Source organism: Rhodococcus sp. SJ-2 (genome assembly GCF_053750035.1).
Genome location: NZ_CM132340.1, coordinates 4,228,607 through 4,459,292 on the forward strand (window position 1 = coordinate 4,228,607; position 230,686 = coordinate 4,459,292).

At 65.3% G+C, this 230,686-nt stretch carries 208 protein-coding genes, 6 tRNA genes and 3 rRNA genes (2 of these 217 cut by a window edge); 133 read left to right on the plus strand and 84 right to left on the minus strand.

Translation table 11 applies throughout. The annotated features are described in order from the left end of the window. The 3 genes in view from atpD to ACSYG9_RS19850 are tightly spaced (at most 51 nt apart) and all read left to right on the plus strand, a layout consistent with a single transcriptional unit that may run on beyond the window. Window positions 1-1,011, plus strand: the 3' portion of a protein-coding gene (atpD, locus tag ACSYG9_RS19840; protein WP_169689880.1) for a F0F1 ATP synthase subunit beta. The gene continues 438 nt to the left of window position 1, outside the view; only the last 1,011 of its 1,449 coding nucleotides appear in the window; its start codon lies beyond the left edge, outside the window; its stop codon occupies window positions 1,009-1,011. 6 nt (window positions 1,012-1,017) lie between these two features. Further along, window positions 1,018-1,383, plus strand: a complete 366-nt coding sequence (locus ACSYG9_RS19845) for a F0F1 ATP synthase subunit epsilon (protein WP_440124125.1) — start codon at window positions 1,018-1,020, stop codon at window positions 1,381-1,383. Between the two features lie 51 nt (window positions 1,384-1,434). Beyond that, window positions 1,435-1,857, plus strand: coding sequence for a DUF2550 domain-containing protein (locus ACSYG9_RS19850; protein ID WP_440124126.1), 423 nt, complete (start codon window positions 1,435-1,437; stop codon window positions 1,855-1,857). Window positions 1,858-1,864: 7 nt separating this feature from the next. Here the strand turns inward: ACSYG9_RS19850 and ACSYG9_RS19855 are convergent, their stop codons facing one another. Continuing rightward, window positions 1,865-2,437, minus strand: coding sequence for a cob(I)yrinic acid a,c-diamide adenosyltransferase (locus tag ACSYG9_RS19855; protein WP_440124127.1), 573 nt, complete (start codon window positions 2,435-2,437; stop codon window positions 1,865-1,867). A 57-nt stretch (window positions 2,438-2,494) separates the two neighbouring features. Between ACSYG9_RS19855 and murA the strand changes: the two genes are divergently transcribed. The 9 genes from murA to ehuA all read left to right on the plus strand — a co-directional run bounded on the left by murA (window position 2,495) and on the right by ehuA (window position 13,358). Then, window positions 2,495-3,757 (plus strand): UDP-N-acetylglucosamine 1-carboxyvinyltransferase, encoded by a 1,263-nt coding sequence (gene murA / locus ACSYG9_RS19860; protein ID WP_440124128.1) that lies wholly within the window; start codon window positions 2,495-2,497, stop codon window positions 3,755-3,757. 102 nt (window positions 3,758-3,859) lie between these two features. After that, window positions 3,860-4,141, plus strand: a complete 282-nt coding sequence (locus ACSYG9_RS19865) for a DUF2268 domain-containing putative Zn-dependent protease (RefSeq protein WP_440124129.1) — start codon at window positions 3,860-3,862, stop codon at window positions 4,139-4,141. Window positions 4,142-4,834: 693 nt separating this feature from the next. Then, window positions 4,835-6,356, plus strand: a 16S ribosomal RNA gene (locus ACSYG9_RS19870). Between the two features lie 304 nt (window positions 6,357-6,660). Further along, window positions 6,661-9,795: ribosomal RNA gene (locus ACSYG9_RS19875) — 23S ribosomal RNA — on the plus strand. Window positions 9,796-9,886: 91 nt separating this feature from the next. Further along, window positions 9,887-10,003 (plus strand): 5S ribosomal RNA (gene rrf, locus ACSYG9_RS19880). The 16S, 23S and 5S rRNA genes sit together here, the layout of an rRNA operon. Window positions 10,004-10,240: 237 nt before the next feature. Further along, window positions 10,241-11,140, plus strand: a complete 900-nt coding sequence (gene ehuB / locus ACSYG9_RS19885; protein WP_440124130.1) for an ectoine/hydroxyectoine ABC transporter substrate-binding protein EhuB — start codon at window positions 10,241-10,243, stop codon at window positions 11,138-11,140. A gap of 16 nt (window positions 11,141-11,156) precedes the next feature. Next, window positions 11,157-11,891, plus strand: a complete 735-nt coding sequence (gene ehuC, locus ACSYG9_RS19890; protein WP_440124131.1) for an ectoine/hydroxyectoine ABC transporter permease subunit EhuC — start codon at window positions 11,157-11,159, stop codon at window positions 11,889-11,891. Further along, window positions 11,888-12,532: an ectoine/hydroxyectoine ABC transporter permease subunit EhuD gene (gene ehuD / locus ACSYG9_RS19895; RefSeq protein WP_440124132.1), complete on the plus strand. Its 645-nt coding sequence runs from the start codon at window positions 11,888-11,890 to the stop codon at window positions 12,530-12,532. Before ehuC ends, ehuD begins: the two co-directional genes overlap by 4 nt. A 61-nt stretch (window positions 12,533-12,593) precedes the next feature. After that, complete coding sequence (ehuA, locus tag ACSYG9_RS19900) at window positions 12,594-13,358, plus strand: ectoine/hydroxyectoine ABC transporter ATP-binding protein EhuA (RefSeq protein WP_440127731.1); 765 nt, start codon at window positions 12,594-12,596, stop codon at window positions 13,356-13,358. Between the two features lie 10 nt (window positions 13,359-13,368). Here ehuA and ACSYG9_RS19905 read toward each other — a convergent pair whose 3' ends face one another. Next, complete coding sequence (locus tag ACSYG9_RS19905; RefSeq protein WP_454839667.1) at window positions 13,369-14,913, minus strand: adenylate/guanylate cyclase domain-containing protein; 1,545 nt, start codon at window positions 14,911-14,913, stop codon at window positions 13,369-13,371. A gap of 43 nt (window positions 14,914-14,956) precedes the next feature. Between ACSYG9_RS19905 and nucS the strand changes: the two genes are divergently transcribed. After that, the gene (nucS, locus tag ACSYG9_RS19910; RefSeq protein ID WP_440124134.1) at window positions 14,957-15,634 is read left to right on the plus strand and encodes an endonuclease NucS; all 678 of its coding nucleotides are present in this window, start codon (window positions 14,957-14,959) and stop codon (window positions 15,632-15,634) included. A 3-nt stretch (window positions 15,635-15,637) separates the two neighbouring features. Beyond that, window positions 15,638-15,973 (plus strand): ATP/GTP-binding protein, encoded by a 336-nt coding sequence (locus tag ACSYG9_RS19915; RefSeq protein WP_454839670.1) that lies wholly within the window; start codon window positions 15,638-15,640, stop codon window positions 15,971-15,973. A gap of 85 nt (window positions 15,974-16,058) precedes the next feature. Here ACSYG9_RS19915 and ACSYG9_RS19920 read toward each other — a convergent pair whose 3' ends face one another. After that, entirely contained in the window at window positions 16,059-17,255 is a 1,197-nt protein-coding gene (locus tag ACSYG9_RS19920) for a hypothetical protein (protein ID WP_454839672.1), read from the minus strand. 79 nt (window positions 17,256-17,334) lie between these two features. Further along, on the minus strand, window positions 17,335-17,820 hold the full coding sequence (gene mce / locus ACSYG9_RS19925; protein WP_454839674.1) for a methylmalonyl-CoA epimerase: 486 nt from the start codon (window positions 17,818-17,820) through the stop codon (window positions 17,335-17,337). Window positions 17,821-17,917: 97 nt separating this feature from the next. Between mce and ACSYG9_RS19930 the strand changes: the two genes are divergently transcribed. The 3 genes from ACSYG9_RS19930 to ACSYG9_RS19940 all read left to right on the plus strand — a co-directional run bounded on the left by ACSYG9_RS19930 (window position 17,918) and on the right by ACSYG9_RS19940 (window position 20,558). Then, window positions 17,918-19,108, plus strand: a complete 1,191-nt coding sequence (locus ACSYG9_RS19930) for an acetyl-CoA C-acetyltransferase (protein ID WP_454839676.1) — start codon at window positions 17,918-17,920, stop codon at window positions 19,106-19,108. A gap of 105 nt (window positions 19,109-19,213) precedes the next feature. Then, window positions 19,214-19,573, plus strand: coding sequence for a DUF3817 domain-containing protein (locus ACSYG9_RS19935; RefSeq protein ID WP_440124139.1), 360 nt, complete (start codon window positions 19,214-19,216; stop codon window positions 19,571-19,573). Between the two features lie 94 nt (window positions 19,574-19,667). Then, entirely contained in the window at window positions 19,668-20,558 is an 891-nt protein-coding gene (locus tag ACSYG9_RS19940; RefSeq protein WP_454843008.1) for a tetratricopeptide repeat protein, read from the plus strand. A gap of 69 nt (window positions 20,559-20,627) precedes the next feature. On the opposite strand, the gene ACSYG9_RS19945 is transcribed toward ACSYG9_RS19940, so the two are convergent. The 3 genes from ACSYG9_RS19945 to ACSYG9_RS19955 form a co-directional block, all read right to left on the minus strand. Further along, window positions 20,628-22,079 carry a metallopeptidase gene (locus tag ACSYG9_RS19945; protein WP_454839678.1) on the minus strand — a complete coding sequence of 484 codons (1,452 nt, stop codon included), beginning with the start codon at window positions 22,077-22,079 and terminating at the stop codon, window positions 20,628-20,630. A 33-nt stretch (window positions 22,080-22,112) separates the two neighbouring features. Beyond that, complete coding sequence (gene glgB, locus ACSYG9_RS19950) at window positions 22,113-24,266, minus strand: 1,4-alpha-glucan branching protein GlgB (RefSeq protein WP_454843009.1); 2,154 nt, start codon at window positions 24,264-24,266, stop codon at window positions 22,113-22,115. A 107-nt stretch (window positions 24,267-24,373) separates the two neighbouring features. Continuing rightward, complete coding sequence (locus ACSYG9_RS19955; protein ID WP_454839680.1) at window positions 24,374-26,392, minus strand: alpha-1,4-glucan--maltose-1-phosphate maltosyltransferase; 2,019 nt, start codon at window positions 26,390-26,392, stop codon at window positions 24,374-24,376. A gap of 229 nt (window positions 26,393-26,621) precedes the next feature. Between ACSYG9_RS19955 and glgP the strand changes: the two genes are divergently transcribed. After that, window positions 26,622-29,198: an alpha-glucan family phosphorylase gene (gene glgP / locus ACSYG9_RS19960; protein WP_440124142.1), complete on the plus strand. Its 2,577-nt coding sequence runs from the start codon at window positions 26,622-26,624 to the stop codon at window positions 29,196-29,198. 51 nt (window positions 29,199-29,249) lie between these two features. Here glgP and ACSYG9_RS19965 read toward each other — a convergent pair whose 3' ends face one another. The 3 genes from ACSYG9_RS19965 to ACSYG9_RS19975 are packed head-to-tail and all read right to left on the minus strand — an operon-like array spanning window position 29,250 to window position 33,227. Next, window positions 29,250-31,283, minus strand: coding sequence for an ATP-dependent DNA helicase (locus ACSYG9_RS19965; protein WP_454839683.1), 2,034 nt, complete (start codon window positions 31,281-31,283; stop codon window positions 29,250-29,252). A 25-nt stretch (window positions 31,284-31,308) separates the two neighbouring features. Then, entirely contained in the window at window positions 31,309-31,884 is a 576-nt protein-coding gene (locus ACSYG9_RS19970; protein ID WP_440124144.1) for a nicotinamidase, read from the minus strand. Between the two features lie 5 nt (window positions 31,885-31,889). Then, window positions 31,890-33,227, minus strand: a complete 1,338-nt coding sequence (locus ACSYG9_RS19975) for a nicotinate phosphoribosyltransferase (protein ID WP_440124145.1) — start codon at window positions 33,225-33,227, stop codon at window positions 31,890-31,892. Between the two features lie 69 nt (window positions 33,228-33,296). On the opposite strand from ACSYG9_RS19975, the gene clpS reads away from it, so the two are divergent. From clpS to rdgB, 7 genes are all read left to right on the plus strand, one after another. Next, the gene (gene clpS / locus ACSYG9_RS19980) at window positions 33,297-33,632 is read left to right on the plus strand and encodes an ATP-dependent Clp protease adapter ClpS (protein WP_169688496.1); all 336 of its coding nucleotides are present in this window, start codon (window positions 33,297-33,299) and stop codon (window positions 33,630-33,632) included. A 26-nt stretch (window positions 33,633-33,658) separates the two neighbouring features. After that, the gene (aosR, locus tag ACSYG9_RS19985) at window positions 33,659-34,237 is read left to right on the plus strand and encodes an oxidative stress transcriptional regulator AosR (RefSeq protein WP_440124146.1); all 579 of its coding nucleotides are present in this window, start codon (window positions 33,659-33,661) and stop codon (window positions 34,235-34,237) included. Then, window positions 34,225-35,313 carry a P1 family peptidase gene (locus ACSYG9_RS19990; RefSeq protein ID WP_440127733.1) on the plus strand — a complete coding sequence of 363 codons (1,089 nt, stop codon included), beginning with the start codon at window positions 34,225-34,227 and terminating at the stop codon, window positions 35,311-35,313. The genes aosR and ACSYG9_RS19990 overlap by 13 nt, the downstream gene beginning before the upstream one ends. A gap of 46 nt (window positions 35,314-35,359) precedes the next feature. Next, the gene (locus ACSYG9_RS19995) at window positions 35,360-35,983 is read left to right on the plus strand and encodes a rhomboid family intramembrane serine protease (RefSeq protein WP_440124147.1); all 624 of its coding nucleotides are present in this window, start codon (window positions 35,360-35,362) and stop codon (window positions 35,981-35,983) included. Window positions 35,984-36,112: 129 nt separating this feature from the next. Next, window positions 36,113-36,874, plus strand: coding sequence for a cyclic nucleotide-degrading phosphodiesterase (locus ACSYG9_RS20000; protein WP_440124148.1), 762 nt, complete (start codon window positions 36,113-36,115; stop codon window positions 36,872-36,874). Window positions 36,875-36,921: 47 nt separating this feature from the next. Next, window positions 36,922-37,710, plus strand: a complete 789-nt coding sequence (gene rph, locus ACSYG9_RS20005) for a ribonuclease PH (protein ID WP_440124149.1) — start codon at window positions 36,922-36,924, stop codon at window positions 37,708-37,710. Window position 37,711: 1 nt separating this feature from the next. Then, window positions 37,712-38,332 carry an RdgB/HAM1 family non-canonical purine NTP pyrophosphatase gene (rdgB, locus tag ACSYG9_RS20010; protein ID WP_454843010.1) on the plus strand — a complete coding sequence of 207 codons (621 nt, stop codon included), beginning with the start codon at window positions 37,712-37,714 and terminating at the stop codon, window positions 38,330-38,332. Between the two features lie 52 nt (window positions 38,333-38,384). Here rdgB and ACSYG9_RS20015 read toward each other — a convergent pair whose 3' ends face one another. Beyond that, a complete protein-coding gene (locus tag ACSYG9_RS20015; protein ID WP_454839687.1) occupies window positions 38,385-38,954 on the minus strand; it encodes a TetR/AcrR family transcriptional regulator in 570 nt (189 codons plus the stop codon). A 116-nt stretch (window positions 38,955-39,070) separates the two neighbouring features. Between ACSYG9_RS20015 and ACSYG9_RS20020 the strand changes: the two genes are divergently transcribed. After that, window positions 39,071-40,312, plus strand: coding sequence for an oxygenase MpaB family protein (locus tag ACSYG9_RS20020; RefSeq protein ID WP_454839689.1), 1,242 nt, complete (start codon window positions 39,071-39,073; stop codon window positions 40,310-40,312). A gap of 51 nt (window positions 40,313-40,363) precedes the next feature. Here the strand turns inward: ACSYG9_RS20020 and ACSYG9_RS20025 are convergent, their stop codons facing one another. Both ACSYG9_RS20025 and ACSYG9_RS20030 read right to left on the minus strand, forming a co-directional pair. After that, window positions 40,364-40,792, minus strand: a complete 429-nt coding sequence (locus ACSYG9_RS20025; RefSeq protein WP_454839691.1) for an ATP-binding protein — start codon at window positions 40,790-40,792, stop codon at window positions 40,364-40,366. Window positions 40,793-40,831: 39 nt separating this feature from the next. Then, complete coding sequence (locus ACSYG9_RS20030) at window positions 40,832-41,215, minus strand: anti-sigma factor antagonist (protein ID WP_440124154.1); 384 nt, start codon at window positions 41,213-41,215, stop codon at window positions 40,832-40,834. A 162-nt stretch (window positions 41,216-41,377) separates the two neighbouring features. Here ACSYG9_RS20030 and ACSYG9_RS20035 point away from each other — a divergent pair, with 162 nt between their 5' ends. From ACSYG9_RS20035 to ACSYG9_RS20045, 3 genes are read left to right on the plus strand one after another with little or no spacing between them, the layout of a single operon-like run. After that, complete coding sequence (locus tag ACSYG9_RS20035) at window positions 41,378-42,580, plus strand: SpoIIE family protein phosphatase (protein ID WP_440124155.1); 1,203 nt, start codon at window positions 41,378-41,380, stop codon at window positions 42,578-42,580. Further along, a complete protein-coding gene (locus tag ACSYG9_RS20040; RefSeq protein WP_454839694.1) occupies window positions 42,577-44,220 on the plus strand; it encodes a sensor histidine kinase in 1,644 nt (547 codons plus the stop codon). The genes ACSYG9_RS20035 and ACSYG9_RS20040 overlap by 4 nt, the downstream gene beginning before the upstream one ends. Beyond that, window positions 44,217-44,657: a response regulator gene (locus ACSYG9_RS20045; protein ID WP_169688508.1), complete on the plus strand. Its 441-nt coding sequence runs from the start codon at window positions 44,217-44,219 to the stop codon at window positions 44,655-44,657. Before ACSYG9_RS20040 ends, ACSYG9_RS20045 begins: the two co-directional genes overlap by 4 nt. A gap of 21 nt (window positions 44,658-44,678) precedes the next feature. Here ACSYG9_RS20045 and ACSYG9_RS20050 read toward each other — a convergent pair whose 3' ends face one another. Continuing rightward, window positions 44,679-45,056: a DUF3817 domain-containing protein gene (locus tag ACSYG9_RS20050; protein WP_169688509.1), complete on the minus strand. Its 378-nt coding sequence runs from the start codon at window positions 45,054-45,056 to the stop codon at window positions 44,679-44,681. Further along, on the minus strand, window positions 45,053-45,460 hold the full coding sequence (locus ACSYG9_RS20055) for a transcriptional regulator (protein WP_454839697.1): 408 nt from the start codon (window positions 45,458-45,460) through the stop codon (window positions 45,053-45,055). Before ACSYG9_RS20055 ends, ACSYG9_RS20050 begins: the two co-directional genes overlap by 4 nt. A gap of 169 nt (window positions 45,461-45,629) precedes the next feature. On the opposite strand from ACSYG9_RS20055, the gene ACSYG9_RS20060 reads away from it, so the two are divergent. Beyond that, window positions 45,630-47,957 carry an arylsulfatase gene (locus ACSYG9_RS20060; protein ID WP_454839699.1) on the plus strand — a complete coding sequence of 776 codons (2,328 nt, stop codon included), beginning with the start codon at window positions 45,630-45,632 and terminating at the stop codon, window positions 47,955-47,957. Here ACSYG9_RS20060 and ACSYG9_RS20065 read toward each other — a convergent pair. Together ACSYG9_RS20065 and ACSYG9_RS20070 are read right to left on the minus strand one after the other, a co-directional pair. Continuing rightward, entirely contained in the window at window positions 47,948-49,300 is a 1,353-nt protein-coding gene (locus tag ACSYG9_RS20065) for a hypothetical protein (RefSeq protein ID WP_454839700.1), read from the minus strand. The genes ACSYG9_RS20060 and ACSYG9_RS20065 overlap by 10 nt on opposite strands. Before the next feature lie 171 nt (window positions 49,301-49,471). After that, window positions 49,472-49,558, minus strand: a tRNA-Leu gene (locus ACSYG9_RS20070). Between the two features lie 926 nt (window positions 49,559-50,484). Between ACSYG9_RS20070 and ACSYG9_RS20075 the strand changes: the two genes are divergently transcribed. Next, window positions 50,485-59,769, plus strand: coding sequence for a fatty acid synthase subunit beta domain-containing protein (locus ACSYG9_RS20075; RefSeq protein WP_454839702.1), 9,285 nt, complete (start codon window positions 50,485-50,487; stop codon window positions 59,767-59,769). Window positions 59,770-59,797: 28 nt separating this feature from the next. Beyond that, entirely contained in the window at window positions 59,798-60,223 is a 426-nt protein-coding gene (gene acpS, locus ACSYG9_RS20080) for a holo-ACP synthase AcpS (RefSeq protein ID WP_454843011.1), read from the plus strand. Between the two features lie 20 nt (window positions 60,224-60,243). On the opposite strand, the gene ACSYG9_RS20085 is transcribed toward acpS, so the two are convergent. The 3 genes from ACSYG9_RS20085 to ACSYG9_RS20095 form a co-directional block, all read right to left on the minus strand. Next, complete coding sequence (locus ACSYG9_RS20085) at window positions 60,244-61,044, minus strand: TetR/AcrR family transcriptional regulator (RefSeq protein ID WP_440124161.1); 801 nt, start codon at window positions 61,042-61,044, stop codon at window positions 60,244-60,246. A 90-nt stretch (window positions 61,045-61,134) separates the two neighbouring features. Next, window positions 61,135-61,923, minus strand: coding sequence for an ABC transporter permease (locus ACSYG9_RS20090; protein WP_440124162.1), 789 nt, complete (start codon window positions 61,921-61,923; stop codon window positions 61,135-61,137). Beyond that, on the minus strand, window positions 61,920-62,867 hold the full coding sequence (locus ACSYG9_RS20095) for an ATP-binding cassette domain-containing protein (RefSeq protein WP_454839704.1): 948 nt from the start codon (window positions 62,865-62,867) through the stop codon (window positions 61,920-61,922). Before ACSYG9_RS20095 ends, ACSYG9_RS20090 begins: the two co-directional genes overlap by 4 nt. A 90-nt stretch (window positions 62,868-62,957) precedes the next feature. On the opposite strand from ACSYG9_RS20095, the gene ACSYG9_RS20100 reads away from it, so the two are divergent. Together ACSYG9_RS20100 and ACSYG9_RS20105 are read left to right on the plus strand one after the other, a co-directional pair. Further along, window positions 62,958-63,713: a TetR/AcrR family transcriptional regulator C-terminal domain-containing protein gene (locus ACSYG9_RS20100; RefSeq protein WP_440124164.1), complete on the plus strand. Its 756-nt coding sequence runs from the start codon at window positions 62,958-62,960 to the stop codon at window positions 63,711-63,713. Further along, complete coding sequence (locus ACSYG9_RS20105; protein WP_454839707.1) at window positions 63,710-65,065, plus strand: M20/M25/M40 family metallo-hydrolase; 1,356 nt, start codon at window positions 63,710-63,712, stop codon at window positions 65,063-65,065. Before ACSYG9_RS20100 ends, ACSYG9_RS20105 begins: the two co-directional genes overlap by 4 nt. Here ACSYG9_RS20105 and bcp read toward each other — a convergent pair whose 3' ends face one another. After that, complete coding sequence (bcp, locus tag ACSYG9_RS20110) at window positions 65,066-65,539, minus strand: thioredoxin-dependent thiol peroxidase (protein ID WP_454839709.1); 474 nt, start codon at window positions 65,537-65,539, stop codon at window positions 65,066-65,068. Window positions 65,540-65,612: 73 nt separating this feature from the next. On the opposite strand from bcp, the gene ACSYG9_RS20115 reads away from it, so the two are divergent. Next, window positions 65,613-65,837 carry a DUF3618 domain-containing protein gene (locus ACSYG9_RS20115; RefSeq protein ID WP_169688522.1) on the plus strand — a complete coding sequence of 75 codons (225 nt, stop codon included), beginning with the start codon at window positions 65,613-65,615 and terminating at the stop codon, window positions 65,835-65,837. A 148-nt stretch (window positions 65,838-65,985) separates the two neighbouring features. Continuing rightward, on the plus strand, window positions 65,986-66,753 hold the full coding sequence (locus ACSYG9_RS20120; RefSeq protein ID WP_454839711.1) for a L,D-transpeptidase: 768 nt from the start codon (window positions 65,986-65,988) through the stop codon (window positions 66,751-66,753). A 63-nt stretch (window positions 66,754-66,816) separates the two neighbouring features. On the opposite strand, the gene ACSYG9_RS20125 is transcribed toward ACSYG9_RS20120, so the two are convergent. Further along, window positions 66,817-66,889, minus strand: a tRNA-Lys gene (locus ACSYG9_RS20125). A gap of 339 nt (window positions 66,890-67,228) precedes the next feature. On the opposite strand from ACSYG9_RS20125, the gene ACSYG9_RS20130 reads away from it, so the two are divergent. Next, window positions 67,229-68,365, plus strand: a complete 1,137-nt coding sequence (locus ACSYG9_RS20130; protein ID WP_440127735.1) for an Ig-like domain-containing protein — start codon at window positions 67,229-67,231, stop codon at window positions 68,363-68,365. 42 nt (window positions 68,366-68,407) lie between these two features. Continuing rightward, window positions 68,408-69,535, plus strand: a complete 1,128-nt coding sequence (locus ACSYG9_RS20135; RefSeq protein WP_440127736.1) for a lipase family protein — start codon at window positions 68,408-68,410, stop codon at window positions 69,533-69,535. Window positions 69,536-69,610: 75 nt separating this feature from the next. On the opposite strand, the gene ACSYG9_RS20140 is transcribed toward ACSYG9_RS20135, so the two are convergent. Beyond that, a tRNA-His gene (locus tag ACSYG9_RS20140) sits at window positions 69,611-69,688 on the minus strand. Between the two features lie 84 nt (window positions 69,689-69,772). Further along, complete coding sequence (gene orn / locus ACSYG9_RS20145; protein ID WP_440124168.1) at window positions 69,773-70,372, minus strand: oligoribonuclease; 600 nt, start codon at window positions 70,370-70,372, stop codon at window positions 69,773-69,775. 86 nt (window positions 70,373-70,458) lie between these two features. Here orn and ACSYG9_RS20150 point away from each other — a divergent pair, with 86 nt between their 5' ends. Then, window positions 70,459-72,027 (plus strand): helicase HerA-like domain-containing protein, encoded by a 1,569-nt coding sequence (locus ACSYG9_RS20150; RefSeq protein ID WP_440124169.1) that lies wholly within the window; start codon window positions 70,459-70,461, stop codon window positions 72,025-72,027. A gap of 3 nt (window positions 72,028-72,030) precedes the next feature. On the opposite strand, the gene ACSYG9_RS20155 is transcribed toward ACSYG9_RS20150, so the two are convergent. From ACSYG9_RS20155 to ACSYG9_RS20190, 8 genes are all read right to left on the minus strand, one after another. Next, window positions 72,031-73,491 (minus strand): flavin-containing monooxygenase, encoded by a 1,461-nt coding sequence (locus tag ACSYG9_RS20155; RefSeq protein WP_454839714.1) that lies wholly within the window; start codon window positions 73,489-73,491, stop codon window positions 72,031-72,033. A 242-nt stretch (window positions 73,492-73,733) separates the two neighbouring features. Continuing rightward, entirely contained in the window at window positions 73,734-74,537 is an 804-nt protein-coding gene (gene cmrA, locus ACSYG9_RS20160; RefSeq protein WP_454839716.1) for a mycolate reductase, read from the minus strand. A gap of 56 nt (window positions 74,538-74,593) precedes the next feature. Further along, the gene (locus ACSYG9_RS20165; RefSeq protein ID WP_440124172.1) at window positions 74,594-75,115 is read right to left on the minus strand and encodes a hypothetical protein; all 522 of its coding nucleotides are present in this window, start codon (window positions 75,113-75,115) and stop codon (window positions 74,594-74,596) included. Between the two features lie 189 nt (window positions 75,116-75,304). Further along, on the minus strand, window positions 75,305-76,567 hold the full coding sequence (locus ACSYG9_RS20170; RefSeq protein WP_440124173.1) for an ABC transporter substrate-binding protein: 1,263 nt from the start codon (window positions 76,565-76,567) through the stop codon (window positions 75,305-75,307). Next, complete coding sequence (locus tag ACSYG9_RS20175; RefSeq protein WP_454839719.1) at window positions 76,564-77,676, minus strand: branched-chain amino acid ABC transporter permease; 1,113 nt, start codon at window positions 77,674-77,676, stop codon at window positions 76,564-76,566. The genes ACSYG9_RS20170 and ACSYG9_RS20175 overlap by 4 nt, the downstream gene beginning before the upstream one ends. 1 nt (window position 77,677) lies before the next feature. Beyond that, the gene (locus ACSYG9_RS20180; protein ID WP_440124175.1) at window positions 77,678-78,556 is read right to left on the minus strand and encodes an ABC transporter permease subunit; all 879 of its coding nucleotides are present in this window, start codon (window positions 78,554-78,556) and stop codon (window positions 77,678-77,680) included. A 9-nt stretch (window positions 78,557-78,565) separates the two neighbouring features. Next, the gene (locus tag ACSYG9_RS20185; RefSeq protein WP_440124176.1) at window positions 78,566-79,285 is read right to left on the minus strand and encodes an ATP-binding cassette domain-containing protein; all 720 of its coding nucleotides are present in this window, start codon (window positions 79,283-79,285) and stop codon (window positions 78,566-78,568) included. Further along, window positions 79,282-80,094 carry an ABC transporter ATP-binding protein gene (locus tag ACSYG9_RS20190; protein WP_454839721.1) on the minus strand — a complete coding sequence of 271 codons (813 nt, stop codon included), beginning with the start codon at window positions 80,092-80,094 and terminating at the stop codon, window positions 79,282-79,284. Before ACSYG9_RS20190 ends, ACSYG9_RS20185 begins: the two co-directional genes overlap by 4 nt. 239 nt (window positions 80,095-80,333) lie before the next feature. Here ACSYG9_RS20190 and ACSYG9_RS20195 point away from each other — a divergent pair, with 239 nt between their 5' ends. Then, complete coding sequence (locus tag ACSYG9_RS20195; protein WP_454839723.1) at window positions 80,334-80,939, plus strand: TetR/AcrR family transcriptional regulator; 606 nt, start codon at window positions 80,334-80,336, stop codon at window positions 80,937-80,939. 17 nt (window positions 80,940-80,956) lie between these two features. On the opposite strand, the gene ACSYG9_RS20200 is transcribed toward ACSYG9_RS20195, so the two are convergent. The 3 genes from ACSYG9_RS20200 to ACSYG9_RS20210 all read right to left on the minus strand — a co-directional run bounded on the left by ACSYG9_RS20200 (window position 80,957) and on the right by ACSYG9_RS20210 (window position 84,013). Continuing rightward, window positions 80,957-81,790: an SDR family oxidoreductase gene (locus tag ACSYG9_RS20200; RefSeq protein WP_454839725.1), complete on the minus strand. Its 834-nt coding sequence runs from the start codon at window positions 81,788-81,790 to the stop codon at window positions 80,957-80,959. Next, entirely contained in the window at window positions 81,787-82,923 is a 1,137-nt protein-coding gene (locus ACSYG9_RS20205; RefSeq protein WP_440124181.1) for a hypothetical protein, read from the minus strand. Before ACSYG9_RS20205 ends, ACSYG9_RS20200 begins: the two co-directional genes overlap by 4 nt. A 67-nt stretch (window positions 82,924-82,990) precedes the next feature. Next, window positions 82,991-84,013, minus strand: a complete 1,023-nt coding sequence (locus ACSYG9_RS20210) for an AraC family transcriptional regulator ligand-binding domain-containing protein (RefSeq protein ID WP_440124182.1) — start codon at window positions 84,011-84,013, stop codon at window positions 82,991-82,993. Between the two features lie 68 nt (window positions 84,014-84,081). On the opposite strand from ACSYG9_RS20210, the gene ACSYG9_RS20215 reads away from it, so the two are divergent. After that, window positions 84,082-85,413, plus strand: a complete 1,332-nt coding sequence (locus ACSYG9_RS20215) for an MFS transporter (protein ID WP_454839728.1) — start codon at window positions 84,082-84,084, stop codon at window positions 85,411-85,413. Here ACSYG9_RS20215 and ACSYG9_RS20220 read toward each other — a convergent pair. The 5 genes from ACSYG9_RS20220 to ACSYG9_RS20240 all read right to left on the minus strand — a co-directional run bounded on the left by ACSYG9_RS20220 (window position 85,399) and on the right by ACSYG9_RS20240 (window position 89,205). Next, a complete protein-coding gene (locus ACSYG9_RS20220; RefSeq protein ID WP_440124184.1) occupies window positions 85,399-86,274 on the minus strand; it encodes a GDSL-type esterase/lipase family protein in 876 nt (291 codons plus the stop codon). The two genes, ACSYG9_RS20215 and ACSYG9_RS20220, sit on opposite strands and share 15 nt — an antisense overlap. A 67-nt stretch (window positions 86,275-86,341) precedes the next feature. Continuing rightward, the gene (locus tag ACSYG9_RS20225) at window positions 86,342-87,163 is read right to left on the minus strand and encodes an acyl-CoA thioesterase domain-containing protein (RefSeq protein ID WP_440124185.1); all 822 of its coding nucleotides are present in this window, start codon (window positions 87,161-87,163) and stop codon (window positions 86,342-86,344) included. A gap of 74 nt (window positions 87,164-87,237) precedes the next feature. Continuing rightward, window positions 87,238-87,678 (minus strand): hypothetical protein, encoded by a 441-nt coding sequence (locus tag ACSYG9_RS20230; protein ID WP_454839731.1) that lies wholly within the window; start codon window positions 87,676-87,678, stop codon window positions 87,238-87,240. Beyond that, window positions 87,675-88,544, minus strand: a complete 870-nt coding sequence (locus tag ACSYG9_RS20235; protein ID WP_440124187.1) for an alpha/beta fold hydrolase — start codon at window positions 88,542-88,544, stop codon at window positions 87,675-87,677. Before ACSYG9_RS20235 ends, ACSYG9_RS20230 begins: the two co-directional genes overlap by 4 nt. A 22-nt stretch (window positions 88,545-88,566) precedes the next feature. After that, window positions 88,567-89,205 carry a TetR family transcriptional regulator gene (locus ACSYG9_RS20240; RefSeq protein ID WP_440124188.1) on the minus strand — a complete coding sequence of 213 codons (639 nt, stop codon included), beginning with the start codon at window positions 89,203-89,205 and terminating at the stop codon, window positions 88,567-88,569. Between the two features lie 167 nt (window positions 89,206-89,372). Here ACSYG9_RS20240 and ACSYG9_RS20245 point away from each other — a divergent pair, with 167 nt between their 5' ends. The 3 genes from ACSYG9_RS20245 (at window position 89,373) to ACSYG9_RS20255 (ending at window position 92,012) form a co-directional block, all read left to right on the plus strand. Continuing rightward, complete coding sequence (locus tag ACSYG9_RS20245) at window positions 89,373-90,479, plus strand: FAD-binding oxidoreductase (protein WP_440124189.1); 1,107 nt, start codon at window positions 89,373-89,375, stop codon at window positions 90,477-90,479. Window positions 90,480-90,540: 61 nt separating this feature from the next. Continuing rightward, window positions 90,541-91,767, plus strand: a complete 1,227-nt coding sequence (locus tag ACSYG9_RS20250; RefSeq protein ID WP_440124190.1) for a fatty acid desaturase — start codon at window positions 90,541-90,543, stop codon at window positions 91,765-91,767. A gap of 11 nt (window positions 91,768-91,778) precedes the next feature. Then, window positions 91,779-92,012, plus strand: coding sequence for a hypothetical protein (locus ACSYG9_RS20255; protein WP_440124191.1), 234 nt, complete (start codon window positions 91,779-91,781; stop codon window positions 92,010-92,012). Between the two features lie 78 nt (window positions 92,013-92,090). Here ACSYG9_RS20255 and gdhA read toward each other — a convergent pair whose 3' ends face one another. The 3 genes from gdhA to ACSYG9_RS20270 form a co-directional block, all read right to left on the minus strand. Then, window positions 92,091-93,434, minus strand: a complete 1,344-nt coding sequence (gene gdhA, locus ACSYG9_RS20260) for an NADP-specific glutamate dehydrogenase (protein WP_440127737.1) — start codon at window positions 93,432-93,434, stop codon at window positions 92,091-92,093. Between the two features lie 330 nt (window positions 93,435-93,764). Next, window positions 93,765-93,838 (minus strand) — tRNA-Arg (locus ACSYG9_RS20265). A 49-nt stretch (window positions 93,839-93,887) separates the two neighbouring features. Continuing rightward, window positions 93,888-94,580, minus strand: a complete 693-nt coding sequence (locus ACSYG9_RS20270; RefSeq protein WP_440124192.1) for a VTT domain-containing protein — start codon at window positions 94,578-94,580, stop codon at window positions 93,888-93,890. Window positions 94,581-94,874: 294 nt separating this feature from the next. Between ACSYG9_RS20270 and ACSYG9_RS20275 the strand changes: the two genes are divergently transcribed. Genes ACSYG9_RS20275 through ACSYG9_RS20300 form a run of 6 tightly spaced genes read left to right on the plus strand, consistent with a single transcriptional unit; the run spans window position 94,875 to window position 101,700 of the window. Further along, complete coding sequence (locus ACSYG9_RS20275) at window positions 94,875-95,765, plus strand: FAD binding domain-containing protein (protein ID WP_440124193.1); 891 nt, start codon at window positions 94,875-94,877, stop codon at window positions 95,763-95,765. Continuing rightward, window positions 95,762-96,262: a 2Fe-2S iron-sulfur cluster-binding protein gene (locus ACSYG9_RS20280; RefSeq protein WP_440124194.1), complete on the plus strand. Its 501-nt coding sequence runs from the start codon at window positions 95,762-95,764 to the stop codon at window positions 96,260-96,262. Before ACSYG9_RS20275 ends, ACSYG9_RS20280 begins: the two co-directional genes overlap by 4 nt. Beyond that, the gene (locus tag ACSYG9_RS20285; RefSeq protein WP_440124195.1) at window positions 96,259-98,655 is read left to right on the plus strand and encodes an aerobic carbon-monoxide dehydrogenase large subunit; all 2,397 of its coding nucleotides are present in this window, start codon (window positions 96,259-96,261) and stop codon (window positions 98,653-98,655) included. Before ACSYG9_RS20280 ends, ACSYG9_RS20285 begins: the two co-directional genes overlap by 4 nt. A 32-nt stretch (window positions 98,656-98,687) precedes the next feature. Beyond that, a complete protein-coding gene (locus tag ACSYG9_RS20290) occupies window positions 98,688-99,569 on the plus strand; it encodes an XdhC family protein (RefSeq protein WP_440124196.1) in 882 nt (293 codons plus the stop codon). Further along, the gene (locus ACSYG9_RS20295; protein ID WP_440124197.1) at window positions 99,566-100,465 is read left to right on the plus strand and encodes an AAA family ATPase; all 900 of its coding nucleotides are present in this window, start codon (window positions 99,566-99,568) and stop codon (window positions 100,463-100,465) included. Before ACSYG9_RS20290 ends, ACSYG9_RS20295 begins: the two co-directional genes overlap by 4 nt. Further along, window positions 100,462-101,700 (plus strand): VWA domain-containing protein, encoded by a 1,239-nt coding sequence (locus ACSYG9_RS20300; RefSeq protein WP_440124198.1) that lies wholly within the window; start codon window positions 100,462-100,464, stop codon window positions 101,698-101,700. Before ACSYG9_RS20295 ends, ACSYG9_RS20300 begins: the two co-directional genes overlap by 4 nt. Before the next feature lie 18 nt (window positions 101,701-101,718). Here ACSYG9_RS20300 and ACSYG9_RS20305 read toward each other — a convergent pair whose 3' ends face one another. Then, the gene (locus ACSYG9_RS20305) at window positions 101,719-102,195 is read right to left on the minus strand and encodes a hypothetical protein (protein ID WP_440124199.1); all 477 of its coding nucleotides are present in this window, start codon (window positions 102,193-102,195) and stop codon (window positions 101,719-101,721) included. A 103-nt stretch (window positions 102,196-102,298) separates the two neighbouring features. Here ACSYG9_RS20305 and ACSYG9_RS20310 point away from each other — a divergent pair, with 103 nt between their 5' ends. Genes ACSYG9_RS20310 through ACSYG9_RS20320 form a run of 3 tightly spaced genes read left to right on the plus strand, consistent with a single transcriptional unit; the run spans window position 102,299 to window position 106,345 of the window. After that, window positions 102,299-103,564 carry a histidine kinase gene (locus tag ACSYG9_RS20310; RefSeq protein WP_440124200.1) on the plus strand — a complete coding sequence of 422 codons (1,266 nt, stop codon included), beginning with the start codon at window positions 102,299-102,301 and terminating at the stop codon, window positions 103,562-103,564. Beyond that, window positions 103,561-104,280, plus strand: coding sequence for a response regulator (locus ACSYG9_RS20315; RefSeq protein WP_440124201.1), 720 nt, complete (start codon window positions 103,561-103,563; stop codon window positions 104,278-104,280). The genes ACSYG9_RS20310 and ACSYG9_RS20315 overlap by 4 nt, the downstream gene beginning before the upstream one ends. A 31-nt stretch (window positions 104,281-104,311) precedes the next feature. After that, entirely contained in the window at window positions 104,312-106,345 is a 2,034-nt protein-coding gene (locus tag ACSYG9_RS20320) for a cytochrome c oxidase assembly protein (protein ID WP_440124202.1), read from the plus strand. Window positions 106,346-106,348: 3 nt separating this feature from the next. Here the strand turns inward: ACSYG9_RS20320 and ACSYG9_RS20325 are convergent, their stop codons facing one another. After that, the gene (locus ACSYG9_RS20325; RefSeq protein WP_440124203.1) at window positions 106,349-107,185 is read right to left on the minus strand and encodes a tryptophan-rich sensory protein; all 837 of its coding nucleotides are present in this window, start codon (window positions 107,183-107,185) and stop codon (window positions 106,349-106,351) included. 162 nt (window positions 107,186-107,347) lie between these two features. Between ACSYG9_RS20325 and ACSYG9_RS20330 the strand changes: the two genes are divergently transcribed. The 6 genes from ACSYG9_RS20330 (at window position 107,348) to ACSYG9_RS20355 (ending at window position 116,718) form a co-directional block, all read left to right on the plus strand. Continuing rightward, window positions 107,348-108,448: a lipase family protein gene (locus ACSYG9_RS20330; protein WP_440127738.1), complete on the plus strand. Its 1,101-nt coding sequence runs from the start codon at window positions 107,348-107,350 to the stop codon at window positions 108,446-108,448. 129 nt (window positions 108,449-108,577) lie between these two features. Further along, the gene (ettA, locus tag ACSYG9_RS20335; protein WP_440124204.1) at window positions 108,578-110,251 is read left to right on the plus strand and encodes an energy-dependent translational throttle protein EttA; all 1,674 of its coding nucleotides are present in this window, start codon (window positions 108,578-108,580) and stop codon (window positions 110,249-110,251) included. Further along, window positions 110,244-110,675 (plus strand): thioesterase family protein, encoded by a 432-nt coding sequence (locus ACSYG9_RS20340; RefSeq protein ID WP_440124205.1) that lies wholly within the window; start codon window positions 110,244-110,246, stop codon window positions 110,673-110,675. The genes ettA and ACSYG9_RS20340 overlap by 8 nt, the downstream gene beginning before the upstream one ends. Window positions 110,676-110,800: 125 nt before the next feature. Then, a complete protein-coding gene (locus tag ACSYG9_RS20345) occupies window positions 110,801-115,591 on the plus strand; it encodes an NAD-glutamate dehydrogenase domain-containing protein (protein ID WP_440124206.1) in 4,791 nt (1,596 codons plus the stop codon). Window positions 115,592-115,595: 4 nt separating this feature from the next. After that, a complete protein-coding gene (locus ACSYG9_RS20350; protein WP_440124207.1) occupies window positions 115,596-116,030 on the plus strand; it encodes a thioesterase family protein in 435 nt (144 codons plus the stop codon). Further along, window positions 116,023-116,718, plus strand: a complete 696-nt coding sequence (locus ACSYG9_RS20355; RefSeq protein ID WP_440124208.1) for a hypothetical protein — start codon at window positions 116,023-116,025, stop codon at window positions 116,716-116,718. The genes ACSYG9_RS20350 and ACSYG9_RS20355 overlap by 8 nt, the downstream gene beginning before the upstream one ends. Before the next feature lie 28 nt (window positions 116,719-116,746). Here the strand turns inward: ACSYG9_RS20355 and ACSYG9_RS20360 are convergent, their stop codons facing one another. Then, window positions 116,747-117,139, minus strand: coding sequence for a globin (locus tag ACSYG9_RS20360; protein WP_440124209.1), 393 nt, complete (start codon window positions 117,137-117,139; stop codon window positions 116,747-116,749). A 189-nt stretch (window positions 117,140-117,328) separates the two neighbouring features. On the opposite strand from ACSYG9_RS20360, the gene ACSYG9_RS20365 reads away from it, so the two are divergent. The 3 genes from ACSYG9_RS20365 (at window position 117,329) to ACSYG9_RS20375 (ending at window position 118,766) form a co-directional block, all read left to right on the plus strand. Continuing rightward, window positions 117,329-117,955 carry an HNH endonuclease gene (locus ACSYG9_RS20365; RefSeq protein WP_440124210.1) on the plus strand — a complete coding sequence of 209 codons (627 nt, stop codon included), beginning with the start codon at window positions 117,329-117,331 and terminating at the stop codon, window positions 117,953-117,955. 87 nt (window positions 117,956-118,042) lie between these two features. Beyond that, the gene (ctaJ, locus tag ACSYG9_RS20370; RefSeq protein ID WP_169688562.1) at window positions 118,043-118,309 is read left to right on the plus strand and encodes an aa3-type cytochrome oxidase subunit CtaJ; all 267 of its coding nucleotides are present in this window, start codon (window positions 118,043-118,045) and stop codon (window positions 118,307-118,309) included. Next, on the plus strand, window positions 118,296-118,766 hold the full coding sequence (locus tag ACSYG9_RS20375) for a DUF5130 family protein (protein WP_454839740.1): 471 nt from the start codon (window positions 118,296-118,298) through the stop codon (window positions 118,764-118,766). The genes ctaJ and ACSYG9_RS20375 overlap by 14 nt, the downstream gene beginning before the upstream one ends. Before the next feature lie 75 nt (window positions 118,767-118,841). On the opposite strand, the gene pepN is transcribed toward ACSYG9_RS20375, so the two are convergent. Both pepN and ACSYG9_RS20385 read right to left on the minus strand, forming a co-directional pair. Continuing rightward, the gene (gene pepN / locus ACSYG9_RS20380; RefSeq protein ID WP_440124212.1) at window positions 118,842-121,424 is read right to left on the minus strand and encodes an aminopeptidase N; all 2,583 of its coding nucleotides are present in this window, start codon (window positions 121,422-121,424) and stop codon (window positions 118,842-118,844) included. 63 nt (window positions 121,425-121,487) lie between these two features. Next, on the minus strand, window positions 121,488-122,729 hold the full coding sequence (locus tag ACSYG9_RS20385; protein WP_440124213.1) for an FAD-dependent oxidoreductase: 1,242 nt from the start codon (window positions 122,727-122,729) through the stop codon (window positions 121,488-121,490). Window positions 122,730-122,908: 179 nt separating this feature from the next. Between ACSYG9_RS20385 and ACSYG9_RS20390 the strand changes: the two genes are divergently transcribed. Further along, on the plus strand, window positions 122,909-123,538 hold the full coding sequence (locus ACSYG9_RS20390; RefSeq protein ID WP_440124214.1) for a mycothiol-dependent nitroreductase Rv2466c family protein: 630 nt from the start codon (window positions 122,909-122,911) through the stop codon (window positions 123,536-123,538). A 75-nt stretch (window positions 123,539-123,613) separates the two neighbouring features. Here ACSYG9_RS20390 and ACSYG9_RS20395 read toward each other — a convergent pair whose 3' ends face one another. Further along, window positions 123,614-124,249: an ABC transporter substrate-binding protein gene (locus tag ACSYG9_RS20395; protein ID WP_440124215.1), complete on the minus strand. Its 636-nt coding sequence runs from the start codon at window positions 124,247-124,249 to the stop codon at window positions 123,614-123,616. Window positions 124,250-124,300: 51 nt separating this feature from the next. On the opposite strand from ACSYG9_RS20395, the gene ACSYG9_RS20400 reads away from it, so the two are divergent. Together ACSYG9_RS20400 and tnpB are read left to right on the plus strand one after the other, a co-directional pair. Beyond that, complete coding sequence (locus ACSYG9_RS20400; protein WP_440124216.1) at window positions 124,301-124,591, plus strand: hypothetical protein; 291 nt, start codon at window positions 124,301-124,303, stop codon at window positions 124,589-124,591. Continuing rightward, window positions 124,591-126,072 (plus strand): IS607 family element RNA-guided endonuclease TnpB, encoded by a 1,482-nt coding sequence (gene tnpB / locus ACSYG9_RS20405; RefSeq protein ID WP_454839743.1) that lies wholly within the window; start codon window positions 124,591-124,593, stop codon window positions 126,070-126,072. The genes ACSYG9_RS20400 and tnpB overlap by 1 nt, the downstream gene beginning before the upstream one ends. Here tnpB and ACSYG9_RS20410 read toward each other — a convergent pair. Next, entirely contained in the window at window positions 126,049-126,468 is a 420-nt protein-coding gene (locus ACSYG9_RS20410) for a hypothetical protein (protein WP_440124218.1), read from the minus strand. The genes tnpB and ACSYG9_RS20410 overlap by 24 nt on opposite strands. A 99-nt stretch (window positions 126,469-126,567) precedes the next feature. Here ACSYG9_RS20410 and ACSYG9_RS20415 point away from each other — a divergent pair, with 99 nt between their 5' ends. Both ACSYG9_RS20415 and ACSYG9_RS20420 read left to right on the plus strand, forming a co-directional pair. Then, window positions 126,568-127,044, plus strand: a complete 477-nt coding sequence (locus tag ACSYG9_RS20415) for a ribose-5-phosphate isomerase (protein WP_440124219.1) — start codon at window positions 126,568-126,570, stop codon at window positions 127,042-127,044. Window positions 127,045-127,047: 3 nt separating this feature from the next. After that, complete coding sequence (locus ACSYG9_RS20420; RefSeq protein ID WP_440124220.1) at window positions 127,048-127,845, plus strand: zinc finger domain-containing protein; 798 nt, start codon at window positions 127,048-127,050, stop codon at window positions 127,843-127,845. Between the two features lie 16 nt (window positions 127,846-127,861). On the opposite strand, the gene ACSYG9_RS20425 is transcribed toward ACSYG9_RS20420, so the two are convergent. From ACSYG9_RS20425 to ACSYG9_RS20435, 3 genes are all read right to left on the minus strand, one after another. Continuing rightward, the gene (locus ACSYG9_RS20425; RefSeq protein ID WP_440124221.1) at window positions 127,862-128,647 is read right to left on the minus strand and encodes a DUF1542 domain-containing protein; all 786 of its coding nucleotides are present in this window, start codon (window positions 128,645-128,647) and stop codon (window positions 127,862-127,864) included. 53 nt (window positions 128,648-128,700) lie between these two features. Further along, complete coding sequence (locus tag ACSYG9_RS20430) at window positions 128,701-129,867, minus strand: WS/DGAT domain-containing protein (RefSeq protein ID WP_454839744.1); 1,167 nt, start codon at window positions 129,865-129,867, stop codon at window positions 128,701-128,703. A gap of 136 nt (window positions 129,868-130,003) precedes the next feature. After that, window positions 130,004-130,077 (minus strand) — tRNA-Gly (locus ACSYG9_RS20435). A 163-nt stretch (window positions 130,078-130,240) separates the two neighbouring features. On the opposite strand from ACSYG9_RS20435, the gene ACSYG9_RS20440 reads away from it, so the two are divergent. The 5 genes from ACSYG9_RS20440 to clpX all read left to right on the plus strand — a co-directional run bounded on the left by ACSYG9_RS20440 (window position 130,241) and on the right by clpX (window position 134,729). Further along, window positions 130,241-130,317 (plus strand) — tRNA-Pro (locus ACSYG9_RS20440). 68 nt (window positions 130,318-130,385) lie between these two features. After that, the gene (tig, locus tag ACSYG9_RS20445) at window positions 130,386-131,774 is read left to right on the plus strand and encodes a trigger factor (RefSeq protein WP_440124223.1); all 1,389 of its coding nucleotides are present in this window, start codon (window positions 130,386-130,388) and stop codon (window positions 131,772-131,774) included. 149 nt (window positions 131,775-131,923) lie between these two features. After that, window positions 131,924-132,511, plus strand: a complete 588-nt coding sequence (locus tag ACSYG9_RS20450; protein WP_241996794.1) for an ATP-dependent Clp protease proteolytic subunit — start codon at window positions 131,924-131,926, stop codon at window positions 132,509-132,511. A 49-nt stretch (window positions 132,512-132,560) separates the two neighbouring features. Next, the gene (locus ACSYG9_RS20455) at window positions 132,561-133,223 is read left to right on the plus strand and encodes an ATP-dependent Clp protease proteolytic subunit (protein WP_054716287.1); all 663 of its coding nucleotides are present in this window, start codon (window positions 132,561-132,563) and stop codon (window positions 133,221-133,223) included. A gap of 228 nt (window positions 133,224-133,451) precedes the next feature. After that, window positions 133,452-134,729 carry an ATP-dependent Clp protease ATP-binding subunit ClpX gene (gene clpX / locus ACSYG9_RS20460; RefSeq protein ID WP_132470664.1) on the plus strand — a complete coding sequence of 426 codons (1,278 nt, stop codon included), beginning with the start codon at window positions 133,452-133,454 and terminating at the stop codon, window positions 134,727-134,729. Between the two features lie 72 nt (window positions 134,730-134,801). On the opposite strand, the gene ACSYG9_RS20465 is transcribed toward clpX, so the two are convergent. The 3 genes from ACSYG9_RS20465 to ACSYG9_RS20475 form a co-directional block, all read right to left on the minus strand. Further along, window positions 134,802-136,271 carry an adenylate/guanylate cyclase domain-containing protein gene (locus ACSYG9_RS20465; RefSeq protein ID WP_440124225.1) on the minus strand — a complete coding sequence of 490 codons (1,470 nt, stop codon included), beginning with the start codon at window positions 136,269-136,271 and terminating at the stop codon, window positions 134,802-134,804. A gap of 121 nt (window positions 136,272-136,392) precedes the next feature. After that, the gene (locus ACSYG9_RS20470) at window positions 136,393-137,136 is read right to left on the minus strand and encodes an SDR family NAD(P)-dependent oxidoreductase (RefSeq protein ID WP_454839747.1); all 744 of its coding nucleotides are present in this window, start codon (window positions 137,134-137,136) and stop codon (window positions 136,393-136,395) included. Between the two features lie 24 nt (window positions 137,137-137,160). Next, the gene (locus ACSYG9_RS20475) at window positions 137,161-138,084 is read right to left on the minus strand and encodes a 3-oxoacyl-ACP reductase (protein WP_454839748.1); all 924 of its coding nucleotides are present in this window, start codon (window positions 138,082-138,084) and stop codon (window positions 137,161-137,163) included. Window positions 138,085-138,310: 226 nt separating this feature from the next. On the opposite strand from ACSYG9_RS20475, the gene ACSYG9_RS20480 reads away from it, so the two are divergent. The 6 genes from ACSYG9_RS20480 to ACSYG9_RS20505 all read left to right on the plus strand — a co-directional run bounded on the left by ACSYG9_RS20480 (window position 138,311) and on the right by ACSYG9_RS20505 (window position 144,801). After that, on the plus strand, window positions 138,311-138,916 hold the full coding sequence (locus ACSYG9_RS20480; RefSeq protein ID WP_440124228.1) for a TetR family transcriptional regulator: 606 nt from the start codon (window positions 138,311-138,313) through the stop codon (window positions 138,914-138,916). A 127-nt stretch (window positions 138,917-139,043) separates the two neighbouring features. Beyond that, the gene (locus ACSYG9_RS20485) at window positions 139,044-140,207 is read left to right on the plus strand and encodes a steroid 3-ketoacyl-CoA thiolase (protein WP_440124229.1); all 1,164 of its coding nucleotides are present in this window, start codon (window positions 139,044-139,046) and stop codon (window positions 140,205-140,207) included. A 37-nt stretch (window positions 140,208-140,244) separates the two neighbouring features. Beyond that, window positions 140,245-142,434, plus strand: coding sequence for an acyl-CoA dehydrogenase family protein (locus ACSYG9_RS20490; RefSeq protein ID WP_440124230.1), 2,190 nt, complete (start codon window positions 140,245-140,247; stop codon window positions 142,432-142,434). Between the two features lie 6 nt (window positions 142,435-142,440). Continuing rightward, window positions 142,441-143,310 carry a MaoC/PaaZ C-terminal domain-containing protein gene (locus ACSYG9_RS20495; RefSeq protein ID WP_440124231.1) on the plus strand — a complete coding sequence of 290 codons (870 nt, stop codon included), beginning with the start codon at window positions 142,441-142,443 and terminating at the stop codon, window positions 143,308-143,310. Then, window positions 143,307-143,963, plus strand: a complete 657-nt coding sequence (locus ACSYG9_RS20500) for a PaaI family thioesterase (protein WP_054717212.1) — start codon at window positions 143,307-143,309, stop codon at window positions 143,961-143,963. Before ACSYG9_RS20495 ends, ACSYG9_RS20500 begins: the two co-directional genes overlap by 4 nt. A 49-nt stretch (window positions 143,964-144,012) precedes the next feature. Then, a complete protein-coding gene (locus ACSYG9_RS20505) occupies window positions 144,013-144,801 on the plus strand; it encodes an SDR family NAD(P)-dependent oxidoreductase (protein WP_454839751.1) in 789 nt (262 codons plus the stop codon). Window positions 144,802-144,837: 36 nt separating this feature from the next. Here ACSYG9_RS20505 and ACSYG9_RS20510 read toward each other — a convergent pair whose 3' ends face one another. Further along, window positions 144,838-145,479, minus strand: a complete 642-nt coding sequence (locus tag ACSYG9_RS20510) for a TetR family transcriptional regulator (RefSeq protein WP_440124232.1) — start codon at window positions 145,477-145,479, stop codon at window positions 144,838-144,840. A gap of 61 nt (window positions 145,480-145,540) precedes the next feature. Here ACSYG9_RS20510 and ACSYG9_RS20515 point away from each other — a divergent pair, with 61 nt between their 5' ends. Next, window positions 145,541-146,725 (plus strand): alpha/beta fold hydrolase, encoded by a 1,185-nt coding sequence (locus ACSYG9_RS20515; protein WP_440124233.1) that lies wholly within the window; start codon window positions 145,541-145,543, stop codon window positions 146,723-146,725. A gap of 16 nt (window positions 146,726-146,741) precedes the next feature. Here ACSYG9_RS20515 and fdhD read toward each other — a convergent pair whose 3' ends face one another. Then, window positions 146,742-147,554: a formate dehydrogenase accessory sulfurtransferase FdhD gene (fdhD, locus tag ACSYG9_RS20520; RefSeq protein ID WP_440124234.1), complete on the minus strand. Its 813-nt coding sequence runs from the start codon at window positions 147,552-147,554 to the stop codon at window positions 146,742-146,744. Further along, entirely contained in the window at window positions 147,554-147,727 is a 174-nt protein-coding gene (locus ACSYG9_RS20525) for a hypothetical protein (RefSeq protein WP_440127830.1), read from the minus strand. The genes fdhD and ACSYG9_RS20525 overlap by 1 nt, the downstream gene beginning before the upstream one ends. A 155-nt stretch (window positions 147,728-147,882) precedes the next feature. Here ACSYG9_RS20525 and ACSYG9_RS20530 point away from each other — a divergent pair, with 155 nt between their 5' ends. Together ACSYG9_RS20530 and ACSYG9_RS20535 are read left to right on the plus strand one after the other, a co-directional pair. Continuing rightward, on the plus strand, window positions 147,883-148,488 hold the full coding sequence (locus tag ACSYG9_RS20530) for a GNAT family N-acetyltransferase (RefSeq protein ID WP_440124235.1): 606 nt from the start codon (window positions 147,883-147,885) through the stop codon (window positions 148,486-148,488). 125 nt (window positions 148,489-148,613) lie between these two features. Further along, on the plus strand, window positions 148,614-149,384 hold the full coding sequence (locus ACSYG9_RS20535; protein ID WP_440124236.1) for a methyltransferase domain-containing protein: 771 nt from the start codon (window positions 148,614-148,616) through the stop codon (window positions 149,382-149,384). A gap of 43 nt (window positions 149,385-149,427) precedes the next feature. Here ACSYG9_RS20535 and ACSYG9_RS20540 read toward each other — a convergent pair whose 3' ends face one another. The 3 genes from ACSYG9_RS20540 to ACSYG9_RS20550 all read right to left on the minus strand — a co-directional run bounded on the left by ACSYG9_RS20540 (window position 149,428) and on the right by ACSYG9_RS20550 (window position 152,153). Then, window positions 149,428-150,423, minus strand: coding sequence for an iron-containing redox enzyme family protein (locus ACSYG9_RS20540; RefSeq protein WP_440124237.1), 996 nt, complete (start codon window positions 150,421-150,423; stop codon window positions 149,428-149,430). A gap of 139 nt (window positions 150,424-150,562) precedes the next feature. Then, the gene (locus ACSYG9_RS20545; protein WP_440124238.1) at window positions 150,563-150,745 is read right to left on the minus strand and encodes a hypothetical protein; all 183 of its coding nucleotides are present in this window, start codon (window positions 150,743-150,745) and stop codon (window positions 150,563-150,565) included. A gap of 28 nt (window positions 150,746-150,773) precedes the next feature. Then, window positions 150,774-152,153: a rhodanese-like domain-containing protein gene (locus ACSYG9_RS20550; RefSeq protein ID WP_440124239.1), complete on the minus strand. Its 1,380-nt coding sequence runs from the start codon at window positions 152,151-152,153 to the stop codon at window positions 150,774-150,776. 124 nt (window positions 152,154-152,277) lie between these two features. Here ACSYG9_RS20550 and ACSYG9_RS20555 point away from each other — a divergent pair, with 124 nt between their 5' ends. From ACSYG9_RS20555 to ACSYG9_RS20570, 4 genes are all read left to right on the plus strand, one after another. Continuing rightward, window positions 152,278-152,877, plus strand: a complete 600-nt coding sequence (locus ACSYG9_RS20555; protein WP_440124240.1) for a rhodanese-like domain-containing protein — start codon at window positions 152,278-152,280, stop codon at window positions 152,875-152,877. A gap of 2 nt (window positions 152,878-152,879) precedes the next feature. Further along, on the plus strand, window positions 152,880-153,758 hold the full coding sequence (locus ACSYG9_RS20560) for a TSUP family transporter (RefSeq protein ID WP_440124241.1): 879 nt from the start codon (window positions 152,880-152,882) through the stop codon (window positions 153,756-153,758). A 64-nt stretch (window positions 153,759-153,822) separates the two neighbouring features. Continuing rightward, window positions 153,823-154,092 carry a metal-sensitive transcriptional regulator gene (locus tag ACSYG9_RS20565; RefSeq protein ID WP_054716523.1) on the plus strand — a complete coding sequence of 90 codons (270 nt, stop codon included), beginning with the start codon at window positions 153,823-153,825 and terminating at the stop codon, window positions 154,090-154,092. Between the two features lie 38 nt (window positions 154,093-154,130). Further along, window positions 154,131-154,541 (plus strand): DUF302 domain-containing protein, encoded by a 411-nt coding sequence (locus ACSYG9_RS20570; RefSeq protein WP_440124242.1) that lies wholly within the window; start codon window positions 154,131-154,133, stop codon window positions 154,539-154,541. Between the two features lie 75 nt (window positions 154,542-154,616). Here ACSYG9_RS20570 and ACSYG9_RS20575 read toward each other — a convergent pair whose 3' ends face one another. The 8 genes from ACSYG9_RS20575 to ACSYG9_RS20610 form a co-directional block, all read right to left on the minus strand. Then, complete coding sequence (locus ACSYG9_RS20575; protein ID WP_454839754.1) at window positions 154,617-155,639, minus strand: hypothetical protein; 1,023 nt, start codon at window positions 155,637-155,639, stop codon at window positions 154,617-154,619. A 75-nt stretch (window positions 155,640-155,714) separates the two neighbouring features. After that, the gene (locus tag ACSYG9_RS20580; RefSeq protein ID WP_440124244.1) at window positions 155,715-155,945 is read right to left on the minus strand and encodes a hypothetical protein; all 231 of its coding nucleotides are present in this window, start codon (window positions 155,943-155,945) and stop codon (window positions 155,715-155,717) included. Window positions 155,946-156,024: 79 nt separating this feature from the next. Further along, complete coding sequence (locus ACSYG9_RS20585) at window positions 156,025-156,984, minus strand: hypothetical protein (protein WP_440124245.1); 960 nt, start codon at window positions 156,982-156,984, stop codon at window positions 156,025-156,027. Beyond that, window positions 156,974-158,071, minus strand: coding sequence for a hypothetical protein (locus tag ACSYG9_RS20590; protein WP_454839755.1), 1,098 nt, complete (start codon window positions 158,069-158,071; stop codon window positions 156,974-156,976). The genes ACSYG9_RS20585 and ACSYG9_RS20590 overlap by 11 nt, the downstream gene beginning before the upstream one ends. Before the next feature lie 4 nt (window positions 158,072-158,075). Continuing rightward, complete coding sequence (locus tag ACSYG9_RS20595) at window positions 158,076-158,366, minus strand: hypothetical protein (protein WP_440124247.1); 291 nt, start codon at window positions 158,364-158,366, stop codon at window positions 158,076-158,078. Next, a complete protein-coding gene (locus tag ACSYG9_RS20600) occupies window positions 158,363-158,683 on the minus strand; it encodes an SAV_915 family protein (RefSeq protein ID WP_440124248.1) in 321 nt (106 codons plus the stop codon). Before ACSYG9_RS20600 ends, ACSYG9_RS20595 begins: the two co-directional genes overlap by 4 nt. 350 nt (window positions 158,684-159,033) lie before the next feature. Beyond that, window positions 159,034-159,825: a bifunctional hydroxymethylpyrimidine kinase/phosphomethylpyrimidine kinase gene (thiD, locus tag ACSYG9_RS20605; protein ID WP_440124249.1), complete on the minus strand. Its 792-nt coding sequence runs from the start codon at window positions 159,823-159,825 to the stop codon at window positions 159,034-159,036. Window positions 159,826-159,950: 125 nt separating this feature from the next. Next, window positions 159,951-160,250: a hypothetical protein gene (locus tag ACSYG9_RS20610; protein ID WP_440124250.1), complete on the minus strand. Its 300-nt coding sequence runs from the start codon at window positions 160,248-160,250 to the stop codon at window positions 159,951-159,953. A gap of 137 nt (window positions 160,251-160,387) precedes the next feature. On the opposite strand from ACSYG9_RS20610, the gene ACSYG9_RS20615 reads away from it, so the two are divergent. The 10 genes from ACSYG9_RS20615 to proB all read left to right on the plus strand — a co-directional run bounded on the left by ACSYG9_RS20615 (window position 160,388) and on the right by proB (window position 174,699). After that, on the plus strand, window positions 160,388-162,379 hold the full coding sequence (locus tag ACSYG9_RS20615) for an alpha/beta fold hydrolase (RefSeq protein WP_454839757.1): 1,992 nt from the start codon (window positions 160,388-160,390) through the stop codon (window positions 162,377-162,379). A gap of 59 nt (window positions 162,380-162,438) precedes the next feature. Then, window positions 162,439-165,108 (plus strand): valine--tRNA ligase, encoded by a 2,670-nt coding sequence (locus ACSYG9_RS20620; protein ID WP_440124252.1) that lies wholly within the window; start codon window positions 162,439-162,441, stop codon window positions 165,106-165,108. Then, a complete protein-coding gene (gene folC / locus ACSYG9_RS20625) occupies window positions 165,105-166,544 on the plus strand; it encodes a bifunctional tetrahydrofolate synthase/dihydrofolate synthase (protein ID WP_440124253.1) in 1,440 nt (479 codons plus the stop codon). The genes ACSYG9_RS20620 and folC overlap by 4 nt, the downstream gene beginning before the upstream one ends. Window positions 166,545-166,669: 125 nt before the next feature. Further along, a complete protein-coding gene (locus ACSYG9_RS20630) occupies window positions 166,670-166,999 on the plus strand; it encodes a DUF4233 domain-containing protein (RefSeq protein ID WP_440127739.1) in 330 nt (109 codons plus the stop codon). 17 nt (window positions 167,000-167,016) lie between these two features. Beyond that, window positions 167,017-167,436 carry a nucleoside-diphosphate kinase gene (ndk, locus tag ACSYG9_RS20635; RefSeq protein WP_378489939.1) on the plus strand — a complete coding sequence of 140 codons (420 nt, stop codon included), beginning with the start codon at window positions 167,017-167,019 and terminating at the stop codon, window positions 167,434-167,436. Between the two features lie 387 nt (window positions 167,437-167,823). Then, window positions 167,824-171,159 carry a translation initiation factor IF-2 N-terminal domain-containing protein gene (locus ACSYG9_RS20640; protein WP_440124254.1) on the plus strand — a complete coding sequence of 1,112 codons (3,336 nt, stop codon included), beginning with the start codon at window positions 167,824-167,826 and terminating at the stop codon, window positions 171,157-171,159. Between the two features lie 224 nt (window positions 171,160-171,383). Continuing rightward, complete coding sequence (gene rplU, locus ACSYG9_RS20645; RefSeq protein ID WP_169688608.1) at window positions 171,384-171,695, plus strand: 50S ribosomal protein L21; 312 nt, start codon at window positions 171,384-171,386, stop codon at window positions 171,693-171,695. 36 nt (window positions 171,696-171,731) lie between these two features. Continuing rightward, complete coding sequence (gene rpmA / locus ACSYG9_RS20650; protein WP_169688609.1) at window positions 171,732-171,995, plus strand: 50S ribosomal protein L27; 264 nt, start codon at window positions 171,732-171,734, stop codon at window positions 171,993-171,995. A 135-nt stretch (window positions 171,996-172,130) separates the two neighbouring features. Beyond that, complete coding sequence (gene obgE, locus ACSYG9_RS20655; RefSeq protein ID WP_440124255.1) at window positions 172,131-173,585, plus strand: GTPase ObgE; 1,455 nt, start codon at window positions 172,131-172,133, stop codon at window positions 173,583-173,585. 13 nt (window positions 173,586-173,598) lie between these two features. Beyond that, window positions 173,599-174,699 carry a glutamate 5-kinase gene (gene proB, locus ACSYG9_RS20660; protein ID WP_440124256.1) on the plus strand — a complete coding sequence of 367 codons (1,101 nt, stop codon included), beginning with the start codon at window positions 173,599-173,601 and terminating at the stop codon, window positions 174,697-174,699. 313 nt (window positions 174,700-175,012) lie between these two features. Here proB and ACSYG9_RS20665 read toward each other — a convergent pair whose 3' ends face one another. Both ACSYG9_RS20665 and ACSYG9_RS20670 read right to left on the minus strand, forming a co-directional pair. After that, window positions 175,013-175,831 carry a Sir2 family NAD-dependent protein deacetylase gene (locus tag ACSYG9_RS20665; RefSeq protein ID WP_454843012.1) on the minus strand — a complete coding sequence of 273 codons (819 nt, stop codon included), beginning with the start codon at window positions 175,829-175,831 and terminating at the stop codon, window positions 175,013-175,015. A 47-nt stretch (window positions 175,832-175,878) separates the two neighbouring features. Further along, the gene (locus ACSYG9_RS20670; protein ID WP_440124257.1) at window positions 175,879-177,417 is read right to left on the minus strand and encodes an ATP-dependent DNA ligase; all 1,539 of its coding nucleotides are present in this window, start codon (window positions 177,415-177,417) and stop codon (window positions 175,879-175,881) included. A gap of 107 nt (window positions 177,418-177,524) precedes the next feature. Between ACSYG9_RS20670 and ligD the strand changes: the two genes are divergently transcribed. Continuing rightward, entirely contained in the window at window positions 177,525-178,490 is a 966-nt protein-coding gene (gene ligD, locus ACSYG9_RS20675) for a non-homologous end-joining DNA ligase (RefSeq protein ID WP_440124258.1), read from the plus strand. Here the strand turns inward: ligD and ACSYG9_RS20680 are convergent. From ACSYG9_RS20680 to ACSYG9_RS20700, 5 genes are all read right to left on the minus strand, one after another. After that, window positions 178,484-179,422, minus strand: a complete 939-nt coding sequence (locus tag ACSYG9_RS20680) for a D-isomer specific 2-hydroxyacid dehydrogenase family protein (RefSeq protein WP_440124259.1) — start codon at window positions 179,420-179,422, stop codon at window positions 178,484-178,486. The two genes, ligD and ACSYG9_RS20680, sit on opposite strands and share 7 nt — an antisense overlap. A gap of 63 nt (window positions 179,423-179,485) precedes the next feature. Next, entirely contained in the window at window positions 179,486-179,887 is a 402-nt protein-coding gene (locus tag ACSYG9_RS20685; RefSeq protein WP_440124260.1) for an ectoine synthase, read from the minus strand. 43 nt (window positions 179,888-179,930) lie between these two features. Beyond that, window positions 179,931-181,214, minus strand: coding sequence for a diaminobutyrate--2-oxoglutarate transaminase (ectB, locus tag ACSYG9_RS20690; RefSeq protein WP_440124261.1), 1,284 nt, complete (start codon window positions 181,212-181,214; stop codon window positions 179,931-179,933). A gap of 66 nt (window positions 181,215-181,280) precedes the next feature. Continuing rightward, window positions 181,281-181,799 (minus strand): diaminobutyrate acetyltransferase, encoded by a 519-nt coding sequence (gene ectA / locus ACSYG9_RS20695; protein WP_330131809.1) that lies wholly within the window; start codon window positions 181,797-181,799, stop codon window positions 181,281-181,283. A gap of 141 nt (window positions 181,800-181,940) precedes the next feature. Further along, entirely contained in the window at window positions 181,941-184,043 is a 2,103-nt protein-coding gene (locus ACSYG9_RS20700) for a RecQ family ATP-dependent DNA helicase (protein ID WP_454839761.1), read from the minus strand. Between the two features lie 146 nt (window positions 184,044-184,189). Between ACSYG9_RS20700 and ACSYG9_RS20705 the strand changes: the two genes are divergently transcribed. Further along, the gene (locus tag ACSYG9_RS20705) at window positions 184,190-185,743 is read left to right on the plus strand and encodes a succinate CoA transferase (protein ID WP_440124263.1); all 1,554 of its coding nucleotides are present in this window, start codon (window positions 184,190-184,192) and stop codon (window positions 185,741-185,743) included. 10 nt (window positions 185,744-185,753) lie between these two features. Here ACSYG9_RS20705 and ACSYG9_RS20710 read toward each other — a convergent pair whose 3' ends face one another. Next, complete coding sequence (locus ACSYG9_RS20710; protein ID WP_454839763.1) at window positions 185,754-186,374, minus strand: DUF3515 domain-containing protein; 621 nt, start codon at window positions 186,372-186,374, stop codon at window positions 185,754-185,756. A 168-nt stretch (window positions 186,375-186,542) separates the two neighbouring features. Between ACSYG9_RS20710 and ACSYG9_RS20715 the strand changes: the two genes are divergently transcribed. The 3 genes from ACSYG9_RS20715 to ACSYG9_RS20725 are packed head-to-tail and all read left to right on the plus strand — an operon-like array spanning window position 186,543 to window position 188,758. Then, window positions 186,543-187,481, plus strand: coding sequence for a thiamine-phosphate kinase (locus ACSYG9_RS20715; protein ID WP_454839764.1), 939 nt, complete (start codon window positions 186,543-186,545; stop codon window positions 187,479-187,481). A gap of 9 nt (window positions 187,482-187,490) precedes the next feature. Continuing rightward, window positions 187,491-188,012, plus strand: a complete 522-nt coding sequence (locus ACSYG9_RS20720) for a gamma carbonic anhydrase family protein (RefSeq protein ID WP_440124265.1) — start codon at window positions 187,491-187,493, stop codon at window positions 188,010-188,012. Window positions 188,013-188,059: 47 nt separating this feature from the next. Beyond that, window positions 188,060-188,758 (plus strand): uracil-DNA glycosylase, encoded by a 699-nt coding sequence (locus ACSYG9_RS20725; protein WP_454839765.1) that lies wholly within the window; start codon window positions 188,060-188,062, stop codon window positions 188,756-188,758. Between the two features lie 36 nt (window positions 188,759-188,794). On the opposite strand, the gene ACSYG9_RS20730 is transcribed toward ACSYG9_RS20725, so the two are convergent. Together ACSYG9_RS20730 and rpmB are read right to left on the minus strand one after the other, a co-directional pair. Then, window positions 188,795-189,595 carry an enoyl-CoA hydratase-related protein gene (locus ACSYG9_RS20730; protein WP_440124267.1) on the minus strand — a complete coding sequence of 267 codons (801 nt, stop codon included), beginning with the start codon at window positions 189,593-189,595 and terminating at the stop codon, window positions 188,795-188,797. A gap of 88 nt (window positions 189,596-189,683) precedes the next feature. Next, window positions 189,684-189,875: a 50S ribosomal protein L28 gene (gene rpmB, locus ACSYG9_RS20735; RefSeq protein WP_054720034.1), complete on the minus strand. Its 192-nt coding sequence runs from the start codon at window positions 189,873-189,875 to the stop codon at window positions 189,684-189,686. 191 nt (window positions 189,876-190,066) lie between these two features. Here rpmB and ACSYG9_RS20740 point away from each other — a divergent pair, with 191 nt between their 5' ends. After that, window positions 190,067-191,737, plus strand: a complete 1,671-nt coding sequence (locus tag ACSYG9_RS20740; RefSeq protein WP_440124268.1) for a DAK2 domain-containing protein — start codon at window positions 190,067-190,069, stop codon at window positions 191,735-191,737. 44 nt (window positions 191,738-191,781) lie between these two features. Next, window positions 191,782-194,088, plus strand: a complete 2,307-nt coding sequence (gene recG, locus ACSYG9_RS20745) for an ATP-dependent DNA helicase RecG (RefSeq protein WP_454839768.1) — start codon at window positions 191,782-191,784, stop codon at window positions 194,086-194,088. Between the two features lie 16 nt (window positions 194,089-194,104). Here recG and ACSYG9_RS20750 read toward each other — a convergent pair whose 3' ends face one another. Then, window positions 194,105-194,656: a dihydrofolate reductase family protein gene (locus ACSYG9_RS20750; protein WP_440124270.1), complete on the minus strand. Its 552-nt coding sequence runs from the start codon at window positions 194,654-194,656 to the stop codon at window positions 194,105-194,107. A gap of 306 nt (window positions 194,657-194,962) precedes the next feature. Between ACSYG9_RS20750 and ACSYG9_RS20755 the strand changes: the two genes are divergently transcribed. From ACSYG9_RS20755 to trmD, 21 genes are all read left to right on the plus strand, one after another. Then, a complete protein-coding gene (locus ACSYG9_RS20755) occupies window positions 194,963-198,364 on the plus strand; it encodes a pyruvate carboxylase (protein WP_440124271.1) in 3,402 nt (1,133 codons plus the stop codon). Next, the gene (rsmD, locus tag ACSYG9_RS20760) at window positions 198,361-198,927 is read left to right on the plus strand and encodes a 16S rRNA (guanine(966)-N(2))-methyltransferase RsmD (RefSeq protein ID WP_440124272.1); all 567 of its coding nucleotides are present in this window, start codon (window positions 198,361-198,363) and stop codon (window positions 198,925-198,927) included. The genes ACSYG9_RS20755 and rsmD overlap by 4 nt, the downstream gene beginning before the upstream one ends. Further along, complete coding sequence (gene coaD / locus ACSYG9_RS20765; protein ID WP_169688633.1) at window positions 198,924-199,415, plus strand: pantetheine-phosphate adenylyltransferase; 492 nt, start codon at window positions 198,924-198,926, stop codon at window positions 199,413-199,415. The genes rsmD and coaD overlap by 4 nt, the downstream gene beginning before the upstream one ends. A gap of 128 nt (window positions 199,416-199,543) precedes the next feature. Next, window positions 199,544-200,302, plus strand: a complete 759-nt coding sequence (locus tag ACSYG9_RS20770; protein WP_440124273.1) for a DivIVA domain-containing protein — start codon at window positions 199,544-199,546, stop codon at window positions 200,300-200,302. A gap of 163 nt (window positions 200,303-200,465) precedes the next feature. Next, window positions 200,466-201,029, plus strand: a complete 564-nt coding sequence (locus ACSYG9_RS20775) for a YceD family protein (protein ID WP_440127742.1) — start codon at window positions 200,466-200,468, stop codon at window positions 201,027-201,029. A 2-nt stretch (window positions 201,030-201,031) separates the two neighbouring features. Next, window positions 201,032-201,214: a 50S ribosomal protein L32 gene (gene rpmF / locus ACSYG9_RS20780; protein ID WP_006551208.1), complete on the plus strand. Its 183-nt coding sequence runs from the start codon at window positions 201,032-201,034 to the stop codon at window positions 201,212-201,214. Window positions 201,215-201,225: 11 nt separating this feature from the next. Continuing rightward, a complete protein-coding gene (gene rnc / locus ACSYG9_RS20785; RefSeq protein ID WP_440124274.1) occupies window positions 201,226-201,990 on the plus strand; it encodes a ribonuclease III in 765 nt (254 codons plus the stop codon). Window positions 201,991-201,997: 7 nt separating this feature from the next. Then, on the plus strand, window positions 201,998-202,882 hold the full coding sequence (gene mutM / locus ACSYG9_RS20790; protein WP_440124275.1) for a bifunctional DNA-formamidopyrimidine glycosylase/DNA-(apurinic or apyrimidinic site) lyase: 885 nt from the start codon (window positions 201,998-202,000) through the stop codon (window positions 202,880-202,882). 48 nt (window positions 202,883-202,930) lie between these two features. Further along, entirely contained in the window at window positions 202,931-203,368 is a 438-nt protein-coding gene (locus ACSYG9_RS20795) for an OsmC family protein (RefSeq protein ID WP_454839771.1), read from the plus strand. Window positions 203,369-203,377: 9 nt separating this feature from the next. Beyond that, on the plus strand, window positions 203,378-203,689 hold the full coding sequence (locus ACSYG9_RS20800) for an acylphosphatase (protein WP_440124277.1): 312 nt from the start codon (window positions 203,378-203,380) through the stop codon (window positions 203,687-203,689). Between the two features lie 22 nt (window positions 203,690-203,711). Further along, a complete protein-coding gene (smc, locus tag ACSYG9_RS20805; protein WP_454839773.1) occupies window positions 203,712-207,338 on the plus strand; it encodes a chromosome segregation protein SMC in 3,627 nt (1,208 codons plus the stop codon). 12 nt (window positions 207,339-207,350) lie between these two features. After that, window positions 207,351-208,922 carry a signal recognition particle-docking protein FtsY gene (ftsY, locus tag ACSYG9_RS20810; protein ID WP_440124279.1) on the plus strand — a complete coding sequence of 524 codons (1,572 nt, stop codon included), beginning with the start codon at window positions 207,351-207,353 and terminating at the stop codon, window positions 208,920-208,922. Window positions 208,923-209,150: 228 nt separating this feature from the next. Beyond that, window positions 209,151-210,458 (plus strand): ammonium transporter, encoded by a 1,308-nt coding sequence (locus ACSYG9_RS20815; protein WP_440124280.1) that lies wholly within the window; start codon window positions 209,151-209,153, stop codon window positions 210,456-210,458. A 124-nt stretch (window positions 210,459-210,582) separates the two neighbouring features. Continuing rightward, window positions 210,583-210,921: a P-II family nitrogen regulator gene (locus ACSYG9_RS20820; RefSeq protein ID WP_054717737.1), complete on the plus strand. Its 339-nt coding sequence runs from the start codon at window positions 210,583-210,585 to the stop codon at window positions 210,919-210,921. Then, window positions 210,911-213,412 (plus strand): [protein-PII] uridylyltransferase, encoded by a 2,502-nt coding sequence (locus ACSYG9_RS20825; RefSeq protein WP_454839774.1) that lies wholly within the window; start codon window positions 210,911-210,913, stop codon window positions 213,410-213,412. The genes ACSYG9_RS20820 and ACSYG9_RS20825 overlap by 11 nt, the downstream gene beginning before the upstream one ends. Window positions 213,413-213,550: 138 nt before the next feature. Continuing rightward, the gene (gene ffh / locus ACSYG9_RS20830; protein WP_440124282.1) at window positions 213,551-215,122 is read left to right on the plus strand and encodes a signal recognition particle protein; all 1,572 of its coding nucleotides are present in this window, start codon (window positions 213,551-213,553) and stop codon (window positions 215,120-215,122) included. A gap of 31 nt (window positions 215,123-215,153) precedes the next feature. Then, complete coding sequence (locus ACSYG9_RS20835; protein ID WP_454839776.1) at window positions 215,154-216,257, plus strand: amidohydrolase family protein; 1,104 nt, start codon at window positions 215,154-215,156, stop codon at window positions 216,255-216,257. A 172-nt stretch (window positions 216,258-216,429) separates the two neighbouring features. Beyond that, complete coding sequence (rpsP, locus tag ACSYG9_RS20840; protein ID WP_440124284.1) at window positions 216,430-216,870, plus strand: 30S ribosomal protein S16; 441 nt, start codon at window positions 216,430-216,432, stop codon at window positions 216,868-216,870. Then, entirely contained in the window at window positions 216,870-217,112 is a 243-nt protein-coding gene (locus tag ACSYG9_RS20845) for an RNA-binding protein (RefSeq protein WP_169688646.1), read from the plus strand. Before rpsP ends, ACSYG9_RS20845 begins: the two co-directional genes overlap by 1 nt. Before the next feature lie 8 nt (window positions 217,113-217,120). Then, window positions 217,121-217,735 carry a ribosome maturation factor RimM gene (gene rimM, locus ACSYG9_RS20850; RefSeq protein WP_454839778.1) on the plus strand — a complete coding sequence of 205 codons (615 nt, stop codon included), beginning with the start codon at window positions 217,121-217,123 and terminating at the stop codon, window positions 217,733-217,735. A gap of 3 nt (window positions 217,736-217,738) precedes the next feature. Next, window positions 217,739-218,443, plus strand: a complete 705-nt coding sequence (gene trmD / locus ACSYG9_RS20855; protein WP_440124286.1) for a tRNA (guanosine(37)-N1)-methyltransferase TrmD — start codon at window positions 217,739-217,741, stop codon at window positions 218,441-218,443. Window positions 218,444-218,449: 6 nt separating this feature from the next. Here trmD and ACSYG9_RS20860 read toward each other — a convergent pair whose 3' ends face one another. Next, window positions 218,450-219,409, minus strand: coding sequence for a serine hydrolase (locus tag ACSYG9_RS20860; RefSeq protein WP_454839779.1), 960 nt, complete (start codon window positions 219,407-219,409; stop codon window positions 218,450-218,452). 125 nt (window positions 219,410-219,534) lie between these two features. Here ACSYG9_RS20860 and ACSYG9_RS20865 point away from each other — a divergent pair, with 125 nt between their 5' ends. The 9 genes from ACSYG9_RS20865 (at window position 219,535) to dprA (ending at window position 228,652) form a co-directional block, all read left to right on the plus strand. Next, complete coding sequence (locus ACSYG9_RS20865) at window positions 219,535-221,910, plus strand: Tex-like N-terminal domain-containing protein (RefSeq protein WP_440124288.1); 2,376 nt, start codon at window positions 219,535-219,537, stop codon at window positions 221,908-221,910. A gap of 121 nt (window positions 221,911-222,031) precedes the next feature. Continuing rightward, complete coding sequence (locus tag ACSYG9_RS20870; protein WP_440124289.1) at window positions 222,032-222,940, plus strand: hypothetical protein; 909 nt, start codon at window positions 222,032-222,034, stop codon at window positions 222,938-222,940. Window positions 222,941-223,023: 83 nt separating this feature from the next. Next, window positions 223,024-223,365, plus strand: coding sequence for a 50S ribosomal protein L19 (gene rplS / locus ACSYG9_RS20875; RefSeq protein WP_054715236.1), 342 nt, complete (start codon window positions 223,024-223,026; stop codon window positions 223,363-223,365). A gap of 291 nt (window positions 223,366-223,656) precedes the next feature. Continuing rightward, complete coding sequence (gene lepB, locus ACSYG9_RS20880) at window positions 223,657-224,397, plus strand: signal peptidase I (RefSeq protein WP_440127743.1); 741 nt, start codon at window positions 223,657-223,659, stop codon at window positions 224,395-224,397. Further along, entirely contained in the window at window positions 224,394-225,092 is a 699-nt protein-coding gene (locus ACSYG9_RS20885) for a ribonuclease HII (protein ID WP_440124290.1), read from the plus strand. Before lepB ends, ACSYG9_RS20885 begins: the two co-directional genes overlap by 4 nt. A gap of 37 nt (window positions 225,093-225,129) precedes the next feature. Beyond that, window positions 225,130-225,444: a DUF2469 domain-containing protein gene (locus ACSYG9_RS20890; RefSeq protein WP_006550963.1), complete on the plus strand. Its 315-nt coding sequence runs from the start codon at window positions 225,130-225,132 to the stop codon at window positions 225,442-225,444. Window positions 225,445-225,615: 171 nt separating this feature from the next. Continuing rightward, entirely contained in the window at window positions 225,616-225,972 is a 357-nt protein-coding gene (locus ACSYG9_RS20895) for a YraN family protein (protein WP_440124291.1), read from the plus strand. After that, entirely contained in the window at window positions 225,972-227,480 is a 1,509-nt protein-coding gene (locus ACSYG9_RS20900) for a YifB family Mg chelatase-like AAA ATPase (RefSeq protein ID WP_440124292.1), read from the plus strand. The genes ACSYG9_RS20895 and ACSYG9_RS20900 overlap by 1 nt, the downstream gene beginning before the upstream one ends. After that, window positions 227,477-228,652 carry a DNA-processing protein DprA gene (gene dprA / locus ACSYG9_RS20905; RefSeq protein WP_454839782.1) on the plus strand — a complete coding sequence of 392 codons (1,176 nt, stop codon included), beginning with the start codon at window positions 227,477-227,479 and terminating at the stop codon, window positions 228,650-228,652. Before ACSYG9_RS20900 ends, dprA begins: the two co-directional genes overlap by 4 nt. Before the next feature lie 45 nt (window positions 228,653-228,697). Here dprA and ACSYG9_RS20910 read toward each other — a convergent pair whose 3' ends face one another. Next, window positions 228,698-228,976 carry a DUF6953 family protein gene (locus tag ACSYG9_RS20910; RefSeq protein ID WP_440124294.1) on the minus strand — a complete coding sequence of 93 codons (279 nt, stop codon included), beginning with the start codon at window positions 228,974-228,976 and terminating at the stop codon, window positions 228,698-228,700. A 96-nt stretch (window positions 228,977-229,072) separates the two neighbouring features. Between ACSYG9_RS20910 and ACSYG9_RS20915 the strand changes: the two genes are divergently transcribed. Then, complete coding sequence (locus ACSYG9_RS20915) at window positions 229,073-229,855, plus strand: siderophore-interacting protein (RefSeq protein ID WP_454839783.1); 783 nt, start codon at window positions 229,073-229,075, stop codon at window positions 229,853-229,855. A gap of 21 nt (window positions 229,856-229,876) precedes the next feature. On the opposite strand, the gene ACSYG9_RS20920 is transcribed toward ACSYG9_RS20915, so the two are convergent. After that, on the minus strand, window positions 229,877-230,686 hold the 3' portion of the coding sequence (locus ACSYG9_RS20920; RefSeq protein WP_454843013.1) for a multidrug effflux MFS transporter. 354 nt of this gene lie beyond the right edge of the window; the window shows 810 of its 1,164 coding nt (coding positions 355-1,164); its start codon lies off the right edge, out of view; the stop codon is at window positions 229,877-229,879.

Consider the following 230,686-nt stretch of genomic DNA (forward strand, 5'->3'; position numbering starts at 1 on the left):
ACCGGTATCAAGGTCATCGACCTGCTCACCCCGTACGTCAAGGGCGGCAAGATCGGTCTGTTCGGTGGTGCCGGTGTCGGCAAGACCGTTCTGATCCAGGAGATGATCACCCGTATCGCGCGTGAGTTCTCCGGCACGTCGGTGTTCGCCGGCGTCGGCGAGCGCACCCGTGAGGGCACCGACCTCCACCTCGAGATGGAAGAGATGGGCGTCCTTCAGGACACGGCCCTTGTCTTCGGCCAGATGGACGAGCCGCCGGGAACGCGTATGCGCGTCGCCCTGTCCGCGCTGACCATGGCGGAGTACTTCCGCGATGTTCAGGGCCAGGACGTCCTGCTGTTCATCGACAACATCTTCCGTTTCACCCAGGCCGGTTCGGAGGTGTCGACCCTTCTCGGTCGTATGCCTTCCGCCGTGGGTTACCAGCCGACGCTGGCTGACGAGATGGGTGAGCTCCAGGAGCGCATCACCTCGACCCGCGGTCGCTCGATCACCTCGCTGCAGGCGATCTACGTCCCCGCCGACGACTACACCGACCCCGCGCCCGCGACCACGTTCGCGCACCTCGATGCGACCACCGAGCTCTCGCGTCCGATTTCGCAGATGGGTATCTACCCCGCTGTGGACCCGCTGACGTCGACCTCGCGAATCCTCGAGCCCGGCATTGTCGGCGCGGATCACTTCCGCGTCGCCAACGAGGTCAAGCGGATCCTGCAGAAGTACAAGGAACTGCAGGACATCATCGCCATCCTCGGTATGGACGAGCTCTCCGAAGAGGACAAGGTCACGGTCAACCGTGCACGTCGTCTTCAGAAGTTCCTCGGCCAGAACTTCATCGTCGCTGAGAAGTTCACCGGCCAGCCGGGCTCCGTCGTGCCGCTGGCCGACACCATCGAGGCGTTCGACCGCGTCTGCAAGGGCGAGTTCGATCACCTGCCCGAGCAGGCGTTCAACAGCTGCGGTGGACTCGACGACGTCGAGGCCGCAGCCAAGAAGATCGCCGGGAAGTAGGCCGCGATGGCTGAAATGACCGTGGACGTCGTCGCTGTCGAGGAGCGCCTGTGGTCCGGGACGGCGACGCTGGTCACCGCTCAGACCACTGAAGGTGAGATCGGCGTGATGGCCGGTCACGAGCCGGTCCTCGGCCAGCTCGTCGAAGGTGGTGTCGTGTCCATCAAGACCGCGGACGGTGAGCGTATCGTCCTCGCGGTGCACGGTGGGTTCCTTTCGGTGACCGCGACGACCGTGACCGTGCTGGCGGAATCCGCAGATCTGGTGGAGACCATCGACGTCGAAGCGGCCAAGGCCGTTCTGGCCGAGAGCCAGGACGACGCCGAGATCGCGGCGGCCAAGGGGCGCCTGCGCGCCGTCGAGCGAGCCTGAGCAAGACATCAAGGAAAGCCGCGACGGAGCCGACGAGCAGTGTCAGTAGGAATGATCGTTCTCATCATCCTGGTGTTGCTGCTCGCGGCTGCCGTCGCGGCTCTTCTTTTTCGCTTCATCAAGTTGCGTCGCGGTGGTACCGCCGCGATTGTGCGTGTCATGCCACGCAGCAATGGTTCCGGTTGGAGGCACGGGATCATCCGCTACGGCGACAACACACTCGTCTTCTACAAGCTTTCGAGCATCAAGCCGGGCCCGGATTCACGAATGAGTCGCCAGGGCATCGATGTGCGGTCCCGTCGTTCTCCTGAGGGGAGCGAATTCGACATCATGACCGACGACATCGTCATTCTCGACATCGTCGACAATGACAGCAATTTCGAGGTGGCACTCGACAGCGGCGCACGTACGGCGTTCCTGTCCTGGCTCGAGTCCAGGCCGGACGAACGTTCGCAGCGCCGCCGCCTCGGGTGAGCCTGACCTAGGCTCCCGCGCCGGGTTTCCAGAGCACGTCACCATCCGGGTTGGTGAGCCGGCTGAGAATGAACAACAGGTCGGACAACCGGTTGAGGTACTTCGCAGGGAGAACACTCGTGGTGTCGGGCGCGGCGTCGACTGCAGCCCATGCTGCTCGTTCCGCGCGGCGTGCCACGGTGCGTGCCGTGTGCAGTAGCGCTGCCGCTGCAGTGCCCCCGGGAAGGATGAACGAATTCAGCGGTTCGAGCTCCTCGTTGAATTCGTCGCACCAGCGTTCGAGCCGGTCGATGTACTCCTGTGTGATCCGCAGCGGCGGATACTTGGGGTTTTCGGCGACCGGAGTGGACAGATCGGCGCCTGCGTCGAACAGATCGTTCTGGATCTGCTGGATTACCGGCACCACACGGTCCGGAACGGACCCGAGTGCGAGCGCTACACCCAAAGCCGCATTCGTCTCATCGCAGTCGGCGTACGCGACCAACCGCGCGTCGTTCTTGGATACTCGGGAGAAGTCGCTGAGGCCCGTAGTTCCGTCGTCGCCGGTGCGGGTATAGATCCTTGTGAGGTGGACAGCCATGGCCGCCACGGTACCGGCTCCGATGCAGTCGCAGAGACCTGGTTACGCTGTGTCGTTGTGAGTGAACGCTTTCTTGTGACCGGCGGTAGCCGGCTGGTCGGTGACGTCCGTGTCGGCGGTGCCAAGAACAGTGTGCTCAAACTGATGGCAGCGGCCCTTCTGGCCGAGGGCACCAGCACGATCACGAATTGCCCTGACATCCTCGACGTCCCCCTGATGGCCGATGTGCTGCGCGGACTCGGCTGCGAGGTGGTGCTCGAGGGCGACGAAGTTCGCATCACGACGCCTGCGCAACCCGAATACCACGCTGACTTCGCTGCGGTTCGGCAGTTCCGCGCATCCGTGTGCGTGCTCGGTCCGTTGGTCGCGCGGTGCAGGCGCGCGGTAGTGGCCCTGCCCGGTGGGGACGCGATCGGCTCCCGTCCTCTCGATATGCACCAGACAGGGCTTCGGCTCCTCGGTGCACAAAGCTCGATCGAGCACGGATGTGTGGTGGCCGAGGCTGAGGATCTGCGTGGCGCTGCGATCCGGTTGGCGTTCCCCTCTGTAGGCGCGACCGAGAACATTCTCATGGCTGCTGTTCTGGCCAAGGGCGAGACCACCATCGACAATGCAGCTCGTGAACCCGAAATTGTGGATTTGTGCACGATGCTGGTCCAGATGGGTGCACGAATCACCGGTGCCGGAAGCACGACGCTTCATATCGTCGGTGTGCCTTCACTTCAGCCCGCAACGCACCGGTGCATCGGAGATCGCATCGTGGCGGCCACATGGGGGATCGCCGCAGTCATGACCCGGGGCGACATGGTCGTCCGCGGAGTGAACCCGAAGCATCTCGCATTGGTCCTCGAGAAGCTTCGGGGGGCAGGCGCGGAGGTGACACCGCACATGGACGGGTTCCACGTGGTCCAGAAGGACCGGCCTCGCGCGGTCAACTTCGCGACGCTGCCGTACCCGGGGTTTCCGACCGACCTTCAGCCGATGGCGATCGGACTGGCCGCCGTCGCCGACGGAACGTCGATGATCACCGAGAACGTCTTCGAGGCGCGCTTCCGATTTGTCGAGGAGATGATCCGCCTCGGTGCAGACGCACGTACCGACGGACACCACGCTGTCGTACGAGGCGTCGAAGAACTGTCGAGCGCTCCCGTGTGGGCATCGGACATCCGTGCCGGAGCGGGACTCGTCCTCGCGGGCTTGTGCGCCGATGGGGTGACCGAGGTTCACGACGTCTATCACATCGATCGCGGATATCCGAGGTTCGTGGAGATCCTGAGCGAGCTCGGAGGAAACATCGAGCGTGTCGGTAGCGAGGACTGACCGCCACGTAGCCCCCTCGATCGGGGAAGCCGTCTGACCTTGCCGTAAGGGCCGACTTCCTCGGTGAAGTGTGGACCCGTATCGAGAAAGCACTCAGGGACGGTGTCGAAGCGCTCGCCGCTGCAGCAAGCGGGGGTCCTGTGGGTCCCCCACATGGTGACCGTCGGCGAACACATGATCGCCGAAGGACTCGCCGAGATCTTTGCGTCGGAGTTGTACGGAAATGCCGGTTACACCCATTTGGTGCACGACGAAACCTGCTCCGCGATCAAACCCACGTCAGCCGAGAGCGCGCGAAGCCTTCGATGCGTCGAACCAGTGGCGACGTGCGAAGTCGGTGGGAGAGCGGCAGGCGAGACCGAACGTTCGGCTGCGATGGTGTGAGGTGTGGCCGGCTTCTGTGAGACAGGCCCGAGCTTCCACCGAGCCTTCGGCTGGTTCGGTCGTGGGTTGAAGTGCGCCACGTCCGTTGAACATCGAAATCCCCTGCGCTATCGGGTCGTTCGTCGCACGTCGGTTTCCTCGCCGGGACCTACCGCAGCGCTGTGCTGCGTGTCACGAATTGCGATCTGCCCGCGTGCGGACCGGTATCGCACGTCTGACCTGGGTGAATACCGGATGAAAACTCCCCTACCAGCGGGTTTGGCAGTCCGTTCACAGTCGCGTAACTTAATCCAGGTCAGAGCGACACGGACACCGACCCGGACCGCAAGGTCAGGGACAACGAGGTTGGACGAAGGCGCCTGAAAGTTTCACCGGCCATCAATCTTCTGGTAAGGTTGGAGGCCGCACCGCTTCCGAAAGTGGTTGTGAGAACGAACAAGTAACCCCCGAGAAAACGGACAACGGTCCGGGATCAAAGGTGTGTGCGTGTTCTTTGAGAACTCAACAGTGTGCCGATGAATGTCAGTGCCAATTATTTTGGTGCGATCACCGATGATGTTCGGTGGTCGAATTTGCTGATCATCACATTCTTCCGTCTGTGGTGGTCAGTGTTTTTGCTAGTTTGAGTTTTTTTGCTAGTGATTTGGCTCGATGTCTTTGACTGATTCGCCTTTCGAGGTGTTTCTAGAGTCTTTAACGGAGAGTTTGATCCTGGCTCAGGACGAACGCTGGCGGCGTGCTTAACACATGCAAGTCGAACGATGAAGCCCAGCTTGCTGGGTGGATTAGTGGCGAACGGGTGAGTAACACGTGGGTGATCTGCCCTGCACTTCGGGATAAGCCTGGGAAACTGGGTCTAATACCGGATATGACCAAAGGCTGCATGGTTTTTGGTGGAAAGTTTTTCGGTGCAGGATGAGCCCGCGGCCTATCAGCTTGTTGGTGGGGTAATGGCCTACCAAGGCGACGACGGGTAGCCGGCCTGAGAGGGCGACCGGCCACACTGGGACTGAGACACGGCCCAGACTCCTACGGGAGGCAGCAGTGGGGAATATTGCACAATGGGCGAAAGCCTGATGCAGCGACGCCGCGTGAGGGATGACGGCCTTCGGGTTGTAAACCTCTTTCACCAGGGACGAAGCGCAAGTGACGGTACCTGGAGAAGAAGCACCGGCCAACTACGTGCCAGCAGCCGCGGTAATACGTAGGGTGCGAGCGTTGTCCGGAATTACTGGGCGTAAAGAGCTCGTAGGCGGTTTGTCGCGTCGTCTGTGAAATCCCGCAGCTCAACTGCGGGCTTGCAGGCGATACGGGCAAACTCGAGTACTGCAGGGGAGACTGGAATTCCTGGTGTAGCGGTGAAATGCGCAGATATCAGGAGGAACACCGGTGGCGAAGGCGGGTCTCTGGGCAGTAACTGACGCTGAGGAGCGAAAGCGTGGGTAGCGAACAGGATTAGATACCCTGGTAGTCCACGCCGTAAACGGTGGGCGCTAGGTGTGGGTTTCCTTCCACGGGATCCGTGCCGTAGCTAACGCATTAAGCGCCCCGCCTGGGGAGTACGGCCGCAAGGCTAAAACTCAAAGGAATTGACGGGGGCCCGCACAAGCGGCGGAGCATGTGGATTAATTCGATGCAACGCGAAGAACCTTACCTGGGTTTGACATGTACCGGACGACTGCAGAGATGTGGTTTCCCTTGTGGTCGGTATACAGGTGGTGCATGGCTGTCGTCAGCTCGTGTCGTGAGATGTTGGGTTAAGTCCCGCAACGAGCGCAACCCTTGTCCTGTGTTGCCAGCACGTAATGGTGGGGACTCGCAGGAGACTGCCGGGGTCAACTCGGAGGAAGGTGGGGACGACGTCAAGTCATCATGCCCCTTATGTCCAGGGCTTCACACATGCTACAATGGTCGGTACAGAGGGCTGCGATACCGTGAGGTGGAGCGAATCCCTTAAAGCCGGTCTCAGTTCGGATCGGGGTCTGCAACTCGACCCCGTGAAGTCGGAGTCGCTAGTAATCGCAGATCAGCAACGCTGCGGTGAATACGTTCCCGGGCCTTGTACACACCGCCCGTCACGTCATGAAAGTCGGTAACACCCGAAGCCGGTGGCCTAACCCCTTGTGGGAGGGAGCCGTCGAAGGTGGGATCGGCGATTGGGACGAAGTCGTAACAAGGTAGCCGTACCGGAAGGTGCGGCTGGATCACCTCCTTTCTAAGGAGCATCTCCTGTCTCGGATCGACACGTTGGTGTCGGGGGAGCAGGCAGAGCCATTACGGATACACATGTTGTCCGGTGGTGCTCATGGGTGGAACGCTGACAAGTACTTCTCATCCGGGTTTGTCCACTGTGGCGAATTCGAGGGGTTATATCGGTGCACTGTTGGGTCCTGAGAGAACACGTTGTTTGTGTTTGATCAGCGACGATGACCTGCGAAAGTTTTCCGCCTTCAGGGTGGGTTCCGGTAGGGGTTGTTGTGTGTTGTTTGAGAACTGCACAGTGGACGCGAGCATCTTTGTTGTAAGTGTTTATGAGCGTACGGTGGATGTCTTGGCACCAGGAGCCGATGAAGGACGTGGGAGGCTGCGATATGCCTCGGGGAGCTGTCAACCGAGCTGTGATCCGAGGATTTCCGAATGGGGAAACCCAGCACGAGTGATGTCGTGTTACCCGCGCCTGAATATATAGGGCGTGTGGAGGGAACGTGGGGAAGTGAAACATCTCAGTACCCACAGGAAGAGAAAACAATATGTGATTCCGTCAGTAGTGGCGAGCGAACGCGGAAGAGGCCAAACCATGGGTGTGTGATACCTGGCAGGGGTTGCACTTGTGGGGTTGTGGGGTTCATTGTGTCGGCGCTGCTGAGTCGGCCAACAGTAAGAAATCATGGTGTTAGTCGAAGTGGTCTGGAACGGCCTGTCGTAGAGGGTGAGAATCCCGTAGACGAAAACGCTGTGACTGTTGATGTGAATACCCAAGTAGCACCGGGCCCGTGAAATCCGGTGTGAATCTGTCGGGACCACCCGATAAGCCTGAATACTCCCTGGTGACCGATAGCGGACTAGTACCGTGAGGGAAAGATGAAAAGTACCCCGGGAGGGGAGTGAAATAGTACCTGAAACCGTGCGCTTACAATCCGTCAGAGCCTGTGCAGTCTTTGGTGGCTGGTGGGTGATGGCGTGCCTTTTGAAGAATGAGCCTGCGAGTTAGTGGCATGTCGCGAGGTTAACCCGTGTGGGGTAGCCGTAGCGAAAGCGAGTCCGAATAGGGCGGTGCAGTGGCATGTTCTAGACCCGAAGCGGAGTGATCTACCCATGGCCAGGGTGAAGCGATGGTAAGACGTCGTGGAGGCCCGAACCCACTTAGGTTGAAAACTGAGGGGATGAGTTGTGGGTAGGGGTGAAAGGCCAATCAAACTCCGTGATAGCTGGTTCTCCCCGAAATGCATTTAGGTGCAGCGTCGCGTGTTTCACTCTGGAGGTAGAGCTACTGGATGGCCGATGGGCCCTACAAGGTTACTGACGTCAGCCAAACTCCGAATGCCAGGGTGTGAGAGCGCGGCAGTGAGACTGCGGGGGATAAGCTTCGTAGTCGAGAGGGAAACAGCCCAGATCGCCGGCTAAGGCCCCTAAGCGTGTACTAAGTGGAAAAGGATGTGGGATCGCTGAGACAACCAGGAGGTTGGCTTAGAAGCAGCCACCCTTGAAAGAGTGCGTAATAGCTCACTGGTCAAGTGGTCCTGCGCCGACAATGTAGCGGGGCTCAAGTACACCGCCGAAGCCGCGGCATTCGCATGACACACGCTTGTTTCTGCGGAAACTTGTGCAGTGGTGTGGATGGGTAGGGGAGCGTCGTGTGGCCGTGGAAGCAGCAGTGTGAACTAGTTGTGGAGGCCATGCGAGTGAGAATGCAGGCATGAGTAGCGAAAGACGAGTGAGAAACTCGTCCGCCGAATGACCAAGGGTTCCTGGGCCAGGTTAATCCGCCCAGGGTGAGTCGGGACCTAAGGCGAGGCCGACAGGCGTAGTCGATGGACAACGGGTTGATATTCCCGTACCCGTGTGAACGCGCCCCTGATGAATCACTGGTACTAACCGTCCTGAAGCAGGTCTGTTCCCTTCGGGGGATGGGTGTGTGGATGCACGGGACCTTCGGTGGTAGTAGTCAAGCGATGGGGTGACGCAGGAAGGTAGCTGGGCCGGCTGGTGGAATAGCCGGTGTAAGCCTGTAGGGCGAGTGGTAGGCAAATCCGCCACTCATGTGCCTGAGAGGTGATGCGTAGCCGTTGTGGTGAATTCAGTGATCCTATGCTGCCGAGAAAAGCCTCTAGCGAGCTTTCACATGGCCCGTACCCCAAACCGACACAGGTGGTCAGGTAGAGAATACTGAGGCGATCGAGATAACTGTGGTTAAGGAACTCGGCAAAATGCCCCCGTAACTTCGGGAGAAGGGGGACCTCGTCTGGTGATCGCCTTTACGGTGTGAGCTGGGTGGGGTCGCAGAGACCAGAGAGAAGCGACTGTTTACTAAAAACACAGGTCCGTGCGAAGTCGTAAGACGATGTATACGGACTGACGCCTGCCCGGTGCTGGAAGGTTAAGAGGACCGGTTAGCTGCCCTTGTGGTGGCGAAGCTGAGAATTTAAGCCCCAGTAAACGGCGGTGGTAACTATAACCATCCTAAGGTAGCGAAATTCCTTGTCGGGTAAGTTCCGACCTGCACGAATGGCGTAACGACTTCTCTGCTGTCTCGACCACAGACTCGGCGAAATTGCATTACGAGTAAAGATGCTCGTTACGCGCGGCAGGACGAAAAGACCCCGGGACCTTCACTATAGCTTGGTATTGGTGTTCGGTTCGGTTTGTGTAGGATAGGTGGGAGACTGTGAAGCGGGCACGCCAGTGTTTGTGGAGTCGTTGTTGAAATACCACTCTGATCGTATTGGATGTCTAACCTCGGGCCCTGATCGGGTTCAGGGACAGTGCCTGGTGGGTAGTTTAACTGGGGCGGTTGCCTCCTAAAATGTAACGGAGGCGCCCAAAGGTTCCCTCAGCCTGGTTGGCAATCAGGTGTTGAGTGTAAGTGCACAAGGGAGCTTGACTGTGAGACTGACAGGTCGAGCAGGGACGAAAGTCGGGACTAGTGATCCGGCACCGGCATGTGGAAGCGGTGTCGCTCAACGGATAAAAGGTACCCCGGGGATAACAGGCTGATCTTCCCCAAGAGTCCATATCGACGGGATGGTTTGGCACCTCGATGTCGGCTCGTCGCATCCTGGGGCTGGAGTAGGTCCCAAGGGTTGGGCTGTTCGCCCATTAAAGCGGCACGCGAGCTGGGTTTAGAACGTCGTGAGACAGTTCGGTCTCTATCCGCCGCGCGCGTAAGAAACTTGAGGAAGGCTGTCCCTAGTACGAGAGGACCGGGACGGACGAACCTCTGGTGTGCCAGTTGTCCCGCCAGGGGCATGGCTGGTTGGCTACGTTCGGAAGGGATAACCGCTGAAAGCATCTAAGCGGGAAGCCTGTTCCAAGATGAGGTTTCTCACCCTTTATTGGGGTAAGGCCCCCGGCAGACCACCGGGTTGATAGGCCGGAACTGGAAGCGCAGTAATGTGTGGAGGTGACTGGTACTAATAGGCCGAGGACTTATCATGAAGGTGTTACGCGTCCACTGTGCGGTGTCTGAGACAGCACATGCTTCGTATCCATTGTGTGGGTGTGGGGTGTTGCAGTGTTTCATAGAGTTACGGTGGTTATAGCGATGGGGAAACGCCCGGTCCCATTCCGAACCCGGAAGCTAAGCCTGTCTGCGCCGATGGTACTGCACTCGTCAGGGTGTGGGAGAGTAGGTCGCCGCCGTGCACCCGTTCCGAAGGGGGACTCACTTTGTGGGTCCCCCTTCGTGTTGTCTGAACAGTTCCGTGTCCCGGTCCGCGCTGCAGCCTCCGCGTAGGTTACGAGATGGTAACAACGCGATTCTGGTTTCCGGTTTGACTCTTTCTGTCGGTAACGTCCGCTGGGCAGATCCGTTGGGTCGTGCTGCAAGGCGGTACGGATCCTCCCGGGTCGTTCCTAGTGACGACGAAAGGGATTGGGACGATGAGTATGCGACTTGGTAGAAACGCGGCCGTGAAGTTCGCCGCTGGTGTTGCCGGACTGGGATTGGTCGGTGCGTCGATTGCCGGCTGTACCAGTACGGACACCGGAAGTACGGAGGGTGGGACGTCCCTCGAGAGCTTGCGAGAGGCCGGAACTGTCACTGTCGGATTCGCCGGCGAGGCCCCGTACAGCTTCATGGAGGACGGTGAACTCACCGGCGCGACCGTTGCACTTCACCGTGAGATCTTCAAGAACCTCGGTATCGAGAACGTGGAAGGCGTCGCCACCGACTTCGGTGCGCTCATTCCCGGTCTCCAAGCGGGTCGGTTCGACGTCGTCAGTGCCGGCATGTCCATCCTGCCGCAGCGATGCGAGCAGGCGCTGTTCAGCGAGCCCGAGTTCAACTACACGACAGCGTTGATGGTGCCTGAGGGCAATCCTCAGAACCTGTCGGACATCCAGTCGATCAGCGACGCGGGCGCCAGCCTGGCGGTCATGACGGGCGCGATCGAGTCGGACTATGCCGCGGAGTCGGGAATCGACGCGATGCAGGTCGCATCCGCGCAGGACGGCATGGATGCGGTGATCAACGGTCGTGCCGATGTCTTCGCTCTCACCGGTATCTCGCTCAACTGGATGAAGCAGAACAACGAGTCGGCACCGGTCGACGTCACGCAGTCATTCGTTGCCGAGATCGACGGAGTGCCTCAGGTCGGTGCGGGCGGCACCGTCTTCCGCTTGGGCGACGAAGAACTTCGCGACGCCTACAACGAGGAGCTTCAGAAGATCACGTCGGACAAGGACAAGTACCTGTCGATCGTCGGTGAATTCGGTTTCACCGAAGAGGAATTGCCCGATCCGGAACTGACCACGGCGATGCTCTGCGAGGGCGTCTCCTGAGAGCGGGTTCGCCAGAATGGATTTCGGTTCGAAGATCGAGGCGCTGACCAGTGCGTTTCCTCGAATACTCGATGGAATCCTGGTCACTCTCTACCTCACGATCGGTAGTGCGTTCTTCGCGTTCCTGCTGGCCGTCGCCTTCGGGTTGGCGGCCGGCGCGAAGAACCTGGTCCTGAGGGGGAGTTCCCGGATTGTCATCGAGTTCTTCAGGGGCACTTCGCTTCTGGTGCAGTTGTTCTGGTTCTTCTATGTCATGCCGCTGTTCGGCTACCGGCTCGAGCCGATCGTGTGCGGCATCCTCGCACTGTCGTTGAACTACGGTGCGTACGGTGCGGAAGTGGTGCGCGGCGCGATCGCGTCGGTCCCGCGTCCGCAATGGGAGGCCGCGACAGCGCTGAATTTCAGTTATTGGCAACGTCTTCGGAGAGTCATCTTTCCGCAAGCATGGGCTGAAATGATCCCACCGCTGACGAACTTGCTGATCCAGCTGCTCAAGGGGACAGCGCTCGCAAGCTATATCCTCTTGCAGGACCTGACCTTCGAGATCGAGCAGTTACGTCGCACCACCGGCGACACCCTGTTTGCCTTCGGTGTCGGGCTCGTCTTGTACTTCATTGTGGGATATGCGTTGACACTGTTGATGAATGCGCTCGAGGTACGGGCGAAGAGCAGGCTGGGGACAGGTCCATCGATGCGTGAGATCTTCGGCCTCGCACCGGTGATCGACAAGCCCGAGGAGGTGAAGACATGACCGTCGACTGGAGTTGGCAACGCGCCTGGGATGCGCTTCCGGTGTTGCTCGAAGGATTCAAGATAACCCTGCTCGCCACCGTCCTCGGTTTCGTTCTCGCCGCAGTGTTGGGCTTGGTCGTGGCAATCGCCCGACGAAGTCTGCCGCGTCCCTTGTCGATGGTGCTCGGCGCCGTCGTCGAGTTCATTCGCCTCACACCGTTGGTCGTCCAGTTGCTCTTCGTGTACTACATGCTTCCGCAGTTCAGTGCGCTGCAGATCGGTATCACGGTATTGGGCATCCATTACGCGACGTACATGGCCGAGGTGTATCGGGCTGGGATCGAAGCCGTACCTGTGGGGCAGTGGGAGGCAGCAAGGGCGTTGTCGTTGCCGAGCATCCGTACGTGGCGGGCGGTCATCTTGCCGCAGGCCGTACGCCGGGTGGTTCCTGCGCTGGGAAATTACGCAGTCTCGATGTTCAAGGACACGCCGTTTCTCTTCACCATTTCCGTGGTCGAGATGGTCACTGCAGCACAGCAGTTCGGTGCCAGGAATTTCCAGTATCTCGAGCCGTTGACATTGGCCGGATTGATCTTCCTGATTGCGAGCTACCCGACCTCATTGCTGATTCGCCGATTGGAGCGTCGCCTTGCCTACTGATCTGACCAAGGACACCGGTGGAGGTGCGGATCCATCCAGTGGCGGAACGTCGGACGAGCCGATGATCCGGTTCGAATCCGTAGTGAAGCAGTTCGGCGACAACGTCGTGCTCGACCACCTCGACTTCGATGTCGCCCCCGGCGACCGAGTGACCCTGATCGGGCCGAGTGGCTCGGGAAAGACCACGATCCTGAGGCTTCTCATGACCTTGGAGAAAGTCGACGGCGGCGTGGTGTGGGTCAAGGGAGAGCCGTTGAGCCACGAACGCAAGGGAACGAAGCTTGTTCCCGCTTCCGAGAAGCATCTGCGCAAAGTGCGGCAGAGCATCGGCATGGTGTTTCAGCATTTCAACCTGTTTCCGAACATGAACGTCATGGAGAACCTCACCGAGGCGCCCATCCACGTGCTGGGTCGCAAGAAGGCCGACGCGGAAGCTCGGGCGCGCGAACTACTCGCGATGGTGGGTCTGTCCGACAAGGAGAGAGCGCACCCGACTCAGCTGTCGGGTGGTCAACAGCAGCGCGTGGCCATCGCCCGCGCACTGGCGATGGATCCCGACATCCTGCTGCTCGACGAGGTGACATCAGCGCTCGACCCGGAGCTGGTCGCCGACGTGCTCGACGTTCTGCGGCAGATCGCGGACACCACCGATATCACGATGTTGATCGTCACGCACGAAATGCACTTCGCTCGGGACGTCTCCAACCGTGTTCTGATGTTCGACAAGGGGCGAATCATCGAACAGGGACCGCCCGAGATCATTTTCACCAATCCGACAGAGGAGCGGACACGCAAGTTTCTCGACGCAGTCCTCGCAGGGGAGTGAGGGATCGAGGTCACTCGGCCGGTACTGCCAGCCGAGTGGCCTCTGCCCGGCCGCGCAATGTGATTTCGTTCTGCACGGTCCATTCGGATGCCTCGTCGCTCGTGGCGGTGTCGAGGGCGCGACTCGATGCAAGGACGTAGCCCGGCACGGTTTTCGCGAGGTCGGACAAACGCGCCGCCTCGTTCACCGGGTCGCCGATGACGGTGTACTCGAAACGTTCTGCGGCACCTATGTTTCCCGCGACCGCCCGACCTGCCGCGACCCCGATCCCGGCGCGACACTCGGGGACCTCGGCTGCGAGTCGATGTGCCATCGTGCGAGCGGTCCGCAACGCACGACCCGACGCATCGTCGACCCGCAGCGGTGCACCGAAGATCGCCAGCGCCGCGTCACCCTCGAACTTGTTGACCGACCCACCGGCGCGGTGGACTTCCTCCACGACCACCGCGAAGAAGCGATTGAGCAAGGCGACGACTTCGACAGGGGGCCGCTCGCTTGCCAGGGCCGTAGACCCGACGATGTCGATGAACAGCACCGCGACATCACGCTCCTCGCCGCCGAGGATGTCTGCGCTCTCGAGAGCTTCGGCTGCGACATCTCGTCCGACGTGCCTACCGAAGACCTCTCTGATGCGCTCGCGTTCCCGCAATCCATCGGCCATACGGTTGAATCCGGCCTGGAGTTCGCCCAGTTCGGTCCCGTCGTACACCACGATCTTGGTGTCCAGGTCGCCTTTCTCGATCTGTGACATGCCGTATTGCACCGATTCGATCGGGGCAATACTCGAGCGCACGCTGAGGAACAGCAGCAACGAACCGACGAGCAGGGTGATGCTGCCGAGCGCGAGGATGGTCACAGCGAAACGGACCGGGGTTACCGGCCGAATGAAACTGAACACCGCGATGAGCATCAGTCCGATCACGGGGATACTGCTGCCGAGGGCCCACGCGAGCATCACCCGGCCGGTGGTTCCGGCAAAGCGATGACGTCGGGGTGCCCCTGCCTCGAGCGCCCTTGCTGCGATCGGCCGAAGCGCGAATTCGGTGAACAGGTAGACGAATCCGCACACGGTGGTTCCGGCGAGCAGGATCGTGATGGACACCTTGGGAATAGTGTCGGGATCGATTATCCCGAGACACGTGGTGAACAGGACCAGCCCGATGACCCAGAGCAAACCCTGTTGCAGGGTCATCCGCAGCGGCAGATTCAGGGCTGTCCGTTGCTCTCGGGCGGTGGGACGACGGCCGTCGAGAGCCCAGCCCAGATGATCCACACCGTAGCGGGTGCCGAGAATGGTCCCGACCACGATCGCCACGACCACATACGCCGGGGCGAGGACGGCGATCACAATGAGAAACTCCGAGGTGAGCAACGACGGCCCGGGGATCACGACATTGATGAGGGTCGCTGCGATCAATGCGCCGACGATGTGAGTGCCTGCCAGCGAGAGAGTCAGCAACGACTGGACCCGAATTCGGAGTCGCCGGACCGGCTCCTCCGGCTGTCCCAGGATCGCGGAACCGAGCGGCGCGGTACGGCTGTTGCGTGCTGACATGGTCGTTCGAGCGTAGACGAGGTCATCCTTTAGGGTGGGCTCTGTGCGCCTAGTGATTGCTCGTTGCCGTGTCGACTACATCGGACGTCTGACCGCACACCTTCCCACCGCACGCCGATTGTTGTTGGTGAAAGCGGACGGGTCGGTGAGCGTGCATGCCGACGACCGTGCCTACAAACCCCTCAACTGGATGAGCCCGCCGTGCTGGTTGTCGGAAGAGGCTCCAGAGGAGGATGCCGAGGCGCTCTGGGTGGTCACGAACAAGGCCGGCGAGCAGTTGCGCATCACCATCGAGGAGATCGAGCACGACTCGAGCCATGAACTCGGAGTCGATCCGGGCCTGATCAAGGACGGCGTCGAAGCGCACCTGCAGGAACTGCTCGCCGAACATGTGGAAACCCTCGGTGCGGGATACAGTCTGGTGCGCCGCGAGTTTCCTACGGCCATCGGCCCTGTCGACCTACTCTGCCGCGATGCCGACGGCGCTACCGTCGCGGTCGAGATCAAGCGGCGTGGCGAGATCGACGGGGTGGAACAGCTCACGCGCTATCTCGAACTGCTCAATCGGGATCCGCTTCTCGCGCCCGTGAGCGGAGTGTTTGCCGCCCAGCAGATCAAGCCGCAGGCCAAGACGCTCGCGACCGATCGCGGTATCCGCTGCCTGGTACTCGATTACGAGGCGTTGCGGGGGACCGAGAGCACCGAATTCCGGCTGTTCTGAGCCATGCCACGCCGGAATCGTCCTCATGCGTCGCGCAAACACTCAAAGGCGGACGCTGAGTCGTCGGGCTCGGAGTCGTCGTTCGGTTGGGCGACCACGCGGTCCGAGTCGGGACCTGCCGGTGCGGAGTCCGAACAGTTCACGGTGCGGACGGTGCCGGGGTCGCGAGCGACGAAGCTGTATCGCTGTCCGGGATGCGACCACGAGATCGCGCCCGGGACGCCCCACATCGTGGCGTGGTCGACCGACGTTCCCGGCGGCGCCGATGATCGTCGGCATTGGCACAACGGATGCTGGTCGGCCCGCGCACGGCGGGGGCCGACCCGACGGTGGTCCTGACCCGACGGCGGTCCTGACCCGACGGCGGTCCTGACCCGACGGCGGTCCTGACCTGACGGCGATCCTGGACCCGGCGTGGTTGCGACTACCGCCGTACTCTGCTCGCCACCGCAGGCGAACGGCCACTGCCACCGGGACGCGGAGACTCGCCTCGGGCCGGAGCGGGCTGCTGAGTCTGCTTCGGAGCCTTCGGCGTTGTGCCTCGATCGCTCACGCGTGCTTCGGCTTCGCTCGAGTCCGTGCTGTTGCTCGCGCTCTTTTCGGTGCGGGCGCCGGGCTTGCCGGACCCCGGTCCCGAGTTCGTGGTGCCGGGGTCGCCGTTGTTGCCTCCGCGCTGGGCACTGTCGGGCTCGGCCTTCGGTGCGGGCTGGGCGGACGAGTCGTCCCCGGCATCCGACGGTGCTGCGGTGTCGTCCGAGAGGTTGCGGGCAAGGAGGTCGGTTTCCTCGGTTACCGCCGCGAGCATGTCGGGTACGCCGTCGAGTTGTTCACGGACGGCATCGAGCTGGCCGAGAATGCGTCCCCGCATGACGAGCAATTCCTCGGTGAGCCCCTTGGCGTTCGCGATCTTGCGTTCGGAGGCCTCGGTGGCCACCGCGAGGCGTCGGCTCGCTTCGGAGGTGGCCTGTTCGAGGCGACGCTCTGCTTCGCCCTTGCTCGAGCGCTCGAGCTCGTCGAGTGAACCGAGTAGTTTCGACCGGCGTTCGGACATCGTGATCTCGAAGTCCTGCTGCACCTGCTCGCGCTTGCTTTCGGCCTCGGCGGCACGACGGTCGGCTTCGGCGCGCGCGGCGGCAATGATCCGGTCGGCTTCGGCGCGCGCGGCAGCCATCGTGCGGGAGTGTTCTTCCTCGCAGGCGAGGCGCCGATTCTCGAGGTCCTCGAGTCGCTTCTCGAAATCACCGCGGAGACGAATGCCTTCTTGCTCGGCGAGAGAGACCATCTCGGCGGCATCACTCTCAGCGCGGGCTCGAAGCTCCGACGCTTCGTCGGATGCCAATCGGAGCATCCGGGAGATGCGGTCGCTCATGCCTTCGGCGGTGGTCGGAGGAACCGAGAGGCGATCGACGTCCTTGCGCAGATCGTCGATCTCGTTCCGTGCATTCTCCAGCTGACGGGCCAGATCCCGGGCCTGTGCGGATGCCGCGTCGCGGTCGGTTGCCGTCACGCGGAGCTCGGCTTCGAATCGGGCGAAGTAGTTGGTCACCTCGTCGCGGTCGAAGCCCTTCCGCACGATGGAGAACGGCAGGTGACTGGGAGCGCGATCACGATCGAAGACCATGAAGCCAATCTACCCGCTCGAATCCGGAATCACTTGGGCAGCTCCAGCACCACAGTGCTGGAGCTACCCACGCATCGGGTCAGTGAGCGGAGTTCGCGGCGGGCTCGACGAGCTCCACCAGAACGCCACCGGCATCCTTCGGATGCAGGAAGTTGATCCGCGAGTCGGCGGTGCCGCGGCGCGGTGCGTCGTACAGAAGCCGCACGCCTTGTTCACGCAGGTGCGTGGAGATCGCATCGAGGTCGGTGACCCGGTAAGCGAGCTGCTGCAACCCGGGGCCGCTACGGTCGATGAACTTCGCGATCGTCGAGTTCTCGTCGAGCGGGGCCAGCAGCTGGATCTGGGTGGCGCCGTCGGGACTGCCGGGAACGGAGAGCATGGCCTCCCGGACACCCTGCTCCTCGTTGATCTCTTCGTGCGTGGACACGAGCCCGACGTTCTCGGCGTACCACGTGAGTGCGGCGTCGAGATCGGGGACGGCGATGCCGACGTGGTCGATCGCCGTGACGAGCCCGGAGGACAGAGCTGCCGCGACAGGCGACGATGTGGGAGAGGTCTCGGTCATACCTCTGACGGTAGCGGTACCGTTGGTCAAGCTCATATCGGGTCCCAGGTATCCCACCGAGTGAGCATCCGCATTGTCTATTCGGAGGACATTTCCCGTGAGCAGTTCTGTCATTGTCGCTGGAGCCCGTACACCGATGGGCCGCCTGCAGGGTTCGTTGAAGGACTTCTCGGGAGCCGATCTCGGCGGTGTCGCCATCAAAGGCGCCCTGGACAAAGCCGGGGTCGAGCCGGAGAAGGTCGATTACGTGATCATGGGCCAGGTGCTCACTGCAGGCGCCGGCCAGATCCCCGCACGTCAAGCCGCTGTTGCCGCAGGCATCCCGATGGATGTACCAGCTCTGACCATCAACAAAGTGTGTCTGTCGGGCCTCAATGCCATCGCGATGGCCGATCAATTGATCCGCGCGGGCGAGTTCGACATCGTCGTCGCAGGCGGCCAGGAGTCGATGACGCAGGCCCCGCACATGCTCGAGAAGAGCCGCGCCGGATTCAAGTACGGCGATGTCACTCTGCGCGATCACATGGCCTACGACGGTCTGCACGACATCTTCACCGACCAGGCGATGGGACTGCTGACCGAATCGGCGAATGCCGATTCCGATTTCGTTTCTCGTGAGGAGCAGGACGCGTTCGCCGCGGCCTCGCACCAGAATGCGGCGCGTGCCTGGAAGGACGGTCTGTTCGACGACGAGGTCGTGCCCGTGTCGATCCCGCAGCGCAAAGGCGATCCGATCGTATTCGCCACCGACGAGGGCATCCGCGCCGACACCACCGTCGAATCGCTCGGCAAGTTGCGTCCTGCGTTCGCGAAGGACGGCACTGTCACCGCAGGCTCGGCATCCCAGATCTCGGACGGTGCGGCAGCGGTGGTCGTGATGAGCAAGGCCAAGGCCGAGGAGCTCGGTCTGAGCTGGATCGCGGAGATCGGTGCGTCGGGTGTCGTCGCAGGCCCCGACTCGACGTTGCAGCAGCAGCCGGCCCGCGCGATCGCCAAGGCGTGTGACCGCGAGGGCATCGCCCCCGCGGATCTCGATCTCGTGGAGATCAACGAGGCGTTCGCCGCAGTGGGTATCGCATCGGCTCGCGAGCTCGGCATCGATGCTGGCAAGGTCAACGTCAACGGTGGGGCGATCGCACTCGGACACCCGCTCGGTATGTCCGGCGCCCGCATCGCGCTGCATCTCGCGTTGGAGCTGAAGCGCCGCGGCGGCGGCATCGGTGCGGCTGCGTTGTGCGGTGGTGGCGGGCAAGGCGACGCGCTGATCGTACGGGTGCCGAAGGCCTGATCCTCGAACTCGAACCCCTCACGGCCCTCGACGTCCAGCGTCGAGGGCCGTGATGTCTCTCACTCCACTACGAGTCGTCGTAGATTAATGGGCACAATGGCCCTTATGACGACGATCTTCGACCTGTCCACTCCCGCGAAGAGGTTCCGCCTCGTGGCCATCTGGGAGGCCGTGACCTGGCTGGCCCTGCTGATCGCGATGTTCTTCAAATGGGTTCTCGGGTACGAGGAAGCCATCCGCATCCCCGGCATGGTGCACGGCATTGCCGGATTCATGCTGTTCGTCGTCGTCACCTTCATCACCGCGTGGGCGCTGAAGTGGGACATCAAGACCACGTTCCTGGCGCTCGTGTCGAGTGTCCCGCCGTTCGGCACCATCGTCTTCGAGCGCTGGGCCGTCAAGACCGGCCGCCTCGCGGAACTCTCCGAGCCCGGTAGCCGCAAGGACGCACCCGCCACCGTCTGACCGTCCGCAGCTTCAGCGGCCGCGGCATGCCAAACTGGAAGGCGTGACTCGACCCGGTTCCCGTCCTTCACGTTCCGCCGCCGCGGCCGCGGCGCTGTCCGGCGCGGTGGATCTCGCGCCCCTCAAAGAGAGGGCTGCCACGCCGCCTCCTCCACCCCCCTCCGGTGACGGCACGCAAGGTGCACTCCCGCCGATCGTGGACGTCACCGAGGCCACCTTCGAAACCGAAGTGCTCCAGCGCTCGACCCAGGTGCCCGTCATCGTGGACCTGTGGGCCACCTGGTGCGAGCCCTGCAAACAACTCTCGCCACTTCTCGAGAAGCTCGCCACCGAGGCCGCAGGCGCGTGGGTGCTCGCCAAGGTCGACGTCGACGCCAACCCTCGGATCGCCCAGGCCTTCGGAGTCCAGTCGGTACCGACCGTCGTTGCGATTGCCGCAGGGCAGCCATTGGCAGACTTCCAAGGCGTCCAACCCGAACCGGCTCTGCGACAGTGGCTGGAGGCGATCGCCCAGGCTGTGGAAGGCAAGTTGTCGGGCCCGCCCTCTGCTGAAGGTGAGCCGGCCGAGCAGCCCGCGGATCCGCGTTTCACCACTGCCGAACAGGCTCTCGAGCAGGGCGACTTCGAGGGCGCCGAAGCCGCGTACAACCTGATTCTCAACTCCGAGCCCGACAATGCCGATGCAAAGGCCGCGCTACGGCAGGTGAAATTCCTGGCCCGGTCCCAGGGCATTCCTGCGGATGCGATAGCGCGTGCGGATGCTGCTCCCGCAGATCTCGAGGCGCAACTCGTTGCGGCCGACGCCGAACTGTCCGCGCAGGACCCCGAGGCGGCCTTCGAGCGGATCATCGCTTTCGTCAAGCGCAGCGCCGGCGACGACCGCACTGCAGCACGCACACGGCTACTGGAGCTGTTCGAGCTGTTCGACACGGCGGAGCCATTCGTGGTGGCTGCACGTCGCAAGCTTGCGGCAGCGCTCTACTGACCAGTCCCTTCGCGACTCCATCCCTTCGCGACTCCATCCCTTCGCGACGAGGACTCACCGGCCGCTGTCTCAGCGGTAGCGGCCGGTGCACGAGTTCTCGCCGCCGAGGACCCCGGTGCGGAACGCATCAACCCGCGCGAACCCACTAGGCACGGTGTTGCCGTTGACATCGCTCGCCGCGAGGCCGTCGCGGAGCAATCCGGACACGGCCTCGTCGAGATCCCCAGGGGAGAGCCACACCATCTCGGCGTCCGAGTCGAGTTCCGAGGCGACGGTGCTCGAAGGACTCAAGGCCGCGCTGATCACCCCCGACAGGCATGCAGCACGCAAGGCGGTCCGGGCATCTGCGAGACCCTGGCCCGCATCCTGCTGCACCGCGAGCGCGTACCGGGACGCGACAAGGACGTAGGCGTTGTAGTCACCGCGCACATCGGCACTGAAACCGTCGCGTCGTGAACTATCCGGGGTGCCGACCGCGGCGAGTTCCTCGAGGTCGACCCCCACGGTGTTCGTTGCCGGACAGTACGACACCGGCACCGTCGTCTTCGCGTCCGGGCAGCCGAGATCCGCACCCGACAGTTCCAGTTCGGGAGGCGATTCGAGATCGAACACGTGGTGGAACGACTCGAAGATGGTCTCGACCGACTCCGCAGTCACAGGTAGTTCGCCGTCGTCGATGCTGTCGAAATACTGGGGCAGATCCGCACGCCGGGATTCGATCTCTCCTGCATCGATACGCGGACAGGTCGCGGCGCCGTCCGTGAAGCCGATCTGCACCGCCGTTACGCGTTCGAACGCGGATCCGTGGATCGAATCCGGATCGTTCGGGTCGCTGTCGCGAAACAACACCATCGACGCCAGGACCTTGTTGAGGCCGTCCGCAGTATTGAGTTCGAAATGCTCGGAGTCGCCCTCGGCGACATGTCGCATGAAGGCCCCGGCGAAACAGTCCGCCTGTTGCTCGAACACGATGCCGGGATCATCGTCACCAACGATCCCCGCCGAGTACTGGATGGCATGCCCGTATTCATGGGCGAGCACGGTGACCGCCGACATGGGGCCGAAGTCCTCGACGAGTTGCGGCATGAGGTAGGCGCGGTCCCAGCCGATGACGTCCCCACCGCTGCAGTACGCCGCATTGATGAAGTCATAGGTGGACTCGCCGCAGAAACGGGGGCCGCGACGCTCGGAGGGATCCCACGAGATGATCGTGCCGACCGGTTCGAAGTCGCCTCGCGCGACCGCGCTGTACTCCTGCCTCCAGTACTCCTCGAGGTCGGCGATCGCGTTGCCCGCAAGGATGTCGATCTCACCGCCATCGGTGTTCTCGATCGTCACGTCGGCATCGGGGACACCGCTGCGTGGCCCGGTCGGGCCCGACACCACAGGTAGACCTGCGACGGTGAACGGATTGTCGTAGATCGACACCGCTGTTCCCGAGACCTGCTGCGTACAACCGGCCACCAGGACAGCCGCAAGAGCCGGAAGTACCGGGGTGAACCATCGGCGTCGTCGTGTCACGTCGAACCATTCTCCATCAGTCGCTGCCGGCGATCACCGCCGCGGCGACAGCCAGAGCGCGCCGTGCGCCGGAAGCGTCACCCGAGCCGAAGCCGGGCGACCGTGCCACGAATGCGTCGTGGCGATCACCGCGCCGAGATTACCTGTGCCGCTTCCCTGATACGCGGTCGCGTCCGTGTTGAGAATTTCCTCCCAGGCACCCGGCTCCGGCAGCCCCACACGGTAGTCGGCGTGGATGCTGCCCGAAAAGTTGTACAGGCACGCGATCACCGAACCGTCGCTGCCGTAGCGCAGGAAGCTGAGCACATTGTTGTGGGCATCGTTGGCATCGATCCACGAATACCCGCCGGGGGTGGTATCGAGCGTGTACAGCGCCGGGTGGTGGCGGTAAATGCGGTTCAGATCGGCGACCAGCGTGCGGATACCGGTATGCAGTGCTCCGGTGTGTGGATCGTCGAGCTGCCACCAGTCGAGACCGCGCTCCTCAGACCACTCACCGACCTGTCCGAATTCCTGTCCCATGAACAGCAACTGTTTCCCGGGATGCGACCACATGTACGCGAGCATCGCGCGCAACCCGGCAGCTCTGGTGCGGTCGTCGCCGGGCATGCGCGTCCACAACGTGCCCTTGCCGTGGACGACCTCATCGTGACTGATCGGCAGCACGAAATGCTCGCTCCACGCATACATCAGGGAGAACGTGATCTCGTGGTGGTGGAAAGTCCGGTGGACCGGGTCGTGCATCAGATACCCGAGGGTGTCGTGCATCCAGCCCATGTTCCATTTCATCGAGAACCCGAGCCCCCCGACATTCGTCGGCCGCGTCACACCGGGCCACGCCGTGGATTCTTCCGCGATCGTCACGACACCGGGATGGTGCTTGTGCACTGTCGCGTTGAGTTCCTGCAGGAACGCGACGGCATCGAGGTTCTCGCGTCCACCGAATTCGTTCGGGGTCCAGCCGCCCTCGGGCCGGGAGTAGTCCAGATAGAGCATCGACGCCACGGCGTCGACTCGCAATCCGTCGATGTGGAACTCTTCGATCCAGTACAGCGCGTTCGCGACGAGGAAGTTGCGCACCTCCTTACGCCCGTAGTCGAACACGTAGGTGCCCCAATCGAGCTGTTCGCCGCGCCGGGGATCGGCGTGTTCGTAGAGGGGGGTGCCGTCGAAACGGGCAAGTGCCCACTCGTCCTTCGGGAAGTGCGCGGGCACCCAGTCCATGATCACGCCGACATCCGCGGCGTGCAGTCGATCGACGAACCCGCGGAATTCGTCGGGTGTCCCGAACCGCGCTGTCGGCGCGTAGTACGAGGTGACCTGGTAACCCCACGACCCACCGAACGGATGCTCGGCGACGGGCATGAGTTCCACATGGGTGAAACCGGTCTCCCGCACGTACTCGGCCAGCTGGTCGGCGAGCTCGGAATACGTCAGTCCCGGACGCCACGACCCGAGATGCACCTCGTACACACTCATCGGTTCCTGCCAGGGCTGGGCTTGGGCGCGCGCGGCGAGCCACTGCTCATCGCGCCACTCGTGCGAGCTGCGTGTGACCACCGACGCGGTCGCCGGTGGCACCTCGGTGGCGAATGCCATGGGATCGGCCTTGTCGCGGATCGAACCATCGTGCCCGTGGACGCGATACTTGTACAGCTGACCCGGCTCGACACCGGGCACGAACAACTCCCACACACCGCTCGACCCCAGAACGCGCATCGGAGCGGTACCACCGCCCCACAGGTCGAACTCGCCGATCACCGTCACACCCCGAGCACCTGGAGCCCACACCGCGAACGACGTTCCGGTGACCGTGCCGTCGGGAGTGTCGTACGAGCGGGGACGGGCACCGAGGACTTCCCACAACCGCTCGTGCCGACCTTCACTGATCAGATGACGATCGAGTTCGCCGAGAGTGGGCAGAAACCGGTACCCGTCTGCGACGACCACTGTGTGATCGAACGGATATGTCACGACCAACCGGTAATCGGCGGGATCGTGTATCGGAAGCAACGCGCTGAACACATCGTGTCCGACCGATTCGAGAGGATGATCCGTTCCCCCCACACGCACTTCGACCTTCTGTGCACCGGGCCGCAACGCCCGGAACACTGTGCCCTCAGGGTGCGGATGCGCACCGAGGATCGAATGGGGATCGTGGTGCTCGCCGGCTGCAAGGCGTGCCAGCTCGTCGGGATGCGGCGCGTGACGCGGCGCGGACGTGCTCGACCGGTCGCGCGGGGGCGTAGCTCGACCACGCTCCGGTGTGGGCTCCGGTGATGACGGCGGCACGGTCACGGTTGCCTCCTGTACGCGAGAGTTGTGCGGACGGGAACTCCGATGCGGGGCAACACCAGGATGTGAGCGACCGATCGCCACGGTTCGAGCCGTACGAAATTGGCCTGGCCCCAGTGGTATTGCTCGCCGCTCACTTCGTCGTACACCGGCAGATGGTCGTGCCAGTCGTGGCCGAGGGCGGGCATGTCGAGCCAGATCGTGCCCTGCTCCGCGGCATACGGATTCAGGTTGACGATGGTGAGCACCGTATCGCCGGTCGTCGGGTCGAACTTCGAGTACCCGATCAGAGCGTCGTTGTCGATGTGGTGGAACGTGATGTTGCGGAGCTGCTGTAGCGCCGGATGCGCCCGCCGGATCCGATTGAGCTCGGTCAGCCATGGCTCGAGGGATTCCCCGCGACGGCGGGCGTCGTCGAACCGCCTCGGACGCAATTGGTACTTCTCCGAATCGAGATACTCCTCGCTGCCGGGTCGCAGCGGAACATGCTCGTACAGTTCGTAACCTGAGTACACACCCCACGTCGGAGAAAGGGTTGCGGCCAACGCTGCTCGCAGGGCGAACATTCCTGGACCGCCGTGCTGCAGCGACTCGTGGAGGATGTCGGGGGTGTTGACGAACAGATTCGGCCGCGCCTCGTCCGCCTTGGCTGCGATCTCCAACCCGAACTCGGTGAGCTCCCACTTCGCGATCCGCCACGTGAAATACGTGTAGGACTGCGCGAAGCCCCGGCGCGCGAGACCGTACATTCGTGCGGGGCGGGTGAACGCCTCGGCGAGGAACACCACATCCGGATCGCTCTTGCGGACCTCCTCGATCAACCACTCCCAGAAGTCCGGTGGCTTCGTGTGCGGATTGTCGACCCGGAAGATGCGTACGCCCGCCGCGATCCAGTGCCGGACCACACGTAGCACCTCGGCGTAGATGCCGTCGCGGTCGAGATCGAAATTGATCGGGTAGATATCCTGGTACTTCTTGGGCGGGTTTTCCGCATATGCGATCGTTCCGTCGGGCAGCACCGTGAACCATTCGGGATGCGACTGCGCCCACGGGTGGTCCGGTGCGCACTGCAGCGCGAGATCGAGGGCAACCTCGAGATCGAGTTCGCGGGCACGCGTGACGAAGTCGCGGAAATCCTCCTCGGTACCCAAGTCGGGGTGAATGGCGTCGTGGCCGCCTTCTGCTGATCCGATCGCCCAGGGCGATCCGACATCGTCGGGTCCCGCGACCAACGAGTTGTTCGGGCCCTTCCGGTTGATCTTGCCGATCGGGTGGATCGGCGGCAGATACACCACGTCGAACCCCATCGCGGCGATGCGCGGAAGGTCGGCAGCTGCTGTCGCGAATGTGCCGTGCCGCGGGGTGCCGTCATCGTTCCAGCCCCCCGTGGACCGGGGGAAGAACTCGTACCACGAACCGAACAGCGCGCGGCGCCGCTCGACGATCGCCGTGTACGCGCGACCGCGGGTGACGAGCTCGCGCAGTGGATGCGCGCGGAGGACCTCGGTGACGTCGGCAGAGTAGGCAGGCGCGACACGTTCGGGAAGTGTGCGATGCGACCGTAGCGCTGCGGATACTGCGAGCAGCGCCGGCCGGCTCCCGCGGGGAGCCGCCTCGGCGGTGCGCTCGAACAGCCGGGCGCCGATCTCCAGGTCGTTGGCCAGATCCTCCGGCCCCTGGCCCGCATCGATTTTCGCTTCGACGGCGTGACGCCACGTGCCGATCGGATCGCTCCAGGCTTCGATACGGTAAGTCCATCTGCCAGGGCTGGTCGGGGTGAACACCGCGTTGAACGTGTCGGGTTCGCGGCCCGGTGCCATGGGGATCCGCACGAGCTTGCCCATGGTCTCGGGGTCCGCGGCCGGACCGCGCACCGCCAGCGTCGCCGCGAGTGCGTCGTGGCCTTCGCGCCACACCACCGCCGAGACAGGGACGACCTCACCGGCGACAGCCTTGGTCGGGTACCTCCCGCCGTCGATCGCGGGCCGAACGTCGTCGATGGCGAGACGACCTGTCACGTGTTCTCCGTTCGCTGGGGCGGGCGGGCGGCCCGCGCCGAAATGAACCGTGGGGTGTACGACCACAACCCTATTCCAGGCGACCCCAGAGTTCCGGTCATGCATGCCGGAAGGGCGAAACACCCCCTTTGCAGCATCTGTCCGGATCGGTCGACCCGTGGGTCACGTCAATTGAGGGGGCCGCAACAGGACCCGTCGCACACACGAGAACCTGGGTAGGATTCGCGGGGTGAAAGCCTTGCGTCGGTTCACTGTCCGAGCCCATCTGCCCGAGCCGCTCGCCGCGCTGGAGGCACTGACAACCAATCTGCGCTGGTCGTGGCACCCGCAGACACAGGACTTGTTCGCTTCCATCGACCCTGAGCTGTGGGCGAAGGTCGACGAGGATCCGGTCCGACTGCTCGGTGAGATCGCACCGTCGCGTCTCGATGCATTGGCGACCGACAGTGAATTCCTTGCGCGCCTCGACGCAGCCGCCGCGGATCTCGACCACTACCTGTCGCGCCCGGCCTGGTACCAACTCCAACGCGAACGCGGCACCGCTATGCCGGAGGGCATCGCGTACTTCTCGATGGAATTCGGTGTCACCGAGGTCCTTCCGAACTACTCGGGTGGGCTCGGCATCCTCGCAGGCGACCACCTCAAGGCCGCCTCCGATCTGGGAGTACCGCTCATCGGCGTCGGATTGCTGTATCGCTCCGGCTACTTCAAACAGTCGTTGAGCGCCGATGGCTGGCAGCTCGAGCACTACCCGTCGTACGACCCCCAGGGGTTACCGCTGCGGCTCCTCACCGAATCCGACGGCACGCCGACACTCGTGCGTGTCGACGTGCCCGGTGCCCGCACCCTCGATGCACGGGTGTGGATCGCGCAGGTGGGCCGCGTGCCGCTGCTGCTCCTCGATTCCGACATCGCGAGCAACGACGAGGACATGTGCAAGGTCACCGATCGCTTGTACGGCGGCGGACAGGACCACCGCATCAAACAGGAGATCCTCGCGGGCATCGGCGGGGTACGGGCCGTGCGTGCCTACACCCGCATCCACGGGCTTCCCGATCCCGAGGTATTCCACATGAACGAGGGCCACGCCGGGTTCCTCGGGGCGGAACGAATCCGCGAACTCGTCACCACCACCGGCCTGGATTTCGACGAAGCGTTGGTCGCGGTGCGCGCCGGAACCGTGTTCACCACCCACACCCCGGTGCCCGCGGGCATCGACCGTTTCCCTGTCGATCTCGTTCGTCACTACTTCGCGGGTCCCAACGGAGAGAACGAATCGGCTTTGCTGCCGGGCCTGCCGGTCGACCGGATCCTTGCGCTCGGTCGCGAGGACGACCCCCACGTGTTCAACATGGCCCATCTGGGTCTGCGTCTCGGACAGCGATCCAACGGCGTGTCCCGACTGCACGGTGAGGTCAGCCGCGGGATGTTCGAAGGGCTGTGGCCCGGATTCGATGCCGCCGAGGTGCCTATCGGGTCGGTGACCAACGGCGTCCACGCACCTACCTGGGCCGCCCGCGAATGGATCACCCTCGCCAACCGGCTCGCCGGACCGGATCGCGTCGAGGAAGCCCGCGGCTGGGAGCTGCTGCAGAGCGTCGACCCGGCCGAACTGTGGTCCACCCGCAACGTGCTGCGCGGACAGCTCGTCGACGAGGTTCGACGCCGTCTGCGCAACTCGTGGCTCGAACGCGGCGCCACCGAGGCAGAGCTCGGCTGGGTCAGCACCGTCTTCGATCCGGGCGCCCTCACCGTCGGCTTCGCGCGCCGCGTGCCCACCTACAAGCGGCTGACACTGATGCTGCGCGACCCCGAACGGTTGCGCGCCCTGCTGCTCGACGAGGAACGGCCCGTGCAGCTCGTCGTCGCAGGTAAAAGCCATCCCGCCGACGACGGAGGCAAGGGCCTGATCCAGCAGATCGTGCGTTTCGCCGACCAGCACGACGTGCGGCACCGCATAGTGTTCCTGCCCGACTACGACATGTCGATGGCGCGCTTCTTGTACTGGGGATGCGACGTATGGCTCAACAACCCGCTGCGCCCGCTCGAAGCATGCGGAACGTCGGGCATGAAATCGGCACTCAACGGCGGACTGAACCTGTCCATCCGCGACGGATGGTGGGACGAGATGTTCGACGGCGAGAACGGGTGGGCCATCCCGACCGCCGACGGCGTCGATGACGTGCGACGCGACGACCTCGAAGCCGGAGCCCTGTACGAGCTGCTCGAACGCTCGGTACTGCCGCGCTTCTACGAGCGCGATGATCACGACGTGCCCACCCGATGGATCGAGATGGTGCGTCACACCCTCGAGAAGCTCGGACCCAAGGTCCTCGCATCACGCATGGTGCGCGACTACGCCGTCGACTACTACACACCCGCTGCGGAGGCGGCGCGCGTGGTTGTCGCCGACGACTTCGCGGGAGCCAAGGCGCTGGCCGATTACCGGCACCGTATCGACTCCGCATGGCCGGCGGTGCGGGTCGCGCAGGTCGACAGTCACGGACTGCCGGAAAGCCCCGTCATCGGATCGAGTCTCGGCCTGATCGCCCATGTCCAACTCGGCGGACTGTCGCCCGACGATGTGCAGGTACAGGCGGTGTTCGGCAAGGTCGGATCGGACGACACCCTCACGGACACGGTGACGGTGGCGATGAAACACTCCGGCTCCGATCCGCTCGGGGAAGAGTTCACCGTCGACGTGCCGCTGCCGCTCTCGGGTGCGGTCGGTTACACCGTCCGGGTACTCCCGCACCACGACCTGATGGCGACTCCCGCCGAGTTCGGCATGGTCGCGCTGCCGTGAGTGACGAAAGTGTCGTTCCGAGGCCGGAATCCGGGCTCGGAACCCACATTTTCACGAACCGGTGAGTCGGGAGAGCGACTTCCGGGCGACCTGAGGGTCGGCGGTCTCCCAGAACGGCGGGAGCGACGCGCGCAGATAACCACCGTAACGGGCCGTGGCCAGGCGAGAGTCGAGCACGGCAACGACCCCTCGATCGTCGGTTGACCGCAACAACCTGCCGACACCCTGGGCGAGGAGCAGCGCAGCATGGTTCGCTGCGACGGCCATGAACCCATTGCCGCCGCGGGACTCGACAGCACGCTGCCGGGCGACCAACAGCGGATCGTCGGGGCGGGGGAACGGGATCCGGTCGATGAGAACGAGCGAGAGCGACCGGCCCGGCACGTCGACGCCCTGCCACAGCGACAGGGTGCCGAACAGCGACGTCGCTTCGTCGGCTGCGAACTTGTCGACCAGTGCACCCGTGGAATCGTCGCCCTGGCACAGGATCGGGGTATCGATCCGGTCTCGCAGAGCTTCGCTCGCGGCCTTCGCGGCGCGCATCGACGAGAACAGACCCAGGGTGCGACCACCTGCTGCCGTGACCAGCTCGGCGATCTCGTCGAGATGCGACGACGCAAGCCCGTCGCGGCCGGGCGGCGTCAGGTGCTTCGCGATGTACAGAATCCCGGATTTCGCGTGGTCGAACGGCGACCCGACGTCGACGGCATTCCACTTCAGTTCACTCTTGTCGGCGGGCGGTTCGGCCCCCGATGCGGCAGTGGTCTCGCTGCGCGAGGGTGCCTGCGGGGGGAGCCCCCAATTGACGGCCAGACCGTCGAACGATCCGCCGACCGTGAGCGTCGCAGAAGTGAGCACCACCGTCGACTCGCCGAACAGTCGAGACCGCAGCAGACCCCCGACCGACAACGGCGCGATCCGTACCGTGCGCCGCACATTTCCGCGGAACTCGTCGGCCGCCAGCCACACTACATCCTGACGCTGTGCGGGATCGGGCTGCTCGAACGTCGTCAGAGCCCGCACCGCGCAATCGTGCACTTCGTCGATCTCGGAGAGAGCCTGGCTGCGGGCTGCGGCGGCTTCCGGATCGGTGCCGGGCTTGGCCGGCCCGATGGCGGTGTGTACGGCCCACGCGGCATCGCGGATCGACGCAAGGGCAGCTGCCGCACCCTCGGGCATCGAATCCCACCGGGCGGCGGGCAGCTCCTCGAGCAGCGACTCCCAGTTCTCGGCCGCACCCTCTAGCCGATCGACGTCTTCGTCCTCGACGAGCTTGAGACAGCGCCGCGCGGCTGCGGAAATGCTGTTGCTCGACAACTCGGCGGTAGCGACACCGGTGACCCGGTCGACGAGCTCGTGGGCTTCATCGATGACGACCACGTCGTGTTCGGGCAGGATCGCGATTCCCGTGATGGCGTCGATCGCGAGGAGCGCATGATTGGTGACAACCACATCGACCTGCGACGCTTCGGTGCGTGCGATCTCGGCGAAGCAGTCGTCGCCGACCGGGCAGCGTGCCTTGCCGAGGCATTCGCGTGCGGTGACACTGAGCTGGCGCCACGCCTGGTCGGAGACGCCGGGGGAGAGGTCGTCGCGGTCGCCGGTTTCCGTGCTCGACGACCATTCCGTCACGCGGCGCACCTCGCGGCCGATGCGTGAGAGCGTGAACGCGTCGAAGAGCTGGGCCTCGGCCGGCGCCTCCTCGGCGAGACCCGTGTGGATCTTGTTCAGGCAGAGATAGTTTCCGCGGCCCTTGAGGATGGCGAAGCGAGGCCTCCTGCCGAGGGCGTCCTCGAGTGCCTCGGCGAGACGCGGGAGATCGCGGTCGACGAGCTGACGTTGCAGCGCGATCGTCGCGGTGGACACCACAACCGTGCGGCCGGTCTGTACCGCATACCGGATGCTCGGAACGAGGTACGCGAGCGACTTTCCCGTGCCGGTGCCCGCCTGCACCGCGAGGTGCTCACCGGTGTCGATGCTGTGTGCTACCGCGGACGCCATGGTCAGCTGATTGCGCCGCTCCTTGCCGCCCAGAGCGTGCACCGCCGTACGTAGCAATTCGGGGACATCGGGGAGTTCAGGCACCGAGCCAGGGTAGCGGGACCCACCGTCAGATTTCGGCGCCGACCCATTCGACCAGGTCGACGCCTGCGCTGCGCATCTGATCGAGCGCGGACTCGATGGTCGCCTCGGCGACACCGGCCGTGTAACCCAGCAGCACCCGCGTCCCGAATCCCGCCTCGACGGCATCCAACGCGGTCGCGCGCACGCAGTGATCGGTGGCGATCCCGACGACGTCGACGTCCGTCACACCGCGCTCGCGCAACCACCGCGCGAGGGGCTGCCCCGACTCGTCGACGCCTTCGAAACCGGAGTACGCGGCCTCGTACGCGCCCTTCGAGAACACCGCTTCGATCCGTGACAGCTCCAGATCCGGATGGAAGCAGGCGCCGGCGGTGTCGGCGCGACAGTGCGGCGGCCAGGTATCGAGGAAGTCGGGATCGTCCGAGAAGTGCTCACCCGGATCGATGTGATGGTCGCGTGTTGCGACCACATGGGAATAGTCGTCCCCACGCTCGGTGAGGAGACACGTGATGGCGGACGCGACCGCGGTGCCACCGGTCACTGCGAGCGCGCCTCCCTCGCAGAAATCGTTCTGTACGTCGACCACGAGTAGTGCTCGCACCGCCCTCACCTCTGCTCCGCCGAAGTCACGAAACGAGTGGGGATCGCCGGGTCGCCTGCCGAGATCGTCAGCCCTTCCCACGGCAGACTCACCATCGACCTCCTCAGATACTTCCTGCTGTCCTCCAGGGTAGGGAGGCCGGGGACCGGCTCGCCACCGCGAACCAGCGGAACCGTCAGGTCGGTCGCAGACCGCCCCTCACCCGTCGGCACCTCGAGGTGTTCGGGGTAGACGACCTCTTCGACGACGGTGCCGGTGCGGCGCGCGTACCGCACGGCGCGCTTCGCGCCGCCCCGCGATTCCTTGGCCGTACTGCGTTTCTCGACCGGAATACCGTCGACCTCGACGAGCTTGTAGACCATGCCCGCGGTCGGTGCACCCGAACCCGTGACCACGGAGGTCCCCACTCCGTAGGCGTCGACCGGCTCGGCGCGCAGTCCGGCGATCGCGTATTCGTCCAGGTCGCCGGACATTACGATCTTCGTCCGCCGAGCGCCGAGGCCGTCGAGCTGTCTGCGCACCTGACGTGCAAGGACCCCGAGATCGCCGGAGTCGATCCGGACACCGCCGAGTTCCGGACCCGCCACCTCGATCGCCGTCGCCACCCCCTGCGTGATGTCGTAGGTGTCGACGAGCAGGGTCGTACCGACACCGAGCGACTCGATCTGACTGCGGAACGCCGACGCCTCGTCGCGGCCGTGGGCAGTGGTGTGCAGAAGTGTGAACGCGTGGGCCGCGGTTCCGGCTGCGGGAACGCCGTAGCGACGCGCAGCTTCGAGGTTGGACGTCGAGTCGAAGCCCGCAAGGTATGCCGCGCGCGCTGCCGATACAGCTGCTTCCTCGTGCGCGCGGCGCGAACCCATCTCGATCAAGGTGCGACCGTCGGCCACGCTGACCATGCGCGCTGCAGCGGATGCGATAGCGCTGTCGTGATTGAAGATCGACAGGGCCAGCGTCTCGAGCAGGACGCATTCGGCGAACGTGCCGTGGACGGACAGGACCGGCGAGCCGGGGAAATAGAAGTCGCCTTCGCGATAGCCGTCGATGTCGCCGCTGAACCGGAAGTTGCGCAACCAGTCGACGGTCGACGGTTCGAGGAACTCCGCCGCCACAGCGAGTTCGGCGTCGCCGAATCGGAACGCCGGTAGAGCATCGAGCAGCCGCCCCGTGCCTGCGACCACCCCGTACCGGCGACCGGCCGGAAGCTTGCGGGCGAACAGTTCGAAGACGCAGGGGCGGTTGCCCGAGCCGTCGGCCAGAGCGGCTTCGAGCATCGTCAGTTCGTATTTGTCCGTGAACAGTGCGGTGCTCACCGGCTTCGTACCGGCGGATGTGACAGCCATCCGCTCACTCTAGAGCGAGCACGGTGACGACGGGTTTTTCGAGCCGCGAGAACGCCGTACCCTTGACGCATGGCGCCGTGTTCCAGGACAACCCCCCTCGACGTCCACTTGATCACCGCGGGCCAGGCCATGCCTGCCGAAGCGGAAGTCGTCGAAGAAGCCGAGGCGGTCGATCGACCGTGGGTGACGGTGGTGTGGGACGACCCCGTCAATCTCATGCACTACGTGACGTTCATCTTCCAGAAGCTTTTCGGCTACAGCAAGGCCAAAGCGACCGAACTCATGCTCAAGGTGCACAACGAAGGCAGAGCCGTTGTGTCGAGTGGGTCCCGTGACAAGATGGAACACGATGTACAGCGTCTACATGCCGCAGGGCTGTGGGCCACGATGCAACGAGACGAATAAGGCGCCTACAGGAGGATCCGACCGACGTGCGGCAGTGGACCAGGAAGAATTCGCTGAGCGGCCCCAAACTTCGCTCGGAGATGGACGGCCACGAGGCCTCCGTACTGCGCTCCCTCGTCGCTTCGGTGCTCGGGATGCTCGAGGATCGTTCCGCGCAGGCACCTCAGGACGACCTGGCGGAACTCACCGGGCTGCGCACAGGCAACCCGACCCCACCCGAGATACCCGCGCTCGAGCGACTACTTCCCGATTTCCACCGACCCGGCGCAGACGCCACCGTCAACCCCGACGACGAGGCAGGCGACCTCAACGGAGCGCTCCGCAGCCTCCACGAGCCGAGCATCATCGACGCGAAACTGGCCGCCGGAGCCGTCATCCTGCGGACCGTTCCCGAGGACGGCGGAAAGGTCGTTCTCAACCCGGAGCAGGCCGAAGCCTGGCTGTACGGGCTCAACGACGTCCGACTCGCGTTGGGCACCACGCTCGGCATCGACGCCGACACCCCCGAAACCCTCGACGACGACGACCCCCGCGCGCCGCACCTCGACGTCTACCACTGGCTGACCTGGATGCAGGACTCGCTCGTCCAGGCATTGCTGCCATGACCCCCGGTCCCACGGATTCCCTGCTAGACGTACCGGGCCTTCGCGTCGGGCACTGGCAGCAACTCGACGACCACGTCACCGTCGCTGGAGAACAACCCGGCACCGGAGCCGCTACCGGCTGCACCGTGATCCTCGCGGACCGACCCACGGTCGGGGCCGTCGATGTGCGCGGCGGAGGTCCGGGCACCCGCGAAACCGACCTGCTCGATCCGAGCCACTCGGTTCAGCACGTCGACGCTGTCCTGCTCACCGGGGGAAGCGCGTTCGGCCTGGCTGCCGCCGACGGAGTGATGCGCTATCTCGAGGAACAGGGTCGCGGCATCCCGATGGGCGCGCCCGGCGCCGTGGTGCCGATCGTCCCCGGCGCGGTGATCTTCGATCTGCCGGTCGGGCGCTGGCACACCCGGCCCACTGCCGACAGCGGCCACGCGGCGGCTGTGGCGGCCACCGACACGGAACTACGGCGAGGCTCCGTCGGAGCAGGGACCGCAGCACGCGCCGGTGTCCTCAAAGGCGGCATCGGTACCGGGAGTGTCCGGCTGACGGCGGGGCCCGCGGCGGGAGTCACCGTCGCCGCGCTGGTCGTGGCGAATCCTGTCGGGTCGGTCTTCGACCCCCACACCGGTCTGCCGTGGGGGCTCGACGCGATTCGCGCCGCCGATCTCGGCCTCGGCGTCCCTGATGCCGACGAACTCGCCGCCGCCAATGCGCTCGGCGACAAAGGCACCGTGCTCAACACGACCATCGGAGTCGTCGCGACCGACGCCCCCCTGACGAAAGCTGCGTGTCGCCGGGTCGCCGTGGCCGGACACGACGGGCTGGCCCGGGCGATCCGACCCGCACACTCACCCCTCGACGGCGACACGCTGTTCGCGCTCTCCACCGGCACCGCAGAGCTCCCACCACCGGAGGGCGTGCCCGACGCCTTCCCCGCCGACCTGCCGATTCTCGCTGCCGTATGCGTAGCCGCGGCCGACGCGGTCGAACGCGCCATCGTCGACGCCGTGCTCGCCGCCGAATCCGTCGCCGGAATCCCCACCTACCTCGACACCTTTCCGTCCGCGCGGAAGCTGTGACCACGACAGACCCACACGCCACCCGGACAGACGTCACAATGGACGCATGACCATTCCGACGGGCACACCACCGACCGAACGGCCGACGTGGCTGCGTTCCGGTATATGGATCGGCGGTTTCGTCGCCTTCCTCTACGTCGTCGAGATCGTGGATCGGATCCTGCCCGCCGATCTCCAGTCGGCGGGGATCGAGGCCCGAACCGGGGACGGCCTGTGGGGAATCCTGTTCGCACCCATCCTGCACGGCGACTGGACGCACCTGACCGCAAACACGGTGCCCGCGCTCGTCCTCGGCTTCCTGGTCCTGTGGTCATCGGGAATCACCCGCGGCATCGCGGCGACCGCCATCATCTGGGTTGTCGCCGGCGTCGGAACCTGGCTGTTCGCCGGCTCCGGCGACAACCACATCGGCGCGTCGTCGCTCATATTCGGCTGGCTGACCTACCTGATCATCCGCGGGATCTTCACCCGCAAGGGCGGGCAGATCGTGCTCGGGCTGGTTGTGCTGTTCTTCTACGGCGGCATGCTGTGGGGCGTCCTTCCCAGCGATCCGTTCGTGTCGTGGCAGGGGCACCTCTTCGGAGCGATCGGCGGAGTCATCGCGGCGTGGGTGCTCTCGTCGGATGCGCGCCGCGCACGATCGGTGAGAACCGCAGACCGGCTGCACTGAATACAGCGACGGCCGTCACGCACCGCCCGGGTGTCGAACCCTGGGTCACAGCTCCGTTGTCATTGTGAGTCCGACCGGAAAACGGGTGTTGGCTTCATCGGGGACCTTCGGCATGGCAGCATGAGCCATATGCGCATGACCGTTCTGGGGTGCTCGGGCAGTGTGGCCGGGCCGGATTCTCCCGCATCCGGGTATCTGCTCACCGCGCCCGACACCCCGCCCCTGGTCATCGACTTCGGCCCGGGAGTGCTCGGAGCATTGCAACGCCACGCCGACCCAGGCGAAGTGTCCGTGCTCCTGTCGCACCTGCACGCCGACCACTGTCTCGATATTCCGGGTCTCCTCGTGTGGCGCCGCTACTCCCCGAATGCCCCCACCGGCAGAGCCCTGGTCTACGGTCCTGCCGGTACCGCGCGACGCCTCGGTGTCGCATCGGCAGAGGTTGCGGGAGAGCTCGACGATATTTCCGACACCCTCGACGTCAGGTCGCTGAGCGACGGAGAAGCGTTCCGCTTCGGTGAGCTCACCATCAGCCCCACCAAGGTCAACCATCCCCCAGAGGCCTACGGATTCCGCATCACCAGCGACTCCGGTCGCACACTCGTCTACACCGGTGACACAGGCATGTGCGATCAGGTGATCGAACTGGCCCGTGGCGCGGACGTCCTGCTGTCCGAGGCGTCCTGGACCCACGCGCCCGGAGTGCGGCCCGAAGGCATCCATCTCTCGGGAACCGAGGCAGGACGGGTGGCCGCCCGCGCCGGGGTCGGCGAACTGCTGCTCACCCACATCCCGCCGTGGACGTCTCGCGAAGACGTCATCGCGGAAGCGAAGGCCGAGTTCCACGGTCCGGTACATGCAGTGACCTCCGGAGACGTGTACCGCATCTGAAGCGGTCCTCCGAGTCGGTTCGACGTGCATCCCCTAGGCTCGTTCGGGTGACGACACGAGCAGACGGCAGGGAAGACGACCAACTCCGCAACATCAAGATCACCCGGGGGTTCACCAATCACCCCGCGGGTTCGGTCCTCGTCGAATTCGGACAGACCCGTGTGATGTGCACCGCGAGCGTCGAAGAAGGGGTGCCGCGGTGGCGTCGCGGATCGGGTCTGGGCTGGCTCACCGCCGAGTATGCGATGCTGCCCGCCGCAACCCACACTCGCAGCGGACGTGAATCCGTCAAAGGCAAGGTCGGCGGTCGTACCCAGGAGATCAGCCGGCTCGTCGGCCGCTCCTTGAGAGCGTGCATCGACCTCGCCGCCATCGGCGAGAACACCATCGCCCTCGACTGCGACGTCCTGCAGGCCGACGGAGGAACCCGAACCGCGGCCATCACAGGTGCTTACGTGGCACTCGCCGACGCGGTCACCTGGCTCCGCGCGGCAGGCCGCCTCGCGGATCCGCAGCCGCTCTCGTGCCAGATCGCGGCCATCAGCGTCGGTGTCGTCGACGGCCGTGTCCGGCTCGATCTGCCGTACGAGGAGGATGCGCGCGCAGAGGTGGACATGAACGTCATCGCCACCGACACCGGAACCCTAGTCGAGATCCAAGGCACCGGCGAGGGGGCCACCTTCCCTCGCACGACCCTCGACAAACTGCTCGACTCTGCACTCGGTGGCATCGAGGAACTGTGCCGCATCCAGCGTGAGGTCCTCGAACAGCCGTACCCGGGTGTTCTGCCCGAACCCCTCGTCGCCGAGCCGGCGAAGAAGAAGTTCGGTGCCTGACATGCCTACGCGGGTTCTCGTGGCGAGCCGGAACGCGAAGAAGCTCGGAGAGTTGCAGCGGGTCCTCGACGCGGCAGACATTGCGGGGATCGAACTGGTCGGCCTCGATGCCGTCCCGTCATACCCCGAGGCCCCCGAGACCGGCGCGACGTTCGAGGAGAACGCGGCCGCGAAAGCACGAGACGGCGCCCGCGCGACCGGGATGGCGTGCATCGCGGACGACTCCGGTCTCGAGGTCGATGCGCTGCGGGGCATGCCCGGTGTGCTGTCGGCACGTTGGAGCGGCACTCACGGTGAGGACGCTGCGAACACCGCGCTCGTGCTCGCGCAGATGAGCGATGTGCCCGATCCGCAGCGCGGGGCAGCCTTCGTGTCCGCCTGCGCCTTCGCAGTCCCCGAAGGCGACGCGGTCGCGGTGACCGTGGTGCGCGGCGAATGGCGTGGCGCGATCGCCCGTTCCCCCCGTGGCGAGAACGGATTCGGCTACGACCCCGTCTTCGTGCCAGAAGGGGAAAGCCGCACTGCAGCGGAACTCAGCGCCGAGGAAAAGGACGCTGCGTCGCACCGGGGTCGCGCGCTCGCCCTGCTGGTGCCCGCCCTCGCCGCATTCTCCGCGGGCTGATCCCCTGGCCCGGGATGCGACCCACCGCATCCCGGGCATGCACCCGGACGCGTTACCCGACACCGGTCATCTCACCTAGGTACGCGGTGACCATTGCCGTGAGTTCGTCGGCCACCTGCTCGCGGGTGATGTCCGGCTGTTCCAGAACATAGGACACCGCGACGTTCTCGACAGTGCGCACCAACATCCACGCGATCGCGTCGACAGGGCGACGTCCGCGATCGGTGAGGTGGAACCGCAGCCACATGCCGAGCAGCGCATCGATTCGCTTCTCGAAATCGGAGAGGCGACTGTCGGGAGCCTTGGGCAGCTCTTCGATCAACACGCGGAGCAGACGCGGATTCTCGCCGAGCGCGCCCAGTAGTTCGAGGAGTGTCTCGCGTACCGACATGTCTTCCGCAGGGCCTTCCAACGCCCTCGTGAACACACGCGAAATGCGAGTGTGGAGCTCCGCAGTCCATCTGTCGACGATCTCGGCGACGATCGCGTCCTTGTCCGGGAAGTACTGGTACAACGACCCGGGACTGATGCAGGCTTGCTCCGCGATGCGATTGGTGGATGCACCGTCGTAGCCGCGTTCGAGCAGTACGGCCCGGCCTGCGTCGATGATGCGCTCGACCATTGCGCGTGAGCGATCCTGCTGAGGTGCCCGTCGGGTTCGGCGCCGTTCCGGCGAGGTCATCTCGCGGCCTGAAATACGAATTGAATGCGAGTAATCACTCGTGTGAGCATAGCGACATGATGACGCAGGAACTCGACTCGCACCTCGAGGCATCCCCGTACCCGAGCCGCTACGAGGGCAACCGACCCCGTAACGAAGCCATCGGCAGGCCTCTGACGCGTTTCGCGAAGATTCGCGAGGTCGACGACGAACTGCTCGACCGGATCGGACGCCGCATGTATGCCCGCGACGAGGTGGGCGCCGCCCTCGTACAGGCCATGCGCCTCGACCGCAACGACCCCGAGCGCGTCACCATGCGTCAGTTCCATCAGGCACTCGAGCACGGCGTCGACACCGTCCCGAACGCACCCGGCGCTCTTCGCACATTCTTCTCCCACGTCGAACAAGTTCCCGACTGGGTGGACTGGAACCTGCTGGAAAGAGGAGCACGCGCATTCCGGCGGATGGGGCGGACGCGCAACGACGTGCTGCTGCAACTCGCACTCATCGGCGGTTACCGATTCGGTGGACCACCCGACCTTCTGGTCGAGACCGGCGGCCTGACCGGATCCACCGCGATGCGACGCCTCGGCGAAACCCAGAAGTGGGGCACCGCGGTGGGGGAACCCGGAGCTATGCGTCGTGACGGTGACGGATTCAAGCTCACCGTGCATGTGCGTGCCATGCACGCCCTCGTCAACCAGCGGTTCGAAACGAACGGTCGATGGGACATCGGGTACTGGGGATTACCCATCAACCAGACCGACCAGGCCGCAACACTCGGATTGTTCAACGGCACGCTACTGATCGGCGCGCGTGCCCTCGGCTATCTGGTCACGCGCGAGGAATCCGCCGCAATCATGCACATGTGGAAGTACATCGGATGGCTCATGGGCGTCGATGACGACTTCCTTTTCGACACGGAGCGCGAACAACACCACTTCAACTACCACGTGGTGCTGGTGCAGGACGACGTCACGCCCGCGGGCGCCGCTCTCTCGCGCGCACTCGTCGACGGCCACCGCACCCTCGACTACGGGAGATTCTCGGGTCTAATCGGTCGATACGAGCGACTGAGACTGCTGAGCATGCTTCGATTCTTCCTCGGCAAACGAGGCCTCGAGGATCTGGGGTTGCCGACGGTACCGCCTGTGGCGGTGGCGCCGGTCATCGCGAAGAACGTCGTGAAATCGACGCTGATCAAGAGGACACCGGAGGGGCGGCGTTTCCTGGAGTATCTCGGTGACCGGGCTGCACGACGAGAACTCCGGCTCAAATTCGCGGGTGCTCGCGCCGACGTCGGAGCCCTCGAACTCTGAGGGAGATCGAGCCCGGGGGATGAGGTCCGGAATTCCGGACCTCATCGGTGATCAGAGCGCCCAGCGCATCGCGACGTGGGTACCGTCCGACCCCGGGGTGACCACCATCTCCGTCGTGAGTTTACGAATCAGGGCGAGACCGTGCCCGCGCGAGGCATTCGGATCGTGGATCACGTCGCGCCACCGCCCGTGATCGGCAACGGTCACCTCGAGATGACGCTCGTGCGGGCGAAAAGTCACTTCCAGGTCTACCGTGGCCATCTCGTCGTCGGCCGAGTAGGCATGCTCCACCGCATTGGCCAGCGCCTCGTAGCTGGCCAACACCACATCATGCTCGTGGTCCGGTTCGAGGTGCAGAGTCCCCAACCATTGCCGTACAGCCTGGCGCAGGCCGGCGATCTGAGTCGCGTCCGCGCGCACACCCCGGAAGAAGATCCCCCCGGAGGTGAACGATGCGGACCCGTCGGTGTGAGTCTGCATGGCTCCTCGGTTCTAGACGGACAGCGCGTGCGCAGTTGCCTACTTCTCAGGTATCTCCGCCGGCTTCACGGCCGCGAGCGCGTCCTCGAGGCGCGGATGGATGGAGAGGACATCGCCGAGCCCGAGCAGCTCCAGCGGCCGCGCGGTGGCGTTGCCCTCTGCTACTACAGCGAAGGCGACGCTGTCGGCCGCGCGCTTGGACAGGTCCACAAGTAGTGCCATACCCATCGACGCGAGGAAATGCACATCGGTGAGATCGACGATCAGGCCGGACAGATCCTCGTCGAGCAACCCGAGAGCTTCCTCTTCCAGCAACGGAGCGCTGGACAAGTCGACATCGCCACTCACCGACAACACCGCGACGGAATCCGAGCGGGTCGTCTTCAGGCCCATATGCGGATGTTCGCTCGATCGTTCATTCACGTGGCCATCATGCAGGATGGCGCTCGGACATGCGAGACGCGCAGGCAGAGGCCTCGAGGACGTGCGCACATGTGTACGAGAAGGTTGGGTATTGTTCAGCGGTGGCGTCGGCGGTGTGCCGATCCTCGGGAGGGATCCACCGCCGAAGGAAGGACGACCGCCGTGCACACGCATGGACGACCGCACAACTCGGGATCACCCGCGTCCTTGTTGCTGATCGAGGACGACGCCGGCGACGCGTTACTCGTCGAGGAACTCGTCGCGGACAGTGCGCCCGAGATGAACGTCGTGTGGGTGCAGTCGCTCGCTGCCGCACGTGACGCACTCGCGGCCGGACTACCCGACTGCGTGTTGCTCGATCTCCATCTCCCGGACGCGCACGGACTCGAAGCTGTCGCACGGGTACAGGAATACGCCGAATCCGTCCCCATCGTCGTGCTCACCGGTATGGCGGAGGAAGAGACCGGACTCGCAGCCGTAGCCGTCGGCGCTCAGGACTACCTCGTGAAGGGCAGAGTCGAGCCGGAGCTGTTCGGGCGCGCGGTGAGCTACGCGATCCAGCGCAAACAAGCCGAACAGAACGCCGCCGCGCTCCAGGCCAGCCAACTGCGCGCCCAGGAGAACGCCCGACTCGAGCGTGGGCTGCTGCCGTCCCCGCTGTTGTGCACCGACGAATTCGAAGTGGTCTCGCGTTACAGACCGGGGCGTACCTCTGCCCTCCTCGGAGGTGACTTCTACGACGTGGTGCAGACCGGAGACGGCACCGTCCACGTGCTCGTCGGTGATGTCGCAGGGCACGGTCCCGACGAGGCCGCCCTCGGCGTGGGGTTGCGAATCGCATGGCGCACACTCGTTCTCACCGGCATCAGTGGAGAACGGCAGTTGGCGAAGCTCGAAGAGATCCTTGTCGCAGAGCGAGCGGCCGACCGCGTTTTCGCGACCGTCACCAGCCTGGCCATGACGCCCGATCGCCGAACCTTCACGGTGATGCGAGCAGGCCACCCCGGCATCCTCGTGCGTCGTGGACGCGATGTGGAATGGGTCGAAGCGCCCGGTGGGCCCGCTCTGGGCCTGCTGCCCGGCTCGGCATCGTGGCCGGTTCACAGACTGGAGCTGCCCGCCGAGGGAGCTGTCGTGTTGTTCACCGACGGACTCTTCGAAGGTCATACCGGCGCCGGACGACAGCGACTCGGCGAAGAAGGACTCCTCGAGCTCGCCCGCCGGTGCGGGCACCTCGGACCCGACGACTTCGCGGACACTCTCATCCAGGGCGCGGAAGAGCTCGCCGATGCCCACGGCGGATTGACCGACGACGTAGCAGTCGTGCATGTGCGATGGAACGGGAAAGCGACACCGGCTGAATGACGAACCCGACAGACACCGAAGCCTCCGACGTGCCGAGCGAGGCACCGCGGAAGACGCGACGATCCCAGGTGACAGTGCAGGGCTGGATCCTCCTGGTGCTCGGGTTCATGGGGGTGCTCGTGGTGATCGGCACCGTCGTCGGTAGCCATTTCCTGTCCCGTACTACCGAGGTCTCCAACTACCTGAGGGATGTCATACAACCTGCACGGGTCGAGGCCCACCGGCTTCAGGCAGCGTTGATCAGTCAGGAGACGGGGGCGCGCGGATACATCATCACCGCTGATCCCGAGTTCCTCGGACCATACGAGACCGGACGGGCCGAGGAACAGGACGCCGCCGACACGATGCGTGCGTTGATAGAGCGTCCCGGCCCGATGCCCGATGAGGAAGGGCAGCTGCTCGACGACCTCGAGGAAATCGAGAACGCGGCAGACGAATGGCGCCGGGCCTACACCCTCCCCCTCGTCAGTAGCGTGGTACCGGGCGATCCGCAGCCCGTGGACGTCGGCGCTGTCGAAGCGGGGAGGGTGGCATTCGACAAGTTGCGGGCCCTGTTCGAGATCCAGAACAAGGATCTGGAGGAAGTGAGAGCGCAAGGTATCGACGAGCTCGAGCATGTGCGGACCGTGCGCGATCGTGTCCTCGGCTCGATGGTTGCGGCATTTCTGCTCAGCGGTGTGGGTCTCACCGTGCTTGTCCAGATTCTCGTTGTGCGCCCACTGGACAGATTGCGAGAGCAAACCCGTATGGTCGCCGGAGGCAGATTCGACGAGCAGATCGTCCCGCAGGGACCAGCAGACATCAGGGCACTCGCCGCGGATGTCGATGGCATGCGTGCGCGTCTTGCAGAGGAACTCACGATTTCCCGGGGCCGCCACGAGCAGGTCGAAAGTCAGGCGGTCGACCTGCGCCGCTCCAACGCAGAACTCGAACAGTTCGCGTATGTCGCGTCCCACGATCTGCAGGAGCCGCTTCGGAAGGTCGCGTCGTTCTGCCAGCTGCTCGAGAAGCGATACGGGGACAAACTCGACGAGCGCGGCGTCCAATACATCGACTTCGCAGTGGACGGCGCCAAGCGCATGCAGGTCCTCATCAACGATCTGCTCACGTTCTCACGTGTCGGGCGGATCAGCGACGAGCACGTTCGTATCGGTCTCGATCGGGCACTCGATTCGGCTCTGAACAACCTCGGGCAAGCCATCGAGGATTCGGATGCCGTGATCGAGCGTCCCGAATCACTCCCGGAAGTCCTCGGAGATCCGACTCTGCTCATCATGCTGTGGCAGAACCTGGTAGGAAACGCGATCAAATTCCGGCATCCCGACAGGACCCCGATGGTGCACATCGCATGCGAGCAGACCGACGCCGTGTGGACGGTGAGCGTGACGGACAACGGTATCGGCATTGCCGAAGAGTTCGCGGAGAAGGTGTTCGTGATCTTCCAGCGCCTGCACGGCCGGGAGTCCTATGGAGGCACCGGCATCGGGCTGGCACTCTGCCGCAAGATCGTGGAGTACCACGGTGGGGAGATCTGGATCGACCAAGCGCACACCGACGGTACTCGCTTCTGCTTCACAATCCCGGTCGAGGGCGATGAAGAACCTGCGACCGACACTGCTCTGGAAGGAGCATCAGCATGACCCCTACCGGTAAGCCGATCGACGTCCTGCTCGTGGAGGACGATCCCGGAGACGAACTGATGACGCGTGAAGCGTTCGAGGACAACAAGATCGGAAACTCTCTGCACGTTGCCCGCGACGGTGAGGAGGCACTCGACTTCCTCTATCGCCGAGGCGCTCACGCTGATGCACCCAAGCCGGACCTGATCCTGCTCGACCTGAATCTGCCCAAGTACGACGGCAGGCAGGTGCTCGAGCAGATCAAGTCCGACCCCGACCTCGCGCCGATCCCGGTGGTTGTGCTCACCACGTCGTCGGCCGAAGAGGACATTCTGCGCAGCTACCGGTTGCACGCCAACGCATACGTCACGAAACCCGTCGACCTCGACCAGTTCATCAAGGCCGTCAAACAGATCGATGAGTTCTTCGTCCAGGTGGTGCGGCTACCCACGCGCTGAGCGCGGGTAGCCGGGGGTCGATCAGACCCCGAAGTCGGCCTTGACCTGCTTGGTGCGCTGGTGTTCGACGTAGAACGACAGGAACGGGACGGTGCCCGCGAGCAGCGTGCCGATGGTGCGGGAGACCGGCCAGCGCACCTTGATCGACAGGTCGAAGGTGAGTACGAGGTAGACCGCGTACACCCAACCGTGCACGATTGCGATCCACGACGGCACGTTCTCGATCCCGATGACGTACTTCGCGATCATCTCACCGGTGAGTACGAGCAGCCAGATACCGGTGGCGTACGCGAGAACGCGGTACCGCAGCAACGCGGAGCCGATCTTCTTGCGATCGGCGTCGCTGACGTTGCGGGGCGTCGCGGCAGCCTGATCGGACGCCTCGGGGGTGGTGCTCACTGACCGCTCCTATCGGACCCGCGCGAGAGTTGCGCGAGGTATTCGTTGTACTCCTGGACTTGTTTCGCCTCGAGATCGGTCGCGGCGTCGTCGATCGCGACCTTCGGGCGGCTCGGCAGGAGCTCCGCCGGGATCTCTGTGGGCTCCTCGGCCTTCGATGCTCGGGCATCGTCAGGATCGTCCGTCTGAGCTTCCTCGGCCTCGAGCTTGACGAACCGCCGGTACGCGTAGATGCAGAAGAACGCGAACGCCGGCCACTGGAACGCATAGCCGAGGTTCTGTCCGTTACCGCCGACCTCCTCGAAGCGCGTCCACTGCCAATAGCCGAGAGCCAGGCATCCGGCCGCGGCGACGACCACCAACACAATCAGGGCTACACGGCGCGGCGGACGATACTCGGACACGACATCGACGGTACCCGAGCGCGGCACCGACCTGCCAAGACGGATCCGGCGCAGTGGGCGAGGTCACCTGCATGATCCTGCCGATCTTTCACCCCATCAGGGTGAAGCCGAGGTGCGATCTGCCTGGTGTACTGACCCGAGCAGGTGGGGCACGGGGAGGCAACCGACAATGAGCAACGACTTGCGGGCGAAACCGATACCCAATGGCGACACATTGCCGTTCCCTCCCACCCCGTCGGGCAGCATCGCGGGCCGAACCATGCAGGAGTCCGTCTACAGCCCCCGACCTGAGGAAAAACGACTCGACGACGACGCCCCGAACATCCTCGTCGTTCTGATCGACGACGCGGGACCAGGACTGCCGAGTGGCTTCGGTGGCGAGGTGAACACCCCAACCCTCGACCGCATGCTCGGCGAAGGAATCAGCTACAACCGTTTCCACACGACAGCCATGTGTTCGCCGACGCGGGCTGCATTGCTCACCGGCCGGAATCACCATCGCGTCGGTAACGGGCAGATAGCCGAACTGGCCAACGATTGGGACGGGTACTCCGGACACATCCCCAAGTCGAGCGCGACGGGCGCCGAGGTTCTCAAGCAGTACGGCTACACCACGGCGGCGTTCGGGAAATGGCACAACACTCCGGCCGAGGAGACCACCGCCGCCGGCCCCTTCGACAACTGGCCCACCGGCGTCGGATTCGACTACTTCTACGGTTTCCTCGCCGGGGAGGCATCGCAGTACGAGCCGAACCTGGTCCGAAACACCACCGTCGTCCTGCCGCCGAAGACGCCCGAGCAGGGCTACCACCTCAGCGAGGATCTTGCGGACGACGCCATCGGGTGGCTTCGCAGGCACAAAGCGCTCGACGCCGACAGGCCCTTCTTCATGTACTGGGCCAGCGGTTGCCTGCACGGCCCCCACCACATCATGAAACCGTGGGCCGACAAGTACGCAGGGAAGTTCGACGACGGCTGGGACGCCTACCGCGAGCGCGTGTTCGCCCGGGCCAAGGAGACGGGTTGGATCCCGCCGGAAGCGGAACTCACCGACCGCGACCCGACCATGGCCGCTTGGGACGACATTCCCGACGAGGAAAAACCATTCCAGCGACGACTGATGGAAGTGGCCGCCGGATACGCCGAGCACTGCGATGTTCAGGTGGGCAGGCTGTTCGACGAGCTGGACCGACTCGGCTACCGCGACAACACCCTGGTCGTCTACATCTGGGGCGACAACGGCTCGTCCGGTGAGGGCCAGGACGGCACCATCAGCGAATTGCTGGCGCAGAACGGGATCCCGACGACCACGGCGCAGCACATCGAAGCGCTCGACCAGCTCGGTGGACTCGACGTGCTCGGCTCCCCGAAAACCGACAACATGTACCACGCAGGATGGGCGTGGGCGGGCAGCACGCCCTACAAGGGCATGAAGCTTCTCGCCTCGCATCTCGGAGGGACCCGCAATCCCATGGTGGTGCGGTGGCCGGCGCAGGTCACTCCGGACCCGATTCCGCGGCCCCAGTTCCTGCACTGCAACGACCTCGTACCGACCTTCTACGACCTGCTCGGCATCACCGCGCCCCGCACCGTGAACGGAATCCCTCAGGACGTGATCGACGGCGCCAGCTTCGCGCAGACCCTGAGCGACAGGAACGCGAAAGCAGGCAAGCTCACCCAGTACTTCGAGATCATGGGCAGCCGCGCGATCTACCACGACGGCTGGATGGCATCGGCGTTCGGACCACGCGCACCCTGGCTGCAGGGTATGCCCGGCGGAATCCGCGACTGGAACCCCGACGACGACGTATGGGAGCTCTACCACCTCGACGAAGACTGGACCCAGAACCGCGACCTCGCGCAGCAGCATCCCGAGAAACTGGCTCAGCTACGCGAGATGTTCGCGATCGAGGCGGCCAAGAACAATGTCCTGCCCGTCGGCGGAGGGCTCTGGGTCGTCGCGATGCATCCCGAACAACGCATCTCGACTCCCTACACGAGTTGGCAATTCACGGGGGACGTCACCCGGATGCCCGAATTCTGCGCCCCCGCACTCGGAAACAAGAACAACCATGTCACCGTCGAGTTGACTGCACCCGACCGGGCCAGTGGTGTCCTTTATGCCCTCGGCGGAAATGGTGGTGGACTGACCTGCTACCTGGACGACGGCTACCTCTGCTACGAGTACAACCTGTTCATCCTGATGCGCACCAAGATGCGCTCGGCGACGCAGATCCCACCCGGTGAACACACCGTCGAGGTGATCACCGAATACGCCGAGGCGCGCCCCGGCGGGCCCCTGAACGTCCGGATGCTCGTCGACGAGGAGACGGTGGGGGAGACCACGGTGCCGGTCAGCGCGCCGCTGCTGTTCACGGCGAACGACTGCCTCGACATCGGGACGTGCCTCGGCTCCCCGGTCTCGCTCGACTACTACGACCGCGCGCCGTTCCCCTTCAGCGGAACCATCGACACAGTGGTCGTCGACTACACCTGAGGGCGACCGGCCTGGGACAATGGCCGGACAACGATTTCGAGCAGCAGTAGAGCGAGCAAGGCGATGAACACCGTCCACCCCACCACCGCGCCTGTCGGGTAATTCCAGAACACGACAACCAGCACGGCCACCGCAACGATTCCGGCGCGCAACGGAACTCGGGCGCGGGCCAGCCACACCTCCACGGTGCTCGGCGTGCGGGTGCTGTCCGGCCTCCGTAACTTGTCCATCCCGTAGGCGAACCCGCGACGGACCGCCATCGCCGACGCCGATCCACCGATGAGGTAGGCGCCGACCGCCACGACCAATCCCGCGACCAACACCGCCCGCAATGTCGAACGTAGCGGTGTGGCGAGAGCGTCGAAAAGCACTGCCGCTGCGCCCGGCGAGCGGATCTCGGCCGGAAGGTTGTCGAGGTACAGCGACCGGCCGATCATGATCGCGAGTGCGAGGACGAGCATCGCGACGACGAAGGTGACGCCTGTGATGGCCAGAGTTCGAAGCCGGGAGCCGCGCGGGGCCGTCCAGATCGCGCCCGCAACCGCCAGCAGCGTCAGCCACGGAAGAATGCCGGATGCTCTGTCGAGCGCATTGACAGCGCGCTGCGCCTTGATGAGTTCGGGCGACTGGAACAGCACGAACTGCTTGTCGATCTCCGGGATCTGATCGGCGAATGCGAACCCCCGGTCGACCAGGAGGCTCTTGGCCTTGTCGATGATCGGAGCGAGATTCAGGCTTACCGTCCCGCTGTCGTCGATCGAAATTGCGTCCGCTTGCGTATCGCCGGTCAACACTGCGGCCAGTCTGTCGTGCGCGGCGCGATTCGTCTGGACCCAGAGGGTTTCGAATTGGTCCGATGCAACCAGGCTGCCGACGGTGTCGTGCACGAAGCTCTCGGCCTGACCGGCGATGACCGGCGCAAGACCCACCACGGGTTCGAGTCGCGGCCTATCTTCGGTCAGGGCTGTCAATGCTTCTTCCGTCAGGCCCTGGACATCGACCTGGGCGAAGATTTCATCCGTCACACGGTTGGTGATTGCCGCCTGGATCTCCGGATCGGACGCGAGCGGGGTCACCGTGGTCACGTAGCGGTCGGTGTCGAGAATCTGACTGCGCGCGTATCGGGCGACGACAGACGAGATGGCCAGCAGGAACACGAGCACCAGCAGGATGACCACACCGGCCCAGCGGAGAGTGTGTCGATGTGGCCGGGAAACAGTCTCGGCCGGCGCGACGGTGGACTCACCGCGCAACTTGGCAACCTCAGCGCGCAGTACTTCGAGTTCGCGCCGTTCGTCGGCATTCAGCGGTGTGTTCTCGGATCGGTCGTCGGAGCCTGTCATGACAGACCTGCCTTTACGTGCCGGCCGGAGCGCACGGCTTGCGCCCGCACCGATGCCGCTCCAAGACTGCTACCGCGGTTGGTCGTGCGCTTCACCCGCAGAGGGTGAAGGGGAGTGAACGAAAGTGTGGATCCGGGCCCGTAATGGGGCTGGATCCACACTCACTATCCGTGGTGCGCGAGGGGGGACTCGAACCCCCATACCCGTAAGGGCGCCAGGACCTAAACCTGGTGCGTATCCCAATTCCGCCACTCGCGCGTCACGGACACACTACGTCATGACTCCGACAGATCCGAGTTGAAGCCGAAACGTCGCCTGCCGGCCCAAGTCGGCGTCTGGCTATGACAGTTGGGACACAGGAAGCGCACATTCTCAGGGCGGGAGTCGTTCGGGTTTCCATCGATGTGGTCGACATGGAGGATCAAAGCCTCCCCGCACCAAATCGGATCCATACCGCATCCTTCACACTTGTGTTGCCGCCCGGACTCCAGTAGGGCGCGGCGCAGGCGTTTCGGAGCCTGCCGATTCGATTTGACCGGCTTGAGCACGAGGATCTCGGTCCAATCGAGACGGTTTTGCGGCGGTTTCCCTTTCTGGGAGTCCCGGCCTGTGAAATGCGATGTATCGATTCCCAGCCTCTTGATCCGTCTGCTGATGTGCGTATGCGTGCCACCGTCGGGCCCTGCACCCATCCATCGAAGCGCGCCTGACATGCTCGAGGAGGCCCGCACTGCTTCCTCCAGAAGTTCCTTCGTGTACTTGACCGCCCTGCTCATAGTGCCCCCTTGTCGAATGAATGTTCGATCGTGGTTGAAACTAGCGGGAGGGTCCGACATGTTTCGGGAGCAAGAAGGCACGGCCCGGACCGGCCGTCAAGACGGTAACGATTCGATAACAATAAAACGTGAGGACTCCTCGGGTTCGTGGACGTCCACGCATCGACGCAGCCTGGGCGGATTCGGGTTACCCATCGGTCACTTTTCCGGGTTGTGTGAGTGAAGTCACTGGTAGCTGCGTCGCCCTGTGGGCTACGGGAGAAGAAACATGAGGAACCCCTCATGATTCTGTGCGAACCTTGGCGTGCCCGTTTGAGCAGAACACCAGTCCATGCAACACACCGGCGCGGGCAGCGCTGCAACACGAAATGCCTCCACGCAGGGGTGTTCAGGAGAGGAACCACACGCGTGACGATCGACGAGACCACACCAGGCGACAACGGACGGAACTCGAAGGCATCACGACGCACCGGCCAGCGGGCGGCGACCGCCCCGAACGGTGCACTGGTCGACAAGCTTCTCGCGGGTGAGCCCTATGCGCTCGCCTTCGGCGGCCAGGGTGCGCCCTGGCTCAGCTCCCTCGAAGAACTCAGCCGCGACAACGGCCTCGAGCCGGTCCTGACCGAACTGGTCAACTCGGCGGCAGCACACCTCGCGCCCGTCGCAGGCGAACTGATGGTTGTGCGCCCGGCAGGGTTCGATCCCATCGCGTGGATTCTCGAGCAGGAACTCGTCGACGACGAGGACGAGACGCCCGCAAACGGCCCGTCCGAAGCGACTCTCACTTCCGCCGCGGTTTCCAAGCCCGGTGTCTTCCTCACCCAGGTCGCTGCGTTGCGCGCGCTCGCAAACCAGGGTTTCGACGTCGCCACCCACGCGCCGAGCGCTGTGATCGGCCACTCGCAGGGCGTTCTCGCCGTCGAGGCAGTCGCGGCCGGTGGTCGTAAGGACGCCGAGATCCTCGCGATCGCTCAGCTCATCGGTGCCGCTGCCTCGCTCGTCGGCCGTCGCCGCGGGCTGATCGCCGGCGCAGGCAAGTTCCCGATGCTCGCGGTGTCGGGCGCCGACAGCGAACGCGTGCGCGCGGTCGTCGCGGAGGTGTTCGAGGGTCAGGATCCCGAGCGCAGCGCGGTTGTCGCCATCCGCAACGGCCGTCGCCGCGTCGTGTTGTCGGGCCCGCCGGCTGCGCTCGAGCGTGTGCAGCAGCGTTGCGAGGAGATCTCCGCAACCGAAACCCGCGAGCGTGATTCGAAGAAGCGTGGCGGCGCCGTGTTCGCGCCCACCTTCGAGTCTGTTCCCGCCGAGGTCGGCTTCCACCACCCCGCGTTCGCGGACGCCGTCGAACAGGTCGTGGAGTGGGCGTCGCGCTGCGATCTGGACGCCGAGCTGGCTCGCACGCTGGCCGAGTCCATTCTCGTGACACCGGTCGACTGGGTCGAGCAGGTCGATGGCGCTGTTGCGTCGGGTGCGTCCTGGATCCTCGATCTGGGCCCCGGCGAGCTTCTCACCCGCCTGACCCAGTCCGGATTGCGTGGTCAGGGCGTCGGAATCATCGCCGCTGCAACCCGCGGTGGTCAGCGCAACCTGCTGACGCCGGGTGCCGAGCCCGAGGTGCCGCGCGCATGGTCGGAGTTCGCTCCGAAGCCGGTGGCGTTGCCCGACGGCCGGATCGGTGTGGAGACGTCCTTCACCCGTTTGACGGGTCGTTCGCCGATGTTGTTGGCGGGTATGACCCCCACCACGGTCGATCCGAAGATCGTGGCTGCTGCCGCGAACGCCGGTCACTGGGCGGAACTCGCCGGTGGCGGCCAGGTCACCGAGCAGATCTTCGCCGACCATGTGGCCGAGCTGACCGATCTGCTCGAGCCCGGTCGCGCTGCGCAGTTCAACTCGATGTTCCTCGACCCGTACCTGTGGAAGCTGCACGTGGGCGGTAAGCGTCTCGTGCCGAAGGCCCGTGCCGCGGGCGCACCGTTCGACGGTGTCGTGGTCACCGCGGGTATTCCTGAGCTCGAAGAGGCCGTGCAGATCATCTCCGATCTGCGTGATGCAGGCATCGAGCACGTTGCGTTCAAGCCGGGCACGGTCGCGCAGATCCGTTCGGTGATCCGCATCGCGAACGAGGTCCCGAGCTACCCGATCATCGTTCACATCGAGGGCGGCCGCGCGGGTGGTCACCACTCGTGGGAAGACCTCGACGACCTGCTCCTCGACACCTACGCGGAGCTGCGCACGCGCTCGAATCTGGTGCTGTGTGTCGGTGGCGGTATCGGTACGCCGGAGAAGGCCGCCGATTACCTGACGGGCCGCTGGTCGACCGTGCACGGATTCCCGGCGATGCCGCTCGACGGCATCCTGGTGGGCACCGCTGCGATGGCGACGCTGGAGGCCACCACGGCTCCCGAGGTCAAGCAGCTTCTGGTCGACACGCCCGGCACCCCCGATTGGGTGGGAGCAGGTACCGCGAACGGTGGAATGGCTTCGGGCCGGAGCCAGCTCGGCGCCGATATCCATGAGATCGACAACGCTGCTTCCCGTACGGGTCGTCTGCTCGACGAGGTCGCGGGCGATGCGGATGCTGTGGCTGCCCGTCGCGACGAGATCATTGCCGCGCTCGACATCACCGCGAAGCCGTACTTCGGGGATGTCTCCGAGATGACCTACCTGCAGTGGCTGACTCGCTACCTCGAGCTCGCGATCGGTTCCGATTGCGCTACCGAGTTCGATTGCGGCAGCGATCTGGGCGACGCCGTCGCCGACGCGCATGTCAGCCCGTGGCTCGACGTGTCGTGGCGTGAGCGTTTCCGCGAGATGCTGCAGCGCGCCGAGGCCCGTCTGCATCCTGTGGATCGCGGCCCGATCCCGACGCTGTTCGACGACGATGCGGTGCTCGAGCGTCCGTACGCGGCGGTCAAGTCGCTCACGGCTCAGTACACCGATGCAGGCGACGTGGTTCTGCACCCCGCGGACGTCCCGTTCTTCGTCTCGCTCTGCAAGACCCCCGGCAAGCCGGTGAACTTCGTGCCGGTCGTCGACCAGGATGTGCGTCGCTGGTGGCGGTCCGACTCGCTGTGGCAGGCACACGATCCGCGCTACACCGCCGATCAGGTCTGCGTCATCCCCGGCACCGTCGCCGTCGCGGGCATCACCCGCGTCGATGAGCCGGTCGGTGAGCTGCTCGACCGTTTCGAGAAGGCCACGGTCGACGAGCTTGTCGAGTCCGGTGTCGAGCCCACCCCGGTGGTTGCTCGCCGTCACCGCGACGTCGCGACCGGTCTGCTCGACGCTGTGCTGTCGTCGCCCGATGTCGCGTGGGCCGGCCGCCAGACGCGTAATCCGATCGATCGTCTCGGTGACCTCGACGAGTGGGTCGTCGAGTCGGAGGCTGCTGCGGTGCATGCGCCTACCGGCGCGACCTTGACGGTCCTCGATGCCGAGCACGTCGGCCTGCGGGTGCCCCTCGGTAACGATCGCGCCGTCGAGATCCGCATCACCGTGCCCGCATCCGTGAGCACCGGCGGCGCACCTGTCATCACCGAGGCCGACGCCGACGCCGCCATGTCGGCGCTGCTCGGTGTGGCTGCGGGACAGGAACTTCCGACCGTCAAGAAGGGTGCCGCGCGTATCACCCTCGGTTGGTTGCCGGAGAAGATCGCCGATCACGCCGGTGTCACCGGTGCGGGTCTGCCCGAGAACCTGAGCCCGAGCACCAACGGTGTGCCCGATGTCCTCGTCGGCGCGTGCTGGCCGGCCGTGTTCGCGGCGCTGGGTGCTGCCCGCACCGACGAGAACCTGTCGGTCATCGAGGGCATGCTCGATCTCGTCCACCTCGATCACGCGATCGACGTGAAGAACGGCCTGTCCACCGACCCGTCGATCCTGGGTGTGAAGGCGCAGGTCGAGAACGTCGCCGACACCGATCTGGGCCGCGTCGTCGAGGTCCACGTGACCATCTCCGCCGACAACGGTGACGGCTCGGGCGACAACACGGTTGCGACCTTGATCGAGCGTTTCGCGATCCGCGGCCGCACCGGCACCGCCGAGCTGGCCGATCCGGTCCGTGCCGGTGGTTCGCTGAGTGATGATGTCATCGAGACGCCGCGTCGCCGGCGTCGCGATGCCGTGATCGTCGCCCCGACCGACATGAGCGCGTTCGCTCGGGTTTCGGGCGACCACAACCCGATCCACACGTCGGACAATGCCGCGCTGCTGGCCGGTCTGGGTAGCCCGATCGTCCACGGCATGTGGCTGTCCGCCGCTGCGCAGCAGGTCGCCACGGCCATCGAGTCGGATGCGAAGCTGCCGGTGCGCCGGATGACGGCGTGGACGACGCGATTCCTCGGTATGGTCCGCCCGGGCGCGAAGATCGATGTGCGCGTCGATCGCATCGCAACCGATCGCGGCGCCGAGATCGTCGAGGTGGGCTGCCGTGTCGACGGCGACCTGGTGATGGTCGCGACGGGCCGTATCGCCGCACCGAAGACGATCTACGCTTTCCCCGGCCAGGGCATCCAGCGCCCCGGTATGGGTCTGGACGCTCGCGCCCGCAGCAAGGCTGCCCGTGAGATCTGGGAGCGCGCCGACAAGCACACCCGCGACGCCCTCGGCTTCTCGATCCTTGCTGTGGTGCGCGACAACCCGACGGTCCTCAAGGCCCGCGGTGTCACCCACAAGCACCCGGACGGTGTACTGCACCTCACCCAGTTCACCCAGGTCGCGATGGCGACGCTCGGTGTCGCGCAGATCGCGGAACTCCGCGAGGCAGGCGCATTCGTCGAAGGTTCGCTGCTGGCCGGTCACTCGGTCGGTGAGTACAACGCTCTCGCCGCGGTCGCCGGTGTGCTTCCGCTCGAAGCGGTTCTCGAGGTCGTCTTCCAGCGCGGCTCGGCGATGCACGCCCTCGTGCCGCGTGACGAGCGCGGCCGCTCGAACTACCGCATGGCTGCGATTCGGCCGTCGCAGTTCGGTGTCGCCGACGAGGACCTGCAGGACTTCATCGCCGAAGTCGGAGCGAGTGCTGACGAATTCCTGGAGATCGTCAACCTGAACCTGCGCGGTTCGCAGTACGCGATCGCTGGAACGGTGGCGGGGCTCGAAGCACTCGAGGTCGTCATCGAACGCAAGGTCGCCGAGTTCGGTGGCAAGCGCGCGTTCATCCTGGTCCCGGGCATCGATGTGCCGTTCCACTCGACCGTCCTGCGTGGCGGTGTGGACGACTTCCGTGAGCGGCTGCTGAACCTGCTGCCCGAGGAGATCGACCCGAACATCCTCATCGGCCGCTATATCCCGAATCTGGTGCCCAAGCCGTTCAACCTGGGTCGTGAGTTCATCCAGGAGATCGCTGATCTGGTGCCGTCGGAGCCGCTCGCCGAGGTCCTCGCGGACTTCGATGCGTGGGCCGCGAAGCCGGTTGCGCTGACCCGTGTGGTGCTCGCCGAGCTTCTGGCGTGGCAGTTCGCGTCGCCGGTGCGCTGGATCGAGACGCAAGACCTCCTGTTCGCAGAGGAAGCCGACGGTGGTCTGGGTGTGGAGCGCTTCGTCGAGGTCGGTCTCGGTGCCGCCCCGACGGTCGCGAACCTCGCGTCGCAGACCCTCAAGCTGCCGGGTCGGTTCGGTCAGCCGGTCGAGGTGCTCAACATCGAGCGCGAAGCGTCGATCGTGTACTCGACCGATGTGGATCCGGCTCCGGTCGAGGACGACGAGCCCGAAGCGCCGTCGTCCGAGGCTGCTGCGCCTGCTGCTGCCACGGCTCCGGTTGCTGCTCCGGCAGCGCCGACCGGCGGCCCGACCCCCGACGACATCGTGTTCAAGGCCGCGGATGCCACGAAGGTGCTCATCGCGCTGTGGACCAAGCTGCGTCCCGATCAGATCGGCCCCGTCGACACGATCGAGGCACTGTGCGACGGCGTGTCCTCGCGTCGTAACCAGCTTCTCGTCGACCTCGGCTCCGAGCTGTCGCTCGGTGCGATCGACGGTGCTGCCGACGCCGACATGGGCGCGCTGGCAGGCACGGTCGACCGCCTCGCCCGCACCTACCGCCCGTTCGGCCCGGTGCTGTCGGATTCGATCAACGATCACCTGCGCAAGGTGTTCGGCCCGTCGGGCAAGCGGCCCGGCTACGTCGCCGACCGCGTCACCAAGGTGTGGGGTCTGGGCGAAGGCTGGACCCAGCACGTGACCGCGGAGGTGGCTCTCGGTAGCCGCGACGGATCCTCGATCCGCGGTGGCGATCTGGGTGGTCTGTCGCAGGGCGCGCTCGGCGACACCGCCTCGGTCGACGCCTTGATCGACGCCGCCGTCCAGTCGGTCGGCTCACGTCGCGGAATCACTGTGTCGATGCCGTCGGCCGGTGGTGGCGGGGGAGCCACTGTCGATGCTGCTGCTCTCGGTGAGTTCACCGAGCAGATCACCGGTCGCGACGGTGTGCTCGCCAGCGCCGCGCGCCTCGTGCTCGAGCAGCTGGGACTGAACGAGAAGGTGTCCGGCCTCGCGGACAAGGCCGACGACGAACTCGTCGATCTGGTCTCGGCCGAGCTCGGTTCCGATTGGCCGCGGCAGGTTGCACCCGCGTTCGACGCCCGCAAGGCCGTCCTCATCGACGACCGATGGGCCACCGCGCGTGAGGATCTTGCGCGTGTCTGGCTCGGCGACACGGTGGAGGTCGAACGCTTCGACGGTGCCGGTAAGACGGTTGCCGCTCATGCGACCTACTGGCAGGCCAAGGCGAGCGACGCAGGTCGCACGCTGCTGGCCGACACCTACGGGCGCATCGCGACGGCTGCGGCACACACGGGCGACGCCGAGTACGCAGGTGAGGTCGCTGTCGTCACGGGTGCCAGCAAGGGTGGTATCGGCGCTGCCGTCGCAGCGAAGCTGCTCGGCGGCGGTGCGACGGTGATCGTCACCACGTCGCGGCTCGATTCGAACCGTCTCGGGTTCTACAAGGACCTGTACGCACGCCACGCTCGCACCGGCGCGGCCCTGTGGGTCGTGCCCGCCAACATGGCGTCCTACGCCGACGTCGACGCCCTGATCGAGTGGATCGGCACCGAAACCGTGGAGAACGCGGGCGGCGCCAAGAAGCTCATCAAGGATGCGCTGACCCCGACGCTGCTCTTCCCGTTCGCCGCACCTCGCGTGGCCGGTTCGCTCGCCGATGCCGGTGCGCGCGCCGAGATGGAGATGCGGGTCCTGCTGTGGTCCGTGGAGCGGCTCATCGCCGGCCTGTCCGGTATCGGTGCCGATCACGACGTCGACACCCACCTGCACGTGGTGCTGCCCGGGTCTCCGAACCGCGGCATGTTCGGTGGCGACGGCGCGTACGGCGAGTCGAAGGCAGCGCTCGACGCAATCGTCACTCGCTGGGGCGCCGAGCGCACGTGGGCCGAGCGCGTCACCCTGGCGCACGCGCTCATCGGCTGGGTGCGCGGCACCGGGCTGATGGGTGGCAACGATCCGCTGGTCGAGGCCGTGGAAGCTGTCGGTGTGCGCACGTGGTCGACGCCCGAGATGGCGACCGAACTGCTGAAGCTCGTCGGTCCGGAGGCCAAGCGTCTCGCGAAGGATGCGCCGTTGGTCGCGGACCTCACCGGCGGACTCGCCGACGCGGGGCTCGATCTGCCTGCGCTCGCGAAGCAGGCACAGGACGCGGCCGATGCCGCGGACGAGGATATCGAGGATGAGGCCGCGACCATCGCGGCACTGCCTGCGGCTCCGCGTCTCAATGCCACTCCGGCTCCCGAGTGGAGCCAGGTCACCGCGGCTCCCGAGGATCTCGTGGTCATCGTCGGTGCAGGCGAGCTCGGCCCGTACGGATCGTCGCGTACCCGCTTCGAGATGGAGGTCGACGAGGAACTGTCGGCTGCCGGTGTGCTCGAACTGGCGTGGGTCACGGGTCTGATCGAGTGGGAGAACGAACCGAAGCCCGGCTTCTACGATGCCGAGACCGGTGAGCTCGTCCCCGAGTCGGAGATCGCCGACCGTTACAACGACGCGGTTGTCGAGCGTTGCGGCATCCGTCGTTACGCCGACGACGGAGCGATGGTCGACAACACGGCTCCGCTGATGACGTCGGTGTTCCTCGACAAGGATCTGTCCTTCGTGGTCGGCTCCGAAGCGGAAGCCCGTGCGTTCGTCGACTCCGATCCGGAGAACACGGTCGCTGCGGTCGATCCTGAGTCCGGAGATTGGACGGTCACCCGCAAGGCAGGCACCGAAATCCGCGTGCCGCGTAAGGCGAAGCTGACCCGCACGGTCGGTGGCCAGATCCCGACCGGGTTCGACGTCACCCGCTGGGGCATCCCCGCCGACATGGCGGATGCGGTGGACCGAGTGGGTCTGTGGAACATCGTGTCCACGGTCGATGCGTTCCTCACCGGTGGCTTCACCCCGTCCGAACTGCTGCGCTGGGTGCACCCGTCGATGGTGGCGAACACGCAGGGCACCGGCATGGGCGGCATGACCTCGATGAGGTCGCTGTACATCGACACGCTGCTCGGCGAGAACCGCGCGAACGACATCCTGCAGGAAGCCCTGCCGAACGTCATCGCCGCGCACGTCGTCCAGTCGTACGTCGGCGGTTACGGTGCGATGGTGCACCCGGTCGCGGCGTGCGCCACGGCTGCGGTGTCGGTCGAAGAGGGCGTCGACAAGATCAAGCTGGGCAAGGCCGAGTTGGTTGTCGCCGGTGGTTTCGATGATCTCGGTATCGAGGGCATCGTCGGGTTCGGCGATATGTCGGCGACCGCGAAGTCCGACGAGATGACCGCCAAGGGCATCGACGATCGCCGCTTCTCGCGGGCCAACGATCGCAGGCGCGGTGGTTTCGTCGAGTCGGCCGGTGGCGGCACCGTCCTGCTGGCGCGCGGCGACCTCGCGCTGGAGATGGGGCTTCCTGTCCTCGGTGTCGTGGCATACGCGAGCTCGTTCGCGGACGGTGTCCACACGTCGATCCCGGCGCCCGGCATCGGCGCGCTCGGCGCGGGTCGCGGCGGACGTGAGTCGGCCCTGGCGAAGGAACTGCGCAAGCTCGGTGTCACTGCGGACGACATCGCGGTCGTCTCCAAGCACGACACGTCGACTGCGGCGAACGACCCCAACGAGTCGGAACTGCACGAGCGCCTGGCCGGATCGCTGGGCCGCAGCGAGGGAAACCCGCTGTTCGTGGTTTCACAGAAGTCGCTCACCGGACACGCCAAGGGTGGCGCAGCGGCCTTCCAGCTGGTCGGTCTCTGCCAGGTACTCAGCCAGGGTGTCGTCCCGCCGAACCGCAGCCTCGATTGCGTCGACGAGAAGATGGCCGAGTACGAGCACCTCGTATGGGCACGTACGCCGATCCGTTTCGGCGAGCAGTACGCGCTGAAGGCGGGCCTGCTGACCAGCCTCGGCTTCGGCCACGTGTCCGGGTTGATCGCGGTGGTGCACCCGCAGGCGTTCGTGGAGTCGCTGCCTGCCGACCGTCGTGAGGCGTACCTCGCACAGGCTGCCGAGCGCACGATCTCGGGTAAGCGGCGCTTGGTCTCGGCGATGACCGGAGGCGCGGCACTGTACGAGCGTCCCGCGGATCGCCGGTTCGGTGGGGACGCGGTGCCTGCCGCAGCTGCACGTCAGCTCGAAGCGGATGTGCTGCTCACCGAGGAAGCACGCCTCGGCGACGGCGACGTGTACCGCTCGGGTATGCCCGGCTGCAAGTAGGCCGGGGACTCGAGGGAACCACGTAGTGATGGGAGTTGCGGGTATCGGGTTCGATCTCGTGTCGGTGCCGGAGTTCGCTGAGCAGTTGCGCCGGCCGGGCACGACGATGCTGGCGAACTTCACCCCGGGTGAGCGTCGCGATGCGAATACCCGCAGCTCCGATCCTGCCCGGCATTTCGCCGCGCGCTGGGCGGCGAAGGAAGCCGTGATCAAAGCGTGGTCGGCGTCGTTGTTCGGGAGTCCGCCGGTGCTGCCGGAGACGATCCACCAGCAGATCGAGGTGGTGTCCGACGCATGGGGACGGCCGAGCATCCGGTTGCACCGTGAGGTTGCCGAGCATCTCGGCGATCGGCGGATCCATGTGTCACTGACGCACGACGGAGACATGGCCGGCGCGTTCGTGGTACTCGAAGACGCCGCCGGCGGGTACTCGTCCGGGGAGGACGACAGGTAGCAGCGGGGAGCTACACACGATCAGGCCGAGGGAGCGGATGCTTCCTCGGCCTTGGTCGTTTCGGAACCGGCGGCGCCGGACGTGGCGGCGCGTGCGCGTTCGGAATCCTCACGTCGCTTCTGACGTTTCGCCTGGGCACGCGAGTCCTGTTCGGCGACCTGCAGATATGCGACCATGATCCGCTTGAGTTCGGCCACGGCGTCGGCGTGGGTCTGGTCGTCCTGCACCGAGAAGTTCAACATCGAGTACACGATGTGGACGAGCACCTCGGCCATGAGCTTGCGGCGTGCTCGGGGAGTGTCCGGGGTGAGGGGCGCCAGCATCCGCGCGACCTGTTCGGCGAATTCTTTCTCGTGGATGGCGCCGGTGGCACGCGTCGATGGGGTGGACTGCATCGCCAGCCACACTTCGCGTCGGGATGGATCGGTGGTCCACAGACCCGCCATGTGATCGACGAAATTGTTGAGGAATCGCAGCCAGTCGACCGATGGGATCCTGCCGTTGAAGGTGGCGAGTTCGTTCTGGACACCGACGAGATCCTGCCGATTCAGTTCGCAGACGATCACGTACTTGTTGGCGAAGAACTGGTAGAGGGTACCGATGGGGACGTCGGCGCGGGATGCGACTTCTTCGCACGTGAACGACTCGAATCCGACTTCGGTGAGCAGGTCGCGGGAGGCTGCCAGGAGCGCGTCGAACTTGCGCCGGCTGCGTTCCTGCGTCGGACGTCGTCTGGGCACGAGTTCCTGCGGCTCCGCCTGGACCTCGAGTGCGGGGTCGATCCGTTGCGGGGCGCGGCGGCCGTTCGTTGCTGACTCCACGCGCCCAGGCTAGCGGCACACTGTGCGAAAGCCGAACATGAGTGTGAAAAGAAGTGTCACCAAACGGGTTGTGCTCCCATCGGCACGGGTTCACCGCGCGGTTCGACGGCGGAACAATGCCGTGGCCGCGACCAGTCCGACGGCGATGAATGCCACACACCAGCCCACCGCGACCAGTGCGGAGTTGCCGACGGGGGTGCCGGTGAGCAAGCCCCGTACCGTTTCGATGACCGGCGTCACCGGTTGGTGTTCGGCGAATCCGCGCAACCAGCTGGGCATCGTGTCCGGCGGTACGAATGCGCTGCTCACATACGGAAGAAAGAGGAGGAAGAAGGTGAAGCCGCTTGCGGCCTCCTCATTTCCGGCGAGCATCCCCAATGCCGCGGACACCGCCGAGATCGCGAGAATGAACAGCGCGATGACCCCGATGGCCGCGATCCATTCGACGAAGGTGGCGTCGGCCCGGAATCCCATCACCGCGGCGACAGCGAACACGACGACAGTACTGGCGAGGTTGCGGAGCAGGCTGGCGACGACGTGGCCGGTGAGGACTGCCGAACGCGCGATGGGCATCGACCGGAACCGATCGACGATGCCTCGCTGCATGTCGGACGCGACGGCAACCGAGGTCTGCGCGGCGCCGAACGAGGCCGACAGCAGCACGATGCCCGGAACCACGTAGTTGAGATAGTCGGTGCCGGTGTTGATGGCGCCGCCGAACACGTATACGAACAGCACGAGCAGCAGGACCGGCAACGCGAGCCCCATGAGCAGAGCGTCGGGGCTGCGGAGTATGCGTCTGAGGTTTCTTCCGGTCACCGCCGCATAGTCGCGGGGCAGGTGACCGGCAGTGCGGGTCGGTGAGTCGGTGATCGTCACTGCGAGACCTTCTTTCGGTTGGCCGTGCCGGTGAGGGTGAGGAAGACATCGTCGAGTGTGGGGGAGTGGAGGCCGAATTTCTCGACCGGAACTGCGTCGTCGGCGAGCCGGGTGAGTAGGGCGGCCACGTGGGGGAGGTCGCCGTCGGTGGGGACTTCGAGAGTGAGGGTGCTCGGGTCGGTCTCGCCGCCGAGTAGTGCCGCAGCATGATCGAGGTCGGGTTCGGTGGTGAATCGCAATTCCAGGTGACCGCCCGGCACCAGCGCTTTGAGCTCGTCCGGTGTGCCTTCGGCGACGATGCGTCCCGAATCCAGGACCGCGACCCGATCGGCGAGGCGATCGGCTTCCTCGAGGTACTGCGTGGTGAGAAAGACGGTGACTCCTTCGGCGGCGAGTTCGCGGATCACCTCCCACATGATGAGGCGGCTGCGGGGGTCGAGGCCTGTGGTGGGTTCGTCGAGGAAGAGCACCTGCGGTGAAGCGACCAGGCTCATCGCGATGTCGAGTCGGCGAGCGGTGCCGCCGGAGAGGGTGCCCGCGCGCCGGTCGGCGACGTGCCCGAGATCGAATCGCTCGATCAGTTCTCGGACACGGCCGTTGATCGTCGACGAGGGCAGGTGTGCCAGTTGCGCGGCGAGGCGGACGTTCTCTCGTCCGGTGAGCACGTCGTCGATAGCGGCATATTGTCCGGTCAGGGCGATTCGTTGACGGACCGAACGGGCGTGGGCGGGTAGGGCCAGCCCGGCGACTTCGACGGTGCCGGAGTCGAAGGGCAGCAGTGTCGTGAGGATCCGCACGGTCGTGGATTTTCCGGCGCCGTTAGCGCCGAGCAGGGCGAATACGGATCCGGGCGCGACCCGCAGGTCGATGCCGTCGAGCACCGTGGTGGAGCCGAATGTCTTGCGTAGTGCCTGCACATGGAGAGCGGCGAAGCGATCGGACATGTCCCGGTCCTTAACTGTGTACGTCATAGACTTTTGTGTAGATGATACGCAGTTTTAGGATTGCGGCAAGACCCCGAACGACGGAGAGCTATGCACAGTCCCGGAACCGACGACGAGCTACCGCGCGACGTGCGGCTGGCGTGGGGGCTGAACAACCCCGGTACCCGGGGGCCCCGCCGAGGCCTGACATTGGATCAGGTGCTCGACGCCGCGGTCGCCGTGGCCAACACCGAAGGGCTCGGGGCGCTCTCGATGAGCCGGGTGGCGAAGGAACTCGGCTTCACCACGATGTCGCTCTATCGTTATGTCGACAGCAAGGATCAACTCGTCGAACTCGCGTGGGACCGCGCGCTCGGACCGCCGCCCGAGTTGCCCGCCGAGGGGTCCTGGCGGCAGCGACTCGACGCCTGGGCCACAGCGGAGTACCGAGCGCTGCGCGAATACCGATGGCTGACCGAGCATCAGATCCGAACGGCTCCCTACTGGCCCAACAACATGCGCTGGCTCGACGCCGGCCTCGGTGCGATGTCCGACACCCTCCTCGACGAGGAGGAGAAGGTGCAGGTCACGCTCACGATCTCGCTGTATGTCATCAGTCGTGCGCGTTTCTCATGGGAACTCGAATCCGCCGTCGTCGACGATCGGGTGGACTACCCCTCGGTGATGCCTCGCATCCTCGACCCGGAGAAGTATCCGTGGGTGCTCGCAGCCGTTGCTGCGGGAGCATTCGATACAGACGAGGACGAAGACCCCGCGGTATGGCACGAATACGACTTCCGGTTCGGACTAGAGCGGCTCCTCGATGGAATCGACGTGCTCATCCGAAACAAGGAGGCAAACAGATGACAGGCTTGACCCGACGAATGCGGACCCGCGTCAGCGCAGCGATGCCTGCGGCTCGTGACGAGCTCGCTACTATGGTTGCCTTCCGCTCGGTGGCCGACCCCCGGCAGTTCCCCGTCGAAGAATGCGTCGGAGCTGCAACCTGGGTTCGTGACGCATTCGCCGAGGCGGGGATCGAACACGTCGAACTCATCGAGACCTCCGACGGATCGCTCGCCGTCGTCGGGCACACCCCCGCCCCCGCCGGAGCCCCCACCGTCCTGCTGTACAGCCACTACGACGTACAGCCTCCCGGCAATGAAAACCTCTGGGACAGTCCGCCGTTCACGCTCACCGAACGGGACGGCCGCTGGTACGGGCGCGGCGCCGCCGATTGCAAGGGCAACATCATGATGCACCTGCTCGCGCTGCGGGCGGTCCTCGAAGACGGGCGCATCCCGGTGGGTGTACGGATCGTGATCGAAGGATCCGAGGAGATGGGCGGCGAAGGGCTCGACCACCTGGTCGAGGAGCGGCCCGAGTTGTTTCAGGCCGACCTCATCATCATCGGCGACAGTGGCAACGCCGAAGTGGGAAAGCCGACACTGACTACCACCTTGCGCGGTATCGCGAACGTCGACATCCACATCGAGACGTTGACGGGCGAAGTGCATTCCGGCATGTACGGCGGGGGAGCACCCGACGCGCTCGCCGCATTGGTGCACATGCTCGCCACCGTGCGCGACACCGACGGGAACACGGTCATCGACGGTCTCGACGCCACCGCGACCTGGGACGGCGTGCCGTATCCCGAAGACAGATTTCGCGCTGACGCCGGTGTGCTCGACGGAGTGACGCTGCCGACCTCGGGCTCGATTGCCGACGCCGTCTGGGCCCGTCCTGCATTGACCGTACTCGGAATCGATGCGCCCCCGGTCGTCGGCTCGGCCGCCGCGATCGTGCCCCGCGCATCGGCGCGCCTGAACCTGCGGGTACCGCCCGGGGTCGACGCGACGGCCGCGCAGGACGCGCTCGTCGCCCACCTCGAAGCGCATGTTCCATGGGGTGCCCACTTACGGATCGAGCGCGAAGCCGTCGGCGAACCCTTCCGCGCCGTGACCGACGGGCCCGGATACACCGCTCTACGGTCTGCGCTCGAGGCTGCGTACGGACATGAGGTGGGCACCGCCGGTCAAGGCGGGTCGATCCCGTTGTGCACCGCACTTCAACGCGCGGTGCCGACAGCGGAGATCGCCCTGATCGGGGTCGAGGAGCCCCGCTGCGTCATCCACGCCCCGAACGAGAGTGTCGATCCGTCCGAGATCGAGAACCTCGCCGTCGCCGAAGCGGTGCTGCTGAGCTCCCTGGCCGAATAGTCAGACGGACAGATCGCGTCGCAGCTTCGCTACGTGTCCGGTCGCCCGTACGTTGTACTGCGCAACCTCGATCTTGCCTTGCTCGTCGACGAGGAAAGTCGATCGGATCACGCCGGTCACTGTTTTGCCGTACATCTTCTTCTCGCCGAAGGCGCCCCATGCGGTGAGCGTGGTCTTCTCGGGGTCGGAGAGCAGCGGGAAATTCAGCTCCTGGCTGTCGCGGAACTTCGTGAGCTTCGCGGGCTTGTCGGGGGAGATTCCGACCACGTCGAGTCCGGCATCGCCCAGTTCGGCGAGGTTGTCGCGGAAATCGCAAGCCTGCTTCGTGCAGCCGGGCGTGCTCGCAGCGGGGTAGAAGTAGACGATGACCTTGCGTCCGCGGTAGTCGGACAGCGACACCTCGTTGCCGTCGGCGTCGGCAAGTGTGAAGTCGGGTGCGGTGTCACCGGGGGAGAGTCTGCTGTTTTCCGTCATGTCCGCGACAGTAGTAGACCGTTCGTCCATTACCGTGGTCGCAGCACACTGCAGCGACTTTCTGGAGGATCACGTGGCTAGGGACACCGGCGACATCGAGCGGGACATCGAAAAGGCCCGCAACCAGCTCGCGAGCACGCTCGACGAACTGAGCCTCCGCGCCAACCCGAAGACCTTGGTGGCGAACACCAAGCAGAGCGTCGTGGCGAAGGTCAATCAGCCTCAGGTCAAGAAATACGCCGCCATCGCTGTGGGTGCGGTGGTGGGTCTGCTCGTGTTGCGCAAGATTCTGCGCTGACCCCATTGGATCCGCACAGTGCCCGCGTCTTTACGGACGCGGGCACTGTGCATTCGTGCACGACAACCTTTCATATGCCGCGCCCATAGGTGTGACGTGCTTCACTGGATGGGTCGGGGTCTGTCTTTGTTCGAAGGAGGCGACCGTCATGCGGGGTTGTCAGCGGAGCGCACGACTGCTTCTGGCCACCATTCTCGCAACCGCCGTGTGGTTCGGCTCCGGAGCCGCCGCCGCTGCGGGAACCGTCGTCGAGGCGCCGCCCGGAGGCGTCGGTATCTCGTCTGTCGAGCCCGCTACCGGGGACGTGGTGGGGGTCGCGCATCCGGTGATCGTGCGTTTCACCGCACCCGTCACGGATCGGGTAGCGGCCGAGAACGCAGTGCAGATAATCACCGCGACGCCCGTCGAGGGGTATACGTCCTGGGTGAGCGATCGGGAGTTGCAATGGGTACCGGACGGCTTCTGGCCCGGAGGTACCGACGTCACGGTCCTGGTCGGAGGGTCGCGGACCCACTTCCAGGTCGGTGACTCGTTCATCGCGGTCGCGAATCGCTCGACGCACCAGTTCACGGTCAGTCTGAACGGCGAGGTCGTCAGGACGATGCCGACGTCGCTGGGTAAACCGGGATACGAAACCCCCATCGGCACATTCCCGGTGCTCGAGAAATTCCGCCATCTGGTGATGGACTCGTCTACCTACGGAGTGCCGATCGACGCGCCCGAGGGGTACCGCATCGACACCGAATATGCGGTGAGGCTCACATGGGGCGGAATCTTCGTGCACGCTGCACCGTGGTCGGTGGATTCTCAGGGATACGCGAATGTCAGTCACGGCTGCATCAACCTCAGCACCGAGAACGCCGGCTGGTACTACGAGAACGTGAAACTCGGAGATCCGGTGATCATCGAAGGGTGATTCTTTCTACAGTGCCGAAAAAGCCCCACCCCGGTAGTGTTCCGGATGTGGGGCTTTCCGCTGTGCGCCATCAGGGACTCGAACCCCGAACCCGCTGATTAAGAGTCAGCTGCTCTGCCAATTGAGCTAATGGCGCTTGGTGTTTCTGTCTCCGGTCCGTTGTCCCGGCGACGAAGAGAAGATTACACACCTCGGAAGATCGCGCCAAATCGCCTGCTCAGGGGCCTTTCGAGGCGCTGGAGCTGTAACGGATGGCGCGGTGGGGGCGATTCGGTATTCGAACGTTATCGACGTCGGGGGGCGTCGTAGGGCCTGCCCGGAACATGGGCTGGCAAGATTGCTTTTACATGTGTTACCTGCAGTTTTGGTGTCTGTGGGGAGGCGGGAGCGGAGAGTGGCAGTGCAACAAGAACAAGTGACGAGTCCGCGTCGGCGGCGGACCGCGGCGGTACTGGGGTTGATGATCGTCGGGCTTATGGCCTTCGTCACTGCCTGCTCGCCGGGATCGGGTGGCGGGGCCGATGAAGTGCCGATCGACTCGAACCCACTCGCGGCACTCATCAAACCGACAGTGTCGGCCAGTGTGGAAGACGGCGGCGTCGGCTTCTCTCCGATCGACCCGGTCACGGTGTCGGTGGTCAACGGCAAGCTCGAATCGGTGACCCTCCTCACCCCAGAGGGAGAACCGGTCTCCGGTGCGATCGAGGACGATGCAACCTGGGTGAACACCGAGCCGCTCGGGTACAACCGCCAGTACGTTCTCGAAGCCGTCGCTTACGGACTCGGAGGTGCCACCACCTCGAGCCTGTCGTTCACGACATCGTCTCCGTCGAATCTCACCCAGCCGTACGTGATGCCCGGTGAAGGGTCTGTCGTCGGTATCGGTCAGCCGGTCGCGGTGCAGTTCGACGAGAACATCCCGAATCGCCTCGCTGCCGAGGAAGCGATCACCGTCACGACGAACCCGCCGGTGGAGGGTGCGTTCTACTGGGTCAACAACCGCGAAGTGCGGTGGCGACCGGAGAACTACTGGACGCCCGGCACCACCGTCTCGGTCGATGTGAAGGCTTACGGCAAGGATCTGGGCGACGGCCTGTTCGGCCAGTCCGATGTCGCGACCTCGTTCACGATCGGCGACTCGGTGATCATCAGGGTCGACGACAACACCAAGCAGGTGGTCGTCAACCGCAACGGTGCCGACGTGATCACGATGCCGACTTCGATGGGGAAGAACGACACGCCCACCCCCAACGGCGTCTACACGATCGGCGACCGGTTCGATCACATGATCATGGACTCGTCGACGTACGGAGTGGCCGTCGACTCGTCTCAGGGGTACCGCACACCGGTCGACTGGGCCACCCGCATGTCCTACAGCGGTATCTTCTTCCACTCGGCTCCGTGGTCACTCGGCGACCAGGGGTACCGCAACACCAGCCACGGGTGCCTGAACCTGAGCCCCGCGAACGCCAAGTGGATCTTCGACAACACCAAACGCGGCGACATCGTCATCGTGAGCAACACCGTCGGTGGGGTGCTGTCCGGCACCGATGGGCTCGGAGACTGGAACATTCCGTGGGACACCTGGAAAGCCGGTAACGCGAATGCATAGCCGGTGACCGGCATTCGAACGTGGCTCAGCGCTGTTGCGGCGCTGGGCCTCGTTGTTCCTCAGCTGATCGGGTCGCACATTGCGGCCGCCGCACCCGCTGCGGGCGCACCCGCTGGGCCGGAACCCGGCGCACTCGTCTCGGTCGAACCGCTCCCGGTCGAACTCTCCCTGCCCGGCACCGCAGTTGCGGAGAAGATCGAATACCGCACGCAGTGGCGCTCCGGTGAAGCCACCATCGCCACCGGCGCGTTGTTCGTGCCGCAGGGCGATCCGCCCGAGGGCGGCCGGCCCGTCGTCGCGTGGGCGCACGGGACCACCGGTGTCGGTGACGACTGTTCGCTGACGACCCGTACCCCCCGCTCCGATGTCGAAAAGATGTACCTCGGGCACTGGCTCGACCAGGGTTACGCGGTGGTGTCGGCCGACTATCCAGGACTCGGTTCGGAGGGCCTCCACCGGTACCTCGACGGCCAGAGCGCCGCGCACAGTGTCGTCGACAGTGTTCGCGCCGCCCGCGCAGCCGATCCGACCCTGTCCGACAGCTGGGCGGTGATCGGACACTCGCAAGGTGGTCACGCGGCCCTGCACACCGCCCGCATCGCGACCTCCCGAGCGCCGGAACTCGACTTCCGAGGCACTGTCGCCACCGGGGCCCCGGCCAATCTCGAGTCGGCGTTCACCCTCGGAGTCCCCGGGTTGCCTGATCCCGGTCTGTGGGGGCTCGTGTCGTTCAGTGGGTACTTGTTCTCGGGAGTCCGGGATGCCTATCCCGACGTCGACATCGACAGCTACTTCACTCCGGCCGGTCAGGAAATCCTCGATCAGGCGGAGGTGCTCTGCTACGACGATCTGGACGCGGTCGCGCAATCGGTGAGCATCGGTGACTTGCCGGCGCGTCCGATGTTCGAAGGAGAGTTGCCCGCCGTCCTCGCCGAGTATCTGGCCGTCCCCACCGACGGCTACGACCGTCCGGTCTTCCTCGGCCACGGCATACACGATGTGATGGTGCCTATCCCGCTGTCGGCGAAACTGGCCGCGGAGATGACCGCGTCGGGCGCCGATGTGGACTATCGCGTCTACATGGCCGGGCACTTCACCGCCATCGAACGGTCGATGCCCGATACGACGCCGTTCGTCGCGGGACTCTTCCGCGTCAACGGTCCCCTATAACCCGCATATCCTGTTGCATGGAGCAGGAAACAGAAAGCCCCTGACCGGTGTCTCCACTGGTCAGGGGCTTTCCCTTGGGGGTGAGTGACGGGACTCGAACCCGCGACAGCCAGGATCACAACCTGGTGCTCTACCAACTGAACTACACTCACCATCGCAATCGCGTACGGTCTTCGACCGCGTGCGCTTGCGGTACAGATACTAGCGTGACTTTGGTGGAAACACCGAATCGCCTGGTCAGGCGGGTCCGAGCTCCTTCACGACGGCGATGAGCTCGGCGGACGTCGGTCCGGGCTCGGGAACGAATGCGGTACGCCGGTAGTAGCGCAGCTCGCGGATCGATTCCTTGATGTCGGCCAGCGCGCGGTGCGAGAGCCCCTTCTCGGGCTGACCGAAGTAGATCCGCGGGAACCAGCGCCGGGTCAGCTCCTTGATCGAGCTCACATCCACCATCCGGTAGTGGAGGAAGCCGTCCAACTCGGGCATGTCCCGTGCGATGAAGGTGCGATCGGTTCCGATCGAGTTACCTGCCAGCGGTGCGGTGCCCGGTTCCGCGACGTGCTCCCGGATGTAGTCGAGCACAAGTTTCTCGGCCTCGGCGAGACTGACCGTCGAGCGGCGCACCTCCTCCGTGAGTCCGGACTTCGCGTGCATCTGCTGCACCACCTCCGGCATGGAGGCGAGAGCGTCGTCGTCGGCGTGGATGACGATGTCCACTCCGTCGCCCAGCACGTTGAGGTCGCTATCGGTGACCAGCGCGGCAATCTCGATCAGCTTGTCGCTGCCGATCCGCAGCCCGGTCATCTCACAATCGATCCATACGAGTTTGTCCTGCACGACTCACAGAGTAGCCAGGAGGAAGAACGGTTAAAGTCGTCGGTGGGGTGCGCCGAGGTCTGTCACACATCGATAGGGGAGATCGGATGGCCGAAACTTCGCGTCCGAGCACAACGATCGCCGACGGTTATGCCGTCATCGGAGAGGCACTGGAATTGGGTGCTGTCGTGCACGACGGCACAGTCGATCCCACAGCCCACGTGCGGATACCGTTGGCAACCCTGAATCGGCACGGCCTGGTTGCCGGCGCAACGGGCACCGGCAAGACGAAGACACTGCAGCTCATTGCCGAACAGCTCTCCTCTGCGGGTGTGCCTGTTGTGGTTGCCGACGTCAAGGGTGACCTGTCGGGGCTGTCTGCGGCAGGGGAGACGAGTGATGTGCTCGCTGCGCGCGCAGTGGACACGGGCGACGATGGGTGGAGCCCGACCGGTTTTCCGGTGCGGTTCTATTCACTGGGAACCGAAGGCGTGGGGATCCCCGTTCGCGCGACTGTCACCGCGTTCGGTCCGATCCTGCTGAGCAAGGTGCTCGAACTGAACGCGACCCAGGAATCCACACTCGGACTGATCTTCTATTGGGCCGACATGAACGGACTCGCCCTGCTCGATCTGAAGGATCTGCGCCAGACCATCGCGCACCTGACGAGCGACGAGGGGAAGGCAGAACTTCAGGGGATCGGCGGGATCTCCAAGGCGACCGCCGGCGTGATCCTGCGCGCGATCGTCAACCTGGAGGCTGCAGGCGGCGACACGTTCTTCGGGGAGCCTGAACTCGAAACCGAGGATCTGCTCGATGTCGTCGGTGGGCAGGGGATGCTCAACCTGATCGAGCTCGGTGATCAGGCGATGCGCCCGCAATTGTTCTCCACTTTCCTGATGTGGCTGCTGGCAGACCTGTTCCAAGCCCTACCGGAAGTCGGCGACCTCGACAAACCGAGACTGGTATTTCTCTTCGACGAGGCCCACCTGCTGTTCGCGGACGCCTCCGAAGCGTTCCTGCAGCAGGTCGAGCAAACGGTGAAGCTGATCAGGTCGAAGGGCGTCGGCGTGATCTTCTGCACCCAGCTGCCGACCGACATTCCGAACGCGGTGCTCTCGCAAGTCGGCGCGCGGGTGCAGCATGCGCTGCGCGCATTCACCCCCGATGATCAGAAAGCACTGACCAAGACGGTCCGTACGTACCCGATGACGGAGTTCTACGACCTCGAGGAAGCGCTCACGACGTTGGGAACAGGTGAGGCCATCGTCACGGTGCTCTCCGAGATGGGAACCCCGACGCCCGTTGCGTGGACGCGCATCCGCCCGCCTCGATCGCTGATGGACACGGTCGGTGAGAACGCCATGCGGGCGGCGGCGCAGGCGAGCCCGATGTACGGGAAGTACGGCCGCACCATCGATCGCGAGTCGGCATACGAGAAGCTCACCGCGACGGTGGCGGGCGCCCCGAACAACGATCCGGATTTCGAGGCGCCACCTGTTCCTGACCACGCCGCAGGGCAGGCACCCGCCGCACCGCCCGACGATGGACCGTCCCTCGTCGAGCAGGTGCTCGGCAGCAGTGCAGTGAAGGGGTTTCTGCGTTCGGCAGCGTCGGCGGCGGGCCGGGAGATCTCACGAAGCATCTTCGGGACCGGCAGGCGCCGCCGACGCTAGTCGCTAGACATTCGCGGTGACGCGCGCCTCGGGAGAGCGGAGGGTGCCCGGGATGCGTAGACGCTCGGTTCGTGTGGCGACGATTTTCTCCCCGGGTGCGTCCTCTGTATCGGCTTCGAAATCATTGCACAGGAAGGATTCTCGGGAATCGTCGAGAATGTCCAGCCATGGTGCGGGGAGCGGCGGTGCGGTGGTTCCGGTGAGGGTGGACGTATAGCTACGGTTGCGGTAGCCCATGATGTCGTCCTTCTTGTCCTTCTTCCACTGTTTGAACACTTCACCCTGGCGTTCGACGTGGAACTCGGGATAGTCGGTCGGTGCGACGAGATCCCGGATGTACGCGGCCTGGAAGTCGATGTCCTCGATCGGGTTGCTCAGGGCCTCTTCGCGGGTTCGCCACGACTCGATGTCTGCGTCGCGTCTGTCGAAGTCGGGCAACGCGATCCGGCCGAGCATCACGTCGCGGGCGTACCAGGCCTGCGCGTCGAACATGTTGAACGTGAAGTACTGGTCCTGCATGCCGAGGTACATCAGGCGAGGGTTGTTCTGGAAGAAGATGCCCTTGTAGATGTTTCGCGGGTACAGCCGGTTGTTGGTGCGCAGCCGCAGCTCGTCGGGTAGGAAAGGGAAGTGGTGCTGGTAGCCGGTGCAGAGCACGATGGCGTCGACCTCGCGGGTGCTGCCGTCCTTGAAATGTGCTGTGCTGCCGTCGACACGCGTGAGCAGTGGCACTTCGGAGAACGCATCGGGCCAGTCGTGTCCCATCGGTGCGGAGCGGTAACTGAACGTGACCTCCTTTGCACCGTACTTGTAGCACTGCGTTCCGATGTCCTCGGCCGAGTAACTGCTACCGACGAGAAGCAGTCGCTTGCCTGCGAATTCGGCGGCGTCGCGGAAATCGTGAGCGTGCAGGACACGACCGGGGAACCGGTCGAGGCCCTCGAACTCGGGTACGTTCGGAGTGGAGAAGTGCCCGGTGGCGACGACCACGTAGTCGAACTCGTCGGATTCGAGTTCGCCCTTGTCGTGGTCCATCACGGTAACGGTGAACTTCTCGGTCTGCTCGGAGTAGTCCACCCACCGCACCGCTGTGTTGAACCGGACGTACTTGCGCACATCGCTTTTCTCGACCCGACCCATGATGTAGTCGAGGAGGACCGCGCGCGGCGGGTACGAAGGGATGGGTCGTCCGAAATGCTCCTCGAAGGAATAGTCGGCGAACTCGAGGCATTCCTTGGGGCCGTTGGACCACAGGTACCGGTACATGCTCGCGTGGACCGGTTCGCCGTGTGCATCGAGGCCGGTGCGCCACGTGTAGTTCCACATTCCGCCCCAGTCCGCCTGCTTCTCGAAGCACACGATGTCGGGGACGTCGTCGAGACCGGCTTTCCGTGCTGCCTCGAAGGCGCGCAGCTGCGCGAGCCCACTCGGTCCTGCTCCAAGAATCGCGATCTTCGGCGACAATGCACTACTCCCTGTGTTTGTGAAAATTTTCCGTAACTACTTGTTAACACAGGTATCGATTTGTGGGAATTTTCGAGACGCATGCCGACTGCGCTCGGGTTGACAGGGAAACAGCAGATGGGAGCAGGTGAAACGAAGTGGGAAGCACGCCCTCGGAGAGTGAGGGGGATCACTGTAATACGACGGGGCCGGCGTCCGATGCGAGATGCGCCGGACGCCGGTCTGGGGAGCAGGTGGAGGCGTCAGCCTCCGAGTTTCTTGTAGAACGCGCCAGCGATAGGGGCGGAGATGGACCGGGGAGAGAACTGTCCCGCCGCCGACATCGCCTTCGAGATCAGGCCGGGAACGATGCGCATGCGGTTCTGTGCGAGCGCGTCCAACGACACCTTCGCGGTGTGTTCGCTCGAAATCCACAGGAAGTCGGGAACGATCCGATCGACGATCGACGCCTCGGACGGATCCGGCACCTCGGTGCGCACAGGTCCGGGAGCCAGCAGGGTGACATGCACGCCGCTGCCCTTGAGTTCCCCGCGAAGCGATTCGGAGAAGGTGTTCACGAACGCCTTGGTCGCGGCGTAGGTCGCGTTGTTGGGGATCGCCATGTTGCCTGCTGCAGACCCGACCATCAGGATCGCGCCCGACCTGCGCTCCACCATTCCCGGAAGAACCGCGAGCGTAAGATCATGCACCGCAACTGCATTGAGTTCGACCTGCGCGCGCTCGTAGGACGGGTCCAGCTCGGCCACAGCACCGAACGTGGCGATACCCGCGTTGTTGCACAGAATGCTGATCCGTCGCGAGGACAACTCGTCGACGAGATCGGTACGGGATTCGGGGTCGGACAGGTCGCACGTGCGCACGTCGACTTCGACGCGGTGTGCGGACCTGAGCTCGGTCGCGAGCTTCTCCATGACGTCGCCACGTCGCGCAACGAGGATCAGCGAATGCCCGCGCGCCGCGAGCTCGGTGGCCAGAGCCTCGCCGATACCGGAGGAAGCTCCGGTGACAACGGCACGGGCATCGGGGTGGGGGTTCGGCAGAGTCACGGCGTTCAGCCTAGCCGGGCAGAATCTCTCGTTCGAACGGCCGACCCCTGTGCCGGTCACGCGTTCTTCTTGTCTTTCTTGGCCTGACGGCGTGCACCCGCGGCGATCGTCGATGCTTCGTACTTCTTGCGGCCGGAAGAATCACGGGTCGAATCGACGCGCGATTTTCCCGCCGATTTCACTTTGCCCTTTCCCGCGCCGCCCTTTCCTTCAGCACCGTCCGATGACACGGGGGAGTCGCTTCTGGCGAGCGCCAGCCGTTCTTCCTTGAGTTCGCGAGCAGACTGCCGTGCAACCTTGGCCAGTCGACTGCTGACTCGCGCAAGTGCATCTTCGAACAACTCGGCCTTACCGGCATTGCGTTTGTTCGCTGCACGACCCGAGGCGCGGGACTTCTTCTCACCGACCTTGTCTGCGCCGCTTCTGCGGTAGAGCTTGACGTACTTGTTGCGCGCCCGACGGGTCCGAGTGTGCAGGTCGATGAGGTCGTCTTCGGTGAGTTCGGCAATCTGCGACTTCTTCGTTTCCCGGATGAGAACGAATTCGTCCTCGGACAGCGTGTTCACAAGCTTTGCCATCTGGATTCCCATCGTCGCGACAATTCGCTGCTACGCAGCAGACTATCGGAAGGGACAGGTCGGCGACCGGTCTTCTCGTACAAGAGAGCAGACCTTGTCCGATCGCAAATTCCGGTCGAACGAGAGAGGGGTCGGTCGTCCCCCGATGACGACCGACCCCGCACCCCGAGATCCGATCCGGAGTGACACTTATCCTGCTGCGTACTCGACGACGGGGTCGCCGGGAGCGTCGGTGGTGGTGTAGGACGGCCCCATGTACTCCTGGATCCCGCCTCGGACCTGGTTGATGCGCGCCCCGCCTGCCCCCGCGTGATCATCGGCCGAGAAGCGGAACGGGACGAGGTTCGGCCCGTCGAAATCGTTCTCGGAGATCGCGGCGACGATCGATTCTCGGGTCGGATTCTCCCCGGCCGCTTCGAGCGCCTGCACGAACAGGTGCGCCATCGACATTCCGTAGACGATGTTCCCGTCGAACTGGGCGCCGTCGTTGTACTGGTCGTTTATCTCCCGGAAGAGGGTTGTCCACTCGTCGTTCTCACTGAAATGTGACGGTAGGTAGTTGGTGCTCAGCAGACCTTCCGCAAGTGGAGCGGCTTCACCGAGCGTCGCGGACAACGTCACGAGATCGCCCCCGACCGACGCAGTGGTCCATTGGGGAGCGAACCCCAGACGAGCTGCAGTGCCGATCGCCAGCGCGGTGAAGCCGGGGATCGTGGCCAGCATGACCACCTCGCAACCCGCGGCTCGAAGAGCCCCGATCTGAGGTGCGACGTTGGTGTTGCTCGTGGAGTAGGTCTGGCGTTCGATGACGTTCTCGGCCCCCACGATCTGCTCGACCCCGCCGAGGTAGTCGGCTCCGAAGTCGTCGTCCTGGCCGAATGTGCAGATCTGCTTTCCCGGCAGGTTCTTCTGGACGTAGTCGGTCATGACCTTCGCTTCGACCGTGTAGTCGGCGTTGAACCCGAACGTCAGCGGGTACTTGTCGGGCTGGTTCCAGGTGCGCGATCCGGATGCGACGAAAAGGTCGGGCACTCCGTTGGTGTCGAGAAAATCGAGAACACCAGAGTGGGTGGGTGTGCCGAGACCACCCAGGATCGCGAACACCCGGTCCTGCAGCACCAGTTCGCGCACCACCTGTTGAGTGTTCGCCGGGTTGTAGCCGTCGTCGAGGACCTTGTATTCGATGGTGCGCCCGTGTACACCACCCTGCTCGTTGACGTGGTCGAAGTACGCCTGCGTGGCGGCCGGAATCTTCGAATAGCCGGCCGCAGCAGGACCGGTCATCGGCATGTGGGTGCCGATGAGGACCGATGTGTCGGTGACACCGGTGGTGTCACCCTCGCCGGTGGTGCCGTCCGTCGCGCTGGTTCCGCTGCCGCATCCGGCCGCGGTGAGAGCCACGGTCGCCGCGAGTGCGACGATCGGGATCAGGTGTCGCCGGGATCTGATCATCTGTGTGCCTCTGCTTTCGGTGTGGTGGAAACGGGGATGGTCGCGGGAACCGAACCTGATCGGTGGCGCGGGGAGCGCCCGCCCGGTGACACGGCGTGCACAGCGCGAGAGAGCAGGCCATGAAGACCTGACGGAGCTACGAGCACGACGGCGATCACGGCGAGACCGAACAGCGCGATCGCGAGATTGCCGTCGAGGCGTTCGGCGAGGGCCGGGGACATCTGCAGTGAATCGGTGACTGTTGCGACCAGTGCGGGCAGCACGACCAGCAGCACTGCGCCGCACACCGCGCCGAGTAGGGAACCGACACCCCCTACGACGACACCCATGAGCAGGAACAGCGAGAATGTCACACCGAACGCACCGGGCGACACGCTCTGCGTCACCATCGCCAGGACGCCGCCGCCGAGCCCCGCTGCTCCGGAACTCGCCACGAAAGTGGCGATCTTGGTGCGCGTGACGTCGATTCCGGCAAGCCGAGCGGCGATCTCGTCGTCGCGGACCGCCTGCATTCGTCGCCCGAAATCACCGGAGATCAGGTTGGAAAGCGCGAGGACGGTCACCGCGGCAGCGAGCACCGCTACGGTGGCCTGCCACTGTTCGACGGTGAACAGCGAGGCGATCCCGGTCGGCGGGCCTTCGACGTACGCCCACAATCCTTGATCTCCGCCGAGAAGCCCCGAGAACGTGGTGGTGATCGACGGGATCGCAACGACGAGCGCGAGGGTCAGGCCCGCCAGATACGGGCCGTGCAGCCGTGCGGCGGCCGCACCGAGGATCACCCCTAGAGCCGACGTGAGTACGACCGCGGCGGCCAGCGGGACGAGCAGTACTGCGATGCCGGTGCTTCCCGCGTCGCCCATGCTGTTGGCGGTGAGTGCGAAGGTGTAGGCGCCGAAGGCCATGAGTGCTCCGTGGCCGAGTGAGAGCTGGCCGTTGCGTCCGATGAGCACCGTCAAACCGGCTGTGGCACACGCGTACGCGGCGATGGTGGCCAGCTGGTAGTTCCGGAACGGGGGCAGGACGAAGATCGCAACGATCACCACTGCGGTTGCAGCGACGATCCACGCCGTACGGGTTGCGGAGGCGGCGAGTTGTGTCGACAACATGTCAGACCTGCCTTGTTGCTGTGCCGGAGAAGATGCCATTGGGTCGGATGAGCAGCACTCCGATCAGTGCGAGGAGTACCGCGATCGGCGCGATGCTTCCGCTGAGATAGCCGCTGACGTAGCCGAGTAGCAGTCCGGTGACCAGGCCGCCGATGACTGCGCCGACGGGGCTGTCGAGTCCGCCGATGACGGCGGCGGTGAAAGCGAAGATGAACACCAGATCGACGGCGTGGGGGTTGAGTCCGAGCTCGGTGGGGACGACCAGCAACGCAGCAAGGGCGCCGACGGCGCCGGCCAGGGCCCAGCCGAGGGTGAGCATCGCTGAGACCTTCACGCCCAGCAGCCGCGACACATCCGGTGAGAATGCGGATGCGCGCATCTTCAGGCCGATGTCGGTCCGGGTGAACAGGACTGCCAGCGCGAGGACCACGATGCCGACCGTGGCGAACACGAAGAGGTCGTAGGGGGAGAGCAACGCGACGTCGCCGACGCGGAACGGCTCGCGGGCAAAGGGCAGCTGCATCGGACGGAAATCGTTGCCGAAGAGCATTCCGAGGACAGCGTGCAAAACCATCACCAGGCCCAGCGCGACGATGACCGCGGACAATGGGCGCTTCGGGTCTAGTCGCCGCATCAGTACCCGCTCGACGAGCGCGCCGAGGACGAAACCACCTGCTACGGCAGCGATGAGGCCGTACCAGTACGAGCCCGTTGCTGACGTGACCGAATATGCGATGTAGGTCGTGGCCGCTGCCATCGCACCCTGCGCGAAGTTGATCACCCGGGTACCACGCCAGATCAGGACGAGAGCGAGGGCGAATGCAGCGAAAACGGCGCCGCGGGCGAAGCCGTCGACGGTGAGAAACAGGAATCTGTCCATGGTGCCTCCTCAGAAACCCAAGTAGGTGGTACGGAACTCGGGATCGTGTGCGAGTTCGGCAGCGGATGTGGCGGCCGCGACGCGCCCCAGTGAAAGCACGATCGCCTGATCGGAGACGGGGAGAGCGCTGTGGACGTTCTGCTCGACGAGCACGACCGTGAGTCCGGTCCGGTCGCGCAGGTCGCGAAGGGTGGTCATGATCAGTTCGACGATGCGCGGGGCGAGTCCGAGCGACGGTTCGTCGAGCAACAGCAACGTCGGTCGTGCGACGAGGGCGCGGCCGATCGCGAGCATTTGTCGTTCCCCGCCGGAGAGTTGGTGTCCCGAGCTGTCGCGGCGCCGGGCAAGCGGCTCGAACATCTCGTACATCTCGGCAACTGCGCGCTTGGCGTCGGCGCGGTCCTTTCGCCACAACCCGCCGAGGCGGAGATTCTCGTCGACGGTGAGTTCGCCGATCACGCCGCGTCCTTCGGGGACATGAGCTACGCCGTGGTGGACCAGTTTTTCGGTCGGTACCCCGATCAGAGAAGTGCCGGAGACACTGATCGAGCCCTGGACAGTAGGCAGTGTGCCGGAGAGCGCGCGCAGCAGCGTTGTCTTGCCCGCTCCGTTGGGGCCAACGACAGCCGCGATCGTGCCCGACGGTACCTCGAATCCGACGTCCTGGAGGACGGGTACGGGACCGTAACCGGCCGTGAGGTTTTCGACCGCGAGTAATGGAGTGCTCATGATGCCTCCCGGTCACCCAGGTACGCCTGTGCGACCACGGGATCGGCTTTGATCTCGTGGGGCGCGCCTTGCGAGATCACCCGGCCGAAGTCGAGGACCGCGATGTGGTCGCACACCGACATGATCAGGTCGACGTTGTGCTCGACGAGCATGACGGAGACGACGCTGTCCGCGCGCTGCGGCAGAGCTCTGATGAGCTCGCGCAGGTCGTCGATATCGGTCTGATCGAGTCCGCCGGCGGGTTCGTCCAGAAGTAGCAGGGTGGGGTCGGAGATGAGTGCGCGCGCCATCGCGACCTTCTTTGCGACCGGATAGGGAAGCGCAGGCGGGAGTGTATGTGCGTAGCTGCCGATGCCGAGGTCATCGAGCAGGTTCGAGGCGTCGGCGAGGGTCTGTCGATTGCGGTGGGCTGCGGGGGGTAGTCCGAGCATGCCGGCAACGAACGGCGAACGATGTCGCCCCGAGGCGCCTGCAGCGACGTTCTCGACGGCGGTGAGTCCGGCGAACAGGCCGAGACTCTGCAGGGTCCGGGAGACGCCGCGGGCGGAGAGCCGGTGTGGGACAGGGGTGAACGGCTTCCCGTCGAGTGACATGGTGCCGTCGCCGGGGCGGATGAAACCGCAGATGACGTTGAACAATGTGGTCTTGCCTGCGCCATTCGGTCCCATGATCCCGACGACGGACCCGGCGGGGACCTGCAGGGAGACGTCGTCGAGCGCGACGATACCTCCGAAGCGAACTCCGATACCGGCCAGTTCGAGTCGTGCAGTATCGGCACTGTCGGTGCGAGAAAGGGTTGGTAGCTGCACTGGCGATGCACCTTCTGATTTTGTGATCCGCAGGTATTGAGCGCGGACCGTGTTGAAGTTGAGATCGACATCACGTTCGGCGAAAGATTACAACACTGTGAGTGTAGATTCCTACTGTCCGACGAAAGTTTGTGATGTGGGTGGCGCAGCCAGGCGCGAAGTACGCAGCCGTGCTTCCGATCCACTGGCAGACTGTGTGGGATCCAGATGTGTCACGAACGAAGCGAGGAAGTGTGGGGATGAACGGCTCCGACGGCCGGACCGCCCGTGCCGAGCGCACCCGCCGGTTGGTCATCGAGGCGCACATCCGGCTCATCGAGGGCGGCGAACTGAAGCCGACCGGCGGGCAGATCGCAGAGGCTGCAGGGGTCTCACTTCGCGCGCTGTGGGCGAACTTCAGCGATCTCGAAACTCTGTTCGCTGCGACAGGGGAGGAGGTCTTGCGGCGTCAGGATTCGCAGTTCGTACCGGTGGCTCCTGAGCTGAGTCTTCCCGACCGGATCGAGGCGTTCTGCGCCCAGCGTGCGCGGCTACTCGAATACGTTGCGCCGCAGGCGCGGGCCGCTGGGCTTCGTGAAGCGGTCTCGCCACAGCTCCGCGCAAATCGACTGCTGCACATCAATCGTGTGACCGACGAGATCGAGGTCCTGTTCGCGCGCGAGCTTGCCGCTTTGACTCGTCACCGCCGCACCCAGACAGTGCAGGCGCTCGGGATCGCATCCACATGGGCGTCATGGTCGGTGCTGCGCGACGAATACGAGCTTACGGTGGACGAAGCGGTCGCGGTCATGCGCCAATCGGTCTCTGCGCTCCTGGCAGCAGCTGTTCACGTCGCGTTGGGATGATGCGGGCCCGGCCGGGATCACGAGTTACGCTGTCCGCCGGTGGTTCTCAGATTCTTCTGTACGCGACGACCCTGCGCGACCATGAGTGGGACGGCCGCAAGGCCGAATCGGGGCAGAGCGTCGCCCAACCGGGCGACGAGTCCACGCCAACGCGGAATCGTGGTGACGAGTCGGGGTTTGTCGAGCACTGCGCGGACCGCATCGACGACGTCGTCGGCCCCCAGCAGCTTTCCTGAGAACGACAGCGCCGAGGCCGGATCGTCCAGCTTGTCGTGCAGCATCGGTGTCCAGATGCCGTCCGGGCAGACACAGGAGATGTCGATATTCGTGATGCCCTCGAGCCGGAGATCGGCCATCGTGCTCAGGCTGAATCCGAGGGCTGCGTGTTTGGACGCCGCGTACACCGCTTCGCCGGGCACGGCGGTCAGGCCCGCGAGCGACACGATGTTGACCACGTGGCCGCCGCCGGTGTCTCGCATTGCAGTAATGGCGGCAACGGTCCCGTTGATCGTGCCGAGTGCGTTGACCTCGATCATCAGCCGGCGGGTCGCTTCGTCCTGTTCCCAGGCCGGGCCGGTGCGCAACACTCCGGCATTGTTCACCCACAGATCGAGACGTCCCGCGTGTTCGATGATCGCCTTGCGGGCGGCGTCGACCTGGGCATGGTCACGGACGTCGACCGCCAGAGCTATGGTGCGGCTGCCGAGTTCGTCGGCTGTTGCCTGCGCAGTCGCGGGGTCGACGTCGGTGACCAGCACCCGGTAGCCACGCTCGACGAGGAGGGCAGCGATCTTCTTGCCCAGGCCACGGCCTGCACCGGTGACGACTGCGCCTGCGCGAGCACGACTCATCGCTGCCCGGCCTCGATCGTGCCGTACTCGATACCGCCGTGAACGTAGGTCGGTACGACAGGCCACTGCCGTTTGCGCGGAGCAAGCTCGGTCGAGGGCAGAATCTGGAGCCAGCGAGGGTCGGTCTTGCAGGGGTCGGCGAGCGTCTTCTCCTTGATCATCGAATCGTACTGATCGAGAGAATCTTCCAGCGTGTTCGCGTTGGGGCAGATCTCGCGACCGAATCGCTCGTGGTACTTGCGCACACCGGGAATCCTCGAGAGCTCCGGTTGCCAGTTGTCCAGGGCAATACCGTTCTCCGACGAGACCCAGACCCCGTCCGGAGTGTTGACCACCAGAGAATGGTTGCCGTCGGTATGGCCGGGCGTCCACAGGAGCGCGATTCCCGGGCCGAGTTCGATGTCGCCGTCGAATGCCACGAATTTGGCGGGATCCACCCCGCCGAGCCCGCCGTCGACGTACCACGCCCATTGCATGGGGTGGAGGGACTGCAAGGTGGCCAGCTCGCGCCTGTGCACCAGCATTTTCGCGTCGCCGAACAGCGCTCTGCGTGGTTCGGTCTCGCCTTCGATGATCTCGGTGGAGCCCAGGATCATCCGTGGGTCCTGCACGTGAAGGTGGTCGAAGGTGCAGAAGTCGATGTCGTCCGGTGCCAGGCCGAGCTTCTCGAGCACGTCGCTCGGCTCGTTGTAGTAGCTCAGGACGAGTTTCTCCGCGAGGCGGCCACCGGGGACCTTGTCGATGAGCGCGCGCAGGTTTCGGTAGAACGGGGCTTCGGCCGACCCATCAGGCACGGTGGGTTCGAACACCAGTGTGCGTGCGGTGCCGTTCCAGTCGTCGTACTGAACGACGATCATGCGGTTGATCATCGAGATCAGGGGGAGGGTCGGTGCCGCCACGGCGTTGTGGAAGGCGTATTCGACCGGGTACGGTGCTGCGGCGATATCGACCGACTTGATCGCACGGATGCGGCCCTGCGACGTGAAGCGTTGCTTGTACATTTGCGCGGCGCGGCGCACGGCTTTCAGACGCTCACCCCGTGGCCAGACGTCGTGTACACCCTCGAACTCGGGGATGATGCGTGCCCCGATGTTCGAAAGCTCGACGTCGGTTCGCTCTGCCTGAGTCGCCATCAGATCACTCCTTGCGGCTGAATCGTCCTCGGTCCAGGGTGCAAGGCGCGTCTCGCGAAAACTTGTTTCAGCGCGACAATCTGGGTTCGACGGTGTTGCGGAGTTCTCTGGGGCTCATCCCGTACCAGCGCCGGACCGCATGGCTGAGAGTGGCTTGTTCGGTGAAACCGACGAGTCCGGTCACCTGCGAGAACGGCACATTGCCGGTAGTGATGAGTCGATGAGCAGTGTCGCGGCGAATGGCGTCGAGAACCGTGTCGAAGGTGGTGTCCTCCGCGGCGAGCCGCCGTTGCAATGTTCGAGGGTGCATCGCGAGCGCGCGCGCAACCTCGGGCAGGGACGGCGGCGCGGACAATGTCGCGGCGAGGATGCTGCGCACGCGTGCAGGCAACTCGGTGGCCGGGTCGGAAAAGTTCTCTGCCAGGAATTGGAAAGCGTATTGCCGAATGGTCTCGTCGGCATGCGCGAAGCGTTCGTCCAGGATCCGCCTGTCGACACAGATGGCGGCGACCGCGCGGCCGAACTTCACGTCGCTGCCGAAGAAGTCGGTGTATCGGCGGACGGATGAGAGCGGACGGTGTGGGATCTCGACCGATCGGAGTCCGATCCGGCCTCCGATGAGCAGTTCCGCGATCCGGAAGAAGAGGCCGAGTCCCAACTCGATGCCCTGCCGTGAGTACGACGATTCCCGGAGATCCTTGCGGTACGTCAACGCGACGACCCCGCGGCGGCCGTAGGGGTCGGGCTCGACGTCAACCCTGAGTGCGGGACTGTGTACGTACAGGAACCGCGACGCGCAATGGAGTGCTTCGGCCACGGTCGAGGACTTCTGGATCGCCAATGCGAGCGGTCCGAGGACACTCACGTCCTGCACCGCTGCCAGTCGCAGACCGAGGTCGGGACATTCCAGCTCGGTCGCAGCGGTCTCGAGCATCAAGTCGTGGGCATCGATCGGGATGAGTTCGTCATCGGACGTCAGGAGTTCCCGAGACAGCGCGAACCGCCCGAGCAGCCGATCCGGATCGCCGCCGAGTTCTTCGACCAACGACGCGAATCCGCGAAGGCTGGCGGCGCGGATCTTCGGGACCATGAGACGACAGACTAACCACTGCGTGCGCGCAGTCGCATCGCCGACCGGTCGCTCATAAGCTGCGGGGCATGAACGCACATACGGACTTCAGACCCGGCACGGGTACTGACGCGACACGTCGGCAGGTCTTCGCATGGGGCCTGTGGGACTGGGGTTCGGCAGCATTCAACGCGGTGATCCTCACCTTCGTGTTCTCGGTGTACCTGACCGATGCGGTCGGCGATGATCTTCCCGGGTCGATCTCGGCGAGTACCTGGCTCGGTTGGGCTCTCGGCATCGCAGGATTCGCCATCGCCGTACTCGCACCCGTGTCGGGACAGAAGTACGACGCGAGCGGGCGCCGGAAACGCTCGTTGGGGGTTCTGACCTTCGCGACAGTGGCGTTGATGGCAGCAATGTTCTTCGTTCGGGACGACCACCATTTCCTGTGGCTCGGGCTTGTACTCCTCGGAGCAGGCTCGGTGATCTTCGAACTCGCCAATGTTCCGTACAACGCGATGCTCAGTCAGGTCTCCACCGAGAAGAACATCGGCCGGGTCTCCGGATTCGGCTGGTCCATGGGCTATTTCGGTGGCATTGTGCTCTTGCTGTTGTGTTATACGGGGTTCATCGCCGGAGACGGCGACACCCGAGGATTCTTGTCGATCACCACCGGCGACGGACTCAACATCCGGCTGGTGGCATTGCTCGCTGCGGTGTGGTTCGCGGTGTTCGCCTTGCCGGTGTTGTTTGCCGTGCCCGAGAAACCCCACCAACGTTCCGACGACGACCGCCGGGTGGGTTTCGTCGAGTCGTACCGCGTGCTGTGGAACGATCTGAAGGAGCTGTGGAACGAGGACCGGCGCATCGTCTGGTATCTCGGTGCGTCCGCCTTGTTCCGCGACGGTCTTGCGGGGGTGTTCACCTTCGGGGCGGTCCTCGCGGTCACCGTGTACGAGATCAGCGCCGCCGACGTGTTGTTGTTCGGTGTGGCCGCGAACGTGGTGTCGGCGGTCGGTGCGCTCGTAGCGGGCCGCGTCGACGATCGGGTGGGCCCGAAGGCAGTCATCATCGCTTCGTTGGCGTCGATGATCGTGGTCGGTGGGGTGTTGTTGGTGGTGTCCGGGCCCCTGATGTTCTGGGTCTTCGGCCTTCTTCTGTGCCTGTTCGTCGGCCCCGCCCAGTCGTCGGCGCGTACCTTCCTCGTTCGCATCACCCCGGCCGGCCGCGAAGGCCAGATGTTCGGTCTCTATGCCACTACAGGCCGTGCAGTGTCGTTCCTGGCGCCGACGTTGTTCGGATTCTTCGCGTGGTGGTTCGGCGCGGACCGGGCGGGCATCGCGGGTCTGCTTCTCGTGCTGGCGTCGGGTCTGGTCGCGCTGCTCGCCGTGCGTGCACCCGAACGCTCAGTTGTCGGCTGACAACGCGCTGACCACCCGCTCCGCCGCATTGCGATGGCCCGCTGCATTGGGGTGCAGTGGGATACCCGGAGATGTCGGAACGATCCCTTCCATCCATCGCTGCTCGGGGGTGGCGCACGCGTCGTGCCCGATCGTCGATGTGCGAAGGTCCACGAATCGGGCTCCGGCGCCGACGACCTGCTCGGCCATCACCGTGTTGAGCCGGTCGATCTTGGACTGCAGATATGTGGCGTCCTGCGGCCACATCTGTTGTTCCGGAAAGCAGCCGCCGTCACGGATCCCCGTCGGGTAGCCGACGAACACGATGTCTGCGTGCGGTGACCGCGTCCGGATTTCCTCGACTATCACGGCATACCTGGACGCGAAGGTATCGATCGCGATGTCGTAGGGATCGGGCCGGCCGGAATTGCTCTCCGCGCACGACACACCCTGCGGGGGAGGAGCGACATTGGTGCAGGAGATCGCCAGCTGGACCAGGCCGATGTCGTTTCCGCCGATTCCGACCGTGACGAGGTCGGTGTGGGGCCGCAGTGCGTCGTACTGCGGTGGCACTGCCGAGCGGGTCAGGACGGAGATCTGTCGACCATGCAGATCGCTGGAGACGGCACCGCTGCACGAGGCGTCGACGAATTCGTCGACGCCGAGCGTTTCGGCTACCAGGGTGGGGTAGTTCACTTCGGAACGTCCGCACTCGTCGCTCGTGCTCGGTGGGATTCCCGGTCCGGCCACGAACGAATCACCCAGCGCGACGTACGAGCCGATCGCCTGCTCCGCCGATGCCGGTGGTGCGACGCTCAGAGCAACAACTCCGGCCGCTGCGAAGGCGGCTGCAGAGAATCGACATTCGTTCGACCAGCGCACGTGCCCCCCCGTCGTCTGATGACGATCATCATGACGGGGTGTGCCTGATCTGTCAGGAGAATGGGTCTCAGGATTTGAAATACACCAATTGATGGGCGGTGGCGAGCAATGTGTCGCCCGAGCCCCACAGATGCGCGGTCTGATCGAAGTAGTTCCGACCGAACCGGTGGCTGCGGGCTGTGGCGAGGATCGGATGATCCGACTGGGCTTCGATCTCGGCGGCGTCCGCGTGGAAATAGATCGTCAGCGTCACCGTGCCTGCGGGCAGCGCGTGGCCGCGGCGCAGGAACGCGCGGGGGTAGAAGACGTCGCACAGGGCGGTCAGTGAGGTGAAGTCGAGTGGGCGTGCGGGTTCGTCACGGACCCAGAGGGTGGAGGTGGAATCGGGGTGCGGGGCGGCGTCGGGGCCGGGAATCGGGCCCTCGACGAAGCGCATCTCGTAGTTCTTGCCCCACGCCACGAAATCGGGGAAGGGAGTGGCCGCCACCTCGTCCGCAGGTGGTGCGGTGGGCGCGGCGAGCTCGGTCGATGCCCAGGTGTCCTTACGATTGCCGAACACTGCGGTAGCGGTGGTCGTGACAGACCCGTCCTGGGTCAGCTCGACCACCCAGTGCTGGCTCGAGCGATTGGTACGCACCGGTCGGGCGACGATCTCGAACTCCCCGTACGCGATCGCCGCGGCGAAATTGACCGTCAGTGACAACGGTGTTCCGAGGACCTCCGGGTGGAGCTGTACGGCCTGGAGCAGCGTGGCGGCCGTGACACCTCCGAACGGTCCGACCATGTTTGCGTATGCGGAGTGCGTGTTTCCGGTATAGCGGCCCGCGTCGATAGCGGTGAGCTCGACAGCGGCGTCGAAGACGTGGACGGCGTTCTCGGTTTCGGACATGACGACATGAAACCAGAGTCGACGACGCCGCTCGATTACCACCCGGGTAAGCGTCGTCGAACATGGCCGAGGAACTACTGCCACGGTGTGGCACATAACTCCTGACGTGCTTTGTTCCAGAACGGCGAGAGCTCGACCGGTCCGGCGTCAGGGTGATCGCGCTGCCCCAGCTCGATGAACTCGAGGACCGTCTTTCCCGCTGTGCGCGAGTACACGCAGGCTTGCAGAACGAGCTCGGCCGCGTCCGCGAAAGGCAGGGAGTTGCCCCACGGGCCGAGGTCGGTCGAGTGCACGAACGTGTCGAGGTCCGTGCCGCGACGGTTGAATTCGAGCTGGGTTTCGTAGTCGCAGGGATTGCCGAACAATGCGGTGCAGGTCGTGGAGTGCCCGTCCAACACGAACGCGCTGTCGTCGAGGGCGTGCTGTTGCGGATCCTTCGGTTGCTCCCACACCATGAAGAACGCCGCCACCGCGGCTGCGATCAACACGACCAGCAACAGCGCACCGCGTTTCATCGACCTTGCCTCACCCGTGTGCCGATGGCGGTCGTGACGGCACCGGGAGCCTCGTCCGGGATCCAGTGAGAAACGCCGTCGAGCGCCTCGAAGGTGTAGTCGGCATCGACGAAGTCGCCGCAGAGTTCCGCGGCGAACCGGCCGACCGCAGCATCATCGGTGCTCCAGATGTAGGTGGTCGGTATCTTCACCGGCGGGAGACGCCCGGTGTCGGCGGTCATCGCCCGGTACCAGTTGAGGGCAGCGGTGAGCGCGCCCGGTTCACGGAGTGCGCGCACGTACTCGGCGACCGCGTCCGACGGCACGGCGTGACCGTACAGAGCGCGGAGTCGGTGTGCGTCGTCCGCAAGCAGGACGTCTTCGGCCTTGCCTGCTTCACGGAACAGGGAGAAATACGTCGAACGTGCTTTCTGGTCGTCGTTTCCACGCAATGCCATACCGAACGCAGCCAGGTGCGGAATCGACAGCGCGGTCAGTGTTCGCACCCGTTCGGGGTGGTGTGCAGCTACATGCCATGCGACCGATGAACCCCAATCGTGTCCGACGATGTGCGCGTCGTCGATGTCGAATGCATCGAGAATTCCGAGGGCATCAGCGCTCAGGTGGTCGATCGTGTACGCAGTTACCCCGCTCGGGCGGGCGCCGGGAGAGTAGCCGCGCTGATCGGGCAGCAGCACCCGCATACCGTCGCCGGCGAGCCCCGCGGCCACCGCATTCCAGCAGCGCGAGGTCTGGGGAAATCCGTGCAACAACAGGATGGGAGGTCCGTCCGCCGGGCCCGCGACCCGGACGTCGAAGGTCAGATCACCGAGTGTGACGGCAGCAGACGCGAACCCTGCTGACTCGGATGCTGCTGTTTCAGGCACCCTTCAACGGTACGTCCCGAAGTCAGCCGTGTAGCGGATTCCACGCAGCCATTCCGAGCATGATCAGGCGCATCTGCTTCTCTGCGCGGGTGAGGACCTCCGCTTCGGCGGCGCGCCCTGGAGTGACGGCGAGCAGGTCCAACGCGACTTCGAACATGGAGGTGACGAGCAGGTCGGCGGCCATCTCGAGATCGTCGGATCCCCATCCGGCGAGTTGAGGGATACGAGCGAGGTCGACTGCGAGTTCGCGGGTGAGCAGGCGCAGTTCGACCGTGAAGGCCCGCGCCACTTCCGGGTGACCACCATGACGTTCGCGCGCGAGGAATCGGAAGGCGAGTTCGTGGTCGCGAACCTGCCCGAGTAGTGCGGCCAGCGACGCCTGAGCGTTGGAAGGACCCGGATTACGACGCGCGTCGCGCAGGACGGAGCGCAGCAACCGCATCGTGTCGTCGGCGAGTGCGACACCGAGCTCCTCCATCGACGCGAAGTGGCGATAGAACGCCGTGGGCACGATGCCGACCGATCGGGCGACCTCGCGCAGGCTCACGCTCGCGAAACTGCGGTCCGAGGACAGCTCGAGTGCGGCGTCGAGGATCGCCTGGCGGGTGCGCTCCTTGCGTTCGGCCCGGCTGGTCGGTTCAGGAGTGGGGGCTACGGGCACGGTCCCGAGTGTAGGCAGGCGGTGTGTTGCGCGGTCGTGTCGCCCCCTCGTGGGGTGTTACCGCCGTCACAGCAGGGTTGACAGCGTTCGGCCCGCTCCTGGCACACTGGGTTCAGTGTACGAATGTGCACTGAAATAGCGCCTCCGGATCAGGAAGGGTGGACACCATGACTTCGACCCAAGTGCCGAGCCGTGCCCCAGTCGGGGGAAAAGCCAGAAAACTCCTGTTCGGAGCGCTTGGTGCACTGTCCTCACCGCACCACCTCGACCGCTATCTGGAACTTGCCGACCCGCTACTCGCGACCGCGTCGAATCGGGCGAGGATCACACATATCGATACAAGTGTGCACGGATCGACGACGCTGACAGTACGCCCAGCACGACCCTGCCGGTTCGTTCCGGGGCAGCACGTCCAGCTCGCGGTGGTGATAGATGGGGTGCGGCACGTGCGTACGTTCTCACCTGCGATCATGCCCGGGTCGCGCGACGTGGTGTTCACCGTCGGTACGCGGCCCGGTGGGCTCGTATCGGGTCATCTCGCGGAACATGCGCGGGTGGGAGATGTCGTCGAAGTCGGTGACGGCGCGGGGAACTTCGTGCTCCCGGAGCCGCGGCCCCTGCGTCTGCTGATGATCAGCGGTGGGTCCGGTATCACCCCCGTGTTGTCGATGCTGGGATCGCTTGCTTCCGAAAGCGGCGCGACCGCGGTCACGTTCGTGCACTACGCGCGTAGTTCGGGGCACGTCCCCCGCCGCGCAGAACTCGATGCGCTGTCCTCGCTCCCCAACGTCGAGGTCGTGTTGGTCCACACTCGTGGTGAGGGCGGGCACCTGCGCGGTCGGTTCGAACGCGCGCACCTCGATGCGGTCGCACCGTGGTTCGCCGACACCCCTACCTACGTATGCGGGCCGTCCGGATTGGTCGAGCGCGTACGCGAGCTGTACGCCGAAACCGGCTCCTCGGAGCTGTTGCACACCGAGGAATTCATGCCGCCCGCATACGTCGTCGACCCGGACGATGTGTCGGGGTCGGTGTCGTTCGCCGAATCCGGAATCGTCGCTGCGAACAGTGGTGCGACCGTTCTGGAGCAGGCCGAGAATGCGGGACTCACGCCAGAACACGGCTGCCGCATGGGAATTTGTCACACCTGCACCGCGATCCGGTCGTCCGGATGTACGCGCGATATCAGGACGGGCGAAACCGACTCCGAACCGGGTGCGCGCATCCAGATCTGCGTCAGCGCGCCGATCGGCAACGTCACCGTCGAGCTCTGACGTAAACCACCGTCGAACGCAGACGACACTTCATTCAGAACCGAAAACATTGGAGGACAGCATGTTCGGCTTGACTCTTCCGACGATCCCGTTCCTGCCGTTTCTGTCGCGCAGTCGTGCGGAACCCGCCGTCGCGGAACCAATCGTGCTCAGTCGCGATCAGATCGACGAGATCGGACGCGAACTGGATGCGCTCCGGGAGCGTACTGTGGCTTCGCTCGGCACCGAGGATCGCGACTACATCTACCGGATCATCAAGGCCCAGAGAGGGTTCGAGGTGACCGGTCGCGGACTGTTGTTCCTCGGCTTCTTTCCTCCGGCGTGGGTGGCAGGTGTTGCCGCGCTCAGCGTGTCGAAGATTCTCGACAACATGGAGATCGGCCACAACGTGATGCACGGCCAGTACGACTGGATGCGCGAGCCGTCGCTGAACTCCCGCACCTTCGAATGGGACACGGTCTGTCCGTCGGACCAGTGGCGGCACTCGCACAACTACATGCATCACACCTACACCAACATCGTGGGGAGGGACCGGGACATCGGATACGGCATCCTTCGGATGGACCCCGCGCAGAAGTGGCATCCGTACTATCTCGGAAACCCCGTGTATGCAACAGCTTTGATGCTGTTGTTCGAATGGGGCGTGATGCTCCACGACGCGGAGGTGGAGCGAATAGTCTCGCGTGAGCGGAACTGGCGCGACGTGATTCCGCTGGCGAAGGGCTGGTGGCGCAAGGTGCGGCGTCAGGTGGTCAAGGACTACATCGCGTTTCCGTTGTTGAGCGGCCCGATGTTCGTTCCGACACTGGTCGGGAACGCGACCGCCAACCTGGTCCGCAACCTGTGGACCTTCTCGATCATCTTCTGCGGCCACTTCCCGTCGGGAGTGCAGTCCTTCTCGACAGAAGAGACCGCGAACGAGACACGCGGCGAGTGGTACGTCCGTCAGATGCTGGGCAGCGCGAACATCAGCGGCACCCCGCTGTTCCACATCATGTCGGGCAACCTGTCACATCAGATCGAACACCACCTGTTCCCGGATCTGCCCGCGCACCGGTATCCGGAACTGGCACCGCAGGTACAGGCGCTCTGCGAGAAGCACGGATTGCCCTACAACACCGGCGGTCTGTTTGCGCAGGTCTCGTCCGTCTGGAGGAAGATCTTCCGGTTCGCTCTTCCGCCTTCGCTGGTGTCGCCGGAGCCGGGGACGACGGTGTTCCTCGATCGGGTGCCCAGTTCCGCGCGCGGTGTCGAGACTGCGGGTACTCTCGCGCGGGACAACGCGTGAGGGGATCCGGCATGGTTGGAAAGTTCGAGCGAAACAAGGACGTGATCCAGGAGGTCACCGAATCGACGGCGACACATGTCGGGGCGATCGCAAGCATCATCGCAGGCGCGGTCCGCGACGTGACCCGTGAAATAGGTGACCTGATCACCGAAGGGATCGAGATGCGCGAAGCCTCGCGGAAGGCGCGCAGTGATCACCGCAGCGACGAGGTCTTCGGCAAGGACGAGAACCTCGACGAGAAATAAGCAGGACGAACCGAGAACTCGCAGCCCTGGTGGACGACCACCAGGGCTGCGAGCTCTACATCAGGTCTGCGATCTTCGTCAGATGACGCCGAGCGCGAACATCGCGTCGGCCACCTTCACGAAGCCGGCGATGTTGGCGCCGTGCACGTAGTCGCCCGGCTTGCCGTACTCGGCGGCGGTCTCGATGCAACGACCGTGGATGTCGGCCATGATGCCTGCGAGACGCTCATCGGTGTAGTCGAAGTGCCACGAATCGCGCGATGCGTTCTGCTGCATTTCCAGCGCGGAGGTGGCGACGCCACCTGCGTTGGCTGCCTTGCCAGGAGCGAAGCGGACACCCGCCTCACGGAACACGGAGATACCACCCGGCGTGGTCGGCATGTTCGCGCCCTCGGCGACAACCTTGACACCGTTCTTGACGAGGGTCTTGGCGGCATCCTCGTCGAGTTCGTTCTGGGTGGCACAGGGGAGTGCGACATCGCACGGCACGGTCCAGATGTTGCCATCGGCGAAGAACTCGGCGTCGGTGCGCTCGTCCGCGTACTCGCAGATACGACCGCGACGAACTTCCTTGATCTCCCTCAGCAGCGCACAGTCGATGCCGTTCTTGTCGTAGATGTAACCGGACGAGTCCGAGCACGCGACGACCTTGCCGCCGAGCTGATGGATCTTCTCGATCGCGTAGATCGCGACGTTGCCCGAGCCCGACACCACAGCGGTCGACCCCTCGAGCGAGTAGCCACGCGCCTTGGCCATCTCGGCCACGAAGTACGCGACGCCGTAGCCGGTGGCTTCCTTGCGGACCTGTGATCCGCCCCAGGTGAGGCCCTTGCCGGTGAGGACACCCGATTCGTACGAGTTCGTCAGACGCTTGTACTGACCGAACAGGTAGCCGATCTCGCGGCCACCGACGCCGATATCGCCTGCGGGAACGTCGGTGTACTCACCGATGTGGCGGTGCAGCTCGGTCATGAACGACTGGCAGAAGCGCATGATCTCCTGCTCGGAGCGACCCTTGGGATCGAAGTCCGAGCCGCCCTTGCCGCCGCCGATGGGCAGGCCGGTGAGCGCGTTCTTGAAGATCTGCTCGAAGCCGAGGAACTTGACGATGCCGAGGTTGACGCTCGGGTGGAAGCGCAGTCCGCCCTTGTAGGGACCGAGCACGCTGTTGTACTGCACGCGGAAGCCGCGGTTGACGTGCACCTGGCCGTCGTCGTCGATCCACGGCACGCGGAAGATGATCTGGCGCTCAGGTTCGCAGAGACGCTCGATGAGCCCGGAATCGAAGTAGGACGGGTGCCGTTCCAGTACGACGTGCAGAGACTCGAACACCTCGGCCGCAGCCTGATGGAACTCGGGTTCACCCGCGTTACGGGCCTTGACCTGTTCGTAGATCTCTTCGATGCGGTCCGAGGTCGACACGCCCACCTACCTGACTGTGAGAAGACTGTTACACCGTATTTACGTCGTGAACTATAGGGGCCGATCAATACTGTCTGGTAATCCGGTCTGCTTGTGCGAGAAGGAACACAGCTGTCGAGGATCGTGGAAATGAGCGTCGGTGAGGCGCATGGGGCGCATGTTCTCGATCGCGGCGGGTGCTCGAGCAGCACGTAGGAGTCTACCGGCGCGCCCGATGAACGTCCGGATACTTCGAAGTGATGCATGGCCGTGACCAGTGCGTACGGCGCGATCCAGGGTGTCTTGCCCGTCCGGGCGAATCCGGCCTGGTCGGGGTGCTTGCGATGTGGGTGCCCCCGGCAGGACTCGAACCTGCGACCTAGAGATTAGAAGGCTCTTGCTCTATCCAGCTGAGCTACGGGGGCGCGGCCAGAATCTTAACGGGGCCGCGGTGTCGGGTGCAGGCAGGGTCGACTACAGGGTGCGGGTGGGTCCCGGTTCTCCGGAATCCCCGACGTCGCCGGTCTCGCTGGCGTCGTGAAACGGCGCCGCGTCGTCGTCGCTCGCATCTGCCTTGCTGCTCTGCAGCCTTTGCATCACGTGGTCGACCCCGATGCCGAGCAGTACCGCGACGCAGATCGAGACCGCCGCGCCGAGGAGCGGTTGCTCGTGGAAGAAGCCGCCCACGAGTCGACCCATCATCGACGAGTACACCGCCCAGGTGATTCCTCCGATGATGGTCAGCGGCACGAATTTCTTGCGTGGGTAGCGCGTCGCGCCTGCGGTCATGTTCACCGCGATCCGGCCGATCGGGACGTACCGAGCCGTGATGATGATCGCGGCGCCGCGCTTGTCGAGGCCCTTGCGTGCCCAGGCGAACGCTGCTCGGGCTCTGGGTTTGCGCATCCACCCGAACCTCTCGGTGCCGACCTTCCGTCCGATCGTGTAAGCGATGTTGTCGCCGACGATTGCGCCCAGTGCTGCGAGAGGAATGACCGCCCACAAATAGGGCTTGCCCGTGGAACCCGAGAGTGACGCGAGGGTGACCAGGATGGTCTCGCTCGGCACCGGAGGGAAGAAACCGTCGATGATGCAGACGAAGAACAAGAGTGGATAGACCCACAGGGCTGCTGCCTGGCCGATGATGAATTCGTTGATCACGTCCATGGGGGGCGGTGATACTCCTGTCGGGTCACGGAGGTTACTGCTTCTACGGTATTCGCAGTCGTGTGTGAGCACATCAGGGTGAGTCCCGATCTCTGTCCCGGCTCGGTCGGTGGCTTCGGACGCTCTCGGGGAGTGGCCGTTCTGGTTCTTCGTCGGGACTGCACGAAAGTGAGTCGTAAAAGTCCGATTTCGGCTCTGAAATGCCACGTCGGCGCTACCCTGGGCATCACGGGGGAGATGGCGTACACATCGCATGTTCGATGTGGCGGGGTTCACACCAGTGGGGAGTGAAACATGCAGGTTCCGGGCCCATTCGACTACGAGCGCGCTACCGGCGTCGAGCACGCGATAGCGCTGCTGGACCGGTTGGGTGAGGAGTCCCGAGTCATCGCGGGCGGGCACAGCCTCCTGCCGATGATGAAGCTCAGGCTCGCCGATCCACAGCATCTGATCGACATCAACGATCTCGGCGGCGAGCTCGATTATGTGGAGATCGAGCCCGACGTGGTCCGGATCGGCGCGCTCACCCGTCATCGCACGCTGCTCGAGTCCGACGACCTTGCCGAGGTCTTCCCGATCTTCCGGGACGCCGAGAAGGTCATCGCCGATCCGGTGGTGCGCAACCGCGGCACGATCGGCGGCTCGCTGTGTCAGGCCGACCCTGCCGAGGATCTGTCCACGGTGTGCTCGGTGTCCGACGCCAGGTGTGTCCTCCGCGGCCCGTCGGGAGTGCGTGAGTTGCCGTTCGCAGAGTTCCATCTCGGCCCATATGAAACAGCGGTGGCTCCGAACGAGCTTCTCGTCGAGATCCGCTTGCCACGTAAGGGGCCCTGCTCGAGCGCCTACGCGAAGGTGGAGCGTCGCGCAGGCGACTGGGCCGTCGCTGCGGTCGGCGCTGCGGTGTGGATGGCCGATGGCGTGTTCTCCGACGTCCGCATCGGACTCACGGCAGTCCGCGCCGATGACGACGCCCTCGCTGCGATCGGAGATCTGCTTCGCGGCAGGGCCCCGGCGGAAGAGCTTTTCCGTGACGCCGGAGCACTTGCATCGTCTGCCTGCTCGCCGGAATCCGACCAGCGTGGCACCGCCGAATACAAGCGGCACCTCGCCTCGGAGCTGACCGTACGGACACTGCGCCGTGCGGCCGAACGACTCGACTTGTTCGAAGGGAATCGACGTCGATGAGAATCTCGATGACCGTCAATGGTGAAGACGTCGAGGCCGACGTCGAACCACGCACGCTGCTCGTGCATTTCCTCCGCGACCATCTGGGGCTGACCGGAACCCACTGGGGCTGTGACACCAGCAATTGCGGGACGTGTGTCGTTGCTGTGGACGGTGAGCCCGTCAAGTCGTGCACGACGCTCGCTGTGATGGCTTCCGGCCACGAGGTCGGGACTGTCGAAGGCCTCGAGCAGGACGGAATTCTCGACCCGGTGCAGGAGGGATTCATGCAGTGTCATGGACTCCAATGCGGCTTCTGCACGCCGGGCATGATGATCACTGCCCGTGCGTTGCTCGACCGCGACCCCGACCCGGACGAAGCCACGATCCGCAAGGCGATCTCCGGACAGATCTGCCGGTGCACCGGCTACACCACGATCGTGCGCTCGGTGCGATGGGCGGCCGAGCACACAGCCCAGGATGCTCACTCGTCACAGAACGCGGGGGCCACCTCATGACCACCGTCGATCCCGGCTTCGAAGCCCCGGTGACAGAGGACAACGACCACAAGCCCTGCGGGCACGGCCGCATGCTCCGCAAGGAGGACCCCCGGTTCATCCGGGGCCAGGGACACTACGTCGACGATGTCCAGCTGCCGGGCATGCTGCATCTCGCGGTGTTGCGCTCTCCGGTCGCGCATGCCCGGATCACCGGGATCGACACTGCCGCGGCATTGGCGCATCCGTTGGTCAAGGCTGTCATCACCGGCGCCGACCTCGCAGAGAAGGGCCTGGCGTGGATGCCGACCCTGTCGAACGACGTCCAGGCGGTCCTCGCCACCGACAAGGTGCGGTTCCACGGACAGGAAGTTGCGTTCGTCGTCGCCGAGGACCGCTACTCGGCCCGCGATGCGCTCGAGCTCATCGATGTCGACTACGACATCCTCGATCCGGTCGTCGATGTCCGCACTGCTCTCTCGCCCGATGTGCCCGTCATCCGGGACGACCTCGACGGCAAGACCGACAACCACTGCTTCGACTGGGAAGCCGGCGATGCTGCAGCGACCGATGCGGTGTTCGCGCGAGCCGACGTCATCACCCGTCAGGAGATCGTCTACCCGCGAGTGCATCCTGCGCCGATGGAGACCTGCGGTGCCGTAGCCGACTACAACCGGGTCACCGGAAAGCTGACGCTCTGGTCGACATCCCAGGCACCGCATGCCCATCGCACGCTGTATGCGCTGGTCGCCGGCCTGCCCGAACACAAGATTCAGGTGATCTCACCCGACATCGGCGGTGGTTTCGGCAACAAGGTGCCGATCTACCCCGGTTACGTGGGTGCGATCGTCGCATCACTGATCCTGGGCAAGCCCGTCAAGTGGATGGAGGATCGCAGCGAGAACCTGATGAGTACGGGCTTCGCGCGTGACTACATCATGGTCGGCGAGATCGCGGCGACCGAGGAAGGCAGGATCCTTGCGATCCGTTCGCGGGTCCTCGCTGATCACGGCGCCTTCAATGCCACCGCCGCGCCAGTGAAGTATCCGGCCGGGTTCTTCGGCGTGTTCACCGGAAGCTACGACATCGACGCGGCCTACTGCCACATGACGGCCGTCTACACGAACAAGGCGCCCGGCGGGGTCGCGTACGCGTGTTCGTTCCGGATCACTGAGGCCGTGTACTTCGTCGAACGACTCGTCGACTGCCTCGCATTCGACCTCGGGATGGATCCGGCGGAGCTACGGCTGAAGAACCTGCTGCGGCCCGACCAGTTCCCGTACACCAGCAAGACCGGCTGGAAGTACGACTCGGGCGACTACGAGACAACGATGCGCAAGGCCATGGACATGATCGGCTACGAGGACCTGCGGCGCGAACAGGCAGAGCGGCGTTCCCGCGGCGAACTCATGGGTATCGGCATGGCGTTCTTCACCGAAGCAGTCGGCGCCGGCCCCCGCAAGGACATGGACATCCTCGGACTAGGCATGGCCGACGGCTGCGAACTGCGTGTCCACCCCACCGGTAAAGCAGTGGTGCGGCTGTCGGTACAGAGCCAGGGGCAGGGACACGAGACCACCTTCGCGCAGATCGTCGCTGAGGAGATCGGCATCCCTCCCGAGGACATCGATGTCGTTCACGGAGACACCGACAACACCCCGTTCGGTCTCGGCACCTACGGAAGCCGATCCACCCCGGTATCGGGTGCGGCCGCCGCCCTCGTCGCCCGCAAGGTACGAGACAAGGCGAAGATCATCGCATCGGGCATGCTCGAGGTTTCCGTCGCCGACCTGGAGTGGGAGAAAGGCTCGTTCCACGTCAAGGGTGACCCGTCCGCGGCCGTGACGATCCAGGACATCGCGATGCGTGCGCACGGTGCCGGCGATCTCCCCGAAGGGCTCGAGGGTGGTCTCGAAGCCCAGATCTGTTACAACCCGGAGAATCTCACCTATCCATACGGTGCATACTTCTGCGTCGTCGACATCGATCCCGGCACGGCCGAGGTGACGGTCCGTCGATTCCTCGCGGTCGACGACTGCGGCACCCGGATCAACCCGATGATCATCGAGGGCCAGGTGCACGGCGGCATCGTCGACGGCATCGGAATGGCCCTCATGGAGATGATCGCGTTCGACGAGAACGGCACGTGCCTCGGTGGCTCGTTCATGGACTATCTGATCCCCACTGCGCTCGAGGTCCCGGCACTGGAGACCGGGCACACCGTCACCCCGTCGCCGCACCATCCGATCGGTGCGAAGGGAATCGGTGAATCCGCGACGGTCGGTTCGCCGCCCGCCATCGTCAACGCGGTGCTGGATGCGTTGAAGCCGCTCGGGATCAGGCACGCAGACATGCCCCTGACCCCGTCGCGGGTGTGGGAAGCGATGCAGGGGCGGGCGGCACCCCCGATCTGATGAACCGTCCGGGAGCGAGAGGAGAAGCGGGCATGGATCTGAGCATCCGTGAGACACAGTTGCACGAGAAACGGCTCCCGTTCGTTCGGGCGACCGTGGTGCGGGCGCAGCCACCGACCTCGGCGCACTCCGGCGATTGCGCGCTCGTTCTCCTAGACGGCACGATCGAAGGATTCGTGGGCGGGCAGTGCACCGAGTCGTCGGTGCGTGCCGCCGCTCAGCAGGTGCTCGACCGAGGCGAAAGCCTGCTTCTGCGGGTAGTGCCCGCCGAATCGGAAGGATTTCCCGAGACGCCGGGTGCGACGATTGCGGTCAACCCCTGCATGTCGGGCGGGGCGATGGAGATCTTCCTCGAGCCGCAGCTGCCGCCCACGCTGGTCGCCGTGTCCGGCACATCTCCGGTGGCGCAGGCGGTTGAGGACTTCGCCCGCCGGGTCGGGTACACGGTCGAAGCGATACACCAATCCTTCGTTCCGCCGGGCGCGTCGGTCGTGATCCTTGCGATGCACGGCGGCGACGAAGCAGGTGTGATCCGCAGCGCGCTCGATGTCGGCGCCGGGTACATCGGACTCGTCGCAAGCCGGACACGCGGTGCCGCCGTCCTCGACGAGCTCGAGCTGACCTCCGATGAACGCGCCCGGATCCATACCCCCGCGGGACTCGATGTCGGGGCGCGCACCGCCGCGGAGATAGGGCTGTCCATCGTCACCGACATCGTGCGGGTGGTGCGTAGCGGCGAACTCGGCCGGGTGCCGCGTACGGTTCGTTCGGCGACACGGACCTCAGTCGACCCGGTGTGCGGGATGACGGTGACGGTGACGGACTCGACGCCACACCTCGTCGTCGCAGACACCGACGTGTGGTTCTGCTGCCCCGGTTGCCGACGCGCCTACCAGAAGGAACACGCAGCGTGACCGACCCGACCCGACCTGGGGCCTTCGACGACGTCGGCGATGTCGTCGCACGATTCGATGCTCGTGACCATCTCCTCGACGAGGGCACTGCGAGCGCGATGTATCTGGCGGTCGAACTTGGCCGGCCGCTGCTTCTCGAGGGGGAACCCGGTGTCGGCAAGACCACGGCGGCGAAGGTGCTCGCAGAGATCCTGGGGAGTCCACTGATCCGATTGCAGTGCTACGAGGGACTGTCGATCTCGGAAGCGTTGTACGACTGGAACTATCGACGTCAAATGCTTGCGATTCGGCTTGCCGAAGCGCACGGGACCACGCCGACGGAAGACGATCTGTACACCGAGGAATACTTGCTCGAGCGCCCGATCCTGCAGTGCGTCAGACATCGAGGTGACGCTCCGGCTGTTCTGCTCGTAGACGAGATCGACCGTGCCGACGACGAATTCGAGGCTCTCCTGCTCGAGTTCCTCGGTGAATTCACCGTCACCGTACCGGAACTGGGAACACTCACTGCTGCACAGCGACCGGTGGTGGTGCTGACGTCCAACCGCAGTCGCGATCTGCACGACGCGTTGCGGAGGCGCTGCCTGTATCACTGGATCGACTATCCGGACCGTGAGCGTGCCGTCGCGATTCTGCGGCGCACAGTCCCGGAGGCCAGTGCAGCGCTGATCGAGCGGGCCACCGATTTCGTTGCGACCGTGCGCGCACTCGACCTGGACAAGGCACCCGGCATCGCGGAGACCATCGACTGGGTGTCCGCGCTCTCGGCTCTCGGTGTCTCGGATCTGGCGCGTCCCGGCGCCGGTGTGTCGTTGGCGGCGCTCGCCAAGACCCCCGACGATCGCGACGTCGTGGTGGAGGCGTTCACCGACTTCTTGGTGGCCGGCGCACCGTGACCGCTTTTCTCCTCCCGGGTATCGATCTGGCGGCATTCGCGGTGGGGCTCGCCGATCGGCTTCGCCGATCCGGCATCCCCGTCACGGTCGATGGTGCCGCGACTCTCACGCGTGCGCTGCGTCTGCAACCTCCGCGTACTCGTTCGCAGCTGTACTGGACAGCGCGGCTCACCCTCGTGGATCGACGCGACAACCTCGAGAGGTTCGACGCCGTGTTCGCGGCGGTGTTCGATCACGGTGTCGTGCCGCTGGATCCGCACGCTCGCCGTGCGGGACTCCACGAGGGCGGGCACGATCGGCCGCCGACGAGTTCGTCGTCCATCGTCGGTGGACGCGCCGACGGGGGTGGCGATGTGCCGTGGGTGACTCGCACTGTGACCGGCGCCTTGGGGGAGAGGCCGTCGCGGGACGGTACCAGGCCCGGAGACCGGATCCCCAGTGCGCTCGTCGTGCGCGCTGATCAGCGGTTTTCCGACCTCGACCCCGCTCGCGTCGCTGAGATCACCTCGTGGCTCGAGCACGCTGCGGTGACGTGGCCGACCCGGGTCGGACGCCGCCGCGAATCGCATCACAGCGGACGACTCGAGCTGCGCGCGACCATCGCGGCGTCACGACACACGGGGTACGAGCCGGTACGGCTCGTTCGTGCCCGGTCTGCGCGGCGTCGCAGAAGACTTGTGTTGTTCTGCGACGTCAGCCGCTCGATGCGCGTCTACGCCGATATCTATCTACACCTCATGCGCGTCGTCGTGCGCACTGTCGACGCCGAGGTCTTCGCGTTCTCGACCACAGCGACCCGGTTGACACCGACGTTGAAGAACCGATCCGTCGAGCAGGTGATCGACGCCCTCAACGACCGCGTCGATACGCGTTTCGGCGGGACCCGCATCGCGGGATCGCTGTCCTCCGTCCTCCGCTCACATCGTGGCCACGTGCTGCGCGGCGCGATCGTCGTGATCGCGTCGGATGGGTGGGACAGCGACGATCCCGACGACCTGGCGCACGTGATGAGACAGATCCGTCGCCGCGCGCACCGGGTGGTGTGGCTCAACCCGCGTGCGGGTCTGCGCGATTTCACCCCGGCAACAGGGTCGATGACTGCGGCCCTGCCGCACTGCGACGCGCTGCTACCTGCAGACACTCTAACTGCCCTGCACGACGCGATCGATGTCGTCGCCGGTGCGCAGTTCGCGAGACTCCGGACATCGCCGTTCGAGCGGATTGCGGTGTCGTAGGCGTCGCTGCGCTCGGTCTCACCTCCACGCGTAGTTACCTGCCCACAGGCTTGCCGTGGTCATGGGTGCCGCCGGTGCTTTCACCGCTGCCGCCCGTTCGCAGAGTCTGCGGAGTACGCCGTGTGTGCGCGTTGTGTTGTGCTCGATTGCCTTGTGGGCATCGATCATTGCGACCTCACCGCGTCGAACATTTCGCAACGCCGGTGACATGCGAGTGCCTGCGTCGAGGACTGCTCGAACCATCGGCATATCGTCTGCCAGCCGGACGTATGCCGCGTCCAGCGATGTGCCGTCCTCGAGCGCTTGATCGAGGCGGACGGCGAGGTGCGTGGTCCAATGACGCTGCAAGGTGAGCAGGACGTTGTCTCCGGATCCGAAAAGCTCCATCGCGCGGGGGATCTCATCGAACCGGAGCGACGCGTCGAGATCTCGTTGTGCTCGGGTGAGCACGTCATCGAGTACAGCCTGCCGTGCTCTGTATGTTTCCCAGGACATCCCCGTCAACCCCCTGAATCGGTACGTTCGCTGCTTTCGAGGAAACGCTACGGAGATCCGGCCCCTGTTTCGTCGTGCCACCGTCGAGTCTTTCTCTCCTACCGTGGGTGGAGAAGGAATCCGCTCCGGGAACGACGCCGAAGCGGATTTCTCCGCCTACGCTGATCGTGTGGAATTGATGGCGTACCTCCGTCGTCGTATTGCGTCGAGCGGCTACGACTATCCGGTCGGTGTGATGCTGTTCGGCCACATCGGGTTGGTCGTCGTCGCCGGTATCGCGGTGGCGCAGCGTGACGGGATCGTGCCGCCGGGGTGGGTGCTCCTGTTCGGGCTGATCGCCGCGACAGCACCGATCCTGGGTGACGCGATCGAACCGGATTCGATGCTCGTGCGACTACTCATGGGACTCGTGGTGCTGGCGGCGACCTCGTTGCTGCTCGTGCAGCCACCGGACACGGCCTTCGATTTCGCCCCACTCGTTCTCGTGTTGATGGTCGGTGAGATCGCGGCCATGACGCCCTTCTCGATCAGCGTCGGGGCGTTGGCCGCGGCCGCAGCAACGCTCTCGGCGTTCGCGTTCGCCGGTCATCTGGAGGGCGTGCTGTACTACCTCGGCGGCGTCGTGCTCGGGTGGATCGTCGGGCGCCTGCTCCTCACCCAGTTGCGCCTTCTGCACCAGGAGCGCGCCTCGCAAGCGATCCAGGCCGAACAGGCCGCGACCTCCGAGCGCCAACGCATCGCCCGCGAGGTCCACGACGTCGTGGCGCACTCGTTGAGTGTCACGCTGCTGCATCTGACGGCTGCTCGTCGCGCGCTGGAGCAGGACCGCGACATCGACGAGGCCGTCGATGCCCTGACCGACGCAGAAAGATTGGGGCGCGAAGCGATGGCCGACATCCGGCGCACAGTGGGTCTTCTCGATGCGGGGCCCTCGGGTACCCGGCCGGAACCGACGATCGGGGACATCCCCGAATTGATCGACGACTTCCGTCGTGCGGGTCTTCCCGTGACATTCGAGATGTCGGGAGACGTGGACGGGGCCCCCGGCGCCATCGGCCACGGCATCTACCGCATCTGCCAGGAATCGCTGGCCAACATCGTCAAACATGCCCCCGCCGCGAAGACGGACGTGCGGCTCGAGATCGGAGCACAGGTGCTGACTCTGCAGATCCACAACGGCCTCCGTACCCCGGCGATGCCCCCGAGCGGTGAGGTGGGCTCGGGGCTGCGCGGCATGCGGCAGCGCGCGGCGCTGCTCGGCGGTCAACTGCGCGCCGGCCCGGACGGCGGAGGGTGGTCTGTACACGCTCGTGTCCCGCTCGCGGCAGATTCGTGCCCGATCGTGCGCCGTATCCCGGGGCTGACGTGACCGCCCCGGAGATCGGGGTGCTCCTCGTCGACGACCAAGAACTCGTACGGTCCGGCCTGCGACGCATCCTCCGTCGCAAGGACGGCTTCGTGATCGTCGCCGAGTGCGGCGACGGCGCCGAGGTACCCTCGGCCGTGGTCGAACACAACCCCGACGTCGTCGTCATGGACATCAGAATGAAGAACGTCGACGGAATCCAGGCGACCCGTGCGCTTCGATACCTCGAGACCTCACCGCCGGTGCTCGTGCTCACGACGTTCGACGACGACGAACTGCTGTCCGGCGCCCTGCGTGCGGGCGCGGAGGGCTTCATCCTCAAGGACTCACCGGCCGAGGATCTCATCCGCGCGGTTCGGAGGGTCGCGTCGGGTGACGGCTTCCTCGACCCCACGGTGACCGGTCGTGTGCTCTCCACCTATCGCACCGCCGCACAGCCCACGGGGAACGGCAGCCCGGGGCTCGACGAGCTGACCGCTCGCGAAGTCGATGTGCTCGCACTCATCGGGCGCGGATTCAGTAACGCGGAGATTGCGCAGGAACTCGGTATCGCCGGTGTGACGGTGAAGAGTCACGTGGGCCACATCTTCGTCAAACTCGATCTCCGCGACCGCGCCGCCGCCATCGTGTATGCCTTCGATCACGGTGTCGTCACCCCGGGGAATCGCGTCGTGAGTGAGCATCGCCGGGTGACACGAGTCTCCGACGGGGCGTCGTAGCCGGGTTCAGCGAGGTCCTACCCTGGTAGGTATGGCAACACCGGATCTCGAGCAGGAGGCGCCGCAGCCCGCGCCGACCTCTGCGCGCAGCAACACCTCGGCGCTGTTCGTCCTTTTCGGCATCGTCGCGGCGATCGTCGCGGCGATCGTCGTGGGTCTGTCGGCAGCGCAGGCGCTGGTCCTGCTCGGCATTCCCGACCCCGGTCCGCTCACCACCTACGGCCTGCCGATGGTACGTGCGGTGTCGGAGATCGCGACGGTTCTGACCATCGGATCGTTGTTCTTCGCCGCGTTCCTCGTGCCTCCGCAGGCGAACGGGGTCCTCGACGTCGGCGGATATCGCGCGGTGCGGACCGCTGGCGTATCCGCGATGGTGTGGGCCGTCACAGCCGCGCTGATGGTTCCGTTGACACTGTCGGACACCTCGGGCCAACCGCTTGCCGAGGCGATCCGGCCTGAGAACTTGTTCTCGGCGCTCGGCCAGGTCGAGACGTCCCTCGCATGGGCCTGGACCACGGTGCTTGCGTTGATCACTGCGATCCTGATCCGGCTCGCCCTGCGCTGGTCGTGGACTCCGTATCTGCTGCTGCTCTCGCTCGTGACGTTGATGCCGATCGCATTGACGGGACACTCGTCCACCGGCGGCTCCCACGATATGGCCACGAACAGCCTGGTATTGCATCTGGTGGCTGCGTCGGTATGGGCAGGCGGGCTGTTCGCGGTGCTCGCCCACGCCTGGCGCAGAGGTGACCACTCCGACCTGGCTGCCCGGAGATTCTCGTTCGTGGCGTCCATCGCGTTCGTGGTCATGGCGATCAGCGGTGTGATCAATTCGGCGGTGCGGGTGCCGTTCGAGGATTTGTTCACCACTACGTACGGCAGGCTGGTGGTCGCGAAGACCGTGGCTCTGGTCGTGCTCGGCATCTTCGGCTGGGCGCAGCGACGGCGAGCGTTACCCGACCTCGAAGCCGATCCGACGAACCGCGGCGCGTTCGTGCGGTTCGCGGCGGTCGAGTCCCTCGTCCTCGCCGCGACCGTCGGCCTGGCGGTGGGACTCGGACGCACGCCCCCGCCCGCGCCCGCGGCACCACCCTCGGTACTCGAGGTGGAACTCGGCTACAACCTCAGCGAACCTCCCACGTTCATGAGCCTGTTCTTCGGTGAATGGCGTTTCGATCTGATCTTCGGCACGGCAGCGCTGGTGCTCGCGGCCGGTTACGCGATCGGGCTGTGGACGCTTCGCAAGCGCGGCGACACCTGGCCGATCGGTCGGTCCATCGCGTGGTTCGCGGGATGCTTCGTCCTGCTCGTGACGACCAGTTCCGGTGTCGGGATGTACTCGCCGGCCATGTTCAGTGTCCATATGGGCGCCCACATGGCGATGTCGATGCTCACTCCGGTGCTGCTTGCACTCGGCGGTGCGATGACGCTCGCGTTGCGTGCGTTCAAGCCCGCAGGGCGCGGTGCGCCTCCCGGTCCGCGCGAATGGATCCTCGAGTTTCTGCACAGCCCCCCGTCACGTTTCTTCACCCACCCGCTCGTCGCCTCCGTGATGTTCGTCGGCGGGTTCTATGCCCTGTACTTGGGCGGGATCTTCACCACGTTTGCCGACAGTCACACCGCGCACGTGCTGATGAACCTGCACTTCTTGTTGAGCGGCTACCTCTTCTACTGGGTAGTGATCGGGGTCGATCCGGCGCCACGCGATGTGCAGCCCGTGACGAAGCTGGCGATGGTGTTCGGGTCACTGCCGTTCCACGCGTTCTTCGGCGTGACGCTGATGAGCATGGGTTCGGTCATGGCCGAGCCCTATTATCGCGGGCTGGCCCTGCCGTGGAACGCCGATCTGTTCTCGGATCAGAAAGTTGGTGGCAGTATCGCGTGGTCGGCCGGGGAAATTCCGCTCGTACTCGTGATGATCGCGCTCCTGGTGCAGTGGTCGAACAGTGACGAACGCACGGCGCGTCGCGTGGACCGCGCCGCCGATCGCGACGACGATGCAGATCTGGCCGCGCACAATGCGATGTTCGCCGAACTGGCGCGACGGGACCGGGAGAACAGATAGCGGTCAGTCCGCTCGACGGCTGCGGGTCGAGAGTCGGACAGCCACCGCGGCAACCACTGCGACTGCCGCCGCGACCGACGCAGCCACCGCAGCGGGCGTCGAAACCAGCCCGCCCTCGCCGGTTCGGGCGATGGCGATCCAGATCAGGCCCCACGCTGTCGCTGCGGCTACGGCCAGTCGCCCGCGGCCTGCGAAAGCCACCAGCACCGACACCGCCGCGACCACACCGAGCACGATGACGGCCCATGCGTCGGCACCCCATCCGAACGGATCGAGGCCGTCGGAGTTCAGGGCGGCCGCCGTATTGGCGACGGTCGCAACCATGACCCAGCCCAGATACAGGAACATGGTGCCGTCGACGACCACCGCTTCCAACGTGCTCGCGGGTTCGGAGTGGCTCAGGCCGAGAAAGATGCGAACGAGTAGCGCGAGGAGCACCGCTATCACGACCACACTCACCCAGAGCAGGTCGAACTGGATCGCGAGAATCCACGCGGCGTTGAGAATCATCGACCCAGCGATCCACCATCCCAGGGTCCTCTGGCGGGAGTCGGCGTGGTGGGCCGGCAGTGCCTGCCACACGGCGAGCGCGAGAAGCCCGAGATAGATGAGCGTCCAGATCGAAAAGGCGGCGCCACCGGGGGCAACGGCTGTGGCGTCGGATCCCAGCGCGCCGCCTGCGGCCTCCGATACCGGTGTGCCTGCCACAGCGCCGGAGCCGAAGAATGACCCGGCCACGGCTACAACCGAGCTCACCGCCACCACGACGACACGGAGGTGATCAGTGCGGTGCAACCGATCTTCGGACGGTGTAGGTGTGATGGAAGGCGGCTGTGTCATACGCGCTGATTACCCACAACCCGAGGCCTCAATCGGGACGTGTTCACCGAAGCAGACGAACCGGCCTGTGTAGCACGTATTGTGCTCGGTGTGTCGAGCCGAAATAGGATGAGCGCACCTGCTGTGCGCCGGCGGGTGACACCGACCGTCACCGGCATCGTGATGTGTGTTCTACTCGCCGCCGCCGTGGTGGCTGCACCACCGGCTCACGCACAGGAAGCGCCCGGTGCCGTCGTCTCGGTGGAATCGCCGGCCGACGAACTGTCGGTGCCCGGTGCCTCGAGCATTCGGAAGATCACCTACCGGACGCAATGGCGTTCCGGGGCGGACACGGTCGGTACGGGTGTGCTGTTCTTACCGCCCGGTGAGGCACCCGAGGGTGGGTGGCCGACACTCGCGTGGGCGCATGGCACGACGGGACTGTCGGATTCCTGTGCCCCATCGCGTAACCCGCGCAGTGCCCGCGACACTGCTTACCTCGACCACTGGCTGGGGCAGGGCTACGCGGTGGTGGCAGCGGATTACCCCGGGCTGGGGAGTGAGGGACTGCACCGTTATCTGGACGGACAGAGCGCCGCGAACAGTATCGTCGACCTCGTTCGCGCCGCTCGCACAGCCGAGCCGAATGTGTCTGCCGAGTGGGTCGTGGTCGGACAGTCGCAGGGTGGCCACGCCGCGCTCCACACCGCGCACCTCGCGACCACCCGTGCGCCCGAACTCGACTTCCTCGGCACGGTGACCACCGGTGCACCGTCCAATCTTGAACTGGTCTTCCCTCTCGGTTTCCCCGGATTCCCCGATCTCGGTCTCGGTCTCGACGGCCTCACCACGTTCAGTGCCTACATCTTCGCCGGGCTCCGTGACGCGGACCCGGACCTGAACCTGGACAGCTATCTCACCGATACCGGTCGTGAGGTGCTCGCCGCGGCCGAGGACCTCTGCTACGACGAGTTGACCGAGCGCTACGCGGGCGTGGGCATCGGCGACCTGCTGACGAGACCGCTCTCCGACGACCGCTTCCGTGCCGCGTTCATCGACTACCTCGGTGTTCCCGTCACGAGATTCGACCGGCCGATGTTCCTCGCCCAGGGGCTACGCGACACGATGGTGCCGGCTCCGTTGTCGTTCAAGCTCGCCGCCGACCTGACCGCCGGGGGTGCAGCACCGCTGTTCCGGACCTACCCGACGGGGCATTCGGAGACGATGGCTGCGTCGCTGCCCGACACCACACCGTTCGTCGCGGACCTGTTCACCGCACCCTGACCTACGGCCTCGTGGCCCGATGTCATCTCGGGTGCGCTGAACTGCATGAATGTCGCCTTCGGCTATGCCGGGGCGCAGGCAGAACCGCAGGATATGGGATCTGCGCGCGAGACGGATACGCTGGTCGCCATGGCGGAGTTCATATACACAATGAAGAAGGTGCGCAAGGCGCACGGTGACAAGGTCATCCTCGATGACGTCACCATGAGCTTCTACCCGGGCGCGAAGATCGGTGTCGTCGGGCCCAACGGCGCGGGTAAGTCGTCGATCCTCAAGATCATGGCGGGTCTGGACCAGCCCAGCAACGGCGAGGCATTCCTCGATCCGGAGGCGACCGTCGGCATCCTGCTGCAGGAGCCCCCGCTCAACGAGGAGAAGACGGTGAAGCAGAACGTCGAGGAGGGCCTCGGCGAGATCAAGGTCAAGCTCGACCGGTTCAACGAGATCGCCGAGCTCATGGCGACCGACTACTCGGACGAGCTCATGGACGAGATGGGCAAGCTGCAGGAGGAGCTCGACCACGCCAACGCATGGGACATCGACTCGCAGCTCGAGCAGGCCATGGATGCGCTGCGCTGCCCGCCGCCGGACGAGCCTGTCACCCATCTTTCAGGTGGTGAGCGCCGCCGTGTCGCGCTGTGCAAGCTGCTGCTGAGCAAGCCCGACCTGCTGCTCCTCGATGAGCCCACCAACCACCTCGACGCCGAGTCGGTGCTGTGGCTCGAGCAGTTCCTCGCGACGTACCCCGGCGCAGTCCTGGCCGTGACCCACGACCGGTACTTCCTCGATCACGTGGCCCAGTGGATCTGTGAGGTCGACCGCGGCAAGCTGCACCCCTACGAGGGCAACTACTCGACCTACCTGGAGAAGAAGGCCGAGCGCCTCGAGGTCCAGGGCAAGAAGGATCAGAAGCTGCAGAAGCGCCTCAAGGAGGAGCTCGAGTGGGTCCGCTCCGGTGCGAAGGCCCGGCAGACGAAGAACAAGGCGCGTCTCGCTCGCTACGAGGAGATGGCGACCGAAGCCGAGAAGCACCGCAAACTGGACTTCGAGGAAATTCAGATCCCGACGCCTCCGCGCCTGGGGAATGTCGTCGTCGAGGTCGAGCATCTGGACAAGGGATTCGACGGCCGCGTCCTTATCAAGGACCTGTCTTTCACGCTGCCGCGTAACGGCATCGTCGGTGTCATCGGTCCCAACGGTGTCGGAAAGACCACGCTGTTCAAGACCATCGTCGGCCTCGAAGAGCCCGACAGCGGCACCGTCAAGGTCGGCGAGACGGTCAAGCTCAGCTACGTCGACCAGTCCCGCGCGAACATCGACCCGAAGAAGACGGTGTTCGAAGTGGTCTCCGACGGACTCGACTTCATCGAGGTCGGCCAGAACGAGATGCCGTCCCGCGCGTATGTTTCCGCCTTCGGGTTCAAGGGGCCGGACCAGCAGAAGAAGGCCGAGGTGCTCTCCGGTGGTGAGCGCAACCGCCTGAACCTGGCGCTGACCCTCAAAGAGGGAGGCAACCTGATCCTGCTCGACGAGCCGACCAACGACCTCGACGTCGAGACCCTGAGCTCGCTCGAGAACGCGCTCCAGCAGTTCCCGGGTTGCGCTGTCGTGATCTCCCACGACCGTTGGTTCCTCGACCGCACCTGTACCCACATCCTGGCGTGGGAAGGGAACGTCGAAGAGGGCAAATGGTTCTGGTTCGAAGGCAACTTCGAAGCATACGAGGCGAACAAGGTCGAGCGTCTCGGTGCCGACGCGGCACGTCCGCACCGGGTCACCCACCGGAAGCTGACGCGTGACTGAGCGGTCCGTGCCCGGCGACTCGGTCGAGCCCTACCGGGCGCAGATCGAGGTCCGCTGGGCGGATTCGGATCGGCTCGGACATGTCAACAACACCAAGGTCGTCGAGTACATGCAGGAAGGGCGGATCAAGTTCCTGCAGTCCGGTGAACTGAGGCGGGGTGCGATCGCCGTGAGGAAAATGGACGTCGAGTTCCTGAGACCCATCAAGGACGAGTCGGGCCCGCTCACGATCGAGATCATCGCCCTGCATGTGGGAAACACCTCCTACACGCTCAGGCATACGGTGCTCGACCGCAACGGTGGCGTGTGTGCCCGCGGCGACGCGGTCCTGGTCGGGTTCGACCAGGCGACCGAGCGTCCGCGACCCATCACCGACGGTGAACGCGAGGTCCTCGCCCGGCATCGGGTTGTTGCGACGAGCTGACAGCAGGATCGGATCGGTGACTGCGTGCGCTTTCACCTCCTGGCATCGGACGCCGCGGATAGGCTCGACAACGGGCCCGTCCGCGGCGTCTGCGGTTTCGGCGGCAAGCGAGGGGAGTGATGTTGATGTCGGAATCCGCGGATTCGCGCGATCTTTCGTCTACGGTGCGAGTTCTGAAACGCGCGTATGCGCAGTCGCCCGACGGAATAGGTGACCCCGAGGCTGCTGCAGCGGCGCATCTGGCGCTCGGACTCGACCGACCTGCGGGCACGACCGCGACGCGTGTATACCGGACGGACGAGGCGGCCGGTGCAGCCGTCCAGATCGTCACCGACGACATGCCGCTGCTCGTGGAGTCCATCACTGCACTGCTCTCTCGTCTCGGTGCGATCATTGCCGCGCTCGTCCACCCGGTCTTCGCGGTGGACCGCGACTCGGACGGGGCGCTTCTCGAAATGACGCCGGATGGTGCGTTGCAGAGCGACGCACCCGCGGAATCGTGGATTCATATCCAGCTGCAACCGTCCACACCGCCGGACGTCCTCGCCGGAATCGAAGGCGAGATCGATGGTGTACTCGACGATGTGCGACAGGTCGTCATCGACAGCGATGCCATGAGTACCGTGCAGAACCGGCTCGCCGAGGAACTCGACGTGCTCGTTGCAGACCCGCCGTCGACCCAGTCCGCGGACGACCTCACCGAAACAGCGGAGTTGCTGCGATGGCTCGCTCGCGGGAACTACGCGATGCTCGGGTATCGCTGCTACGAATTCGACGAACTCGACACTGCCGGCGTGAGCCGTTCCCGTGCTGTCCCGGACAGCGGCCTCGGTGTGCTGCGCACACTCTCCGATACGGACGACCCGATCGACCTGCCCTCCGAGGTGAATCCGGACCGCCGGCCACTGCTTGTGCTCACTCAAGGTGCTCGTCCGGCGACTGTGCACCGCTCGGTGTATCCGTACTTCGTCGGTGTCGGGATCCTCGATGACGAGGGCCGAACGGTCGGCGAGCACCGCTTCCTCGGCATCCTCACTGTGACGGCGATGCACGAGAACATCCTCGATATCCCGCTGCTCCGACGCCGTGCACGCGAAGTGATCGCACGCGCGGGTGTCGAGTTGTCGTCGTACGGCGGGCAGTCGATGCTCGAGATCATGCAGACCCTGCCGCGTGCAGAGTTGCTGTCCATGGACCCGGATACCCTCTACGAGACGGTGACCTCCGTCGTGGAGATCCGCCGACAGGTGCGGCTCTTCGTTCGGGTGGACACGTACGGACGGTATGTGTCGTGCCTGGTGTACCTTCCCCGTGATCGGTACACGACGAAGGTCCGGGTCCGGATGCAGAACATACTGCTCCACGAATTCGGCGGTGGCACTCTCGATTACACCGCGCGGGTGTCCGAAGGCGACTTGGCGCTGTTGCACGTGACCGTCCGGTTTCCCGAGCATGTACGTCCTCGGGTCGACACCTCCGAGAGCAACAGACAACGAATTCAGTCACTCCTCGCGGAGGCCAGTCGCAGCTGGGAAGATCGGATCACCGAGGTTGCAGGGTCCCGTCCGAGTGTCGACCCTGCACTGGTCCAGCGGTACGTCGATGCCGCTCCCGAGGCATACAAAGAGGACTTCAGTTCCGAACGCGCACTCGCCGACCTGATGCGCCTCGAAGCGCTCGGTCCTGGCGACTTCGACACCTTCGTCTACCGCTCCGACACCGAGGACCACCGCAGCTGGCGTTTCACCCTGTACGTCGGAGCGGAACCGGTGACGCTCGGCCGTGTCCTTCCGGTGTTGCAGAGCCTCGGTGTGGAAGTCGTCGACGAGCGGCCCTACCTGTTGCCGCGATCCGATGGCGTCGACTGCTGGATCTACGACTTCGGCCTGAACCTTCCGGGTGATGTCGATCCCGGCCTGTTCGGCACCGACCACACACTTGCCGGCCGGATAACCGATATGTTCGCTGCGGTGTGGCGTGGTCACGCCGAGACGGATCGTTTCAACGAACTCGTACTTCGCGCCGGTCTCACGTGGCGGCAGATCACGATGCTCCGCGCGTACGCGAAATTCCTTCGACAGACAGGGTTTCCGTACAGTCAATACAACATCGAAGGTGTCCTGCTCGGCACACCCGATACGACGGCGCTTCTCGTGGAACTGTTCGCTGCCCGATTCGATCCCGATCACGCATCCGATGTGCGCGAACAGACGATCACCGACGAACTGCTCGAGAAGATCGACGCGGTCACCGCACTCGTGGCCGATCGCATCCTGCGGGCGGTGCTGTCGTTGATCCGATCCACATTGCGGACCAACTTCTTCGTGCCGGAGACGGACGACGAGGCGCGCGGCCGGACTTTGGCGTTCAAGTTCGACCCCAGCGGCATCTCGGAACTCCCGGAGCCTCGGCCGAAGTTCGAGGTATTCGTGTACTCCCCGGATGTCGAGGGTGTGCACATGCGATTCGGCGCTGTCGCGCGCGGCGGCCTCCGCTGGTCGGATCGCCACGAAGATTTCCGCACCGAGATCCTCGGCCTCGTGAAAGCGCAGGCGGTGAAGAACGCGGTGATCGTCCCGGTCGGTGCGAAAGGCGGGTTCGTCGTCAAGCGTCCACCGGCACCCACCGGCGATGTGGCCACGGACCGGCAGTCGGCACGCGCTGCCGGCGAAGCCTGCTACCGGCGATTCATCGCCGCACTGCTCGACCTCACCGACAACCTCGACCGCACGAGTGGCACCGCGACTCCGCCGCGGCGAGTGGTGCGACACGACGACGACGACACCTATCTGGTGGTCGCCGCGGACAAGGGCACCGCGACCTTCTCGGATCTCGCCAACTCGGTTGCCGCCGAATACGGGTACTGGCTCGGCGACGCATTCGCATCGGGAGGGTCGGCCGGGTACGACCACAAGGAGATGGGGATCACCGCGCGCGGTGCATGGGAGAGCGTCAAGCGGCACTTCCGTGAACTCGGAGTGGACACCCAGAGCCAGGACTTCACCGCGGTCGGAGTCGGCGACATGAGCGGCGATGTGTTCGGCAACGGGATGCTGCTCAGCAAACACATCCGGCTGGTCGCCGCGTTCGATCATCGCCACATCTTCCTCGACCCGAACCCCCGGGCGGAGCCCTCGTTCGCCGAACGCAGCAGGCTTTTCGAGATGCCGCGCTCGTCCTGGGCCGACTACAACCCGGCCCTGATCGGAACCGGAGGGGGAGTGTGGGAGCGCACCCGCAAATCGATTCCGATCAGCGAACAGGCTCGCGCGGCGCTGGGATTGCCCGGTCACGTCACGGAACTCACCCCATCCGAACTGATCCGCGCGATCCTGCGTTCACCCGTGGATCTGTTGTGGAACGGGGGTATCGGTACCTACATCAAGGCGAGAACCGAATCGCACGCCGACGTCGGTGACAAAGGCAACGACACGGTTCGCGTGGACGGCGCGGATCTGCGTGTCCGGGTGATCGGAGAGGGAGGAAACCTCGGCGTCACGCAGCTCGGGCGGATCGAATACGCGCGCAACGGCGGAAAGATCAACACCGATGCTATCGACAACTCCGCCGGTGTCGACTGCTCCGACCACGAAGTCAACATCAAGATCCTGCTCGACTCGATGGTCACCTCCGGCGACCTCGACCTCGCGGAACGTAACCCGCTGCTCGCCTCGATGACAGACGATGTCGCCGAACTCGTGCTCGAGGACAACATCGACCAGAACGGTGTCCTCGGCCTGGAACGAGCATCGGCACCCGCGTTGCTCGGTGTCCATCAGCGGCTCATCGCCGAACTGGAGAAGGAACGGCGAATCGACCGTGTCCTCGACGCACTCCCGGACGACACCGAGATCGAACAGCGTCGCTCCGACGGAGAAGGACTGAGCTCACCGGAACTCTCGCAATTGCTCGCCCACGTCAAACTTTCCCTCGTCGATGACCTGCTCGACACCGACCTGCCCGACAGCGACACATTCGCGACCCGGTTACCCGACTACTTTCCGCCCGCACTCCGCACGAAGTTCCGTACGGGTATCAAGGCACATCCACTCCGCAGACAGATCGTCGCGACGATTCTCGCCAACGACACCGTCGACAACGGCGGTGTGTCCTTCGTCTTCCGTCTCTGTGAAGAGACGGGGGCCTCGCGCACCGACGCCGTCCGAGCGTTCGCCGCGGTCACCGAGATCTTCGGCCTGCGTGGGATCTGGAACCGGATCCGCTCCGCCGGCCTGCCCACCGAGCTGGCAGACGAGTTGCTGCTCGAATCCCGTCGTGTCCTCGACCGTGCATCGCGGTGGCTCTTGTCGAATCGGCCCCAGCCGCTGGCGGTGGGAGCAGAGATCAGCCGTTACCGGCAGTTGTTCGCGAATCTTGCACCGATGGTGGGGGATTGGATGCGCGGGCACCACGTACAGGATCTGGAGGAACGGACGCGGCGAATCCTGTCGCGCGAGGTGCCGCCGGAGCTGGTCGCGATGGTGTACCGCCTACTCGACCAATTCCCGATTCTCGACGTCATCGACATCGCGGATATCGTCGAACGGGAGGAGGACGAGGTCGCCGAGCTGTACTACGCGATGGATGCGCACCTCGGCATCGACCGGCTCCTGTCGGCGGTCACGGAACTCGCTCGCGGCGACCGGTGGCATTCCCTTGCACGACTCGCGCTGCGCGACGAACTGTACGGATCGTTGCGCACCCTCGTCCTCGATGTCCTCGCCGGGGCAGAGCCGGGGGAGACCTGCCCGGAGATGATCGAGGACTGGGAGATGTCGAATGGCTCGCGACTCGTGCGCGCGAGGTCGGCACTCGACGAGATCTTCGCATCTGGGAGTCTGGACCTGGCCACCCTGTCGGTGGCCGCACGGCAGATCAGGAGCATGGTGCGCACCGGCGCACCCGATCGGAGGTAGACGCGTGAGTGATGCGGGCCAGCAGTTCGGATTCCACACGGAAGTGACCGTGCGGTGGTCCGACATGGACGTCTTCCAGCACATCAACCACGCACGGATGGTGACTCTGCTCGAAGAAGCCCGCATACCGTGGCTGTTCGCCGACGGGCGACCCACCCAGAGCTTGCGCGAGGGCGCCGTGATCGCCGACCTCCACGTGCGCTATCGCAGACAGCTGCGACACGACGACGGCCCCCTCGACGTCATGATGTGGACCGAAAAGGTGCGCGCCGTCGACTTCACGATCGGTTACGAGGTACGACCAGGCGGTGCGCCCGCCGACTCGACACCCTCGATCGTCGCGTCCACCCAGATCGCCGCATTCGACATCGACGGGCAGAAACTCCGTCGGCTCACCGACGAGGAACGTGCCTACCTGCTTCGGTGGAAACGTGACTGACCTCACGTCGAGTTTCGGAGAGCGGGCGGTCGCACTCGCCGGCGAGAGCGACCGCACCGATCTCGCCGCCTTCCTCACCCGCGCACTGCGTCTCGACGAGGCCGCGGTCGTGAGGTTGCGGCGTCGTGGCGACGACGTGCTCAGCGCGTGGATCCAGACAGGATTCGATGTGCTCGCGGCTCGGCTCGTGCGAGGAACCGTCCACCCCGCAGACCTCTGTGTCGCCGCTGATTCGCTGCGCACCGCACTCACCGCGTCCGTGGGAGCCGCGAAGGCGATCGATCCGGGATGGGCGATGGACTCCGCGTGGCGCGGAGCACTGCCGCCGGACGAGGGATTTGCACATGTCGACGATGTTCCGGCCCGGGTTCTCGTCGAACTCGCCCAGCAGGGAGTCGCGCTGACACGGGACGCGGGTGCACAGGGGCCGCCTGCGTCGCTGCTGGCGCAGGAGGTGCTCGAGGTCAGCGGCGGTGAGACCGTCGTCGGTGTGCCCATGCGGATGGTGTTCGCGCTCGGGGCAATGGGGTTCGTGCCCACCACCGGCCGTGACCCGATGGCCGCTGACGGAATCGCCGCCGACGAGGTGGTACGGGTGCGGGCCTCGAACACCTGGATCCGCCTCGACGCCCGCTACGGATCGGTCTACCTGCGCAGAAGCGGAGGTCTCGGTCTGACCGTTCTCTGACGAAAGTCCGGAGCGAGACCTCGGCCGATCACACCGGCGAGTTCATCAGTGAATCCGCCGCCATATCGATGTAGTCGACCAGTTGCCGACGATGCGCGGAGTCGAGGGTCCGATCGTCGATCGAGGCGATCGCGGTGTGCATGCATCGCAACCAGGCGTCGCGCTCGAGGGGGCCGATCTTGAACGGATGATGGCGCATCCGCAGTCGCGGGTGACCGCGCTCGTCCGAATAAGTGCGTGGACCACCCCAGTACTGCTCGAGGAACATCCGCATGCGGCGCTCCGCCGGGCCGAGATCTTCCTCGGGGTAGAGGGGCCGGACGATCTCGTCCTTCGCCACCTCTTCGTAGAAGCGCGCGACGATCTTGCGGAAAGTGTCGGCGCCGCCGATTTCGTCGTAGAAGGTCTGCTGGTCGGTCATCGTTTTCTGCTTACCTCCCTCTCACCGGCCATTGTGCCCGTACGGGCACGGGTGCGCCCGTACGGGGTCGCTTACCCGCCGGTACCCGTAACACAGGATGTTCATCGGACAGTCCTTGATTCGTCCGCGGAAATCGGGTGCGATTCGGAGGTATCCGTGGTGCACTGTTTCCAGTCTTCCGGAGGTCGTATGAAGCACGGCAGCACAGCACATCGACAACTCCCGCCCGCGGACGTCCCGATCGGGACGCCGGGGGCCACCACATTGCATGTGGTACGCGACGACGTCGGACTGCCGGACTGGGTGAAACGTCGAGTGCTGCTGCTCAACGCCACCTACGAGCCGCTCACGGCGCTGCCTGCACGACGTGCCGTTGTTCTCATGGCCGGCGGTAAGGCCGACACCGTGCACGACGACCCGCTCGCGCCGATGGTCCGATCGGCCGAATGGTCGGTGCAGCTGCCGTCGGTGATCCGGTTGCGCACTTACGTCCGGGTGCCCTATCACGCTCGGGTGCCTATGACCCGGGCCGCGCTCATGCACCGCGACGGCAATCGCTGTGCATATTGCGGATCCAAGGCCGAGACGATCGATCATGTGGTTCCCCGCAGCCGCGGTGGTGCGCATGCCTGGGAGAACTGCGTTGCATGCTGTGCGCCCTGCAACCACAAGAAGGCCGACAAGCTACTGAGCGAACTCGGATGGACGTTGCGTGCGTCGCTGGTTCCGCCGAAAGGCAGACACTGGCGCCTGCTGGCCACGTTGCAGGACCTGCATCCGACCTGGCTTCCATACCTCGGCGAGGGTGCTGCCTGATCGGCGAGGCCGGGCAAGTGCCCTCTCGTCGGGACCAAATCCGGGGCATGTGAGGTCTTTCGCAGCCACCTGGGATACCTTCTCCGTGTGAGCATTCTCGAGACAACGCTGATATTCGTCGGCATTCCGCTGCTGATCGTTCTGGTCTTCGGGGCTATCTCCTGGACCGCGCCCCGCAAGCCCGGCCCGGCCGCGTCCGACCATCCGTACAAGCTCGGCGACGAATGGAACCACAGTGCACTGCTGTGGACCGCCGCCGACGAGGTGACCGAGCACGGTCGGCACGCGCATCACGGACACGTAGCCGGTGCACCGGCAGAGCTGATCGGAGGTACCGCAAGTGGCAAGTGGTGACGTGATTCATGCCCCGGCGCGCAGCGACGCGCCCCTGCCGCATGCCGCGGCGCTGACTCCGAGCGGCCGAATCTCCGAAGCTCGTGCCGACGGCATCGAGTTCGCGGGCCCGCCGTTCAAGGACGACGAGATGATCGCCCTCGACGACACGCTCACGTCTGCGATCCGAGCCACCGGTGTGCGCTTCAACGTATACATCGCCGATGCCTCGGACCCGGCTGCAGCCACTGACACGATCTTCCCGTCGACGCCCGAGGCGGAGAACTCGGTGCTCATCGCGGTGTACCCGAATCAGAAGACCGTCGAGGTCCGTAGTGGACGCGATGCCGCCCAGGTCACCGACCGGATCGCTCAGCTCGGCGTGACCGCAGCGATCGGACCGTTCGGTCAGGGACAGCTCATCGACGGCATCATCAGCGCCGTTCGCGTGATCGCCAACGCGATCATCGCCCCGTAGGACCCGCTTCGGCCCGATGTCACCTTCGGTCACTTCGAGTGACCGAAGGTGACATCGGGCCGTATGCGTTCTATGTCAGGACGCGTCGAACGCCTGTGCCCGCAGCGACCGCACGATCCCGGCGCGCCCCTCGGTGATCAATCGGCGCAGCGCAGGAGGACGATCACCGGCAAGGAATTCGTCGGCCGCAGCGACCGAGGCCTCGCTGATCGACCAGGACGGATACAGGCCCACGACGACGGTCTGCGCGACCTCACTGGACCGGCGCTCCCACACATCGGGCACCTCCGCGAAATACCGCTCCACGTAGGGCTCGAGCAGCTCCGACTGACCGGCAGGCGCGAAACCGCCGATGATCGAACGGGCAGTGATGTTCGGAACGGTATCGTCGCCGACCACTGTCCGCCAGACCTGGGCTTTGACCTCTTCCTGCGGACGCGCCGCACGTGCCGCCGCTGCCTGCCGGGCACCGGCCGCGGTCGGGTCGCGCTCGGCTTCCGCGTCGATGAACGGCGACTCCACTCCCTCTGCGTCGACTTCACCTGCGGCTGCGAGCGCCTGCACGAGACGCCACCGCAGATCGGTGTCGACAACCAGGCCGGGCAGTCCGACCTTCGCCGGATCACCGCCGAGCAGCTCTTCGAACACTTCGGTGTGCCACGGTGAGAGCCGAGCTGTGGACAGGGCGTTGACGAAGGCGAGCTGATGGTCCGATCCCGGCTCCGCTTCACGTGCCAGCTCGAGTAGCCGGTTCGCGTAGTCGCTCCAACCCGAGGCGTCGGCCCATGCGGGGTCGGCGTAGCTGCCGACTGCCGTGTGCGCCTGCATCAGCAGGCGTTGCACGACACCCACCTCGGTCTCTGCGGCGATGCCGCGCTGTACCAGTGCAACGAAATCGCGCGCTTTGAGTTCGGCCTGCCGGGTCATCTCCCACGCCGCCGACCACACCAGCGTGCGCGGTAGCGACTCGGCGATGTCGCCGACGCGTTCGATCACGGTACCGAGCGAGTCGTCGTCCAGCCGGACCGAGCAGTAGGTCAGATCGTCGTCGTTGACGAGCACGAACTTGCCGCGATCCACGCCGACGAGTTCGGGGATGTCGGTGCGCTCGGCTGCGTCGACGTCGACCTCGACGCGGTGGGTGCGCACGAGTGTGCCCGAACCGTTGTCGTCGTAGACACCGATGGCGAGGCGATGCACGCGGAACTCACCGGCTCCGGGCTGCGCGCCCTCCTGCACGACTGCGAAACGCGTGAACTTGCCGTCGGCGTCGAGCTCGAAGTCGGGGCGCAGAATGTTCAGACCCGTCGTCTTGAGCCACTGGGCACCCCACCCCGACAGGTCGCGGCCCGAGGACTTCTCCAGCGCGGCCAGCAGATCGTCGAAGGTGGCGTTGCCGAAGGCGTGGTCGCGGAAGTATGCGCGCAGGCCTTCGAGGAACGGCTCCTGCCCGACATAGGCGACGAGCTGCTTGAGGACCGAGGCGCCCTTCGCGTAGGTGATGCCGTCGAAGTTGACCTCGACGGCGGCGAGATCGGGGATGTCCGCGGCGATCGGGTGAGTGGACGGCAGCTGATCCTGCCGGTATGCCCACGACTTCTCGACGTTGGCGAACGTCGTCCACGCGTTGGTGTATTCGGTTGCCGAGGCCTGCGAGAGGACGGATGCGAACGTCGCGAAGGACTCGTTGAGCCACAGGTCGTCCCACCAGCGCATCGTGACCAGATCGCCGAACCACATGTGTGCCATCTCGTGCAGGATGGTTTCGGCGCGTCGCTCGTAGGAGTAGCGGGTGACCTTGGAGCGGAAGACGTAGTCCTCGAGGAACGTCACGGCGCCGGCGTTCTCCATTGCGCCGGCATTGAACTCCGGCACGAACAGCTGGTCGTACTTGCCGAAGGCGTACGGCATGCCGAAGTTCTCGTGATAGAAGCCGAACCCCTGTTTGGTCTCCGTGAACAGGCGCTCGGCGTCCATGAACTCGGCCAGGGACGCGCGGCAGTAGAGGCCGAGAGGGATCGTGCCGTGCTCGTCGGTGTAGGTGTCGGTCCACTCGGCGTACGGGCCCGCGATGAGCGCGACGAGGTAGGTGCTCATCCGCGGCGTGGTTCGGAAGAGGTGCTGACCGGGCGACGCCGCGGTGGTCTGCACGGTCTCGGAGTTCGAGATCACCTTCCAGTCCGAGGGCGCGGTCACGGACAGAGTGAAGGTGGCCTTCAGGTCGGGCTGGTCGAAGCACGCGAACATCCGCTTGGCGTCGGCCGTCTCGAACTGCGAGTACAGGTACACCGCGTCGTCGGTCGGGTCGACGAATCGGTGAAGACCCTCGCCGGTGTTCGTGTACATGCAGTCTGCGTCGACCACGAGTTCGTTGCGCGCGGCGAGTCCGGACAACGCGATGCCGGTGTCCTCGCTGTATCCGGCCATATTCACGGGGGAGCCGTTGAGTGTCGCCGAATGCACGGTCTGTGCGATCAGATCGATGAAGGTCGACGCACCCTCCGTCGCATCGAACGTCACCGTGGTGACGGAGCGGAAAGTGGTGGCTCCCGGCCCTCCGGACCCATCGGTGAGGTCGAGGACGACGGTGTAGTTGTCGACGCGCAGGACCGCTGCCCGCTCGGCGGCCTGCTCACGGGTCAGGTTCGGTGGTGCCACAGGAGAACTCCTTCTCACGACGGGATGTCGGTCGGGATCCATCCCATCATGGTGGGGCCGCGTTCAGGTGGCGACGTCCGCCAACGGCACGTTCGCGTCGGCGAGACGGACGGGGTCGACGCGCGAACCCGACGCGATGAGTGCGCGGATGTCGTCGCCCGCGTCCCAGATGTTCACGTTCATGCCTGCCCTCACCGTGTTGTCGTCGTCGAGCCAGAACGCGAGGAATTCGTGTTCCGCCACGTCTCCTCGGGTGACCACGTGCGCGTCGGATGGGGCGAGCCCCACGTATTCCATCCCGAGGTCGTACTGGTCGGTGAAGAAGTAGGGCAGCCGGTCGTAGGAGGCGTCGATTCCGAGCATCGTGGCCGCGGCCACTGCAGGCTGATTGAGCGCGTTGGCCCAGTGCTCCACCCGGACACGGCACCCGAGTGTGGGATGCTCGGCCGCCGCGATGTCGCCGACCGCAACGATGTCGGGATCGCTTGTGACCAGTGATGCGTCGACGAGCACTCCGGTGTCGACGTCGAGACCGGCCTCCCGGGGGAGTTCGACATTCGGTGCTGCGCCGACAGCGACGAGCACCGCGTCGGCTCCCACCGTTGTACCGTCAGCGAGAACGACACCGGTGGCGCGGCCGCCCGCGACGGCGATCTCGGCCACGGAAGCCCCGAGCCGCAGGTCCACGCCATGGGACCGGTGCAGGTCGGCGAACACCGCGCCCATTTCCTGGCCCAGCGTCGCGGACAGAGGAGTGTGCGCCGACTCGATCACCGTGACCTCAGCGCCGCGGCCTCGTGCGCCCGCCGCGATCTCGAGACCGATCCACCCGGCCCCGATGATCGCCAGACGAGCGGCAGTGCCATCGTCGCGGCGGATCGCGGCGAGGAGTTCGTCGGCTTCCCCGACGGTGCGCAGGACGTGAACTCCCGGCGCATCGGCGCCGGGCAGTGGGAGGCGCCGGGGTCGCGATCCGGTCGCGAGTGCCAGCTTGTCGTAGTGGACCGTCGAGCCGTCCGGCAACGACACCGTGTGCGCGGCGGGGTCGATCGCGGTGACCGTCGTCCCGAGACGAAGGTCGACACGGTGGTCCCGGTACCAGTCGCCGCGCTGCACGGTGAAGTCGAGAAGTCTCTTGGCGCCGGCGAAGTACTCCTTCGACAGCGGCGGTCGCTCGTACGGCAGATGCTCCTCGGCGCCGATCAGTACGACCCGGCCCGGAAAATCGCGTGCACGCAGTTCCTCCGCCACCTTTGCGCCGGCGAGTCCGGCACCGACGATCACGAAGGTCTTCTCACCAGACATCGCATGACCTCTCGTTCGCTTGTCCGTACGCGATGGCGCTACGTCGCTCGATGCGCTACGTCCCGGGTCTTCGTGTCCGACGGTACGGGGACCGCGCGTGACTGCGGCGAAGATCGGGAAGAATGCCCCGCGGGACTGTGTTGCACCCTCTGCAAACCGATCCGTGTGAGGAGACCGTCTTGAGCAACCAGACAACCGGTGCCGCCGGTAAGGACACCGCCGACTTCTGGTTCGACCCGCTTTGCCCGTGGTGCTGGATCACCTCGCGGTGGATTCTCGAAGTCACCAAGGTCCGCGATATCGAAGCACGCTTCCATGTGATGAGCCTCGCCGTCCTCAACGAAGGCCGTGAGCTGCCCGACGACTACGCCGAGATGATGAAGACGGCGTGGGGGCCAGTGCGTGTGGCGATCGCCGCATCTCAGAAGTATGGCGACGAGATTCTCGAGGGTCTCTATACCGCAATGGGCACCCGCATCCACAACGAGGGAAACAAGGACTTCACCGACGTCGTCGCCGGTGCCCTTGCAGAGCTGGACCTCGACCCTGTCCTTGCGCAGGCCGCCGACAGCCAGGACTATGACGAGGCGCTACGCGCAAGTCACGCGAAGGGGATGGATGCGGTGGGCCCTGACGTGGGTACCCCCACGATCCACGTCAACGGTGTTGCGTTCTTCGGGCCGGTGTTGTCGAAGATCCCGCGTGGTGAAGACGCGGGCAAGGTGTGGGACGGAGTGGTTGCGCTCGCGTCGTACCCGCACTTCTTCGAGCTCAAGCGCAGCCGCGACGAAGATCCGTCGTTCGACTGATCATCCGGCTATGACTACGGTGCCCCTCCTGCTCGCACGAGCAGGAGGGGCACCGTAGTCCTGGTGGAGGTGGAATCAGCCGAGTGTGGCCTCGAGGTCGTCGAGGATGGTGTTCGCACCCACCACGCCGATGCCGACCATCCAGGTCTCGTCCTCGAATTCGTGGACGTTTCCTGCCGCGACACCGGGCTGTGCGCCCCAGAGCCCGGTCACCGCTGCCATCGTGGTTGCGGCCGGATCGCCTCCGGGGTTGGTGAAGAAGACGACCTCGCCGTCGATCTCGGTGTAGTTCTCGGGGATCTCGGTGTAGTTCTCGGGGCTGAGTTCGAGCATCGAGTACTCGTTCCACGCGCGGTCTGCGCCGAGGTCGTAGCCGACTTGGGTGAGGATCGTGCCGGAGAAGGTGTCGGGACCGTACAGACGGAAGTTGTCCGGCCGGAACCGCACCATCGAGGCGGTCTGTCCTTCGGCACCGATCTCGTCGCCGATCTGTGCGGCACGTTCCTCGACCCCGGTGAGCAACGTTTCCATCCGATCCGTCTCGCCTACCGCGGCGGCGGTGATGCGGGCCTGCTCCTCCCAGTCGGTTCCAGAGTTCACGGAGAAGACCGTCGGCGCGATCGCCGAGAGCTGCTCGTAGAGCGCCTCGTGTCGCACCTGCGCGCCGATGATGAGATCGGGGTTACGAACTGCTCGACATTCTGTGAGCAAATGTGAACAAACATGATCGAATGTGTTCACAAGGTGTGTGAAGCCGACCGAATGGGCGCACCCACAGGCTACATGTCGGACCCCTCTGCGAGCATGATCCTCGTGACGTACCGCAACCGTCCGGTCCGGCTCGGAGCCCTGCACCCAACGGCGGCCCTGCCGGCGCAGGGCTGCAGGATCGTGGCGGGCGACCATGGCCAGCAACACGATCCGGTGCGGGACCTCATCGAGGATCCGACCTCGAGGTGTCCCCGCCTCTACCGCCACAGCCGTGCGCGCACTCGTGCGATGCGGGCGGTCACTGCCACCCCACAGGACATACCCGAACCGCAGGTCGCGTGATGGCGCGCTTCGAAATCCCGGACGGCTGGACCGCGCAGGCCTACCAGTTCGCTCTCGACCCCACACCCACCCAGGTGCGGGCATTCCGCTCGCACGCGGGCGGGGCCCGTAAGGCGCACAACACGATGCTCGCCGCCGTGAAAGCGGTCATGAACCAGCGGCAGGCCGAACGCACCTACGGTCTCACCGACGACGAGTTGACACCCGCATTGGGATGGTCACTGCCTGCGTTGCGCAAGCAGTGGAACGCCCGCAAGCACGAGGTGGCGCCGTGGTGGGCCGAGAACTCCAAAGAGGCCTACAACTCCGGGTTGGACGCGCTCGCTCGGGGATTGGACGCGTGGTCGACGTCCCGCAAAGGTACGCGGGCCGGGAAAACCATCGGGTTCCCGAAATTCAAGACCGCGAAGTCCCGCCGGTCGGTGCGGTTCACCACCGGAACGATCCGTGTCGAGACCGACCGACGCCATGTCACCCTCCCGAGGTTGGGGCGGATCCACACCTGCGAGTCCACCCGGAAACTGGCCCGCCGCCTCGAGGCGGGCACCGCCCGGATACTGTCCGCCACCCTGAGTGAGGATTCGGCCGGTCGGTGGCACGTCGCCTTTCAGGTGTTGGTGCAGCGCGCGGTCGCGGTACCCGGTCACATCGGGGCCGGTGAGCCGGTGGTCGGTGTCGACGTCGGCGTCAAGGCCGATTCCCTGATCGTTGTCGCGACGCCGGACGGACGCGAACTCGACCGGGTTCCGGCACCGAAGTCCCTGACCGCAGCCCAAGCCCGGCTGCGGGCCTTGCAGCGCAGAGCCGCGCGCCAGATCGGCCCGTACGACCCGTCGACCAAAACGAAACGGCGGCCGTCGAAACGCTGGATCACACAGCAACGCCGGATCGGGCGTATCCACGCCCACGCCGCGGCGGTGCGCCGCGACGTGGTGCACAAGGCCACCACCGCCCTGGCGCAGCGGCATCGGGTGATCGCGGTGGAAACATTGAACGCGTCGGGGATGCGGTCGGCAGGTGGTAGCCGGAAGAAGGGCCTGAACCTGGCGCTGTCCGACGCGGCGTTGGCGCAGATCCGCCGGATGTTGTCGTACAAGACCCGCTGGTACGGCTCGGTGTTGGTGGAGGCCGGCCGGTACTTTCCCTCCAGTAAATTGTGTTCGGGGTGTGGCAGGCGAAAACCAAACCTGGCTCTCGCGGACCGGATGTATGTGTGTGACCACTGCGGCCTGACGATCGATCGTGATCGTAATGCCGCGATCAACCTCGCCCGCCTCGGCGAGACTCAGCGCATGGGTGCAACGGGGACCGGTACCGGGAGTAGCCCGGCCGCCACCGATTCGGGTGGGGACGGACGTGGAGCCACGCGGGAGTCCGCGACTACGGGAGTGGTCAACGCTGCAGGCGATGAAGCGTCAACCCGGCACCAGCAGTTGCTGGGTGAGACCGGGACTGTCTCATCGGAAGGTGAGGCTGCCTGATGAAGAAGCACCCAGAGCGTGCTCACGTTTGCTCACCAGAAGGCAACGGTTCAGGCTTGCGATGGCCTCGAGATCGGGCTCCATCGTCGAGCCGACGATCTCGATGCCCGCAAGGTCATCGGCGAGGTACGCGGGAACGCCGGTCGCGGCACCTGATTCGGTGGCGCCGACCGGCGTGATGCCGAGGGCGTCGAGGTGCGGGGAGTCGATGACGACTATGCGCTCGGGAGTGCCTTCGATCGTCGTCTCACCCATGGCGTGCTCCACGGTGTAGGACTCGTCTGAGGGTGCTGCCTCGTCCGACGAGGTCGAGGCGCAGGCCGACATGAGAACTGCTGTCGCGGCAGCGGCCGCGACCAGGAGGACGCGTGTCGATCGTCCTTGTGATGTGAACATTCGCTCAACTTAACGGGTCGGGTTAGGTGAGGGAAACCTCAGTCCCCGGGTGATGCCAGCGATTCAAGTCCGCCGAAGACTCCTGGCTAGACTCTGCCCATGCGCGTTTACCTGGGAGCCGACCATGCCGGTTTCGAACGGAAGAATCAGATCATCGAGCACCTGACGGCGAACGGTCACGAAGCCGTCGATTGCGGTGCCTTCGAATACGACGCACTCGACGACTACCCGGCGTTCTGCATCGAGGCCGCACGCCGCACCGTTGCGGACCCGGGCAGCCTCGGCCTCGTCCTCGGAGGCAGCGGCAACGGCGAGCAGATCGCCGCGAACAAGGTCCCCGGTGCGCGCTGCGCGCTCGCTTGGAGCGTCGAGACGGCGAAGCTCGCCCGTGAGCACAACAATGCCCAGCTGATCGGTATCGGCGGCCGGATGCACTCGCTCGAGGAGACGCTCGCGATCGTCGACGCCTTCCTGTCGACGGAGTGGTCGAACGAGGAACGCCACCAGCGTCGCATCGATATTCTCGCGGCATACGAGACCTCCGGGGATGCCCCTGCGGTGCCGGGCGCGAACTGACCGGTGCCCGAAGGACACATCCTGCACCGGCTCGCCCGGTTGCACCACCAGTGGTATGCGGGTGCGCCGGTGCGGGTATCGAGTCCTCAGGGACGTTTCGAGGACGGCGCGGCCACCGTGAGCGGCCGCGTGCTCACCCACGCGGATGCGTGGGGAAAGCACCTTTTCCACCACTACGAAGGCGCGCTCACGGTGCACGTGCACCTCGGCATCTACGGCGCATTCACCGACTCCGAGCTTCCGCTCGGAGAGCCTGTGGGTCAGGTTCGGATGCGGATGGTCGGATCCGGGCACGGTAGTGATCTGCGCGGCCCGGCTGCGTGTGAGGTGCTCACCGAGGGCGAGGTCGACGCCATCGAAGCGCGTCTCGGTCCCGACCCGCTGCGCGCCGATGCCGAACCGGAGCGGGCGTGGGCGAGGATCAGCCGTTCCCGCAGTCCGATCGGTGGTCTGCTCATGGACCAATCGGTGATCGCAGGGGTCGGCAATGTGTACCGGGCCGAGGTGTTGTTCCGGCACGGCATCCATCCCGAGAGACCGGGAAAGAACCTCTCACACGCCGAATTCGATGCACTCTGGGCTGATCTGGTCGAGTTGATGCAGGTGGGAATGGCGAGGGGCCGCATGCATGTCGTGCGCGTCGAACACGATCAGGGCGCGCCGGCCTATGCGAAGGATCGGCCCCGTACCTATGTGTACCGACGGACCGGCGAGCCGTGCCGAGTCTGCGGCACGCCGGTACTCCACAAGGTGATGGGCGCGCGGAATCTGTTCTGGTGTCCGGTCTGTCAGTCCGACTGAGACGAGTTCGTCGACATCAGAAGTCGAACCCACCGAACTCGAACCCGCCGTCGAAGCCCCCGCCGTCGAAGCCACTGTCACCGTCGAACCCGCTGCTGCCGTCGCCACCGCCGAGATCGTCGTTGCCTCCGACCTCATCCGGGGCACCGCCCGTGCCGTCCGCTGCACCGCTCTCGAATGCCTGTGCGTCGTACGGCACACCGGCCATGCCTGCGAACAACGATGAGAACAGCAGCATCGACCCGACTCCCCACGCGCCCGCGACGAGCGCAGGTTTCCACCATGGCTCCGAGTACCACCCTGCCGGGACCGGACGGCCCGCGACTCGGCCCCCTGGAAAGTAGTTCGGTGTGCGCGCGGACGGGGACGGCGACGCAGCGACCTGACGGCCCTCGAACTCGACCTGCCGTTCCTCGGTCACGGCCCCGGCCGATTTCTGTCCGTCGAGAGTAGGGATCTCCGGACCGGGATCCATGCCCATCGCGGTGCGGGCAGCGCGGATGTAGTAGAGCCCTTCGAGCGCGGTCTGCTTCGCGAGCCGGGCCTGGACGGGCGACTGCGCCTGGTCGATCTGTGAGCCCGCCGCGGTGAAGCGTTCGGCGGCGTCGGCGAGTGACTGACGGGACGCGTCGTCGGTACCGGTGAGGTTGTAGACCTGGCCTCCGAGCCGTTCGATGGCCTGACGGGCCTCGGCTTTGGCGTCATCGAGGTTGCCGGCGGCGTGGCGAGTGGTGGATTTCTGTGAGCGGGCCACGAAGTACACGACAACCGCCACAGCGGCGAATATCAGCAGGAGTTCCACGGTGAGTCCCTACGACGAGGTCTTCCGGTCTGCGCTCCAGCGTACCGACTCGGTCAGCTGTCGAGGACGGTCCGCAGACCCGTGCGCAGGCATTCGTCGAACACCGTGTGGTCGGGCACCGCGGCGGGGTCGACAGTGAGACCGACACAGCACATGTCCAGGTACGACATCAGGGTTGCGTTGATCGCCGACCCCAGGGTGCGGCCGAAACCGTAATAGCGGGCGATGCCGGCGCCCGCTACGAACAGTGGGGTCGCCGAACCTGGGACCGTGCAGGTCAGCACGTCGTCGTGACCGAACATCCGCGTGCTGGGAAGTGCGCTCGGGTCGTCGGGCATGCCCGCGGTCACACGGTCGATGCGCTGCATCAAGGCGACGGGTCCGTCGTCGATCTCGGTGCCGCCGAGGCAGACCTGAGCGGGCTCCTCGGATCCGGCACCGGGGATCGCGGCGAACAGATCGTCCGCGGCGGAGCCGTGGATGTGCCGATACGACGCATATCCGAGGAGCACAGCGGCTGCGACACCGCTTTCGAGTCCGCAACCGGCGCGCCCCGCTGCGGCTCTCATCTCGCCTCGGGGGATGTCGAGGGTATGGAGTCGGTGCGGGCCGCTCGTCGGGAGAGCATGGTGCGGGAGTGGTTGCGACGCCGGTGTGACGATTGCCTTCACCAGGTCGGTGGTGCTGCCCACGACAAGTTCGGTCGACGAGCGAATTGCTTCCGCAGTGTGTTCCGACAGGCTGCGCAGCCACGTCCATACCGAGCCGTGGTGTTCGCGGTCGGTCTGCCCGGGTGCACCGTGTCCGCCCCGTTCGGGACGGACGATGCTGATCACGAGCGCTGCCTGGCCACCGGTCAGGCCGTCCACGAGCGTGAGGCCCCAGCTCGCACGAGGGCTCTCGATGGTCTCGGGGACGGCGGGCGTCAGCGCCAGCACGTCCGGGAAACCGGCGGTGCCCGTCAGCGATATCCGGTCGAGGTGCCACGGTGCATCGTCGTACTCAGCACTGCGACGAGTGACATCGAGTCCGATGGGAACCTCGACCACCCTGTGCCGGAACGCCGCTGCTTCCAGGTTTCCGGGCGCGAGCATCGCGGTGACACGATCCCATTCCGGAACGGCGTCGAGGAGTACTGCAGCGACAACGGACGACCGCGAGGCGGCGGCGGCCCCCGCCGCGCCGGACCTCATCGACGTGCGGTCGGGTGTCTCGCTCACACTGGCGACGCTCTCACAGCAGTCGGGTGTTCGGTCTCGGATTCGAGTCGGCGTCGGGGGATCGAGTCGAAACGGTGATCCGGGCGGTGCAGAAACGAGAACCGCCCGAGATCTCGATGAGATCCGGGCGGTTCGCTGGAGGGGATGACGGGAATCGAACCCGCGTAGCCAGTTTGGAAGACTGGGGCTCTACCATTGAGCTACATCCCCGTGCCTGTGGCTTCGTCGGTGCTCACCGGGTGGTTTTCCGGTGTTCTCCGGCGTTCGCCGCTTGCAGGATGAGACTGTACCGAACCCGGCTTTGGAATTCATAATCGGGGGGCCGTAGGATTCAGTCCGGCCCCCGGCACCGCGGCGGGAGCAGTAGGTACGACGGGATGTGGCGCAGCTTGGTAGCGCATCCGCTTTGGGAGCGGAGGGTCGCAGGTTCGAATCCTGTCATCCCGACCAGATCGAACAGCGTCAGGGCGCTCAGTAGTGAGAACGAACGACCGACAAGAGCACGACAAGAAGGAGTCATGTCCGTGAAGAGCACCGTCGAGCAGCTGAGCCCGACGCGAGTCCGTATCAACGTTGAGGTGCCCTTCGAGGAGCTCCAGCCTGATTTCGACCGCGCCTTCAAGTCCCTCGCAGGTCAGGTGCGGATCCCCGGATTCCGTCCCGGCAAGGCCCCGCGCAAGATCCTCGAGGCTCGCGTCGGTCGCGGTGCGGTGCTCGAGCAGGTTGTCAACGACGCGATCCAGTCGCGCTACTCCGAGGCAGTGACCACAAACGAGGTCAAGGCCATCGGTCAGCCGGAGATCGACATCACGAAGCTCGAGGACAACGTCGAACTCGTCTTCGCTGCCGAGGTCGACGTACGCCCCGAGGTCACCCTCCCCGACTTCTCCGAGATCGCGGTCACCGTCGATCCCGTCGAGATCTCCGACGAGGACATCGAGGAGCAGCTGCTGTCGCTGCGGCAGCGTTTCGGAACGCTCACCGGTGTCGAGCGCGCTGTGCAGGACGGCGACTTCGTGTCGATCGACCTGTCGGCCACTGTCGACGGCGAAGAGGTCACCGAAGCTGCCACAGAGGGTCTGTCCCACGAGGTCGGCTCCGGCCAGCTCATCGAGGGCCTCGACGAAGCTGTCGTCGGGCTCGAGGCCGGCGGGTCGAAGGAGTTCACCTCCACGCTCGTCGCAGGTGAGTACGCGGGCAAGGAAGCCGTCGTCACCGTCAAGGTGAACACGGTCAAGGAACGCGAGCTTCCCGCTGAGGACGACGAGTTCGCCCAGCTCGCGAGCGAGTTCGACACCCTCGACGAACTGAAGGCAGACCTGCGTGAGCGTGTCGGCCGCGTCAAGCAGGTCGAGCAGGCAGGTCAGATCCGCGACAAGGTGCTCGAAGAGCTTCTCGAGAAGGTCGAGGTGCCGCTGCCCGAGGCAGTCGTTCAGGCCGAGATCGACAGTGCCCTGCACGACGCGATTCACGAACTCGACCACGACGAGGCCGAGCTCGACAAGCTGCTCGAGGCCCAGGGTTCGAGCCGCGAAGAGTTCGACAAGGAAGCTCGCGAGTCGGCAGAGCGGTCCGTCAAGACCCAGCTGCTCCTCGATGCGATTGCCGAGTCGGAGAACACGACGGTCGAGCAGGAAGAGCTGACCGAGCGGATCTTCTTCCAGGCGCAGCGCTACGGCATCCCGCCGGAGCAGTTCATCCAGCAGATCAGCCAGGCCAACCAGCTCGGCGCGATCTTCGCGGACGTTCGTCGCGGCAAGGCTCTCGGCACGGTCGTCGACCGTGTCGAGGTCACCGACACCACCGGCGCGACCGTCGACACCTCCGAGCTCTTCGGTGGCGCGAAGGCCGACTCGGACGCAGCTGCCGAGGACGCCGAGGCGACCGAGGAGAAGGCATCCGAGTAGTCGGATCTTTTCCGCTTTGAGCGAAGAAGGGCGGCACCGGGCATCCGGTGCCGCCCTGTTTCGTTACTGTCAATGACAGCAATCCACGATTGACGAGAAGGCAGGTACCCGTGACTCCTCAGAATCCGGCGACATCCATCGGTCCGACGATGACCTCGGCCACCGCTGGGCTGAACCTCAGCGACTCGGTGTACGAACGCCTGCTCCGCGAGCGCATCATCTTCCTCGGCACCCAGGTCGACGACGACATCGCCAACAAGCTCTGCGCGCAGATCCTGTTGCTGTCGGCGGAAGACCCGACCCGCGACATCTCGCTGTACATCAACTCCCCGGGTGGTTCGGTCACCTCGGGCATGGCGATCTACGACACGATGAAGTTCGTGGAGTGCGATGTGGCGACCTTTGCGATGGGTCTGGCTGCGTCGATGGGGCAGTTCCTCCTCTCGGCAGGAACCAAAGGCAAGCGTTACGCTCTGCCGCACGCGCGGATCATGATGCATCAGCCGTCCGCCGGTATCGGTGGTACTGCCAGCGATATCGCCATCATGGCCGAGCAGTTCGCACACACCAAGCGTGAGATGGCCGAGCTGATCGCCGAGCACACCGGGCAGACCGTCGAGCAGATCACCCTCGACTCGGACCGCGACCGCTGGTTCACGGCACAGCAGGCACTCGAATACGGCTTCGTCGACCACGTCGTCGCGCGGGCCCAGCAGGCCGGCGGCACGTCGAACTAGTCCACGAGGCCCCGACCCGCTCCACGTCCCACACTTTCTTGGAGAAGCGATGACCAACATGTTCGATCCGCGCCAGCTCGGCGGCCAGGCCCCGAATTCACCGGCGAGCCGTTACATCCTCCCGTCGTTCATCGAGCACTCGAGCTACGGCGTCAAGGAATCCAACCCGTACAACAAGCTCTTCGAAGAGCGCATCATCTTCCTGGGAGTCCAGGTCGACGACGCGTCCGCGAACGACGTCATGGCTCAGCTGCTCGTGCTCGAGTCGCTCGATCCCGACCGCGACATCACCATGTACATCAATTCGCCCGGTGGTTCGTTCACGTCGCTGATGGCGATCTACGACACCATGCAGTACGTCCGCGCCGACATCACTACTGTGTGCCTCGGTCAGGCGGCCTCGGCGGCAGCCGTGCTGCTCGCGGCAGGGACCCCGGGTAAGCGCCTTGCGCTGCCGAACGCCCGCGTGCTCATCCACCAGCCGGCCACCGGCGGCATCCAGGGTCAGGTCTCCGACCTCGAGATCCAGGCCGCAGAGATCGAGCGTATGCGCCGCTTGATGGAAACGACGCTGGCCAAGCACACCGGTAAGGATCCCGAACAGATTCGCAAGGACACCGATCGGGACAAGATCCTCACGGCAGCCGAGGCGGTCGAGTACGGTCTGATCGACAACGTGCTCGAATACCGCAAGTTGTCTGCTCAGGCATAGTCACGCCCGGCCCGGTCGAACCCCCTGAGTGTGTTCGGCCGGGCCGTTGTGCAGGGTGTGAGCTGCGCCCCTGTCGGCGCGCACAAATATGACCGGAAACGCGGAGAACCTGTCGACCCGCGTACCGAAGTCCGGGTACGGTCGATCAAAGGGCCCGCTCCCCGGGCCGGCGTTCGTCGACGGACACGGGATCGGTTGCACGCACACGAGGAAGTAGGGACCTGACAGATGGCACGTATCGGTGACGGCGGGGATCTGCTCAAGTGCTCGTTCTGCGGAAAGAGCCAGAAGCAGGTCAAGAAGCTCATAGCGGGCCCCGGGGTCTACATCTGCGACGAGTGCATCGACCTCTGCAACGAGATCATCGAAGAGGAACTTGCCGAAACCAGCGAGGTCAAGCTCGACGAACTGCCCAAGCCGGCCGAGATCCGGGAATTCCTCGACAATTATGTGATCGGCCAGGATTCTGCGAAGCGGTCGCTCGCAGTGGCCGTCTACAACCATTACAAGCGCATCCAGGCCGGTGACAAGACGCGTGATGCACGCGGTGAGTCGGTCGAACTCGCCAAGTCGAATATTCTTCTGCTCGGGCCCACCGGCTGTGGCAAGACCTACCTCGCCCAAACTCTCGCGAAGATGCTCAACGTGCCGTTCGCGATCGCCGATGCCACCGCTCTCACGGAGGCCGGATATGTCGGTGAAGACGTCGAGAACATCCTCCTCAAACTGATTCAGGCTGCCGACTACGACGTCAAGCGCGCCGAGACCGGCATCATCTACATCGACGAGGTCGACAAGATTGCGCGCAAGAGCGAGAACCCGTCGATCACTCGCGATGTGTCGGGCGAGGGTGTCCAGCAGGCACTGCTGAAGATCCTCGAGGGTACGCAGGCGTCGGTGCCACCGCAGGGCGGCCGCAAGCATCCGCATCAGGAGTTCATCCAGATCGACACCACGAATGTGCTGTTCATCGTCGCCGGTGCTTTTGCGGGTCTCGAGCGGATCGTTTCCGATCGAGTCGGCAAGCGGGGGATCGGTTTCGGCGCCGAGGTGCGGTCGAAGGCCGAGATCGACACCACCGATCACTTCGCCGACGTCATGCCGGAAGACCTGATCAAGTTCGGGCTCATACCCGAATTCATCGGTCGCCTGCCGATTGTCGCGTCGGTGACCAACCTCGACAAGGACTCGCTCGTCGAGATTCTGTCGGAGCCGAAGAACGCACTCGTCAAGCAATACGTGCGACTGTTCGAGATGGATGGGGTCGAGCTCGATTTCACCAGGGACGGACTCGAGGCCGTCGCCGACCAGGCGATCCTGCGCGGTACCGGTGCCCGCGGGCTTCGTGCAATCATCGAAGAGGTCCTGCTGCCGGTGATGTACGACATCCCGAGCCGCGATGATGTCGAGAAGGTTGTCATCACCGCAGAAACCGTGACCGACAACGTGCTTCCGACGATCGTGCCACGCAAGCCCGATCGCGAACGCCGCGACAAGAGCGCCTGACGCGCTCCCGGTTTCGACCGAGTACTGCCCCTGCGGCACCTGTCGGGGGCCGAGTTCCGCCCGAGTGGTCTGTCAGAATCGGCTGCGTCGGCCCGCAAGACGTGCGAGGTCACGAAGTATGCCGGGAGCCCGGTGGGCCATGGTGAGGACTGCGCGGTCGGAAAGGGACGTGCGGGGCGGCACCGCCGGATGTGTGGGCCGGGTCCGGTGCGTCGCGGTGAACATCTGAACCTGGCCAGGGACGCCCTTCAGCCGATGTCTGCCGAGGTCGGCGAAATCGATGTCGGCGCCGCTCGCGAGATCTCGCACGCTTTGGGAGCATCGCACCTGCCCGGGCCCGGCAGACGCGGCGATGCGGGCTCCGAGGTGCACCGTCATCCCGGTCAGCTCCGGGCCCGCGCGGGTGATCATCCCGACGTGCACACCGGATCGGACCGACAACCCGAGACCCGTCGTGCTCCGGATGATTCGGTGCGCACAGTGTATGGCTGCTGCCGGTCCGTCGAACACACTCAGAGTGCCGTCGCCCGCGATACCGACCAGCGCGCCCGAGCCTGCCTCGACCTCGACACGCACCAGTCTGTCGTGCGCGGCCAGCAAGGACGCGAAGTCGAGGTCGCCGATCTCCGCGAGTAGGTCGGTCGAGCGTACGACATCGGTGAACAGGACGGTGGCGAGGAAACGGTCCGCGTCGACAGGACGGATCGAACCGGTGGCGAGTTCCTCCACGTGGTCGAGTACTGGGATCAGCGCCTCGCCCAGGGTCGCGCCGGCGGGGATAGGAGGCAGGTCGTGGAACCGGCCCTTGGGGACGAGTTCGGCGACCCGGCGGACTGCGGCCCGGGCGAACAGACTGTCGGGCTGATGCAACACTTCCGTCGGACACTGGATGGACGGCAACGCCCACGCGTAATTCGCCCGGATTGCCCACTCGAGATGTTGTTGTGCGGTTGCCGGTGTGGCCGAACATCGTTCGAGCAGAGCCATGATGCGCCGGTTGTGCGGAACATCGAGGGCAGGGTGCGCCAGGGACGTGAGGTCGCCGTGGCCCCAGCGGGCGTACGCACCGCGATAGCAATCGACGAACCGGTCTCGTTGGGAGGTAGTCCACCCCGCAGGTGGATCCCCGTCGGAGACCAGGGCCTCGGACCAGGGTTCGGCCAGAATCAGTCCGGAAACCCGGTCGGGACATCGGGCGGCAGCCAGAGCGACTGCTCCGCAGGTGCTGGATGCTCCGACAAGGGTGGCCTGCGCGACTTCAGCGTCGTCGAGTACGGCGAGGACGTCGTGGGCCTGCTCCTCGAGTGTCGGGACGTGGTCGACGGGGTCGGACAGTCCGAATCCGCGGCGCTGGAAGAACAGCGAGCGCGCGAAGTTGGAGCAGCGTTCGAAGTTGTAGTGCAGGTGAGGGTCGGTCCACATCAGGTCCGGGTGCATCATGTCTTCGAAGAACCATGCCACGGGGTGCGTCCCCTCGCCCACGATCTGGTACGCCAGTGCGTGCCCGTCGCGCTGGACGTACCGCGTCACAGGCGGGTCCATGAGACAACGATAGTCTGCGAACCGCGGAAAACGAGGTCACGAACCCTGTCGAGTTCGTGACCTCGTCCGCCTCGGTGCGTTGGACTACCCGCCGCCGCGGACGCCTTTCGCCGCACACGCGTCAGCGCAGTTTGATGCTGCCGCCGTCGACCATCAGCGTTTGACCGGTCATGTACGACGCGTCATCGCTTGCGAGGAACACTGCGACACGCCCGATGTCGGACTCGGGGTCACCGAACCGGTGCAGCGGCGTCTTGGCGAGCAACACGTCCTCGACACCGGGATTGGCCTCGATGTACGCTTGCACACCTTCGGTCAAGGCCAGCGGCGAGATGAGATTGACGTTGATGTTGTCGGAGGCCCATTCGTTGGCAGCAACCCGGCTGATCCCGCGGATTGCTTCCTTGGCTGCGGCGTACGAGGCCTGCGTGACGTTACCGTCGATGCCGGCTCCGGACGCGAAGTTGATCACCGAACCCTGATTCGCGGCGAGTTCTGCGTGCGCCGCCTGCATGAGCCAGAGTGTCGGATAGAAGCCCGTGCCGAAGGACAGGTCGAACATCTCCTGCGTGGTCTCGAGCAGTGGTGCCTGACGGGACACGTGCGCGTTGTTGACGAGGACGTCGACTTTCCCGAATGCTTGGACTGCAGCATCGACAATCGTTGCGGCGCTGTTCTTCTGGGAAATATCTGTACTGATGAACTTTCCCGCGCCGCCGAGTTCGGTCTCGAGGTCGGCGCCCTTGGCTTCGTCGATGTCGACGAAGAGGACGTGAGCGCCCTCCTTGGTGAATGCTCGGACGATACCGCGACCGATACCACCGGCTCCGCCGGTGACGATCGCGACCTTCCCTGCAAGTCTCATGCCGTGCTCCTTCGGGTGAGGTGATCAGTCGACTGCGAGTGCGGCCTTCTCCAGTTCCGCGATGCTGTAGGCAGCGTACGTCTCGTACTTGCCGCGACCGGTGAAGTACGACGACAGCTGCTCATCGAGCTCTTCGACCGTGAACGCGGAACTTGCTGCGTCGAAACGATTCTCGACCTTCGGCGATGCCATGAGTGCGACCATCTTGCCGTAGACCACGAACACCTGGCCATTGATCTCGTGCGAGGCGGGGGAGGCGAGGTACGAGACGAGGGTTCCGACGCGCTCGGGTGCGAGCGGGTCGAGACCGGCATGCGCAGTGTCGGCGTCGCCGAATGCCTCGGCGGTCATAGCGGTCCGTGCGCGCGGGCAGATCGCGTTCGCGGTGACGCCGTAGCGGGAGAGTCCCTGGGCGGTGGACAGTGTCAGGGCGGTGATGCCGGCCTTGGCGGCCGAGTAGTTGGGCTGTCCGGCGGAGCCGAACAGGAAGGCTTCCGACGAGGTGTTGATGACGCGGCCGTACACGGGGCCGCCGGTCTCCTTGCTGGCTGCACGCCAGTGGACCGCAGCAGCGTGGGAGGTCGCGGCGTGACCCTTGAGATGCACGCGGATCACATCGTCCCAATCGGATTCTGTGAGGTTGAAGATCATCTTGTCGCGGATGATGCCTGCGTTGTTGACGAGGATGTCGAACGAGCCGAACGCCTTGACGGATTCCTCGACGAGGCGGCCACCGAGCGACCAGTCGGAGACGTCGCCGGTCACGGCGATGGCCTGTCCGCCTGCTGCAACGATCTCCTCCGCGACTGCGTGTGCAGCGTCGCCCATGTCGTTGACGACGACGGCGGCACCGGCGGCGGCAAGCGCGAGGGCCTCGGAGCGTCCGAGGCCGGCTCCGGCGCCGGTGACCACTGCGGCGCGTCCGGCGAGGCTGACAGATTCACCCATGGATGTCTCCCGTGTTCGATCGGTTCGGCTCCTTGGAAGCGGCTCCGAACCAGAATTAGTATTCATTCTAGTTTGCGCTCGGCCGACTCGGCAGGCGGATGCTGTCCCGCTGTACGGGAGTCGGCAGGCCTGCGGTTGCAGATCCTGCTGACCAGGACGGAATCGTCCGTGTCGTGTGTGCCGGATCTACTGTCGGGCTCCGTCCGGGCAGAGGAAGAGGTGAGGAATGCCCAGGCTCTCAGAGGTTCGTGACGCGGCCGAACCGAGTTCGATGGAGCAGCGCGCGCGGCACGGCCGCATCTTGAAGGCGGCCACCCAGCTCGGCGGGGAGAAAGAGCTCGAACGTGTCCAGATGCAGGAGGTCGCGAAGCTGGCCGGTGTCGCAATCGGCACGCTCTACCGCTACTTTCCGTCCAAGACCCACCTGTTCGTCGCGGTCATGGTCGATCAGATCGACCGCATGGGCAGCCAGCTCTCGAGGCGAGCAGTCGGTGGAACGACACCTCCCGAGGCGGTGTGTGACGCATTGCTACAGGCGACGCGAGCGTTGTTGCGTACGCCGCACCTCGCGACGGCCATGATCCAGTCGGCCGGAATGTCGAATGCGGCGACGATCCCTGATGTAGCGAGGATCGACCGGCTTTTCGACGGGTTGCTTCTCGATGCCGCGGGTATCGAAGAGCCGACGGTCCTGGACGCGACGGTGTTCAGGCTCGTCGTTGCGTTGTGGTTCGGGCTGGTGCAGTCGGCGCTCAATGGACGCACTTCGATCCCCGAGATCGAATCGGACCTGCGGATCGCATGCGATCGATTGCTCGGAGGACTCGTGTGAGGCGGGATCCCGGCCGCATCGATTCGCGTTGATGACCAGTGTGGTCTCGCTCGGTGGGACAATGCGGTTCTCCATCTCTCGGCAGAAATAGAATAAATTTCAGTATCGCCGAAAAGCAGGGAGTGACATGAACAACGTTGTCATCGTCGAAGCAGCACGGACGCCGATCGGTCGTCGCCGCGGCCAGCTTGCCGGGGTGCACCCCGCAGTGCTGCTGGGCGCTGCTCAGAAGGGAGTCCTGGAGCGGACCGGCCTGCCGGCCGAACAGGTCGGTCAGCTCGTCGGCGGTGCTGTGACCCAGGCCGGGGAGCAGTCCAACAACGTCACGCGACAAGCATGGCTGCACGCGGGGCTTCCGTACACGACCGCAGCGACCACCATCGATTGTGCGTGCAGCTCGTCGCAGCAAGCAGTGCACATGGTCGCAGGTCTGATCGCGTCCGGCCAGATCGACGCCGGAATCGGCTGCGGTGTCGAGGTGATGAGCCGGGTGTTCCTCGGTCAGGCCAACGCACCCGGCACCGGAAACCCCTACCCGGACGACTGGACGATCGACATGGGCGACCAGTTCACTTCTGCCGAACGGATCGCACAGTTGCGCGGCATCAAGCGCGAAGACGTCGACGCATTCGGCCTGGAGTCGCAGCGACGGGCGGCGCAGGCGTGGGCCGAGGGCCGGTTCGACCGCGAGATCGTTCCGGTCGAGGCGCCGGTCGTCACGAAGGAAGGCGAGCCCACCGGCGAGATCGCTACCGTCACCCGCGACGGCGGCCTCCGCGAGACGACCGCCGAAGGCTTGGCAGGTCTGAAACCGGTCATCGAAAACGGCATTCACACTGCCGGTAACTCGTCGCAGGTAAGCGACGGCGCGGCCGCAGTTCTCCTGATGAGCGAGGACAAGGCGCGCGAAGCCGGTCTGCGTCCGCGGGCCCGCATCCTCGCCTCCACGCTGGTCGGCTCGGACCCGTACTACCACCTCGACGGTCCCGTCACGTCGACCCAGGCTGTCCTCGAACGCACCGGGATGTCGTTGTCGGACATCGACATCGTCGAGATCAACGAAGCATTTGCCTCTGTCGTGCTCTCGTGGGCGCAGGTGCACAACGCGGATATGAGCAAGGTCAACGTCAACGGTGGTGCGATTGCCCTCGGTCACCCGGTCGGCTCCACCGGCTCGCGGTTGATCACCAGTGCCCTCCACGAGCTCGAGCGCTCCAACCGTTCGACCGCGCTGGTCACGATGTGCGCGGGTGGCGCGCTGTCCACCGCGACCATCATCGAACGCATCTAGCCGACCCGACTTTCTGCTCCTATCGAAGGACCCGTGAATGACCATTGGATTGAGTGACGACGATCGCGACCTCCGCGATTCCGTGCGCGGCTGGGCCGCACGTCACGCCACGCCCGAAGTGATCCGTGAAGCGGTCGAGGCAAAGGCCGAGGCCCGCCCCCCGTACTGGGCCTCGCTCGTCGGACTCGGCGTGCTCGGGCTGCATCTGCCCGAAGAGTTCGGCGGCGCAGGGTGTGGCCTCCTCGAAACGGCCATCGTCGTCGAGGAACTCGGACGCGCGATGGTGCCGGGTCCGTTCCTGCCGACCGTCGTGGTGTCCGCCGTCCTTCACAGGGGCGGACGTACCGACCGGCTCGCAGGCCTGGCCGATGGTTCACTGTTCGGCGGCCTCTCCCTGCAGCCCGGCGACCTGAAGATCGTCCGGGACGGCGACGACGTCGCACTGTCCGGTACGTCGAGTTATGTCCTCGGCGGCCAGGTCGCTGACGTCTTCCTGCTCGCAGCCGACGACGACGGCAGGCTCGTGTTCGTCGTCGTCGACCGTGACCGACTCGACGTGACCGACCTGCCCAGTTACGACGTCGTGCGACGCAACGCCGAGGTCTCGGTGGATGGACTGGTCCTTGCCGAGGGCGACGTCCTGACACTGGATCCGCAGCGCGTCGTCGACATCGCAGTCACACTGTTCGCAGCGGAGACGGCAGGTCTCGCCGACTGGGCGACCACCACAGCCGCCGACTATGCGCGTGTCCGCAGGCAGTTCGGCCGGGTCATCGGCCAGTTCCAGGGTGTCAAGCACACCGTTGCGCGGATGCTGAGTCTGACCGAGCAGTCCCGCGTCACCGCGTGGGACGCGGCCCGTGCACTCGGGGAGGACGTTTCGGAGAAGGAGGCGTCGCTCGCCGTCGCCGTCGCCGCGGCGACGGCGCTCGAGGCCGGTTTCCAGGTCACCAGGACGTGCATCCAGGTCCTGGGTGGCATCGGCTACACCTGGGAACACGACGCGCATCTCTACATGCGGCGGGCGCAGTCGCTGCGGATCCTGTCGGGCTCGACCGCATCGTGGAAGCGCCGGGTCGCGGCCCTGACCCTCGACGGAGTTCGCCGCGTACTGAGCATCGATCTACCGGCGGAGGCCGAGCAGATTCGGGCCGACGTTCGTGCGGAACTCGAGGCGGCGAAGGCTCTCGAAGGTGCTGAACAGAAGGCATACCTTGCCGAGAAGGGTTACACCACGCCGCATCTACCGGCGCCGTGGGGCAAGACGGCCGATGCCGTCACGCAGCTCGTCATCGCCGAGGAATTGCGCACCGCCGAGCTGACTCCGCACGACATGATCATCGGCAACTGGGTCGTCCCCACTCTGATCGCACACGGCAACGAGGAGCAGCTCGCACGATTCCTGCCCGGATCGTTGCGCGGCGACATCACCTGGTGCCAGTTGTTCTCCGAGCCTGGTGCCGGCTCCGACCTCGCCTCGCTGTCCACCAAAGCAGTGAAGGTGGACGGTGGTTGGAAGCTGAACGGTCAGAAGGTATGGACGTCGATGGCCCGAGTCGCGGACTGGGGTATCTGTTTGGCACGCACCGACGCGGATGCACCCAAGCACAAGGGCCTGTCCTATTTCCTGATCGACATCAGGAACACGAAGGGCCTCGACATTCGTCCGCTGCGTGAGATCACGGGCGAGGCGCTGTTCAACGAGGTGTTCTTCGACGACGTGTTCGTGCCCGACGAATGCCTGGTCGGCGAGCCTGGAGACGGATGGAAGCTGGCCCGCACCACCCTCGCGAACGAGCGGGTCTCCCTGTCGGTCGACTCTTCACTCGGCTCCGGTGGCGAGGCGCTCCTGACTCTCGCCTCGATGATTCCGGGAGGGCTGGACGACGAACAGCTCACCGTCCTGGGCAAGGTGCTGTGTGACGCCCAGAGTGGCGGGCTCATGGGATTACGCACCACGCTGCGCTCGCTCACCGGCGCGCAACCCGGCGCCGAGTCGTCGATCGCGAAACTCGTCGGTGTCGAGCACATCCAGCAGGTGTGGGAGGTTGCGATGGACTGGGCGGGCCCGTCGTCGCTGCTCGGCGAGCAGGACCGCTGGTCCAACACCCAGATGTTCCTGAACTCGCAGAACCTGTCCATCGCCGGTGGCACGACGAATGTCCAGCTCAACATCATCGGTGAGCGGATTCTCGGTTTGCCGCGCGACCCCGAACCCGGAAAGTGATCACCCATGCCGATTGATGTGAATGCCGCGCTGTCGGCAGAGCCCACCCTCCGCGAAGCGGCGTGGACCGAGCGCGATGTGATCCTCTACCACCTGGGCCTGGGTGCCGGGACCAACTCGATGGACTCCGCTGAGCTGCGCTGGGCATACGAGAAGGACCTGCAAGTGGTGCCGACCTTCGCGATGGTTGCAGGGCAGGGGGTCTCCGCGGGTCCTGCCAGGCCGGCGTCGATGAACCTGCCGGGCATCGACATCGACCTGCGCAAGATCCTGCACGGTGGGCAGTCCTTGACTGTGCACGCTCCGATCCCGGCGGCGGGCTCCGCGACCATCTCGTCGCGGGTGGCCGATGTGTGGGACAAGGGTAAGGCTGCCGTGATCGTCCTCGAACAGTCGGCACGCGGTGCTGACGGAAGTCCGCTGTGGACTTCCGCAATGCAGATCTGGGCACGTGGCGAAGGTGGTTTCGGTGGCGACTCCGGGCCGGAGTCGGCTGCGTCGGCGCCGGAACGTGCGGCCGACCAGATTCTGGTGACCCCGACCGGTACGGCGCAGGCATTGGTATACCGCCTCAGCGGTGACATGAACCCCCTGCACGCCGACCCGGCGTTTGCGAAGATGGCCGGCTTCGATCGGCCGATCCTTCACGGACTCGCTTCCTACGGAGTGGTGTGCAAGGCCGTCGTCGACGGGGTGCTCGCCGGGGATCCGACTCGGGTGCAGTCATTTTCGGTGCGCTTCGCCGGATCGCTGTACCCGGGGGAGACCATCGAGACCTCGGTGTGGCGCGACGGCGACACTCTCACGCTGTTGGCAACCTGCCCCGAGCGCGACGGGCAGCCGGTGCTCACGCACGCGACGATGGAGGTCCGATGAAGGTCGATCCCGATACACATCCCACAGTCGGCAACGCCCCCGACGGCACGGTACTGACCTCGGCGCCTCAGGATTCCGCGATGGACCGGGCCACCGCTGCCGCCCGACGTGTGGTCGACGCGCTGCTGCGCACCGATCGGGCCAACGCGAATCTCGAGCGGGTCGCGGAGGAGCTCGACAGTGTTGCCGTGCACCTCGAAGAACACGCACCGGAGGTGAAGGAGCGGCTGATCGACATGTGGCACGGAGAAGGCGTCACCCGGCACGATCCGGTCACCGGGCCGGAGAACGCGCTGGCACCGCCACTCGTTCTTGCCGGCCGCGAGGACGGGTGGGTCGAAGGGATCGTCGAGTTGACCTTCCCGTACCAGGGCCCTCCCGGACACGTCCACGGCGGTGTCGCCGCGTTGCTGATCGACCACACCCTGGGTGTCGCAAACGCGTGGGCCGGACGAAGCGGTGCCACTGCGCAGCTCAATGTCCGATACCACCGCCCGACCCCACTGTTCGAGCCGTTGACTGTTCGTGGCCGCCTGGTCGAAGAGAACGGTCGCAAGATCAACACTGTGGGTGAGATCGCGACTGCTGATGGCACGGTGTGCGTGTCCGTCGAGGCGCTCTTCATCGACAAGACGGTTCCTCGTCCTCGCTGAGAGGACGTCACCTGGGTAGATCACCGACATCGGGAGAGGGCATACGACCATGGGGAAGTTGGACGGGCGGGTAGCCATCGTCACCGGCGCCGCAATGGGTATCGGCCGTGGTGTTGCGGGTGCACTGGCACGTGAGGGCGCGAACGTCATCGTTGCCGACGTCGATGAGACGGCGGGAGCCGGCGCCGCGAAATGGCTCATCGACGAGTGGGGTGTGCAGGCGAAGGTCATGCGCACCGATGTCACCGATCGTGATCAGGTGCACGCGATGGTCGACGCTGCCACGGCGGAGTTCGGACGGCTCGACATACTGGTCAACAATGCCTGGCGCCCGCTGGGCTACGCACGGCTCGAGAAGACCACCGAAGAGAACATGCGGGCCGGTTTCGACATGGGTGTGATGGCGGCATTCTGGGCGATGCAGCGCGCGTATCCGGCACTTGCCGAGCACGGGACCGGTCGAGTGATCAACATGTGCAGTCTCAACGGCGTCAATGCCCACATGTACTCGGTGTACTACAACACCGCCAAGGAAGCGCTACGCACCATGACGCGCACAGCGGCGCGCGAGTGGGCGCCGAAGCACGTGTGCTGCAACGTGATCTGCCCGGGGGCGAAGAGTGCGGCCTACGAGCGCGTCGCCGCGGCGAATCCGCAGATGGCCGCGGCGCAGGAAGCCGCCAATCCGATGGGGCGGATCGGTGATCCGCTCGATGACATCGGTACCGTCGCCGCGTTCCTGGCGAGTGATGATTCTCGTTATCTGACGGGCAATACCCTGTTCGTCGATGGCGGAAGTCATATCAACGGTGTGCAGTGGGCCCCGGAGGTCGACTGACCACCCGTAGACGAATCGAATGCTCGATCTGCCCGGCTATGGCCGGGACAGGTCGAGCATTCTGTTTGCGAGTTGCAGAATCTCCGCCTCGAACGATGCGAGTTCAGGTGCAGCGCCTGCCTCCTGTGCGCGCTCGTATGCGGCGAACGCGCCGATGACGAAACGCACCATCAAGCTCACTCGGCGTCGCGCGTCAGGTGCTGGAAGGTCGAGCCGATCGGCCATCCTCATCAAGAGTGCCGACAGGACATCGAGCGAGTCGTCCGACGGATAGTAATCGGCTTGCACGCCGGTCGGCGCCGGGATCGCCAGGACATCGAGCGGCGCTGTGGAGAGCCACTGTTCGTTGAATCGTGCCCAATAACTGGGCTCGTTCTGCGCGATCTGCGTGGCGAGCGGATGTACGTACGCGTGGACGAGCCGGTCCAGGGCGGGGGTCGTCTCGAGCTCTGCTGCGGCAAGCAGTGCGGCGCGCTCGGCGTTCATCCGGGGAGCGTGCCTGCTCCAGATCTCATCGAGGAGTCCGTGCCACGAGCCGAAATGGTATGCGACGGCCGAGTTGTTCCGCTGCCCAGCCTCTTTGACCACCTCGCGTGCGGCCACGCCATGGATACCGCGGTGTGCGATGAGCCGCTCCGCGGCATCGAGCAGTGCGAGACGTCCCGTTGACATCGTCATGCGACCACTGTACTAAGAACATTGACTTCAGGGTTAATACGTTCTTCTTAACGGAGGCTTGATGAAGACCTTCCAGTCCCGGCACGCTGTCGTGGCACTTGCGTTCGCCTCGGCACTCGGCCTCGGAGCATGTTCGAGTCCGGCTCCGGAGCCGGCCGAATCCGGTGCCATGGCTCCGGGAACGCTTGTCACCGACAGTCCGATCATCAGCGCCGCGGCGCTCCCCAGCGCCGAGCGCACCGACCTGGTCACCTACCTCTCCGAGGGTGCCGATGGAGGTCCCACGTTGGTCTCGGGCACCGTTGCGATTCCGAAGGGCCAGGCGCCAGAAGGCGGATGGCCCGTGATCAGCTGGGCTCATGGCACCACGGGGGTAGGGGACGCCTGTGCACCATCCGCAGACACGGTCGGCGGACCCGCGCATTCCTACGTCGAACGGACCTCGGCCATGCTCGACCGGTGGGTCGCCGACGGATACGCCGTGGTCCAGACCGACTACGAAGGTCTCGGCACGCCCGGCGGGCATCCCTACATGAACGGCACGAGCGCCTCGAACTCCGTCGTCGACATCGTCCGGGCCGCCCGCGACCTCGAGCCCGCCATCGGGGAGAAGTGGATTGCGATGGGACACAGCCAGGGCGGTCATGCCGCGCTCTACACCGGCGCGCTCGGGGCCGAGCGCGCACCCGAGCTCGACCTGCAAGCGGTGGTGTCGTTCGCGCCGGGCAGCCGCACCAGCGAGACCGCTGCCTACTTCGCGGCAGGTGGCCCAGGTATCGCACAGGCGCTCGGCTTCCTGCCGATTCTTCTTCTCGGTGCGGAAGCGGCACAACCCGAACTTTCCGCCGACGCGATGCTCACCGACGAATCCCGTCCGCTGCTCGCAGCGGCGCGCACCGGGTGCATGAACGACGTGTGGGCGGCTGCCGCATCCGTTCCCGAAGACCGGATCTTTGCACCCGACGCGGATCTCGACGGCTTGCGCGAGTACTACGCCACACAAGAAGTCGAACCCCTCGATCTCTCGGTGCCGACGCTCGTCGTACAGGGCAGTGAGGACGCTCTGGTGTCGCGTGCCATCACCGACCAGGTCACCGAGGCGCTGTGCGGCAACGACGCAGACCTGACCTACCGGGTGTACGACGGCGCGGACCATCGCGCGGTACTCGAAGCGTCGTTCCACGACGTACACGCGTTCGTCGAGACCGTCCGCTCGGGGGAGGACGCAGGGAACACCTGCAGCTGAGGCCGGTGCGGCGTCGTCAGAGCACCGTTCCCGTGTAGACGTTCATCGAGTCGTCGCGCAGGAAGCCGACCAATGTCAGACCCGACTCCTCGGCGAGGTCGACGGCGAGTGACGACGGCGCCGATACCGCACCGAGCACCGGCACACCGGCCATCACGGCCTTCTGGACGAGCTCGAACGACGCGCGACCACTGACGACGAGGACGCTGTCGGAAAGCGGCACCCTGCCTTCCGACAGCGCCCACCCGAGCACTTTGTCGACTGCGTTGTGCCTGCCCACGTCCTCGCGAAGCTGCAGAAGTGATCCTTCGGTGGTGAACAAGGCTGCAGCGTGCAGGCCTCCGGTGGTTTGGAAGACCTTCTGCTGCCGACGCATCCGATGGGGCATTTCCGCAAGTGAGCGAGAGGCCACCGTGACAGTGCCGACGAGCGGAAACCGGGTGCGGGTGCGGACCTGGTCGAGAGACTCCTTGCCGCACACCCCGCACGCCGAGGTGGTAACGAAGTTCCGCGCGCCCGCACCGTGCGGAATAGCGACCCCTGGGGCGAGTTGGATGTCGAGAACGTTGTACGTATTCGCGCCCGAATCGTCGACACCATCGCAATAGCGTGCGACCGCAATGTCATCGCGACTGGCGATGATTCCCTCGGCGAGCAGGAATCCGTGCGCCAACTCGACGTCGCTACCGGGAGTGCGCATCGTGACTGTCAACGACTGCCCGTCGAGGCGGATCTCCAGAGGCTCCTCGACGGCGAGGGTGTCGGGACGCCGCGTCGTGCGGTCGGCAGTGACCCGCAGGACCGACCGTCGGGTAGTTACACGTCCCACTACGAATCCCTGACCGACGCGGCCTCGAGACGCACAGTGATCGCCTTCGACGCCGGAGTGTCGGACTTCTCGGCGACATGGTCGAGCGGCACCAACGAGGTGCTGTAAGCCACTTGGCGGAAGCTGCTGACGTCGGACTCGTCGATATCCGCGTCGGGACCGTGTCGCATCATTCCTCCATAGTGGCCCGTCGCTACGAGTAGTTCACGCTGGCCTGCTGTGGACCCTACCTGCGTTCATTTTTCGGAACGGTGCTAATCCTCGGCCGGCGAGACGGTGTCTGTCCGGCTTCGGCCGAATCCGGCCGGATCCGTCGTAAGCTGCACACATGACTGTTACGGTCCGGGCCGCTACACGTAACGACCTTGCTGCTCTCGGCGCCGTATTCGCAGACGCCTTCTTCGACGACCCCGTGTTCACATGGATGTTCCCGGACGACAACAGCCGCATCCGCCGCTCGGCACGATTTTTCGAGGCCGAGGCCCGTCACCACATGCTTGCGTTCGGGGGCACGGAGATCGTCGAACGGGACGGCCGGGTCGGTGGTGCCGCGATGTGGGCGCCGCCGGATCGATGGCGCGCACCGGTCGGTGCCACGCTGCGCATGCTGCCGCAACTTCTGTGGGCTCTCGGGCGGAACATCAATGTGGGACGCTCGGTGGATTCCGCGCTCGAATCTGCGCACCCCGCGGAGCCGCACTGGTATCTGTCGACGATCGGAACCGCATCCCATGCGCGCGGCGCGGGATGCGGTACGGCGCTGCTGAAGTCTCGCCTCGACCGGATCGATTCCGAGCACGCTCCCGCGTACCTCGAATCGAGCAAGGAATCGAACGTTCCGTACTACGAGCGGTTCGGATTCACCGTCACCAGGGAGATCCACGTCCCGGGCGGTGGCCCGACCCTGTGGGCGATGTGGCGAGACCCACGATGAGGCAAGGCGAAAGTGTCGAAATCCCGACATGTCACATCGGCTTCCGTTGCATCGTCCGGCCGTGACCGCCCGTGAACGGCGCGCGGAGGCTTGACCTAGTCATTGCACCGGCGCCTAATGGGTACATGTCGTTCGCCGGTCCGGCCGAGCACTACGACCGTTTCATGGGGCGCTATACACCGTCGCTGGCGGTGGCGCTTGCCGACGCTGCCGGCGTTGCACCTGGCCAGCACGTGTGTGATGTGGGATGCGGGCCCGGTGGCCTCACGCGCGAACTCGTCACGCGGGTCGGTGCCGGGAACGTCGCGGCGATAGATCCGGCACACCGGTTTGCCGTGTCGTGCCGCGAACGCAACCCGGGGGTAGACGTACGCGAGGGCGTGGCCGAGGAGCTGCCCTGGCCCGACGGCGCATTCGACACGACTCTGTCGTCCCTCGTGATCGGCTTCATGAACGACCCCGACGGTGGTGTTCGGGAGATGGCACGCGTGACCCGCCCGGGCGGTGCGGTGGCGTCGTGTATGTGGGACGTCGTAGGCGGCCGCATGACGATGCTCCGCGTGTTCTGGACGGCTGTGCGTCAGGTCGACCCCGCAATCATCGGCGAGACCCGGATGGCGGGCACCTCGGAGGGAGATATCGCCGCCCGGTTCCGTCGAGCAGGCCTGCTTGCCGTAGTGGATGGAACGATCACCGCCGAGGCATCCTATGAAGACTTCGACGACTTCTGGGAGCCGTTCGCCTACGGCGTAGGTCCGGCCGGCCAGTCGTTCGTGGCACTTCCCGAGAAGGACAAGGCCCGAGTGCGTGAGCTCTGCCGCGAGGCGCTGCCGCCGGGAGCATTCACTCTCGATGCACATGCGTGGTACGCGCGGGGGACCGTCCCGCCGACATAGGTCGCTCCGTTGGTGAACGACTTCCGGCACCCTGGTCGGGCTCCTAGCGCAGGAGCGAGGTGCGTCCGCTCGACCACGCCGACATCACATGCTCGGCGAACCTGTCCTCGACGAACCCGAACGCGCGGATCCCGAAGACGACATCTGCGGCAAGCGAAGGCTCGCGGGCCAGCAGATCACCTACGACGTCGGTACGAAGTACCAACTCGTGTACCGCGTCCGCGTGAACGTGCTCTTGGTAGAACTGCAGGCACGGCGCCGGCGCCCCGAGGCGGACCAGCGCCTGGACCAAACGTTTCGAGCCGGGCGATGACGTGATCTCCGTGGCGGCGAGGTGTCCCACCGCCGCTCCTCGGAGAGCTCGGTGGAGTCCGAACAGCGACATGAGGTTGACGAGCAACAGGGTTTCGGCCGGGACCTGGTCGATATAGGCGAGGTAGGTCGAATCGAGGTCTGCGGCGTCGAGGAGGTCGGCGAACAATTGCGCATGTATCCGATCTCCGCGACCGCCCCCGTACTCATCGAACTCGACAGCGACGAAGGACGCTTTCGCTTGCCCGGTCAATCGGGGGATCGCCCACGCGTGGGGGTCTGCCTCCTTGAGGTGATAGAGCGATCGATGCATGAAATACTCCTGCATCTGCGCCCATGTGCCCTGTTCGAGCAGGTGCCACGAAGGACCCGTTCCGGTTTTCGGCTCGATTGCGAGGGCATCCATCTCGCCGACGGCGTCGTCGCCGGGGTCGACTCGTACGCGCAGTTCCGCGAGAAAGAGTCGCTCGAGCTGCGCACGCAGTCGCAGGAGATCCGGCTGCCATTCCCAGGAGTCGTCCACCGTGGAAAAACCCCGGTAGTGAAGTTCGTAGCAGATGTAGAGCGTAAGTTGTACGTCGTGCCCGAAAGGATCGACGCCCGTGGCGGGCTCGGGTAGTTCCACGCGATCTTCGGGGTCGGATGAGAGCGCGGTGATCACAGCATCCGACAGGGGGCCGCGCGCTGCAGGTAGCAGGTGCGCGTGGAGTTCACTGGTGGACCGCATGTACTCACGCTATCGCGGTAGGGACACTTCTTCGACCGAATGCCCACGATCTCGCTGATCGGCCTGCCCCGCGACCGTGGGGGTCTCGTCACCTGGCGTGCTGCGGTCTCGCGCGCACCGAGCGTAGACCCCCTCGCGGTCAGCGGCCGGACCGAAAGAGCGAGCGCAGACCCGGCCGCGGGCGCCGCGCCGACACTGCGGTGCTCTGATCGCAGGTGCAGCGGTCGGCGGCGGGCACGGACCGCATGACGACGTCGACATGCTGTCCGCAACCTCCCCATCCGGTCTTGTTGCAACGGGAACAGGCGACGGGATAGCACATGAGGAACCTCCAGGAATGATTCGTATGGTCAGGCAGCGGCGTGGGATTCGGCCCAGGCGTTGTATCCGCCCAGCAAATCCGAGACGTTGGTGAAGCCCTGCGCACGCAACAGCGATGCCGCGACGCTCGAGCGCCACCCGCCCGCGCAGTGCACCACGATCGGCTTGTCGTCCGGCACCTGATCGAGCCGTAACTGCAACTCTGCCAATGGAATCGGAATCGAACCCGCAATCGAGCCGGAAGCGCGCTCGCCGGGATTCCGGATGTCGACGAGGGTCACCGAGCCGGCTGCGAGCAATCGGTCGAGATCCTCGACGCTCGTGCGGGGGGCGGTCTCGATCAGCTCGGCGAGTTCTGTGGGGAAGATCCCGTCGTGATCGACGTTCAGATAGCCTGCGGCGCCGTCGGATCCGATCCGGGCCAGGCGCATCGCCGCGTCCTGCTCCTCGCCGGGATAGGTGATGAGCACGATCTTCTCGCCGACCTCGGCCACCATCCCTCCCGTTTCGGCGAAGCGTCCGTCGAACCCGACGTTGACTGAGCCGCGTAGGTGGCCGGCGGCGAAGTCGTCCACACCGCGGGCATCGAGGATTCTTGTGCCGGTGATGAGTTCGGTCTTCACCTGCACAGGCGTGAGCTCGGGAATGGCGTGGTCTTGGGCGAGCAGAGGGTGGACGCGCTTGTTCATCGCGGCATCGACCGAGAAATAGGCCGGAGCCGCGGGCTGGCCGTCGGTGATCATGGCGACGAACACCTCTTCGCTCATCGGCTGCACCGACGGGTTGGACGCGCGCTGCTCGCCGATGGTGGAGGTCAGTTCGGTCGACAGGTTCTTCCCGCACGACGATCCCGCGCCGTGGGCGGGCATGACGACAACCTCGTCGGGCAGGGACAGCAGCTTCTCGTGCACGGTGTGGTACATCGCGCGCGCCAGGTCGGTGCTCGATCCGTCGCCGAGGTTGACCAGGTCAGGACGACCGACATCGCCGATGAACAGTGAATCGCCGGTGAGAACAGCGGTGGGTGTGGTTCCGGGCTGTTCGCGCACCAGTACCGAGATCGATTCCCAGGTGTGCCCGGGTGTGGCGATGAGCTCGAGCTCGACCTTGCCGAGGGACAGCTTCTCGCCGTCGCTCAGACGGCGGATCGGGTAGTCGGTCTCCGCGGCCTCGCCGAATCCGATCCAGGCGCCGGTGGCGGCGACCAGTTCGAGGTGGCCGGAGACGAAGTCGGCGTGGAAGTGCGTGTTGATGACGCCTTCGATGGTCAGTCCGTATTTTTCTGCGGCGTCGAGGTATTCGGTGATGTCGCGGCGCGGGTCCACAACGATCGCGCGGCCGGTGCTCTCATCGCCGATCAGGTACGACGCGTGGGACAGGCACTCGATGTAGTACTGCTCGAGAATCATTGCTTCCTCCGAGGTGTGGTTGCCGGGTGGACTCCGGGGGCGTGTAGACAGATTGGCATATACCCCCTAGGGTATGTCAAGTACCCCCTGGGGTATCCAGTACGACTTCTCTCGAAAGGTCCCCATGACTGCCTTCCCTGCTGCCACCCTCTATCCGGCCGAACTGCTCGAGCTGATGGAGTCGGGCAAGGACATCCGAGTCATCGATGTGCGCACCCCAGGTGAATTCGACACCGTTCACATCCCCGGCGCGTACAACGTTCCGCTGGACCTCCTCCGCGAGCATCGTGACGAGTTCTGTGCACATCTCGACGAAGATGTCGTGCTGGTGTGCCGCTCGGGCCGGCGCGCCGTGCAGGCCGAAGAAGACCTGCGGGCTGCGGGCCTGATCAACGTTCATCTCCTCGACGGCGGCATGCTCGGATGGGAAGGGCAGGGGCTGCCCGTCAATCGCGGTGCGAGTCGGTGGGATCTCGAACGGCAGGTACGACTGGTGGCAGGCTCGATCGTGTTCGGTTCGGTACTCGCCAGTGTCGCGGTACCCAAGTTGAAGTGGTTGGCGGCCGGAATCGGCGGGGGTCTCACCTTCGCTGCCCTGTCGAATACCTGCGCAATGGGCATGGTGCTGTCGAAGCTGCCGTACAACCGCGCGGCCTCGTGTGACGCACAGTCCGTCGTCGCCCGGCTCGTCGCGGCGAAGACCGTCTCCGCCGAAAGGAACTGATCGTGATCGCGCTGACCGTTGCGCTGGCAGTTCTCGTCGGCGTCACACTCGGATTGCTCGGCGGTGGGGGATCGATCCTCACCGTTCCGTTGCTCGCCTACGTTGCGGGCATGGATGCCAAGGAAGCCATCGCCACATCGCTGCTCGTTGTCGGTGTGACCAGTGCGGTCGGCGCGATCTCCCACGCACGTGCGGGTCGCGTGCAGTGGCGCACCGGTATCTTCTTCGGTCTGGCCGGGATGGTCGGTGCGTACGCGGGCGGTCTGCTCTCGCAATTCATTCCCGGTACCGTGCTGCTCCTCGCGTTCGCTGTGATGATGGTTGCCACGGCAGTGGCAATGCTGCGTGGTCGCAAGAGCAAGTCGGCCGCCGAGGACGGAACGCATTCGATGCCGATCGGCAAGGTACTTCTCGACGGGGTGATCGTCGGTCTGGTCACCGGGCTCGTCGGCGCCGGAGGCGGCTTCCTCGTGGTCCCGGCGCTGGCTCTTCTCGGCGGACTGTCCATGCCTCTCGCGATCGGAACCTCGCTAATCGTCATCGCGATGAAGTCGTTCGCGGGCCTGGGAGGGTATCTGTCGGCCGTGCAGATCGACTGGCGCCTGGCCGCGATGGTCACCGGTGCAGCAGTTCTCGGCACCGTCATGGGCGGCAGATTGACCTCGATGGTGGATCCTGATGCCCTGCGCAAGGGCTTCGGCTGGTTCGTCCTGCTCATGTCATCGGTGATCTTGGCCCAGGAGATCCATCCGGCCGTCGGCGTCGCGGTCGCGGTACTTACTCTCACTGCAGCCGGCACCACGTATGCGTGCGCCCGCCGTGAGTTCTGTCCGCTCCGGCGGCTGCTGCTCCGGCGCGGTGCTCACGCAGTGGTGGGATGAGAGATGGGCATGCCAAATACCCTAGGGGGTACAGTGGTGGGAAACTGGAGAAGGGACCATTTCCATGGTTGGAGACGAAGAAAGCATCGCGCTCGTACTGAACCGGTTGCGTCGAGCTCAAGGGCAACTTGCCGGCGTGATCTCGATGATCGAACAGGGTCGTGACTGCAAGGACGTCGTTACCCAGCTTGCGGCAGTGTCCAAGGCTCTGGATCGCGCGGGATTCAAAATAGTCGCTACCGGTCTGCAGGAATGCCTGACCAACGAGAAGGAGGACGGCAAGGAGCCGATGAGCGTGGCCGAACTCGAGAAGCTGTTCTTGGCCCTGGCCTGACCCGCCGGTCGATCACCATCGAGGAAAGGATGACAATCATGGATCTCGCGCTGTCGACGACACTGCACGCGCCGTTTACCGAAGCTGTCGAACGTACTCGAAAAGCCCTGTCCGATCAAGGTTTCGGGGTTCTCACCGAGATCGATATGCAAGCCACCTTGAAGACGAAGCTCGACGCGGATCTGGAGGACTACGTCATCCTCGGCGCCTGCAACCCGCCGCTCGCGCACCGGGCAGTCACCGCGGATCCGCAGATCGGGTTGCTGTTGCCCTGCAATGTCGTGGTCCGCCGCGACCGCACCGACCCCGAAGCCGTCGTGATCGATGCGATGAATCCGCAGTTGATGGTGCAGTTCGCCGATGAGGAGGGGCTCCGTGAGGTGGCGGAGGCCGCCACCGCCGCGTTGCAGTCGGCGATCGGCTCGTTGTCGAGCGACGAGTCGAGCTGAGAAGGGCCTATGAATCGACGTACGGCTCGTGACTGCTCGACGAGGTTGATGCGTTTGCCCACCAGGCAAGTGCCTTCATTCACATGAGAAATGGCCTCTGGGCCCATCGATGGTGAGAACCGGGAGTGCGACCGGCCGCGTCTGGGATCGCCACCATGCGGTCGTGGCTTGCGAGCGCAGGATGTCGACTGTGCGGGCGATGGCGGTGGGGTCGCGCAGTTCCTCGCGGGCGGCGGGGTTCTCGTAGAAATGTTCGACCGCTGCATCGATTACCTCGGGGGCGATCCGGAATGGTCGTCGGTCGATGGCCACGCTGGTCCGGCGCTCACGCGGTCGTGATGGGTGGGCGTGGCCGACTATTCGTTTGTCGATATGCGTCCACAGACGTGGAACCCGGGAGGAGATGATCGCGTGGTGGTCGTGGGCGAGCTGGATGGTGAGGTTTTGGTGGTGGGTGGTTCGCAGGTAAGGGGAGATGCTGTCCCAAGGGATCCATGCGTCGTTGGCGTAGCCGCGTAGGTGGATGCCGTCGTGGCGGATGGCGATGTAGCCGGGGCGGACGCGACCGAGCAGTATTGCGACAGCGACGCCGACCTGCCATCCACACATCACAGTGAGCAGGAGTACCCAAGTCCCGACCTCGTGTTGTATCGAGTTGAACTCACGGTCCGCACGGACCTCGCTGGCCCTCAGGAGAAATACGATCCCGGCTGTGAGGGCAGGTAATGCGACGATCATGGCGAGGGTGTAGATCAGGCGAGACTGACATAGCACGAGGGCCGGTACATTTTGGTCGGTGCCGACTCTGATTTCTTTGGAGCAGGTTCGGGGACTGTGCATGAGAACGCAGAAAACCGGGAGTAGCCCGAAAAAGAATGTGAACGCCAATGCTACGGCAAGGTCGTCGGGGATGAACGGATTCGCGTGTGGTGGATGCGAACCGGTGTGAAACATTGTGTCGAGGATGACGACCACGCCGGTCACAGCGCCGAACGTCAGCAGCCAGGCGGTCATGAAGTGGAAGTAGATCGTGAGGGTTCCGTACGCTCTCGTTCGGACCGGGGTATCTGTGCGCATCGACAGGTCTTCAATCTCCATTGAATAGGCTTCCTCTTGTGGCGGTGCCGAGCTCGCCCAACGCGCCGATTGCTTCTCCGAGTTCGCTGCCTCCGGCTACGAATGTGCTGACGACATCCGCCGAAGAGTCCTCGTAGAGATGGTCGACGCCGCCGGTTGCGATGATTCTCCACTGCCGTAGTAGTCGATACCGACACCCGCGACGAGACTCAGTGTTCCCGTGCCGATTGCCGGCCTCCCCGGAACATCCGCCAGCTGAGCATGTTTCGCGGTGGTCGCGGCAAGGTCGTCGACGGTGCCCTGCGCGGCTCTGTTGTGTCGGCGCATGTCGTGGTGGGTCCCTGCGGGGAGGTTCAAGACGAACTGCACAGAGTGTGTGGATTGCTGTGGTGATGGATGGGCGCCATCAATCTCCGCGGAGGCGGTGGGCATCGACGGCGAGGCTGGGGATGGGTACGGGCCGCGTCTGGGATCGCCACCATGTCTTGGGTGCGTGGGTGCGAAGGGTGTCGACGGTGCGGGCGATGGCCGTAGGGTCGCGCAGTTCCTCGCGGGCAGCGGGGTTTTCGGTGAAGTGGTTGAGGGCTGCATCGATGATTTCGGGAGCAATACGGTAGCGGCGACGATCAGCGCTGACGACGCTGACGGGCTTGCGTGGCCGTGACGGGTGAGCGTGGAAACTTTGGCGCTTGTCGATGCTCATCCACATGCGCGGGACGCGGGAGGAGATGACCACTCGGTGCTCGGGTTGGATGTGGACACTGGCGAACAGATTGTCGCTGTTGAACAAGTACGGACTGACGCTGTTCCAGGGTACCCATGCATCGTTGACGTAACCTCGTATCCGAATCCCGTCATGGCGAATGGCGATGTAGCCGGGGCGGATGCGACGCAGTGCCATCAGGGCAACGACTCCGACTTGCCAGCCAGAGACGATGACCATCATGAGTGTCCATCCAGAGGCAAGGGGGTGGGGTCCAGGGTCGAACGCTAGATTCACCACCAGGATCAGTACCGCGGTGGTCGCGACGAGCTGAAGAACAGACAGGGTGTAGATCAGCCGGGACTGGCGCAGCATGAGGGCGGGGACTCCCTGGTCGGTGCCGACGGTGATATCGGCGAGCCGGGTTCGGGGGCTGTACATGAGGAAGCCCGAGATCGGATGGATGACAGAGAAGGTCCCCAGAGCCACGCCCAAGAGGGCATCATCAGGAATGATTGGGTGTCGACCCGCGAGAGCGTTCTCGATGGTCGCTCCGATCAGGAGTCCGAGAGTCATGAGCGTCCAGTAACCGGTGATCAGGAAGACGTGGTAGATCAGTCGGGCTCCGTATACCCCGGATCGGGTGTGTTCGTCAGGATGCATTCGTGTGTCCTTCTCCTATCCCCACGAGTCCACCGACTGCGACACCGAGATCTCCGAGAGCGCTTGCCGCTTCGCGCAGCTCGCTCCGGCCTGCATCCCACAATCCGCCCCAAGACTGAGCAGATTCTTCGTAGAGGTAGTCGACCCCGCCTGAGGCGAATATTCCTGCCACTGTCCCGGCCAGCGCGCCGCCGAGGGTGCCGAGCCCAGGCAATGCTGACCCGATCAGTGCTCCGGCGACGATCGAGGCCCCGAGTCCGGCGGAATTGGAGACCACGGCCTGCTCGAGTGATTCTCCACCGCCGTAGTAGTCGATACCGACACCGGCGACGAGACTCAGCGTTCCCGTGCCGATTGCCAGCCTCCCCGGAACATCGGCCAGCTGCGTATGTTTCGCGGTGGTTGAGGCAAGGTCGTCGGCGGTGCCCTGAGCGGCTCCGTAGAGTCGGCGCACTTCGTCGTACGGCGTTCCGTCAGGCAGATCGACCACAAACTGCATCGACTGCCGAGATTGCCGCGTGAGGTCGTCGGTCCTTTCTGCGAGACCGTGCACCGCTTGCTTCAACTCTGCGGTCAGATAATCGAGCCCAGTACTGGTCGTGAACGATGCGGCCCACGCGTCACTGGCCCATCGGTTGGCCACTGCGGCTACCTCGCGCGCCCAGCGCGCGTGCACGTCCTGGGCTGCGGCCGCGGCGTCGTTGTAAGCGAGCAGGACGGTCTCGTCCGATTGGGGAGCCGGATCGGCAATGGTGTTGCACACCACGGACAAACCGGCTGCTGCGGCGCGGTCGCAGATTTCGGCCATCTCGGCCGGCACCGACGTGAGTGCGGCAGCGATCTGATCGAAGTGGCCTGCAACGTCGAGGACTCCGGCCTGGAATACATCGATGGAGTGGACGAGAGCGGTGGCCTCGCGCAGGAACTCCTCGGACGCATCACCGTCCCATGCGTCGTTGGCGATTCGGCGGGCGGCCACCGCGTCGTCTCCCGTGGTCTCGATGGCTTGTGCCAAGCGGTGGCGGAGCCAGTCGCCGATGCGGGAGATATCGGCGGGGTCGCCGTCGATGAACGTGTCGATCGGCATTGGTTCAGTCGTCGCTGTTGGACCAGGTGGTCACGAGATACGTAGCAACGTCGTCGTCGGTTCGGCGGTAAGCCGCGGCACATCCGCCGAGAATTGCCGCGCTCGAGCCGAGCGTCTGAACGAGCCCCGCAAGGTCTGACGCAGCGTGGGCGAGCATTCCGGTGAGCGGGGCTGTCGCAGCACCCGCGCGCACCGAATCGGGGAGACGCCGGCTGATGTCGGCTGCTGTATGCGCGGACGCTTCGTATCGTGCTGCGGCACGGTCGAGTTCGTCGGGGTCAGCGCGCAGGGTCATAGCGCCTCCTGGTGGGAAAGCGTGCCGCGGTGGTCGTGCGCGCTCCGGCGTTCGTGTACCGGGATCTCGATGTCGAGTAGAAGCACGTCCCATCGGTACGACTGGCGTAGTCGCGGCAGCAGATGTGCGGGAACGACGAGCCATGGCTGCGCGTCGCCGCAGCAGGTCAACAGGCGATCGAGCGCCGTGTAGGCGAGCAGTGCGGTTCGGCCGTCACTGAGATTCCTCAGATCGACGACCGCATCAGCGGGATCGGAAACTGCTTGTGCACAAGGCAGATACAGATATGGCGGCACTATCGGTAGTGCGTCGGTCACGACGATCCCCCCATGATCGTGTCGGCAGATGCTCGACCCCCCAGGCCGAACACGTCGGAGCTGACAATACCAAGGGGGGATGCGCTGCCCTGAGGGAAGCTCGGTCAGGAGGTGTGGGTGAGAGACTCAGTCGCTTCCGGCGACGGGGCGGATCATGCCGTCGTCACAGTCTCGCTGGGCGAACTTCGTCTTGGAGGCCCGCAGCCTGCGTTGACGGTCGGTGAGAGAGGGGTCGTCCATGCCGAAGAATCCCGTGCCGAATCGTCGAGTTCCCAGAACAGGCGCAGAGCCAAACCGCGATCACAGCACTGTTCTTCGGGTGACCGGCGCCAATCACCCTCGTTCCCGGGCTACGCGCCCTGCCAGACCGTGTCGAACGGGGTGTGCGCCGAGACGCGGCCCTTGATGCCGTTCGTCACGAAATCCTTTGCCGCCTTGACGGCCTCGGCAACGTCGGTGCCCTTCGCGAGCTCCGCGGTGATGGCCGCCGCAAGCGTGCACCCGGCGCCGGAGACGCGTTCGTTACCGACCTTCGGGGCGGTGAGGAGTGTGACGTTCTCGCCGTCGAACAACACGTCGACAGCTTCGTCGCCGGGCAACTCCACGCCACCCTTCGCCACCACGTACTTCGGTCCGAGATCGTGGATGCGGCGAGCCGCCTCGGTCAGATCCTCGATGGACTCGATGGCGTCCATACCCGACAGCGTCCACGCCTCGAACAGGTTCGGGGTGATCACCGTCGCGTGCGGCAGGATCTGCTCGCGGAGCGCGTTGTCGGTGTCGAGCGCGGCGCCGGCTTCCTGGCCCTTGCAGATCAGAACGGGATCGAGCACCACGTGCCGCCAGTTCTGCTTGCCGAGCCCCTGGGCGACGACGTCGATCGTCGCCGGCGTGCCGAGCATGCCGATCTTCACGACATGCAGATCGTGTGCCGACGTAGCAGCCTCGATCTGATCGGCGATGACCTCGGCGGGCACCGGGAAGAAACGGTGTCCCCAGTTGTTCTTCGGATCGAACGAGACGATGCACGTTGCCGTACCCACACCGTAGACACCGAGCTGCTGGAACGTCTTGAGGTCGACCTGCAGGCCTGCGCCGCCGGTCGCTTCCGACCCGGCGATGACATATGCGAGATCGACCACTGTGCGTTCTCCGTTCGATATCGGGGAGACGAACCTGAACGGTTTCGTCGAACGACCAGGTTACAACCAACGGCCGGACGCCCGCCCAGCACGTCACTCCGAGAGCGCGAAGCCCGTACAAGGTGTCATCGGCTGACCAGTTGCGACGCCACCGCGGTGCCCGCGGCGACGACGCTGACCGCCGGCCAGGCACCGATCTGCTTGGCCAGGGGATGGGAGGCTCCGAATGCGCCGACGTAGGTCGCGACCAGTGCGGTGGTGCGGGCGGCACCGCTCGTGCGCGCCCAATGCGTCCCGCACACTGCGCCGACGACACCGAGCACGGCGCCACCGAGCGGACGGTTGCCGGTCCGGCGTGCAACGGCGTAGCCGCCGACGAGCCCGCCTGCGGCGAGGGCCGAGACAGCCGTCTTGTTCAGTGCCATGGGAAGTCTCCTTCTGGTTGCTTGTCCAGTTTCCTCCTCACGCTAGCGTGACTGCGGATCTGTCAACGGTCAGGATCGTCGCCACGAGGCGCGTAGCTTCCTGACGGAGTTCTCGGGCGCGCTCTAAGGTTCTGGGCATGACGGCCTTCGACGACCTCGACGATTACCTTGCGCTCCCTCGTGCCACGAGGCTCGTGATGTCGCCCGATGGCACCCGACTGGTTCTCGCTCAATCGACCCCGGACGAGGCATCGACCGCGTTCGTCGGTGCGCTGTGGGAGATCGACCCGGTGGACGCCACTCCGGCACGTCGGCTGACGCACGGAGTGAAGGGGGAGTCGAATCCGGCGTTCACCGCGGGCGGCGACCTCTTGTTCACTGCGGTTCGTGGCGGAGACGATGATCCGGCCTCGCTGTGGCGTCTCCCCGCGTCCGGTGGAGAGGCCGAGAAAATGGCCGCCCGCAAGGGCGGTGTTGCAGGAGTGCATTCCGCCACCCATGCAGACCGGATTGTGCTCATTGCGAATGTACTGGGGCACAGCGATACCGATGACGAACGCGTCCGTGCCGCACGCAAGGACCTCGAGGTCTCGGCTGTGATGCACACCGGGTATCCGATCCGGTACTGGGACCACGATCTGGGGCCGGACCGTCCGCATCTGCTCGCCGTCGACGCTGCCGGCGAACTCACCGACCTGACTCCGGGTGTGCGGAGTTCGCTGCGCAACGCGCACCTCGACGTCGCTGCGGACGGCTCGTTCGCTGCGTCGACCTGGATCGTGGCCGGCGCCCTCGCCTCGCGACGTACGACGCTCGTGCGGATCGACCTGGCTACCGGATTGCGTACGCCGCTGGTCGACGACGAAACCGGCGACGCGACCCACCCAAGGCTGTCTCCTGACGGCAACATGCTGGCGTACCTGCATGAGTCGTTGAGCGATTCGGACACTCCGCCTCGTATCTCGCTGCGCGTTCTCGACATTGCGTCGGGGACTACCACCGTCGAAGCGCGCGACTGGGACCGTCGACCCACCTCGATCGCATGGCTGCCGGGCGGGGCCGGTCTCGTGGTCACCGCCGACGACCGCGGCCGCGCCCCGATCTTCGTCCTCCGGCCCGGAGCGGACCGACCCGCGCAGCTCACAGGCGATGACGCCGCGTACACCGATGTATCCGTCGCACCCGACGGCACCGTGCTGTACGCACTCCGGTCGTCGTATCAGGCACCGCCGCACCCTGTCCGTGTGGCGCTGACCGGGTCCGACGCCGGAACGGTGACATCGCTGCGGGCACCCGGACAGCTGCCGGAGCTTCCGGGATATATCACCGATGTCACCGCGACTGCCGAGGACGGGACTCTCGTGCGGGGCTGGCTTGCGCTCCCGGACACCGCGACGGCAAATGCGCCGGCGCCACTGGTGCTGTGGATTCACGGTGGGCCGCTGAGCAGCTGGAACACCTGGTCGTGGCGATGGAACCCGTGGCTGCTCGTCGCGCGCGGATATGCGGTGCTCCTGCCGGACCCGGCGCTGTCGACGGGCTACGGCGACGACTTCATCAGGCGCGGGTGGGGCCGATGGGGCAAGGAGCCGTACACCGATCTGATGGCCATCACCGACGCTGTCGAATCGCGGCCCGAGATCGACTCGGAGCGAACGGCCGCCATGGGTGGTTCCTTCGGCGGGTACCTGGCCAACTGGGTCGCCGGGCACACCGATCGGTTCCGCGCGATCGTCACCCACGCGAGTCTGTGGGCGCTCGACCAGTTCGTCCCGACCACCGACGTTGCCTGGTACTGGCAGCGTGAGATGACACCCGAGATGGCTGTCGAGAACTCGCCACACCTGTACGTCGCCGACATCGTCACCCCGATGCTCGTCATCCACGGCGACAGGGACTACCGCGTCCCGATCGGCGAAGCGCTGCGCCTCTGGTACGAACTGCTCAACGAATCCGGTCTGCCCGCTGAGGACGACGGCTCCACAGCCCACCGCTTCCTCTCCTTCCCGAGCGAGAACCACTGGGTGCTCAGCCCACAGCACGCCAAGATCTGGTACCAGGCGGTCGAGTCGTTCTTGTCCGAACATGTCCTCGGCACTCCGATCGAGCTACCGGAGATCCTCGGGTGAGGTCGGTACGACTCCGGGCCGTGTCCTGGTGATTTGGGTCATCCGCTTACGATTGTCGGGTGACCAGTGCGCCAGAGAACTCGCCGAATCCCGCAGACGCCCTCCCCAAGAGCTGGGATCCCAGCGCAGTCGAGGACGCCCTGTATCAGGGCTGGGTTGATGCCGGGTACTTCACGGCCGACCCGACGAGCGACAAGCCCGGCTACTCGATCGTGCTGCCGCCCCCGAACGTCACCGGCAGCCTGCACATGGGCCATGCGCTCGACCACACCCTGATGGATGCCCTCACGCGGCGCAAGCGCATGCAGGGCTTCGAGGTGCTGTGGCTGCCCGGGATGGATCACGCGGGCATCGCGACGCAGACCGTCGTCGAGAAGCAGCTCGCCGCGGACGGCAAGACGAAGGAAGACTTCGGTCGCGAGGCGTTCATCGACAGAGTGTGGGACTGGAAGCGCGAGTCCGGCGGCACCATCCAGGGGCAGATGCGACGCATCGGCGACGGTGTCGACTGGTCGCGCGACCGTTTCACCATGGACGACGGCCTGTCCCGTGCCGTGCAGACGATCTTCAAGCGGATGTACGACGACGGCCTCATCTACCGCGCCGAACGACTCGTGAACTGGTCGCCCGTGCTGCAGACGGCGATCTCCGACATCGAGGTCAAGTTCGAAGAGGTCGAGGGCGAGCTCGTCTCCCTGCGCTACGGCTCGCTGAACGACGATGAACCTCACGTCATCGTTGCGACCACTCGTGTCGAGACGATGCTCGGCGACACCGCGGTGGCGGTTCACCCCGACGACGAGCGCTACAAGCACCTCCTCGGTACGACCCTCGAACATCCGATCACCGGACGGCAGATCCCGGTCGTTGCGGACGAATACGTCGACCCCGAGTTCGGTACCGGTGCCGTGAAGATCACTCCGGCACACGACCCCAACGACTTCGAAATGGGACTGCGGCACAACCTGCCCATGCCCACGATCATGGACAAGACAGGCAAGATCGCCGACTCGGGAACCCGATTCGACGGTATGGACCGCTTCGAGGCCCGCGTAGAGATCCGCGAGGAGCTTGCCGAGCAGGGCCGCGTTGTCGCAGAGAAACGTCCTTACCTGCACAGCGTCGGGCATTCGGAACGCTCAGGCGAGACCATCGAGCCGCGCCTGTCGATGCAGTGGTGGGTCAAGGTCGAAGCACTGGCCAAGGCCGCAGGCGACGCCGTGCGCGGCGGCGACATGGTGATCCACCCCCGAAGCCAGGAGCCGCGCTGGTTCGACTGGATCGACAACATGCACGACTGGTGCATCTCACGTCAGCTGTGGTGGGGTCACCGCATCCCGATCTGGTACGGCCCGGATGGGGAGGTTGCCTGCTTCGGCCCCGACGAGACTGCCCCCGAAGGCTGGGAGCAGGACCCGGACGTGCTCGACACGTGGTTCTCCTCCGGCCTGTGGCCGTTCTCCACGATGGGCTGGCCGGCCAAGACACCCGAGCTGGACAAGTTCTATCCCACCAGCGTTCTCGTCACCGGGTACGACATCCTGTTCTTCTGGGTCGCTCGCATGATGATGTTCGGCACCTATGTGTCCGGTGACGAAGCACTCGACGGGGGCGAGGGAGGCAAGGTTCCGTTCAAGGACCTGTTCCTGCACGGCCTCGTCCGCGACCAGTTCGGCAAGAAGATGTCGAAGTCGCGCGGCAACGGCATCGACCCCCTCGACTGGGTCGACCGTTTCGGCGCCGACGCTCTGCGCTTCACTCTCGCCCGCGGCGCAAATCCCGGTAGCGATCTCGCCGTCGGTGAGGATCACGCCCAGTCGTCGAGGAACTTCGCGAACAAGCTTTTCAACGCCACCAAGTTCGCCCTCATGAACGGGGCTGTTATCGGGGAGCTTCCCGCCCGCGACACACTCACCGATGCCGACCGGTGGATTCTCGACCGGCTCGAGCAGGTGCGCGCCGACGTCGATGCCGCCTTCGACCGCTACGAGTTCTCCAAGGCATGCGAGACGCTCTATCACTTCGCGTGGGACGAGGTGTGCGACTGGTACCTCGAGCTCTCCAAGGTTCAGCTGGCCGAAGGCAGCGTCCACGCCGACGGCACCAAGGTCGTTCTCGGAACCGTCCTCGATGCGCTGCTTCGGCTGCTGCATCCGGTGATCCCGTTCGTCACCGAAACCCTGTGGAAGGTGCTCACGGGTGGGGACTCAGTCGTGATCGCCGACTGGCCCGCTGCCTCCGGTGTCCCGGCAGACGCGGACTCGTCCCGCCGAATCGAGGATCTGCAGAAGCTCGTCACCGAGATCCGTCGTTTCCGCAGTGATCAGGGTCTCAAGCCGTCGCAGAAGGTCGCTGCCCGTCTCGCGAATATCGACGCCGCGCAACTCGACGCCCAGGTTCCTGCTGTGCAGTCGCTCGCGCGTCTGACGCCGCCCGAGGAGGGCTTCAGCGCATCCGCATCCATCGAGGTGCGCCTGAGTCGCGCGACGGTCACCGTCGAACTGGACACCTCGGGGACGATCGACATCGGTGCGGAGATCGCGCGACTGCGCAAGGACCTCGCGGCAGCGGAGAAGGAACTCGCCGGTACCACAGCGAAGCTGGGCAACGAGGCGTTTCTGTCCAAGGCGCCTGCCCCCGTGGTGGAGAAGATCACGGGACGAAAGCAGATCGCCGAGGAAGAGATCGCCCGCATCACCGCGAGGCTGAAGGAGCTGGGACAGGCGTGAGTGCCGACAATCCGGCGTCCGCAGATCGGCCGGGAGCACCGTCCCCGGTTGATCTTGCGGAGCTGACCCTGGTCGAGGCCGAACTCGACCGGCGCTGGCCCGAGACGAAGATCGAGCCGTCCCTGACGCGGATCTCGGCGTTGATGGACATTCTCGGTTCGCCGCAGCTCAACTATCCGTCGATCCATGTGGCGGGGACGAACGGCAAGACGTCGGTGACGCGGATGATCGATGCCCTCTTGACCCGGATGCAGCATCGGACCGGCCGCACCACGAGCCCGCACCTGCAGATCGCTACCGAACGGATCAGCGTCGACGGTGCGCCCATTTCGCCGCGCACCTACGTCGACACCTTCCGCGACATCGAGCCGTACGTGCAGATGGTCGACGAACAGTCGGAGGCCGCGGGCGGTCCGAAGATGAGCAAGTTCGAAGTCACGACGGCGATGGCATTCGCGGCGTTCGCCGACGCTCCTGTCGACGTCGCGATCGTCGAGGTGGGTCTAGGGGGACGCTGGGATGCGACCAACGTCGTCACCGGTCAAGTAGCCGTGATAACCCCGATCGGTATCGACCACACCGGGTATCTCGGAGAGACACTCACCGAGATCGCAGGGGAGAAAGCCGGCATCATCAAGAAGGCTCCCGAGGACGGGCTCGTCCCCCGCGACACCGTCGCGATCATCGCGCAGCAGGAACCCGAAGCGATGGACGTGTTGCTGCGGCAGGCCGTCGAGGCCGACGCCGCGGTTGCCCGGCAGGGCTCGGAGTTCTCGGTAGTGCGCCGCGCTGTGGCGATCGGTGGCCAGCAGATCGATTTGCAGGGACTCGGCGGGCTGTACACCGATATTTTCCTGCCGCTCCACGGCGAGCATCAGGCGTTCAATGCGTCGCTCGCTCTCGCTGCCGTCGAGGCGTTCTTCGGTGCCGGTCCCGACAAGCAGCTCGACGTCGATACCGTGCGTGAAGCCTTCGCGTCGGTCGTCAACCCGGGCCGGCTCGAGCGGGTGAGAAACGCTCCGACGGTCTTTCTCGACGCCGCGCACAACCCACACGGTGCCAGAGCTCTTGCCGCGGCCCTCTCCGACGAGTTCGATTTCCGCAAGCTCGTCGGCGTCGTCAGCGTGATGGCCGACAAGGACGTCGCGGGACTCATCGAGGCACTCGAGCCGGTGTTCGACGAGATCGTCGTGACGCACAACGGTTCGCCGCGCGCGATGGAAGTCGATGACCTCGCGAACGTCGCAGTCGCGCGTTTCGGTGATGAACGCGTGGTCACCGCAGTCAACCTGCCCGACGCGATCGAGACCGCCATCGCGATCGCAGAGGAAGTCGGCGAGCCGGGCGAAGCGGTGTCGGGCGCCGGTGTCGTCGTAACCGGTTCGGTCGTGACCGCTGGAGCTGCGCGCACACTCTTCGGAAAGGACCCTGCGTGAGTAACGACAATGCCCCGCACAACGAGAATTCGGGTTCCAGCAAGGACACCGCAGGGGAGGGGAACGCTGCGAACGCGGAGTTCCTCCCGCCGACGACCGATCCGTGGAAGGGATTCCGCGGTGTGATGGCAGGCACACTCGTGCTCGAAGCGATCGTCGTACTGCTGGTGCTCCCGGTGATCGCGACGCTCGGTGGCGGGCTGACGGCCGTGTCGACCGGATACGTCGTGGGACTCGCAGTGTTGATGTTCCTGGGCGCGGGTGTCCAGGGACGGTCGTGGGCAATCCCATTCAACATCGTGTTGCAGGTCCTGACAGTCTTCGGTTTCTTCATCGACCTTGCGTTCGGCGCGATCGGTGTCCTGTTCTGTGTCGTGTGGGCATACATCCTCTACCTGCGTAAAGACATCAAGGACCGCGAGCGGCGGGGTCTGCTTCCCGGCCAGCGCGGTTGAACCACTACGCTGTCTTCGTGACTGAGCGGACCCTGGTACTCATCAAGCCCGACGGCGTTGCCCGCCGTCATGTCGGAGAGATCCTGTCGCGCATCGAGCGCAAGGGACTGAACATCGTGGCTCTCGAGCTGCGCACTGCCCCCGCGGACATCGCGGCGGCCCACTACGCGGAGCACGAGGGAAAGCCCTTCTACCCCGGTCTGCTCGACTTCATCACCGGTGGTCCCCTGGTTGCTGCAGTGCTGGAAGGACCGCGTGCGATCGCCGCGTTCCGGCAGCTCGCCGGTGGCACCGATCCTGTCGAGAAGGCGGTCCCTGGCTCGATCCGCGGCGACCTCGGGCTGGAGGCAGGCGAGAACCTGGTGCACGGCTCCGACTCTGTGGAGTCGGCCGAGCGCGAGATCGCGCTGTGGTTCCCCGCACTCGCGTCTGCGTAGATCCGGCCCTTCTGAATGTGCCCGGCGGCGCCCTTCGGGGCGCCGTTGGCGTATCTGTACATGTCTGTGTGGGATACTGAGGGAGGTTGTACCGCACGAGCCCGCGCGGCACGACCGAAGACATCACGGATGGATGCCCGACATCGCTGTGGCCGAGGAACGCAGGAGATACCTCGCTCGGCCGCACGCTGGATGCACCGGCGCTCGATCCGCGATCTAATCAGGCATCGCTCGGCCGTGCAGTGAAAACGGGCACAGGACGACCGAGTGATGCGCGACCGGAAGAACTCGCGCTTGCTGCGCGAGTACACAAGCAGCGCCCCCGTGTGGCCGCTCACATCGCCATTCCGCGGTGATGGACGCGCCCGGGGGTCTTAGGAGACTTACGTGGCCGATCAAGAGCCGCAGGAGAACAACTCGACCGAGGCGAATGCCCTGAACTTGCCCGCGAAGATCCGCGTGCATGCTCTCGCCAAGCTCCTCGGGTTGACCAGCAAGCAGGTGATGGCGAAGGCCGCCGAGCTCGGTACCGAACTGCGCAGCGCCCACTCGACCCTTCCCCGCGAGGCTGCGGAGGAATTGCACAGCGCGTTGAGCGGTCCGGCCGAACAGGTCCCTCCGACGCAGGCGCCGAGCGAGGTCTCGGTGCCCGCTGAGGTACCGGTGCCCGCCGAAGTGTCGGAGGCTGTCGAAACGCCGGTGCAGGCCGAAGCGACGGAGATCGCCGAAGCACCGGTAGCCGACGAGTCGACCACCGGCCACACCCTCGAGCTCGACGACACGAAGGATGCGGCAGCAACCCAGCCCGTTGCCGCGCCTTCCGTGGGTGGCCCGACCGGATTGTTCACCTCCCTCGAGCAGGACACACCGCTGTTCGAGATGCCCGAACCCGTGCCCGCCGGCTCGACCGAGCAGGTCGCAGCCCCGCTGTTCCTTCAGCCCGAGGTTCCCTCGACGGAGGAGGGCGAGAATCGTCCGCGTCGCCGTCGGGCGCGTCGTGGCACTGCGGCGGCGGTTGCCGACGAGGCGACCGCGTCCACCGAAACCACCGCCGAAGCTGCACCGGAGACCGAGGCGACTGCCGAGTCGACGGAGTCCGTTCCGGCCGAGGGACACGACGAGCAGGACGACCATCCGCGTCGCCGCCGCCGTGGTCGACGTGGACGTGGGCGTGGACGTGGTGACAGTGCCGAGCACGAGCAGCAGGACGGCTCCTCGGAGCAGTCCGAGCGCGAGCATTCCGAACAGGCGAAGTCCGGCGACTCCGAGAGCGACAGCAGCGAGGAGAAGGCTGCGCCGGCTGTGGAGCCCGCTGCGGATGAGACCGCTGTAGCCGGTGCGGAGGACAGCAGGCCGGAGGAGTCCGAGGACGACTCGGGAGACGACGACTCGGGAGACGAGGCCCAGGGAGACGGCACCTCGCGCCGGCGCCGTCGTCGGCGACGCAGGCGCGGCACCGGTGACGGAGCCGAAACCGCCTCGGAAGACGATCCGCCCAACACCGTCGTCCACGAGCGCGAACCGCGCACCAAGGCGAGGGCTGCGAAGGACGAAGTCCAGGGAATCAGCGGGTCGACCCGCCTCGAAGCCAAGCGTCAGCGTCGTCGCGACGGTCGCGAGGCCGGGCGGAGGCGCCCCCCGATCCTCACCGAGTCGGAGTTCCTCGCCCGCCGCGAGTCGGTCGAGCGCGTCATGGTCGTCCGCGAGAAGGTCGACGGACCCCACATCGGCATGACCCAGGTTGCAGTGCTCGAAGATGGCATCCTCGTCGAGCACTTCGTGACCAGCGCAGGATCGGCGTCGATGGTCGGCAACATCTACATCGGCCGGGTCCAGAACGTGCTTCCCTCGATGGAAGCGGCGTTCATCGACATCGGTCGCGGCCGCAACGGTGTGCTCTACGCCGGCGAGGTCAACTGGGAAGCGGCCGGGCTCGGTGGTCAGTCCCGCAAGATCGAGCAGGCTCTCAAGCCGGGCGACCAGGTGGTCGTGCAGGTGAGCAAGGACCCGGTCGGTCACAAGGGTGCGCGTCTGACCACTCAGATCAGTCTCGCCGGACGATTCCTCGTGTACGTGCCGGGAGGATCGTCGACAGGTATCAGCCGCAAGCTGCCCGACACCGAACGTAAGCGTCTCAAGGACATCCTCCGTGAGATCGTCCCGGCCGATGCAGGCGTGATCATCCGCACCGCGGCCGAAGGCGTCAGTGAGGACGAACTCGCACGCGACGTTGCTCGTCTGCAGTCGCAGTGGGAAGCGGTCCGCGAACAGGCCGACAAGGTGCAGTCCGACGGGTCGGGCCAGCCGAAGGCTCTGTACGAGGAGCCGGACCTGCTCGTGAAGGTCGTCCGAGATCTGTTCAACGAGGACTTCTCCAAGCTGGTCATCGAAGGTGAGAAGTCCTGGAACACCGTCGAGAGCTACATCCGTACCGTGGCGTCCGACCTGCTGCCGCGTGTGGAGCGTTACCGGTCGGAGTCGACGGTGGATGTCTTCGGTGCGCATCGGATCGATGAGCAGCTCGCGAAAGCACTGGACCGCAAGGTATGGTTGCCGTCCGGTGGCACCCTCGTCATCGACCGCACCGAAGCGATGACCGTGGTCGATGTGAACACCGGCAAGTTCACCGGCGCGGGCGGCAATCTCGAAGAGACCGTAACCCGCAACAATCTCGAAGCTGCCGAAGAGATCGTGCGGCAGATGCGCCTGCGCGACATCGGCGGCATGATCGTGGTCGACTTCATCGACATGGTGCTCGAGTCGAACCGCGACCTGGTTTTGCGTCGCCTCACCGAGGCACTCGGCCGCGACCGCACCCGGCATCAGGTGTCCGAGGTGACGTCGCTCGGTCTCGTGCAGATGACGCGGAAGCGTCTCGGAACCGGACTCGTGGAGGCATTTTCCACGACCTGTGACCACTGCCAGGGACGTGGCATCATCGTGCATTCGGAGCCGGTCGAGGCGAAGCCCGCCGAGGAGCCCGGACGGTCGTCGCAGGGCGGAGGGTCGCGACGCAAGCGTGGACGAGACAAGAGCAGCCAGCAGCAGGACGTCGTCGCTGAACCCGCCGCCGCGTCCCCGGCGCACGTCCCCGACCCGGAGGAGGCCGCGAAACGCGCGGCCCATCCGGTGGCGCTGGCGATGGCTGCCCACCAAGCGCACGACAAGCCTGCCGACGATGCCGCACCGGCTGCTGCGTCGACACCGCAGGTCGACACAGCTGCCGGCGAGGTGCTCGCAGATGCTGTGGTCGCAGAGAACCGGGACGCCGAGACGGTTGAGACGAAGGAGGACGCCTCCGAGGTTCACGGCGAGGCCGTGTCCGATCTCACAGAGGAGCGAGAGGTCCCTGCGAAGCCGGTGGAGCCGGAACGTGGCGAGCAGTCCGAGCCTGTGACGACCGAGCCTGTGACGACCGAGCCTGAGACGACAGAGCAGGAGGAGGTTGCGGAGCCCGGGATCGGGCAGTCCGCGTCGACTCCGCGCCGTCGGCGTGCCCGCAGGGTTTCGCGACCGGCAGCGGCACCGGTCGAAGATCGTGCAGGTGAACCCCGGGTGTTCGTGATGTCGGTGCCTACGTCTGAAACCACAGCGGAGCCCGCGGAGCCCGAGCACGTCGCGCCGACGAATGACGGAGCGGCCGACGTGGAGATCGTTCGTCGTCCCCGTCGTCGTCGTGCGGCGGGGCGTCCTGCGGGACCGCCGGTCGACGCCCAGGTGTGAGGTGCTGAGGCCGGGTCGGCCCGCGTCGACCCGGCCTCGGCCACACCTGGTTTGACCCTGGTAGTCACCTTCCCGTAATCTTGCACAGTCGCTACTCGGCGATACAGCCCAGCTGCGCCTGGATGCAGGAAGTCGGCGGGACCCGAGTCAGCAGCCACACCAGACCAGTCGTGTCGCAACACTGTGACGCGAGCACGTTCGAAGAAGCAAGGGGTAGCCGTCCGATGGCAACGTACGCGATCGTCAAGACCGGCGGTAAGCAGTACAAGGTCGCTGAGGGCGATCTCGTCAAGGTCGAGAAGATCGAGGGTGAGCCCGGCACGGCTGTCTCGCTTGCTCCGGTCCTCGTCGTCGACGGGTCCGCGCTGACCACCGACGCAGACGCTCTGGCCAAGGTTTCGGTCTCTGCCGAGATCGTCGAGCACACCAAGGGCCCGAAGATCCGCATCCACAAGTTCAAGAACAAGACCGGGTACCACAAGCGCCAGGGCCACCGTCAGAAGCTGACGGTTGTCAAGGTCACCGGTATCAAGTAACTCGAACTTCGGCTTCACAACCCAGGAGGGTTCGTCATGGCACACAAGAAGGGCGCATCCAGCTCCCGTAACGGTCGCGATTCGAACGCACAGCGACTCGGCGTGAAGCGTTTCGGCGGCCAGTCCGTCAACGCCGGCGAGATCATCGTGCGTCAGCGTGGCACCCACTTCCACCCGGGCGTGAACGTGGGACGTGGCGGCGACGACACGCTGTTCGCTCTCGCGGCGGGTGCTGTCGAGTTCGGCAGCAAGCGTGGTCGCAAGACCGTCAACATCGTCCCGGCCACGGCAGACGCCTGAGTCAGCCGTCCGATAAGGACACCGCGAGAGCATTCTCGCGACATACTCCCAATAGGGGCGGGCCAGGGTCGCACACCCTGACCCGCCCCTATTGTTCGTTTCATCGGTAGTTTTCGTTCGGAGAGAGGTCCACCCATGTCCCGTTTCATCGACCGGGTTGTGCTGCACGTCAGCGCCGGCAAGGGTGGCAACGGCTGCGCCTCTGTCCACCGCGAGAAGTTCAAGCCACTCGGTGGCCCCGACGGTGGCAACGGAGGCAATGGCGGCGACGTCATCCTCGAGGTCGACGAGGGTGTGCACACGCTGCTCGACTTCCATTTCCACCAGCACGCGAAGGCGACGAACGGCGCACAGGGCGCCGGTGGCAACCGCGAGGGAGCGAACGGAAGCCATCTCGTGCTGAAGGTGCCTGACGGCACGGTGGTCCTCGACAAACACGGCCATGTGCTCGTCGACATGATCGGCGCAGGCACCCGGTACGTGGCGGCGCAGGGCGGTCGTGGTGGTCTCGGCAACGCCGCACTCGCGTCCCGTGCCCGCAAGGCACCGGGCTTCGCGCTCCTCGGCGAGGACGGGCAGGAACTCGACCTCGTCCTCGAATTGAAGTCCGTCGCCGATGTCGGTCTCGTCGGATTCCCATCGGCAGGAAAGTCCTCGCTCGTGTCGGTGCTGTCTGCCGCGAAGCCGAAGATTGCCGATTATCCGTTCACCACTTTGGTTCCGAACCTCGGCGTCGTGCAGTCGGGGGATACCACCTTCACCGTCGCCGACGTGCCCGGCCTCATCCCCGGTGCCAGCGAGGGTCGCGGCCTCGGACTCGACTTCTTGCGTCACCTCGAGCGCTGCGCGGTTCTCGCGCACGTCGTGGACTGCGCAACCCTGGAACCGGGTCGTGACCCGATCTCCGATGTCGACGCCCTCGAAGCGGAGCTTGCCGCATACCAGCCGGCGCTGTCGGGCGACAGCAGTCTCGGCGAGCTCTCCGAGCGCCCCCGCATCGTCATTCTCAACAAGGCCGACGTTCCCGATGCCGCCGAACTCGCCGAGTTCGTCACGCCCGAGTTCGAAGCCCGCGGATGGCCAGTCTTCACAATCTCCGCCGTAAGTCGGGAAGGCCTGCGTCCCTTAACATTCGCGTTGGCGAAGATGGTCGAAGAGTATCGCGAGGCTCACCCGCCCGCGGCTCCGGCGCGCCCCATCATCCGTCCTGTCGCTCGCGACGAGACCGGGTTCAGCGTGGTGGCAGACCCGAACGAGCCCGGCGGCTTCATCGTGCGCGGCACCAGGCCCGAACGCTGGATCCGTCAGACCGCCTTCGACAACGACGAAGCCGTCGGCTACCTCGCCGACCGCCTTGCGCGCCTCGGCGTCGAGGACGAGCTGGTCAAGCAGGGCGCTGAACCGGGCTGCTCCGTCACGATCGGTGACGTCAGCTTCGAATGGGAACCGCAGACTCACGCGGGTGTCGACGTGGTACCCACGGGCCGCGGCACCGACTCGCGCCTGGACCAGACCGATCGGGTGGGTGCCGCCGAACGCCGTCACGCCAAGAAGGTCCGCCGCGGTCTCGCCACCGACGACGACTTCTGAACCGAGGAGAACAGTGAGCGACACCCGCGGGGTCATCGCTTCCGCACGCAGCATCGTCGTCAAGATCGGATCGTCGGCCATCACGAGTCTGACCGGAGGTCTGGACCGCGAACGCCTCGATCGACTCGTCGACGCCATCGAAGGACGTATGCGGTCCGGTTCGAACGTCACCGTCGTGTCCTCGGGCGCGGTCGGTGCCGGGCTGGCACCGCTCGGACTGACCGCGCGACCACGCGACCTCGCGACCAAGCAGGCTGCCGCGAGCGTGGGGCAACTCGCACTGGCGCACGCGTGGGGAATGTCCTTCGCCCGGTACGACCGCACAGTCGGGCAGGTGCTCCTCACCGCCGACGACATCGCCCGTCGCACCCAGCACCGCAACGCGCAGCGCACCCTCGACCGACTTCGTTCACTCGGTGCGGTGCCCGTCGTCAACGAGAACGACACTGTCGCGACGGTCGAGCTACGCTTCGGCGACAACGACCGTCTCGCCGCTCTCGTATCGCACCTGACCAGCGCGGACGCACTCGTCCTCCTCTCGGACGTCGACGGGCTGTACGACGGCGATCCACGTAAGGGGGGAGCGACCTTGATTCGCGAGGTCACGAGCCCGGAAGATCTCGACGGCGTGGTGGCCGGCTCGGGCGGTGCACTCGGAACCGGGGGTATGGCGACCAAACTCTCCGCGGCGCGGCTCGCGGCGGACTCCGGGGTGCCGGTGCTGCTGGCTGCCGCATCGGATGCCGCTCGGGCATTGGGCGCTGCCGATGTGGGCACCGCGTTCGCTGCGCGTCCCGAGCGAATGTCGGCCCGCCACTTCTGGGTTCGGCATGCGGCCGACACCGTAGGCACCCTGCACCTCGATGCGGGGGCAGTCCGCGCTGTCGTCGAACGTCGTAGGTCGCTGCTCGCGGCCGGTGTCACCGGGATGAGTGGCAGCTTCCACGCCGGCGACGTGGTTGCGCTCGTGGGCCCGGACGACCGCACCGTTGCGCGGGGTGTCGTGGCCTACGAGCCGAGTGAACTCGACTTCATGATCGGGTTCTCCACGCGGCAGTTGCCTCAGGATCTGCAGCGACCGGTTGTGCACGCCGACGATCTGGTGCGGATCTAGGTCGAGGGGTTCCCGGCGCGCCCGCGAAAAGGTACGGCCGCTCGATGCAGTTCGGCGCTCACTGCGGCAAAGACCGGTCGGCGCTTGCTGCCCGAGCGGTATGCGATGCGGGTCCATCTCCCGGCAGGGAGGGCTGTGAGCGACACTCCCGGTGGGACACCGATCGCGCCGATCGCGAAACGCTCCGGCTGACGCAGATCTAGCGACACTTTCCCCAAGTCGTGCGGCTTTCCGTTGCCTCACGACCCACGGCGACCCGGGCAACGCGAGGAAAGTTAGTGTGGGATTTGGGCTCGCGCGCAATGTCGCAATGTCATGATCCGGAGAGCGCGCCAAGCACCTCAGAGGTGCCCGCCTCGACCTTGACCGTTGCGTGGGCGTCTCCACGGGTCGGTCCCCGGTTCACGATCGCCACCGGAATATCGCGGTCGACGGCGCGCCGGACGAAACGCAGCCCCGACTGCACCGTGAGCGAGCTCCCCGCGACGAGAAGCACATCGGCCTGATCGACCAACGCGTAAGCGGCATCGACGCGGGGCCGAGGCACGATCTCACCGAAGTACACGATGTCGGGTTTGAGCATGCCGCCGCACCTGTCGCAGTCGACGACGGTGAAATCACCGGTGTCTACGACGACGGCGTCGGCGTCGGGCGCAACCTCGAGCCCGGTGACAGCGTGTGCGCGTTCCGTGAATCCGGGGTTCGCTGCGGACAACCGTTCGTGCAGCGTGAATCGTGAGATGGGGTTGGTGCACGCGAGACACCGGACCTGAGCGTACGAGCCATGCAGGTCTATCACCCGGCGACTGCCGGCCTTGGTGTGCAGCAGATCGACGTTCTGGGTGATGACACCGAGGACCGCTCCACTTCGCTCCAGCGCGGCGACCGCGCGGTGACCGGCGTTCGGTCGTGCTCCATCCATGTGGCGCCACCCGACGTGGTTACGGGCCCAGTATCGCTGGCGGAACACCGGGTCGCCGACGAACTGCTGGAACGTCATGGGGTTGCGCGGCGGCGAATCGGGCCCCCGGTAGTCGGGAATCCCGGAATCCGTCGACATCCCCGCACCGGTGAGGACGGCAATGCGTTGCCCGTCCACGAGTGAACGCAATGTCTCGGACGGGTTCGTCACCGTCGACTCTCGGGTACCGAACACGGGCCCTCCTTCGCGGCACCATCTTATTCCCGGGCCGGTGCGTTCGGTCCGCGGGCGCGCAGGAGGTCTCGGACAGCGTCGATACTGTCGGCGTCGGCAGGAGACTTGTCGGGACGGTAGCGCAGGACCCTGGCGAAACGCAGTGCGACACCACCCGGATATCGGATGCTGGACTGCACACCGTCGAGCTCGATCTCCACGACCAACTCGGACCGCAGGTACACGGTGTGTTCATCGCGGTGGGATTCGAACGCGGGAAACTCGCTGGTCTGCCATCGCAACAGTTCGTCGGTCAATCCCTTGAAGGTCTTACCGACCATGATCGGTGGACCTCCGTCGGGGTCGCGCGCACCGAGGTGCAGGTTGGACAGGAACCCGGTGCGGCGCCCGTAGCCCCATTCGGCACCGAGGACGATGAGGTCGAGCGTGTGCTCGGGCTTGACCTTCTGCCACGAGTGGCCGCGGCGACCGGCCAGATATCGCGCCGACAAGGACTTGATCATGACCCCCTCGTGGCCGTGTTCGAGGGCGGCATCGAGGTGAGCGTGCGCAGCAGCCGGATCCGGTGCCACGACCAACGGAATCCGATGCGCACCTGCGATACGCTCGAGGGACGTAAGGCGTTCGGACAGGGGAACATCGACCAGATCCACGCCATCCAGGTGGAGGCAGTCGAAGAAGAACGGGTGGAGGAGGAGCTCACGTGTGGTGCTTGCCCCGAAGCGGCTCATGGTCTCTTGGAACGGACGGGGTCGCCCGGAGTCGGTGAGGGCGAGTGTCTCCCCGTCCAGCACGACACTGCGGCACGGTAGTCCGGCCACGAGTTCGACGAGTTCGGGCACCGACGAGGTGATCTCGCGCAGGGTCCGGGTGAAGACCCACACCGAATCGCCGTCGCGATGGACCTGGATGCGCGCACCGTCGAGCTTGTACTCGACACTGCAGTCCCCGCCGAACTCGTCGAGCGCCGACTCGAGGGACTCGGCAGGCACGGCAAGCATCGGCCGGACGGGTCGCCCGAGTTCGAGCCGGAACGCGGACAGGGCGCTTTGCCCACCTGCAAGCGCAGCGGCTGCCGCGCGGGAAAGCTGCCCCGAGAGCATCACCGCTCGCCGTACGGTATCGGCAGGCAGCTCTGCGGTGACCGCCACGGCGTCGATCATCACACCTTCGAGCGCACCCTGTCGGAGTTCCCCTCCGAGTAGCTGCGCCAGGAAGACCTGTTCCTGCGCCGTGGCGCGGGTGAACAGCTCGGCCAGCAACCTCTGCCTCGACCCGGTCGATCCGGGACCGGACAGGCCCCCGATGCGGCCGACGAGAGAGTCGACATCCGTCACCGTCAGCGTCGGATGGATACCGGGGGTTGCCTGCAGCGCCATGAGAGTGCGGAATCCGATGCCGATACGCCCCTGTGGCAGCACTCCGGACAGCCACGACACCACAGGCTCGGCCTCCCCGGCGGTCGCCTGTTCGAGCAGCACACGCAGGGCGGCGATCTTGACCTTCCTCGACCGTGTCGCAGCAACTGCGGCGGAGGTCTCGACCACCTGTGTGAACAACACGGGTCGACGGTATCTCCGGATTGTTCTCGATGTCGACGAATGCGGGATGTGGAACGCGGTGACCGGCGACCATGGATTGCAGGACGAAGCGACGAGGGGAGACGGGGATGGGAGCAGCAAAGGATTCGTCGAACGCTGTGGAGCTCGACGTCGACGGCCGGGCGGTACGGATCTCGCATCCCGAACGCATCTACTTTCCGGCGCTCGGCATCACCAAGCTCGACCTGGCCCGGTATTACATGGCCGTCGGAGACGGTATCGTCCGCGCATTGCGGGACCGGCCGTGCATGCTGCACCGATTTCCCGACGGTCTCGACGGCGACAAGGTGCACCAGAAGCGACTGCCGCGCGGTGCACCGGACTGGGTGCAGACCGTCCGCGTGCATTTTCCCCGGTACAACCGAGACGCCGACGAACTGTGCGTCACACATCTCGCGGATGTCGTGTGGGCGGTACAGATGTCGACGGTGGAGTTCCACCCGTGGAACTCACGCCGCACCGACGTGGAGAAACCGGACGAGTGGCGGATCGATCTCGATCCGATGCCCGGATGCGACTTCGGGAAGGTGCGGCTCGTCGCGTCGATTGTGCACGAGGTGCTCGACGAACTGGGCATAGTGGGGTGGCCGAAAACCTCGGGTGGGCACGGACTCCACGTGTACGTCCGAATCGAGCCGAACTGGGGGTTCGACGATGTGCGCAGGGCTGCACTGGCTTTCGCGCGAGAAATAGAGCGCCGTGCGCCGAATGAGGTGACCACCGCGTGGTGGCGTAAAGACAGAGATCCGACCGCAGTGTTCGTCGACTACAACCAGAACGCCCGCGACCACACGATCGCGAGTGCGTACTCGGTCCGGGGTGTTCCGGAGGGGACTGTGTCGGCACCGGTGCGGTGGAACGAGATCGATGGTCTCGATCCCCGCGACTTCACGATCGAGACCGTTCCCGAGCGGTTCGCGAAACTCGGTGACCTGCAAGCCGGGATCGACGAGGATGCGTTCTCACTCGGGACGCTGCTGGAATGGGCTGATCGGGACGAACGAGAATCCCCGGAGGACGCGGAACCTCAGTAGCCAGCGCTGACATCGAGCACTGCGACCGGCTCGACGCCCGACGCGAACCGCGTGACGTTCTCGACCACCCGTTCCACGTAGGCGGGCACCCGCAGGGCCGGTGGATTCGAATCATGCGGGGTGACCATCGCATTGGGCAGTGACCACAGGGGGTGCCCATCGGGAAGAGGCTCGGGATCGGTGACGTCGAGTCCGGCGCCCGCAATCGTGCCCGTGGCCAGAGCATGGACGAGTGCCTCCGTGTCGATGAGGCTGCCGCGCGCAATGTTGACCAGCCACGCGGTCGACTTCATCGCGGCCAGTTCGGCCGCGCCGATCAACTGCTCGGTATCGGGTGTGGCTGCAGCGGACACGACGAAATGGTCTGCGAGGGGCCATATCTCGTCGATCCTCTCGGTGGAGAAGGTCTCGACCGCGCCGGGGACGGGACGTCCGCTGCGGTTGACGGCCAGAGCCTGCGCGCCGAGCGACGAAAGCATCGGGATGAGGGCGCGTCCGATCCCGCCCGCACCGATGATTCCGACCGTCGCTCCGCGCAAGGTGCCCAGACGTGGATAGAACTCCTCGGGTTGCCACGACGTCGTCGCGAGATGCTGGGGGAGTGCTCGCACACCGGCGAGTAGCAACATCAGGGCGTGTTCGGCGACCGTCGCGGAGTAGGCGCCGGCCGCGGATGTCCATATTATCTGCGGATGACGCTTGATGATGCCACCCTCGAGCCACTGCTCGACCCCGGCGGAGGGCAATTGCACCCAGCGGACCGACTCGGGCAGGGCGGGAGGAAACGAGTCCGGCCCGCTGGTCCAGATCAGTGCGTCGGGCCTCTCCTCGAGTGGCACCGCGATGCCACCTCCGCTGGTGACTGCCCGTACGAACATGGCGTCGGACCTTGGGCCGACAGCAATGCGGGGCGAACGCTGAGAGGAGGCCATGGCCTCGACTCTATGCGTCCGCCCCGCATCGGTCACGCTGTGTGACCCCGATGTTCGGAACGATCAGGCAGTTTCTTCGACGATGAGCGGGTAGACCCCGTTCTCGTCGTGCACCTCACGGCCGGTGACCGGGGGATTGAACACGCACAGCATCCGCATGCGGGTCTCCGGCTCGACGCGGTGCCGCTCGTGCCCGTTGAGCAGGTACATGGATCCGGGTCCGAGGTCGTACACGACATCGTTGTCGAGGTCCCGCAGCTTGCCGGTGCCCTCCACCAGCCAGACGGCCTCGATGTGGTTGGCATAGTGGAACTCGTTGATCGTCCCGGCTTCGATAGTCGTCTCATGGAACGAGAAGCCGACCTTGTCACCGGCGAGGACGATGCGCTTGCTGCGCCACTGTCCGTCTTCGGAGGTGATGTCGCGCTCGGTATCGGTGATTTCCTCGGTGGTGCGCACGATCATGTGAAGCGATGCTCTTTCTATCGGTGAATTGGGAAGGGGAGGGTCAGGAACGGACCTTGGCGGTGGCCTCCGCGAGGATGTTCAGACCGTACTCGAGTTCGTCATCGGTGATAGTCAGCGGCGGCAGCAGCTTGACCACCTCGTCGGACGGACCCGACGTCTCGGCCAGCAGACCCTTCTCGAATGCGAGGGCACACACCTTCTGGGCATCCGACGGATCCTCGAACACCAGACCCTGCACCAGGCCGCGGCCGCGAGTGGACACACCCTCGAACATGTCGGACAGGTTCATGAAGGTCTGGTGGATGCGCTCACCCTTACGCAGCGTGCCACGCTCGAGCTCGTCGTTGGTCCAGTAGTGGTTCAGCGCTGCCGTTGCCGTGATGAACGACGGGCTGTTGCCGCGGAAGGTGCCGTTGTGCTCACCCGGTCCCCAGACATCGAGTTCGCGCTTGAACAGCGTCAGCGCCATCGGCATGCCGTATCCACCGATGGACTTCGACAGCGTCACGATGTCGGGGGTGATGCCGGCTTCCTCGAACGAGAAGAACGCACCCGTACGGCCACAACCCATCTGGACATCGTCGACGATGAGCAGGATCTCACGCTCGGCGCACAGATCTGCCAGGGCGCGAAGCCATTCTGCGCGTGCGACATTGACGCCGCCCTCACCCTGAACGGTTTCGACGATGACAGCGGCGGGCCGGTTCAGGCCACTGCCGGAATCGTCGAGGACGCGTGAGAACCACTGGAAGTCCTCGGTGACGCCGTTGAAGTAGTTGTCGAACGGCATCGGTGTGGCGTGGACGAGTGGCACACCGGCACCGGCGCGCTTCATCGAGTTGCCGGTGACCGACAGCGCACCGAGCGTCATGCCGTGGAACGCGTTGGTGAAGTTGATGATCGATTCGCGCCCGGTGACCTTGCGGGCCAGCTTGAGCGCGGCCTCGACGGTGTTGGTACCCGTGGGGCCGGGAAACTGGACCTTGTAGTCGAGTCCGCGCGGCTTCAGGATCACGTTCTCGAAAGTCTCGAGCAGATCGCGCTTGGCGGTGGTCATCATATCGAGGCCGTGGGTGACCCCGTCCTTCATGATGTAGTCCACCAGGGCGGACTTCAGGACCGGGTTGTTGTGGCCGTAGTTGAGAGCTCCGGCGCCGGCGAAGAAATCCAGGTAATCCTTGCCGTCCTCGCTCCGCAACCAGGAGCCGGACGCTGTTTCGAATACTGCGGGCCACCCACGGCTGTAACTGCGGACCTCGGATTCGAGGTGCTCGAAGATATCGTTACCAGCGCGGGTGGCAGGCTTGTCTTCCAGGATGGTCATTTTCTCTGGTCCTCCTGTTATGAATTTCGATGACGAACTCGGCGCGGAAATTCCCGTAATGCCTGATCAATCGCCGATCGTGTAAAGATCTTCCGCAAGATGTGAATCGGGAAAATCGTCGGGAGCGAACAAGTCGGTTCGCGTGATATGGGTGCCACGGCGTCGTGCCAGAGCGGTGAACATGGCGATCGAAGCAGCGTTGTCGGGGCTCACGGTGGTTTCCAACCGGGTCACGCCGGACGGGCGGAGTCGGTCGAGGAGGGCATCGAGCATGCGCCCGGCCACTCCGCGGCCACGCTGATCAGCATCGACAGCGACCTGCCATACGAACAGTGTCTGGGGGGAGTCCTGCCTGCGGTAGCCGGTGATGAACCCGACCGGGCGATCGGTCTCGTCCGTAGCCACGACAGACGTGTCGGCGAAATCGCGACACCACAGCACATACGCATAACCGGAATTGACGTCGAGTACCTCGGAATCGCGGGCAATCTGCCACAAACGCTTTCCGTCGGAGATCTGTGGGCTCCGAAAACTCAATTCAGCCGGTTCGGTCGTTGGGGTACTACTTTCCATAACGGGCTTCATAAGTAGTTCGAACCTAACAAGAGTGCCGATCGAAATCACCCCTTTGGTCCGAATTCGTGGGGGATTGCCGGGTTCTGCGCAGGTGAGGCGGCTGTTGTGAGGCCGGTCACAATTGTGTATCGTCCGTCGCTCTCCGAGCGATTACTTCGGGCTCGCCAGCGCGAACGGCAGCACCCCGCCGGCTCCCGCCGCGATGAGGTGCCGCGCTGCCATGGTCAAGGTCCACCCGGTATCGGTGACGGCGTCGACGAGGAGCACCGGTCCTTGATGTCCGTCGAGCTCCACCGGTTCCCAGGCGTCGAGCAAGGATGCGATCCGGTACGCCGAGTTCGCGGCGGTCACAGCCGGCGCGTCGGGACGCCGCCGCAGGACACCAAGGTTCGTCAGACGGCCCAGTCGAGCGAGGTGCCCGGCAAGTGACTCCACCAGGACCGGGTGGTCGGGCGACTCGAGTGCCATGACCGCGGTCGGACGCTCGGCCCAGTCCCATGCCGCCAGCACGGCGACAGCGGCCTTCACGACGGATTCCGGCGCGTCCGCGTCGGGACTGTCCAGCAGTGTTCGCAACCGAGGACCCCATCCGAGATCGGAGAGCCGGCCGAGTACGCGACCAGGCTCCGGCCCGTCCGCGATCCTCCCGGACAGCTTGACTCCGAGTGTGGCCATGCCTGTGGGCCACTGTTTGCGCGGCGGGAGATCGACACCTGGGCGTTCGAGCCGAGCTCGGGTACGCCGCACCTGTTCATCATCGACATCGACGCTCCACCGCACTCCCGTGCAGTTGTCGCACCGACCGCACCCGGGCATGTCACGGCTCGACTCCGGGTCGTCCAGCTGGCGGCGCAGGTAGACCATGCGGCACCCATCAGTCCGCTCGTATTCGAGCATCGCTTCCTGCTCGGCGGAGCGCGCTGCCTCGAGGCGGGCATAGCGCTCCGCGTCGTAGTCCCACGATCGACCGGTACCGATCCAGCCTCCCTTGACGCGGCGAACGGCACCGTCGACATCGAGAACCTTCAGGACCATCTCGAGCCGGGACCGATTCAGGTCGACTCGGGGCTCCAGTGCCTGCGTGGACAATGGGCGCTCGGTGTCCAGCGCGCCGATCACACGGCGCACCAGGGACTCCTCAGGGAACGCGACGGAAGCGAACCATTTCCATATCTGCCGGTCTTCACTGCCCGGTAAGAGGATCACTTCGGCGCGATCGGTGGAGCGGCCCGCGCGCCCGACCTGCTGGTAGTACGAGATCGGCGACGAGGGAGCACCGAGGTGCACTACGAACCCGAGGTCGGGTTTGTCGAAGCCCATGCCGAGTGCTGACGTCGCGACCAGTGCCTTGACACGGTTTGCGAGGAGATCGGCCTCGAGTTGTTCACGCTCGACGGTGTCGGTCTGCCCGGTGTATGCGGCCACCGCGTGACCGTGTTCGGCGAGCAACGACGCCAGGTCGCGTGCTGCGGACACGGTCAGCGCGTAGACGATGCCCGAGCCGGGGAGCTCGTGGAGATGCTGCGCCAGCCATGCGGCACGCTGGGCCGGCTCGTCTATCCGCACCACCGACAGGTGCAGCGACGGCCGGTCGAGTCCGCCCCGCAGGACCAGCGTGTCGTCGCTTCCCGCGCCCACACCCAGCTGGGTGGCGACATCGGACACCACCCGGTCGTTCGCGGTCGCGGTGGTCGCCAGGACCGGGATGCCCTCTCCGAGTTCGGCCACGAGTGTGCGGATACGCCGATAGTCGGGCCGGAAATCGTGACCCCAGTCCGACACACAGTGCGCTTCGTCGACCACGACGAGCCCCGCGTCGCGTGCCAGTGCAGGCAGCACCTCATCGCGGAAGTCCGGGTTGTTGAGCCGCTCGGGGCTGACGAGCAGAATGTCGATCTCACCGTCCGCGATGCGCTGGTGGATCCCAGCCCACTCGGTGATGTTCCCGGAGTTGATGGTCGCGGCCCGAACTCCTGCGCGTTCCGCTGCCTCGACCTGATTGCGCATCAACGCGAGCAGGGGGGAGACGATGACGGTGGGCCCGTGGCCGTGTGCGCGGAGAAGCTTGGCGGAGATGAAGTAGACCGCGGACTTGCCCCAGCCGGTGCGTTGCACCACGAGGGCGCGGCGCCGGTGCACCACGAGCGCCTCGATCGCAGTCCACTGATCCTCACGGAGTCTCGCGTGGGGCCCGGCCAGTTCGGTGAGCAGCCGTTCGGCCTCGTCGCGCAAATCGATCATCGGGGTGCTCATATGCCCCATCGTGCACGAAAGCTCCGACGTCCACCCGTTGCTCGGTATACGCCGCGGGGGCCTACTGCCTGTACGTTACGGTGACCTCCGTTCTGTTGGAGCGGGCAGTGTGACGGACGGATCGTTACCGCCGCTAAACTGCCCGCATGTCGATCAGCGCTGCCTCCGTTGCCCCGACCTCGACTTCGGTACGGATCAGGAACCGGGATTTTCTCGCCAAGGTGGTCTCTGCGGAAGAGGCAGCCCGATACATACACCCCGGTGACACCGTTGCGATCAGTGGTTTCGCCAGTGCAGGTACCCCGAAGGCCGTTACCCCGGCCCTGGCCGAGCGGATCCGCCGTGCTCGTGCTGCCGGCGAGGAATTCGCCATCGACCTGCTGACCGGTGCCTCGGTGTCGACCGAGACCGAACGTCTGCTCGCCGAGACCGAGGGTGTCGCGCTGCGGATGCCCTACCAGTCCGAGGCCACCGCGCGTGCCCGCATCAATGCGGGACGGATGGACTACGTCGACATCCATCTTTCGCACGTCGCACAGCAAGTCTGGGAGGGCTACTACGGCACGATCGACGTCGCGGTGGTGGAGATCGCCGGCATCACCGAATCGGGTGAGTTGATCGCGGCGACCTCCGTCGGCAACAGCAAGACCTGGCTCGATATGGCCGACCGGATCGTGCTCGAAGTCAACTCGTGGATCCCCGATGGGCTCGCGGGCTGCCACGACATCTATTACGGCACCGCGCTGCCACCGCACCGCACGCCGATCCTCCTCACCGGCGTGGACGACCGGATCGGACAGCCCCACTTCGCGGTCGACCCCGAGCGCGTCGTTGCGGTGGTGGAAACCCACGCACCCGACAGCCCGAGCAAGCTGACCCCGCAGGACGACACCAGCGAAGCGATCGCGATGCACGTCCTCGATTTCTTCGGCCACGAGGTGTCGGCAGGCCGCCTCCCTGCAGACACCCTGCTTCCCCTGCAGGCGGGTATCGGCAATGTCGCCAATGCGGTCCTCGCCGGTCTGTCCCGTGGTCCGTACCGGGGGTTGACCTGCTATTCCGAGGTCATCCAGGACGGCATGCTGCAGCTGATCGAGGACGGCACAGTACGATTCGCCTCCGCGACTGCCTTGGCGCTGTCGCAGGACGGCCTCGACGAACTGGTGAAGAACATCGATTTCTACCGCAGCCGCATCATGCTTCGGCCCCAGGAGATCAGTAACCACCCGGAAGTCGTGCGACGACTCGGCATCATCGGCATGAACGGAATGCTCGAGGCCGACATCTACGGCAACGTCAACTCCACCCATGTGATGGGCACGCGGATGATGAATGGGATCGGCGGTTCCGGCGACTACGCCCGCAACGGCTACCTGTCGATGTTCCTCAGTCCGTCCACCGCACGAGACGGCGCCATCTCCTCGATCGTGCCGATGGTGCCCCATGTCGATCACACCGAGCACGACGTGCAGGTGCTCGTCACAGAGCAGGGCCTCGCAGACCTCCGAGGCTTGTCGCCACGACGACGTTCACGGGTCGTCATCGACAAATGTGCACATCCCGACTACCGCGCGGAGCTGACCGACTACGTCGACCGCGCCGAAGCCGGCGAGAGCGCAGGCCACACACCGCACCTGCTCGGTGAGGCGTTCGGCTTCCACCAGCGGTACGAGCAGACCGGATCCATGCACCCGCGGTGAACTCGCCGAGTCAGGGGCCTTCCACCGGCGCCGGATCGATTTCGTGCTGTGGCAGGACATCGATCACCGCGGCCGAGATGTCTTGCAGAGGAGTCGGTCCCGAGCCGTTCGGCACCGTCAGCGCGACGTAGACCGGACGGTCCACCGCGTACCACGTGCTAGCGTCGATGCCCTGCGCGGCGCCCGACACCTCGAACCACTGGACCCCGTCGATGACCTGCAACGCAGCTGCCTGATCGAACTCGGCGGGTCGTTCGAGACCGCACCTCAGAACCACCTCCGACGCATCGGGCGCCTGCCATGCTGCGGCCCCGACCGGCGCGGGATCGGCCAGCTCGGCGCGGGCGAATTCCCCGATATTCTCGGGAACTGCGGCGAGCAGGTCGGTGCACGAGGTCGATTCTGCTTCCGGTGCAGGCACCGGTCCCAGTCCCACCGGACTGGTCACGGGATCCCGCGACATCATGATGGCAGCCACGACGACCCCCGTGAGCAGTGCGACGGGAAGTGCGACCGCGGTCGCGATAGTGGCGGGGCTACGGCGGGGCTCGTCCGTGGTCCCGACGGCATCGAGGGTCTCGGCGGCATCAGGCGCGGTCGGATCGGGTTCGGGCGCGGAGTTGTCGTTCATCTGTTTCCCGGAATCGGAGAGTGAGCGGGTAGGAAGGTAGCGTTTGACGACGCTAGCAGGGCATGTGCTCCGCCCGAACCACAGCCGATCGAGAAAGAGGCGCCAATCACCGTGTCGGATCCGCTCGGTTCATCCAGCAGCTCCCGCCGAGAACCCACCGTCGCCGAGATGGGGGAGTTCCCCACGATCGCCCGCGCGACCGCCGGACGACAACAGCCCGAGACGACGCTGGTGGGGCCGGGGCACGACGCCGCGATCGTCGCGGCGGGCGATGGCCGCGTAGTGGTCTCCACCGACATGCTCGTCGAAGGTCGCCACTTCCGCTTCGACTGGTCGTCGCCGCGGGACATCGGACGCAAGGCGGTGGCCCAGAACGGGGCGGACGTCGCTGCGATGGGAGCACGTCCCACCGCATTCCTCGTGGGTCTCGGCTGCCCACCCGACACCCCGGTCTCGATACTCGACGAGATCTCCGCTGGTATCGGTGAAGCTGCCGAAGCGATCGGCGCAGGCGTGGTCGGCGGAGATCTCGTGCAGGCCGGACAGGTGGTTGTCTCGGTCACCGTCCTCGGAGACCTGCAGGGACGCGCACCGCTGCTGCGCTCCGAAGCGCTCGTCGGCGACATCGTTGCGCTCGCAGGCACCGTCGGAGCATCCGCAGCGGGTCTGTCCCTGCTCGAGGCGGAGCACACCGGATTCGCCGATCTCGTCGACGCCCACCGGGTTCCGACACCGCCTTACGACGCCGGTGTCAGCGCGGTACTCGCCGGGGCTCGTGCAGGCACCGACATCTCCGATGGCCTACTCGCCGATCTCGGGCACATCGCGGTCGCGTCAAGTGTCGCCATCACCGTCGAACAGCACACCCTCGAACCCCCAGCGCGCCTGACGGCCGCGGCACGTGAGCTCGGAGCCGACCCGTGGAACTGGGTCTTCACCGGTGGCGAAGACCACGCCCTGGCCGCGTGCTTCCCCCCTGGAGTGGATCTGCCGGACGGATGGCGGCGGATCGGCCGTGTGCACGACGGCAGTGGCGTGACGGTCGACGGCCGTAAGTGGGGCGCACAGGGTGGGTGGGAGAGTTTCGGGTCCGTGAACTCGAGATAGGTTTTTCCCATGGCTGTTTACGCGCTCGGCGACCGCACTCCCGACATTCACCCCACTGCTTACGTACACCCCGACGCGGTGGTCATCGGCAACGTCACCCTCGGCGCTCATGCCTCGGTGTGGCCGACCGCAGTGCTGAGGGCCGATTACGGCCGGATCGTCGTCGGCGATGAGACCAACATCCAGGACGGCACGATCATCCACTGCACCGCCATCGACGACACGATCCTCGGCGCACGATGCGTGGTCGGTCACAACACACACATCGAAGGTGCCGCGATCGGTGACGGCGCTCTGATCGGCTCGGGTTCTCTCGTGCTCAACGGGTCGACGATCGGCGAGGGCGCACAGGTTGCGGCAGGTGCCCTCATCCCGCCGCGTTTCGAGCTGCCGGCGCGTCGGATGGCGATGGGAGTCCCCGCGAAGATTCGTGAAGGATTCGAGTTGCCCGAAGGCCACTTCGATGCGAACGCGAAGATGTATGCCGCGAACGCGGACTACTACCGCACCGCCCTGCGTCGAATCGACTAATGGGCGCAGATCGATCGACCGGACCGTATGACAGAGGAGTTTCCGACGTGAGCGAACAGACAACAGAGCGGGCGACGAAGCCTCTGTCGGAGATCGTCGACCCGGGCTGGGCGCAAGCCCTCGCACCCGTCGCCGAGAACATCACCGCGATGGGCGCGTTCCTCAGGGCGGAGATCGCAGCCGGGCGCAGGTACCTTCCCGCAGGCGAGAACGTTCTGCGCGCGTTCACCCACCCGTTCGACGGCGTGCGGGTGCTGATCGTCGGACAGGATCCGTACCCGACGCCCGGCCACGCGGTCGGGTTGAGCTTCTCCGTGGCCCCGGATGTGCGCCCCATTCCGCGTAGCCTCGCCAACATCTACCGCGAGTACGGCGAAGACCTGGGATTGCCGCAGCCCACCAACGGCGACCTCACGCCCTGGTCGGAACAGGGCGTGTTGTTGTTGAACAGGGTGCTCACCGTGCAACCGGGTGAGCCCGCATCACACCGGCGTAAAGGGTGGGAGAGCGTCACCGAGCAGGCGATCCGAGCGCTCGTCGCGCGGGATGCACCCCTCGTCGCGATTCTGTGGGGTCGCGACGCAGCCACCCTCCGCCCGCTTCTCGGCGGGGTCCCGATCGTCGAGTCTGCGCACCCATCGCCGTTGTCGGCGTCGCGCGGATTCTTCGGATCGAAACCCTTCAGCCGGGCGAACGCGTTGCTGGTGGAGCAGGGTGGCGAGCCGGTGGACTGGCGTCTGCCTTAGCCGACCGGCTCGCGACAACCCAGCGGCTCGCGACGATCACTGCTGTACGGCGTTGGCGCCCAGCGACCAATCGGGGCGGCGCTTCTCGACGAATGCGTCCACACCTTCGATGCCGGTGGGGGTTGTCGATGCGGCCGAGATCGACGCGGCCTCGGCATCCATCTGTTCGGACAACGACCGGTGTACGGACTCGTTGACCAGACGGTGGATTCCCGCGTAGGCCGCAGTAGGGCCGTGTGCGAGCGTGCGCGCGATCCGCAGGGCTTCTCCCTGGATCTCGTCGTCGCCCACGATGCGGCTGAGCAATCCGAGCCGGACACCCTCCTCGGCGCTGATGACAGCGTCGGTGAGGATGAGTTCACGCGCGCGGGCGAGCCCCACGACACGCGGCAGCGTCCACGACATGCCGCCGTCCGGCGTGAACCCGATCGACGGATAGGCGGCCCGAAGCTTGGTTCCGGGACCAGCGAATGCGATATCTGCGTGCAGCACGATGCTCATACCCGCTCCTGCCGCCCAGCCGTGCACTGCGGCGACGACAGGAACAGCGATGGCGTCGAGCGCGCGAACGAAGTCGTGAAACAGGTTCGCGATGTCGAACAGATGGGCACTTCGGTCTTCTGCTGCGGCGAAGCCACGGACGTTTCCGCCCGCGCAGAAGTTCGCACCCTCGCCGACGAGCAGGACTGCACCGATCTCGGGGCCGGCCGAACGCAGGGCGTCGATGCCCTGCCGCATGCCTTCGGGGGACAACGATGTGCCGTGCTCGGCGGTGGCCACGGCGATCCGCAGCACACCGTCCTCCACACGTACGAGGGGCTGTAGGTTATCGGTCACCGTCGCACCATATCGGTACCGGCGATCGAACGATCAAGGCCCCCGGCGTATTACGCACCGGGGGCCTTGATCCACATCTCGACCGGGGTCAGCCGCGAGCAACCTTTCCTGCCTTCAGGCAGGAGGTGCACACGTTCATCTTGCGGGTGTTGCCCGGTGCAACCTGAGCGCGAACGCTCTGGATGTTCGGGTTCCAGCGACGGTTGGTACGCCGGTGCGAGTGCGAGACCGACTTCCCGAAGCCGGGGCCCTTGGCGCATACGTCGCAGACGGCAGCCATGTCGCGAACTCCTTGTGTCTAGTGGATATCTTCTGTCTGTGCATGCTTCAGACACGGGGAGCGTCGTCACCCGTGTCAGGCAACCCGACCAGCTTAGCCAACAGGACTGCCTAAGACCAAACCGGACACGTAAATGGGGCGCGGCTAGTCTTTTCCACGAGTGTACGACGGCACGGGAAAGGGGTTGATCGGTGCTCGAAGGCGGTGAGGGCGTCGACGGCCGAGCATTGCGTCGCTGGGTCGAGCTGGCGTTGGCCACCCTCGACGAACGTTGCCACGAGATCAACACCCTCAACGTCTTCCCGGTCCCGGATGGAGACACCGGCACCAACTTGCTTGCCACCTTGCGCGCTGCCGCCGACGAACTCGGCGGACCCGTCGATGGTGCGCTCACGGTCGGCGCGGTCGCCGAGGCACTGGCCCGCGGCGCATTCGTCGGAGCTCGCGGCAACTCCGGGGTGATCCTTGCGCAAGGACTGCGCGGTGTCGCGGACTCGATCGCGGGACTGACCGCCGTCGACGGTCGCGACTTCGCCCGTGCCCTGGGCCGGGCCGCCACGACCGTGACCGATGCCCTGAGCACCCCCGCCGAGGGCACGATCGTCACGGTGCTGCGCGCAGCCGCGGACGGAGCGGGACGCGCTGTGATCGACACGAAGTCGTTGCGGGGCGCCGTCGGGGCCGCCGCCGACGCCGCGGCGACCGCGCTCGAGGTCACACCGGAACAGCTCGAGGCCCTTGCTGCTGCGGGAGTCGTCGACGCCGGCGGTCTCGGCCTGCTGATCCTGCTCGACTGCCTGGTCGAAATCGTGTCGGGCCAGCGACCCGACCGTCACCTACGCCTCACCAGCACTCCCGTTGCCGACACCGGTGGTCCGGACGTCCCGGATCACGACGCTGCCGAACAGGACGGTGAGTCGCAGGACTACGAGGTCATGTACATCGTCGACGGGTCCGATCGCGCGCGGATCGCGGTGCTCCGGGCGCGGCTCGACGAACTGGGCGACTCGGTTGCGATCGTGGGGGACGGTTCTGCAGGATGGTCGGTCCACGTGCACTGCTGCGACGCCGGTGCTGCGATCGAGGCGGGAATCGCGGCGGGCAGGCTGCGCCGCATCGCGATCACCTGCTTCACGCTGGAAGCAGACCGAGTCGGGCAGTGCGCCCCGAGTGCATCGAGTGCCCCGAGTGCTCGGGTGTCTGCCTCCGGCCGTGCGGTCCTCGCGATCGTCTCGGGTGACGGCGCGGAGGGATTGTTCGATGCAGAGGGCGCTACCGTCCTCTCTGCGGAGACAGCCGTCGACCCCCGTCTGCTGCTCGACGCGATCCGTTCGTTGCCGAGCACGGACGTCCTCGTCCTTCCCAACGGGTGGGTGTCCGAGCAGGACGTCGTTGCAGTGGGTGCGCAGGCCCGAGCCGGTCGACGCGAGGTGATGTTCCTACCGTGTTCCTCGATGGTCCAGGGGCTGGCGTCCCTCGCAGTGCACGACGCGGGACGCGCTACCGTCGATGACGCGTTCGCGATGTCGGAAGCGGCGGCCGCGACCCGCTGGGGATCTTTGCGGTACGCGACCGAACGTGCCTTGACCTGGGTCGGAACGTGTCAACCGGGGGACAGTCTCGGGCTCGCGGGACGAGATGTCGTAGTCATCGAGCATGATCTTGTGGCAGCGGGTGTGTCGCTGCTCGACAAGATCCTCGCCGCGGGTGGTGAGCTCGTGACGATGCTCGTCGGGGACGGCGCCCCCGACGGTCTCGCCGAACAACTGACCCGCCACCTCGACGACCGCCACCCGGAACTGGAGGTCGTGGTGTATCAGGGGGGACAGCGCAGCGACCTGCTGCAGCTCGGCGTCGAGTAACCGGCGACCTCGGATGGTCACCGCACGGAACGGAAGGGACGGTAGTGGCGACACTCGCGGACCGCCTAGATCATCTCCTCGGCCGGAAGACCGCAGACAAGCTGTCCGACGCGTTCGGGATGACCACGGTCGAAGACCTGTTGCGGCACTACCCGCACCGCTACGCCACCCAGGGTGCGGAACTCGGCGACACTCAGCCGGCCGAGGGCGAGCACGTCACGATCATCGCCCGCGTGGAGAAGGCCGACGAGGTGCGGATGAAGAGCCGTCCCGGCACCCGGCTGGCTGTGGTGCTGGTGTCGGACCGCCACCGGATCGACGTCACCTTCTTCAACCCGCACAAGGTCAAATACAACATCAAGCCCGGTGTGCGGGGCATGTTCTCGGGCACCGTGAAGTACTTCCGCGACAAGTGGAGCCTGGCCCATCCGAGTTATGTGATCCTTCCGGAGCCGCGCGAGCCCGAGGTCGGCGGCGCTGCGCCCGCACCGGGACGTGTCCGCGGAGCCGGTGCGCTGGCCGGGCTGGCGCGCAGTGCCCAAGGTGCGGACGGCATCGACATGTCGATCTTCGATCGAGCCCTCATCCCGATGTATCCGGCGACCCGCGACGTGGAGTCGTGGACAGTGATGCGGTGCGTCCGGCAGGTTCTCGATCAGCTCGACTCCGTGGAGGACCCGCTCCCGGGCGGCGTACGCAGCGAGAATTCTCTCATCGGACTCGACGAGGCCCTGCGAACCATCCACCTGCCCGATTCCAAGAACGACGTCACCCTCGCGCGGGAACGGTTGCGGTTCGACGAAGCCGCGGCGGTGCAGTTGGTGATGGCGCGCCGGCGCCACGACGTCGAGGTTCGGAGCGCACCGAGGTGTCCGCGGCAGGCCGATGCGCTCGCCGACGAGTTCGATCGCAGGCTGCCGTTCGAGCTGACCGAAGGGCAGCTGTCCGTTGCGGAGGAGATCTCCGCGGACCTGTCGCAGAACCACCCGATGAACCGATTGCTGCAAGGGGAAGTGGGTTCCGGAAAGACGATCGTCGCGTTGCGAGCGATGCTGCAGGTGATCGATGCCGGTCATCAGTGTGCACTGCTCGCACCTACCGAGGTGCTCGCAGCCCAGCATGCACGTTCACTCACCGCGATGCTCGGCGACCTGGCCGCCGCCGGCGAACTCGGTGCCCACGAACTCGCCACCCGTATCACCCTCCTGACCGGCTCGATGAAGACAGCGCAGAAGCGGCAGGCATTGAACGAGGCGGTGACCGGCGACGCGGGCATCGTCATCGGCACCCATGCCCTGATCGAAGACAATGTCGACTTCTTCGATCTCGGCCTGGTCGTAATCGACGAGCAGCACCGATTCGGTGTGGAACAACGCGACAAGCTGCGTTCCCGCGGCCGTGACGGAGCAGCCCCACACGTGCTGGTGATGACCGCGACCCCGATCCCGCGCACCATCGCGATGACGGTGCTCGGCGACCTCGAAGTGTCGACGCTGCGTCAGCTCCCGAAGGGGCGTTCGCCGATCGTCAGCCGTGTGGTGGCTGCGAAGGTCCACCCGACCTGGGTCGACCGCGCGTGGGATCGAATCCGTGAGGAGGTCGCGGAAGGTCGTCAGGCATATGTCGTGTGTTCTCGGATCGGTGATGGGGATGCCGACGACGACGCCGTCTTCGATCCCGCAGCCTTCGAACTCCTCGACGAGTCCGTCACCGGGAAGAAGGGCAAGCAGAAGCCGCCCGACACGAAATCGGTCCTGCAGCAGTTCGACGAACTGGTGTCGGGTCCGCTGGCCGATCTGCGGGTCGGGTTGCTGCACGGTCGGCTCCCCGGCGACGAGAAGGACGCGGTGATGCGCGACTTCGGTGCGGGTGAGATCGACGTACTGGTGTGCACCACGGTCGTCGAAGTCGGAGTCGACGTACCGAACGCGACGGTGATGGTGATCGTCGATGCCGACCGGTTCGGTGTCAGTCAGCTCCATCAGCTCCGTGGCCGGGTCGGCCGGGGAGGCCACCAGGGCCTATGCCTGCTGATCACCGATACCAAGCCGGGAAGCCCGACGATGACCAGGCTCGAGGCGGTCGCAAGCACTGCGGACGGATTCGAACTCGCCCAACTCGACCTGCAGTTGCGTCGTGAGGGCGACGTGCTCGGTGTCGCGCAGTCCGGAACGGTGTCGACCCTGCGTCTGCTCTCGCTCGTCGACGACGTAGAGGTGATCGCCGCTGCGCAGCGCTTCGCTCGAGACGTCACGGAGAAGGATCCGGAACTGAAGCAACATCCGGGGCTCGCGAGCATGATGGGCGCCGCGCTCGACACTACGAAAGCCCAGTTTCTCGAGAAATCGTGACCGATGGCGACCGCTGTCAGTCGCGCAGGGTGTAGGTCAGGACCGCATTGCCCTGACCGGTGATTCTGCTGTCGACCAGGTCGAGTCTGGTCAGCGGCACGGACTCGTCGAACAGTCGTCGGCCTTCATTCGTCACAGCGGGGTGGACGGTCAATGTGAGTGCGTCGACGACACGGGCGAGGAACAGGGAGCGGATGGTTTCTATCCCGCCGGCCACGGTGATGCCACCCGAGCCGTCCTGCTGAAGTGCTCTGACGTACTCGACCGGATCGCCGGTGATCACTGTGCTGTTCCATCCGAGCGAGATGCCGTCGCTGTCCAGGGTGCTGGTGATGACGTGTTTGCGGACGGGGTTGATGAACGCGCCGAAAGGGTCGTCGGCGCCCGGCCAGTACCCCGACCACTCCCGCCACAATTTCCGTCCGATGACGACGTCCGTCACCCCGCTCAGCGATTCGGCCATCAGGTCGCCCTCCTCGGGTCCGAAGGCGTCGAACTGGAACCTGTCGGGCGATTCGACGACGCCGTTGACGGAGCTGAACAGATGCGCGGTGGTCCTGCGGGTCATGTGCGTTGTCCTTTGCTTCGACGTGCAACTCCAGGGTTTCCTTGTGCTCAGGTCTCGGGCCCAGTGTCTCGGATCGACGACTCGCGGTAACGGAAAACCGACCGTCCCACCCGAAAAATTCATCGGTGCATTTTTTCGAACGCGGCAGGATCGAAGCCGCGGTGTTACGGCCTTGCGACCGCGTAGGTTTCGTGTTTGTTACCTGGTGGACGACTGCATCGTTACAGTCGGGGAGGAACGCCGCAGCGTCTCGAGATGTGGAATCCCGGAGACTGAAGTGCTGTTCGGGCGCGGTACCGTCATGCAATGTTCTCCAAAGTGCTTGTCGCCAACCGAGGCGAGATCGCAATCCGCGCGTTTCGTGCCGCCTACGAACTGGGTGCTGAAACGGTCGCGGTGTTCCCGTACGAAGATCGCAAGTCCCTGCATCGTCTGAAGGCCGACGAGGCATATCAGATCGGTGAGGAAGGGCACCCGGTCCGGGCCTACCTCTCGGTCGACGAGATCGTGAAGGCAGCTGCATCGGTCGGCGCCGACGCCATCTACCCCGGTTACGGCTTCCTGTCCGAGAACCCGGACCTCGCCGCGGCATGCGACCGTGCGGGCATCACATTCGTCGGCCCCTCGACCGAGATCCTGGAACTGACCGGAAACAAGGCGCGTGCGATCGCGGCTGCGAAAGCAGCGGGACTGCCGGTACTGGCCTCGTCGGAGCCGTCTGCCGATCTCGAGGAGCTTGTCGCGGCTTCGGAGAAGATGACCTTCCCGGTGTTCGTCAAGGCTGTAGCGGGTGGTGGTGGCCGCGGTATGCGGCGTGTGGCCGAGCCCTCCCAGCTGCGCGAGGCCATCGAGGCGGCATCCCGTGAGGCCGATGCGGCTTTCGGCGACCCGACGGTCTTCCTCGAGCAGGCCGTGGTCAACCCTCGTCACATCGAGGTGCAGATCCTGGCAGACAAGCACGGCAACGTCGTCCATCTGTACGAGCGGGACTGCTCTGTGCAGCGCCGCCACCAGAAGGTCATCGAGCTTGCGCCTGCCCCGAACCTGGACCCGGACCTTCGCGACAGGATCTGCGCGGACGCCGTCGCGTTCGCCGAGCAGATCGGCTACCAGTGCGCGGGCACGGTCGAATTCCTCCTCGACGAGCGCGGCAAGCACGTGTTCATCGAGATGAACCCGCGTATCCAGGTCGAGCACACGGTGACCGAGGAGATCACCGACGTGGACCTGGTGCAGGCGCAGCTTCGGATCGCTTCGGGCGAGACCTTGGCCGATCTCGGTCTGAGCCAGGACACGATCCGCATCCACGGCGCGGCGCTGCAGTGCCGTATCACCACAGAGGATCCGGCCAACGGCTTCCGCCCCGACACGGGCCGCATCACCGGCTACCGCACCCCCGGTGGTGCAGGGATCCGTCTCGACGGTGGTACATCGGTGGGTGCGGAGATCTCGGCGCACTTCGACTCGATGCTCGTCAAGCTCACGTGCCGAGGCCGTGACCTCGAAGCAGCCGTCGCGCGTGCCCGTCGCGCGGTGACCGAGTTCCGTATTCGCGGTGTATCGACGAACATCCCGTTCCTGCAGGCTGTTCTCGATGACGATGACTTCCGCGCCGGGCGCGTGACGACCTCGTTCATAGAGGAGCGGCCGCACCTGTTGACGCAGCGACGTTCGGCCGACCGGGGAACGAAGATCCTCGAGTATCTCGCCGACGTCACGGTCAACAAGCCTCATGGCGAGCGGATCGCGACGGTGTACCCGCACGACAAGCTCCCCGCAATCGACCTGTCTGTGCCCCCGGCTCCCGGGTCCCGGCAGCGTTTGCTCGAACTCGGGCCCGAGGGTTTCGCGCGGGCCCTGCGCGAACAGAAGGCCATCGGTGTCACCGACACGACGTTCCGTGACGCGCATCAGTCACTGCTCGCCACCCGCGTGCGCAGCAAGGACTTGCTCACGGTAGCCGGTCACGTCGCACGCATGACGCCGGAACTGCTCTCGATCGAGGCGTGGGGCGGAGCTACCTACGACGTGGCGCTGCGTTTCCTGCACGAGGATCCGTGGGAGCGGCTTGCGGCGTTGCGTGAGGCAATTCCCAACATCAACCTGCAGATGCTCCTGCGCGGGCGCAACACCGTCGGGTACACCCCGTACCCGGAGGCAGTCACGCGCGCATTCGTCCAGGAAGCCGCCGACACGGGAATCGACATCTTCCGTATCTTCGATGCGCTCAACAACGTCGATCAGATGCGGCCGGCGATCGACGCTGTGCGCGAGACCGGCACCACGCTCGCCGAGGTGGCCCTGTCCTACACGGGCGATCTGTCGAACCCGAACGAGACCATCTACACGCTCGACTACTACCTGAAGCTGGCCGAGCAGATCGTCGATGCAGGCGCGCACATCATCGCCATCAAGGACATGGCAGGTCTGCTCCGCGCGCCCGCCGCTGCCACCCTGGTCAAGGCTCTGCGCAGCAACTTCGATCTGCCGGTGCACGTGCATACGCACGACACCCCCGGCGGACAGCTCGCCACTTACGTTGCGGCATGGCACGCGGGAGCCGACGCGGTCGACGGTGCGTCGGCGGCGCTCGCGGGCACCACGAGCCAGCCTGCATTGTCGGCGATCGTCGCGGCCGCGGCGCACAGCGAGTTCGACACCGGACTGGACCTACAGGCGGTGTGCGATCTCGAACCGTACTGGGAGGCACTGCGACGGGTGTACGCGCCGTTCGAGTCGGGTCTGCCCGCGCCGACCGGCCGTGTGTACACCCATGAGATTCCGGGTGGTCAGCTGTCGAATCTTCGTCAGCAGGCAATCGCGCTCGGACTCGGCGACCGGTTCGAGGACGTCGAGGCCGCCTACGCAGGCGCCGACCGCCTGCTGGGGCGCCTGATCAAGGTGACGCCGTCGTCGAAGGTCGTCGGCGACCTCGCCTTGCACCTGGTCGGCGCGGGCGTCTCGGTCGACGACTTCGCGGCCGAGCCCGGAAAGTTCGACATCCCGGATTCGGTCATCGGATTCTTGCGCGGCGACCTCGGAACGCCGGCCGGTGGCTGGCCTGAGCCGTTCCGTTCGAAGGCGCTGGCCGGCCGCGCGGAGCCGAAGGCCGAGACGCCGTTGACGGCCGACGAGGAAAAGGGCCTCGCGGGATCCTCTCTCGAACGTCGTCGGACCCTCAACCGGTTGTTGTTCGCGGGTCCGGCCCGCGAGTTCGAACAGCATCGTGAGCAGTACGGAGACACCTCGGAGCTGTCGGCGAACCAGTTCTTCTACGGATTGCGGTACGGCGAGGAACACCGCGTCCGTCTCGGCAAGGGCGTCGAGCTGCTGATCGGGCTCGAGGCGATCTCGGACGCGGACGAACGTGGATTCCGCAACGTGATGTGCCTGCTCAACGGCCAGCTTCGCCCCGTGTCGGTGCGAGACCGGTCGATCGCCAGCGAGATCCCCGTCGTGGAGAAGGCAGATCGCAACGATCCAGGGCACGTCGCGGCTCCGTTCGCGGGCACGGTCACCCTTGTCGTATCCGAAGGCGACACGGTCTCGGCAGGCGACACGGTCGCCACGATCGAGGCGATGAAGATGGAAGCGGCGATCACCGCTCCTCGCGGCGGGCGGATCACTCGCATCGCAGCCGGACCCGTTCAGCAGGTCGAAGGTGGAGATCTGCTCGTAGTGGTGTCTACGGAGGCAAGCTCCGAGTGACACGAATCGTTGCCGGTCGAGCCGGGGGGCGGCGCCTGAAGGTGCCGCCCCGCGGTACTCGGCCGACATCCGAGCGGGTGCGCGAAGCGCTGTTCAGTTCGCTCGACGCGCGGATGGATCTCGACGGGGCAGTCGTGCTGGACCTCTATGCGGGGTCCGGCGCGCTCGGTCTCGAAGCGCTTTCGCGAGGTGCAGCGCATGCGATGCTCGTCGAATCGGACGCCAAAGCGTCGGCGGTGATCCGCGACAACATCGCCGTCGTCGGCTTGTCCGGCGCGATGCTGCGGTCGGCGCCGGTCGCCGCGGTCCTGGTGGCGGGTGCCGACCGCGAATACGATCTGGTCTTCGCTGATCCTCCGTACGCGATCGCGGAGAGCGCGGTGTCGGCGATGCTCATTGCGCTCGTCGAGCACGGTTGGGTTGGGGAGAACACGATCGTGGTACTCGAACGCTCCAGCCGAGCGCCGGAAACTGCGTGGCCCACCGGTTTCGACGTCGACCGGGTCCGGAAGTACGGTGAGACGCGCGTGGAGATCGCGGCCTGTTACGGTGCTGACTCATGAGCCGCGCGGTATGCCCAGGATCCTTCGACCCGGTCACCAACGGACACCTCGACGTCATCGCTCGTACCGCGGTGCAATTCGACGAGGTCGTGGTCACCGTCGTGATCAATCCCAACAAGCAGGGCATGTTCACGGTGCCCGAACGCCTCGAAATGCTCGCCGAGGCCACGTCGCATCTCGGCAATGTTCGCGTCGATTCCTGGCAGGGGCTGCTGGTCGACTATGCAACTGCGAACGGGATCTCTGCGATCGTCAAGGGGCTCCGCGGCGCCAACGACTTCGACTACGAGTTGCAGATGGCCCAGATGAATCACAAGCTCACCGGCGTCGACACCCTGTTCGTGGCCACCAATCCCGTGTACAGCTATCTCTCGAGCTCGCTCGTCAAGGAGGTTGCCGCCTACGGCGGTGACGTCTCCGAGATGCTTCCCGAGGCCGTGCACAAGCGGCTTCTCGCACGCCTCGCCGAACGGGCCGCAGCCGAGTAACTACCCGCACACCGCCGAACCGTGATCCGACACACCGGCGCGTGGACCGGAACCGGAGCGCACGCTGCGGCAGACTGGACACGGCGCGGTCGCACCGGCCGGGTCGACGGATCAGGATTGGGGTTGGCGTGTACCGGGTATTCGAGGCACTCGACGAACTTGTCGCGATCACCGAAGAGGCACGAAGCGTTCCCATGACGGCGAGTTGCGTGGTCCCACGCGGCGATGTGCTCGAACTTCTCGACGACGTGAGGGACGCTCTTCCCGCCGAATTGGACGACGCTCAGGACGTTCTCGATCACCGCGACAAGCTGGTCGGCGACGCACGGGCCCTGGCGGACAAAACGGTCGGCGATGCCGACGAAGAGGCACGCACGTTGATCGAGGAGGCCCGGGCCGACGCCGATCGCATGCTCTCCGACGCGAAGGCGCAGGCCGACCGGATGGTGGCGGAGGCGCGCGCGCACGCGGGCGAACTGGTCGCCGATGCGCAGGCGGAGGCGGATGCCCTCATCGCCGACGGCAAGCGGCAGTACGACGCCGTCACCGGCAGGGCTCGATCCGAGGCCGACCGTATGGTCGAGGCAGGCAAGGCGGCATACGACCGATCCATCGCCGACGGCGAGGCCGAGCAGGCGCGGTTGGTATCTCAGACCGAGGTCGTGCAGTCCGCACATGTGGAGTCGGCGCGCGTCATCGATGGTGCCCACGCCGAATCCGATCGGTTGCGCACCGAGTGTGACGAGTATGTCGACGGCAAACTCGCCGAGTTCGAGGAGATCCTCGACACCACCCTGCGTTCGGTGGGTCGCGGGCGTCAGCAGTTGAGGACGTCGGGAAGACCGGACTATGCCGAGGCCGACCATCGGGCCGCCTGGCGCCGGTGAACCGTTTCCCGTGGTGAACCCGTGTTTTTTCGTGAATCGCGGGGTCATCGCGTACCATTGAACGGTTGCCCAGTGAATTCGCACTGCCTTCTATTCGAAAGTGAGATCGACGTTGTCTACCCACCGCTCCGGTACGCGGCATCCCGAACGGGAAGCCGGCCTCGTGCTGGACACGCTCTCGCTGGGGCGTCGTCCCGGGTCGATGCGTACGGTGCAGCGCCGCGTTCTGTCTCCATCGCGCATCGGACTCGAAATGATCGCGATCGAGGAAGGCAGCGAGATCGACCTCGACCTTCGGTTGGAGTCGGTGTCGGAGGGTGTTCTGGTGACCGGTACAGTTCGTGCCGACACCGCCGGTGAATGCTCTCGATGCCTCGAGCCGTTCACGGGCGAGGTGAGTTTGTACCTCACCGAGCTGTTCGCCTACCCGAACAGTGTGACCGACCAGACCACGCAGGAAGACGAGGTCTATCGGATCGAAGACGATCTGATAGACCTCGAGCCTGCGATCGTCGATGCGGTCGGATTGGAACTTCCGCTACGTCCGTTGTGCACCGACGACTGCGCGGGACTGTGCGCGGAATGTGGTATTCGCCTGGCGATTGCCGAATCCGGGCACGGACATGAAATACTGGATCCTCGCTGGGCTGGGTTGGCAGCCGCGTTCGGCGCAGGCTCCGAAGAATCCAGCAGTGCATCCGACAGCAAGAACAACGAGGAGAAGTAGACGTGGCCGTCCCCAAGCGCAGAATGTCGCGTTCCAACACCCGGTCGCGGCGCAGCCAGTGGAACACCACTGCGCCCACGCTCGTCACCTGCCCGAACCGCGGCTGCGGTGAGAAGAAGCTGCCGCACGTGGCGTGCCCGTCGTGTGGCACCTACAACGGTCGTCAGGTGACCGCGCCCGTCTGATCGGTACATACGTGACGACCAAGTCGATCGATACCGCACCCGAGGGCGGCGAGGGAGAACATGCGTCTCTTCTCGCCGCCCTCGGTGTCCCGGTGGCCCCTGACCTGCTGACCCTGGCATTGACCCATCGCTCGTACGCATACGAGAAGGGTGGATTGCCGACCAACGAACGACTCGAGTTCCTCGGCGACGCCGTGCTGGGTCTGTCCGTGACCGAATACCTGTATCTGACCCACCCGGACAAACCAGAAGGTGAACTCGCGAAGATCCGCGCGAGCGTGGTCAACATGCACGCACTCGCCGAAGTGGCGCGCGGCCTCGGCGATGGGGGGCTGGGCGTACATCTGCTGCTCGGCAAGGGCGAGGAGATGACCGGCGGACGGGACAAAGCGAGCATCCTCGCCGACGGAATGGAGTCGCTGCTCGGGGCTGTTCACCTGCAGCACGGCATCGAGGTCGCCCGAGAGGTGGTCCTGCGTCTGTTCGCCGAACTGCTCGACCGCGGTCCACGTCTGGGAGCCGGCCTGGACTGGAAAACGAGCCTGCAGGAACTCACCGCCGAACGCGGAGTCGGCGTGCCCGTGTACGAGATCACGGCGACCGGACCCGACCACGACAAGGAATTCACGGCCACCGCTCTCGTGGCAGGAAAGCCCTACGGTGTCGGCGTCGGTCGGACGAAGAAGGAGGCCGAGCAGAAGGCGGCTTCCACCGCATGGCAGGTGTTGTCGAGCGAGACCGACCAGAACACCGAGACCTCGACCGGGGCCAACTGATCCTGTCGTGCCCGAACTTCCCGAGGTCGAAGTCGTTCGGCGTGGTCTGACCGCCCACGTGCTGGGCGCCACTATGGAGTCCGTCGAGGTTCTGCACCCGAGGGCGGCGCGACGCCACGAACCGGGCCCGCGTGATCTCGCTCTGCAGCTGACCGGCCAGACCGTGACCGCTGTCGAACGGCGTGGAAAGTACCTCTGGCTCGTTCTGGAACCGACCGACCTGGCAGTGGTCGTGCACCTCGGGATGAGCGGACAGATGTTGGTGCAGCCACCAACGGTCGCGCACGAGAAGCACCTGAGGATCCGAGCGGTACTCGACAGTGGCGCCGATCTGCGTTTCGTCGACCAGCGGACGTTCGGTGGATGGGCACTGGCACCGCTCGTCGAGGTCGACGGCGATCGATTACCGCTGCCCGTCGCACACATAGCACGGGATCCTATGGACCCGCGATTCGATCCGTCCGCCGTGGTGAAGGTGCTGCGCGGAAAGCACACCGAGATCAAACGCGCACTGCTCGACCAGACCGTCGTCTCCGGAATCGGCAACATCTACGCGGACGAAGCGCTGTGGCGTGCGCAGATCCACGGCAACCGGCCGACCGACAAACTGACCGGTCCGAAACTGCATGCCGTGCTCGCTGCGGCTCACGATGTGATGGCCGAAGCGCTCGGCCAGGGTGGCACGTCCTTCGATGCCTTGTACGTCAACGTCAACGGTGAGTCCGGCTACTTCGATCGCTCCTTGAACGCGTACGGCCGGGAGAACAGGCCGTGCCCTCGATGCGGCGCACCGATCCGGCGCGAGAAGTTCATGAACCGCTCGTCCTTTTCGTGCCCACGTTGCCAGCCCCGGCCACGCATCGTTCGCGGCGGCGCGACCATCAGGGAGTGAGGGGCGGTCCTGTACCCGGTGTCGGCAGCGCATGGCAGGATTTCCCGCATGGCTGACCAGAACCCCGCGACCACACCCACCGACCTGTGGGTCGAACGCACCGGCACCCGCCGCTACACGGGCCGCAGCTCACGAGGCGCCGAGGTCCTCATCGGATCCGAGACCGTCGATGGAGTCTTCACCCCCGGCGAACTGCTGAAGATCGCGTTGGCCGCGTGTTCCGGAATGAGCTCGGACTTCCCTCTCTCGCGAAGGCTCGGTGACGACTACGACGCGACCATCAAGGTGTCGGGCGCAGCCGATCGCGAGAACGAGGTCTACCCACATCTCGAGGAGGAACTGATCCTCGACCTCTCCGAACTCGACGCGCAAGCCCAGCAGCGCCTCGTCGCGCTCGTCGAACGATCCGTAGACAAGGTCTGCACCGTCGGACGCACGCTGAAGGCGGGCACGAAGGTGACGTTGACCATCACCGCCGACGCCTAGAGAAGCGCTGTGGCACTCGAACACCATGACGACGCCGACCATTCCGACGACACCGCACGCCTGACGGCGTGGGTGCACGGCAAGGTCCAAGGCGTCGGCTTCCGCTGGTTCACCCGTGCCCGGGCATTGGAACTCGGACTCGCCGGCCACGCCACCAACCACGCGGACGGTCGGGTTCTCGTCATCGCCGAGGGGCCGCGCCACGCGCTCGAGATGCTGCTCGCATGGCTGCGGTCCGATCTCACACCGGGGGAGGTGCGCCTCGTGGTCGAGAGCTGGGAACCGGCACGCGGCGGGCTCACCGGATTCGTCGAGCGCTGACGTCCCGGTAAGGTTTTTCCTCATGCATCTCAAGAGTCTGACACTGAAGGGCTTCAAGTCCTTCGCTTCGTCGACGACTCTGCGCTTCGAGCCAGGCATCACCTGTGTCGTCGGACCCAACGGCTCGGGTAAGTCCAATGTGGTCGATGCCCTCACCTGGGTGATGGGAGAGCAGGGGGCCAAAGCGCTTCGCGGCGGGAAGATGCAGGACGTCATCTTCGCGGGCACCGCGGGGCGCCCGCCGCTCGGTCGCGCCGAAGTGACCCTGACGATCGACAACTCGGACGGGGCGCTTCCGATCGAGTACTCGGAGGTGTCCGTCACGCGGCGCATGTTCCGCGACGGCGCAGGTGAGTACGAGATCAACGGCAACTCGTGTCGGCTGATGGACGTGCAGGAACTTCTTTCCGACTCGGGCATCGGCCGCGAAATGCACGTCATCGTCGGGCAGGGGCGCCTCGCTGCGATCCTCGAATCCCGCCCGGAAGACCGACGGGCGTTCATCGAAGAAGCGGCCGGGGTGCTCAAACACCGCCGTCGCAAGGAGAAAGCGGTCCGCAAGCTCGACTCGATGCAGGCGAACCTCGCCCGGCTGACCGACCTCACGGCCGAACTGCGCCGCCAGCTCAAACCACTGGGACGACAGGCCGAGGTCGCGCGCCGGGCCCAGACCGTTCAGGCCGACCTACGTGATGCCCGGCTGCGCCTCGCTGCCGACGATCTTGTCACCCGTCGCGCCGAGTTCGCAGGCCAGGACGAACAGGAACAAGTCCTGCGCGAGCGTCTCGATCACGTCAACGTGATGCTCGACGAAGCCACCGCAGACCTCGCCCGTCACGAACAGGCGCTCGCGCAGCTCACCCCGGGCGCCGAAGCAGCGTCCCAGGTCTGGTTCCAGCTCTCCGCTCTCGCCGAACGCGTCTCCGCGACCGTCCGCATCGCGCAGGAACGCGCCCGCCACCTCGACGCGGAACCCGAGACGCGTGCCGGGCAGGACCCCGACGAGATGGAAGCGCGCGCCGAGCGGATCGCCGCAGAAGAAGCCGAACTGCTCGAAGCGGTCGAGATCGCGCACGGCACCCTCGACGCAGCGAAAGAACAACTCACCGCGCGAGAGGAATACGCAGCGGCAGCAGAGCGGGCACACATGGCGGCAGTCCGCGCCATCGCCGACCGTCGCGAGGGACTCGCTCGTCTCACCGGTCAGGTCGAGACCGTCCGAACCCGTACGGAATCGATCGACAGCGAGATCGCTCGCCTCACTGTCGCGATCGAGGAGGCTCGTCGGCGCGGAGTCGACGCGCAGGCCGAGTTCGAGACCGCGCAGGGGCGCATCGACGATCTCGACGCGGGAGAGATCGACGCCGACGCTCAGCACGAACGAGCCGTCGAGGCGGCGCGCATTGCCGACGACCGCGTTACGGAACTCCAGAACGCCGAACGCGCCGCAGGCAAGGAGGTCGCGTCGCTCGGCGCACGCATCGACGCCCTGTCCATGGGACTCGAGCGCAAGGACGGTGCCGCATGGCTGCTCGAGCACCACACCGACTCCGGTGTTCTGGGTCAGCTCGCAGACCGGCTGCGTGTAGAACCCGGTTTCGAGGCGGCGGTGGCCGCTGCACTCGGACCGGCCTCCGACGCCCTCACGGTCACGTCGGTGGCCGCAGCGAACTCGTTGGCGACCGCGCTCGCCGATGCCGACCAGGGCAGAGTTGCATTCCTCGCGGTCGGGGCGGAGGCGCCCGACGAATCAGGGTCGTTGCCTGCGAACGCTCGGTGGGTGCGCGACGTGGTCGAATGCCCCGCCGAACTGCGCGGAGGCCTCGGTGCCGTCCTTGCCGGGATCGTGGTGGTCGACGACCTCGATGCCGCCGCAACGGTGTGCTCACAGCGACCGGATCTGCGTGCGGTCACCCGTCGCGGCGATCTCACCGGTTCCGGATGGGTCGTCGGAGGCTCCGACCGTGCGCCGAGCACACTCGAGATTCAGGCCGCGATCGATTCGTCGCGGGAGGGTCTCGAGGCTGCGGAACGTCGTTCGGAAGAACTCGCCGCAGCGTTGACCGGTGCGGCCGAGGAGCAGAAGGCGCGCGCCGAATACGTCGAACAGACACTCGCGGCACTGAACGAATCCGACGCAGCAATGTCGGCGGTTTATGAACAGCTCGGACGTCTCGGCCAGGCCGCTCGCAACGCTCACGCCGAATCCGAGCGTCTCGTCACGCAGCGCACGGCAGCGGAGAAGGAACGTGATTCGGCGCAGGAGAAGCTCGTCGAACTCGAGGAGCGCTTGCGGCTCGCGGAAGACGAGCAGGACGGCGCCGGCGACGGTGCAGGTACCGAATCGACCGCTGCCGAACGCGAGATGGCCGCAGCAGCTCTGGCCGAGGTGCGTGCCGTCGAGATGGAGGCCAGGCTCGCCGCGCGCACCGCGGAGGAGCGCGCCGAATCGTTGCGCGGCAAGGCGGACTCGTTGCGGCGCGCCGCACAGGCCGAACGCGTTGCCCGAGCCCGCGCAGAGCGGGCCCGCGCCACCCGACGGCAGGCTGCCGCAGTGGCCGCAGCGGTCGCTGCGGCCGGTGCCCGCGTGACCGGGGAACTCGAGAGCGCGGTCGCTACCGCGCATGCGCACCGCGAAGAACTGACCCGGCGCCGTACCGAATGCGCCGAGCAACTGGAGCGGGCCAAGGGATTCGTCCGCGAGTTCGCGACCCAGCGTGATCAGCTCACCGACGCCGTGCATCGCGATGAAGTGGCCCGGGCGCAGGCGGCGCTGCGTATCGAACAGCTCGAACAGACCGTGGTCGAGCAGTTCAGCATCGCGCTCGACGACCTCGTCGCCGAGTACGGCCCCGACGTCCCGCTCCCGCCGACCGACCTCGAAATCGCCGAGTACGAGCAGGCACGCGAGCGCGGCGAACAGGTGGTTGCCCCGCAGCCGCAGCCGTACGACCGCGCGACGCAGGAACGCCGCGCGAAGCGCGCGCAGAAGGACCTCTCGACCCTCGGAAAGGTCAATCCGCTCGCCCTCGAGGAGTTCGCTGCTCTCGAGGAACGGTACAACTTCCTGGCGACTCAACTCGAGGATGTCAAGAACGCCCGGAAGGATCTGCTGGCAGTCGTCGACGAGGTGGACGCGAGGATCCTGCAGGTGTTCACCGAGGCCTACGCCGACGTCGAACGTGAGTTCGAGCAGGTGTTCGCAAAGTTGTTTCCCGGCGGTGAAGGCCGACTCGTCCTCACCGACCCGAAGGACATGCTCACGACGGGTATCGAGGTGGAGGCCCGGCCCCCGGGTAAGAAGGTCAAGCGGTTGTCGCTGCTCTCCGGTGGGGAGAAGTCGTTGACTGCCGTCGCGATGCTCGTGGCGATCTTCCGTGCCCGACCGTCCCCGTTCTACGTCATGGACGAGGTGGAAGCAGCACTCGACGACACGAACTTGCGGAGGCTGATCGGATTGTTCGAGCAGCTACGCGAGAAGTCGCAGCTGATCGTGATCACCCACCAGAAGCCGACGATGGAGGTTGCCGACGCGCTGTACGGCGTCAGCATGCGAGGCGACGGCATCACTCGGGTGATCTCCCAGCGTCTGCGAGGTCAGAATGTCACGACACCGGTCCCTGAACCGGAAGGTGAGCTTCAAGCCTGACAGTATGGGTGCGTGAGTACCGGAGCCTGGATAATCATCGCGGCCGCCCTCGCGGTTGTTCTCGTCGCGCTCGTCGTGGGCCTGACGCTCTATCGGCGACGCCAGGTGTCGCTGACGGCGAAAGAAACCCCGAAGCTCGACACTGCAGAAGCCAAGGATCGCTCGGGCGGTTACAAGGCGCAGAGCGGATTCAGTTTCAGTCAGGGAACGACTGCGACCGCTCCGCCGGAACCGGTGCAGCGGCCGGCCCCGAAACCCGCGCCGGAACCGGTCCCGGAGCCGCGCACCATCCCGTTGCCCGAGGAAGTCACCGAGGCGCCCCCCACCACGCAGATCCCGGCGGTGCCGCCGACCGTACCGAAGCCTGCAGAACCCGAGCCTGCAAAACCCGAGCCCGTCGAACCGGAGCCCGTCGAACCGGAGGCCGCGCCAGGCCCGGTCGTCGCAGAACCCGAGCCGGCAGAGCCGGAGAGCGCGCCCGATCTTGCTCCCGCGCCCGAGTTTGCTCCCGCACCGGAGGCTGCTCCCACACCGCAGGCTGTTCCCGAGCCTGCGGAGCCCGAGACGCCGGTCGACGCTGCGCAAGCCCCTGCTGCCCCTGCCGATGCAGTACCTGCGCCTGCTCCTGCCGACACGGCTGCTGCACCGGCGCTCGACGAGATCGAGCCGACCTCGGGACGCCTCGTTCGTCTCCGCGGGCGTCTGGCCCGGTCGCAGAACGCTGTGGGCAAGAGCCTGCTCGGCCTGCTCGGGGGTGGCGATCTGGATGAGGACTCGTGGGAGGAGATCGAGGACACACTCCTGATTGCCGACCTCGGTTCCGCCACCACCGGGAAGATCGTCGACCGGCTTCGAGAGGAGATGGCAGCGAGCAACGTCCGGTCGGAAGCCGATGCGCGTGCGGTGCTCCGCAAGGTGCTGGTAGACGAACTGCGCCCCGACCTCGACCGTTCCATTCGTGCGCTACCGCACGACGACCATCCGGCGGTGCTTCTCGTCGTCGGCGTCAATGGCACCGGTAAAACGACCACGACCGGCAAGCTCGCCCGCGTTCTCGTCGCAGACGGACGTCGAGTCCTGCTCGGCGCCGCAGATACCTTCCGTGCTGCTGCGGCGGATCAGCTCCAGACCTGGGCCGAGAGGGTGGGCGCCGAGGTGGTGCGCGGCAAGGAAGCAGCCGACCCCGCAGCAGTCGCGTTCGACTCCGTCGCGAAGGGCATCGACAACGGGGTCGACGCAGTTCTCATCGACACCGCAGGCCGACTGCACACGAAGACCGGCCTGATGGACGAGCTGGGCAAGGTCAAGCGTGTGGTCGAGAAGAAGGCGGCTGTCGACGAGGTTCTGCTGGTGCTCGACGCCACCATCGGGCAGAACGGGCTCATGCAGGCCCGCGTGTTCGCCGAGGTCGTCGACATCACCGGTGTGGTGCTGACGAAGCTGGACGGCACCGCAAAGGGCGGGATCGTTTTCCAGGTGCAGCACGAGCTCGGCGTGCCGGTCAAACTTGTGGGTCTGGGCGAGGGTGCGGATGATCTCGCACCCTTCGAGCCGGGTGCCTTCGTCGACGCGCTGCTCGGCTGACGAGTACTTCTCGGCCGACACTTCGATCGGTCGAATCGAGGCCGCTCCCGCTACGGCGGGGGCGGCCTTGTCGTCTCCTGATGTCGGTTCCGGCGGAAACATGAACGAAACACCACCCCGTCGCCCGTTCACGCCGACGAAACAGGACAGCGCTTCGGCGGAAACATCTCCGCAGCAAGCTTTCCCCAACGACGCGCTCACCGGCGCGGACAACTGGGAGGTGTGCAAGTGGAGGAAGTGGTGAACACCGGCGACGCCGCATGGATGCTCATGGCGGCATCGCTCGTGCTGCTGATGACACCGGGGCTGGCGTTCTTCTACGGCGGCATGTCACGCGCCAAGTCGGTCCTGAACATGATGATGATGTCGTTCGGCGCGATGGCGCTGATCGGTGTGATCTATGTGCTGTGGGGCTGGTCGATGTCATACGGCTCCGAGAGCATCGGCGGGATCTTCGCGAACCCGTTCGAGCTGTTCGGCCTGCAGGGCGCCATCTACGACGACGAAGGTGGATTCCTGCCGGGGCTGGGCAACTACCCCCAGGTCATCGACATCGGATTCCAGGTGACATTCGCGATCATCACCACCGCGCTGATCAGCGGTGCGCTCGCGGAGCGCGTGAAGTTCGGTACCTGGATGGTGTTCGTCGGCGTGTGGGTCACCCTCGCCTACTTCCCGCTCGCTCACATGGTGTGGGGCGGCGGTCTGCTCTCCGGCTCCGAGGACAGCATCGCCGCGATGCTCTTCGGCACTGTCGAAGACGGAGAGGGCGGACTCACCGCTGCGGTTCACCCGATCGACTTCGCGGGCGGCACCGTGGTCCACATCAACGCCGGTATCGCCGCGCTGGTTCTCGCCCTCATCATCGGCAAGCGCACAGGCTTCGGTAAGACCGCGTTCCGTCCGCACAATCTGCCGTTCGTGATGCTGGGCGCCGCGCTGCTGTGGTTCGGGTGGTTCGGGTTCAACGGTGGATCCGCGTTCGCTGCTGACGGTGTTGCCGGCCTCGCATGGCTCAACACCACCGTTGCCACCGCCGCCGCGATTCTGGGCTGGCTCGCCACCGAGCGGGTGCGGGACGGTAAGGCCACCAGCCTCGGTGCCGCGTCGGGTGCTGTCGCGGGTCTGGTCGCCATCACCCCCGCTGCCGGTGCTCTCAGCCCGGTCGGATCCATCATTCTCGGTGTCGTGGCCGGAATCCTCTCGGCCCTCGCAGTCGGACTGAAGTACAAGTTCGGCTACGACGACTCGCTCGATGTCGTAGGCGTGCACTTGGTGTCCGGTCTGTGGGGCACGGTCGCCATCGGTCTTCTCGCCACCGAAACCGGACTGTTCTACGGGGGCGACTACAAGCAGCTCGTTATCCAGATCGTGATCGCCCTGGTCGCACTGGTGTTCACCGCCGTCGTCACCGCTGTGATCGCCCTCGCTCTGCGGCCCATGGGCTGGCGTGTCTCGGCCGAGGACGAAGCTCGCGGCATCGACGAAACCGAGCACGCGGAATCCGCATACGACTTCGCCACCGCGCTGAAGTAGTACTTCGTCTCGAACCGAAGTAGTGCTTCACCTCGTCGCCGAGGTGGAAGTGGACGAAGATAACGGGCAAGCGTTACGCGGACACACAAGACAACGTCCGGTGAGCACCGGGAAGGGATGAGAAATGAAGCTGATCACGGCAATCGTGAAGCCGTTCACGCTCGAGGACGTCAAGGCAGGGCTCGAGCAGGCCGGGGTGCTCGGAATGACCGTGAGCGAGGTGCAGGGCTACGGACGCCAGAAGGGCCACACCGAGGTGTACCGCGGGGCCGAGTACTCGGTCGACTTCGTGCCGAAGGTGCGCGTCGAGGTCGTCGTCGACGACTCGGTGGTGGACAAGGTGGTCGACACGATCGTGGAAGCCTCCCGAACAGGAAAGATCGGTGACGGCAAGGTATGGGTCACCCCGGTGGAATCGGTGATCCGAGTCCGCACCGGGGAACGAGGTACGGATGCACTCTGACCCCAAGGGTGCAGAGACCCGAGGCCCAGGACACGCTGCCCACGCAGCGGGTCGTGGGCCCTCGGCGTCTTCGGGCACGAATACGGCGACAGACCTTTCGGCGGCCAGGGACGCACTCGTCTCCGGCTCCGGCCGCACTCGCCGCCTCGACACCCAGGCACTGCGCGACGCACTCGTGGACCTGTTCGATTTCTGGTTGATCACCGAGGGCTCCGAGCTCGGGATCAGGCCGGACAGCGGGTTCGCGCTCGTGGCAGTAGGGGGACTCGGTCGTCGCGAGATGCTGCCGCACTCCGACGTCGACCTCATCCTGCTCCACGACGACATCGATCCGGAGACGGTGTCGTCGGTCGCGGACCGGCTGTGGTACCCGCTGTGGGACGCCCACATCCGGCTCGATCACAGCGTCCGCACCGTTCCACAGGCCATTCAGGTGGCGTCGGGCGACCTTCCGGCGGCGCTCGGGATGCTCGAAGCCCGGCACATCGCCGGCGACCACGAACTGAGCAATCTGCTCATCGGTGGCGTACGCAGACAGTGGCGTACCGGGATCCGGAACCGCTTCGACGAGCTGATCGAGATGACGGAGGCACGTTGGGAGCGGTCGGGCCAGATCGCACACCGGGCCGAGCCCGATCTCAAGAGCGGTCGCGGAGGGTTGCGGGACGTACAGTTGCTCAACGCGTTGTCGGTCGCGCAACTCACCGACGGCATGCCCGGCCTCGGACCGGACGCACCCGGCGGTGGCCTCGCGGCCGCGCACCGTCACCTGCTCGACGTCCGGACCGAACTGCATCGCGTCGCCCGTCGCGGTCGCGATCAACTGCAGGCCCAGGATGCCGACGAGATCGGTGCCGCACTGCGCATCGGTGACCGTTTCGACCTCGCTCGCCTACTCACAGAGGCGGCGCGCACGATCAGCTACTCCGTCGAGGTCGGTGTCCGCACAGCGGGAAATTCCCTGCCGCGCAAGGGTCTGTCGCGCCTTCGACGTGGACCGGTACGGCGCCCCCTCGACGAGGGCGTCGTCGAACATGGCGGAGAGGTGGCGCTGGCCCGCGACGCCCGGCCGGGCAAGGACTCGGGCCTGATCACCAGGGTGGCTGCTGCAGCCGCACGATCGGGCCTGCCGATTGCCGCCGCGACGTTGACCCGCCTGTCGGATCACGCGCCGGAGCTGCGGGAGCCGTGGCCACGGCAGGCGCTCGACGACCTCATCGTGCTGCTTGCCTCGGGGCCGGCCGCCGTCGATGTCGTCGAGGCACTCGACCGGACGGGGTTGTGGGGACGTTTGCTACCCGAGTGGGGGGCGGTACGTGATCTCCCACCGCGCGACGCCATCCACACTTGGACCGTCGATCGCCATCTGGTGGAAACCGCGGTTCACGCGAGCGCACTCACGACGCGGGTGTCGCGCCCCGATCTGCTGCTTCTCGGAGCGCTCCTGCACGACATCGGCAAGGGCCGCGGTGGGGATCACAGTGTGGTCGGCGCCGAGGTCGCCGCCCAGATCGGCACGCGCATGGGTTTGTGGCCGTCCGATCTGTCGGTGCTCACAGCGATGGTCCGGCACCACCTGTTGCTCCCGCACACTGCGACCCGCCGCGACCTCGACGACCCGGCAACGGTGACGTCGGTGGTGGACACACTGGGGGGCGACCCGCTGCTTCTCGAACTGCTCCATGCGCTTGCGGAAGCAGATTCGCAGGCCACCGGACCCGGCGTCTGGGGCGAGTGGAAAGCCTCACTCATCCGGGAACTGGTACGGCGCTGCCGACTGATGATGGCGGGGGAGGACCTTCCGGCTCCGTCGCCGATCGACCCCGAACTCGCGCGGCTCGCCGAATCCGGCGCCATGCATGTCTCGCTCGACCCGAGGCCCGACGGTCGGGGCTTCGTAGTGACGGTGGTGGCACCGGACGAGCCCGGCGTGTTGTCCGACACCGCGGGAGTGCTGGCTCTGCATGGGCTCCGAGTGCAGTCGGCCTCCATCGGCAGCCATGCGGGAAGCACCGTCAATACATTCATCGTGGTACCGCGATTCGGTGCGCCGCCGGTCGAGGGTCTGCTGCGACAGGAGTTCATGCGTGCTCGGTCGGGTGACCTACACCTCCTCGCGGAGCTCGACGCGAAGGACCGCGCGACGCGCGAGTCCGCACCGTCGCTACGTCCCGAGCGTGCGGTACCCGGCATGTACTCGCAGGCCCCACCGCGCCTGATCTGGCTCGACACCACGGATCCGGGGCAGGTTGTGCTCGAGATCAGGGCGGAGGACCGGATCGGAATGCTGTGTCGTCTGGCCGGAGTCTTCGAGGAGCACGGGGCAGACGTGCGGTGGGCGACGGTGACGACGATCGGATCGACCGTGGTCGACTCGTTCTGCATCGACCTGCCGACCGCCGGAACGAGAGCGTCACGGGAACGACTCGAACAGGCCGTGCTGGCCGTCCTTCCTATTCCTGAACCGAAGAAGCCTCCCGCTGCGCCGTGAGGTGAGGTGGTGATCCGAGGCCGCTTCGCCGGGCTCTCGGTCGACCGGACGGCCCACCCCCGGCTGCGGGCGGATGGGAGCGGCTACCCTGGAGCGCAGTATTGTCCGTATTCTCGTCAGACCGCAGGAGCGCATTCGGTGTTCGAATCCCTTTCCGACAGGTTGACAGGGGTCCTCAAGGACCTGCGCGGCAAGGGGCGCCTGTCCGACGCCGACATCGACGCGACGTGCCGCGAGATCCGCCTTGCCCTCCTCGATGCCGACGTGGCGCTGCCCGTCGTGCGCTCGTTCATCAAGAAGATCAAGGAACGGGCGAAGGGCGCCGAGGTTCACGGTGCGCTGAATCCGGCTCAGCAAGTCGTCAAGATCGTCAACGACGAGTTGGTGGGGATCCTCGGCGGCGAGACCCGTCGGCTCCAGTTCGCGAAGACCGCTCCGACCGTCATCATGCTGGCCGGCCTGCAGGGTGCGGGTAAGACCACGCTCGCAGGCAAGCTCGCCAAATGGCTCAAGGATCAGGGACACACACCGATGCTGGTCGCGTGCGACCTCCAGCGTCCGGGCGCGGTCACGCAGCTGCAGGTCGTCGGTGAACGTGCCGGTGTAACGGTATTCGCGCCGCATCCCGGAACGTCGATCGGTGGTGGCGAGAACGAGCTAGGTGTCACGGCCGCCGACCCGGTCGCCGTCGCGCAGCAGGGCATCGCGGAAGCCAAGAACAAACAGTACGACGTGGTCGTCGTCGATACCGCGGGTCGCCTCGGTATCGATCAGGAGCTGATGGCGCAGGCCGCAGGCATCCGCGACGCCGTTCAGCCCGACGAGACCCTGTTCGTCCTCGACGCGATGATCGGCCAGGACGCCGTGAGCACCGCCGAGGCTTTCCGCGAGGGCGTCGGATTCACCGGCGTCGTGCTCACCAAGCTCGACGGCGACGCCCGCGGTGGTGCCGCGCTCAGCGTCCGCGAACTGACCGGCCAGCCGATCCTGTTCGCATCCACCGGTGAGAAGCTCGAAGACTTCGATGTCTTCCACCCCGAGCGCATGGCCAGCCGCATCCTCGGTATGGGCGATGTGCTCACCCTCATCGAGCAGGCCGAGCAGCACTTCGACGCCACACAGGCCGAAGCGACTGCCGCCAAGATCGGCAGCGGTGAGCTCACGCTGGAGGACTTCCTCGAGCAGATGATGGCTGTGCGCAAGATGGGCCCCATCGCGAACCTGCTCGGCATGCTTCCTGGTGCAGGGCAGATGAAGGACGCGCTCGCGGGTGTCGATGAGAAGCAGCTCGACCGGATCCAGGCGATCATCCGCGGCATGACCCCGGCGGAGCGCGCCAACCCGAAGATCATCAACGGCTCCCGGCGGCTGCGTATCGCCAACGGCTCGGGCGTGAAGGTCTCTGATGTCAACCAGCTCGTCGACCGCTTCTTCGAAGCACGGAAGATGATGTCTGCGATGGCCGGCCAGATGGGCATGCCCGGTGCTCGGCGTAACCAGCGTTCGAAGAAGGGCAAGAAGGGGAAGAAGGGCGGTCGCGGCCCGACGCCGCCGAAGGTGCGGGGCGGTCTTCCCGGCGGCATGCCCGCCGGGTTCCCCGGGCTCGGCGCGGGGATGCCCGATCTGTCCAACATGCCGAAGGGGCTCGACGAACTGCCTCCGGGGCTCGAGGGGTTCGATCTGTCGAAGCTGAAGTTCCCCAAGAACTAGGACGCAGCTGCGAAGAGAGGGAGGCCCGGTCATGGTGGGGGGCGGTGCCACCGGTCCATTCGTCGTGCGCGGCAGGACCCTGCCCGAAGGGGAACCGATCGAATTGTGGATCGGCAGCGATGGCGAATTCTCCCGCGAGCCGATCCCGGGAGCCGAGGTGCTCTCGACCGACGGATGGGTCTTGCCAGGCCTCGTGGACGCCCACTGCCACGTCGGGATCAGATTCGGTGGGGGAGTCGAGAGCGAAGCGGGCGCCCTCGCGCAGGCCGTCACCGAACGCGACGCGGGTGTGCTGCTCCTGCGCGACGCCGGATCCCCGGTCGACACACGGGCATTCGACATCCGTCCCGACCTGCCGACGATCATCCGGGCGGGCAGGCATATCGCGATGCCGAAGCGCTACATTCGTGGCCTCCCGGTCGACCTCGAGGACGAGTCGGAACTGCCCGACGAGGTCGTGCGCCAGGCCCGCGCGGGCGACGGCTGGGTCAAGCTCGTCGGCGACTGGATCGACCGTGATGCCGGTGATCTCGCGCCGCTGTGGAGCGACACGATCCTCGTCGAGGCTATCGCCGCGGCACACCGCGAAGGCGCCCGCGTTACAGCGCACGTCTTCGGTGAGGATGCGCTGCCCGGTCTGCTCGCCGCCGGAATCGACTGCATCGAACACGGTACGGGCCTGACCGACGACACGATCGCGACGATGGCAGCGAATGGCACGGCGTTGGTCCCGACCCTGGTCAACATCGAGAATTTTCCTGATATCGCCGACTCGGCCGCACGCTTCCCCGTGTACGCCGCGCACATGCGCGATCTGCATGCGCGCGTCGCCGACACCATCGGCGCCGCCCACGACGCGGGCATCCCGATCTACGCGGGCACCGATGCCGGCGGACAGGTGCAGCACGGCAGGATCGCCGACGAGATCGCAGCGCTCGGCAAGGCCGGACTCGACGCGAACGAGGCCTTCGCCGCAGCGAGCTGGGCGGCACGCACCTGGCTCGGTCATCCGAGTCTCGAGCCGGGTACCCCTGCCGACCTGATCGTCTACTCGGACGACCCCCGCATCGATCCGGCCTCGGCCCGACCCGACCTGGTAGTTCTTTGCGGCGCTGTCGTAGCGGGCCCCGCTTGACCGTCGATTTCCCGTGCGGTTCCCGCGTCTGGCAGAATGGACCGCTGTCGTCGCATCCGGTTCCGTACCGCGCGACGGTCACAGGTTAGAGGCAAAACCGGGCGTGCCAATCGGGCGCGCCGTCCGAATTGCACGTGACATGCGCGCTCCGCGCGCGAAGGAGAACACAGCAGTGTCCGTCAAGATCAAGCTCACCCGTCTCGGCAAGATCCGCAACCCGCAGTACCGTGTCGTCGTCGCCGACTCGCGCACCCGCCGCAACGGCCGTGCGATCGAGACCATCGGCCGGTACCAGCCGAAGGAAGATCCGTCGATCATCGAGATCGACTCGGAGCGCGCCCAGTACTGGCTGAGCGTCGGTGCGCAGCCCACCGAGCCCGTTCTCAACCTTCTCAAGATCACCGGCGACTGGCAGAAGTTCAAGGGCCTGCCGGGCGCGGAGGGCACCCTGAAGAAGGCAGAGCCCAAGCCGACCAAGCTCGAGCTGTTCCAGGCCGCACTCGCTCAGGCCGAGAACGAGCCGGCTGCCGAGGCGATCACCCCCAAGAAGAAGAAGGCCGCCAAGGAAGAGTCCACCGAGGCTGCCGCTGAGTCCACCGAGGCCGCCGAGTAATGAGCGCCGTGGTGGCCGATGCGGTCGAGCACCTCGTCCGAGGCATCGTCTCGCACCCCGATGATGTGCGCGTCGATCTCATCACCGGTCGCCGTGGCCGCACCGTCGAGGTCCACGTCAATCCTGACGATCTCGGCAAGGTGATCGGTCGCGGTGGCCGCACCGCGACGGCGTTGCGGACGCTCGTCACCGGAATCGGTGGCCGAGGAATCCGCGTCGACGTCGTCGACACCGACCGTTAGGCGCGTCGGTGGAGCTCGTGGTGGGCCGTGTCGTCAAGTCGCACGGCATCAAAGGTGAAGTGGTCGTCGAGGTCCGTACCGACGAACCCGACGAGCGCTTCGCCGTAGGTACGGTCCTGCGTGGCCGCAAACCCCGCGAGCAGAAGCTGCACAACTACACGGTGGAAGCCGCCCGGGAGCACTCCGGGCGGCTTCTGCTGCGTCTCACCGGTGTGGCCGACCGCACCGGATCAGACGCGATGCGGGGCATCCTGTTCATCGTCGACAGCGACGACCTGTCACCCTCTTCCGACCCCGACGAGTTCTACGATCACGAACTCGAAGGTCTGCCGGTGCGGATCGTGGCGGGCCACCCCGAGGGCGGCACCGAGATCGGCACCGTACGTGAGGTCCTGCACACCGCTGCGGGCGAACTTCTGGCGATCCGGCCCGCCGACGATGCGAGCCGGGAGATCCTCATCCCGTTCGTCACCGAGATCGTTCCGACGGTGTCGGTTGCCGACGGCATGATCGAGATCGACCCACCCGACGGCCTGCTCGATCCCGATTTCGGAGAGCTGCCCACCAAAGCGAAGAAGCAGCAGGAAATGAAGCTGCGCCGGACAACCGAGGAAAACGAGTAGCCCGTGCGGCTCGACGTGGTCACCATCTTTCCCGAATATCTCGAACCACTACGCGCGGCGCTGCTCGGCAAGGCGATCGACAAGGGTCTGATCTCGGTCGGAGTGCACAACCTGCGTGACTGGACCCACGACGTTCACAAGGCCGTCGACGATTCGCCTTACGGTGGCGGACCGGGCATGGTCATGAAACCCACCGTCTGGGGCCCCGCTCTCGACGAGGTCCTCGATGTCGACGAGGGCGAGACCGACTCGGATGTGCTGCTCGTCGTCCCCACACCCGCGGGCAGGCCGTTCGATCAGGCCACCGCACAACGGTGGTCGACCGAGAAACGCATCGTCTTCGCGTGCGGTCGATACGAGGGCATCGACCAGCGAGTCTTCGACGACGCTGCGAAACGCGTCCGCGTCGAGGAAGTCAGCATCGGCGACTACGTACTGATCGGCGGCGAGGTCGCCGTACTGGTCATGGTCGAGGCAGTCGTACGCCTGATTCCCGGGGTACTCGGCAATCAACAGTCGCACCAGGAGGATTCGTTCTCCGACGGGTTGCTCGAAGGCCCCAGCTACACGCGGCCCGCGTGCTGGCGTGGCCTCGATGTCCCCCCGGTCCTGCTCTCCGGAGACCACGGCAAAGTCGCACAGTGGCGCCGCGAACAGTCGCTGGCCCGGACACACGAGCGACGTCCGGATCTGCTCACCGGCGACTGAGCCGGATCAGCCGAATACGGTCTCCACCACCATCGTCAACGTGTCGCGTGCATGCCGGGCGCTCTCGTCGTCGGATGCGTCGTACATCGAGGTGTCGGGAAGGAACGTGCCGTCGTACTCGGGATCTTCGTAGGTCACCGTCTCCCGTGACAACACGGCAACCACATACCGGTGGTCGTCGCCGAAGAATCCGGTCGACAGGTGAATCCACTGTGAACCGAGGCAACACATCCACCCCGCCTTGGAACCGAGGTCCACCGCGTACGAAAGTCCATCGGACAGGCCGAACTGCTGATCGTAACCATCGGCTCCAGTGGGCTCCGACTCGAGCAGATACCCGATGATCCGGGCAGCGGCAGGTTCGTCGAATCCGTCCTCGCCGCTGAGCAGATCGTCGTACCAGGTCAAGATGTCCGATGCGGTGGTGAGGGTGTTCCACCAGAAGTCGACAGGGGCGACCGTTCCTCGGAGGGCGTGCCGCTCGACGACACGAGCAACGATCTCGGGACCGCCGAACGCATCCCACAACAGAGACGCGGCCAAATCATCCGACCGGGTGAGCATGGCGCGGATCAGGTCGTAGTCGTCGTCGGTAAGCAGGACCTCGCCGATCCCTTCCCGGAACAACAGGTCGTCGGCGATGAACAGTTTGACCACCGATGCAGTCTCGATGGGCTCGTCGACGCCGCCGACCGTTCGCGCACCTGTCTCGCGGTCCAAGACGGCTACCGTGACCTCAGCACCACGTCCGGTTGCGAGTCGTGTCGCCGTGTCGATGCGGTCTGCGAGCCCGTCCATCCTGATCGGAGCCGTGACATCGGTACTGGCGTCGGCCACTACGTGCAGGCCCGCAGCGGACACCTCGGACCCGGGTGCAGTGGTCCCGTTCAGGGGCGTGCCGCACGCCGACAACGTTGCTGCTACGACCAGCAACGCCAAGCCCGACCGGAACCGATCCCGGGTCATCCCATGCTCCTGTATTCCATTGTGCGACGCACAGCGCGCCGATAGTCGAAGTTCGGTGTCCCGCCGAGCAGGCGCTCGTGGCGCCACGGGGAACACACGAAAGGATAAAGGTAGGGTCGATCGTCGTGACGACCCAACTCGACACCGTGAACCGGCGCATCGCCGACGAACTCGACGTCCGCGAGAACCAGGTGGCTGCGGCGGTGGAACTGCTCGACGGCGGCTCGACCGTGCCGTTCGTCGCTCGCTACCGCAAGGAGGTCACCGGCGGGCTCGACGACGCCCAACTCCGCACCCTCGAAGAGCGCTTGAGGTACCTGCGCGAACTCGACGAACGCCGCGCTGCGATCCTCGAATCGATCGAAGAGCAGGGCAAACTCGACGACGAACTCCGCGGGCAGATCATGCTTGCCGAGACGAAAGCCCGCCTCGAAGACATCTACCTGCCCTACAAGCCCAAACGCCGGACGAAAGCCCAGATCGCCCGCGAGGCCGGGCACGAGCCCGTGGCCGACGCACTCATCGGCGATCCGACCACCGATCCCGCGCAGTACAGCGCCGAGCAACTCGACGGTGCCCGGGCGATCCTCGTCGAACGATTCGCCGAAGACGCCGACCTCGTCGGTGAACTGCGTGAAGCCATGTGGAACCGCGGTGGACTGAAATCCGCGGTGCGGCCGGGCAAGGAAGCCGAAGGCGCGAAGTTCGCCGACTACTTCGAATTCTCCGAGCCGTTCGCCGACCTGCCCTCGCACCGTATCCTCGCGGCGCTGCGCGGCGAGAAGGAAGAAGTGCTCAGTCTGTCGCTGGAACCCGAACTCGAAGAGCAGGAGCCCGGGGCGCCGTCGTACTACGAAGGCCGGATCGCCGGTCGCTTCGGGATCGCCGACCGAGGACGCGCCGCCGATCGTTGGCTGCTCGACACCGTGCGCTGGGCGTGGCGCACCCGTTTGCAGGTGTCGATGGGTATCGACGTGCGGATGCGACTCAAGCAATCCGCCGAAAGCGACGCCGTCGACGTGTTCGCTGCGAATCTTCGGGACCTCCTGCTGGCAGCGCCGGCCGGAACACGCCCCACGATGGGCCTCGACCCCGGCTTCCGCACCGGCACCAAGGTCGCCGTTGTCGATGCGACGGGCAAGGTCGTCGACCACACGACGATCTATCCGCACCAGCCGCACAACAAGCACGACCAAGCGCTCGCGACTCTCGCAGCTCTGGTGGCCGAGCACGGGGTCGAACTCATCGCCATCGGCAACGGCACCGCCTCCCGCGAGACCGACGCCCTCGCCGCGGAGTTGATCGCCAAGTCCGGTGTCACCAACGTGACCAAGATCGTGGTGTCGGAAGCCGGCGCGTCGGTGTATTCGGCCTCCGCCTATGCCTCGCAGGAGTTACCCGACCTGGACGTGTCGATCCGCGGTGCGGTCTCGATCGCGCGGCGCCTGCAGGATCCGCTCGCCGAACTCGTCAAGATCGACCCCAAGTCGATCGGCGTCGGTCAGTATCAGCACGACGTGTCCGAGACGATGCTCGCCCGATCGCTCGGTGCGGTCGTCGAAGATGCGGTGAACGCCGTGGGAGTCGACGTCAACACCGCTTCGGTTCCGTTGTTGTCCCGAGTCTCGGGCATCACCGGATCACTTGCCGAAAGCATCGTCACCCACCGCGATCAGAACGGCCCGTTCCGCACTCGTAAGGCGCTCAAGGACGTCGCGCGGCTCGGCCCGAAGGCCTTCGAACAGTGTGCGGGCTTCCTTCGTATCCCGGGCGGCGACGACCCGCTCGACGCGTCCGCAGTGCACCCCGAGGCCTACCCGGTGGTCCGGCGGATCGTCGACCGAAGTGGCACCGGCGTCCTCGAACTGATCGGCAGTTCTGCTGTTCTCTCCAAACTGCGGCCGGAGGAGTTCGTCGACGACAAGTTCGGTCTGCCGACCGTCACCGACATCATCAGCGAACTCGAGAAGCCCGGTCGCGATCCGCGCCCCGAGTTCAAGACCGCCACGTTCGCGGCGGGAATCGAGAAGGTCGGAGACCTGTCTCCGGGCATGGTGCTCGAGGGTGTCGTCACCAACGTCGCCGCGTTCGGCGCGTTCGTCGACGTCGGGGTCCACCAGGACGGACTCGTGCACGTCTCGGCGATGTCGAGGAGCTTCGTCCAGGATCCTCACGACGTGGTGAAGTCGGGTGAGGTCGTCAAGGTCAAGGTGCTCGACGTCGATGTTCCGCGACAGCGCATCAGTCTCACCTTGCGCCTCGACGACGAGATCCCGTCAGGATCCGACAGCAACGGCGGTGCCGCGCGCGGTGGCCGCCAAGGTGGATCGAGGCCCGCCCCCCGCGGTCAGCAGAGCAGCGGTCGTGGACAGGGCAGCGGCCGTGGCCGTGGGCAGGGGGGCGCCAAACAAGGTGGTGGCAAGCAGAGCCGGCGTCCCGACGCCGCACCTGCCTCCGGATCGATGGCCGACGCTCTTCGTCGAGCAGGTTTCGGCAAGTAGCCCGTTCCCGCGTGCCGGTCGTATCGCGCCGCGATCGACCGGCGCCTGGGATGCTGAAAGCCGTGCGGATTTCACGGCCGGAAGACTTGCCCAGCGCCGCAACGAGGGCGTCGGTGCCGCGATGATGAACTGGCTCCGAACCGAGATCATCGATCAGGGGCGACTGCCGCTGCTGTGCTTCCTGCTGGGTTTCGTCGTCGCATTCGTGTTCATCCGCATCAGCGTCCGGATGATCCGGGCGAAGGTGCGGTGGTGGCCCGGCAACATCACGCCGGGGGGACTTCACGTTCACCACATGGTGTTCGGTGTGATCACGATGGTCATCGCGGGTGGCGGTCTCATCTCGGTGTACGAGGTGGGCTCCGGGACCGTCATCGCCGTCTTCGCCGCGCTGTTCGGGATAGGAGCGGCCCTGACGCTCGACGAGTTCGCGCTCATCTTCTATCTCCACGATGTGTATTGGGAGGAAGAAGGACGTGTCTCTGTCGACGCCGTCTTCGTCGCCATCGCTGTGACCGGGATGCTCCTGCTCGGTCTGCAACCCCTCGATCTCGTCGACCTCACCAGTTTCGACGATGGCGGAGACTGGGTGAGCCGATTCGTTCTGGTGGTATTGGTGCTGCTGAATCTGCTGCTCGCCGGGGTGGTGCTCGCCAAAGGCAAGATCTGGACCGGTCTGGTCGGACTGTTCATCGTTCCGTTGCTCTGGGTCGGCGCGTTACGCCTTTCGCGGCCGGGGGCGCCCTGGGCCCGCTGGCGCTACCAAGGCAAGACGCGGAAAATGACCCGCGCGATCGCGCGTGAGAGGAGATTCCGCAGACCGGTGATCCGAGCGAAGATCTTCGTGCAGGACCTCGTTGCGGGTGCCCCGACTCTCGAAGCGGTGCTCGGCAGCGTCGAGCATTCACGAGTCGCGGCCGAGGCCGTTCTCGACAGGACCGTGCACCCGGCCCCGGCACCCGGGATTTCACCCAACCAGGTGGCGTCTGGCACTATAGACAGGTTGCCCCGTTCGGGCACGCCTACCTGATCTGGGCACGAACCGGTCGAGCCCGCCTCACGGCGGTCGCCGCCAGGTTCCTCTGCTCGAGCGAACAAGAGGATAGAACACCGATGAACACCCTGGACTTTTTGGACGCCAAGTCGCTGCGCGACGACATTCCGAACTTCCGCCCCGGCGACACGCTCGACGTGCACGTCAAGGTTATCGAGGGCTCGAAGGAGCGTGTGCAGGTCTTCAAGGGCGTCGTGATCCGTCGCCAGGGCGGCGGCATCCGCGAAACCTTCACCGTCCGCAAGATCTCGTTCGGCGTCGGTGTCGAGCGCACCTTCCCGGTGCACAGCCCGAACCTCGCGAAGATCGACGTCCTCACCCGCGGTGACGTCCGTCGCGCGAAGCTGTACTACCTGCGCGAGCTGCGCGGCAAGGCTGCCAAGATCAAGGAAAAGCGCTGATCGTCGCTTCCTGACGGCATACCTACGAGCCCGGCCCGGATTCACTTCTGGGCCGGGCTCGGTCGTACCTGTTCGAATACCGCGTCGTCGGGCTGCTGTGAAGCATGTGCGACTCCATCGACCGCCGAACAGTGGCGGCAGGTACGAGATTTACGTAGACGCTAGTCTTGTCCGGTGGCAGATTCACCGCACGAACCGGCCGGGCCGGACGCGAACCGATTTGGCGACGACCGACTCTCGGCACACAACCGGACGCGCGGTGCCCACCACAGAAGGGAGGAACCGGACGACCTGAGCGACGACCGCGGAACCGAGAAGAACACGAAGAAGCAGAAATCGTTCTGGCGTGAACTCCCGATCCTGATCGTCGTCGCGCTCGCGCTGAGTTTTCTCCTCCAGACCTTCGTTGCCCGCGTGTACCTGATCCCGTCCGAATCGATGGAACCGACGCTGCACGGTTGCCCCGGGTGCACCGGCGACCGCATCGTCGTCGAGAAGATCGGTTACCGATTCGGTGATCCGCGGCCCGGAGACGTCATCGTGTTCAAGGGACCCGATTCGTGGTCCGAGGGTTACACCTCGACACGCTCCGACAATACGGTCCTGCGCGGGCTCCAGGAAGTGGGCTCGCTCGTCGGGTTGGTCCCGCCGGACGAGAACGACCTCGTCAAGCGCGTGATCGCGGTGGGCGGGCAGACCGTCGAGTGCTGTGATGACCAGGGCCGCATTCTCGTAGACGGACAACCGATCGACGAACCGTACGTGAAGATGGACTACCCGTTCACACCCGGTGTGGTCACGTGCGACACCGAAGTGCCGTCCGGACGCTGCTTCGGTCCGGTCACGGTGCCCGAGGGGCATGTGTGGGTGATGGGCGACAACCGCAGCAATTCCGCGGACTCCCGCTATCACGTGGGTGACGAGCATCAGGGGTCCATTCCGTTGGAGAATGTGATCGGAAAGGCGCGCTTCATCGTGCTGCCCCCCGGCCGATGGGGCTTCATCGATTCCCCGGAGATCATGCCTTCGTGAGTACCTGGCCCCCGCGACCGGTGATTCGTCGATCATCGGGTCTACGGACGATGGAATCGACGCTGCTGCGATGCGGGCTCGGCCCGGTCGCCGGTGTCGACGAAGCAGGCCGCGGACCGTGTGCAGGCCCGCTGGTCATCGCCGCCTGCATCCTGGAGTCGAAACCACACCCTTCGCTGGATCGCCTGGACGATTCGAAGAAACTGACCGAGAAGACCCGTGAGGAACTCTACGACGCGATCGTGCGCCGCGCGCTCGCGTGGAGCGTGGTGGAGGTGCCCGCCGACGAAGTCGACGCGATCGGAATCCACGTGGCCAACATCGAGGGGATGCGACGCGCCGTCGCGGGCCTGCTGGTCGCGCCGGGATACGTCCTCACCGACGGCTTCCGGGTTCCGGGCCTGCCTGCGCCGTCGTTGCCGGTGATCGGCGGGGACGGCGCCGCGTCATGCATCGCGGCGGCGAGTGTGCTTGCGAAGGTGACTCGTGACCGGATCATGGTCGGGTTGGATCGAACGTATCCGGGGTACGGTTTCGCGATACACAAGGGCTACAGCACGGCGGTGCACATGGCGGCACTGCGCGAGCTCGGCCCGTCACCCGAGCATCGGAGATCATGGGCGAACGTGGCCGCAGCATGCGGCGAAGCGCCGTTCCGACGCCGACTCGTCGGAGCCGGAGCGGATGCGAGATGATGGCAGGACACACCAGAGTGGGAGGACACCGAGACCGATGAGTGCCGAGGATCTCGAGAAGTACGAAACCGAGATGGAACTCTCGCTTTACCGGGAGTACCGGGACATCGTCGGTCAGTTCGCCTACGTCGTCGAAACCGAGCGGCGCTTCTATCTTGCCAACGCCGTCGAACTGCTTCCCCACAACGCCAACGGCGAGGTGTATTTCGAAGTCCGGATGTCGGATGCGTGGGTGTGGGACATGTACCGTCCCGCCCGGTTCGTCAAGCATGTCCGGGTGATCACCTTCAAGGACGTCAACATCGAAGAGCTCGACAAGCCCGAACTTCGTCTGCCCGACAAGCTGGGGTGAGCCCCGCACCGTAACAAGGGGTTCGGACAGGGTTGCCGTACTCCGGGCGATGCCTCGGCGGTTGTCCACAACCGGTCGTTTCCTCCACAGATTTCCACTATCGGGCGTAGACGGCCCGCTCACCCGATCTCGCTGCTGCACAGTGTGTGCACGCAGGGAGGAGCGACAGGGATGGGACGAAATCAAGATGTGGGGATCCTCGGGGAGGACCTTGCCGCAGAACACCTCGAGTCCACTGGAATGGTGGTTCTCGAACGGAACTGGCGGTGCCGGTACGGCGAGCTGGACCTGATCGCGCAGGACGGCGCGGTCCTCGTGTTCGTCGAGGTCAAAACCCGAACCGGGTTCGGGTACGGTACGCCCGCCGAGGCCGTCAGTCGCGTCAAAGCGGAGCGGTTGCGGCGTCTTGCCGGATTGTGGCTCGCCGACCAGGGCCGCCGATGGGAGCGTATCCGCGTCGACGTCGTGACGGTCGTGCTGATTCGGGGGAATGCTCCCGAGATCACCCACCGCAAGCAGGTGTTCTGATGGCGCTGGGGAAGGCCTGGTCGGTGGCCGTGGCAGGTATCGACGGACACGTAGTCGAGATCGAGGCCGACATCGGTGGAGGATTGCCGGGTGTGAAGATGGTCGGGCTGCCCGACACTGCACTGCAGGAATCGCGTGACCGCGTCCGCGCGGCGGTGTCCAACTCCGGTGGGAAATGGCCGGACTCGAAGGTGGTACTCGCGCTGTCGCCCGCGACACTGCCCAAAATGGGCAGTGTCTACGATTTGGCTCTCGCATGCGCGGTGCTCAACGCCGCCGATGTCGTACCGCTCGAAGCGATGACGAAAACGATTCTGCTGGGCGAGCTTGCGCTCGACGGCCGATTGCGACCGATCCGGGGAGTGCTTCCCGCCGTCGTCACGGCGAAGAACTACGGATGGTCGCGAGTAGTGGTTCCCACCGCGATGATGACCGAGGCGTCACTCGTCGCGGGGATCGATGTGTACGGCGCCGACAGCCTGCGCGACGTGGTGCTGTGGCTGCAGGGTGACGGACCGCTCGAACGCCCCGATCCGCGGGCGGCGCCCGCACGAACGCTCCGCGCCGACCTCAGCGAAGTCGTCGGGCAACACGAGGCTCGCCGCGCGATCGAGGTCGCCGCCGCGGGCGCCCATCACCTCATGCTCACCGGTCCACCGGGCATCGGAAAGACGATGCTGGCCCAGCGTCTACCCGGAATCCTCCCCGAGCTGAACGAAACTCACGCACTCGAAGTGACTGCGGTGCATTCGGTGGCAGGCACCCTCACGGCGGATCGGCCCCTTGTCACAGAACCACCGTTCATCGCGCCCCATCACACCGCGACGGTGGCTTCGCTCATCGGTGGTGGCACGGGCATGGCTACCCCGGGAGCGGTCAGTCGTGCGCACCGCGGAGTGTTGTTCCTCGACGAGGTGGCAGAGATGGGAACAAAGACTCTCGAAGCATTGCGAACACCTCTCGAGGACGGAGAAGTTCGGATTGCTCGCCGAGACGGCGTCGCCCGATATCCCGCCCGATTCCAACTGGTTCTGGCAGCAAATCCCTGCCCGTGCGCGCCGGCGCGCGACGCTGATTGCGTGTGCGTGCCCACGGCGCGGCGCCGATATCTGGGACGGCTGTCGGGGCCCTTGCTCGACCGTGTCGACCTGCGGGTGAGGATGCAATCGGTCGCGACGAGTGCGCTGATGGGTGAGGCGGGGGAGAGCACCGACGATGTGCGAACCCGAGTCGCGACTGCGCGTGCCGCTGCGGCAGAGCGGTGGAACGACTTCGGGTGGGCGACGAACGCGGAGGTTCCGGGGCCGGCCCTTCGTCAAAAGTTCCGGTTGCCTGCCACGGTTGTCAAACCGGTGGAGTGGGCGCTGCGTAAGGGTGCGATCACGGCACGAGGGGCCGACAGGGCATTGAGAGTTGCCTGGACTCTATGCGACTTGGAAGGCGCCTCCCGGCCGACCGAGATCCACGTGGCCGCCGCACTCGACTTCCGGGATCGGGGTGCCGCGTGACCTGTCGAACCACCAGTGGGACGTCCGTCGGCGCGACACCGGACAGCGACGAAAGACGGCACGCGTGGGCGTACCTCTCGACGGTCACGCTCGGTGCTTCGAGGATGGTGTCCGCGGCGATCGCCGAGCACGGAGTCGTGCAGGTCGCACGTTCACTGCGGGAAGGTTCGGCCGGAGTCGAACTCACCGCGAAACTAGCGGCTCGCGTTCATCTCGATACGGCCGCAACCGACCTCGATCGCTTGAACCGGGCCGGGGGGCGCCTCGTCACTCCGGACGATGACGAGTGGCCCGCATGGCAGATGCTCGGGTTCGAACAACTGGACACCGCCACCGATGCGGAGGGGCCGCCGCTGGCACTGTGGGTATGGGGGCAACGGCGGCTCGATGAGCTCGTCGAGCGCGCGATCGGGATCGTCGGCACGCGCGCTGCGAGCGGGTACGGCGAGCACGTGACCGCGGAGATCGCAGGCGACCTCGCCGTCGACGGGTGGACGGTGGTATCCGGGGCGGCCTTCGGAATCGATGCCGCGGCACATCGCGCGGCCCTCGGAGTGGGAGGAACGACCGTTGCGATACTCGCGTGCGGCGTGGACCGTGCCTATCCTGCAGCGCACGCGAAGCTCCTGCGAGGAATCTCCGAATCAGGTTTGGTGGTCAGCGAATACCCGCCCGGCACCGTCCCCGCGCGGTACCGGTTCCTTGCGCGCAACCGGCTCATCGCGGCGTTGTCTGCGGGAACCGTGGTCGCAGAGGCAGGGTGGCGCAGCGGCGCCCGTAACACGGCGGCGTGGGCTCGGCGGCTGGGCCGGCCGGTGGTGGCGGTGCCGGGCCCGGTCACCTCGGCGGCGTCGCAGGGATGTCACCGAATGATTCGTGAGGGCGAAGCACGGTTGGTGGGCAATGCGCGGGAAGTCGTCGAGGAATGCGGTCCACTCCTCGAAGCCGGCGACGACCGGGATGCCCGGTTCGTTCGGGCGCTCGATGGCCTCTCTGGAGATCTGGCACTCGTCTATGAGGCATTGCCTGCGGTGGGCACGTGCGAGCCGATCGCGGTCGCGGAATCTGCGGGTGTTCCGGTCGACCGCGTTCGCGCGGCGTTGCCCTTGCTGGAGATGGAGGGACTCGTCGAGCGTGACGAGGACGGGTGGTCGCGAGTAGTCGGCAGATAGGGGTTTATCGGCGGGAACCGGCTCGGCCGAGTGAGTGCTGGGTGGCTACTGTGCCGCCGAGGACTCGGCCGCACCGGTTTCGGGCTTGTCGTCGATGTACCAGGCAAGGTCTTCGCGATGCCACTTGACGGCGCCGCGGTGTGCCTTGCGGAACTCCTTGAGGACGGTCCGGTCGACCGAGGGGTGACCGCTGTCGCCCACGTAGATCCACTCCGATCCGAACTTCGATTCGATGGCGTCGACCATGTCGGCCTGGCCGACCCGGCGTTCGGTGTTGATGATGTCGATCATCCAGGTGGCGATGTCGGACGCGCTGGTACTCATGGTCTCGAGCGTAGTCGGCCGGAGTCGGGTCGCTGCGCCTGACGTCGAGGACCGGGTAGTGTCGCTGAGGATAGGTAACCCTAATAAGGAGGTGCGGTGGCGCCCAAGGCCCCGAAATCGTCGACCCTGACAGTGCTGCGCACGGAGGTCGTGTCCGAGCACTTCGTTCGAGTGGTGTTCGGAGGTGACGGGTTCGCCGACTTCGCTCCGCGTCCCGAAACCGACAGTTACGTGAAGATCGAGCTGCCCGCGGGAGACGACACAGTCGTACGCACCTACACGGTGCGCCGTGTGGACCGGGCCGCCGAGGAGATCTGGATCGACTTCGTCGTCCACGGCGACGAAGGGATCGCCGGTCCGTGGGCGCGCTCCGTCCAGCCGGGGACCGAGGTCGTGCTCCGGGGGCCCGGAGCGGGCTATCTACCCGATCCTGCGGCGGACTTCCACTTGCTGGCAGGCGACGAGACAGCAGTCCCCGCGATCGCAGCCGCGCTCGAATCACTTCCGGCGCATGCATCCGGAGCGGTGTTCATCGAGGTGGCCGGGGAATCCGACGAACTCGATCTGATCGCACCCGCTGGCGTGACCGTGACATGGCTCCATCGAGGTGTCGCGGCGGGCGATGCCGGTCCGGACCGGATCGACGGCAACGCACCACTCGTTTCTGCGGTACGGGAACTACGGTGGCCGGACGGCGACATCCAGGTGTTCGTGCATGGTGAGGCAGAAACCGTCATGAAGCACATCCGCCCTTATCTGCGTAAGGAACGGGGGGTGCCATCGGCGCGCGCGTCGATTTCCGGTTACTGGCGTCGCGGCAGGACCGAGGAAGGCTTCCGCACCTGGAAGCGTGAGCTCTCGGAGATCGAGGCCGGCTAGAACCGGCTCCGTTTCGAATGGTCACATGCGGGGCTCGCGGGTGAGCGTGAGCAGGGCGGTCATCGCGAGCCCCGCCGAGGCGACGATTGCGATCGCCATGGGTACGGCCGTGTCCTCCCCGCCCAACCCCACCAGCGGCGAGACGATCGCGGCGAGGCCGAACTGGGACGCACCCATGATTGCCGAGCCGGTGCCTGCAGCCGACGGCACTTGGCCTTGTCCGAGCGCTGTGGAATTACCCATCGTGAATCCGAGGCTGAACACGACGGCAAACAGCAGTGGAAGAAGAAGCCAGCGGTGAGCTCCGAAAAGTGCTGTCGTGATCAACAGCAGTGTTCCAGCGGACAGCATGAGGGCCACGCCGAACAGCAGAAGCGCACGCACTTCGAACCGGCCGATCAGCCGGGTATTGATGATGTTCGCGGTCACCAATCCCACCGAATTGGCTGCGAAGACCAGCGAGAATTGAGTCGCGGACATTCCCAGTACGTTCTGTACGACGAATGGTGATGCGGAAATGTAGGCGAACATCGCGCCGAAGCCGAGCGCGAATGACGCGGCATATCCGATGAACCGGCGGTTACCGAGCACGTAGCCGAAGTTGCCCGCAAGCGCTGCGAACCCGCCGCCGTGACGTTTTTCGGGGGGCAGTGTTTCGGGAATGAACACGAGAACTCCGACGAGCATCGCGATCGAGGCTCCGGTCAGAACCCAGAAAATACCTCGCCAGCCGATCGGGTCGAGAAGTGCACCACCGATGATCGGCGCGGCGATGGGCGCGATACCACCGATGATCATCATGAAACTGAACAAGCGAGCAGATTCGTGGCC

What these genes read in the sequence shown, in the direction of transcription:
- ACSYG9_RS20000 (WP_440124148.1), top strand. Translation starts at nt 36,113, where the DNA reads ATGCGCATGACCGTTCTGGGGTGCTCGGGCAGTGTGGCCGGGCCGGAT.
- ACSYG9_RS20415 (WP_440124219.1), top strand. Translation starts at nt 126,568, where the DNA reads ATGCGCGTTTACCTGGGAGCCGACCATGCCGGTTTCGAACGGAAGAAT.
- rplU (WP_169688608.1), top strand. Translation starts at nt 171,384, where the DNA reads ATGGCAACGTACGCGATCGTCAAGACCGGCGGTAAGCAGTACAAGGTC.
- ACSYG9_RS19920 (WP_454839672.1), bottom strand. Translation starts at nt 17,255, where the DNA reads ATGGTCTTCGATCGTGATCGCGCTCCCAGTCACCTGCCGTTCTCCATC.
- ACSYG9_RS20540 (WP_440124237.1), bottom strand. Translation starts at nt 150,423, where the DNA reads ATGCGGTCCACCAGTGAACTCCACGCGCACCTGCTACCTGCAGCGCGC.
- ACSYG9_RS20150 (WP_440124169.1), top strand. Translation starts at nt 70,459, where the DNA reads ATGGCCGAAACTTCGCGTCCGAGCACAACGATCGCCGACGGTTATGCC.
- ACSYG9_RS20465 (WP_440124225.1), bottom strand. Translation starts at nt 136,271, where the DNA reads ATGGACCCGCCTGTGACGCGGTACGTCCAGCGCGACGGGCACGCACTG.
- ACSYG9_RS20710 (WP_454839763.1), bottom strand. Translation starts at nt 186,374, where the DNA reads ATGAACGACAACTCCGCGCCCGAACCCGATCCGACCGCGCCTGATGCC.
- ACSYG9_RS20580 (WP_440124244.1), bottom strand. Translation starts at nt 155,945, where the DNA reads ATGCGCCGACACAACAGAGCCGCGCAGGGCACCGTCGACGACCTTGCC.
- ehuB (WP_440124130.1), top strand. Translation starts at nt 10,241, where the DNA reads ATGAGTATGCGACTTGGTAGAAACGCGGCCGTGAAGTTCGCCGCTGGT.
- ACSYG9_RS20365 (WP_440124210.1), top strand. Translation starts at nt 117,329, where the DNA reads ATGAAGCACGGCAGCACAGCACATCGACAACTCCCGCCCGCGGACGTC.
- rpmB (WP_054720034.1), bottom strand. Translation starts at nt 189,875, where the DNA reads ATGGCTGCCGTCTGCGACGTATGCGCCAAGGGCCCCGGCTTCGGGAAG.
- coaD (WP_169688633.1), top strand. Translation starts at nt 198,924, where the DNA reads ATGAGCCGCGCGGTATGCCCAGGATCCTTCGACCCGGTCACCAACGGA.
- ACSYG9_RS20185 (WP_440124176.1), bottom strand. Translation starts at nt 79,285, where the DNA reads ATGAGCACTCCATTACTCGCGGTCGAAAACCTCACGGCCGGTTACGGT.
- ehuA (WP_440127731.1), top strand. Translation starts at nt 12,594, where the DNA reads ATGATCCGGTTCGAATCCGTAGTGAAGCAGTTCGGCGACAACGTCGTG.
- clpX (WP_132470664.1), top strand. Translation starts at nt 133,452, where the DNA reads ATGGCACGTATCGGTGACGGCGGGGATCTGCTCAAGTGCTCGTTCTGC.
- ACSYG9_RS20555 (WP_440124240.1), top strand. Translation starts at nt 152,278, where the DNA reads ATGACTGCCTTCCCTGCTGCCACCCTCTATCCGGCCGAACTGCTCGAG.
- ACSYG9_RS20490 (WP_440124230.1), top strand. Translation starts at nt 140,245, where the DNA reads ATGACCATTGGATTGAGTGACGACGATCGCGACCTCCGCGATTCCGTG.
- ACSYG9_RS20510 (WP_440124232.1), bottom strand. Translation starts at nt 145,479, where the DNA reads ATGACGATGTCAACGGGACGTCTCGCACTGCTCGATGCCGCGGAGCGG.
- ACSYG9_RS20680 (WP_440124259.1), bottom strand. Translation starts at nt 179,422, where the DNA reads ATGGCCTCCTCTCAGCGTTCGCCCCGCATTGCTGTCGGCCCAAGGTCC.
- ACSYG9_RS20200 (WP_454839725.1), bottom strand. Translation starts at nt 81,790, where the DNA reads ATGAGTCGTGCTCGCGCAGGCGCAGTCGTCACCGGTGCAGGCCGTGGC.
- ACSYG9_RS20180 (WP_440124175.1), bottom strand. Translation starts at nt 78,556, where the DNA reads ATGGACAGATTCCTGTTTCTCACCGTCGACGGCTTCGCCCGCGGCGCC.
- ACSYG9_RS20575 (WP_454839754.1), bottom strand. Translation starts at nt 155,639, where the DNA reads ATGGAGATTGAAGACCTGTCGATGCGCACAGATACCCCGGTCCGAACG.
- ACSYG9_RS20870 (WP_440124289.1), top strand. Translation starts at nt 222,032, where the DNA reads ATGATGAACTGGCTCCGAACCGAGATCATCGATCAGGGGCGACTGCCG.
- ACSYG9_RS19915 (WP_454839670.1), top strand. Translation starts at nt 15,638, where the DNA reads ATGCCACGCCGGAATCGTCCTCATGCGTCGCGCAAACACTCAAAGGCG.
- tnpB (WP_454839743.1), top strand. Translation starts at nt 124,591, where the DNA reads ATGGCGCGCTTCGAAATCCCGGACGGCTGGACCGCGCAGGCCTACCAG.
- ACSYG9_RS20290 (WP_440124196.1), top strand. Translation starts at nt 98,688, where the DNA reads ATGGATCTGAGCATCCGTGAGACACAGTTGCACGAGAAACGGCTCCCG.
- ACSYG9_RS20410 (WP_440124218.1), bottom strand. Translation starts at nt 126,468, where the DNA reads ATGTTCACATCACAAGGACGATCGACACGCGTCCTCCTGGTCGCGGCC.
- ACSYG9_RS20455 (WP_054716287.1), top strand. Translation starts at nt 132,561, where the DNA reads ATGACCAACATGTTCGATCCGCGCCAGCTCGGCGGCCAGGCCCCGAAT.
- ehuC (WP_440124131.1), top strand. Translation starts at nt 11,157, where the DNA reads ATGGATTTCGGTTCGAAGATCGAGGCGCTGACCAGTGCGTTTCCTCGA.
- ACSYG9_RS20230 (WP_454839731.1), bottom strand. Translation starts at nt 87,678, where the DNA reads ATGAAACGCGGTGCGCTGTTGCTGGTCGTGTTGATCGCAGCCGCGGTG.
- ACSYG9_RS20820 (WP_054717737.1), top strand. Translation starts at nt 210,583, where the DNA reads ATGAAGCTGATCACGGCAATCGTGAAGCCGTTCACGCTCGAGGACGTC.
- ACSYG9_RS20245 (WP_440124189.1), top strand. Translation starts at nt 89,373, where the DNA reads ATGACTTCGACCCAAGTGCCGAGCCGTGCCCCAGTCGGGGGAAAAGCC.
- ACSYG9_RS20095 (WP_454839704.1), bottom strand. Translation starts at nt 62,867, where the DNA reads ATGTCCGATCGCTTCGCCGCTCTCCATGTGCAGGCACTACGCAAGACA.
- ACSYG9_RS20535 (WP_440124236.1), top strand. Translation starts at nt 148,614, where the DNA reads ATGTCGTTCGCCGGTCCGGCCGAGCACTACGACCGTTTCATGGGGCGC.
- ACSYG9_RS20105 (WP_454839707.1), top strand. Translation starts at nt 63,710, where the DNA reads ATGACAGGCTTGACCCGACGAATGCGGACCCGCGTCAGCGCAGCGATG.
- ACSYG9_RS20480 (WP_440124228.1), top strand. Translation starts at nt 138,311, where the DNA reads ATGCCCAGGCTCTCAGAGGTTCGTGACGCGGCCGAACCGAGTTCGATG.
- ACSYG9_RS20345 (WP_440124206.1), top strand. Translation starts at nt 110,801, where the DNA reads ATGTCGGAATCCGCGGATTCGCGCGATCTTTCGTCTACGGTGCGAGTT.
- ACSYG9_RS19975 (WP_440124145.1), bottom strand. Translation starts at nt 33,227, where the DNA reads ATGGCTGTCACATCCGCCGGTACGAAGCCGGTGAGCACCGCACTGTTC.
- ACSYG9_RS20500 (WP_054717212.1), top strand. Translation starts at nt 143,307, where the DNA reads ATGAAGGTCGATCCCGATACACATCCCACAGTCGGCAACGCCCCCGAC.
- ACSYG9_RS20615 (WP_454839757.1), top strand. Translation starts at nt 160,388, where the DNA reads ATGACGGCCTTCGACGACCTCGACGATTACCTTGCGCTCCCTCGTGCC.
- ehuD (WP_440124132.1), top strand. Translation starts at nt 11,888, where the DNA reads ATGACCGTCGACTGGAGTTGGCAACGCGCCTGGGATGCGCTTCCGGTG.
- ACSYG9_RS20400 (WP_440124216.1), top strand. Translation starts at nt 124,301, where the DNA reads ATGGGCGCACCCACAGGCTACATGTCGGACCCCTCTGCGAGCATGATC.
- ACSYG9_RS19855 (WP_440124127.1), bottom strand. Translation starts at nt 2,437, where the DNA reads ATGGCTGTCCACCTCACAAGGATCTATACCCGCACCGGCGACGACGGA.
- ACSYG9_RS20590 (WP_454839755.1), bottom strand. Translation starts at nt 158,071, where the DNA reads ATGCCGATCGACACGTTCATCGACGGCGACCCCGCCGATATCTCCCGC.
- ACSYG9_RS20255 (WP_440124191.1), top strand. Translation starts at nt 91,779, where the DNA reads ATGGTTGGAAAGTTCGAGCGAAACAAGGACGTGATCCAGGAGGTCACC.
- ACSYG9_RS20065 (WP_454839700.1), bottom strand. Translation starts at nt 49,300, where the DNA reads ATGACAGGCTCCGACGACCGATCCGAGAACACACCGCTGAATGCCGAC.
- ACSYG9_RS20015 (WP_454839687.1), bottom strand. Translation starts at nt 38,954, where the DNA reads ATGGTCGAGCGCATCATCGACGCAGGCCGGGCCGTACTGCTCGAACGC.
- ACSYG9_RS20025 (WP_454839691.1), bottom strand. Translation starts at nt 40,792, where the DNA reads ATGCAGACTCACACCGACGGGTCCGCATCGTTCACCTCCGGGGGGATC.
- tig (WP_440124223.1), top strand. Translation starts at nt 130,386, where the DNA reads ATGTCCGTGAAGAGCACCGTCGAGCAGCTGAGCCCGACGCGAGTCCGT.
- ACSYG9_RS20585 (WP_440124245.1), bottom strand. Translation starts at nt 156,984, where the DNA reads ATGCATCCTGACGAACACACCCGATCCGGGGTATACGGAGCCCGACTG.
- ACSYG9_RS20715 (WP_454839764.1), top strand. Translation starts at nt 186,543, where the DNA reads ATGGGGGAGTTCCCCACGATCGCCCGCGCGACCGCCGGACGACAACAG.
- ACSYG9_RS20175 (WP_454839719.1), bottom strand. Translation starts at nt 77,676, where the DNA reads ATGTTGTCGACACAACTCGCCGCCTCCGCAACCCGTACGGCGTGGATC.
- ACSYG9_RS20530 (WP_440124235.1), top strand. Translation starts at nt 147,883, where the DNA reads ATGACTGTTACGGTCCGGGCCGCTACACGTAACGACCTTGCTGCTCTC.
- ACSYG9_RS20060 (WP_454839699.1), top strand. Translation starts at nt 45,630, where the DNA reads ATGAGCAACGACTTGCGGGCGAAACCGATACCCAATGGCGACACATTG.
- ACSYG9_RS20280 (WP_440124194.1), top strand. Translation starts at nt 95,762, where the DNA reads ATGAGAATCTCGATGACCGTCAATGGTGAAGACGTCGAGGCCGACGTC.
- ACSYG9_RS20385 (WP_440124213.1), bottom strand. Translation starts at nt 122,729, where the DNA reads ATGTCTGGTGAGAAGACCTTCGTGATCGTCGGTGCCGGACTCGCCGGC.
- ACSYG9_RS20165 (WP_440124172.1), bottom strand. Translation starts at nt 75,115, where the DNA reads ATGGCAAAGCTTGTGAACACGCTGTCCGAGGACGAATTCGTTCTCATC.
- ACSYG9_RS20860 (WP_454839779.1), bottom strand. Translation starts at nt 219,409, where the DNA reads ATGACCCGGGATCGGTTCCGGTCGGGCTTGGCGTTGCTGGTCGTAGCA.
- ACSYG9_RS20755 (WP_440124271.1), top strand. Translation starts at nt 194,963, where the DNA reads ATGTTCTCCAAAGTGCTTGTCGCCAACCGAGGCGAGATCGCAATCCGC.
- ACSYG9_RS19845 (WP_440124125.1), top strand. Translation starts at nt 1,018, where the DNA reads ATGGCTGAAATGACCGTGGACGTCGTCGCTGTCGAGGAGCGCCTGTGG.
- ectA (WP_330131809.1), bottom strand. Translation starts at nt 181,799, where the DNA reads ATGAAGCCCGTTATGGAAAGTAGTACCCCAACGACCGAACCGGCTGAA.
- ACSYG9_RS20630 (WP_440127739.1), top strand. Translation starts at nt 166,670, where the DNA reads ATGGCAGGCACACTCGTGCTCGAAGCGATCGTCGTACTGCTGGTGCTC.
- ACSYG9_RS20285 (WP_440124195.1), top strand. Translation starts at nt 96,259, where the DNA reads ATGACCACCGTCGATCCCGGCTTCGAAGCCCCGGTGACAGAGGACAAC.
- ACSYG9_RS20225 (WP_440124185.1), bottom strand. Translation starts at nt 87,163, where the DNA reads ATGTCCGAAACCGAGAACGCCGTCCACGTCTTCGACGCCGCTGTCGAG.
- ACSYG9_RS20195 (WP_454839723.1), top strand. Translation starts at nt 80,334, where the DNA reads ATGAACGGCTCCGACGGCCGGACCGCCCGTGCCGAGCGCACCCGCCGG.
- ACSYG9_RS20720 (WP_440124265.1), top strand. Translation starts at nt 187,491, where the DNA reads ATGGCTGTTTACGCGCTCGGCGACCGCACTCCCGACATTCACCCCACT.
- ACSYG9_RS20525 (WP_440127830.1), bottom strand. Translation starts at nt 147,727, where the DNA reads ATGATGCGACACGGTCCCGACGCGGATATCGACGAGTCCGACGTCAGC.
- acpS (WP_454843011.1), top strand. Translation starts at nt 59,798, where the DNA reads ATGGGAGTTGCGGGTATCGGGTTCGATCTCGTGTCGGTGCCGGAGTTC.
- ACSYG9_RS20045 (WP_169688508.1), top strand. Translation starts at nt 44,217, where the DNA reads ATGACCCCTACCGGTAAGCCGATCGACGTCCTGCTCGTGGAGGACGAT.
- ACSYG9_RS20505 (WP_454839751.1), top strand. Translation starts at nt 144,013, where the DNA reads ATGGGGAAGTTGGACGGGCGGGTAGCCATCGTCACCGGCGCCGCAATG.
- ACSYG9_RS20900 (WP_440124292.1), top strand. Translation starts at nt 225,972, where the DNA reads ATGGCGCTGGGGAAGGCCTGGTCGGTGGCCGTGGCAGGTATCGACGGA.
- ACSYG9_RS20470 (WP_454839747.1), bottom strand. Translation starts at nt 137,136, where the DNA reads ATGAGACTTGCAGGGAAGGTCGCGATCGTCACCGGCGGAGCCGGTGGT.
- ACSYG9_RS20275 (WP_440124193.1), top strand. Translation starts at nt 94,875, where the DNA reads ATGCAGGTTCCGGGCCCATTCGACTACGAGCGCGCTACCGGCGTCGAG.
- ACSYG9_RS19850 (WP_440124126.1), top strand. Translation starts at nt 1,435, where the DNA reads ATGATCGTTCTCATCATCCTGGTGTTGCTGCTCGCGGCTGCCGTCGCG.
- ACSYG9_RS20545 (WP_440124238.1), bottom strand. Translation starts at nt 150,745, where the DNA reads ATGTGCTATCCCGTCGCCTGTTCCCGTTGCAACAAGACCGGATGGGGA.
- smc (WP_454839773.1), top strand. Translation starts at nt 203,712, where the DNA reads ATGCATCTCAAGAGTCTGACACTGAAGGGCTTCAAGTCCTTCGCTTCG.
- ACSYG9_RS20595 (WP_440124247.1), bottom strand. Translation starts at nt 158,366, where the DNA reads ATGACCCTGCGCGCTGACCCCGACGAACTCGACCGTGCCGCAGCACGA.
- ACSYG9_RS19935 (WP_440124139.1), top strand. Translation starts at nt 19,214, where the DNA reads ATGACGACGATCTTCGACCTGTCCACTCCCGCGAAGAGGTTCCGCCTC.
- ACSYG9_RS20910 (WP_440124294.1), bottom strand. Translation starts at nt 228,976, where the DNA reads ATGAGTACCAGCGCGTCCGACATCGCCACCTGGATGATCGACATCATC.
- ACSYG9_RS20120 (WP_454839711.1), top strand. Translation starts at nt 65,986, where the DNA reads ATGCGGGGTTGTCAGCGGAGCGCACGACTGCTTCTGGCCACCATTCTC.
- ACSYG9_RS20450 (WP_241996794.1), top strand. Translation starts at nt 131,924, where the DNA reads ATGACCTCGGCCACCGCTGGGCTGAACCTCAGCGACTCGGTGTACGAA.
- obgE (WP_440124255.1), top strand. Translation starts at nt 172,131, where the DNA reads ATGTCCCGTTTCATCGACCGGGTTGTGCTGCACGTCAGCGCCGGCAAG.
- ACSYG9_RS20565 (WP_054716523.1), top strand. Translation starts at nt 153,823, where the DNA reads ATGGTTGGAGACGAAGAAAGCATCGCGCTCGTACTGAACCGGTTGCGT.
- ACSYG9_RS20795 (WP_454839771.1), top strand. Translation starts at nt 202,931, where the DNA reads ATGGCTGACCAGAACCCCGCGACCACACCCACCGACCTGTGGGTCGAA.
- ACSYG9_RS20360 (WP_440124209.1), bottom strand. Translation starts at nt 117,139, where the DNA reads ATGACCGACCAGCAGACCTTCTACGACGAAATCGGCGGCGCCGACACT.
- ACSYG9_RS20210 (WP_440124182.1), bottom strand. Translation starts at nt 84,013, where the DNA reads ATGGTCCCGAAGATCCGCGCCGCCAGCCTTCGCGGATTCGCGTCGTTG.
- ACSYG9_RS20890 (WP_006550963.1), top strand. Translation starts at nt 225,130, where the DNA reads ATGAGTGCCGAGGATCTCGAGAAGTACGAAACCGAGATGGAACTCTCG.
- ACSYG9_RS20330 (WP_440127738.1), top strand. Translation starts at nt 107,348, where the DNA reads ATGTGTGTTCTACTCGCCGCCGCCGTGGTGGCTGCACCACCGGCTCAC.
- ACSYG9_RS20825 (WP_454839774.1), top strand. Translation starts at nt 210,911, where the DNA reads ATGCACTCTGACCCCAAGGGTGCAGAGACCCGAGGCCCAGGACACGCT.
- ACSYG9_RS20495 (WP_440124231.1), top strand. Translation starts at nt 142,441, where the DNA reads ATGCCGATTGATGTGAATGCCGCGCTGTCGGCAGAGCCCACCCTCCGC.
- ACSYG9_RS20895 (WP_440124291.1), top strand. Translation starts at nt 225,616, where the DNA reads ATGGGACGAAATCAAGATGTGGGGATCCTCGGGGAGGACCTTGCCGCA.
- ACSYG9_RS20700 (WP_454839761.1), bottom strand. Translation starts at nt 184,043, where the DNA reads ATGAGCACCCCGATGATCGATTTGCGCGACGAGGCCGAACGGCTGCTC.
- ACSYG9_RS20685 (WP_440124260.1), bottom strand. Translation starts at nt 179,887, where the DNA reads ATGATCGTGCGCACCACCGAGGAAATCACCGATACCGAGCGCGACATC.
- clpS (WP_169688496.1), top strand. Translation starts at nt 33,297, where the DNA reads ATGGCGCCGTGTTCCAGGACAACCCCCCTCGACGTCCACTTGATCACC.
- ACSYG9_RS20475 (WP_454839748.1), bottom strand. Translation starts at nt 138,084, where the DNA reads ATGGGTGAATCTGTCAGCCTCGCCGGACGCGCCGCAGTGGTCACCGGC.
- ACSYG9_RS20250 (WP_440124190.1), top strand. Translation starts at nt 90,541, where the DNA reads ATGTTCGGCTTGACTCTTCCGACGATCCCGTTCCTGCCGTTTCTGTCG.
- rdgB (WP_454843010.1), top strand. Translation starts at nt 37,712, where the DNA reads ATGCCTACGCGGGTTCTCGTGGCGAGCCGGAACGCGAAGAAGCTCGGA.
- ACSYG9_RS20550 (WP_440124239.1), bottom strand. Translation starts at nt 152,153, where the DNA reads ATGATTCTCGAGCAGTACTACATCGAGTGCCTGTCCCACGCGTCGTAC.
- ACSYG9_RS20515 (WP_440124233.1), top strand. Translation starts at nt 145,541, where the DNA reads ATGAAGACCTTCCAGTCCCGGCACGCTGTCGTGGCACTTGCGTTCGCC.
- ACSYG9_RS20020 (WP_454839689.1), top strand. Translation starts at nt 39,071, where the DNA reads ATGATGACGCAGGAACTCGACTCGCACCTCGAGGCATCCCCGTACCCG.
- mce (WP_454839674.1), bottom strand. Translation starts at nt 17,820, where the DNA reads ATGACCGAGACCTCTCCCACATCGTCGCCTGTCGCGGCAGCTCTGTCC.
- ACSYG9_RS20845 (WP_169688646.1), top strand. Translation starts at nt 216,870, where the DNA reads ATGAGCGCCGTGGTGGCCGATGCGGTCGAGCACCTCGTCCGAGGCATC.
- ACSYG9_RS20270 (WP_440124192.1), bottom strand. Translation starts at nt 94,580, where the DNA reads ATGGACGTGATCAACGAATTCATCATCGGCCAGGCAGCAGCCCTGTGG.
- ACSYG9_RS20485 (WP_440124229.1), top strand. Translation starts at nt 139,044, where the DNA reads ATGAACAACGTTGTCATCGTCGAAGCAGCACGGACGCCGATCGGTCGT.
- ACSYG9_RS20320 (WP_440124202.1), top strand. Translation starts at nt 104,312, where the DNA reads ATGGCAACACCGGATCTCGAGCAGGAGGCGCCGCAGCCCGCGCCGACC.
- ACSYG9_RS20205 (WP_440124181.1), bottom strand. Translation starts at nt 82,923, where the DNA reads ATGGCGACTCAGGCAGAGCGAACCGACGTCGAGCTTTCGAACATCGGG.
- ACSYG9_RS20100 (WP_440124164.1), top strand. Translation starts at nt 62,958, where the DNA reads ATGCACAGTCCCGGAACCGACGACGAGCTACCGCGCGACGTGCGGCTG.
- ACSYG9_RS19905 (WP_454839667.1), bottom strand. Translation starts at nt 14,913, where the DNA reads ATGTCAGCACGCAACAGCCGTACCGCGCCGCTCGGTTCCGCGATCCTG.
- ACSYG9_RS20835 (WP_454839776.1), top strand. Translation starts at nt 215,154, where the DNA reads ATGGTGGGGGGCGGTGCCACCGGTCCATTCGTCGTGCGCGGCAGGACC.
- rplS (WP_054715236.1), top strand. Translation starts at nt 223,024, where the DNA reads ATGAACACCCTGGACTTTTTGGACGCCAAGTCGCTGCGCGACGACATT.
- ettA (WP_440124204.1), top strand. Translation starts at nt 108,578, where the DNA reads ATGGCGGAGTTCATATACACAATGAAGAAGGTGCGCAAGGCGCACGGT.
- ACSYG9_RS20570 (WP_440124242.1), top strand. Translation starts at nt 154,131, where the DNA reads ATGGATCTCGCGCTGTCGACGACACTGCACGCGCCGTTTACCGAAGCT.
- rpmA (WP_169688609.1), top strand. Translation starts at nt 171,732, where the DNA reads ATGGCACACAAGAAGGGCGCATCCAGCTCCCGTAACGGTCGCGATTCG.
- ACSYG9_RS20610 (WP_440124250.1), bottom strand. Translation starts at nt 160,250, where the DNA reads ATGGCACTGAACAAGACGGCTGTCTCGGCCCTCGCCGCAGGCGGGCTC.
- ACSYG9_RS20325 (WP_440124203.1), bottom strand. Translation starts at nt 107,185, where the DNA reads ATGACACAGCCGCCTTCCATCACACCTACACCGTCCGAAGATCGGTTG.
- ACSYG9_RS20170 (WP_440124173.1), bottom strand. Translation starts at nt 76,567, where the DNA reads ATGATCAGATCCCGGCGACACCTGATCCCGATCGTCGCACTCGCGGCG.
- ligD (WP_440124258.1), top strand. Translation starts at nt 177,525, where the DNA reads ATGGGAGCAGCAAAGGATTCGTCGAACGCTGTGGAGCTCGACGTCGAC.
- ACSYG9_RS20750 (WP_440124270.1), bottom strand. Translation starts at nt 194,656, where the DNA reads ATGACCCGCAGGACCACCGCGCATCTGTTCAGCTCCGTCAACGGCGTC.
- bcp (WP_454839709.1), bottom strand. Translation starts at nt 65,539, where the DNA reads ATGACGGAAAACAGCAGACTCTCCCCCGGTGACACCGCACCCGACTTC.
- ACSYG9_RS20130 (WP_440127735.1), top strand. Translation starts at nt 67,229, where the DNA reads ATGGCCTTCGTCACTGCCTGCTCGCCGGGATCGGGTGGCGGGGCCGAT.
- ACSYG9_RS20705 (WP_440124263.1), top strand. Translation starts at nt 184,190, where the DNA reads ATGTCGATCAGCGCTGCCTCCGTTGCCCCGACCTCGACTTCGGTACGG.
- ectB (WP_440124261.1), bottom strand. Translation starts at nt 181,214, where the DNA reads ATGACCATCCTGGAAGACAAGCCTGCCACCCGCGCTGGTAACGATATC.
- ACSYG9_RS19995 (WP_440124147.1), top strand. Translation starts at nt 35,360, where the DNA reads ATGACCATTCCGACGGGCACACCACCGACCGAACGGCCGACGTGGCTG.
- ACSYG9_RS20215 (WP_454839728.1), top strand. Translation starts at nt 84,082, where the DNA reads ATGAACGCACATACGGACTTCAGACCCGGCACGGGTACTGACGCGACA.
- ACSYG9_RS20305 (WP_440124199.1), bottom strand. Translation starts at nt 102,195, where the DNA reads ATGTCCTGGGAAACATACAGAGCACGGCAGGCTGTACTCGATGACGTG.
- ACSYG9_RS20040 (WP_454839694.1), top strand. Translation starts at nt 42,577, where the DNA reads ATGACGAACCCGACAGACACCGAAGCCTCCGACGTGCCGAGCGAGGCA.